At 68.1% G+C, this 221,277-nt stretch carries 203 protein-coding genes, 3 tRNA genes, 9 pseudogenes and 1 riboswitch (1 of these 216 cut by a window edge); of the genes and pseudogenes, 120 read left to right on the forward strand and 95 right to left on the reverse strand.

Annotated features, from left to right (window positions below; genetic code table 11):
* The 4 genes from AC1RRV_RS07450 to AC1RRV_RS07465 all read left to right on the forward strand — a co-directional run.
* A partial coding sequence (locus AC1RRV_RS07450) for a hypothetical protein (RefSeq protein ID WP_492858959.1) occupies positions 1–1,443 on the forward strand: 1,443 nt, incomplete at its 5' end.
* 5 nt (positions 1,444–1,448) lie between these two features.
* Complete coding sequence (locus AC1RRV_RS07455; RefSeq protein ID WP_492858960.1) at positions 1,449–3,773, forward strand: CHASE2 domain-containing protein; 2,325 nt, start codon at positions 1,449–1,451, stop codon at positions 3,771–3,773.
* A 40-nt stretch (positions 3,774–3,813) separates the two neighbouring features.
* Entirely contained in the window at positions 3,814–4,206 is a 393-nt protein-coding gene (locus AC1RRV_RS07460) for a response regulator (protein ID WP_492858961.1), read from the forward strand.
* A gap of 247 nt (positions 4,207–4,453) precedes the next feature.
* Positions 4,454–5,641, forward strand: coding sequence for a carbohydrate porin (locus AC1RRV_RS07465; protein ID WP_492858962.1), 1,188 nt, complete (start codon positions 4,454–4,456; stop codon positions 5,639–5,641).
* Between the two features lie 19 nt (positions 5,642–5,660).
* Here the strand turns inward: AC1RRV_RS07465 and tkt are convergent, their stop codons facing one another.
* On the reverse strand, positions 5,661–7,622 hold the full coding sequence (tkt, locus tag AC1RRV_RS07470) for a transketolase (RefSeq protein WP_492858963.1): 1,962 nt from the start codon (positions 7,620–7,622) through the stop codon (positions 5,661–5,663).
* A 211-nt stretch (positions 7,623–7,833) separates the two neighbouring features.
* Between tkt and AC1RRV_RS07475 the strand changes: the two genes are divergently transcribed.
* Positions 7,834–9,870 (forward strand): NAD(+) synthase, encoded by a 2,037-nt coding sequence (locus AC1RRV_RS07475; protein WP_492858964.1) that lies wholly within the window; start codon positions 7,834–7,836, stop codon positions 9,868–9,870.
* 106 nt (positions 9,871–9,976) lie between these two features.
* Entirely contained in the window at positions 9,977–11,287 is a 1,311-nt protein-coding gene (locus tag AC1RRV_RS07480) for a mannose-1-phosphate guanylyltransferase (RefSeq protein WP_492858965.1), read from the forward strand.
* A 33-nt stretch (positions 11,288–11,320) separates the two neighbouring features.
* On the opposite strand, the gene AC1RRV_RS07485 is transcribed toward AC1RRV_RS07480, so the two are convergent.
* Positions 11,321–12,490 (reverse strand): AGE family epimerase/isomerase, encoded by a 1,170-nt coding sequence (locus tag AC1RRV_RS07485; RefSeq protein WP_492858966.1) that lies wholly within the window; start codon positions 12,488–12,490, stop codon positions 11,321–11,323.
* Between the two features lie 81 nt (positions 12,491–12,571).
* Between AC1RRV_RS07485 and AC1RRV_RS07490 the strand changes: the two genes are divergently transcribed.
* From AC1RRV_RS07490 to AC1RRV_RS07515, 6 genes are all read left to right on the forward strand, one after another.
* Positions 12,572–13,117 (forward strand): D-glycero-alpha-D-manno-heptose-1,7-bisphosphate 7-phosphatase, encoded by a 546-nt coding sequence (locus AC1RRV_RS07490; RefSeq protein WP_492858967.1) that lies wholly within the window; start codon positions 12,572–12,574, stop codon positions 13,115–13,117.
* A gap of 12 nt (positions 13,118–13,129) precedes the next feature.
* Positions 13,130–14,011, forward strand: a complete 882-nt coding sequence (gene rfbD / locus AC1RRV_RS07495; protein WP_492858968.1) for a dTDP-4-dehydrorhamnose reductase — start codon at positions 13,130–13,132, stop codon at positions 14,009–14,011.
* 72 nt (positions 14,012–14,083) lie between these two features.
* Positions 14,084–14,737: a fructose-6-phosphate aldolase gene (fsa, locus tag AC1RRV_RS07500; protein WP_492858969.1), complete on the forward strand. Its 654-nt coding sequence runs from the start codon at positions 14,084–14,086 to the stop codon at positions 14,735–14,737.
* 105 nt (positions 14,738–14,842) lie between these two features.
* Entirely contained in the window at positions 14,843–15,136 is a 294-nt protein-coding gene (locus tag AC1RRV_RS07505) for a hypothetical protein (protein ID WP_492858970.1), read from the forward strand.
* A gap of 73 nt (positions 15,137–15,209) precedes the next feature.
* A complete protein-coding gene (locus tag AC1RRV_RS07510) occupies positions 15,210–16,604 on the forward strand; it encodes a pyridoxal-phosphate dependent enzyme (protein ID WP_492858971.1) in 1,395 nt (464 codons plus the stop codon).
* Positions 16,605–16,627: 23 nt separating this feature from the next.
* Complete coding sequence (locus AC1RRV_RS07515; RefSeq protein ID WP_492858972.1) at positions 16,628–17,803, forward strand: trans-sulfuration enzyme family protein; 1,176 nt, start codon at positions 16,628–16,630, stop codon at positions 17,801–17,803.
* Here the strand turns inward: AC1RRV_RS07515 and AC1RRV_RS07520 are convergent.
* Positions 17,730–18,722, reverse strand: coding sequence for a mechanosensitive ion channel family protein (locus tag AC1RRV_RS07520; RefSeq protein WP_492858973.1), 993 nt, complete (start codon positions 18,720–18,722; stop codon positions 17,730–17,732). The two genes, AC1RRV_RS07515 and AC1RRV_RS07520, sit on opposite strands and share 74 nt — an antisense overlap.
* Positions 18,723–18,861: 139 nt before the next feature.
* Between AC1RRV_RS07520 and AC1RRV_RS07525 the strand changes: the two genes are divergently transcribed.
* Both AC1RRV_RS07525 and AC1RRV_RS07530 read left to right on the forward strand, forming a co-directional pair.
* Positions 18,862–20,022: a DegT/DnrJ/EryC1/StrS family aminotransferase gene (locus AC1RRV_RS07525; RefSeq protein ID WP_492858974.1), complete on the forward strand. Its 1,161-nt coding sequence runs from the start codon at positions 18,862–18,864 to the stop codon at positions 20,020–20,022.
* A gap of 127 nt (positions 20,023–20,149) precedes the next feature.
* Positions 20,150–21,367 (forward strand): multidrug effflux MFS transporter, encoded by a 1,218-nt coding sequence (locus AC1RRV_RS07530; protein ID WP_492859236.1) that lies wholly within the window; start codon positions 20,150–20,152, stop codon positions 21,365–21,367.
* On the opposite strand, the gene AC1RRV_RS07535 is transcribed toward AC1RRV_RS07530, so the two are convergent.
* Positions 21,364–22,974: a cisplatin damage response ATP-dependent DNA ligase gene (locus AC1RRV_RS07535; protein ID WP_492858975.1), complete on the reverse strand. Its 1,611-nt coding sequence runs from the start codon at positions 22,972–22,974 to the stop codon at positions 21,364–21,366. The genes AC1RRV_RS07530 and AC1RRV_RS07535 overlap by 4 nt on opposite strands.
* 119 nt (positions 22,975–23,093) lie before the next feature.
* Here AC1RRV_RS07535 and AC1RRV_RS07540 point away from each other — a divergent pair, with 119 nt between their 5' ends.
* On the forward strand, positions 23,094–23,528 hold the full coding sequence (locus tag AC1RRV_RS07540) for a PaaI family thioesterase (protein ID WP_492858976.1): 435 nt from the start codon (positions 23,094–23,096) through the stop codon (positions 23,526–23,528).
* Between the two features lie 63 nt (positions 23,529–23,591).
* Here AC1RRV_RS07540 and gltB read toward each other — a convergent pair whose 3' ends face one another.
* Entirely contained in the window at positions 23,592–28,115 is a 4,524-nt protein-coding gene (gltB, locus tag AC1RRV_RS07545; RefSeq protein ID WP_492858977.1) for a glutamate synthase large subunit, read from the reverse strand.
* 18 nt (positions 28,116–28,133) lie between these two features.
* Positions 28,134–29,582 (reverse strand): NAD(P)-dependent oxidoreductase, encoded by a 1,449-nt coding sequence (locus AC1RRV_RS07550; RefSeq protein ID WP_492858978.1) that lies wholly within the window; start codon positions 29,580–29,582, stop codon positions 28,134–28,136.
* Between the two features lie 228 nt (positions 29,583–29,810).
* On the opposite strand from AC1RRV_RS07550, the gene AC1RRV_RS07555 reads away from it, so the two are divergent.
* Positions 29,811–30,614, forward strand: coding sequence for an undecaprenyl-diphosphate phosphatase (locus AC1RRV_RS07555; RefSeq protein ID WP_492858979.1), 804 nt, complete (start codon positions 29,811–29,813; stop codon positions 30,612–30,614).
* Between the two features lie 80 nt (positions 30,615–30,694).
* Here AC1RRV_RS07555 and AC1RRV_RS07560 read toward each other — a convergent pair whose 3' ends face one another.
* Positions 30,695–31,660, reverse strand: coding sequence for a complex I NDUFA9 subunit family protein (locus tag AC1RRV_RS07560; RefSeq protein WP_492858980.1), 966 nt, complete (start codon positions 31,658–31,660; stop codon positions 30,695–30,697).
* A gap of 156 nt (positions 31,661–31,816) precedes the next feature.
* Here AC1RRV_RS07560 and AC1RRV_RS07565 point away from each other — a divergent pair.
* From AC1RRV_RS07565 to ptsN, 9 genes and pseudogenes are all read left to right on the forward strand, one after another.
* Positions 31,817–31,903, forward strand: a tRNA-Leu gene (locus AC1RRV_RS07565).
* Between the two features lie 207 nt (positions 31,904–32,110).
* Positions 32,111–32,728 (forward strand): ribonuclease D, encoded by a 618-nt coding sequence (locus tag AC1RRV_RS07570; protein WP_492858981.1) that lies wholly within the window; start codon positions 32,111–32,113, stop codon positions 32,726–32,728.
* Positions 32,695–33,359, forward strand: a pseudogene (gene lptC, locus AC1RRV_RS07575) (LPS export ABC transporter periplasmic protein LptC). Before AC1RRV_RS07570 ends, lptC begins: the two are co-directional and overlap by 34 nt.
* A gap of 60 nt (positions 33,360–33,419) precedes the next feature.
* Positions 33,420–33,980 carry an LptA/OstA family protein gene (locus tag AC1RRV_RS07580; RefSeq protein WP_492858982.1) on the forward strand — a complete coding sequence of 187 codons (561 nt, stop codon included), beginning with the start codon at positions 33,420–33,422 and terminating at the stop codon, positions 33,978–33,980.
* 7 nt (positions 33,981–33,987) lie between these two features.
* Entirely contained in the window at positions 33,988–34,746 is a 759-nt protein-coding gene (gene lptB, locus AC1RRV_RS07585) for an LPS export ABC transporter ATP-binding protein (RefSeq protein WP_492858983.1), read from the forward strand.
* A gap of 204 nt (positions 34,747–34,950) precedes the next feature.
* On the forward strand, positions 34,951–36,444 hold the full coding sequence (gene rpoN, locus AC1RRV_RS07590; RefSeq protein ID WP_492858984.1) for an RNA polymerase factor sigma-54: 1,494 nt from the start codon (positions 34,951–34,953) through the stop codon (positions 36,442–36,444).
* Positions 36,445–36,498: 54 nt separating this feature from the next.
* On the forward strand, positions 36,499–37,113 hold the full coding sequence (locus AC1RRV_RS07595) for an exopolysaccharide biosynthesis protein (protein ID WP_492858985.1): 615 nt from the start codon (positions 36,499–36,501) through the stop codon (positions 37,111–37,113).
* Positions 37,114–37,164: 51 nt separating this feature from the next.
* Positions 37,165–37,797 carry a ribosome hibernation-promoting factor, HPF/YfiA family gene (gene hpf / locus AC1RRV_RS07600; protein WP_492858986.1) on the forward strand — a complete coding sequence of 211 codons (633 nt, stop codon included), beginning with the start codon at positions 37,165–37,167 and terminating at the stop codon, positions 37,795–37,797.
* A gap of 86 nt (positions 37,798–37,883) precedes the next feature.
* On the forward strand, positions 37,884–38,348 hold the full coding sequence (gene ptsN, locus AC1RRV_RS07605) for a PTS IIA-like nitrogen regulatory protein PtsN (protein ID WP_492858987.1): 465 nt from the start codon (positions 37,884–37,886) through the stop codon (positions 38,346–38,348).
* A 60-nt stretch (positions 38,349–38,408) separates the two neighbouring features.
* On the opposite strand, the gene AC1RRV_RS07610 is transcribed toward ptsN, so the two are convergent.
* From AC1RRV_RS07610 to AC1RRV_RS07625, 4 genes are all read right to left on the reverse strand, one after another.
* Positions 38,409–38,678, reverse strand: a complete 270-nt coding sequence (locus AC1RRV_RS07610) for a DUF1150 family protein (RefSeq protein WP_492858989.1) — start codon at positions 38,676–38,678, stop codon at positions 38,409–38,411.
* Positions 38,679–38,795: 117 nt separating this feature from the next.
* Positions 38,796–39,221, reverse strand: a complete 426-nt coding sequence (locus AC1RRV_RS07615) for an Hsp20 family protein (RefSeq protein WP_492858990.1) — start codon at positions 39,219–39,221, stop codon at positions 38,796–38,798.
* A gap of 200 nt (positions 39,222–39,421) precedes the next feature.
* Positions 39,422–39,497: transfer RNA gene (locus AC1RRV_RS07620), tRNA-Ala, on the reverse strand.
* Positions 39,498–39,712: 215 nt separating this feature from the next.
* Positions 39,713–40,180, reverse strand: coding sequence for a TIGR02300 family protein (locus AC1RRV_RS07625; RefSeq protein WP_492858991.1), 468 nt, complete (start codon positions 40,178–40,180; stop codon positions 39,713–39,715).
* Between the two features lie 119 nt (positions 40,181–40,299).
* Here AC1RRV_RS07625 and aroA point away from each other — a divergent pair, with 119 nt between their 5' ends.
* The 6 genes from aroA (at position 40,300) to mscL (ending at position 47,179) form a co-directional block, all read left to right on the forward strand.
* The gene (gene aroA / locus AC1RRV_RS07630) at positions 40,300–41,631 is read left to right on the forward strand and encodes a 3-phosphoshikimate 1-carboxyvinyltransferase (RefSeq protein ID WP_492858992.1); all 1,332 of its coding nucleotides are present in this window, start codon (positions 40,300–40,302) and stop codon (positions 41,629–41,631) included.
* A 2-nt stretch (positions 41,632–41,633) separates the two neighbouring features.
* Positions 41,634–42,275, forward strand: coding sequence for a (d)CMP kinase (gene cmk, locus AC1RRV_RS07635; protein ID WP_492858993.1), 642 nt, complete (start codon positions 41,634–41,636; stop codon positions 42,273–42,275).
* Between the two features lie 151 nt (positions 42,276–42,426).
* On the forward strand, positions 42,427–44,136 hold the full coding sequence (gene rpsA, locus AC1RRV_RS07640; RefSeq protein WP_492858994.1) for a 30S ribosomal protein S1: 1,710 nt from the start codon (positions 42,427–42,429) through the stop codon (positions 44,134–44,136).
* A 173-nt stretch (positions 44,137–44,309) separates the two neighbouring features.
* Positions 44,310–46,271, forward strand: coding sequence for a DUF3857 domain-containing transglutaminase family protein (locus tag AC1RRV_RS07645; protein WP_492858996.1), 1,962 nt, complete (start codon positions 44,310–44,312; stop codon positions 46,269–46,271).
* Between the two features lie 117 nt (positions 46,272–46,388).
* Positions 46,389–46,679 (forward strand): integration host factor subunit beta, encoded by a 291-nt coding sequence (locus AC1RRV_RS07650; protein WP_010921415.1) that lies wholly within the window; start codon positions 46,389–46,391, stop codon positions 46,677–46,679.
* Between the two features lie 83 nt (positions 46,680–46,762).
* Entirely contained in the window at positions 46,763–47,179 is a 417-nt protein-coding gene (gene mscL, locus AC1RRV_RS07655) for a large-conductance mechanosensitive channel protein MscL (RefSeq protein WP_492858997.1), read from the forward strand.
* Positions 47,180–47,235: 56 nt separating this feature from the next.
* Here mscL and AC1RRV_RS07660 read toward each other — a convergent pair whose 3' ends face one another.
* The 5 genes from AC1RRV_RS07660 to acs all read right to left on the reverse strand — a co-directional run bounded on the left by AC1RRV_RS07660 (position 47,236) and on the right by acs (position 54,818).
* Positions 47,236–50,103, reverse strand: coding sequence for a M16 family metallopeptidase (locus AC1RRV_RS07660; protein WP_492858998.1), 2,868 nt, complete (start codon positions 50,101–50,103; stop codon positions 47,236–47,238).
* A 71-nt stretch (positions 50,104–50,174) separates the two neighbouring features.
* Entirely contained in the window at positions 50,175–51,851 is a 1,677-nt protein-coding gene (locus AC1RRV_RS07665; protein ID WP_492858999.1) for a DUF4166 domain-containing protein, read from the reverse strand.
* Complete coding sequence (locus AC1RRV_RS07670; protein WP_492859000.1) at positions 51,848–52,270, reverse strand: thiol-disulfide oxidoreductase DCC family protein; 423 nt, start codon at positions 52,268–52,270, stop codon at positions 51,848–51,850. The genes AC1RRV_RS07665 and AC1RRV_RS07670 overlap by 4 nt, the downstream gene beginning before the upstream one ends.
* Entirely contained in the window at positions 52,267–52,824 is a 558-nt protein-coding gene (locus tag AC1RRV_RS07675; protein WP_492859001.1) for an SRPBCC family protein, read from the reverse strand. The genes AC1RRV_RS07670 and AC1RRV_RS07675 overlap by 4 nt, the downstream gene beginning before the upstream one ends.
* Before the next feature lie 53 nt (positions 52,825–52,877).
* On the reverse strand, positions 52,878–54,818 hold the full coding sequence (gene acs, locus AC1RRV_RS07680) for an acetate--CoA ligase (RefSeq protein WP_492859002.1): 1,941 nt from the start codon (positions 54,816–54,818) through the stop codon (positions 52,878–52,880).
* A gap of 189 nt (positions 54,819–55,007) precedes the next feature.
* Here acs and AC1RRV_RS07685 point away from each other — a divergent pair, with 189 nt between their 5' ends.
* The gene (locus AC1RRV_RS07685; RefSeq protein WP_492859003.1) at positions 55,008–55,763 is read left to right on the forward strand and encodes a creatininase family protein; all 756 of its coding nucleotides are present in this window, start codon (positions 55,008–55,010) and stop codon (positions 55,761–55,763) included.
* Positions 55,764–55,894: 131 nt separating this feature from the next.
* On the opposite strand, the gene AC1RRV_RS07690 is transcribed toward AC1RRV_RS07685, so the two are convergent.
* Positions 55,895–56,977, reverse strand: coding sequence for an XdhC family protein (locus AC1RRV_RS07690; protein ID WP_492859004.1), 1,083 nt, complete (start codon positions 56,975–56,977; stop codon positions 55,895–55,897).
* Between AC1RRV_RS07690 and AC1RRV_RS07695 the strand changes: the two genes are divergently transcribed.
* Positions 56,970–57,848 (forward strand): bifunctional regulator KidO, encoded by an 879-nt coding sequence (locus AC1RRV_RS07695; RefSeq protein WP_492859005.1) that lies wholly within the window; start codon positions 56,970–56,972, stop codon positions 57,846–57,848. The two genes, AC1RRV_RS07690 and AC1RRV_RS07695, sit on opposite strands and share 8 nt — an antisense overlap.
* 156 nt (positions 57,849–58,004) lie before the next feature.
* Complete coding sequence (locus AC1RRV_RS07700) at positions 58,005–58,709, forward strand: glycosyltransferase family protein (protein WP_492859006.1); 705 nt, start codon at positions 58,005–58,007, stop codon at positions 58,707–58,709.
* Between the two features lie 182 nt (positions 58,710–58,891).
* On the opposite strand, the gene ald is transcribed toward AC1RRV_RS07700, so the two are convergent.
* Positions 58,892–60,004 carry an alanine dehydrogenase gene (gene ald / locus AC1RRV_RS07705; RefSeq protein ID WP_492859007.1) on the reverse strand — a complete coding sequence of 371 codons (1,113 nt, stop codon included), beginning with the start codon at positions 60,002–60,004 and terminating at the stop codon, positions 58,892–58,894.
* A gap of 120 nt (positions 60,005–60,124) precedes the next feature.
* On the opposite strand from ald, the gene AC1RRV_RS07710 reads away from it, so the two are divergent.
* From AC1RRV_RS07710 to AC1RRV_RS07730, 5 genes and pseudogenes are all read left to right on the forward strand, one after another.
* A complete protein-coding gene (locus tag AC1RRV_RS07710) occupies positions 60,125–60,598 on the forward strand; it encodes an Lrp/AsnC family transcriptional regulator (protein WP_492859008.1) in 474 nt (157 codons plus the stop codon).
* Positions 60,599–60,673: 75 nt separating this feature from the next.
* Positions 60,674–61,504 carry a carbonic anhydrase gene (locus AC1RRV_RS07715; protein ID WP_492859009.1) on the forward strand — a complete coding sequence of 277 codons (831 nt, stop codon included), beginning with the start codon at positions 60,674–60,676 and terminating at the stop codon, positions 61,502–61,504.
* Positions 61,505–61,610: 106 nt separating this feature from the next.
* Complete coding sequence (locus tag AC1RRV_RS07720) at positions 61,611–66,665, forward strand: alpha-2-macroglobulin family protein (RefSeq protein WP_492859010.1); 5,055 nt, start codon at positions 61,611–61,613, stop codon at positions 66,663–66,665.
* A 26-nt stretch (positions 66,666–66,691) separates the two neighbouring features.
* On the forward strand, positions 66,692–68,863 hold the full coding sequence (gene pbpC / locus AC1RRV_RS07725; RefSeq protein ID WP_492859011.1) for a penicillin-binding protein 1C: 2,172 nt from the start codon (positions 66,692–66,694) through the stop codon (positions 68,861–68,863).
* A gap of 25 nt (positions 68,864–68,888) precedes the next feature.
* A pseudogene (locus AC1RRV_RS07730) lies at positions 68,889–68,998 on the forward strand (hypothetical protein); the annotation flags it as partial.
* An 11-nt stretch (positions 68,999–69,009) separates the two neighbouring features.
* Here the strand turns inward: AC1RRV_RS07730 and AC1RRV_RS07735 are convergent.
* The 3 genes from AC1RRV_RS07735 to AC1RRV_RS07745 are packed head-to-tail and all read right to left on the reverse strand — an operon-like array spanning position 69,010 to position 70,963.
* A complete protein-coding gene (locus AC1RRV_RS07735) occupies positions 69,010–69,639 on the reverse strand; it encodes a carbonic anhydrase (protein WP_492859012.1) in 630 nt (209 codons plus the stop codon).
* Positions 69,640–70,272 (reverse strand): maleylacetoacetate isomerase, encoded by a 633-nt coding sequence (gene maiA / locus AC1RRV_RS07740; protein WP_492859013.1) that lies wholly within the window; start codon positions 70,270–70,272, stop codon positions 69,640–69,642. It abuts the gene before it with no gap.
* A 10-nt stretch (positions 70,273–70,282) separates the two neighbouring features.
* Positions 70,283–70,963, reverse strand: coding sequence for a fumarylacetoacetate hydrolase family protein (locus AC1RRV_RS07745; protein ID WP_492859014.1), 681 nt, complete (start codon positions 70,961–70,963; stop codon positions 70,283–70,285).
* Between the two features lie 213 nt (positions 70,964–71,176).
* Between AC1RRV_RS07745 and AC1RRV_RS07750 the strand changes: the two genes are divergently transcribed.
* Genes AC1RRV_RS07750 through AC1RRV_RS07760 form a run of 3 tightly spaced genes read left to right on the forward strand, consistent with a single transcriptional unit; the run spans position 71,177 to position 76,085 of the window.
* On the forward strand, positions 71,177–72,055 hold the full coding sequence (locus AC1RRV_RS07750) for an ABC transporter ATP-binding protein (protein WP_492859015.1): 879 nt from the start codon (positions 71,177–71,179) through the stop codon (positions 72,053–72,055).
* Between the two features lie 14 nt (positions 72,056–72,069).
* Positions 72,070–75,660 (forward strand): ABC transporter permease/M1 family aminopeptidase, encoded by a 3,591-nt coding sequence (locus AC1RRV_RS07755; protein WP_492859016.1) that lies wholly within the window; start codon positions 72,070–72,072, stop codon positions 75,658–75,660.
* The gene (locus tag AC1RRV_RS07760; protein WP_492859017.1) at positions 75,657–76,085 is read left to right on the forward strand and encodes a PaaI family thioesterase; all 429 of its coding nucleotides are present in this window, start codon (positions 75,657–75,659) and stop codon (positions 76,083–76,085) included. The genes AC1RRV_RS07755 and AC1RRV_RS07760 overlap by 4 nt, the downstream gene beginning before the upstream one ends.
* Before the next feature lie 8 nt (positions 76,086–76,093).
* On the opposite strand, the gene AC1RRV_RS07765 is transcribed toward AC1RRV_RS07760, so the two are convergent.
* Complete coding sequence (locus AC1RRV_RS07765) at positions 76,094–76,729, reverse strand: DUF4142 domain-containing protein (protein ID WP_492859018.1); 636 nt, start codon at positions 76,727–76,729, stop codon at positions 76,094–76,096.
* A gap of 124 nt (positions 76,730–76,853) precedes the next feature.
* Here AC1RRV_RS07765 and AC1RRV_RS07770 point away from each other — a divergent pair, with 124 nt between their 5' ends.
* Positions 76,854–78,065: a CaiB/BaiF CoA transferase family protein gene (locus tag AC1RRV_RS07770; RefSeq protein ID WP_492859019.1), complete on the forward strand. Its 1,212-nt coding sequence runs from the start codon at positions 76,854–76,856 to the stop codon at positions 78,063–78,065.
* A 41-nt stretch (positions 78,066–78,106) separates the two neighbouring features.
* Here AC1RRV_RS07770 and AC1RRV_RS07775 read toward each other — a convergent pair whose 3' ends face one another.
* Positions 78,107–79,945, reverse strand: coding sequence for an HWE histidine kinase domain-containing protein (locus AC1RRV_RS07775; RefSeq protein ID WP_492859021.1), 1,839 nt, complete (start codon positions 79,943–79,945; stop codon positions 78,107–78,109).
* Between the two features lie 226 nt (positions 79,946–80,171).
* Between AC1RRV_RS07775 and AC1RRV_RS07780 the strand changes: the two genes are divergently transcribed.
* The 4 genes from AC1RRV_RS07780 to AC1RRV_RS07795 all read left to right on the forward strand — a co-directional run bounded on the left by AC1RRV_RS07780 (position 80,172) and on the right by AC1RRV_RS07795 (position 82,011).
* Complete coding sequence (locus AC1RRV_RS07780) at positions 80,172–80,516, forward strand: hypothetical protein (RefSeq protein ID WP_492859022.1); 345 nt, start codon at positions 80,172–80,174, stop codon at positions 80,514–80,516.
* Complete coding sequence (locus AC1RRV_RS07785; protein WP_492859023.1) at positions 80,513–80,908, forward strand: hypothetical protein; 396 nt, start codon at positions 80,513–80,515, stop codon at positions 80,906–80,908. The genes AC1RRV_RS07780 and AC1RRV_RS07785 overlap by 4 nt, the downstream gene beginning before the upstream one ends.
* 220 nt (positions 80,909–81,128) lie before the next feature.
* Positions 81,129–81,746 (forward strand): superoxide dismutase, encoded by a 618-nt coding sequence (locus AC1RRV_RS07790; RefSeq protein ID WP_492859024.1) that lies wholly within the window; start codon positions 81,129–81,131, stop codon positions 81,744–81,746.
* 91 nt (positions 81,747–81,837) lie between these two features.
* Positions 81,838–82,011, forward strand: a complete 174-nt coding sequence (locus AC1RRV_RS07795; RefSeq protein ID WP_492859025.1) for a DUF1328 domain-containing protein — start codon at positions 81,838–81,840, stop codon at positions 82,009–82,011.
* 67 nt (positions 82,012–82,078) lie between these two features.
* Here the strand turns inward: AC1RRV_RS07795 and AC1RRV_RS07800 are convergent, their stop codons facing one another.
* Positions 82,079–82,867, reverse strand: coding sequence for a metallophosphoesterase family protein (locus tag AC1RRV_RS07800; protein WP_492859026.1), 789 nt, complete (start codon positions 82,865–82,867; stop codon positions 82,079–82,081).
* Between the two features lie 3 nt (positions 82,868–82,870).
* Positions 82,871–83,728: a diacylglycerol/lipid kinase family protein gene (locus AC1RRV_RS07805; RefSeq protein WP_492859027.1), complete on the reverse strand. Its 858-nt coding sequence runs from the start codon at positions 83,726–83,728 to the stop codon at positions 82,871–82,873.
* Positions 83,729–83,864: 136 nt separating this feature from the next.
* Between AC1RRV_RS07805 and AC1RRV_RS07810 the strand changes: the two genes are divergently transcribed.
* From AC1RRV_RS07810 to AC1RRV_RS07820, 3 genes are all read left to right on the forward strand, one after another.
* Positions 83,865–84,206, forward strand: a complete 342-nt coding sequence (locus AC1RRV_RS07810) for a YMGG-like glycine zipper-containing protein (RefSeq protein ID WP_492859028.1) — start codon at positions 83,865–83,867, stop codon at positions 84,204–84,206.
* A gap of 89 nt (positions 84,207–84,295) precedes the next feature.
* Positions 84,296–84,757 carry an OmpA family protein gene (locus AC1RRV_RS07815; protein WP_492859029.1) on the forward strand — a complete coding sequence of 154 codons (462 nt, stop codon included), beginning with the start codon at positions 84,296–84,298 and terminating at the stop codon, positions 84,755–84,757.
* A 507-nt stretch (positions 84,758–85,264) separates the two neighbouring features.
* Positions 85,265–85,513 carry a hypothetical protein gene (locus tag AC1RRV_RS07820; RefSeq protein WP_492859030.1) on the forward strand — a complete coding sequence of 83 codons (249 nt, stop codon included), beginning with the start codon at positions 85,265–85,267 and terminating at the stop codon, positions 85,511–85,513.
* A 151-nt stretch (positions 85,514–85,664) separates the two neighbouring features.
* On the opposite strand, the gene phyR is transcribed toward AC1RRV_RS07820, so the two are convergent.
* Entirely contained in the window at positions 85,665–86,468 is an 804-nt protein-coding gene (phyR, locus tag AC1RRV_RS07825) for an anti-anti sigma factor/receiver protein PhyR (RefSeq protein ID WP_492859031.1), read from the reverse strand.
* A 227-nt stretch (positions 86,469–86,695) separates the two neighbouring features.
* Here phyR and nepR point away from each other — a divergent pair, with 227 nt between their 5' ends.
* From nepR to AC1RRV_RS07850, 5 genes are all read left to right on the forward strand, one after another.
* Positions 86,696–86,881 (forward strand): anti-sigma T factor NepR, encoded by a 186-nt coding sequence (gene nepR, locus AC1RRV_RS07830; RefSeq protein ID WP_492859237.1) that lies wholly within the window; start codon positions 86,696–86,698, stop codon positions 86,879–86,881.
* A gap of 2 nt (positions 86,882–86,883) precedes the next feature.
* Positions 86,884–87,489: a sigma-70 family RNA polymerase sigma factor gene (locus AC1RRV_RS07835; RefSeq protein ID WP_492859032.1), complete on the forward strand. Its 606-nt coding sequence runs from the start codon at positions 86,884–86,886 to the stop codon at positions 87,487–87,489.
* Entirely contained in the window at positions 87,486–89,180 is a 1,695-nt protein-coding gene (phyK, locus tag AC1RRV_RS07840; protein WP_492859033.1) for a sensor histidine kinase PhyK, read from the forward strand. The genes AC1RRV_RS07835 and phyK overlap by 4 nt, the downstream gene beginning before the upstream one ends.
* Before the next feature lie 81 nt (positions 89,181–89,261).
* Positions 89,262–89,396 carry an entericidin A/B family lipoprotein gene (locus AC1RRV_RS07845; RefSeq protein WP_492859034.1) on the forward strand — a complete coding sequence of 45 codons (135 nt, stop codon included), beginning with the start codon at positions 89,262–89,264 and terminating at the stop codon, positions 89,394–89,396.
* Positions 89,397–89,564: 168 nt separating this feature from the next.
* Entirely contained in the window at positions 89,565–90,671 is a 1,107-nt protein-coding gene (locus AC1RRV_RS07850) for a hypothetical protein (protein ID WP_492859035.1), read from the forward strand.
* A gap of 13 nt (positions 90,672–90,684) precedes the next feature.
* Here AC1RRV_RS07850 and AC1RRV_RS07855 read toward each other — a convergent pair whose 3' ends face one another.
* From AC1RRV_RS07855 to chpT, 3 genes are all read right to left on the reverse strand, one after another.
* Entirely contained in the window at positions 90,685–91,521 is an 837-nt protein-coding gene (locus AC1RRV_RS07855) for a CheR family methyltransferase (RefSeq protein WP_492859036.1), read from the reverse strand.
* Positions 91,518–91,895 carry a response regulator gene (locus tag AC1RRV_RS07860; protein ID WP_492859037.1) on the reverse strand — a complete coding sequence of 126 codons (378 nt, stop codon included), beginning with the start codon at positions 91,893–91,895 and terminating at the stop codon, positions 91,518–91,520. Before AC1RRV_RS07860 ends, AC1RRV_RS07855 begins: the two co-directional genes overlap by 4 nt.
* A 78-nt stretch (positions 91,896–91,973) precedes the next feature.
* Positions 91,974–92,651 carry a histidine phosphotransferase ChpT gene (chpT, locus tag AC1RRV_RS07865; protein ID WP_492859039.1) on the reverse strand — a complete coding sequence of 226 codons (678 nt, stop codon included), beginning with the start codon at positions 92,649–92,651 and terminating at the stop codon, positions 91,974–91,976.
* Between the two features lie 66 nt (positions 92,652–92,717).
* On the opposite strand from chpT, the gene AC1RRV_RS07870 reads away from it, so the two are divergent.
* From AC1RRV_RS07870 to AC1RRV_RS07880, 3 genes and pseudogenes are all read left to right on the forward strand, one after another.
* A complete protein-coding gene (locus AC1RRV_RS07870) occupies positions 92,718–92,903 on the forward strand; it encodes a DUF3553 domain-containing protein (protein ID WP_492859040.1) in 186 nt (61 codons plus the stop codon).
* Positions 92,903–93,694, forward strand: coding sequence for a 3'(2'),5'-bisphosphate nucleotidase CysQ (gene cysQ, locus AC1RRV_RS07875; RefSeq protein WP_492859041.1), 792 nt, complete (start codon positions 92,903–92,905; stop codon positions 93,692–93,694). The genes AC1RRV_RS07870 and cysQ overlap by 1 nt, the downstream gene beginning before the upstream one ends.
* Before the next feature lie 14 nt (positions 93,695–93,708).
* Positions 93,709–93,816: pseudogene (locus AC1RRV_RS07880) on the forward strand (hypothetical protein); the annotation flags it as partial.
* Between the two features lie 5 nt (positions 93,817–93,821).
* Here the strand turns inward: AC1RRV_RS07880 and AC1RRV_RS07885 are convergent.
* From AC1RRV_RS07885 to dapB, 5 genes are all read right to left on the reverse strand, one after another.
* Positions 93,822–94,700 carry an EamA family transporter gene (locus AC1RRV_RS07885; RefSeq protein WP_492859042.1) on the reverse strand — a complete coding sequence of 293 codons (879 nt, stop codon included), beginning with the start codon at positions 94,698–94,700 and terminating at the stop codon, positions 93,822–93,824.
* Between the two features lie 79 nt (positions 94,701–94,779).
* Entirely contained in the window at positions 94,780–95,133 is a 354-nt protein-coding gene (locus AC1RRV_RS07890) for a YdbL family probable chaperone protein (RefSeq protein WP_492859043.1), read from the reverse strand.
* Positions 95,134–95,146: 13 nt separating this feature from the next.
* The gene (locus AC1RRV_RS07895) at positions 95,147–95,332 is read right to left on the reverse strand and encodes a YnbE family lipoprotein (protein ID WP_492859044.1); all 186 of its coding nucleotides are present in this window, start codon (positions 95,330–95,332) and stop codon (positions 95,147–95,149) included.
* A 36-nt stretch (positions 95,333–95,368) separates the two neighbouring features.
* On the reverse strand, positions 95,369–98,623 hold the full coding sequence (locus AC1RRV_RS07900) for an intermembrane phospholipid transport protein YdbH family protein (protein WP_492859045.1): 3,255 nt from the start codon (positions 98,621–98,623) through the stop codon (positions 95,369–95,371).
* A gap of 54 nt (positions 98,624–98,677) precedes the next feature.
* The gene (dapB, locus tag AC1RRV_RS07905; protein ID WP_492859046.1) at positions 98,678–99,451 is read right to left on the reverse strand and encodes a 4-hydroxy-tetrahydrodipicolinate reductase; all 774 of its coding nucleotides are present in this window, start codon (positions 99,449–99,451) and stop codon (positions 98,678–98,680) included.
* Positions 99,452–99,702: 251 nt separating this feature from the next.
* On the opposite strand from dapB, the gene AC1RRV_RS07910 reads away from it, so the two are divergent.
* Positions 99,703–101,988, forward strand: a complete 2,286-nt coding sequence (locus AC1RRV_RS07910; RefSeq protein ID WP_492859047.1) for an NADP-dependent malic enzyme — start codon at positions 99,703–99,705, stop codon at positions 101,986–101,988.
* A gap of 141 nt (positions 101,989–102,129) precedes the next feature.
* On the opposite strand, the gene AC1RRV_RS07915 is transcribed toward AC1RRV_RS07910, so the two are convergent.
* Positions 102,130–102,750, reverse strand: a complete 621-nt coding sequence (locus tag AC1RRV_RS07915; RefSeq protein ID WP_492859048.1) for a YdeI/OmpD-associated family protein — start codon at positions 102,748–102,750, stop codon at positions 102,130–102,132.
* A 262-nt stretch (positions 102,751–103,012) separates the two neighbouring features.
* Positions 103,013–103,093: riboswitch (ZMP/ZTP riboswitch) on the forward strand.
* 29 nt (positions 103,094–103,122) lie between these two features.
* Here AC1RRV_RS07915 and purH point away from each other — a divergent pair.
* Together purH and AC1RRV_RS07925 are read left to right on the forward strand one after the other, a co-directional pair.
* Positions 103,123–104,712, forward strand: coding sequence for a bifunctional phosphoribosylaminoimidazolecarboxamide formyltransferase/IMP cyclohydrolase (purH, locus tag AC1RRV_RS07920; RefSeq protein WP_492859050.1), 1,590 nt, complete (start codon positions 103,123–103,125; stop codon positions 104,710–104,712).
* A gap of 112 nt (positions 104,713–104,824) precedes the next feature.
* Positions 104,825–105,574 carry a dienelactone hydrolase family protein gene (locus AC1RRV_RS07925; protein ID WP_492859051.1) on the forward strand — a complete coding sequence of 250 codons (750 nt, stop codon included), beginning with the start codon at positions 104,825–104,827 and terminating at the stop codon, positions 105,572–105,574.
* On the opposite strand, the gene AC1RRV_RS07930 is transcribed toward AC1RRV_RS07925, so the two are convergent.
* The 4 genes from AC1RRV_RS07930 to AC1RRV_RS07945 form a co-directional block, all read right to left on the reverse strand.
* Positions 105,571–106,773, reverse strand: a complete 1,203-nt coding sequence (locus AC1RRV_RS07930; RefSeq protein ID WP_492859052.1) for a DUF418 domain-containing protein — start codon at positions 106,771–106,773, stop codon at positions 105,571–105,573. The genes AC1RRV_RS07925 and AC1RRV_RS07930 overlap by 4 nt on opposite strands.
* Before the next feature lie 36 nt (positions 106,774–106,809).
* Positions 106,810–108,129 (reverse strand): MFS transporter, encoded by a 1,320-nt coding sequence (locus AC1RRV_RS07935; protein ID WP_492859053.1) that lies wholly within the window; start codon positions 108,127–108,129, stop codon positions 106,810–106,812.
* A 59-nt stretch (positions 108,130–108,188) separates the two neighbouring features.
* Positions 108,189–113,015 carry an NAD-glutamate dehydrogenase gene (locus AC1RRV_RS07940; protein WP_492859054.1) on the reverse strand — a complete coding sequence of 1,609 codons (4,827 nt, stop codon included), beginning with the start codon at positions 113,013–113,015 and terminating at the stop codon, positions 108,189–108,191.
* Positions 113,016–113,320: 305 nt separating this feature from the next.
* On the reverse strand, positions 113,321–114,433 hold the full coding sequence (locus AC1RRV_RS07945; RefSeq protein ID WP_492859055.1) for an AI-2E family transporter: 1,113 nt from the start codon (positions 114,431–114,433) through the stop codon (positions 113,321–113,323).
* A 101-nt stretch (positions 114,434–114,534) separates the two neighbouring features.
* Here AC1RRV_RS07945 and AC1RRV_RS07950 point away from each other — a divergent pair, with 101 nt between their 5' ends.
* Positions 114,535–116,067: a helicase HerA-like C-terminal domain-containing protein gene (locus AC1RRV_RS07950; RefSeq protein ID WP_492859056.1), complete on the forward strand. Its 1,533-nt coding sequence runs from the start codon at positions 114,535–114,537 to the stop codon at positions 116,065–116,067.
* On the opposite strand, the gene AC1RRV_RS07955 is transcribed toward AC1RRV_RS07950, so the two are convergent.
* Both AC1RRV_RS07955 and AC1RRV_RS07960 read right to left on the reverse strand, forming a co-directional pair.
* On the reverse strand, positions 116,045–118,441 hold the full coding sequence (locus AC1RRV_RS07955) for an ATP-binding protein (protein ID WP_492859057.1): 2,397 nt from the start codon (positions 118,439–118,441) through the stop codon (positions 116,045–116,047). The genes AC1RRV_RS07950 and AC1RRV_RS07955 overlap by 23 nt on opposite strands.
* Positions 118,442–118,554: 113 nt before the next feature.
* Positions 118,555–120,999 carry a bifunctional diguanylate cyclase/phosphodiesterase gene (locus AC1RRV_RS07960; protein ID WP_492859238.1) on the reverse strand — a complete coding sequence of 815 codons (2,445 nt, stop codon included), beginning with the start codon at positions 120,997–120,999 and terminating at the stop codon, positions 118,555–118,557.
* A gap of 248 nt (positions 121,000–121,247) precedes the next feature.
* Here AC1RRV_RS07960 and AC1RRV_RS07965 point away from each other — a divergent pair, with 248 nt between their 5' ends.
* Positions 121,248–121,622, forward strand: coding sequence for a BlaI/MecI/CopY family transcriptional regulator (locus tag AC1RRV_RS07965; RefSeq protein ID WP_492859058.1), 375 nt, complete (start codon positions 121,248–121,250; stop codon positions 121,620–121,622).
* Complete coding sequence (locus AC1RRV_RS07970; protein WP_492859059.1) at positions 121,619–123,286, forward strand: M56 family metallopeptidase; 1,668 nt, start codon at positions 121,619–121,621, stop codon at positions 123,284–123,286. Before AC1RRV_RS07965 ends, AC1RRV_RS07970 begins: the two co-directional genes overlap by 4 nt.
* Here the strand turns inward: AC1RRV_RS07970 and pyrF are convergent.
* Positions 123,283–123,984: an orotidine-5'-phosphate decarboxylase gene (gene pyrF / locus AC1RRV_RS07975; protein ID WP_492859239.1), complete on the reverse strand. Its 702-nt coding sequence runs from the start codon at positions 123,982–123,984 to the stop codon at positions 123,283–123,285. The two genes, AC1RRV_RS07970 and pyrF, sit on opposite strands and share 4 nt — an antisense overlap.
* An 86-nt stretch (positions 123,985–124,070) precedes the next feature.
* On the opposite strand from pyrF, the gene AC1RRV_RS07980 reads away from it, so the two are divergent.
* Both AC1RRV_RS07980 and AC1RRV_RS07985 read left to right on the forward strand, forming a co-directional pair.
* Positions 124,071–124,766 carry a MarC family protein gene (locus AC1RRV_RS07980; RefSeq protein ID WP_492859060.1) on the forward strand — a complete coding sequence of 232 codons (696 nt, stop codon included), beginning with the start codon at positions 124,071–124,073 and terminating at the stop codon, positions 124,764–124,766.
* 22 nt (positions 124,767–124,788) lie between these two features.
* Positions 124,789–126,063 (forward strand): UbiH/UbiF/VisC/COQ6 family ubiquinone biosynthesis hydroxylase, encoded by a 1,275-nt coding sequence (locus tag AC1RRV_RS07985; protein ID WP_492859061.1) that lies wholly within the window; start codon positions 124,789–124,791, stop codon positions 126,061–126,063.
* A 120-nt stretch (positions 126,064–126,183) separates the two neighbouring features.
* Here the strand turns inward: AC1RRV_RS07985 and AC1RRV_RS07990 are convergent, their stop codons facing one another.
* The 4 genes from AC1RRV_RS07990 to AC1RRV_RS08005 all read right to left on the reverse strand — a co-directional run bounded on the left by AC1RRV_RS07990 (position 126,184) and on the right by AC1RRV_RS08005 (position 128,590).
* The gene (locus AC1RRV_RS07990; protein ID WP_492859062.1) at positions 126,184–126,381 is read right to left on the reverse strand and encodes a Trm112 family protein; all 198 of its coding nucleotides are present in this window, start codon (positions 126,379–126,381) and stop codon (positions 126,184–126,186) included.
* Between the two features lie 9 nt (positions 126,382–126,390).
* Positions 126,391–127,059 carry an LON peptidase substrate-binding domain-containing protein gene (locus AC1RRV_RS07995; protein WP_492859063.1) on the reverse strand — a complete coding sequence of 223 codons (669 nt, stop codon included), beginning with the start codon at positions 127,057–127,059 and terminating at the stop codon, positions 126,391–126,393.
* 38 nt (positions 127,060–127,097) lie between these two features.
* A complete protein-coding gene (locus AC1RRV_RS08000) occupies positions 127,098–127,997 on the reverse strand; it encodes a tetratricopeptide repeat protein (protein ID WP_492859064.1) in 900 nt (299 codons plus the stop codon).
* An 86-nt stretch (positions 127,998–128,083) separates the two neighbouring features.
* On the reverse strand, positions 128,084–128,590 hold the full coding sequence (locus AC1RRV_RS08005; RefSeq protein ID WP_492859065.1) for a prolyl-tRNA synthetase associated domain-containing protein: 507 nt from the start codon (positions 128,588–128,590) through the stop codon (positions 128,084–128,086).
* Positions 128,591–128,668: 78 nt separating this feature from the next.
* Here AC1RRV_RS08005 and AC1RRV_RS08010 point away from each other — a divergent pair, with 78 nt between their 5' ends.
* Complete coding sequence (locus tag AC1RRV_RS08010; protein ID WP_492859066.1) at positions 128,669–129,415, forward strand: DUF6065 family protein; 747 nt, start codon at positions 128,669–128,671, stop codon at positions 129,413–129,415.
* A 24-nt stretch (positions 129,416–129,439) separates the two neighbouring features.
* On the opposite strand, the pseudogene AC1RRV_RS08015 reads toward AC1RRV_RS08010, so the two are convergent.
* Positions 129,440–129,544 (reverse strand): annotated as a pseudogene (locus AC1RRV_RS08015) (hypothetical protein); the annotation flags it as partial.
* Between the two features lie 99 nt (positions 129,545–129,643).
* Here AC1RRV_RS08015 and AC1RRV_RS08020 point away from each other — a divergent pair.
* Together AC1RRV_RS08020 and AC1RRV_RS08025 are read left to right on the forward strand one after the other, a co-directional pair.
* A complete protein-coding gene (locus tag AC1RRV_RS08020; protein WP_492859068.1) occupies positions 129,644–130,201 on the forward strand; it encodes a hypothetical protein in 558 nt (185 codons plus the stop codon).
* Positions 130,202–130,203: 2 nt separating this feature from the next.
* On the forward strand, positions 130,204–130,503 hold the full coding sequence (locus tag AC1RRV_RS08025) for a winged helix-turn-helix domain-containing protein (RefSeq protein ID WP_492859069.1): 300 nt from the start codon (positions 130,204–130,206) through the stop codon (positions 130,501–130,503).
* 16 nt (positions 130,504–130,519) lie between these two features.
* On the opposite strand, the gene rhaT is transcribed toward AC1RRV_RS08025, so the two are convergent.
* A complete protein-coding gene (gene rhaT, locus AC1RRV_RS08030; RefSeq protein WP_492859070.1) occupies positions 130,520–131,614 on the reverse strand; it encodes an L-rhamnose/proton symporter RhaT in 1,095 nt (364 codons plus the stop codon).
* Positions 131,615–131,794: 180 nt separating this feature from the next.
* Between rhaT and AC1RRV_RS08035 the strand changes: the two genes are divergently transcribed.
* The gene (locus tag AC1RRV_RS08035) at positions 131,795–133,117 is read left to right on the forward strand and encodes a hypothetical protein (protein ID WP_492859071.1); all 1,323 of its coding nucleotides are present in this window, start codon (positions 131,795–131,797) and stop codon (positions 133,115–133,117) included.
* Positions 133,118–133,196: 79 nt separating this feature from the next.
* Here AC1RRV_RS08035 and glmM read toward each other — a convergent pair whose 3' ends face one another.
* Positions 133,197–134,543 (reverse strand): phosphoglucosamine mutase, encoded by a 1,347-nt coding sequence (gene glmM, locus AC1RRV_RS08040; protein ID WP_492859072.1) that lies wholly within the window; start codon positions 134,541–134,543, stop codon positions 133,197–133,199.
* A 160-nt stretch (positions 134,544–134,703) separates the two neighbouring features.
* Here glmM and glmS point away from each other — a divergent pair, with 160 nt between their 5' ends.
* On the forward strand, positions 134,704–136,524 hold the full coding sequence (gene glmS, locus AC1RRV_RS08045; protein ID WP_492859073.1) for a glutamine--fructose-6-phosphate transaminase (isomerizing): 1,821 nt from the start codon (positions 134,704–134,706) through the stop codon (positions 136,522–136,524).
* A gap of 65 nt (positions 136,525–136,589) precedes the next feature.
* On the opposite strand, the gene AC1RRV_RS08050 is transcribed toward glmS, so the two are convergent.
* Positions 136,590–136,883 carry a GIY-YIG nuclease family protein gene (locus tag AC1RRV_RS08050; protein ID WP_492859074.1) on the reverse strand — a complete coding sequence of 98 codons (294 nt, stop codon included), beginning with the start codon at positions 136,881–136,883 and terminating at the stop codon, positions 136,590–136,592.
* A 230-nt stretch (positions 136,884–137,113) separates the two neighbouring features.
* Complete coding sequence (locus AC1RRV_RS08055) at positions 137,114–138,295, reverse strand: class I SAM-dependent methyltransferase (RefSeq protein WP_492859075.1); 1,182 nt, start codon at positions 138,293–138,295, stop codon at positions 137,114–137,116.
* Positions 138,296–138,353: 58 nt separating this feature from the next.
* Between AC1RRV_RS08055 and AC1RRV_RS08060 the strand changes: the two genes are divergently transcribed.
* Both AC1RRV_RS08060 and AC1RRV_RS08065 read left to right on the forward strand, forming a co-directional pair.
* Positions 138,354–138,815, forward strand: coding sequence for an SAM-dependent methyltransferase (locus tag AC1RRV_RS08060; RefSeq protein ID WP_492859076.1), 462 nt, complete (start codon positions 138,354–138,356; stop codon positions 138,813–138,815).
* Positions 138,812–139,330 carry a GNAT family N-acetyltransferase gene (locus tag AC1RRV_RS08065; RefSeq protein WP_492859077.1) on the forward strand — a complete coding sequence of 173 codons (519 nt, stop codon included), beginning with the start codon at positions 138,812–138,814 and terminating at the stop codon, positions 139,328–139,330. The genes AC1RRV_RS08060 and AC1RRV_RS08065 overlap by 4 nt, the downstream gene beginning before the upstream one ends.
* Here AC1RRV_RS08065 and AC1RRV_RS08070 read toward each other — a convergent pair.
* Both AC1RRV_RS08070 and AC1RRV_RS08075 read right to left on the reverse strand, forming a co-directional pair.
* A complete protein-coding gene (locus AC1RRV_RS08070; RefSeq protein WP_492859078.1) occupies positions 139,327–139,785 on the reverse strand; it encodes a nuclear transport factor 2 family protein in 459 nt (152 codons plus the stop codon). The two genes, AC1RRV_RS08065 and AC1RRV_RS08070, sit on opposite strands and share 4 nt — an antisense overlap.
* Before the next feature lie 13 nt (positions 139,786–139,798).
* The gene (locus AC1RRV_RS08075; RefSeq protein WP_492859079.1) at positions 139,799–140,209 is read right to left on the reverse strand and encodes a YkvA family protein; all 411 of its coding nucleotides are present in this window, start codon (positions 140,207–140,209) and stop codon (positions 139,799–139,801) included.
* A 56-nt stretch (positions 140,210–140,265) separates the two neighbouring features.
* Here AC1RRV_RS08075 and AC1RRV_RS08080 point away from each other — a divergent pair, with 56 nt between their 5' ends.
* Positions 140,266–141,048 carry an SDR family NAD(P)-dependent oxidoreductase gene (locus AC1RRV_RS08080; RefSeq protein ID WP_492859080.1) on the forward strand — a complete coding sequence of 261 codons (783 nt, stop codon included), beginning with the start codon at positions 140,266–140,268 and terminating at the stop codon, positions 141,046–141,048.
* 53 nt (positions 141,049–141,101) lie between these two features.
* Here AC1RRV_RS08080 and AC1RRV_RS08085 read toward each other — a convergent pair whose 3' ends face one another.
* The 3 genes from AC1RRV_RS08085 to AC1RRV_RS08095 form a co-directional block, all read right to left on the reverse strand.
* On the reverse strand, positions 141,102–141,692 hold the full coding sequence (locus AC1RRV_RS08085) for a CC0125/CC1285 family lipoprotein (RefSeq protein ID WP_492859082.1): 591 nt from the start codon (positions 141,690–141,692) through the stop codon (positions 141,102–141,104).
* A 98-nt stretch (positions 141,693–141,790) separates the two neighbouring features.
* The gene (locus AC1RRV_RS08090; protein ID WP_492859083.1) at positions 141,791–142,423 is read right to left on the reverse strand and encodes a LysE family translocator; all 633 of its coding nucleotides are present in this window, start codon (positions 142,421–142,423) and stop codon (positions 141,791–141,793) included.
* 42 nt (positions 142,424–142,465) lie between these two features.
* Entirely contained in the window at positions 142,466–142,873 is a 408-nt protein-coding gene (locus AC1RRV_RS08095) for an MAPEG family protein (RefSeq protein ID WP_492859084.1), read from the reverse strand.
* A 217-nt stretch (positions 142,874–143,090) separates the two neighbouring features.
* On the opposite strand from AC1RRV_RS08095, the gene AC1RRV_RS08100 reads away from it, so the two are divergent.
* Positions 143,091–143,291 carry a KTSC domain-containing protein gene (locus tag AC1RRV_RS08100; RefSeq protein WP_492859085.1) on the forward strand — a complete coding sequence of 67 codons (201 nt, stop codon included), beginning with the start codon at positions 143,091–143,093 and terminating at the stop codon, positions 143,289–143,291.
* A gap of 72 nt (positions 143,292–143,363) precedes the next feature.
* Here the strand turns inward: AC1RRV_RS08100 and AC1RRV_RS08105 are convergent, their stop codons facing one another.
* The 3 genes from AC1RRV_RS08105 to AC1RRV_RS08115 all read right to left on the reverse strand — a co-directional run bounded on the left by AC1RRV_RS08105 (position 143,364) and on the right by AC1RRV_RS08115 (position 147,036).
* Positions 143,364–144,590, reverse strand: a complete 1,227-nt coding sequence (locus tag AC1RRV_RS08105; RefSeq protein ID WP_492859086.1) for an argininosuccinate synthase — start codon at positions 144,588–144,590, stop codon at positions 143,364–143,366.
* Positions 144,591–144,673: 83 nt separating this feature from the next.
* The gene (locus tag AC1RRV_RS08110) at positions 144,674–145,036 is read right to left on the reverse strand and encodes a hypothetical protein (RefSeq protein WP_492859087.1); all 363 of its coding nucleotides are present in this window, start codon (positions 145,034–145,036) and stop codon (positions 144,674–144,676) included.
* A 2-nt stretch (positions 145,037–145,038) separates the two neighbouring features.
* Positions 145,039–147,036, reverse strand: coding sequence for a potassium transporter Kup (locus tag AC1RRV_RS08115; protein ID WP_492859088.1), 1,998 nt, complete (start codon positions 147,034–147,036; stop codon positions 145,039–145,041).
* A gap of 201 nt (positions 147,037–147,237) precedes the next feature.
* On the opposite strand from AC1RRV_RS08115, the gene AC1RRV_RS08120 reads away from it, so the two are divergent.
* The 4 genes from AC1RRV_RS08120 to rlmN all read left to right on the forward strand — a co-directional run bounded on the left by AC1RRV_RS08120 (position 147,238) and on the right by rlmN (position 150,709).
* The gene (locus AC1RRV_RS08120) at positions 147,238–147,681 is read left to right on the forward strand and encodes an Rrf2 family transcriptional regulator (protein WP_492859089.1); all 444 of its coding nucleotides are present in this window, start codon (positions 147,238–147,240) and stop codon (positions 147,679–147,681) included.
* Positions 147,682–147,823: 142 nt separating this feature from the next.
* Positions 147,824–148,435 carry a flavodoxin family protein gene (locus tag AC1RRV_RS08125; protein WP_492859090.1) on the forward strand — a complete coding sequence of 204 codons (612 nt, stop codon included), beginning with the start codon at positions 147,824–147,826 and terminating at the stop codon, positions 148,433–148,435.
* Positions 148,436–148,613: 178 nt separating this feature from the next.
* Positions 148,614–149,414: an SDR family NAD(P)-dependent oxidoreductase gene (locus AC1RRV_RS08130; RefSeq protein ID WP_492859091.1), complete on the forward strand. Its 801-nt coding sequence runs from the start codon at positions 148,614–148,616 to the stop codon at positions 149,412–149,414.
* Positions 149,415–149,497: 83 nt separating this feature from the next.
* Entirely contained in the window at positions 149,498–150,709 is a 1,212-nt protein-coding gene (gene rlmN / locus AC1RRV_RS08135; protein ID WP_492859240.1) for a dual-specificity RNA methyltransferase RlmN, read from the forward strand.
* Here the strand turns inward: rlmN and AC1RRV_RS08140 are convergent.
* Complete coding sequence (locus AC1RRV_RS08140) at positions 150,706–151,035, reverse strand: ArsR/SmtB family transcription factor (protein ID WP_492859092.1); 330 nt, start codon at positions 151,033–151,035, stop codon at positions 150,706–150,708. The genes rlmN and AC1RRV_RS08140 overlap by 4 nt on opposite strands.
* A 63-nt stretch (positions 151,036–151,098) precedes the next feature.
* On the opposite strand from AC1RRV_RS08140, the gene AC1RRV_RS08145 reads away from it, so the two are divergent.
* The 3 genes from AC1RRV_RS08145 (at position 151,099) to AC1RRV_RS08155 (ending at position 152,928) form a co-directional block, all read left to right on the forward strand.
* Positions 151,099–151,548 carry an SRPBCC domain-containing protein gene (locus AC1RRV_RS08145; protein WP_492859093.1) on the forward strand — a complete coding sequence of 150 codons (450 nt, stop codon included), beginning with the start codon at positions 151,099–151,101 and terminating at the stop codon, positions 151,546–151,548.
* 92 nt (positions 151,549–151,640) lie between these two features.
* Positions 151,641–152,069 (forward strand): DUF350 domain-containing protein, encoded by a 429-nt coding sequence (locus tag AC1RRV_RS08150; RefSeq protein WP_492859094.1) that lies wholly within the window; start codon positions 151,641–151,643, stop codon positions 152,067–152,069.
* Between the two features lie 25 nt (positions 152,070–152,094).
* Positions 152,095–152,928, forward strand: a complete 834-nt coding sequence (locus tag AC1RRV_RS08155) for a S1 family peptidase (RefSeq protein ID WP_492859095.1) — start codon at positions 152,095–152,097, stop codon at positions 152,926–152,928.
* Here AC1RRV_RS08155 and AC1RRV_RS08160 read toward each other — a convergent pair.
* The 9 genes from AC1RRV_RS08160 to rdgB form a co-directional block, all read right to left on the reverse strand.
* Entirely contained in the window at positions 152,925–154,631 is a 1,707-nt protein-coding gene (locus AC1RRV_RS08160; protein WP_492859096.1) for an AmpG family muropeptide MFS transporter, read from the reverse strand. The two genes, AC1RRV_RS08155 and AC1RRV_RS08160, sit on opposite strands and share 4 nt — an antisense overlap.
* A gap of 35 nt (positions 154,632–154,666) precedes the next feature.
* Positions 154,667–156,220 (reverse strand): response regulator, encoded by a 1,554-nt coding sequence (locus AC1RRV_RS08165; protein WP_492859097.1) that lies wholly within the window; start codon positions 156,218–156,220, stop codon positions 154,667–154,669.
* Positions 156,221–156,257: 37 nt separating this feature from the next.
* Entirely contained in the window at positions 156,258–157,790 is a 1,533-nt protein-coding gene (locus AC1RRV_RS08170) for a YifB family Mg chelatase-like AAA ATPase (RefSeq protein ID WP_492859098.1), read from the reverse strand.
* A gap of 108 nt (positions 157,791–157,898) precedes the next feature.
* Positions 157,899–158,852 carry a glutathione synthase gene (gene gshB, locus AC1RRV_RS08175; RefSeq protein ID WP_492859099.1) on the reverse strand — a complete coding sequence of 318 codons (954 nt, stop codon included), beginning with the start codon at positions 158,850–158,852 and terminating at the stop codon, positions 157,899–157,901.
* 66 nt (positions 158,853–158,918) lie between these two features.
* Entirely contained in the window at positions 158,919–159,734 is an 816-nt protein-coding gene (locus AC1RRV_RS08180; RefSeq protein WP_492859100.1) for a SirB1 family protein, read from the reverse strand.
* A 1-nt stretch (position 159,735) separates the two neighbouring features.
* A complete protein-coding gene (locus tag AC1RRV_RS08185; RefSeq protein WP_492859101.1) occupies positions 159,736–160,128 on the reverse strand; it encodes a YraN family protein in 393 nt (130 codons plus the stop codon).
* Positions 160,128–161,000 carry a 16S rRNA (cytidine(1402)-2'-O)-methyltransferase gene (gene rsmI / locus AC1RRV_RS08190; protein WP_492859102.1) on the reverse strand — a complete coding sequence of 291 codons (873 nt, stop codon included), beginning with the start codon at positions 160,998–161,000 and terminating at the stop codon, positions 160,128–160,130. Before rsmI ends, AC1RRV_RS08185 begins: the two co-directional genes overlap by 1 nt.
* A gap of 37 nt (positions 161,001–161,037) precedes the next feature.
* Positions 161,038–162,180: a radical SAM family heme chaperone HemW gene (hemW, locus tag AC1RRV_RS08195; protein WP_492859103.1), complete on the reverse strand. Its 1,143-nt coding sequence runs from the start codon at positions 162,178–162,180 to the stop codon at positions 161,038–161,040.
* Positions 162,173–162,775 carry an RdgB/HAM1 family non-canonical purine NTP pyrophosphatase gene (gene rdgB, locus AC1RRV_RS08200; RefSeq protein ID WP_492859104.1) on the reverse strand — a complete coding sequence of 201 codons (603 nt, stop codon included), beginning with the start codon at positions 162,773–162,775 and terminating at the stop codon, positions 162,173–162,175. The genes hemW and rdgB overlap by 8 nt, the downstream gene beginning before the upstream one ends.
* A 25-nt stretch (positions 162,776–162,800) precedes the next feature.
* Here rdgB and AC1RRV_RS08205 point away from each other — a divergent pair, with 25 nt between their 5' ends.
* From AC1RRV_RS08205 to AC1RRV_RS08220, 4 genes are all read left to right on the forward strand, one after another.
* Complete coding sequence (locus tag AC1RRV_RS08205) at positions 162,801–163,406, forward strand: glutathione S-transferase N-terminal domain-containing protein (RefSeq protein ID WP_492859106.1); 606 nt, start codon at positions 162,801–162,803, stop codon at positions 163,404–163,406.
* 158 nt (positions 163,407–163,564) lie between these two features.
* Complete coding sequence (locus AC1RRV_RS08210) at positions 163,565–163,681, forward strand: hypothetical protein (protein ID WP_492859241.1); 117 nt, start codon at positions 163,565–163,567, stop codon at positions 163,679–163,681.
* Positions 163,682–163,785: 104 nt separating this feature from the next.
* The gene (locus AC1RRV_RS08215) at positions 163,786–164,319 is read left to right on the forward strand and encodes a DUF2975 domain-containing protein (protein WP_492859107.1); all 534 of its coding nucleotides are present in this window, start codon (positions 163,786–163,788) and stop codon (positions 164,317–164,319) included.
* A 17-nt stretch (positions 164,320–164,336) separates the two neighbouring features.
* Entirely contained in the window at positions 164,337–164,579 is a 243-nt protein-coding gene (locus AC1RRV_RS08220; RefSeq protein ID WP_492859108.1) for a helix-turn-helix domain-containing protein, read from the forward strand.
* Positions 164,580–164,585: 6 nt separating this feature from the next.
* Here AC1RRV_RS08220 and AC1RRV_RS08225 read toward each other — a convergent pair whose 3' ends face one another.
* Genes AC1RRV_RS08225 through AC1RRV_RS08235 form a run of 3 tightly spaced genes read right to left on the reverse strand, consistent with a single transcriptional unit; the run spans position 164,586 to position 167,043 of the window.
* Positions 164,586–165,377, reverse strand: a complete 792-nt coding sequence (locus AC1RRV_RS08225; RefSeq protein ID WP_492859109.1) for a retropepsin-like aspartic protease family protein — start codon at positions 165,375–165,377, stop codon at positions 164,586–164,588.
* Positions 165,374–166,060 carry a glutathione S-transferase family protein gene (locus AC1RRV_RS08230; protein WP_492859110.1) on the reverse strand — a complete coding sequence of 229 codons (687 nt, stop codon included), beginning with the start codon at positions 166,058–166,060 and terminating at the stop codon, positions 165,374–165,376. Before AC1RRV_RS08230 ends, AC1RRV_RS08225 begins: the two co-directional genes overlap by 4 nt.
* Positions 166,061–166,065: 5 nt before the next feature.
* Positions 166,066–167,043 (reverse strand): S1C family serine protease, encoded by a 978-nt coding sequence (locus tag AC1RRV_RS08235; RefSeq protein WP_492859111.1) that lies wholly within the window; start codon positions 167,041–167,043, stop codon positions 166,066–166,068.
* A gap of 83 nt (positions 167,044–167,126) precedes the next feature.
* On the opposite strand from AC1RRV_RS08235, the pseudogene AC1RRV_RS08240 reads away from it, so the two are divergent.
* Positions 167,127–167,237, forward strand: a pseudogene (locus AC1RRV_RS08240) (hypothetical protein); the annotation flags it as partial.
* Between the two features lie 56 nt (positions 167,238–167,293).
* Here the strand turns inward: AC1RRV_RS08240 and rph are convergent.
* Positions 167,294–168,010 carry a ribonuclease PH gene (gene rph / locus AC1RRV_RS08245; RefSeq protein ID WP_492859112.1) on the reverse strand — a complete coding sequence of 239 codons (717 nt, stop codon included), beginning with the start codon at positions 168,008–168,010 and terminating at the stop codon, positions 167,294–167,296.
* Positions 168,011–168,164: 154 nt separating this feature from the next.
* Here rph and hrcA point away from each other — a divergent pair, with 154 nt between their 5' ends.
* Both hrcA and grpE read left to right on the forward strand, forming a co-directional pair.
* Positions 168,165–169,241, forward strand: coding sequence for a heat-inducible transcriptional repressor HrcA (gene hrcA, locus AC1RRV_RS08250; RefSeq protein ID WP_492859113.1), 1,077 nt, complete (start codon positions 168,165–168,167; stop codon positions 169,239–169,241).
* Between the two features lie 12 nt (positions 169,242–169,253).
* Positions 169,254–169,880 carry a nucleotide exchange factor GrpE gene (gene grpE, locus AC1RRV_RS08255; RefSeq protein WP_492859114.1) on the forward strand — a complete coding sequence of 209 codons (627 nt, stop codon included), beginning with the start codon at positions 169,254–169,256 and terminating at the stop codon, positions 169,878–169,880.
* Here grpE and AC1RRV_RS08260 read toward each other — a convergent pair.
* Positions 169,820–170,092, reverse strand: coding sequence for a DUF2061 domain-containing protein (locus AC1RRV_RS08260; RefSeq protein WP_492859115.1), 273 nt, complete (start codon positions 170,090–170,092; stop codon positions 169,820–169,822). The genes grpE and AC1RRV_RS08260 overlap by 61 nt on opposite strands.
* A gap of 174 nt (positions 170,093–170,266) precedes the next feature.
* Between AC1RRV_RS08260 and dnaN the strand changes: the two genes are divergently transcribed.
* From dnaN to AC1RRV_RS08290, 6 genes are all read left to right on the forward strand, one after another.
* Positions 170,267–171,385 (forward strand): DNA polymerase III subunit beta, encoded by a 1,119-nt coding sequence (gene dnaN, locus AC1RRV_RS08265; protein ID WP_492859116.1) that lies wholly within the window; start codon positions 170,267–170,269, stop codon positions 171,383–171,385.
* 63 nt (positions 171,386–171,448) lie between these two features.
* Positions 171,449–173,380 (forward strand): S9 family peptidase, encoded by a 1,932-nt coding sequence (locus tag AC1RRV_RS08270; protein WP_492859117.1) that lies wholly within the window; start codon positions 171,449–171,451, stop codon positions 173,378–173,380.
* A gap of 74 nt (positions 173,381–173,454) precedes the next feature.
* Entirely contained in the window at positions 173,455–173,826 is a 372-nt protein-coding gene (locus AC1RRV_RS08275; RefSeq protein ID WP_492859118.1) for a VOC family protein, read from the forward strand.
* Between the two features lie 245 nt (positions 173,827–174,071).
* Entirely contained in the window at positions 174,072–175,235 is a 1,164-nt protein-coding gene (gene recF, locus AC1RRV_RS08280) for a DNA replication/repair protein RecF (protein ID WP_492859119.1), read from the forward strand.
* Positions 175,232–177,694 (forward strand): DNA topoisomerase (ATP-hydrolyzing) subunit B, encoded by a 2,463-nt coding sequence (gene gyrB / locus AC1RRV_RS08285; protein WP_492859120.1) that lies wholly within the window; start codon positions 175,232–175,234, stop codon positions 177,692–177,694. Before recF ends, gyrB begins: the two co-directional genes overlap by 4 nt.
* Positions 177,695–177,884: 190 nt before the next feature.
* Positions 177,885–178,955 carry a methyl-accepting chemotaxis protein gene (locus tag AC1RRV_RS08290; protein ID WP_492859121.1) on the forward strand — a complete coding sequence of 357 codons (1,071 nt, stop codon included), beginning with the start codon at positions 177,885–177,887 and terminating at the stop codon, positions 178,953–178,955.
* Positions 178,956–179,045: 90 nt separating this feature from the next.
* Here the strand turns inward: AC1RRV_RS08290 and AC1RRV_RS08295 are convergent.
* The 3 genes from AC1RRV_RS08295 to AC1RRV_RS08305 form a co-directional block, all read right to left on the reverse strand.
* Positions 179,046–179,122, reverse strand: a tRNA-Arg gene (locus AC1RRV_RS08295).
* Between the two features lie 64 nt (positions 179,123–179,186).
* Positions 179,187–180,509 carry an NCS2 family permease gene (locus tag AC1RRV_RS08300; protein ID WP_492859122.1) on the reverse strand — a complete coding sequence of 441 codons (1,323 nt, stop codon included), beginning with the start codon at positions 180,507–180,509 and terminating at the stop codon, positions 179,187–179,189.
* A gap of 79 nt (positions 180,510–180,588) precedes the next feature.
* Complete coding sequence (locus tag AC1RRV_RS08305; protein ID WP_492859123.1) at positions 180,589–181,551, reverse strand: ABC transporter ATP-binding protein; 963 nt, start codon at positions 181,549–181,551, stop codon at positions 180,589–180,591.
* A 224-nt stretch (positions 181,552–181,775) separates the two neighbouring features.
* Between AC1RRV_RS08305 and AC1RRV_RS08310 the strand changes: the two genes are divergently transcribed.
* The 4 genes and pseudogenes from AC1RRV_RS08310 (at position 181,776) to AC1RRV_RS08325 (ending at position 183,204) form a co-directional block, all read left to right on the forward strand.
* Positions 181,776–182,012, forward strand: a complete 237-nt coding sequence (locus AC1RRV_RS08310; RefSeq protein WP_492859242.1) for a zinc-finger domain-containing protein — start codon at positions 181,776–181,778, stop codon at positions 182,010–182,012.
* Positions 182,013–182,444 carry an acyl-CoA thioesterase gene (locus AC1RRV_RS08315; protein ID WP_492859125.1) on the forward strand — a complete coding sequence of 144 codons (432 nt, stop codon included), beginning with the start codon at positions 182,013–182,015 and terminating at the stop codon, positions 182,442–182,444.
* A gap of 23 nt (positions 182,445–182,467) precedes the next feature.
* Positions 182,468–182,561: pseudogene (locus AC1RRV_RS08320) on the forward strand (hypothetical protein); the annotation flags it as partial.
* An 85-nt stretch (positions 182,562–182,646) separates the two neighbouring features.
* Complete coding sequence (locus tag AC1RRV_RS08325; RefSeq protein WP_492859126.1) at positions 182,647–183,204, forward strand: hypothetical protein; 558 nt, start codon at positions 182,647–182,649, stop codon at positions 183,202–183,204.
* Here the strand turns inward: AC1RRV_RS08325 and AC1RRV_RS08330 are convergent.
* Complete coding sequence (locus AC1RRV_RS08330) at positions 183,201–184,097, reverse strand: LysR family transcriptional regulator (protein WP_492859127.1); 897 nt, start codon at positions 184,095–184,097, stop codon at positions 183,201–183,203. The genes AC1RRV_RS08325 and AC1RRV_RS08330 overlap by 4 nt on opposite strands.
* A gap of 94 nt (positions 184,098–184,191) precedes the next feature.
* On the opposite strand from AC1RRV_RS08330, the gene AC1RRV_RS08335 reads away from it, so the two are divergent.
* The 6 genes and pseudogenes from AC1RRV_RS08335 to AC1RRV_RS08360 all read left to right on the forward strand — a co-directional run.
* Positions 184,192–185,187, forward strand: a complete 996-nt coding sequence (locus AC1RRV_RS08335; RefSeq protein WP_492859128.1) for an aldo/keto reductase — start codon at positions 184,192–184,194, stop codon at positions 185,185–185,187.
* A gap of 41 nt (positions 185,188–185,228) precedes the next feature.
* Entirely contained in the window at positions 185,229–185,624 is a 396-nt protein-coding gene (locus tag AC1RRV_RS08340; RefSeq protein ID WP_492859129.1) for a PaaI family thioesterase, read from the forward strand.
* Positions 185,625–185,629: 5 nt separating this feature from the next.
* Entirely contained in the window at positions 185,630–186,025 is a 396-nt protein-coding gene (locus AC1RRV_RS08345) for an SRPBCC family protein (protein WP_492859130.1), read from the forward strand.
* The gene (locus AC1RRV_RS08350) at positions 186,022–186,498 is read left to right on the forward strand and encodes a GNAT family N-acetyltransferase (RefSeq protein ID WP_492859131.1); all 477 of its coding nucleotides are present in this window, start codon (positions 186,022–186,024) and stop codon (positions 186,496–186,498) included. The genes AC1RRV_RS08345 and AC1RRV_RS08350 overlap by 4 nt, the downstream gene beginning before the upstream one ends.
* A gap of 79 nt (positions 186,499–186,577) precedes the next feature.
* Positions 186,578–188,677, forward strand: coding sequence for a catalase (locus tag AC1RRV_RS08355; RefSeq protein ID WP_492859133.1), 2,100 nt, complete (start codon positions 186,578–186,580; stop codon positions 188,675–188,677).
* A gap of 24 nt (positions 188,678–188,701) precedes the next feature.
* Positions 188,702–188,783: pseudogene (locus tag AC1RRV_RS08360) on the forward strand (hypothetical protein); the annotation flags it as partial.
* Positions 188,784–188,836: 53 nt separating this feature from the next.
* Here AC1RRV_RS08360 and AC1RRV_RS08365 read toward each other — a convergent pair.
* From AC1RRV_RS08365 to AC1RRV_RS08395, 7 genes and pseudogenes are all read right to left on the reverse strand, one after another.
* Entirely contained in the window at positions 188,837–190,459 is a 1,623-nt protein-coding gene (locus AC1RRV_RS08365) for a long-chain fatty acid--CoA ligase (protein ID WP_492859134.1), read from the reverse strand.
* Between the two features lie 65 nt (positions 190,460–190,524).
* The gene (leuB, locus tag AC1RRV_RS08370; RefSeq protein ID WP_492859135.1) at positions 190,525–191,577 is read right to left on the reverse strand and encodes a 3-isopropylmalate dehydrogenase; all 1,053 of its coding nucleotides are present in this window, start codon (positions 191,575–191,577) and stop codon (positions 190,525–190,527) included.
* Positions 191,578–191,603: 26 nt separating this feature from the next.
* Complete coding sequence (locus AC1RRV_RS08375) at positions 191,604–191,906, reverse strand: putative quinol monooxygenase (RefSeq protein WP_492859136.1); 303 nt, start codon at positions 191,904–191,906, stop codon at positions 191,604–191,606.
* Positions 191,903–192,033: pseudogene (locus AC1RRV_RS08380) on the reverse strand (hypothetical protein); the annotation flags it as partial. The gene AC1RRV_RS08375 and the pseudogene AC1RRV_RS08380, both read right to left, overlap by 4 nt.
* 11 nt (positions 192,034–192,044) lie before the next feature.
* Complete coding sequence (leuD, locus tag AC1RRV_RS08385; protein ID WP_492859137.1) at positions 192,045–192,653, reverse strand: 3-isopropylmalate dehydratase small subunit; 609 nt, start codon at positions 192,651–192,653, stop codon at positions 192,045–192,047.
* Entirely contained in the window at positions 192,653–194,089 is a 1,437-nt protein-coding gene (leuC, locus tag AC1RRV_RS08390) for a 3-isopropylmalate dehydratase large subunit (protein WP_492859138.1), read from the reverse strand. Before leuC ends, leuD begins: the two co-directional genes overlap by 1 nt.
* A gap of 300 nt (positions 194,090–194,389) precedes the next feature.
* Positions 194,390–195,358: a LysR substrate-binding domain-containing protein gene (locus AC1RRV_RS08395; protein WP_492859139.1), complete on the reverse strand. Its 969-nt coding sequence runs from the start codon at positions 195,356–195,358 to the stop codon at positions 194,390–194,392.
* A 93-nt stretch (positions 195,359–195,451) separates the two neighbouring features.
* Between AC1RRV_RS08395 and AC1RRV_RS08400 the strand changes: the two genes are divergently transcribed.
* The gene (locus AC1RRV_RS08400; RefSeq protein ID WP_492859140.1) at positions 195,452–195,583 is read left to right on the forward strand and encodes a hypothetical protein; all 132 of its coding nucleotides are present in this window, start codon (positions 195,452–195,454) and stop codon (positions 195,581–195,583) included.
* Positions 195,584–195,669: 86 nt separating this feature from the next.
* On the opposite strand, the gene rplS is transcribed toward AC1RRV_RS08400, so the two are convergent.
* The gene (gene rplS, locus AC1RRV_RS08405) at positions 195,670–196,065 is read right to left on the reverse strand and encodes a 50S ribosomal protein L19 (RefSeq protein ID WP_492859141.1); all 396 of its coding nucleotides are present in this window, start codon (positions 196,063–196,065) and stop codon (positions 195,670–195,672) included.
* A 3-nt stretch (positions 196,066–196,068) separates the two neighbouring features.
* Positions 196,069–196,806 carry a tRNA (guanosine(37)-N1)-methyltransferase TrmD gene (gene trmD / locus AC1RRV_RS08410; protein ID WP_492859142.1) on the reverse strand — a complete coding sequence of 246 codons (738 nt, stop codon included), beginning with the start codon at positions 196,804–196,806 and terminating at the stop codon, positions 196,069–196,071.
* A gap of 150 nt (positions 196,807–196,956) precedes the next feature.
* Here trmD and AC1RRV_RS08415 point away from each other — a divergent pair, with 150 nt between their 5' ends.
* A complete protein-coding gene (locus AC1RRV_RS08415; RefSeq protein ID WP_492859143.1) occupies positions 196,957–198,564 on the forward strand; it encodes a TadE/TadG family type IV pilus assembly protein in 1,608 nt (535 codons plus the stop codon).
* A gap of 76 nt (positions 198,565–198,640) precedes the next feature.
* On the opposite strand, the gene AC1RRV_RS08420 is transcribed toward AC1RRV_RS08415, so the two are convergent.
* Positions 198,641–199,576, reverse strand: coding sequence for an isopenicillin N synthase family dioxygenase (locus AC1RRV_RS08420; RefSeq protein WP_492859144.1), 936 nt, complete (start codon positions 199,574–199,576; stop codon positions 198,641–198,643).
* Positions 199,577–199,739: 163 nt separating this feature from the next.
* On the opposite strand from AC1RRV_RS08420, the gene AC1RRV_RS08425 reads away from it, so the two are divergent.
* The 3 genes from AC1RRV_RS08425 to AC1RRV_RS08435 all read left to right on the forward strand — a co-directional run bounded on the left by AC1RRV_RS08425 (position 199,740) and on the right by AC1RRV_RS08435 (position 202,636).
* Complete coding sequence (locus tag AC1RRV_RS08425) at positions 199,740–200,408, forward strand: YiaD family glycine zipper/OmpA-like lipoprotein (protein ID WP_492859145.1); 669 nt, start codon at positions 199,740–199,742, stop codon at positions 200,406–200,408.
* A gap of 106 nt (positions 200,409–200,514) precedes the next feature.
* Complete coding sequence (cerH, locus tag AC1RRV_RS08430) at positions 200,515–201,573, forward strand: ceramide hydroxylase CerH (protein WP_492859146.1); 1,059 nt, start codon at positions 200,515–200,517, stop codon at positions 201,571–201,573.
* A 58-nt stretch (positions 201,574–201,631) separates the two neighbouring features.
* A complete protein-coding gene (locus AC1RRV_RS08435; protein ID WP_492859147.1) occupies positions 201,632–202,636 on the forward strand; it encodes a sterol desaturase family protein in 1,005 nt (334 codons plus the stop codon).
* A 3-nt stretch (positions 202,637–202,639) separates the two neighbouring features.
* Here the strand turns inward: AC1RRV_RS08435 and AC1RRV_RS08440 are convergent, their stop codons facing one another.
* From AC1RRV_RS08440 to AC1RRV_RS08450, 3 genes are read right to left on the reverse strand one after another with little or no spacing between them, the layout of a single operon-like run.
* Positions 202,640–204,544 carry a monovalent cation:proton antiporter-2 (CPA2) family protein gene (locus tag AC1RRV_RS08440; RefSeq protein WP_492859148.1) on the reverse strand — a complete coding sequence of 635 codons (1,905 nt, stop codon included), beginning with the start codon at positions 204,542–204,544 and terminating at the stop codon, positions 202,640–202,642.
* Between the two features lies 1 nt (position 204,545).
* Positions 204,546–205,127 carry a glutathione-regulated potassium-efflux system oxidoreductase KefF gene (gene kefF, locus AC1RRV_RS08445; protein ID WP_492859149.1) on the reverse strand — a complete coding sequence of 194 codons (582 nt, stop codon included), beginning with the start codon at positions 205,125–205,127 and terminating at the stop codon, positions 204,546–204,548.
* Entirely contained in the window at positions 205,127–205,333 is a 207-nt protein-coding gene (locus AC1RRV_RS08450) for a hypothetical protein (protein WP_492859150.1), read from the reverse strand. The genes kefF and AC1RRV_RS08450 overlap by 1 nt, the downstream gene beginning before the upstream one ends.
* Between AC1RRV_RS08450 and AC1RRV_RS08455 the strand changes: the two genes are divergently transcribed.
* From AC1RRV_RS08455 to AC1RRV_RS08465, 3 genes and pseudogenes are all read left to right on the forward strand, one after another.
* Positions 205,236–205,946: a CoA transferase subunit A gene (locus AC1RRV_RS08455; protein ID WP_492859151.1), complete on the forward strand. Its 711-nt coding sequence runs from the start codon at positions 205,236–205,238 to the stop codon at positions 205,944–205,946. The genes AC1RRV_RS08450 and AC1RRV_RS08455 overlap by 98 nt on opposite strands.
* The gene (locus AC1RRV_RS08460) at positions 205,946–206,587 is read left to right on the forward strand and encodes a 3-oxoacid CoA-transferase subunit B (RefSeq protein WP_492859152.1); all 642 of its coding nucleotides are present in this window, start codon (positions 205,946–205,948) and stop codon (positions 206,585–206,587) included. The genes AC1RRV_RS08455 and AC1RRV_RS08460 overlap by 1 nt, the downstream gene beginning before the upstream one ends.
* Positions 206,584–206,676 (forward strand): annotated as a pseudogene (locus AC1RRV_RS08465) (hypothetical protein); the annotation flags it as partial. The gene AC1RRV_RS08460 and the pseudogene AC1RRV_RS08465, both read left to right, overlap by 4 nt.
* Before the next feature lie 39 nt (positions 206,677–206,715).
* Here the strand turns inward: AC1RRV_RS08465 and AC1RRV_RS08470 are convergent.
* Positions 206,716–207,705: a DJ-1/PfpI family protein gene (locus tag AC1RRV_RS08470; RefSeq protein WP_492859153.1), complete on the reverse strand. Its 990-nt coding sequence runs from the start codon at positions 207,703–207,705 to the stop codon at positions 206,716–206,718.
* A 94-nt stretch (positions 207,706–207,799) separates the two neighbouring features.
* A complete protein-coding gene (locus tag AC1RRV_RS08475; RefSeq protein ID WP_492859154.1) occupies positions 207,800–209,377 on the reverse strand; it encodes an ArnT family glycosyltransferase in 1,578 nt (525 codons plus the stop codon).
* Positions 209,378–209,566: 189 nt separating this feature from the next.
* On the opposite strand from AC1RRV_RS08475, the gene AC1RRV_RS08480 reads away from it, so the two are divergent.
* The 4 genes from AC1RRV_RS08480 (at position 209,567) to AC1RRV_RS08495 (ending at position 214,544) form a co-directional block, all read left to right on the forward strand.
* On the forward strand, positions 209,567–211,981 hold the full coding sequence (locus AC1RRV_RS08480) for a TonB-dependent receptor (protein ID WP_492859155.1): 2,415 nt from the start codon (positions 209,567–209,569) through the stop codon (positions 211,979–211,981).
* A 159-nt stretch (positions 211,982–212,140) separates the two neighbouring features.
* Entirely contained in the window at positions 212,141–213,142 is a 1,002-nt protein-coding gene (locus AC1RRV_RS08485) for an agmatine deiminase family protein (protein ID WP_492859156.1), read from the forward strand.
* The gene (gene aguB, locus AC1RRV_RS08490) at positions 213,142–214,020 is read left to right on the forward strand and encodes an N-carbamoylputrescine amidase (protein WP_492859157.1); all 879 of its coding nucleotides are present in this window, start codon (positions 213,142–213,144) and stop codon (positions 214,018–214,020) included. Before AC1RRV_RS08485 ends, aguB begins: the two co-directional genes overlap by 1 nt.
* Positions 214,017–214,544 carry a GNAT family N-acetyltransferase gene (locus tag AC1RRV_RS08495; protein ID WP_492859158.1) on the forward strand — a complete coding sequence of 176 codons (528 nt, stop codon included), beginning with the start codon at positions 214,017–214,019 and terminating at the stop codon, positions 214,542–214,544. The genes aguB and AC1RRV_RS08495 overlap by 4 nt, the downstream gene beginning before the upstream one ends.
* Here the strand turns inward: AC1RRV_RS08495 and AC1RRV_RS08500 are convergent.
* Positions 214,541–215,347 carry an acid phosphatase gene (locus AC1RRV_RS08500; RefSeq protein ID WP_492859159.1) on the reverse strand — a complete coding sequence of 269 codons (807 nt, stop codon included), beginning with the start codon at positions 215,345–215,347 and terminating at the stop codon, positions 214,541–214,543. The two genes, AC1RRV_RS08495 and AC1RRV_RS08500, sit on opposite strands and share 4 nt — an antisense overlap.
* Positions 215,348–215,493: 146 nt before the next feature.
* Between AC1RRV_RS08500 and AC1RRV_RS08505 the strand changes: the two genes are divergently transcribed.
* Entirely contained in the window at positions 215,494–217,530 is a 2,037-nt protein-coding gene (locus AC1RRV_RS08505) for a TonB-dependent receptor (protein ID WP_492859160.1), read from the forward strand.
* Between the two features lie 270 nt (positions 217,531–217,800).
* Positions 217,801–218,592, forward strand: coding sequence for a SapC family protein (locus AC1RRV_RS08510; RefSeq protein WP_492859161.1), 792 nt, complete (start codon positions 217,801–217,803; stop codon positions 218,590–218,592).
* 67 nt (positions 218,593–218,659) lie between these two features.
* On the opposite strand, the gene AC1RRV_RS08515 is transcribed toward AC1RRV_RS08510, so the two are convergent.
* Positions 218,660–219,052 (reverse strand): hotdog family protein, encoded by a 393-nt coding sequence (locus tag AC1RRV_RS08515; protein WP_492859162.1) that lies wholly within the window; start codon positions 219,050–219,052, stop codon positions 218,660–218,662.
* A 194-nt stretch (positions 219,053–219,246) separates the two neighbouring features.
* On the opposite strand from AC1RRV_RS08515, the gene AC1RRV_RS08520 reads away from it, so the two are divergent.
* Positions 219,247–221,277: the 5' portion of a protein-disulfide reductase DsbD family protein gene (locus tag AC1RRV_RS08520; protein WP_492859163.1), read on the forward strand. The gene runs 114 nt beyond the window's last position; 2,031 of the gene's 2,145 nt are visible here — the first part of the coding sequence; the start codon lies at positions 219,247–219,249; its stop codon lies off the right edge, out of view.

Here is a 221,277-nt window from a genome sequence, read left to right on the forward strand (position 1 = left end):
GGTTCCAGCGGCAACGGCTCGGACAATGCCGGCTCGGGCAACAGCAACGCGGGCGGCAACGACAACGGCAACGCCGGTGGCAATGGCGCCGGCGGTTCCAGCGGTAACGGGTCGGATAACGCCGGCTCGGGCAACAGCAACACCGGGGGCAACGGCGGTTCAAACGGCAACGGCTCGGACAATGCCGGCTCGGGTAACAACAACGCGGGCGGCGCCGACAACGGCAACGCCGGTGGCAATGGAAATGGCGGTTCCAGCGGCAACGGGTCGGACAACGCCGGCTCGGGCAACAGCAACGCGGGCGGCAACGGAAACGGCAATGCCGGTGGCAATGGGGCCGGCGGTTCCAGTGGGAACGGCTCCGACAACGCCGGCTCGGGCAACGGCAACGCCGGCGGCAATGGCGCCGGTGGTTCAAACGGCAACGGCTCGGACAATGCCGGCTCGGGGAACAGCAACGCCGGGGGCAACGGAAACGGTAACGCGGGCGGCAACGCTGGCGCCGGCGGTTCGACCGGCGGCGGCGATACGGGCTCGACCGGTTCCGGCAATGGCAATGGCAACGCAGGCGGCAATGCCGGCGGGACTGGCAATGCCGGTGGCGGCTCCAGCGGCAGCGGCGGTGACGCCGGCTCCACGGGTTCCGGCAATGGCAACGGCAACGCGGGCGGCAACTCCGGCGGGACTGGCAATGCGGGTGGTGGTTCCAGCGGCAGCGGTGGCGACACCGGCTCCACGGGTTCCGGCAATGGCAATGGCAACGCGGGCGGCAACGCTGGCGCGGGCGGTTCGACCGGTGGCGGCGATACGGGCTCGACCGGTTCCGGCAATGGAAACGGTAACGCAGGCGGCAACGCCGGCGGGACCGGCAATGCGGGTGGTGGTTCCAGCGGCAGCGGTGGCGACACCGGCTCCACGGGTTCCGGCAATGGCAACGGCAACGCGGGCGGCAACGCTGGCGCGGGCGGTTCGACCGGTGGCGGCGATACGGGCTCGACCGGCAACGGCAATGGCAACGGCAATGCAGGCGGTAACGCCGGTGGGACTGGCAATGCCGGCGGTGGCTCCAGCGGCAGCGGCGGTGACGCCGGCTCCACGGGTTCCGGCAATGGCAACGGCAACGGCAACGGCAACGCGGGCGGCAATGCCGGCGCGGGCGGTTCGACCGGCGGCGGCGATACGGGCTCGACCGGTTCGGGCAATGGCAACGGTAATGCAGGGGGCAACGCCGGTGGGACTGGCACTGCCGGTGGCGGCTCCAGCGGCAGCGGCGGTGACGCCGGCTCCACGGGTTCCGGCAATGGCAACGGCAACGGCAACGCGGGCGGCAATGCCGGCGCGGGCGGTTCGACCGGTGGCGGCGACGCGGGTTCGGGCGGTTCGGGCGGTTCAGGCAACGGTAACGGCGGCAACGCCGGTGGCGGCGGCAAGCCGAAGAGCTAGGCAGGATGAAAACCGCACCGACTCCCGGCCTGGCGCTCAGCGCCCACCTCCGCTCCGCGATCGGCGTTCTGCTGGTCACGGTCTGCGCGGTGCTGGCCTATGTCGTCGGCGCGCTTCATCCGCTTGACGACGCTCTGTCACAATGGCGCTTCCGCTTCCTCAAGCGGGAGCCCAGCGCGACGCTCGCGGTCGTCGAGATCGACGCCGAAAGCCTGCGCGCCGCCGGCGCCTGGCCGTGGGGCCGCGATCGGTTCGCGAGGGCCATCGACAATCTGAACGGCGCCGGGGCCAAGGTCGTCGGCCTGGACGTCGACTTCAGCGCCCGGTCCTCCGCCGGCGCCGACGACGCTCTGGCGGCGGCCGTCCGCCGTTGGCCGGGCCAGGTCATCCTGCCGACCTTCGTTCAGAAGGCTGGGCGCGGCTCTGATGGACGCCTGATCAGCACGCGCCCGATGGACGCCTTGGCCGAAGAGGCCGTGCTGGCCAGCGTGAACGTGCCGGTCGATCCGGACGGCCGCGTCCGGCGCTATCGGCTCGGCTTCGAGACTCCCGCCGGGTTCAGACCGTCCATGGCCGCCACCCTGCTGGGTCGACCTCCAGCCACGGGCGACTTCCTGGTCGACTACGGTTTCGATGCCGCGGCTATCGACCGGATCAGCTTCCAGGACGTCTATTCCGGAAAGTTCGATCCCCGTCTGGTTCGCGGGCGCAATGTCATCATCGGCTCTACCGCGATCGAACTCGGCGATCAGTTCGCCACGCCCAAGCGCGGCGTGCTCCAAGGCGTCTATATCCACGCCCTGGCCTATGAAAGCCTGCGCGCGGGTCGCGCCCTACAGGCCGCGGGCCTGCCGTTCATCGTCGTCTGCACCGCGTTGGCGGCGTTTTTCCTGCGGCCCCGGGGCGGCGGCGACTATGGCGCCGCGCTGCGACGACACCTGATCGTGGGCGCGGCGGCCATCGGCTTGCCCATCGTGCTGCAGGCCTGGACGCCCATCGCGGTGAATTCCGGGGCCCTGTTCATCGCCCAGGCGCTCAGCCTCGTCTGGCTGATCCGCACGGAGCTCAAGCGCCGCGCGGACGCCATGGTTCAGGCGCGGGAAGCGCATCTTCGCCAGCTGGCCGAGCACATGCGCGAGAGCCGCGACAGCATCCAGGCGGCCCACGACAAGCTGGCCGTGGCCAATGTCGCCTTGGACCACGCCCTGAAGGCGCGGACCGACTTCCTGGCGATGACCAGCCACGAGATCCGTACGCCGCTAAACGGGGTCATGGGCATGACCCAGGTGATCCTGGCCGATCAGACCCTGCCAAAGGGCGTCCGGGAAAAGGTGCGGCTGGTGCACGCCAGCGGCGAGACCATGCTCGCCCTTGTGGAAGATCTTCTGGACGTCGCGAAGATGGAGAGCGGAGAGATCTCGATCGCCAAGACCCAGATGGACCTGCATCGTCTGTTCGACGAAACCCTGGCCGTCTGGGACGACAAGGCGCGGGAGAAGGGTCTGCGGCTGACGGGCGACCGCACGGCGGCCCCCGTGCTGATCGAAGAGGACGCCGGCCGGCTCCGGCAGATCCTGTTCAACCTGCTGGCCAACGCCATCAAGTTCACCGAGGCAGGCGAGATCTCGCTGACGGCCCTCATCGAGCAGGCCCCCACGGGGGACGTGCTGGTCTTCACCGTCGCCGACTCCGGCATTGGTATCGCGCCGCAGAATTTCGAGCGCATCTTCGAACCCTTCACCCAGGTCGACGCCAGCACGACGCGCAAGTACGCCGGCACCGGCCTGGGCCTGCCTATCTGCCGCCGCCTGGCCACCGCCATGGGCGGCGAGTTGGCTGTTGAGAGCGAGCTCGGCGTGGGGTCGCGGTTCACGGTCAGGCTGCCGTTGCGGGCGGTCAGTGTTCGAACCGGCGCAGCGACCACGCTTGCCGAGGCCAACGTCCTGCTGGTCGAGGCCAACCCGCTGGCGCGCGGCGTCCTGAAGGCGTCGCTTTCGGACCAGGTCGCTGGCCTTGAGATCACAGGAGAGGTCTCCGAGGCCCTGCGGATCCTCGCCGGGCCCGCTTGCGATCTGCTGGTTGTCGAAGGCAAGACCCTTTCCTCGCCCGAACGGGATATCGGCGAGGTCCTCGCGGAGCTCGTCGAGGCCGCGGGGGCGGCCAGGATCATCGTCCTATGGGGTGGCGAGAGCGCCGAGAGATCGGGCCTCGAAGCCGCCGGCGCCGACCTCGTTGTCCAGAAACCGATAACTCCCGGCGATCTGGTCGAGCGGCTGAAGGCGCTGTTCACGAGCTTGGAGCCCGAGATCGATCAGTCCGCAGCCGCTTAGGGGGCGGCGATCTATCTTCGGAACGACATGAAAGGCCACGATGCGAGTGCTCTTCGTCGACGATAACGCGATGAACCGGATGGTCGTGAAGAGCATGCTGGCCGCCGCGGACGTCACCATGGTGGAAGCCGAGGACGCCGAGACGGGCCTCGCCCTGCTGGACGCCGAGCTGTTCGATGTGATCCTGATGGACTTCCGGATGCCCAAGGTCGACGGCTTGGCCGCCACGCGGGCCATACGAGCGCGGACCGACGCCAAGGCCCGGCTCCCGATCATCGTGGTCACCGCGGACGAGGCGCCTGGCATCCGCGCTCAGGCCTTGGCCGCGGGCGCTGATGACCTGTTGCATAAGCCAGTGCAAATGCAGCCGTTGTTCGATGTGATCGCGCGGGCGATTGCGCAAACCAGCGAAGACGCGGGAATGATCGCCTAGCGCGACGCGTCACCTCATTGACCATTCCGTGCGCGTCAATCGACTGACGTGACTGAATAGGTCCTCGGCTTCGCTAAGGAGCTCCCGCCCCCCCGCGCCCTTAGGGTCATGGCGCCGCACGTCGTGAGATTTCGGGCCAAAAGGCCTTCATGCGACGACTCGCCACAGCCTGGGTTTACCGGATGGCGCCTCCCCCCAGGCCAAAGCTGGCCCTGCCTGATCGAATGTCGGGTGAGCGGGGGCTAGAATGCGCCAGACCAAGACCAACCAGATCACCTACCGCCTCGCGGCGGGCTCGTTCTTCATCGCGGCGACGCTTCTGGCACTTGATGCGCGCGCGGAGGATGGCCCGGCCCTGACGTTGAGCGGCGGCTACAAGGTCGATGTCACGGGTGTGGTCAGCGGCGGTGTCGCCAAGCGTGGCCGGGTCTTGGACAATCTGCAGCTCTTCGGCGATCTCGACCTCGACAAGGCCGTCGGCTGGAAGGGCGCGACCGCCCACGTCCAGCTGCTGAACAACAGCGGGGCCATCCCCAACGACGACGCCGGCACCCTGCAGGGCGTCGACAATATCGAGGTCTCGCGCCAGCGCGCCCGCCTGTTCGAGGCCTGGGTCGAGCAGGGCTTCGGCGACAAGGGCTCGGTCAAGGCCGGCCTCTATGACCTCAACAGCGAATTCTACGCCAATGAAAGCGCCGGCCTGCTGCTGGCGCCCGCGTTCGGCATCGGCTCGGAGCTGGCGGCCACCGGGCCGAACGGTCCGTCGATCTTCCCCTCCACGGCCCTGGCCGTCCGGGCCCGCTGGACCCCCAGCGAGACGCTCTACGCCCAGGCCGCCGTCCTCAACGCCAATGCCGGCGTGCTCGGGGATCCGGGTGGGATTCATACCTCGCTCGACAACGGCGTGCTGATGATCGGCGAGGCGGGCTGGGAAGGCCGGGGCAAGGTCGCCTTCGGCACCTGGGCCTATTCGGACAAGCAGGACGACCTCCGCGCCGTGACCCCGACGGGCGCGCCGGTCCGCAAGTCCGCCAAGGGCGCCTACATCCTGCTGGAGCGCCGGATCAGCGGTGACGAGGACTCGGTTCGCAAGACCACCGCCTTCGCCCGTATCGGCGCGTCGGACGGCGACACGACCTCGTTCAAGGGCGGCTGGCAGGCCGGCGTCCTGGTCGAGCACGTCTTCGAAAGTCGTCCCGACAGCAGCTTTTCCGTGGGGATGAACCAGGCGTTCCTGTCGCGCAAGTATCGCGACAACGCCATGGACCTGGGCCAACACCTGACCAGCACCGAAAGCGCGATCGAGGTGACCTATTCCGACAAGATCGGGCCGGTCACGATCCAGCCCGACGTGCAGTATGTGAAGCACCCGGGCGCGGATCGCGCCATCGGCCACGCCCTGGTGGCGATCGTCCGGTTCGCGGTGGAGTTCTAGCTCCACCCCTCCGGGGATCTTAGGCCGACGCGACTTCGGCGACGGCTTCGGCGGTGATGCCGAATTCCTTGTAGAGGCGCTCGAATGGGGCCGAGGCGCCGAAGCTCTTCATGCCGACGAACTTGCCGTCCTCGCCGATGAAGCGCTCCCAGCCCATGCGGATGCCGGCCTCGACCGCCACGCGGACCGGGGCCGAGCCGATCGTCGCCTTGCGATAGGCGGCGTCCTGCTTTTCGAACAGTTCCCAGCAGGGGGTCGAGACGACGCGGGTCGGCTTGCCCTTGGCCTGCAGGATGTCGCGCGCGGCCACCGCGACGCCGACCTCGGTGCCCGAGGCGAAGATCGTCACCTGGGCCTCGCCGCCTTCGGCCGCCAGCAGCTCGTAGGCGCCCTTGGCCGACAGATCGCCGCCCTGGGTGCGGACGTGCGCCGTCTTCTGGCGCGACAGGGTCATGACAGACGGGGTGCGCTTCTGCTGCAGGGCGATCTTCCAGCACTCGGCGGCTTCCACCGCGTCGGCCGGGCGGAAGACCAGCAGGTTCGGAATGGCGCGCAGACTGGCGACCTGTTCCACCGGCTGGTGGGTCGGGCCGTCCTCGCCCAGGCCGATGGAGTCGTGGGTCATCACATGGATGACGCGGGCTTCCATCAGGGCCCCCAGGCGGATCGCGGCGCGGCTGTAGTCGGCGAAGGCCAGGAAGGTGCCCGAATACGGGATCACGCCGCCATGCAGCGACATGCCGTTCATGGCCGCCGCCATCCCGAACTCACGCACGCCGTAGTGGACGTAGCGGCCGGCGTAGTCGGGGGCGTCGAACGCGCCCATGCCCTTGACCAGGGTGTTGTTCGAGCCGGTCAGGTCGGCCGAGCCGCCGATCATTTCGGGGATCGCCGGGATCAGTTGATCGAGGGCCGCGCCGGAGTGGACGCGGGTGGCGTTGACCGGCTTGGTCTCCAGGGTCTTGGCGATGTGGGCGTCGACGGCTTCGAAGGCGCCCGTCGGCAGCTCGCCCTTCATGGCGCGGGTGAAGTCCGCACCCTTGGCCGAGGCGGCGATCTTGGCTTCCCAGGCCTTGCGGACCTTGGCGCCGCGGCGGCCGACGCTCTTCCAGGCCTTGGCGATGTCGTCCGGCACGGTGAACGGCGCGGCGTCCCAACCCATGGCGACGCGCGAGGCGGCGATCTCGTTGTCGAACAGGGTGTAGCCGTGGCTGTGGGGGTCGCCTTCCTTGGGACCCGCGCCCTTCGAGATCAGCGTCTTGCACGCGATCATGGTCGGGCGATCCTGCTTGGTGGCCCAGCGCAGGGCGGCGGCGATCTTGCCGTGGTCGTGGCCGTCGACGGCTTTCACGGCCCAGCCGGCGGCCTTGAAGCGGCCGACCTGGTCGCCGGTCTCGGAGATCGTGGCGACGCCGTCGATGGTGGTGTTGTTGTCGTCGAACAGCACCGTCAGCTTGTTGAGCTTCAGGCGGCCGGCGATGCTGATGGCCTCATGGCTGACGCCCTCCATCAGGCAGCCGTCGCCGGCGATCACCCAGGTGCGGTGGTCGACGAGGTCGGAACCGAAGCGGCTGGCGAGGTGCGCCTCGGCCATGGCCATGCCGACGGCGGTGGCCAGGCCCTGGCCCAGCGGGCCCGTCGTGGTCTCGACGCCGGGCGTGTGGTGCACTTCCGGGTGGCCGGGGGTCAGCGAACCCCACTGACGGAAGTTCTCGATCTCCTTCATCGTCACGGCCTTGAAGCCGGTCAGGTGAAGCAGCGAATAGAGCAGCATCGAGCCGTGGCCGGCCGACAGCACGAAGCGGTCGCGGTCGGCCCAGTCGGGCTTGCTGGCGTCGAACTTCAGGAACTTGCCCCACAGGACGGTCGACACGTCGGCCATGCCCATCGGCATGCCTTGGTGACCGGACTTGGCCTTGTGCACGGCGTCCATGGAAAGGACGCGGATCGCGTCGGCCATCTTGATGGGCGAAACGGGCATGGAGGTTCCGTCTTGTCTTTGTTTTGCGGGGCTGCGCGAGGGGCGCAGTCGCATGGGAACCCCCGGGGGTCAACCCGCGCGGGGGCTTAAAACCGGGAGCCGGACCACCGTCGTGGGCGCTATGCAACATCGTCCGCAGGCGCTATAGCTGGAGCACGGCTTATGCTCACTTTCAGCATAACCCGTCAGCCATTTGGGAAAGGCCGGTCGCTTGGGTAGTCCGTCGTTCTTCTCGCCCTACCGCCACGGCTTTGTCCGCGTGGCGACGGCGGTCCCGAAAGTGAAGCTGGCCGATCCCGCCGTGAACGCCCGGAGCGTCCTGGCCCTGGCCCGCGAGGCGCACGACGCCGGGGTCGCGGTGATCGTGTTCCCGGAGCTGGGTCTGACCGGCTACACGATCGACGACCTCCTGCAACAGGACGTGCTGCTGGACGCCGTCGAAGCGGCCATCGCGACCCTGGCCGCGGAGAGCAAGGCGCTCGCCCCCCTGATCGTCGTCGGCGCGCCGCTGCGCGACGCCGGCCGGCTCTACAACACCGCCGTGGCCATCCAGGGCGGCAAGGTGCTGGGCGTCGTGCCCAAGAGCTTCCTGCCCAACTACCGCGAGTTCTACGAGCGCCGCTGGTTCACGCCCGGTGCGGGCGTCGCGGGCAAGGCCCTGGTTCTGGCCGGCCAGAGCGTCCCGTTCGGGACCGATGTGCTGGTGCGCGGCGAGTGCGCCCAGCCGTTCACGGTCGGAATCGAGATCTGCGAGGACGTCTGGACGCCTAACCCGCCCAGCACGGCTCAGGCCCTGGCGGGCGCCGAGATCCTGCTGAACCTGTCGGCCAGCAACATCACCATCGGCAAGTCAGAGACCCGCCGCCTGCTGTGCGCCAGCCAGTCCTCGCGGATGATCGCGGCCTATGTCTATTCGGCGGCGGGGGCGGGCGAGAGCTCGACGGACCTGGCCTGGGACGGCCATGTCGACATCCACGAAATGGGCGCGCTGCTGGCGGAGAGCCCGCGCTTCTCGACCGGTCCGGCCTGGACCTATGCCGATATCGACGTCGACCGGATCCGCCAGGAGCGGATGCGGGTCGGCAGCTTCGGCGATTCCATGGCCCTGGCCCCGCCCAAGGTAGCGTTCCGCGTCGCGCCGTTCGCCTTCACGCCGCCGGCTGGAGACCTGCCGCTGGCTCGTGGGGTTGAGCGCTTCCCGTTCACGCCGTCGGACCCGGCCAAGCTGCGCGAGAACTGCTACGAGGCCTACAACATCCAGGTCCAGGGCCTGGCGCGCCGCGTCGAGGCCACGGGCTCCAAGAGCCTGGTGATCGGCATCTCGGGCGGCCTGGACTCGACCCACGCCCTGATCGTCGCCGCCAAGGCCATGGACCAGCTGGGTCGGCCCCGTTCGGACATCCGGGGCTACACCCTGCCCGGCTTCGCCACCTCGGACCGCACCAAGTCCAACGCCTGGGCGCTGATGCGGGCGATGGGGATCACGGCCGAGGAGGTCGATATCCGCCCGGCCGCCAGACAAATGCTGGCCGACATGGGCCACCCCTTCGCCAAGGGCGAGGCGGTCTATGACGTAACCTTCGAAAACGTCCAGGCGGGCCTGCGCACCGACTACCTGTTCCGCCTCGCCAATCACCACAAAGGCATGGTGGTCGGGACCGGCGACCTGTCGGAGCTGGCCTTGGGCTGGTGCACCTACGGCGTCGGCGACCACATGAGCCACTACAACCCCAACTGCGGGGTTCCCAAGACGCTGATCCAGCACCTGATCCGCTTCGTGGCCCATTCGGGCGACGTCGACGCGGCCACCACGACGCTGCTGGAAGACATCCTGGCCACCGAAATCTCGCCGGAACTGGTCCCGGGCGAAGAGGTGCAGGCCACCGAGAGCTTCGTCGGCCCCTACGCCCTGCAAGACTTCAACCTCTACTATTTCAGCCGCTACGGCATGGCGCCGTCCAAGATCGCCTTCCTGGCCTGGACCGCCTGGCATGACGCGGACAAGGGCGGCTGGCCGGTCGGCCTGCCGGAGAGCGCCCGGCGCGCCTATGACCTGGCCGAGATCAAGCGCTGGCTGGAGTTGTTCCTGAAGCGCTTCTTCGCCAACCAGTTCAAGCGCTCGGCGATCCCCAATGGGCCCAAGATCTCGTCGGGCGGGGCGCTGTCGCCACGTGGCGATTGGCGGATGCCGTCCGACGCCACGCCCGACGCCTGGCTGGCCGAGCTGGGCGCCGGGACACCGGACTAAGGTCCGGGACCGGAAAGAGCGCTTTCTCTAAAAAGCTTTCGTTTCTCGCGCGCTTCACGATATCCCCCGGGTCAAGCAGGGGTGCTTTGTCAGTCTGGGGTTACTCTTGGCCGCGATCTATCCGGTTATCCTTTGCGGCGGTTCGGGCACGCGCCTCTGGCCCGCCTCGCGCAGCGACCAGCCCAAGCAGTTCTTGAAACTGGTCGGCGACCGCTCCTCGTTTCAGGAGACGGTGCTGCGCGTCCGCGACCTGCCGGGCGTGGCCGAGATCGTCGTGGTCACCGGCGAGGCCATGGTCGGCTTCGTCGCCGAGCAGACCGCCGAGATCGGCACCTGGGTGACCATCCTGGTCGAGCCCGAGGCTCGCGACTCCGCTCCGGCCGTGGCCGCCGCCGCCGCCTATGTCGAGGGCCTGGACCCCGACGGCGTGGTCCTGATGCTGGCCGCCGATCACCACGTGGCCGATCCCGAGGTGTTCGGCGAGGCCGCCGTCACCGCCGCCAAGGCCGCCGAGCACGATCTGATCGTCACCTTCGGGGTGAAGCCGACCGTGCCGGCCACGGGCTTCGGCTATATCCGTCCCGGCGCCCCGCTGCTGGACGGTTCGGTGCGCGGGGTCGCCGCCTTCGTCGAGAAGCCCGACCGCGAGACCGCCGAGCGCTACCTGCTGGAAGGCTATCTCTGGAACAGCGGCAATTTCGCCTTCAAGGCCTCGACCCTGCTGGGCGAACTCGAGGCGTTCGAGCCCACCGTCGCCCTGGCCGCCAAGGCCTGCGCGGCCAAGCTGGAGCTGGAGGCCGGCATCGGCCGCCTGGATCGCGAAGCCTTCGCCGGCGCCGCCAAGATCAGCCTCGACTACGCGGTGATGGAGCGGACCAGCAAGGCGGCCGTGGCCCCGGCCGCCTTCGCCTGGTCGGACCTGGGGGCCTGGGACGCGATCTGGGAAGCGTCCGATCGCGATCATGCCGGCAACGCCAGTGACGGCGATGTCGACCTGCAGGGAACCTCGAACGTATTGGTCCGCACGACCGGCCCCTATGTCGGGGTGATCGGGGTCAGCGACATCGTGGTCGTCGTGGAGCCGGACGCCGTGCTCGTCTGCCACCGCAAGGACAGCCAGGCCGTGAAGGCCCTGGTTGACGGCCTCAAGGCCAAGGGTCGCTCGATCGCCTCGCGCAAGAGCGCCTCGCCAAACGGCACCGAGACTCTCGTCAGCACCGACGGCTTCGACGTCGAGCTGCGCCGCGCCCCGGCCGGAGAGACCATCGTCCTGCCGGTCTCGACCGTGCAGCTGCTGGAAGGTGTCCTGGAGATGGGTGGCGACCTCTTTGCCGCCGGCGCGGTCATCCCGCTGGGAGCCGAAGCCAGCGCTCGGGCCATTGGGGCGGCGACGCTCCTTGTTACCCGGCCGCGATAGCTTTCCCGGCGCGCATCCTCGTCGCCAAACCGCCTATACCTTGGCGGGATGCGCGCTGACCGCCCGGTCCATTTCCAGAATCCCCAGGACGATGTGATAGAAGGAACTGGCTGGCGCCGGCTCCTCCACGAAGGTCTCGTCGGGCCTGTACTTGTCGCGCCACAGGCCAGGGACGGGCGTGCGGAGATAGGCCAGCAGGCCCTCGGCCGCCGCGGCGGCCATGTCCCAGTACTTCGCTTCCCCGGTGACCTCGGCGGCCAGGACGGCGGCCTTGATCCGCTCGGTCTGCGGCCATAGGCGCGCGCCGTCGTCGTGGATCGAGAAGTCGTCGAGCAGGGCGTTGACCGCCACGCCCCGCGCGAAATCGGTCCCGTGCGTCTCGGCCGCGTCGATCATGCGCAGGGCGGCGGCGATCGCGTCTGCGCGAGCGGCCAGCCGGCCCCAGCGCAGCAGCAACCAACCCCATTCGAACTGGTGCCCCGGCTCGCAGATCCGGCCCTCGACGTCCGGCGCGGGGGTCCAGTCGAGATCGTAGAACTCGCGGACCATGCCGCTGTCGGCGTGGATGAACCTGGAGAGCGCCAGCTCGGCGATCTCGTCGGCCAGAGCGCGCCAGGCTGGGTCGGCGTCGATTTCGCTCCAGGCCAGCATGGCCTCGAACAGGTGCATGTGCGGGTTGGACTGAAGCGGCGCGGTTGGCGGGTTGCTCTGGTGGAAGCCGGCGACCGGGTGCTTGCGCTCGGCCGCCAGGCGTTCGCGGACGCCGACGGCGATCGCCTTCGCCCTCTCCGCCTGGTCTGGCGACGCCTTGGCCACGGCGGCCAGGGCGAAGATCGCGAAGGCCTGGTCATAGAGATCGGCGGTCTCGTCCAGGCTCTCACCGTTCGGGCCCACCAGGGTGCGGAACAGGCCGTCTGGCCGGCGATAGGCCGAGAGGTAGAAGGCCAGGCCATGCTCGACCGCCGCGCGCCACGGGCCGCCCCAGCCCAGATCGCCGGCGATGGCGTAGGCGAAGACCTGGCGCGGCAGCACACGGCCACGGCGCGGGCCGTCGATGGCCTGGCCCTCCAGGTCGATCTTCTCGAAGAAGCCGCCCTTGAGGTGGTCGGCGCCGACCTCCCACCACAGCGGATAGGCCGTCTCGACCGCCCAGGTCTTCAGGCGGTCGCGCAGGCGGGCGGCGTCGGCGAAGGCGTTGCTCATGGAGTGCTTTCTAGGGGCCCCGAGCGGGAAGGCCAAGACAGCGGGTGGCGATCCGGCGTGGAGCGCGGTAGTCCTCTCGCCATGAGCGCCACTCTCGCCCCCCCGCCCCTGAAGGCCGTGTTCCTGGACCGGGACGGCGTCCTGAACATTGACCACGGCTATGTCTACGATCCAGCCAGGCTGGAGTGGATCGACGGCGCGCGCGAGGCGGTGGCGGCGATGACGGCGGCGGGACTGAAGGTGCTGGTGGTCACCAACCAGTCGGGCATCGGTCGCGGCTATTTCGACGAGCCGGCGCTGGGGCGGTTCCACGCGGCCATGCAGGACCAGTTGGCCGAGCTCGGCGGCCGCATTGACGCCTTCTACCACTGCCCGTTCCACGAGGCGGCGGTCGTCGAGGCCTATCGTGTCGCCGATCATCCGGATCGCAAGCCGAACCCGGGCATGGTCCTGCGCGGCCTCGCCGACTGGAACCTGACGCCGGACGAGGCCGTGATCATCGGCGACCGCCACATCGACATGGAGGCCGGCAATCGGGCGGGCATGACGGGCTATCTGTTCAAGGGCGGCAACCTGCGCGCCTTCGTCGCCCAGGCGTTGGGCGAGCGGGTCCCAATGCTCAAGTGAGAACGGGCTGAAATGAAGCTCCTGCAGTTCGGCCAGACCGGTCAGGTAGCCACGGCCGTCCAGGCGGCCGCGCAAGGGCGGGCGGAGGTGGTCGCCCTGTCTCGGGCCGCCTGCGATCTCGCCGACCCCGCCGCCATTCGCCAGGCGATCCTGGCGACCGACTGCGACCTGGTCCTGAACACGGCCGCTTTCACCCAGGTCGACCTCGCCGAGGCGCATCCCGACGAGGCCTTCGCCGTCAACACCATCGCTCCGGGGGCGATGGCCGCCGCCTGCGCCGCGCGTGGCTTGCCGTTCGTGCATTTGTCGACCGACGCGGTGTTCGACGGCCTGACCGATCGCGCCTATGTCGAGACCGACGAGGCGAGGCCCATCAATGTCTATGGCCGTTCGAAGCTGGCCGGTGAACAGGCCGTGATGGCCCATCCCAAGACGGTGGTGCTGCGGATCTCGTGGGTCTTCTCCAGGTATGGGCGAAATTATGTGAGCTTCATGCTGCGCCTGGCCCGCGAGCGCGAGGTGCTGAAGATCGTCGCCGACCAGTTCGGCACGCCGACCGACGGCGAGGCCTTGGCCGACTTTCTGGTCGGGACGGCGCCGCGCTGGGTCTCCGCCTCGGCGGGTGATCCCGCCTTCGGCCTGTTCCATTTCGCCAATACGGGCGAGACCAGCCGCTTCGACTTCGCCAAGGCCGCCATCGATCGCGACCCTCTGACCAAGGCGCTGCTGGAGCCGACCACCCAGGCTGCTTTCGCCGAACCCGCGCCACGCCCGCCGCGCTCGCCGCTCGACACCGGCAAGCTGCGAAGCGTGTTCGGCTTTACGCCCGAGCCGTGGCGGACGGCGGTCGAGCGCACGGCCGATCGCCTCGTGGCGGCGGACTTGTCGGGCTAAACGCTGGCGCCACCGGCCCGCTCGCGATAAACCCAGCCCCAACTTCCCCATAAAATACAGCGCAAGAGACCCATGCAGATCTTCCTCGACAGCACCGACACCAAGGTCATCGCCGATCTGGCCTCGACCGGCCTGATCGACGGCGTCACCACCAACCCGACCCTGATCGCCAAGTCGGGCCGTCCGATGCTGGAAGTGATCGCCGAGATCTGTGACATCGTCCCGGGCCCGATCAGCGCCGAAGTCGCCGCCACCACGGCCGACGCCATGATCGCCGAAGGCAAGAAGCTGGCCGCCATCGCCCCGAACGTGGTGGTGAAGATCCCGCTGACTCGCGACGGCCTGATCGCCTGCGCCGCCTTCTTCGACGAAGACATCAAGACCAACGTCACCCTCTGCTTCTCGCCGACCCAGGCCCTGCTGGCCGCCAAGGCGGGCGCGACCTACATCTCGCCCTTCATCGGCCGCCTGGACGACTATGGCTTCGACGGCATGGACCTGATCCGCGACATCCGCGCGATCTACGACAACTACGGCTATGAGACCGAAATCCTGGCCGCTTCGGTGCGCAACGCCGCCCACGTCAAGGAAGCCGCGATCATCGGCGCCGACGTCGTCACCATCCCGCCGGCGGTGTTCGCCGACCTCTACAAGCACCCGCTGACCGACAAGGGTCTGGAACAGTTCCTGAAGGACTGGGCCAGCACGGGCCAATCCATCCTCTAGCGACTGTCCCGCGAGGGATCGCGTTCTCCGGGCGGCTTGCGAACGCCGTCCGGAGCGCTCTCAACTGATCACAGTTTATTTCGCAATGGCGAAGTTGGTTCGCAAATGCGAGTTCGCGCGTTAAAGGTGGTCCGTCCACAGAGGGCCACGCTTGTGACTTCCCCACTGGCTTCTTCGACCGCCGAGACCGAAGTCCGCCTGGACGGCCCCGAAGAGGCCGACCGCTTCTCGCGATTCCTGCACGGTTTCCTGTCGGCCAACGGCTTCCCGTTCGTCATCGTCCATGACACGCCAGAGCTTCTGGGCCAGCTGCGCAAGGTGGTGTTCGAGGACGTCTGTCTCAGCCGCAAGTTCGCCAGCGAGTGGCTGAACCAGCGCGGGACCGCGGGCACGGCCTAACTGGCGCCTTTCCATCTTCCACGAATGGTACCTATCTAGGGGAAATCGTTTCACCCTGCAGCGGAGCTGCGCCATGAACGACCCCAAATCCGGCCTTCCTGCAATGGCCGGTTCCGCCCTCGACCTGATCGGCCGCACCCCGATGGTCGAGGTCAAGCATCTCGACACCGGCCCCTGCCGTCTCTTCCTCAAGCTCGAAAACCAGAACCCCGGCGGCTCCATCAAGGACCGCGTCGCCCGCTCGATGATCGAGGCGGCGGAGGCCGATGGCAGCCTCAAGCCCGGCGGCACGATCATCGAGGCCACCGCGGGTAACACCGGCCTCGGCCTGGCCCAGGTGGCGACGCTCAAGGGCTACAAGCTGATCCTGATCGTCCCCGACAAGATGGCGCGGGAGAAGATCCTGCACCTCCGGGCCATGGGCGTGGACGTGCGCCTGACCCGTAGCGACGTCGGCAAGGGCCATCCCGAATATTACCAGGACATGGCCCAGACCCTGGCCCAGTCGATCCCCGGGGCGCTCTACGCCAACCAGTTCGAGAACCCGGCCAATCCGCTGGCCCACGAGCTGACGACCGGTCCTGAGCTGCTGGCCCAGATGGACGGCGACATCGACGCCATCGTTGTCGGCGTCGGCTCGGGCGGCACCCTGACGGGTGTCGGTCGCTACATGAAGGCTCACTCGCCGAAGACCAGGATGATCCTGGCCGACCCGGTCGGCTCGATCCTGCGCGACTATGTCGAAACCGGGACGTTCGGCGAGGCGGGCTCCTGGATCGTCGAAGGCATCGGCGAGGACTTCATCCCGGCCAACGCCCAGATGGATCTCGTCTCGAAGGCCTATTCGATCAGTGACCGCGAGAGCGTCGACACCGCCCGCCTGCTGCTGAAGAAGGAAGGCATACTGGCGGGCTCGTCCTCGGGCTGCCTGCTGGCCGCGGCGCTGAAATATTGCCGCGAGCAGACCGAGCCCCAGCGGGTGGTGACGCTCGTCTGCGATACGGGCTCGAAGTACCTGACCAAGATGTTCAACGACTTCTGGCTGGCGGCCCATGGCTTCGACGGCCGCGAGTTGCATGGCGACCTGCGCGACCTGATCGCCAAGCGCTACGCCGAGGGCGGCGTGATCGCCATCGGTCCAGATGACACCTTGCTCACGGCCTACAACCGCATGCGCTCGTCCGACATCAGCCAGCTGCCGGTCGTGGACAGCGGCAGGTTGGTGGGCATCCTCGACGAGAGCGACGTCCTGGCCGCGGTCGAGGCGGGCGACGAGGCTCCGCGCTTCAAAACCCTGGTCGGCGCGGCGATGACCCGGGCGGTCAACACCCTTCAGGCCCACCAGAGCGTCGACGACCTGCCGGAAGTCTTCGATCGCGACGAGGTCGCCCTTGTGGTCGACGGCGAGGAGTTCCTAGGTGTCATCACCCGGGTTGATCTGATCAATCACCTGCGGATGAGTGCGTAGACCGCCTAGGCCAAGGACCCTTCATGACCGACATCCCCGGCAAGAACCGCCTGGACTTCGCCACGCGGACCATCCACGGCGGCCAGTTCCCCGATCCGACCACGGGCGCGGTGATGGTGCCGATCTACGCCACCTCGACCTACGTCCAGTCCAGTCCGGGCGAGCACAAGGGCTTCGAGTACAGCCGCAGCCACAACCCGACCCGGTTCGCCTTCGAGCGCTGTGTCGCCGACCTGGAGAGCGGGACGGCGGGCTTCGCCTTCGCTTCGGGCCTGGCGGCGGCCTCGACGATCCTGGAGACGCTCGACAGCGGCGCGCCTGTGATCGCCAGCGACGACCTCTATGGCGGCTCGTTCCGGCTGTTCGACAAGGTGAGGAAGCGCTCGGCCGGCCTGACCTTCAGTTTCGTCGACATGGGTGACCTGGCGGCCGTCGAGGCGGCGATCACCCCAACCACGCGGATGATCTGGGTGGAGACCCCGACCAATCCCATGCTGCGTCTGGCCGATCTGGCCGGCATCGCGGCCCTGGCCAAGAAGCACGGCCTGGTCACCGTCGCCGACAACACCTTCGCCAGCCCCTACATCCAGCGGCCGCTGGAGCTGGGCTTCGACATCGTCATGCACTCGGCCACCAAATATCTGAACGGCCACTCCGACGTGGTGGCGGGCGTGGCGGTGGTCGGCGACAACGCCGAGGTCGCCGACAAGATGAAGTTCCTGCAGAACGCCGTCGGCGCGGTGCTGGGGCCGTTCGACAGCTTCCTGGCCCTGCGCGGGGTGAAGACCCTGGCCCTGCGCATGCAGCGGGCCTGCGATAGCGCCCTGGAGATCGCCCAGTGGCTGGAGAAACATCCGGCCATCGAGCGGGTGATTTATCCGGGCCTCACGAGCCATCCACAGCACGACTTGGCTAAGCGCCAGATGACCGGCGGCTTCGGCGGCATTATCTCGGCCGACGTGAAGGGCGGCCTGGCGCCGGCCCGCAGGATGCTCGAGCGCACCCGGCTCTTCACGCTGGCCGAGAGCCTGGGCGGGGTGGAAAGCCTGATCGAGCATCCGGCCATCATGACCCACGCCTCGATCCCCGCGGACCAGCGGTCCGCATTGGGCATTTCAGATGGCCTTATCCGGCTTTCGGTGGGGATTGAGTCTTGCCGGGACCTGATTTCCGACCTCGACGCGGCTTTATCAGGCTGAGCAGGTGATGGTGTTCGCCCTCGCCCGGCATGACCGGCGAGGGATCGATCGCCTTCGACGGACGCGGCGGCGGCAGGTCGGCGCGCGCCGGGTCTTCCGCCAGCAGGTGGGCGACCAGCATCAGGTCGGTCTTTACCGGGCCGAAGTCGGCCGCCGCCACCCAGGCGCGGATGGCGGCTTGGGCGAAGACTTCCGACAGGTCGGTGACCTCGATCATCGGGGCCGGGTCCTTGCGGATGCGCGGATCGTTCTCGGCCCGCTCGCGCAGGCGTTTCAGCACCGCCACCAGGTCGGTCTTCAGCGGCACCTTGAACAGCACATCCACCCGCCGGTTGCGATGGGTCGAGTAGTTCAGGATCACGTCGCCGAACACCTTGCTGTTGGGGATCATCACCTTGACGTTGTCGGGCGTTGCGATCTCGGTGAACAGCAGGTCTAGAGATTTCACCGTGCCCTGGCGGGTGGCGGTCTCGATCAGGTCGCCGACCTTGTAGGGGCGGATCAGCAGGATCATCACTCCGGCCGCCACATTCGATAACGCCCCTTGCAGGGCGAGGCCGATAGCCAGGGAGGCCGCGCCCAGAACCGCCAGGATCGAGGTCGCCTGCACGCCCAGCTGCTGCAACACCGCGACCAAACCGATGGCGGTAATCGCGTAACGGGCCAGCGACGCGCTGAAGCTCTCCAACGTCGGGTCGGGATTGTTCCGATGCACGCGCATCAAGGTCCGCCGCATGAACTTGGCGGCCCAGCCGGCGATCCAGAAGGTCACCACCAGGATGATGGCGGCGACCACCAGGTTCACCGCCAGCTTCCCTACCCAGTCGAGGAAATGCGCGAACATCGTCTCGTCGGCTTTCACGTTGGTGAGCGACGGCAGCTTGGCGTCCGCCGGGATCAGGCTAGGCTTAGTACTCATGGAGCTCTCGATAGGCGCCCCCGCCGTGTTCGGTCAACGACAGGATGTGCGGCGAGTTCCGCCCTTCGCTTGTGGCGGGAAACAGTCGGTTACATCAATTGGCTCGAAATCGTCATGAACGGACACTAGAGGCTGCGCCATGAGCATGCCCTTCATCGACCTCGGCGCGCAGCAGCGCCGGATCCGCGACAAGATCGACGCCGCCATCGCCAAGGTGCTGGACAGCGGCGCCTATGTCATGGGTCCGCAGGTGCGTGAGTTCGAGGCCAAGCTGGCGGAATTCGGCCGAGCCAAGCTCGCCTTGTCGTGCGCCAACGGCACCGACGCCATCGCCCTGCCGCTGATGGCCTGGGGCGTGGGCCGGGGTGACGCGGTGTTCTGCCCGTCCTTCACCTTCGCCGCGACGCCGGAAGTCGTGCCGTGGGTCGACGCGACCCCGGTGTTCGTCGACGTGCTACCGGACACCTTCAATCTCGACCCCGCCAAGTTGGACGCCGCCATCGCCGCGGTGAAGGCCGAGGGCCGGCTGACGCCGAAGGTGGTGATCGCCGTCGACCTGTTCGGCCAGCCCGCCGACTATCCGGCCATCAAGGCCATCTGCGACCGCGAAGGCTTGAAGCTGATCGCCGACAGCGCGCAGGGCTTCGGCTGCACGCTGAATGGCCAGCACCCGCTGCATTGGGCGGACGTGACCACCACCAGCTTCTTCCCGGCCAAGCCGCTGGGCTGCTACGGCGACGGCGGGGCGGTGCTGACTGACGATCCCGTCCTCTGGGACCTGATGGACAGCTACCGCGTCCACGGCAAGGCGGTGGGTCCGGACCTCGAGGGCAAGACCTTCGACCATGATCCCAAATACCTGAACACCCGCATCGGCATGAACTCGCGCCTCGACACCGTCCAGGCCGCGATCCTGATCGAGAAGCTGGCGATCTTCGCCGAGGAGATTCAGCTGCGCCAGGTGGTGGCCAACCGCTACGCCGAGGGCCTGAAGGGCGCGGTTCTGGCGACGCCGGGCGTGATCGACGGCGGCGTCTCGGTCTGGGCCCAGTACGTGATCGAGCACGAGAACCGCGATGGTTTGGCCGCGCACCTGAAGACGCAAGGCATCCCGACGGCGGTCTACTACCCCGTCCCGATGCACGTGCAGGCGCCCTACGCCCACTTCCCGCGCGGCGCCGGCGGCCTGCCGGTGACGGAGGCCAAGGCCGAGACCGTGCTGGCCCTGCCGATGCACCCGTATCTGGGCGAGGCGGACCAGCAAAAGATCATCGACGCGATCCGGGCATTCAACGGCTAAAGGCCTCGTGGGGTCTGGCGTCGCGCACGCCAAGCCCTATATGGCGCGCATACGCGTCTCGTTGTCTGGGGCGTTCCAGATCGCGAGCAAGTCCATGTCAGACACCAAGCCGTCGCCGCATCCCGGCATGGGCTTTGGCCAGTTCGTCGCTCTGATCGCGGCGATGATGGCCACCAACGCCCTGGCCATCGACTCGATGCTGCCGGCCCTGCCGCACATCGGCGAGGCGCTGGGCATTCATGACCCGAACGCCCGCCAGTGGGTGATCACCGCCTATCTGCTCGGTTTCGGCGTCGCCCAGCTGGTCTATGGCTCGCTGGCCGACCGCTACGGCCGCAAGCCGGTGCTGATGGTCGGGCTGACGCTCTACACGCTGTTCGCGGCCCTCTGCGCCTTCTCGACCTCGTTCGAGATGCTGTTGCTGGCTCGGTTCCTGACCGGCCTGGGCGCGGCCTCGACGCGGGTGCTGACCATCTCGATCGTTCGCGACTGCTATGCCGGTCGCCAGATGGCGCGGGTGATGTCGCTGGCCTTCATCGTTTTCCTGGCCACGCCGGTGATCGCGCCGTCGCTGGGCCAGGCGATCATGCTGTTCGCCTCGTGGCGCTGGATCTTCGGCGTGCTGTCGATCTTCGGCCTGGTCGTCATGGCCTGGGCGGCGATCAAGCTGCCCGAGACCCAGCATCCGGAAGACCGCATCCCGATCTCGGTGGCGGGGGTCAGCTCGGCCTTCAAGGCGTCGCTGACCAACCGCGTGGCCATGGGCTACACGATCGCCTCTACCCTGGTGGTCGCCGGACTGTTCGGCTTCCTCAACTCGGCCCAGCAGGTATTTGTCGACGTGCTGGGCGCGGGCGACATCTTCCCGCTGATCTTCGCCGGCATCGCCGCCAGCATGGCGGTGTCGTCGCTGCTGAACGCGCGGATCGTCGATCGGCTGGGCATGCGCAAGGTCTCGCACTGGGCCCTGATCGGCTTCATCGTCGTCGCCGGCGCCCACGCGGTGGTGGCGATGACCGGTCACGAGACCCTGCTGACCTTCGCCTTGATGCAAGCCGCCATGATGTTCTGCTTCGGCCTGGTGATGTCCAACTTCGGGGCCATCGCCATGGAGCCGCTGGGCCATGTGGCCGGGGCGGCCGCCTCGATCCAGGGCTTCATCACCACGGTGGGCGGGGCCCTGGCGGGCTTCCTGATCGGCCAGCTGTTCGACGGCACCACCGTGCCGCTGACCCTGGGCTTCACAGCCTTCGGCGCCGCGGGCCTCGTGATGGTTCTGGCGACCGAGAAGGGCAAGCTGTTCCAGACGGGCGCTAGCGCGGCGGCCCCGGCGGCTGCGCACTAGTCCAGCATCGCTTCCAGCGTCTTCAACTCGTCCGCCTCTCGCGAGGGCTTGTCCCAGCGGATGCGGTTGATGCGCGGAAAGCGCATGGCCACGCCCGACTTGTGACGGCTCGAGCGCTGCAGGCCCTCGAACGCGACCTCGAACACCAGGCCGAACTCCATGTCGGCCCGCACCGAACGCACCGGACCGAAGCGCTCGATCGTGTGGTCGCGGACGAACTTGTCGATCAGCTTCAGCTCCTCGTCGGTGAAGCCGAAATAGGCCTTGCCGACGGGGGTCAGGCCGCGCCGGCCCTCCTCATCCTCGCGCCAGACGCCGAAGGTGTAGTCGGAATAGAAGCTGGAGCGCTTGCCGTGGCCGCGCTGGGCGTACATCAGCACCGCGTCGATCAGGTGCGGGTCGCGCTTCCACTTGAACCAGGGCCCCTTGGGTCGGCCGGGTTCATAGACGCTGTCGCGGCGCTTCAGCATCAGGCCTTCCGAGAGCCGGGCGTCGCCCTCGGGCGGGTCCAGGCGCAGGGCGGCCAATTCCTCCCAGGTCGTGAAGGGCTGCAGCGGCGACAGGTCTATCCGCGTGGTCTTCAGCCGCGCGACGAAGGCCTCCAGCCGCGCCCGACGCTCGATGAAGGGCAGGCCGCGCAGGTCCTCCTCGCCATCCAGCATCAGGTCATAGGCGCGGATGCCGGCCGGGAAGCCTTGTAGCTGTTTGGCGTCGACGGTCTTGCGGTTCAGGCGCTGCTGCAGGTCGCCGAACGGGGCCAGGGCGCCGTCGCGCAGGACCAGCAGTTCACCGTCGATCGCGCCCTCGAAGTCCAGCGTCTCGACCACGTCGGGGAAGCTGGCGGAGATGTCGTCGCCGGTGCGGGTATAGAGCCGCCGCTCCCCGCGCTCGGACACGGCCTGAACCCGGATGCCGTCCCACTTCCATTCGGCGATGTAGGCCGCCGGGTCGAGCTTGGCGAAGTCGACGGCCTCATCGATCGGCTGGGCCAGCATCACCGGCCGGAACCGTCCCGGCGCGTCGGGCGAGGGGCGCTCCGAGCGCCCCTCCAGCCAGGCGAAGAGGTCGCCATAGGGCGGTTCCATCGCATGCCAAACCTCCTCGATCTCGCCGATTTCGACCCCGCCGAAATTGGCGCAGGCCTGCTTGGCCAGGCGCGATGAGACGCCGACCCGCAGGCCGCCCGTCATCAGCTTCAGCAGCGCCCAGCGGCCGTCGGGGTCCAGGGCGTCCAACCAGCCCTCGATCAACCGTTGGACCTCGGCGCGCGACGCCGAGTGCAGGGCCTCGATCACCTCGGACAGCTCCGGCGGCCGGTTTGCCCCGGGCTTGGCCGGCCAGACCAGGGCGACGGTCTCGGCCAGATCCCCGACATAGTCGTAGGACCAAGCGAACAGCTGGGCGTCCATCCGCGCCTCCACCGCCTTGCGGATGAAGGCCGGCTTGGCGGCGTTGAACGACAGCGCCCCGGTCAGGGCGGCCAGGGCATAGCCGCGATCAGGGTCCGGCGTGTTGCGCAGATGGTCGGCGATCAGGGTCAGCTTGGCGTTGCGCGAGCTGGTCAGGGACAGCCGGTCGAGCAGGTGGGCGAAGGCGCGCATGGACATGGAATGTCGAGCGGCCTCCGTTCGTTCAGCCGTCGCCATAACGAAACGTGCAGGCCTCGCGCGCAAGAGGGCGGACGATGCTAGAGTAAAACAACTGTTTGAAGTGTCGCGAGGCGATCATGGACGGCGAGATTCCCGAAGGCTTCGTTCCGCACGTCCGCAAGAGCCCGGTCACCGACCCCTGGGAGCCGCTCTACGCGCGGCAGGCCGACGACCGGCTGGTGCTGGCGACGCGGGTGCGCGAGGCGCACTGCAATTCGCGCAGCATGCCGCACGGCGGTTTCCTGGCGGCCCTGGCGGATAACGCCATGGGCATGTCGGTCGGGGTGAACCTGGCGACCGCCCGCCAGCGCGCCGGCGGCCTGGTCACGGTGTCGCTGACCCTCGACTATCTCGGCACGGCGAAGCTCGGCCAGTGGCTCGAGTTCGACACCGATTTCGTGAAATTGGGCCGGTCGATCTGCTTCGCCGAAGCCACGGTGCGCGCGGACGGCGTTGCCGTCGCCAGGGCGCGGGCGACCTTCAAGGTGCTGGACGCGAAAGTGGCGGCCTGAACGAAAGCCGCCGCGAGAGCTGTGGGCTCTCGCGGCGGTCCCGTTGTTCAAGCGTTCGGGCCACTAGGCCCGTTCGTGCACGGCCTCTTCCGCCGCCAGCGGCTGCGGAAGGCGGTTGACCATTTCCTTCGGGCAGACCTGCCAGAACTGGTCGCGCACGCGGTCCCAGTCGCGCAGCAGGGTGGCGGCGAAGACCGAGTCCGTCTCGCGGGCGTGCTCGGCGATCAGCGAGCGCAGGACGCCTTCCCAGTAGGGCGAGGCCAGGCGCTGCACGACGATGCTGTCCGGGTTGGTGTTGTCCAGGAAGCGATCGTGCTGGTCGAGCACGAAGGCCATGCCGCCGGTCATGCCCGCGCCGAAGTTGCCGCCCGTCGGGCCCAGGATCACCACCTGGCCGCCGGTCATGTACTCGCAGCCGTTGGCGCCGCAGCCCTCGACCACCGTCGTGGCGCCCGAGTTGCGGACCGCGAAGCGCTCACCCGCCTGGCCCGCCGCGAACAGCCGGCCCGAGGTGGCGCCGAACAGCACGGTGTTGCCGATCAGGGTGTTGGTCTCCGGAGCCGCGAGGCCCCGCGCCGGCTTGATCACGATCGTCGCGCCCGACAGGCCCTTGCCGACATAGTCGTTGGCCTCGCCGGTCAGTTCGATGCGCAGGCCCTGGACCGCGAAGGCGCCCAGGCTCTGGCCGGCCGAGCCCTTGAGCTGGACGGTCAGGTGGCCGGCGGGCAGGCCCTTCATGCCGAACTTGCGGACGATGTGGCTGGACGTGCGCGTGCCGATGGTGCGGGCGGTGCTGCGGACCGTGTAGGTCAGCTGCATCTTCTCGCCACGCTCCAGCAGCGGCGCGGCGTCGCGGACGATCTGGGCGTCCAGCGTGTCCGGCACTTCGTTGCGGCCGACCACGGTGTTGTAGGGCTTGTTCTGGCCGGGATCGGCGCGGACCAGCAGCGGGTTCAGGTCGAGGTCGTCGAGGTGCTCGCCGCCGCGCGAGACCTGCGCCAGCAGGTCGGTGCGGCCGACGATTTCCTGCAGGCTCTTGAAGCCCAGGCCCGCCAGGATCTCGCGAACCTCTTCGGCCACGAAGGTGAAGAGGTTGATGACCTTGTCCGGCGTGCCGGTGAACTTGGCGCGCAGGGCCTCGTCCTGCGTGCAGACCCCGACCGGGCAGGTGTTGGAGTGACACTGGCGCACCATGATGCAGCCCATCGCCACCAGCGAGGCGGTGCCGATGCCGAACTCCTCGGCGCCCATCATGGCGGCGATGACGATGTCACGGCCCGTGCGCATGCCGCCGTCGGCCCGCAGGACAACGGAGTGGCGCAGGTTGTTGAGCGTCAGCACCTGGTTGGCTTCCGACAGGCCCATCTCCCACGGACCGCCGGCGTACTTCACCGAGGTCTGGGGCGAGGCGCCCGTGCCGCCGACGCCGCCGGCGACCAGGATCACGTCGGCCTTGGCCTTGGCCACGCCGGCGGCGATGGCGCCGATGCCCGTGGCCGCGACCAACTTCACCGTGACCCGGGCGATCGGGTTGATCTGCTTCAGGTCATAGATGAGCTGGGCCAGGTCCTCGATCGAGTAGATGTCGTGGTGCGGCGGCGGGCTGATCAGCATGACGCCGGGCGTCGAGTGACGCAGGCGAGCGATCATCTCGGTGACCTTGAAGCCGGGCAGCTGGCCGCCCTCGCCGGGCTTGGCGCCCTGAGCGACCTTGATCTCCAGCTCCACGCACTGGTTCAGATATTCGGCGGTGACGCCGAAACGGCCCGAGGCGACCTGCTTGATGGCGCTGTTGGGGTTGTCGCCGTTCGGCAGCGGCTTGTAGCGCGCGCTGTCCTCGCCGCCTTCGCCCGAGACCGACTTGGCTCCGATGCGGTTCATGGCGATGTTCAGGGCGCCGTGGGCTTCGGGGCCGAGGGCGCCGAGGCTCATGCCAGGCGTGACGAAGCGTTTGCGAATCTCGTTGACGCTCTCGACGTCGTCGGTCGAGATCGGGTTGCGATCCGAGCGCCAGTCCAGCAGGTCGCGCAGCTGGATCGGCTTTTGCGTGCGCAGGCCGTTGGACCAGCGGCGATAGAGCTCGTAGTCGCCGGTGTCGCAGGCCGTCTGCAGGGTGTGCATCAGGCGGGCTTCGAAGGCGTGGGCCTCGCCCGAGCGACGGGACTTGTAGAGGCCGCCGACCGGCAGGGTGATGGCCGTCAGGCCCCAGGCCTTGCGGTGCAGCTCGACCGTCTTGCTCTCGATGCCGGCCAGGCCGATGCCCGAGATGCGCGAGGGCATGCCGGGGAAGAACTCGGCGGCCAGGGCGCGCGACAGGCCGACGGCTTCGAAGTTGTAGCCGCCGCGATACGACGAGATGACGCTGATGCCCATCTTGGAGATGATCTTCAGCAGGCCGCCTTCGATGGACGTCTTGAAGTTGATGCAGACGTCGCGCAGCGTCTTGTCGCCGACGAGGCCGCGCTCCAGGCGGTCCTGGAAGCTTTCCTGGGCCAGGTAGGCGTTGACCGCCGTGGCGCCGACGCCGACCAGCACCGCGAAATAGTGCGTGTCCAGGCACTCGGCCGAGCGGACGATGATCGAGACGTACGAGCGCAGGCCCTTGGCGACCAGGTGGGCGTGGACGCCGCCCGTGGCCAGGATCATCGGCAGGCCGACGCGACCCTGATCGCTGCCCTCGTCGGTCAGGACGATGGCGCCGCAGCCGCGCAGCACGGCGTCCTCGGCCTCGGCGCGGATGCGGTCGAGATTGGCGCGCAGGGCGTCGCCGCCCCGGGCCTCCTCGGCCGGCAAGGGCATGGTGCAGTCGATGACCGCGACGTTCTTCTCGCCCAGCAGGCCGTGGATCCGCTCGTACATGCCGGTGGTCAGCACGGGGCTTTCCAGCACGTAGACATCCGCTTGCGCGGCGTCCTGGGCCAGGATGTTGCCGAGGTTCTTGAAGCGGGTCTTCAGGCTCATGACGCCGGTCTCCCGCAGGGGGTCGATCGGCGGGTTGGTCACCTGGCTGAAGTTCTGACGGAAGTAGTGGCTGAGCGGACGATACTTCTCCGACAGCACCGCCAGCGGCGTGTCGTCGCCCATCGAGCCGACGGCTTCCTTACCGTCCTCGACCATCGGGGCGAGGATCATTTCCAGATCTTCCAGCGAATAGCCGGCGGCGGCCTGGCGACGGGTCAGTTCCTCGCGGCCGTACTTGCGCGGTTCCGGACCGGGGCCGATCTCTTTCTCGAGATCCACCATGTTGCCCAGCCACTCGGTGTAGGGGTGGCGGTCGGCCAGTTCGTCGATGATCTCGTTCTCGCCGTACAGGCGGCCCTCGGCCAGGTCGATGGCGATCATACGGCCGGGCGAGATCGCCAGCTTGCGGGTGATGCGCGCTTCCTCGACGCCGCACATGCCGGCTTCCGAGCCCATGATGACAAGGCCGTCGTCGGTATAGGCCACGCGCAGCGGGCGCAGGCCCGAGCGGTCCTTGCCGGCCACGACCCAGCGGCCGTCGGTGGCGCACAGGGCGGCCGGACCGTCCCAGGGCTCCATCACGGCGTTGCAGTACGAGTAGAGCGCCTTGTGGGCGTCCTTCATCTTCGGGTTGCTGGCTTCCGGCACCAGCAGCGTCTTGGCCATCGGCGCGTCACGACCGGCGCGCACCAGCACCTCGAAGGTGTTGTCGAGGTTGGCGCTGTCCGAGCCGCCCGGCTGGATCACCGGCTTCACGTCATCCCCGAACTCGCCGAAGGCCTGGGCGGCCATCTTGATCTCGTGGGACTTCATCCAGTTGACGTTGCCCTTGACCGTATTGATCTCGCCGTTGTGGGCGAGCATCCGGAAGGGCTGGGCCAGGCGCCACTGCGGGAAGGTGTTGGTCGAGTAGCGCTGGTGGAAGATCGCCACGGCGGCGGCGAAGCGCTCGTCCTTCAGGTCGGGATAGAACTCGTCGATGTGCTCGGCGAGGAACATGCCCTTGTAGATCAGCGACTTGGCCGACAGCGAGCAGATGTAGAAGTCGCTGATGTTCTGGGCATGGACGCGCTTTTCGATGCGCTTGCGGCACAGGAACAGGGCGCGTTCCAGCGCCTCGCCTTCCAGGCCGGCCGGACCGGCCAGCATGATCTGCTCGATTTCCGGACGGGTGGCGTTGGCCTTCTCGCCGATCACCGAGGTGTCGACCGGCACCTGGCGCCAGCCATAGATGTAGAACCCGAAACGCAGGGCCTCGGCCTCGACGATCGTGCGGCAGGCCTCCTGGGCGCCCAGGTCAGTGCGCGGCAGGAAGATCTGACCGACCGCGATCGGGCCCGAGCGCAGGGCGTGGCCCGTGCGGCGCACCTGGTCGATAAAGAAGTCCTGCGGGACCGAGACCAGCACGCCGGCGCCGTCGCCGGTCTTGCCGTCCGCGTCGATTGCGCCCCGGTGCCAGAGGGCCTTCAGGGCCTTGATCGCCAGCTCGACGACCTCGCGGCGCGGCTTGCCGTCGATGGCGCAGACCAGGCCGACGCCGCACGCGTCACGCTCGGTCGAGGGGTCATAGGCGTGGCCGTCGATCAGGGCCTGGCGGTTCTTCAGATAGAGGTCCATCTCGTTCATGGTCTTGGGTCCTCTCTCTTATTCCGCCGCGATCAGCGCGGGCGCGCTGACCTTGGCCTGCAGGTAGCGGTGGATGGCGTCGGCGGCGTCGCGGCCGTCCTTGATCGCCCAGACGACCAGCGAGGCGCCGCGGACGATGTCGCCGGCGGCGAACACGCCGTCGAGATTGGTCATCTGGTTGCGGACGTCGGCCTTGACCGTGCCCCAGCGCGTGACCTTCAGGTCCGGCGCCGACCAGTCCTGCGGCAGGTTCTCGGGCTCGAAGCCCAGGGCCTTGACCACCAGTTGGGCCGGACGGTCGAAATCGCCGCCGGGGATTTCCTCGGGGCTCTGGCGGCCCGAGGCGTCCGGGGCGCCCAGGCGCATGCGGATGGCGCGCACGCCGGCGACGGCCTCGGCCTCGCCCGACAGGGCGCGGGGGGCGGCCAGCCACTCGAAGGTGACGCCTTCTTCCTCGGCGTTCGACACTTCGCGCATCGAGCCGGGCATGTTGGCCTTGTCGCGGCGATAGAGGCAGGTGACCGACGAGGCGCCCTGGCGGATGGCCGTGCGCACGCAGTCCATGGCGGTGTCGCCGCCGCCGACCACGACCACGTCCTTGCCCTCGGCGTTCAGCTCGCCCGACTCGAAGGCCGGCACGGCGTCGCCCAGGTTCAGGCGGTTGGAGGCGATCAGATAGTCCAGCGCGGGCACGACGCCCTTGCTACCGCCGCCGGGCACGGTCAGATCCCGCGCGGCGTAGACGCCGACGGCGATCAGCACCGCGTCGTGCTTGGCGCGCAGGTCTTCCAGGCTGGCGTCCTTGCCGACCTCGAAGCCCAGCTTGAACTCGACGCCGCCGTCGGCCAGGCGCTGGGTGCGGCGCTCGACGACGTCCTTTTCCAGCTTGAAGCCGGGGATGCCGTAGATCAGCAGGCCGCCGGCGCGGTCGTGGCGGTCATAGACGGTGACGGCGTAGCCTTCCTCGCGCAGCTTCTCGGCGGCGGACAGGCCGGCGGGGCCGGCGCCGACGATGCCGATCGACTGGCCGCGGGCTTCCTTGGATACGAGCGGCTTCACCCAGCCGTTCTCCCAGGCCTTGTCGGTCAGGTAGCGTTCGACCGAACCGATGGTCACCGTGCCGTGGCCCGACTGCTCGATCACGCAGTTGCCTTCGCACAGGCGGTCCTGGGGGCAGATCCTGCCGCAGACTTCCGGCATGGAATTGGTCGCCTGAGACAGGGCATAGGCCTCTTCCAGGCGCCCCTCGGCGGTCATCCGCAGCCAGTCGGGGATGTTGTTGTGCAGCGGGCAGTGGGTCTGGCAGAACGGCACGCCGCACTGCGAACAACGCGAGGCCTGCTCGTTGGCTTTCGCGTCGATGAAGTCGGCGTAGATCTCGTGGAAGTCGCCCGAACGCTCAGTGGCCGCGCGCTTTTCAGGCGTCTTGCGGGTCACCGTCGTGAATTTCAGCATGCGCTCGGCCATGCGACTTCCCTTATCCCCGGCACGGGAGAAAAATTGCTCAGGCGGGCCTAATACGGACTCTTTGGGGCAAGAAGAATGTGGTGGTCAAAAATATAGACTTATATATCCGCGTCTCGGGCATGGTCTTTGAGATCGACTCGCAACGATAGGTATAAATAGTCCACTTTATGGATTTACGGCCTATTTACCGTGTCGGGCGCACCCCAGGACGGCATCTGGAGCCAAGACATGCCTGACTGGTTGAGCGCCATTATCCTGGGTCTGGTCGAGGGCCTGACGGAGTTCATCCCCGTCTCCTCCACCGGCCACCTGCTACTGGCCAAGACGGCCATGGGGCTGAAGGATCCGTCCTGGGACACCTTCATCGTGCTGATCCAGCTGGGGGCGATCCTGGCGGTGGTGGCGCTCTATTTCCAGAAGCTGTGGGGCGCGCTGATCGGCCTGCCGACCAAGCCGGAGGCCCGTCGCTTCGCGCTGAGCGTCATCGTCGCCTGCGCCCCGGCCTTCGTGGCCGGGCTGCTGCTCCACGACCTGATCAAGAAATTTCTGTTCGAGAGCCCGCTGATCATCTGCTGGTCGCTGCTGATCGGCGGGGTGATCCTGCTGTTCATCGACAAGAAGGCCCCGCCGGCCGTCGATCACGACGCCATGGCCCTGCCGCTGCACAAGGCGCTGATCGTGGGCCTGTTCCAATGCCTGTCTCTGGTCCCCGGCGTGTCGCGTTCGGGCTCGACCATCGTCGGCTCCATGCTGTTCGGCATCGAACGCCGGGCGGCGGCCGAGTTCAGCTTTTTCATGGCCATCCCGATCATGGTCGGGGCCTTCGCCCTGGACGTCTACAAGAACCGCGACGCCCTCGACGCCGGCCATGTGAGCATCGTGGCCATCGGCTTCGTGGTCTCGTTCCTGTCGGGCTTGGTGGTCGTGAAGTACATGCTCGACTTCGTCGGCAAGCGCGGCTTCGCGCCCTTCGCCTGGTGGCGGATCGTCGTCGGGATCGGTGGGCTGGCGGTGCTTTACCTGCACCACTGAGCCAGCGGCGAAAGGTCGAAAACAAAGAAGGGCGGGCGCCTCGCGGCGTCCGCCCTTTTTCTTGAGCTCGGCTCGGAGGCCTAGAACGCCCCCGCCGGGGTCTCGGCGTACTGGCCGCCCTTGCGGTAGCGATAGAGATAGGTCGGGACCACCGCCTCGACGGCCGTGGCGGTGACGCCGGCCTCGGCCAGGCCCGGCAGGCCGTGCTCGGCGACATTGTCGCTCTTCAGCATCTCGACCTGATCGGAGGTCAGCGGCGGGGTCCAGGGGATGATCGAGCCCTGGATATCGCCCAGCGAGCCGATCAGCGCGGCGATCGGCCAGGGCAACGGGGCCAGCGGGCGGGCGCGGCCGGTCTCGGTCAGCACCAGCTGCATGATCTCACGCATCGTGTAGACGGTCGGGCCGCCCAGTTCATAGGTCACGCCGACCGCGGCCGGGCTGGCGGCTGCCTTGGCGATCACGGCGGCGAGGTCGGCGACGAACACCGGCTGCACGCGGGTGTCACCGCCGACCAGCGGCATGATCGGCGACAAGGCCGCGATCTGGGCGAACTTGTTGAAGAACTTGTCGTCGACGCCGAACACCAGCGACGGGCGCACGATCGTCGCGCCCGGGTAGGCGGCGCGGACGGCGGCTTCGCCCTCGGCCTTGGTGCGGAAATATTTCGACTCCGAATCCGCATTGGCGCCCAGGGCGCTGACGTGGACCAGATGCTTGACGCCGGCCTTGGCCGCGGTCTCGGCCACGGTCTTGGCGCCCATGACGTGCAGCGACTGGAATTTCTGACGGCCGGTCTCCCAGAGCACGCCCACCAGGTTCACGCAGGCTTCGGCGCCGTCGAGCGCGCGCGCCACCGAGGCGGCGTTGCGGACATTGGCCTGAACGACCTCGATCTGGCCGACATCACCCAGCATGCGCATGCGATAGGCGAGGTTCGGCTGGCGCACGGCCACCCGCACCCGATGGCCCGCCTTGGCCAGAGCGCGCACGACCTGGCCGCCCACGAAACCCGTGCCGCCGAACACCGTGACCAGACCCTGCATCTTCATTCCTCGTCGCAAAGCGATGACGCGGGAATTAGACGACTGGGAGCGGCTTCGCAATGAAATCACGACTTGTCGATTTTTGCCTGTTGACGCGGCCGGAGGCTTTCCCTAAACGTCCCGGCCTCGCGGCGACCTAACCGGTTGCCACCGCGAGCCCAGGTGGCGGAATTGGTAGACGCGCTGGCTTCAGGTGCCAGTGACCGAAAGGTCGTGGAGGTTCGAGTCCTCTCCTGGGCACCACCCTTGTTCAGCTTCTTCAGAAGAAGCGGGGGTGGCGCCGAACTCCCGAGATAGATATCCCGTTCATCGTGAGTATAAGTGACGCGCGCCTATGATGGGCGCGTGGTTCGACGCGTCGCGCGTCGAAGCGTGACAGCCGAAAGTGGATTCCGGTTTCGGCGACCGTCACGCGCCAACGATAAAAGGTTCGCCGGAGACTTCTGAGACTTGGCCAATTTCATTCACGAGGGCGACCTGCCCGATGGCGTGTTCGCCGGGGCGAGCATCATCGCGATCGATTCCGAGACCATGGGCCTGCGCCTGGGTCGCGACCCGCTGTGCGTGGTCCAGCTGTCGTCGGGCGATGGCGACGCCCACGTCGTGCGCCTGAAACGTCCGGCCTATGACTGCCCGAATCTCAAGGCCCTGCTGACCGATCCGTCCATTCTGAAGCTTTTTCACTTCGGACGCTTTGATATCGCCATGTTCGAACTCCATCTGGGAGTCGTGACCGCGCCCGTCTACTGCACCAAGATCGCCTCGAAGCTGGCCCGCACCTATACCGACCGCCACGGCCTGAAGGACGTGACGCGCGAACTGCTGAGCGTGGAGCTGTCCAAGGCCCAGCAGTCGTCGGATTGGGGCGCGGCGTCGCTGAGCGCCGACCAGGTGGCCTACGCCGCCTCGGACGTGCTGCACCTGCACGCCTTGCGCGACAAGCTGAACATCATGCTGGAACGCGAGGGCCGCATGGCCCTGGCCCAGGCCGCTTTCGACTATCTCCCCCACCGCGCCTCGCTGGATCTGGCCGGTTGGGAGGATGTCGACATCTTCGCCCACAGCTGACGGACGGCTGATGCACCCCACCGCGGTCATGACCGAACGAGCCATCAGCGCCGATCTCGCGCGCTGGCGACGTCGCTCGCGCCGCGTCATGGCGGCCCGCATCCTGCTGCCCGCCGCGATCGGCGGTCTGCTGCTGATCGCCGCCTCGCAGGTCGGCTGGCGCACCTACATGGCCGCCGCTAATCCGCCGGCCGAGGCCAAGACCGAAATTCGCCTGATCACGCCGCGCTTCTACGGTCAGTCGACCGATGGGCGCAGCTTCATGATCACCGCGCGCTCGGCGATCCGCGATGACGACGATCCGCGACGGATCTTTCTCGAGGACCCGGCCCTGACCCTGGATCTCGGCTCGCCGACCCCCACGCGCATGACCGCCAAGCATGGTGTCTATCGCCAGGATACGTTCGGTCTGCAGCTGAAGAACGATGTGAGGCTCGACGACGGCGCCGGCTACCGGTTCGCTTCGGAAGAGTCTTCCGTCGACACCCGGACCGGCGATGTGACCGGCGAAAGCACGATGAATGGCGAAGGCCCCACCGGACAGGTGCAATCTCAAGCCTACTCCGTATATGACAAGGGCGATCGCATCGTCTTCCGAGGCGGGGTTCGCGCGCGGTTCGAACGGCAGTAAAGAAGAAATGGCGCAGGTTCGCGTACGAGGCGAACCGCGACGGATAAGGACATGGTTCTGATGAAGCGATGGACGGCCGCAGTGGCGACCGCGTTGATCCTGGCCAGCGGCTCGGCCTACGCCCAGCAGGGCGATTCGAGCGCGCCGGTCGACGTGTCGGCCGACAACCAGGAAACGATCAACAGCAAGTGCATCATCATCTTCACGGGCAATGTGGAGATCTTGCAGAACCGTTCGCGGATGCGCGCCCAGAAGGTCACGATCTTCAACGCCAAGAAGCCGACGCCCGACAACGCCAACGGCTGCGGCAACGCCCAGCGGATGGAAGCCGAGGGCGGCGTGTTCATGGTCAGCGACACCCAGCAGGCGCGCGGCGATCGCGCGGTCTACACCTTCGACAACAGCATCGCCGTGATCACCGGCGACGTGGTTCTGGTCAAGGGCAAGGACGTGGCGCGGGGCGACCGCCTGACGGTCAACACCAAGACCAACGACGCCAAGCTGGAATCCAACAGTCCTGGTCGGACCTCGCAGCGCCGGGTGCGCGCGGTGTTCTATCAGGAGGACACCAAGAAGACCGACGCGCCGGCCGCGGCCGAACAGCCCGCCCAGCGCCAGTAGGATCTGCATGACCCTGACCTCCAACGACATGGACGGCCTGTTCGTCGATTCCGTCGGCAAGTCGTTCGGCGACCGCCCGGTCGTCAAGAACGTCTCCCTGCGCCTCAAGCGCGGTGAGGTGGCCGGCCTGCTGGGCCCGAACGGGGCCGGTAAGACCACCTGCTTCTACATGGTCACGGGTCTGATCGCCGCCGACTATGGCGCGATCTATCTGGACGGCGAGAACATCACCTCGCAGCCGATGTTCCAGCGCGCCCGCCTGGGCGTCGGCTATCTGCCGCAGGAGGCCTCGATCTTCCGGGGCATGACGGTCGAGCAGAACGTCATGGCCGTGGTCGAGATGCGCCAGAAGGACCCGCGCAAGGCGCGCGAGCAGGTCACCAGCATCCTGGAAGAACTGCGCATCACCCACATCCGCAAGTCGCCCGCCGTAGCCCTGTCGGGCGGTGAGCGACGCCGCGTGGAAATCGCCCGCGCCCTCGCCAGCGAACCGTCCTTCATGCTGCTCGACGAGCCGTTCGCCGGCATCGATCCCCTGGCCATCGCCGACATCCGTGAGGTGATCGGCTACCTCAAGGGTCGCGGCATCGGCATCCTGATCACCGACCACAACGTCCGTGAGACGCTGGACATCATCGACCGCGCTTCGATCATCCACGCCGGCGAAGTGCTGTTCGAGGGCTCGCCGCGCGAGATCGTCGACAACCCGGAAGTTAAGCGGGTCTATCTGGGCGACAGCTTCTCCGAGCCTCGCCTCGGGGACTGATCCGCGCAGGGGGTAGGCAAAAGGCGCCTGCGACACTGTCGAGGCCGGGTGCAAGCCCTTGTCGTATAAGGCCTTGCGCACTTGGCACGATCTTTTCCGGGGCGGAACGTCGCACCGGCCCAAGATTTGCAGGCGTTGGCGAGCCGTTAACCAAACAGGCCCTTCAATGGCGGTCGAAGTTTTTCGATTTGTCAGGAGGGCGCATTGGCGCTCAGCCACCGCCTCGAGATCCGCCAGGGTCAGGGCCTTGTCATCACCCCGCAGCTGCAGCAGGCCATCAAGCTGCTGCAACTGTCGAACATCGAGCTCGACGCCTTCGTCGAAGCCGAGCTGGAGCGCAACCCGCTCCTGCAACGCGACGAGGGCGAGCACGAGCCGGCGGGTGAGGTCGAGGCCGTACGCGACGTCAGCCTGACTCAGGTCGACGCCGTGGCCGACACGACGGCCGGCCGCGAGATGGACGCCCCGTCCGACGATGTCTCGCCGGGCGAACGCGCGACCGGGGACGGCGCGGAAGCCGAACAGGCCGGCGGCCAGATCGACTGGTCGCGCGCCGGCGGCGGCGGCTCGTTCGAGGGCGACGACAGCTACGAACGCGCCCTGACCGACACCCCGACCCTTTCCGCTCACCTTCGCGCCCAACTGGTCCAAGCGGGCCTTACGCCCGCCCGCAACGCCATCGCCGAGATCCTGATCGACGCGGTCGACGAGGGCGGCTACCTGCGCCTGGACGTCGTCGAGCTGGCCGTCCGCCTGGGCTGCAAGCTGGAGATGGTCGAGGAAACCCTCACTGTCCTGCAGGGCTTCGAGCCGGTCGGCGTCTTCGCTCGCGACGTCCGCGAGTGCCTGGCGCTGCAGCTGAAGGACCTGAACCGCTACGACCCGTGCATGGCCGCCCTGCTCGACAATCTCGAGCTGCTGGCCAAGCGCGACATGACCTCGCTACGCCGTCTCTGCGGCGTCGACGACGAGGATCTGCGCGACATGGTCGCCGAGATCCGTTCGCTGAATCCGCGTCCGGGCGCGGCCTACCACACCGAAACGGCCGAGACCCTGGTGCCGGACGTGATGGTCCGCGAGGGCCTGGGCGGCATGTGGCACGTCGAATTGAACACCGACACCCTGCCCCGCGTGCTGGTCGACCAGCGCTACCACGCCCGCGTGTCCAAGGGCGCGCGCAGCGACCAGGAGAAGACCTTCGTCGCCGACTGCATGGCCACCGCCAACTGGCTGGTGAAGAGCCTGGATCAGCGCGCCAAGACTATCCTGAAGGTCTCCAGCGAGATCGTGCGCCAGCAGGACGGCTTCCTGGCCTTCGGCGTGGAGCACCTGCGCCCGCTGAACCTGAAGACCGTCGCCGACGCGATCGGCATGCACGAGAGCACGGTCAGCCGGGTCACCTCGAACAAGTACATCGCCACGCCGCGCGGGGTGTTCGAGCTGAAATTCTTCTTCACCTCGGCCATCCAGTCGTCGGAAGGCGGCGAGGCCCACTCGGCGGCCAGCGTCCGCCATAAGATCAAGGGCCTGGTCGACGCCGAGAAGACGGAGGCCGACGTGCACTCCGATGACGCCATCGTGGAAATTCTCAAGGCCGCCGGGGTCGACATCGCGCGTCGGACCGTGGCCAAGTACCGGGAGGCCCTGCGCATCCCGTCCTCGGTCGAGCGCCGGCGCCTGATGAAGGAAGCGGTCTAGCCGCCGCCTCCCAATATGCCTCTCGCGCGTTCCAGTGCGGGCCGTGACGAGGATTTGATGATCGAGAAGAGTCTGGCGGACGTGATCGAGGGGTTCGGCGAGGACGCCAGCCCGACCCTGACCGTCGGTGAGATGCTGGCCGCCTTCGACAGCCGGGCCTTCGGGGCCATGCTGCTGGTCTTCGGGCTGCTCAACACCCTACCCCTGCCGCCGGGGTCCTCGACCCTCCTGTCCCTGCCGATCCTGTTCCTGGCCCCGCAGATCGCCATGGGCGCCGATACGCCCTGGCTGCCGCGCGGCCTGATGGAAAGGCCGCTGAAGCGCGACGACCTGCGAGGGCTCTTCCGCCGCCTGGGTCCGATCGTTCGCAGCATGGAGCTGATCACCCGTCCTCGGCTGCGACCCATGTTCACGCCCCTGGGCGAGCGCGCCATCGGCGTGGTCTGCACCTTGCTGGCCCTGGTGCTGGTCCTGCCCATTCCGTTGGGCAACCTGGCGCCCGGCGCGACGGTCGCCGTCCTGGCCCTGGCGCTGCTCCAGAGGGACGGAATTCTGGCCTTGCTCGGCTACCTGATGGCGCTCGGCAGCGGGGCGCTTTTGTTCGTCAGCGCCCATGTCGTGGTGATGGCTGTCCGCAAGCTGATCGGCGTGTTTTCAGGTCTGCTCTGACCAATTCAGGCGCCGCTTGACACCCGTCCCGGACAGGCGCGTTGTTAGCTCATGCAAGTCCAAGTCTCCGGCAAGCATGTCGACGTTGGTGAGGCTCTGCGAGCGCGAGTCTCCGACGAAATCACCCTGAGCATTGGGAAATACTTCGACCGAGGCGGCGCCGCCGAGGTCGTGGTCAGCAAGGATGGCTACGCCTTCCGTGTCGATTGCTCGGTAAAACTGGCTTCGGGTCAGCAACTCATCAGCCATGGCTCCGGAGGCGACGCTCACGCGGCGTTCGACGCGGCCCTGGCCAAGATCGACACCCGGATTCGACGATACAAGAGGCGGCTCAAGAGCCACTCGGCCGCGGCTACGGCCAAGCAGGTCGAGAACGCCGCCATGTTCGTTCTCCGGGCGCCCGAGGTCGACGAGGGCGAGGAACACGACTGGGAAGCAGACACCGATCACCCGACGGGCGCGCCCGCGGCGATGGTCATCGCGGAAACCCAGGCCGCCGTTAAGACGATGACCGTTTCCATGGCTGTCATGGAACTGGACTTGACCGCCTACCCAGCAATCGTGTTTAGGAACGCCGCTCACGGCGGATTGTCCGTGGTGTACCGGCGTCCAGACGGGAATATCGGCTGGATCGACCCCGAACGCACGAAGTCGCTGAATGGGCACGGGTCCACCGCGAGCTAAACCGGCCAGTCATGGTTGGAGGCGTCGTCGGCGGATTTTCGGCGACGGCGCCAAGGCGGTCGACAACGAGCGAGCGTTATAAGTCCATGACCATTGGCGATCTTCTGGAGCCCGGAGCGGTGGCGCTACGCGTCAGTGCTCCCGGCAAGCGCCAGGCCCTTTCGATGGTCGCCGACGTCGCCGCCCGCGTTCTGGGCGTCAACGCCGACATCATTCTTGAAGGTCTGGTCGACCGCGAGGCCGCCGGCTCAACCGGCGTGGGCGAGGGCGTCGCCATTCCGCACGCGCGCCTTGACGGCCTGGACCGTGTCCGCGCGGTCGTGGTGCGCCTGGATACGCCCGTCGCGTTCGACGCGCTCGACGACAAGCCTGTTGATCTGCTGATGGCCTTGTTCGCCCCGCGCGAAGCCAACGCCCAGCACCTGCGCGCCCTTGCGCGGATGGCGCGGATGATGCGCCAGCCCGAGATGCGGGCCGCATTGCGCCAAGCGCGCTCGGCCGACGCGATCCATGTGCTGCTGACCCATGAAGCGGCCAGCACGGCGGCGTGACGGGGAGTAATCGGCTGAGGACGTCAGAGGGCCCTGCGGGGCCCTCTTTTCGTTTCCGGGCTAGTGGACCGACACCGGGGCCAGTTCATGGGCCAGGGCGGCCGCGATGGCCGTGTCCCGGTCGATCATGACGGCCAGGCGCGCGCCATCGGCGCGACACACCGCATAGAGGGTCTGGTCGGGCGCCAGATTGAAGTCCTCCACGCCCTCCGGGACGTCGGCGAGGATCTCGGCGGCCCTGATCGGCCGGACATAGACGAGGTCGGGCGCGCCAAGGGCCGCGAAAGCTTCGCTTGTGAAAAGCGGGCTGTGATGGGTGTTGGGCGTCATGATGACCACCTCCTTGAATGAGGGAACGCGCCGTTTCCCGGCCGGTTCAGAGCCGCGTCGAGAGATGCGAGTTCCGCGCGGCCTCCGCCGCGCTGTGAATGGGCCGCGCGGGCTGTGTCAGCCGACGCTGCGAATAGGAATGCGCTTGATCAGGCGCTCCGGCTCCGGGCGGGCCAGATCGATGTGTAGCAGGCCGTGCTCGAGTGTGGCGGCGGTGACGTCCATGCCCTCGGCGAGCACGAAGGTGCGTACGAAGCCCCGGGCGGCGATCCCGCGATGCAGGAAGGCTCGCTCGGCCTCCGTGCGCCCGTCGGGGTCGCGCTTGCCGGCCACGATCAGCTGGCCGCCCTCGACCGTGACCTGAAGCTGATCGGGCGAGAAACCGGCCACGGCCAGGGTAATGCGCACGCCGCCGTCGTCGGCCTGCTCGACATTGTAGGGCGGATAGCTTTCCGAGGCGGCCTTGGCGGCGCGCTCGATCAGGTCTCGGGTGTGCTCGAAGCCCAACAGAAAGGGGCTATCGAACAGGATCGTCCGGTTCATCGCGAAGTCCTCGCTCAAGCGACTTCGTTCGCGGTGACCAACCCGAGGGTCGGCGTCGGTCCCCACGACACGGAACCAGAAATGGCGACCGTGGTCGGAGGGTTCAAGGGGGCGGAGGGACCGAGCGGGCGACCATGCGGGTCGCCAAGATTTCAGGTCCAGAAATGGACAAGGCCCGGACGTTTCCGTCCGGGCCTTGATGGTGGAGCTAAGCGGAGTCGAACCGCTGACCTCTTGAATGCCATTCAAGCGCTCTACCAGCTGAGCTATAGCCCCAATTTTTTCTGAGGGAACCTCGCGGTAACTCTCGGAAATCCTTGGTCTCTTCGGCGTTTCGACTGGTGTCGCTCCCCGAAGAGGCGCGGAAACTAGTCCGGGATTTTTTTGGGATCAAGCCTCTTCTCGAACTTTTTTCGAGAAAAATGTCGCACCCCTGAAAACCCCTGTGGATAGCCGGTTTCGATGGTCCGAAACCGGCTATCCACCGGATTTTAGTCCTCGTCGCCCTCGCCGGGCAGACCCTCGATCTCGTCGTCGAGATTGTCGTCGTCGTCCTCGTCCTCCAGGAACGGAACGTCGTCGGCCTCGTCCTCGGCGAGATCCTCGTCCTCGGCGAAATCGACGCCCAGGTCGTCACCGCCCGCGGGGGCCGGCGCGCCGGGATCGACGTCTTCGTCCTCGGTCTCGATGACGTCCGGCTCGACCTTGTCGATTTCCGGCGTTTCATCGACCTCGTCCTCGAAGCCGTCCTCGTCCTTCGGAGCGGGGGCGGGCTTCTCGTCCTCGGCGTCATAGTCCGGGGTGATCGAGCGAGCACGGACGCGGCGCGATTTCAGCGCCTCTTCCGGGTCGAACGACTCGCCGCACTTGGGGCACACGGCCGGACGACGGCCGAGGTCATAGAATTTAGACTGGCAGTTGGGGCAAATTTGTTTTGCGCCCAATTCGGGATTGGCCAATTGGCGACCCTTTGATCCGGATGGGAAAAGCGGCCGGTGACTTGCCATGACGGGAGCCCGCTGTCAAAAGCAAACCCCTTCGCGCAACCACCTGTATCTTTTGAGGAGCCGGTTTCGGCATGACGGCGGCTGGATTGAAGAGCGCCCCGGGAGGCGCTCTGCGAGGGATCGTACGCGCCCCGGGTGACAAGTCCATTTCTCACCGGTCGATGATCCTGGGCGCGTTGGCGACCGGGACGACGACGGTCGAGGGGCTTTTGGAAGGCGACGACGTCCTGGCGACGGCGCGGGCCATGCAGGCCTTTGGCGCGCGGATCGAGCAGGAGGGCGTCGGCCGCTGGCGGATCGAGGGCCAGGGCGGCTTCTCGGAACCGGCGGACGTGATCGACTGCGGCAACGCCGGCACCGGTGTGCGACTGATCATGGGCGCGGCGGCGGGTTTCGCCATGTGCGCCACCTTCACGGGCGACAGCTCGCTGCGCGGCCGGCCGATGAGCCGGGTTCTGGACCCGCTGGCCCGCATGGGCGCGACCTGGCTGGGCCGCGACCGGGGGCGGCTACCGCTGACGCTGAAAGGCGGCAACCTGCGGGGCCTGAACTACACCTTGCCGATGGCCTCGGCCCAGGTGAAGTCGGCCGTGCTGCTGGCCGGCCTGCACGCCGAGGGCGGCGTCGAGGTCATCGAGCCCGAAGCCACCCGTGACCATACCGAGCGCATGTTGCGCGCCTTCGGGGCCGAGGTGATCGTCGAGGACCGCAAGGTCGGCGAAAAGACGGTCCGCCACGTTCGTCTTCCCGAGGGGCAGAAGCTGACCGGCACGCACGTCGCCGTGCCTGGCGACCCGTCGTCGGCCGCCTTCCCACTGGTGGCCGGCCTGCTGGTCCCCGGTTCGGAAGTGACGGTCGAGGGCGTGATGCTCAACGAACTGCGCACCGGGCTCTTCACGACGCTGCGGGAAATGGGCGCGGATCTGGTGATCTCGAACCAGCGCGTGGCCAGCGGCGAGGAGGTCGGCGACATCACCGCCCGCTACTCCAAGCTGAAGGGCGTGGTCGTCCCGCCCGAGCGCGCACCGTCGATGATCGACGAATATCCGATCCTGGCCGTCGCGGCCGCCTTCGCCGAGGGCGAGACGGTGATGCGCGGCGTGGGCGAGATGCGCGTCAAGGAAAGCGACCGCATCGCGCTGACGGCGGCGGGCCTCGAAGCCTGCGGCGTCGACGTCGAGGAGGAGCCGGAAGGCTTCATCGTCCGCGGGACTGGCCAGCCGCCCCGGGGCGGGGCGACCGTCGAGACCCACGGCGACCACCGGATCGCCATGAGCCACCTGATCCTGGGCATGGCCGCCCAGGCGCCCGTGGCCGTCGACGAACCAGGCATGATCGCCACCAGCTTCCCCGGCTTCGTCGAGCTGATGCGCGGGCTGGGCGCGACCCTGTCGGAAGCCTGACGATGGGCTTCGTGATCGCCGTCGACGGTCCGGCCGCCTCGGGCAAGGGCACGATCGCCGCGCGCCTCGCGGCCGCCTATGGGCTGCCGATGCTGGACACCGGCCTGCTGTACCGCGCCGTGGGCGTGCGCATCCTGGCCGCCGGTGGCGATCTCGATGACCCCGTGTCGGCCGAGGCCTCGGCCCGGGGCCTGGATCTCGCCGAGCTCGAAAAGCCGGAGGTGCGCACCCGCGCCGCCGGCGAGGCCGCCAGCCGCTGCGCGGTGCACCCCGGGGTGCGCTCGGCCCTGTTCGACCTGCAGCGCGCCTTCGCCACCCAAGCGTCCGGCGCCGTGATCGATGGCCGTGACATCGGCACGGTCATCGCCCCCGAGGCGCCGGCCAAGCTCTATGTCACCGCCAGCCCCGAGGTGCGCGCCGATCGCCGCTGGAAACAGCTGGTGGGGCAGGGCGAAAACGTCACCTACGACGAGATCCTGGCCGACATCCGCAAGCGCGACGAGCGCGACGGCGGCCGCAAGGACGCGCCGATGACCCAGGCATCCGACGCCATCTTGCTCGATACGTCGGAAATGACTATAGAGCAGGCCTTCGATGCGGCCCGCCGTATCGTCGAGGACGCGCGCGCCCGCCTGGAGACTTGATCTTCAAGGGCAAATCCACCGCCGACCTCGCCGCGATAGAGAGAACATCGCGGGATCCGCAGACCCACTCATTTCATCCGGAATCCCGAGAACCGCTTTTCTCAGCGGGGCTCGTCACAGGGGTTCCCCCAACACGAGACTAAACATCAGCATGGCTGACGATATGAGCTTCAACCCGACGCGCGACGATTTCGAAGCGCTCCTCAATGACTCGATGGGCGGCCGCGACTTCGCGGAAGGCACCGTCGTCAAGGGCCTGGTCGTCGGGATCGAAAAGGACTTCGCCATCATCGACGTCGGTCTGAAGACCGAAGGTCGCGTCCAGCTGAAGGAATTCGGCGTCGACGAAAACGGCAAGGCCATCATCAAGGTCGGCGACAACGTCGAAGTCTTCCTGGAACGCCTGGAAAACGCCCTCGGCGAAGCGGTCATCAGCCGCGAAAAGGCCAAGCGCGAAGAAGCCTGGACCCGTCTGGAAGGCGTCTACGCCCGCAACGAACCCGTCATGGGCGCCATCGTCGGCCGCGTGAAGGGTGGCTTCACCGTCGACCTGGGCGGCGCTTCGGCCTTCCTGCCGGGCTCGCAAGTCGACATCCGTCCGGTCCGCGACGTCGGCCCGCTGATGGGCAAGGAACAGCCCTTCGCCATCCTCAAGATGGACCGTCCGCGCGGCAACATCGTCGTCTCGCGTCGCGCCATCCTGGAAGAAGCCCGCGCCGAGCAGCGCACCGAACTGGTGTCGCAGCTGCAAGAGGGTGAAATCCGCGAAGGCGTCGTCAAGAACATCACCGACTACGGTGCGTTCGTTGACCTGGGCGGCATCGACGGCCTGCTGCACGTCACCGACATGAGCTGGAAGCGCGTCAACCACCCGTCGCAAGTTCTGGCCGTTGGCGACACCGTCAAGGTGCAGATCGTCAAGATCAACCCGGACACCCAGCGCATCAGCCTCGGCATGAAGCAGCTGCAGTCGGATCCGTGGGATGGCGTTGAAGCCAAGTACCCGGTCGGCGCCAAGTTCACGGGCCGCATCACCAACATCACCGACTACGGCGCCTTCGTGGAGCTGGAAGCCGGCGTCGAAGGTCTGGTGCACGTCTCGGAAATGTCCTGGACCAAGAAGAACGTCCACCCCGGCAAGATCGTCTCGACCTCGCAAGAAGTCGACGTGGTCGTGCTGGACGTCGATCCGTCCAAGCGCCGCGTCTCGCTGGGCCTGAAGCAAGCCCTGGCCAACCCGTGGGAAGCCTTCGTTGAGGCCCACCCGGTCGGCTCGACCGTCGAAGGCGAAGTCAAGAACGCGACCGAATTCGGTCTGTTCGTTGGCCTCGACAACGACATCGACGGCATGGTGCACCTGTCGGACATCGACTGGAGCGCTCCGGGCGAAGAAGCCATGGCTCGCTACAAGAAGGGCGACGTCGTCAAGGCGAAGGTTCTCGATGTCGACATCGAGAAGGAACGCATCTCGCTGGGTATCAAGCAGCTGGGCGGCGACCCGATGTCGGGCGACACCTACCGCAAGAACCAGACCGTGACCGTGACCGTGACGGAAGTCACCACGGGCGGCATCGAAGTCCGCTTCGGTGAAGACGACGCTCCGATGTCGGCCTTCATCCGCAAGTCGGACCTGTCGCGCGACCGTCAAGAACAGCGCCCCGAGCGCTTCGCTGTGGGTGACCGCATCGACGCTCAGATCACCAACATCGACAAGGCGGCTCGCCGCGTGTCGCTGTCGATCAAGTCGCTGGAAATGGCCGAAGAGAAGGAAGCCATCGAGCAGTTCGGCTCGTCGGACTCCGGCGCTTCGCTGGGCGACATCCTGGGCGCTGCGCTCCGCGAGCGCGCCACCAAGGACTAGGCTTTCACTCCTTCGGAGTTGAAGCGACGGCGGCGGGAGCAATCCCGCCGCCGTTTTCTTTGGGCGTCGTCTGGGCGCGTCGCCGGCGCATTGCATGGGATCGGTCCCATCGCCGTTTTCTTTTCCGCCGAAGCCTGCCAGAACTCCTAGGGTTGAGTTTTGGGGAGGCGTTCGTGCGAGGTTTTAGGTTGGCGCTGGTCGCCACGGTTCCGCTGTTCGTCCTGGCCGGCGCGGCCTTCGCCGATGACAAGCCAAGCTACGGTCCGCCCGCTAAATGGGTGCAGGTGGCCGACATCCCCGCCCCGCCCGTCGACGACCAGGCGCCCTCGACCCAGGTGCTGCTGGACGACAACCAGTCGCGGCACGACGCCACCGGCTCGACCTACTACAACCGCTCGGTGCTCAAGGTGCTCAAGCCCGAGGGCCTGCAGGGCGGTTCGCGCTCGGTCACCTGGGACCCCAGCCGCGATAAGGTGACGATCCATAGCCTGGCCATCGTTCGCGACGGCAAGCGTATCGACCTGCTCAAGAACGGCGAGGACGTGCTGGTCCTGCGCCGCGAGAAGAATCTGGAGCGGGCCATGCTGGATGGGCGCATGAGCGCCTCGATCCAGATCAAGGACCTGCAGGTCGGCGACACGGTCGACTGGTCCTTCACCTACGATCACCGCGATTCCCTGGTCGGCGGACGCACCAACGACTTCGAGCGCATGGCTTGGACCGGCGTCGCCGGCCGCTATCGCGTGCGGATGCTGTGGGATGAGGGCACGCCCTTGACCTGGCGGCGCACCGAGGGCTTCCCAGAGCCGAAGATCAGCAAGTCGGGCCGGGTCAACGAACTGCTCGCCGAGGCCGTCGGCGCCCGGACGCCCAAGCCGCCCGCCGGCGCGCCGGCGCGCTTCCAGCGCCTGGGCATCATCGAGGCCACGACCTATTCGGGCTGGGACGACGTTTCCAAGCGCATGGCCCCGCTCTATGTGAAGGCGGCCGAGCTGTCGGCGGACTCGCCGCTTCGGGCCGAGATCGCCGGCATCGCCGCCGCCTCGGCCGACCCCAAGGTCCGCGCCTTCAAGGCTCTGCAGCTGGTCGAGGACAAGACCCGCTACCTGTTTCTGGGCATGGGCGACGGCGGCTACAAACCGGCCTCGGTCGACGAGACCTGGTCGAGGCGCTTCGGCGACTGCAAGGGCAAGACCGTGCTGCTGCTGGCCATCCTGCGCGAGCTGGCGATCGAAGCCGAGCCGGTCCTGGTCTCGACGACAAGCGGCGATGGCCTGAACGAACGGACGCCTTCGGCGGCCCTGTTCAACCACGTGATCGTTCGCGCCCGCCTGGACGGCAAGAGCTACTGGCTGGACGGCACGCGCTCGGGCGACCTGGGCGACCTCGACAGCCTGCGACCGCCGGCCTTCCGCTGGGCCCTGCCGCTGCGGATGGCGGGCGCGACGATCGAGGAGATCGTTCAGACCCCCCGGACCCAGGCGGACAACGAAGGCCTGATCCGGCTCGACGCCTCGGCCGGTCTCGACAAGCCGGCCGCCCTGACCATGACCATCATCTTCCGCGGCGACGCCGGCCTGGCCATGTCGCGAGCCGTCAGGACGACGCCGCGCGCCGACATGGAGCGCGGCCTGAAGCAGCAGTTCTCGTCCAGCAACAGCTGGATGACGATCGAGAAGATCGATTTCGACGTTTCGCCCGATGGGGTCGGCAAGGTCGTGATGACGGGTACGGCCGAGATGGACTGGCGGATGAACGACGACGCGGGCGTGCGTGAATTCCGCTTCCCGGGCTCCGGATCGGGGAAGGCCTCGACCTTCCCGCGGCGGGAACCGGGCCCCAACGCCGACGCGCCCTACGCCACGGCCTTCCCCACCTATTCGATCGCCTCGGTCGAGGTGGTGCTGCCCAACAAGGGCGTGGGATTCACCGTGAAAGGGCCGGCCTGGTCGGGCAAATTGGCCAATCGCGAAATGGTCCAGACCGCCGAACTTCGCGACGGCGTGGCGCGATTCACCGATTCCAGCCGCAGTATCGCGCGCGAGCTGCCCTTCGATCAGGCCGAGGAGGCCAATAAGCTGGCCCGCCAGCTGGCCGGACAACCTCAGATCATCCGCGCTCCCAAAGGATCATGAGGCGGCCCGTTAACCGAACCTCGTTCGGGAATTGCACGCAACCCCTTGAAGACTCAGCCATCGTTGGGCAAAGGTCCCTCGCGTCCTTCTCCTCCCAAGGGCGTTCCGGGGATATCGATGATCAAGTCTGAACTCATCGCCAGGCTCGCGAATGAAAATCCGCACCTGACGCAGAAAGACGTCGAACGCGTCGTCGGCGTGATCCTAGAGCGTATGATCGGGGCCCTGGAAGACGGCGGCCGCGTCGAGCTGCGTGGCTTCGGCGCCCTGTCTGTCCGTTCGCGCCCCGCCCGCACCGGCCGCAATCCGCGCACCGGCGAGGCGGTGGATGTCCGCGCCAAGCACGTGCCGTTCTTCAAGAGCGGCAAGGAGCTGCGCGCCCGCCTGAACGCGGACGGCGACGAGTAACTCACAATCAAGACCCTGGGGTTGACCCTGGGGCGCGAACGCCTTCAGCCTTGCCGCCTCAGTGAGGTGACAAGGGATTTGTCATGAGCGTCGTCAAGGAATTCCGCGAGTTCATCGCCCGCGGCAACGTCATCGACCTGGCCGTCGGCGTGATCATCGGCGCGGCGTTCAACGGCATCGTCAAGAGCCTGGTCGACCAGGTGATCATGCCGCCGATCGGCCTCGCGACGGGCGGTCTGGACTTCTCGAAGCTGGAATGGGTGCTGCGGGCCGAGAACCCGGCGACCGAGGCGATCGAGAAGGTGGCGATCCAGTACGGCGCCTTCATCAACACCCTGATCCAGTTCTTCATCGTCGCGGCGGTGGTGTTCCTGCTGGTGAAGGGCGTCAACGCCATTCGCCGCGCCGACGCGGCCGAGCCGGCGCCCGAGGCCCCGACCGCCCCGACGCCGGAAGAAAAGCTGCTGACCGAGATCCGCGACCTGCTGGCCAAGCCGTAGGCCGAACTCGGAAGACAATCGGCCGGCCGCTGGATCAGCGGCCGGCCTTTTCGCGCCTACTTCGTCAGGCCCGGCGCATCCAGGTCCAGCTTGGCGGCCGGGATCACCGTGGCGTTCGGCGCGGCCTTGGTCAGGTCCTCGCCCATGGCCTTGGCGTCGCCCGCGACGATGACACTCATCTGGGCCGGATCGAGCTTGGCCTTGGCGAAAGCCTGGACCTCCTCCGGCGTCACGGCCTCGACCTTGGCGGCGTAGCGCTGGATCTCGTTCAGCGGCACGCCATAGACGGCCAGGTTGCCTAGGATGTTGGCAAGGCCTTCCGAGGTGCCGAGGTCGCGGCCGAAGTTGCCGACCAGCACCGACTTGCGGGCCGTCAGTTCGCCGGTCGTGGCCGGCTCGGCGCCCAGGCGGGTCAGCTCGGCGCGGGTCAGGTTGACGACCTCGCCGGCCGACGGGTTCTTGGTCTGCACCCGGGCCGAGAAGCCGCCGAAGCGACCCTGCGGCGTCAGGCTGGAACCGGCGCCGTACGACAGGCCGCGCTTGATGCGGATCTCCTGGTTCAGGCGCGAGGAATAGCCCACGCCCAGCACCGTATTGGCGACGATGCCCTGGTAATAGCTGGGATCGGCGCGGGTGATCGCCGGCTTGGCCAGGGTCACGGCGGCCTGGCCGGTTCCGGGCAGGTCGATGATCACGTTGCGCGGCTTGTAGCCCGTCGGCGCGGCCGGAGCGGCCGGCGGCGGGGTGGCGGGCTTCTTCCAAGACCCGAAGGCCTTCTCGGCCAGGGCGAAGCCGGCCTCGGGCGTCAGGTTGCCGGTCAGGACCAGCACGGCGTTGTCCGGACGCCAGTAGGTGGCGTGAGTCCTGGCCAGGTCGGTGCGCTTGATCTTGGGCAGGGAGCCCGGGGTGCCACCAGCGACATGGCCGTAGGCCGAGCCGGCATAGAGCACCGGCGCCGTGGCGTAGGCGGCCAGGGTGCCCGGGCGCTGGTACGAGACCGACAGACCGTCCAGGGTCTCGGTGCGGACGCGATCCAGCTCCTCGGCCGAGAAGGCCGGGTGCTCGGCGACATCGGCCATGATGGCCATGGCCGGGGCGGCGTTGTTGGCCGTGACGCTGAGGGTCAGGGACGCGGCTTCCCAGCCCGAGCCGGCTTCCAAATTGGCGCCCAGGGCCTCGGTCTCGCGGGCGACCTGGGTGGCCGAGCGGCTGGTGGTGCCCTCGGTCAGCAGTTCGGACGTCAGGCTCGACGTGCCGGCGAGGCCCGCGGGGTCGGAGCTGGCCCCGCCCTTGACGGTCAGGTCGGCGGTGATCAGCGGCAGGTCGCTGGACTTGGCGACGATGACGCGCAGGCCATTGGCGAGGGTCTTCTCGGCCGGGCTCGGCATGACGGCCGGAACCGGGGCCGCGACCGCGGGCATCTTTTCGCGCTCGGCTTCGGGGGCGAGGGTGGTGACGGGACCGTCGTACTTGACCGAGGCGACCTTCGGGATCGGCGGGGTGGCGTCCTTCTCGCCGGCGGGGCGGTCCTTTTCCGGCAGGTAGCGGATCACCGTGCGGCGGTCGTCGGCCAGGTACTTCCTGGCGACGCGCTGGATATCGGCGGCCGTGACCGCCTGCAGCGCCGCCAGGCTGGTGTTGGCGCTGGCGGCATCGCCTTCGGTCTGCAGGGCGTAGCCGATGGCGAAGCCGCGGCCGTCGATCTCCTCGCGGCGACGGACGGCGTCGGCCAGCAGGCCGGTCTTGGCCTCGGCGAGTTCGGCCGGAGTGACGAGGCCGTCGCGGAGGCGGGCCACCTGGGCGCGCAGGGCGGCCTCACCCTGGGCCACCGTCTTGCCGCCGGCCATGATGGCGCCAACGTAGAACAGGCCGGGCTGGGCGTTGTTCGGGCCGTCGGAGAATACCGACTGGGCGATCTTCTGCTCGTAGACCAGGCTGTCATAGAGGCGCGACGACTTGCCGGCCGTCAGCACCGCGTCCAGCACGGTCAGGGCCGGGGTGTCCTTGTCGGCGGCGGCCGGGGCCAGCCAGCTGATGGCCAGGGCTGGCAACGGCACGTTCGGACCGTAGGTGTTGACCGACTTCGGACCCGTGCGGGCCGGCTCGACCGTGGTGACCTTGGGGATCGACCCGCCCGGCGTGGTCAGCGGGGCGAAGTACTTGTCGATCATCGCGTCCAGTTGGGCCTGGTCGAAATTGCCGACGACGATCAGGGCCGCGTTGTCCGGGCGATAATAGGTGCGGTGGAAGGCGCGGACATCGTCCGTGGTCGCCGCGTCCAGTTCCTCGATCGAGCCGATGCCCGGGCGCTGGTAGGGGTGAGCGGCGAACGACTGCTGCGGGATCGAAAGCGCGAAAAAGCGGCCGTAGGGATCGGCCAGGACGCGCTGGCGCAGCTCTTCCTTCACGACGTCGCGTTCCGAAGCGAAGACGGCGTCGTCGATGACCAGCGACTTCAGGCGATCGCTCTCGGCCCAGATCAGGCGCTCCAGGTGATTGGCCGGCGCGACCTCGTAGTAGTTGGTGAAGTCGTCCCAGGTCGAGGCGTTGTTGAAGCCGCCGACGTCCTCGGTCAGGCGGTCCAGCGTCTCGTTGGGCATGTTGCGCGTGGCCTTGAACATCAGGTGTTCGAACAGGTGCGCGAAGCCCGAGCGGCCGTTGGGATCGTCCTTGGAGCCGACGCCATACCAGACCTGCACCGAAACGTTCGGGGTCGTGGCGTCGCGCGAGGTGAAGACCTTCATGCCATTGGCCAGCACGCGCTGCTGGTAGACGATCGGCGGGACCTTGATCGCGGACATGACGGGCGCGGCGGCGGCCGGTTTCGGCTTGGCCTTGGCCTGGGTGGCGGCCATGGCCAGGGGCGAAAGCGCCGTGGTGGAAAGGGCCGCGGCCACGAGGGCCAGCTTGGCGGTGCGGATCATGCGCGAAGGTCTCCTGAACAGTCCGGCGCGACCCTAGCACCGCCGGTTTCGGGATAAACCTTACCGAGCTGTCATGTACGCGAACCTGGCTCCGACTCTGCCAGCACCAGGCGGCCGCTATAGCCGAAGATCACCCCGATCCACGGATGAGCGACCAGGACGCGGAAGCGGTAGACGCCGTCGCGGGCGAAGGTCCGGGCCCGCACGCGCGGAGCCCAGGCGGCGGGCAGAGGCAGGGGGCCAACCCGCCAACCCTCGAACATCCAGGAGAAGCCGCCGGGATAGTCGGCCGCGTGGAAGCGGAAGGTGAATGGCCCGGCCGTCTCCTCGAAGGCGAAGGCGTCCTCGGAGGCCGAGGCGATGCGGGAGCGAAAGCGGCGGACGCCGAACCGGCGGGTCCAGGCTTCGCCCGTCGCGTCGGGCGCGATCTCGACCGAGGTCTCGTGCCGGCCACGCTCGGGCAGGCCCTGCACGAGCCGGACGAGGCGGGCCGGACCGCCGGCGCCGCGTCCGCGCGCCCAACCGGTCAGGGTGCGCGTCGCGCCGCCATGAGCCTCGCGGACGACCTCGGGCAGGGTCGCGAGGCGGGAGCCAAGCGCGCGGGGAAAGACACTTCGCGCACGCGGCGAGGCCATGTCGGTCCGGGTGCGTATCGGGAAGGCGGCCAGCGGCGCCAGCAGAGCCTCCAGCGGGAGCAAGCCCACACAGGCCGTGGCGCGCGGCGGTCCGGCCAGGCGCTTGTCGAGCAGAGCGCGCAGCATCGCGGCGGCCGGGGCGGCGGGCGTGTTCGGTCCGGCGCCGGCCTCGGCCCACAGACCCCAGCGGGCGCTGACAGGCTCGCCATGCCCGTGGTCGCCAACGGCCTCGACGACCATGCCGCCGCGATCGCCGCCGAACCGGGCGAGCTGGTCGGCCAGGACGCCTAGCAATCCGGCGAACGGCTTCAAGTCGTGGACGAGCCCGAGGCGTCGGACCCAGCCCAGCAGCGCCAGGCCGTGGTGGGCGATCGGCAGCTCCAGCCCCGCCTCGAACCGTCCGACCTGACGCGGCTGGTAGCGACGCGGCAGAAGGTCGAGGTCCGGAGTTTCGGCCAGCGCCACCCAGCGGTGGCCCAGGCCTGGGAACAGCGCGCGACGCGAACCGCTCCAGCCCGAACGCGAGGTCCAGGCGCCATCCTCGAACACTCGCACAGGCCGGCCGACCCAGGAGAAGATGGCCTCGATCACCGAGGGGCCGCGCGGGGCGTCGGCGCCGGGCGAGATGGCGGTGCTGACGGTGTCGATCCGCCTCCAGCCCTCGGTCAGCCGGTCTAGCGCCGCCGTGCTCAGGGCTGGGGTCGAGCTGGCCCCGGTAATGGCCCAGCGACCCGAGGCGGCGACCGCCTCGGCCATGGCTTCGGGAAACGCATCCACGAAGGCGCGGCCATCGGCGAGGTCGACATAGTGCGCCCCGGCCGCCAGGGCCGCCTTCGCCAGACCAAGGTCGCTGGTCTGAAACGGACCGGCCGCATCGACGACCGCGAAAGGCGACAGCGTCGCCAGGTCGCCGGGAGCGTTGCGATCGAACACGGCCGTCTCGATCCGCGCCGCCGCGTCGGTTACGACCAGGGTCGAGCGCAGGGCCTCGAGCGGTTCTCGACGCCGAGCCGCCAGCACCAGCACGACATCTGGCCAGCGCGCGATCATGCCGGCCAGGCGCGCGCCGAAGACGCCGCTGGCGCCGACCAGGACGACGCGGTGAGGACTCATTCGAGGATGAACCGTTCGCGCTGCTCGGGCGTCGGAACCATGCAGCGATCCTTCTTGCCCATCAGCCGATAGCGATTGGCAGCGATCCAGTCATAGGCGGCGTCCATCGGTTTGCGGGGCAGGCGATCGACGAAGGCCAGCCAACGCCAGGGCGCGTCCAGCCGGCGCAGCAAGGCGCCGATCGCGGCGGTCTTGGCCAGCGGGCGGCCGTGGTCGAGGAACAGGAAGCTCTCGGGCGTGTCGGGGTCCAGGCCGTGGGTCAGGGCGAGCGCCCGACCGTAGGGAGACTGAATGGGCGTGAAGCGGATCACGCCCTTGCGGTCCAGCCGCAGCGCCGCCTGCACCGAGCCGTTGCAGAAATTGCAGACGCCGTCGAACAGCCAAACGCCGTCGGGCCGTTCGCGGTCGAATTCGCTCATCCGCCCTCGCACTCGCGGCGCAGGGCCTTCAGCGACTGCGGGACGTCGCGACGCATCATGCCGCTGATCATCCCGGCGGGCACGGCGAACGGGGCGGTGGCCCACATGTCGTAGGTGACGCGAGTGCGCTGCCCCCCATCCAGCGGTTCCAGCTTCCACGACCCGTCGCAGGCCCGGATGTCGCCGCCGATGCAGGTAAAGCGGATCAACCGGTCCGGCTCCAAGGTCACCTTCGAGGTCGAGCGCAGGGTGGGCAGGAAGAAGCTCCACTTGACCGTATGCTCGCGGATCTCGCTTCCGTCGGGTTCGCGCGCGAGGACCCGGCAGCTCTTCACGCCCGGGCTCATGCGGGCGGCGCGGTCGCAGTCGAGGATGACCCGGAACACGACGGCCGGCGGCGCGGCGATGTCGACGCTGGCCCGGACCATGCCCCGGCCGTGGTCGTCGGCGCGGGCCTCGACCGCGATGCCGTCGCCCTTCAGCTCCCACTCGGCCGCCGCCTGGGCGGGGCCGGCCAGGGCGAGCAAGGCGAGAAGGAAAACGAGCCGGCGCATCCTGCTGAAGCTAATGCGCCAACCGGCCTTTCGTCAGGCGCCGAAGCCGCTTTTCACGCTCCGGCGCGATTTTTCACCAGGTCATCGACCACCGACGGATCGGCCAGGGTCGAGGTGTCGCCGAGGCTGCCCAATTCGTTCTCGGCGATCTTGCGCAGGATGCGGCGCATGATCTTGCCCGAGCGGGTCTTGGGCAGGCCTGGGGCCCATTGCAGGATGTCCGGGGCGGCGAAGGGGCCGATCTCGTGGCGGACCCACAGGATCAGATCCTTGCGCAGCTGGTCCGTCGCTTCGACCCCGGCCTTGAGGGTCACATAGGCGTAGACGCCCTGGCCCTTGATGTCGTGCGGATAGCCGACCACGGCGGCCTCGGCGACGGTCTCGTGGGCCACAAGGGCGCTCTCGATCTCGGCCGTGCCCAGGCGGTGGCCCGAGACGTTGATCACGTCGTCGACCCGGCCGGTGATCCAGTAGTAGCCGTCGGCGTCGCGACGGCAGCCGTCGCCGGTGAAGTACTTGCCGGGATAGGTCGAGAAATAGGTCTCGAAGAAGCGCTGGTGGTCGCCATAGACCGTGCGCATCTGGCCGGGCCAGCTGTCGGTGATGACGAGGTTGCCCTCGGTCGCGCCCTCCAGAACAAGACCTTCGGCGTCGACCAGCTGCGGCTTGACGCCCGGCAGCGGCTTGGAGGCCGAGCCCGGTTTCAGGTCGGTGGCCCCCGGCAACGGGGTGATCAGCATGCCGCCTGTCTCGGTCTGCCACCAGGTGTCGACGATCGGCAGTTTCTCCTTGCCGACCACGCGGTGGTACCAGAGCCAGGCTTCCGGATTGATCGGCTCGCCGACGCTGCCAAGGACGCGCAGGGACGACAGGTCGTTCTTGGTCACGTGCTCATCGCCCTCGCGCATCAGGGCGCGCAGGGCCGTCGGGGCCGTGTAGAAGATCTCGACCTTGTGCTTGTCGACGACCTCCCAGAAGCGGCTGGGGGTCGGGTAGTTCGGCACGCCTTCGAAGATCAGGCTGGTCCCGCCATTGGCCAGCGGGCCGTAGACGACGTAGCTGTGGCCGGTGACCCAGCCCACGTCCGCCGTGCACCAGAAGACTTCGCCGGGCTTGTAGTCGAACACCGCCCAGAAGGTCCAAGACGCCCAGGCCAGATAGCCGCCGGTGGTGTGCAGCACGCCCTTGGGCTTCCCGGTCGAGCCCGAGGTGTAGAGGATGAACAGCGGGTCCTCGGCGTTCATCGGCTCGGGCGCGCAGTCGGCCGAAACGCTATCGCGAACCTCGTCCCAGACCACGTCGCGGCCCGCGACGACCGGGACCTCGGCGCCGGTCCAGCGGATCAGCAGCACCTTCTCGACCTCGGGGCATTGCAGCAGCGCCTCGTCGACATTGGCCTTCAGCGGCACGCGCTTGCCGCCGCGACGGCCCTGGTCGGCGGTGATGACGATGCGGGATTCGCAGTCCTTGATGCGGCCGGCGATGCTGTCGGGCGAGAAGCCGCCGAACACCACCGAGTGCACCGCGCCGATGCGGGCGCAGGCCAGCATGGCCACGGCGGCCACGGGGACCATCGGCAGGTAGATCGTGACCCGGTCGCCCTTCTTGACCCCCAGGTCCTTGAGGACGTTGGCCATGCGGCAAACCTCCTCGTGCAGCTGGCCGTAGGTCAGGGTGCTCGAGACGCCCGGCTCGTCGCCCTCGAAGACCAGGGCGACGTCGTCCTTCTTGGCCGGCAGGTGGCGATCCAGGCAGTTGGCCGAGACATTGAGGACGCCGTCCTCGTACCAGCGGATGCGGAAGTCGTCCTTGGCGTAGGAGACGTCCTTGATCTTGGTGGGCGGCTTGATCCAGTCGAGGCGGGCGGCGATATCGCGCCAGTAGCCCTGGGGGTCGGCCTCGACGCGAGCCACGGCGGCCGCATAGGCGGCGGCGTCGATGTGCGCTTCTTTCGCCAGACCCTCGGGAACCGGGAAAACCTGTCCGTCGCTCACAGCCGCACTCCATATTTCGTTGGTCGCCGGAATAGGCGAAGCCCCGCGTCCGGCGCAAGAAGACCATTGCGGTTTCTCACCAGCCCAGAAGGCTTGCTTGTCCGATACGGTCGGAAGATGACGGCCCTATATGAGGAGCGTAAAGCCTCGTCTCCTCATGTCGCCCCCAGAAGTTCTCGGGAGTTTCCCATGCTGCTCGCCTTGTCCACCTGGTCCGAGATCGAAGCCCGTCTGAAGACGAGCCAAACCGTGGTGGTGCCGATCGGCTCCAACGAGCAGCACGGGCCCACGGGCCTGCTGGGCACCGACTGGCTGTGCCCGGAGATCATCGCCCACGAGGCCAGCAAGCGCGCCGGCGACAAGGTCCTGGTGGCGCCGACCTTCAACATCGGCATGGCCCAGCATCACCTGGCGTTTCCGGGAACGATCTTCCTGCGGCCCTCGACCTTCATCGCCGCGATCGGCGACTGGGTGCGGTCGCTGGGGGCGCACGGCTTCACGCGGATCTATTTCCTGAATGGCCACGGCGGCAATGTCGCCTCGATCGAGGCGGCCTTCTCGGAGATCTACGCCGACTACAGCTTCCGCCAGCAGCGCGCGCCGTTCGCCCTGAAGCTGAAGAACTGGTGGGATCTGGCCGGCGTCAACGGCCTGGCCAATCGCCAATTCCCGACGGGTCACGGCAGCCACGCCACCCCGTCCGAGATCGCCGTGACCCAGTGGGCCTATCCCGAGACCGTCAAGACGGCGGCCTATGAGCCCAAGATCGCGCCCACCGGCCCTATTCGCGAGGCCTTGGATTTCCGAGCCCGCTACGCCGACGGCCGTATGGGCTCGGACCCGGCCCAGGCCACGCCCGAGAAGGGCGGCGAGCTGGTCGACATGGCCGCCAACGCCCTGATCGAGGACCTGGCGGCGTTCGGGGCGGAGAGGGTTCCGGGGTAGGCAGTTCTGGGGTTCAGCTTCCTAGGCCAATTTTCCGCGTCATCCCGGAAGCCTCGCAGAGGCTATCCGGGACCCAGGGAGTGACGAAGCGCCGAGTGGACCGCCCCTGGGTCCCTGAACGGGGAGCTTCCTCAAGCCTCCACCACCCGCCGCGCCAGCGCCGGCTGTCCATGCCGGGTGGCCATGACCTCGCCGATCACCGCCACGGCCACCTCGAACGGCGCCTTGCCGCCCAGGTCCAGGCCGATCGGGGCGCGCAGCTTGGCGAGGTCGCGGTCGGTGAGGCCGGCCGCCTTCAGCCGCGTGAGACGTTCGGGCAGACGCCGCCGCGCGCCCAGCAGGCCGACATAGGGCGCGGGCGAGGGAAGGGCCGCCATCAGGGCCTCGTGGTCCAGCTCGATGTCGTGGCCGCAGACGGCGACGGCGGTCCAGGCGTCCAGACCGATCGCGGCCAGGGCCTCGCCGGCGGCCTCGCGGCGATAGGCGACATCGGCCAGGGGCGGCGGGGCGATCGGACCCTTGGGACGGACCAGATAGGTCTCGAAGCCCGACTGCGCGCCAAGGCCGGCCACCGCCAGGGCCGTCGGATCACCGCCCAGCACGATCAGACGCGGGACGGGATCGAAGGCGCGCTCGAAGGCGCCCGGCCAGAGCGCCTGTGGCTCCTCGACGCAAAGGCGCTTCACGCCGTCGCTGAGCCAGAAGGCGGGCGCTCGGGCGGCCGCCAGGTCCAGCAGAGTCCGCGCGGCGGCGTCGTCCGATTCGATTCGCTCGACCAGGATCTCGATCCGCGCGCCGCACAGCAGGCGGATGTCCGGCCAGGGGCTGCCTTCGCCATAGATCAGGCGGCGCGGCCGGCCGTCGGCGAGGCAGGCCTGGGCGTGGACCTCGACGTCGGCCTCGATGCAGCCGCCGGACAGGAAGCCGGAAATAATTCCTTCGCCGAACACCATCTGGCCCCCCACGGGGCGCGGTCCGCCGTCGCCGAGCGCGGTGATGGTGGCCAGGACGGCGGGACCCCGCGACAGGGCCATGGCCAAGGCCGGGCGGGCGTCGTCGGCCATGCCGTGCATGGGCCAGGCGGTGTCTGAACGGTCGTTGGTCATCGGGCCGACATTAACGCCTCGGCAAGTTTCCAGAAACCGGATGTTCAAACCTTGGCGGGTATCGTCGCGATCTGTTGATGAGTTTTCGCGCACGGATGGCATGTCCATTTCGGTCTCAAAACTAGGTTTGGCGGCCGCTCAGTTCGGCCTCGACGGCGGGAGCTCCTCCGCGCCGCGCGGCCGCTCGCCTGAAGCCGAGACGCGCGACATCCTGAATATCGCCGCCCGCGCCCGCCTGTCGGTGCTGGACGCCTCAGGTCTGTTCGGCCGCGCCGAGACCCTGCTGGGCGACCTCATTCCGCGTCCGGTGCCGTTCCGCGTCACCATCGCCACCGCTCGCGCCGACCGCGGCCCCGACTATGTCGAGGCCGAGGCCCGCGCCACCCTGCGCCGCATCGGCGTCGAGCGCGCCGATTCGATCATCGTCCATTCGCCCTCGGAGCTGTTCGGCCCGCACGGCGCGGCCCTGTGGGACCGCCTGCAGCGCCTGAAGGACGAGGGGCTGTGCGCCAAGATCGGTGTCGCCGCCCACGCCACCGACGATCCGGTCGGCGTCGCCAAGCGCTTCAAGCCCGACATCCTGCAAGCTCCGGCCAGCCTGCTGGACCAACGCCTGCTGGCCGACGGCTCGCTGCAACGCATCGCCGGCATGGGCGTCGAAGTGCATCTGCGCTCGATCTTCCTGAACGGCCTGCTGTTCCTGCCGCCCGATCGCGTCCCGGCCCAGCTGAAAGGCGCCTCGGGGCGCCTGTCGCGCGTGCGCCGCATGATCGCCGAGGGCCGCTCGGACCCGCTCCAGGCCGCCCTGGGCTTCGCCCTGTCGCGCCCGGAAGGCTCGGCCGTCCTGGTCGGCGTCAATTCGGCCGCCGAACTGTCGGCCGTGGTCGCCGCCGCTTCGAGCCCGCCGCCGGACCTCGATTGGGACGAGATGGCCATCGACGATCCGGTCGCGCTAGACCCGCGACGTTGGGTCGCCTAGCACCCTCCTGGAATCAAACTGGACTATGAGCTCGGCTGGATCGGCCGCTTAGCCGCCTGTTTGGCGGCCTTCATCGATTCACGTCTTGTAAGCTTCTGATTCACTTGAGTTTCAAGATTCTCGTCTAGCTTGGTCCCAACGAAGGGAGACCGCGCCATGATCCTCGCCGTTCTGCAGGCCCGCATGGGTTCGTCCCGACTGCCGGGCAAGTCGATGGCCACGCTGCAAGGCGAGCCGATGATCGTGCGTCAGCTGGAGCGTCTCCGCGGCGCGCGCTGCCTTTCCAAGATCATCGTCGCGACCAGCACCGACAGCGCCGACGACGCCCTGGCCGGTTTCCTGGTCTCGCGCGGCCACACCGTCCATCGCGGGGCCGGCGCCGACATCCTGGCCCGTATCGCCCGCTGCGCCGAAGCCATCAGCTCGGTCAGCCACGTGGTTCGTTTGAAGGGCGATGCGCCGTTCATGGACCCCGGCATCGTCGACGACGCCGTCCGCATGGCCCTGGCCAGCGGCGCCGACTACACGTCCAATCGCGTCCACCGCACGTTCCCGGTCGGCCTCGAGGTCGAGGTGATCAAGGCCGGCGTGCTCCAGGCCGCCGCCGCCGAGGAGCGCGACCCGCAGGCCCGCATCTCGCCGACCGCCGCCATCCGCAACCAGCCCGAGCGCTGGACCCAGGCCCACCTGCGCGCGCCCCGTGACTGGTCGAAGCTGGACTGGCGGGTCAAGACCGCCGCCGACCTGGCCTTCGCCCGCTCGGTCTATGACGCCGTGCATCCGGTCGATCCGGACTTCCGCATGGGCGACGTGCTGGACCTGGTCGAAAGCCGCCAGGACATCGCCCGCTTCGCGGCCTGAGCCTTACCCATTCTCCCAAAGACTAAGGGCGCCGAGCGAAAGCCGCTCGGCGCCCTCTTTCTTTTGACACTCATTGCGTCCTTCGAGGCCCGCTGTGCGGGCACCTCAGGATGAGGTCGTCAGCAAACCGTCCTCATCCTGAGGTGCGCGCAGTTATGCGGGCCTCGAAGGACGCGGTGCGTCTACTTCCACGCGCCGTAGGGGTCGATCGAGGTCTTGCCCAGGGCCTCGGCCACGGCCGGGTGGGTCAGCTCGCCCTTCAGCACGTTAAGGCCGCGCGCCAGGTGGACGTTGGTCTTCAGCGCGTCCAGGCCCTTGTCGGCCAGGGCCAGGCCGAACGGCAGGGTGGCGTTGCCCAGCGCTTCCGACGAGGTGCGCGGGGCCGCGCCCGGCATGTTGGCCACGCAGTAGTGGACAACGCCGTCGACCGTGTAGGTCGGGTCGGCGTGGGTGGTCGGCTTGCTGGTCTCGAAGCAGCCGCCCTGGTCGATCGACACGTCGACCAGCACCGAGCCCGGCTTCATCTGCTTCAGGTGTTCGCGACGGACCAGCTTGGGGGCGGCCGCGCCGGCGGTCAGCACCGCGCCGATGATCACGTCGGCCTTGAGGATCTCTTCCTCGACGGCGGCGAAGGTCGAATAGCGCGTGAGAATGCGGCCTTGATAGAGGTCGTCCAGCTCGCGCATGCGCGGGATCGAGCGTTCCAGCACCACGACCTCGGCGCCCAGGCCAGCAGCCATGCGGGCGGCGTTGGAGCCGACCACGCCACCGCCCAGCACGACGACGCGGGCCGGCGGCACGCCGGGCACGCCGCAGAGCAGCAGGCCCATGCCGCCATTGTGCTTCAGCAGGGTCTCGGCCGCCGAGAACACGGCGATCCGGCCGGCCACTTCCGACATCGGGGCCAGCAACGGCAGGCCGCCTTTGGCGTCGGTGACGGTCTCGTAGGCGATGGCCGCGCAGCCGCTCTTCAGCAGGCCTTCGGTCTGAGCGGGATCGGGCGCCAGGTGCAGGTAGGTGAAGAGGATGTGGCGCGGCTCGAGCTTCTCCCACTCGACCTTCTGCGGTTCCTTGACCTTCACGATCATGTCCGCGCCAGCGAAGACCGCGTCGGCGTCGGCGACGATGGTCGCGCCGGCCCTTTGATAGACGTCGTCGGCATAGCCGGCGCCGAGGCCGGCGCCTTTCTGGACGATGACGGTATGGCCGTGGCCGACATATTCACGGACGGCCGTGGGGGTGAGCCCGACCCGGTGTTCGCCCGGTTTGATCTCGGAAGGGACGCCAACGCGCATGATGCTTTCCTCCAAAAGCGATTTGACGCCGGTTTACGCCTCGTCGCCTGCAAGTTCCTTGGCCATTTCATGCGGAGCGAACCCTGTTCTGCAGGAATCCTGCGTGATATGGTCAAGTCGATGAAGAAACCTGCCGTCAACCTCGACAGCTTCGACCGGAAGCTTCTCCACCTGCTCCAAAGGCGCGGCCGCGCCAGCTATGTGGAAATGGGCGAGGCGGTGAATCTTTCCGAGTCGGCGTGCCTGCGCCGCGTACGGGCGCTGGAGGACGCCGGGGTTATCGGACGCTATGCGGCCGTGATCGACGAGCGGGCGGTGGGCCTGCCGCTCAGCGTGTTCGTGACCGTCACCCTGTCGTCGCAGGCCGAGGCGTCGCTGAGCGCCTTCGAAAAGGCCATCGCCAATGTCCGCGAGGTGGCCGAGTGCTACCTGATGACCGGCGGCTCGGATTACCTGCTGCGCCTGGTGGTGCGCGACGTCGACGACCTGGAGCGGGTGCACGCCCAGGAGCTGACGCGGATCCCCGGCGTGGTGCGGGTCAGCTCCAGCATCGCCATGCGTACGGTGGTCAAGCGCGTCGAACTGCCGCTGTGAAGGCCTGATTAACCTTTCTTGAGCCGTTGGCCCTCTAGGGTCGCGCCCGACATTCATACCGCGTCGGGGGACGAAATGGTTTCGAGACGGATCCTTCTGGGGGCCCTTGCGGGTCTTGCCGCGCCGGCCCTGGCCTTCGCCGAGGGCGACGGCCATGCGCCCAGCGTTCTGAGCAAGAAGGGCCGCCGCACCAGCAGCGCCCTCAAGCATCAGGCCGGCGACAAGGCCGCTCTGGACAAGGCCATGGCCAGCGTCAAGCCGCTGGAGGCCGATCCGGCCCACGCACCGGCCGAGCATGCGGCGCCGCCGCAGGAGGTCTCTCCGGACGAGGCTCTCGGTCGCCTCAAGCACGGCAACGCCATCTTCGCGCGGGGCGGGGCCAACCTGATCCTGCCGACCCTGACGCGGATCAACGAGCTGTCGAAGGGCCAGAAGCCGTTCGCGGTGGTCATCGGCTGCGCCGACAGCCGCACCGCGCCGGAACTGATCTTCGACTGCAATCTGGGCGAACTGTTCGTGATCCGCGTGGCGGGCTCGACCGTCAGCCGCGAGGGCCTGGGCTCGATCGTCTACGCCGTCGAGCATCTGGGCGCGCCGCTGATCGTCGTGATGGGCCACACCAAGTGCGGCGCCGTCGGCGCGGCCGTGGACGTCGCCAAGAAGCACGCCGACCTGCATGGCTCGCTGCACGAGATGGTGCTGCCGATCATCCCGGCGGTGCTGGAAGCCGACGAGAAGCATCCCGCCGACCTGCAGGACGCCGCGATCCGTCAGAACGTCCGCAACATCGCCAGCCGGCTCAAGGTGTCCGACGGGGTGCTGGCGGAGAAGCTGGGCGAAGGCCGCCTGAAGATCGTCTCGGCCACCTACGACCTGGCCACCGGCGTCGTCGCGTTCGACGCCTGATCCCGGCGACGACTGAGACCTAACACTGTCATCCGACCGCCGTTGACCCCTGCTCGCGCTTAGGTTCAAGTCCGCTTGGACTAGCGCAAATCAGGGGATCACACGGATGTCGACGGACGAGACGCCGCCGGAAGGCGCCCGCGCCCCCCGACCCTCCCTGGGCGACCGCTGGAATCAGGCGACCGCGCGCTGGCCTCAGGCGCTGAAAGGCCCCGTCGCTCTGGCGGTAGCCGCTTCGCTGGTCGTCGGGTTCGGCGGCGGCTTCGCGGCCGGCAAGGGCGGCTGGTTCTTCGGCGGCGGCAAGCCGGCGGGGGCGGAGTCCGTCAAGGGCGAGGCCTGGTCGCTGTTCGGCAAGCCTCGCGCCGCGGGCGCTCCGCGTCGCGGCATCCCTAAGCCGGACGGCTTCGCGGTCTGGCAGACGCGCGTCGACAGCTCTGGCCCCGATCCGCTGGCCTGCATCCGCATGAGCAAGGCGCTGGATCCGTCCAAGTCCTATGCCGACTTCGTGCTGGTCTCGCCGGATCTCAGCCGCCAGCCGTCCGTCCGCGTCAAGGGCGACGAGCTGTGCCTGGGCGGCATCGGCTTCACCGACCATCGCATCACCCTGCTCAAGGGCCTGCCCGCCAAGGGGAATGAGACCCTGGCGGCCAATGCCGACGTCGACTTCACCTTTGGCGAGAAGCCCCCGTATGTCGGCTTCGCTGGCGACGGCGTGATCCTGCCGCGCGAGGAGTCGGATGGCGTCGGCATCGAGACGATCAACGTCCAGACCCTGGCCATCGAGGTCTGGCGCGTGCCGGACCGCAACCTGGTCCGCAAGTCGATCAGCGCGCCGGACCCAACCAGCGAGGGCGACTGGGCCGGCGAGTATGGCGAAGACGCCGTGGGCGACGACGGCCGCAAGGTCTGGAAGGGCACGGTGCAGGTCACCGGCGGCGCGACCGGCCAGAAGGCCACCACCGTCTTCCCGCTGGGCGCGGTGCTGAAGGACATGAAGGCCGGCGCCTTCGTGATCAAGGCGCGTGACGCCTCGGGCGGTCGCTCGACCGGTGAAGACGACGAGGGCGGCGACAACAATCCCGCCCAGGCCCGCCGCTGGATCGTGTTCACCGACATGGCCATGCTGGCCTATGACGGCTCCGAAAGCCTGGACGTCGTGGTTCGCTCGCTGAAGAGCGCAAAGACCCTGTCGGGCGTGAACGTCTCGCTCGTCGCAGCCGACGGCCAGCCCCTGGCCGAGACCAAGAGCGACGCCGACGGCCGCGTCCGCTTCCTGCGTCCGCTGCTGAAGGGCCAGGGCGCCGAGCGCGCCAAGATGGTCATGGCCTATGGCCCGCAAGGCGACCTGGCGGTGCTCGATCTCGACCGCTCGCCGGTCGACCTCTCCAAGCAAGGCGTTGGTGGTCGCACCGAGGGCGGCGTCGACGGGCGCAGCGTGGCGGCCGACATTGACGGCTACCTCTATGCCGACCGGGGTATCTATCGGCCGGGCGAAACCGTCCACCTGACGGCCATGGTCCGCGACCGCATGGCCAAGGCCGTCACCGACCGCAAGGGCGAGATCCTGGTCAAGCGGCCCTCGGGCGTCGAGTTCCGCCGCTATCCGTTCAGCCAGGCCAATGCCGGCGCGGTTCTGGCCGACATCGCCTTGCCCCGCTCGGCCCCGCGCGGCCGCTGGACCGCCGAACTTCACATCGAGGGCATCGAGGAAGAGACCGGCAGCCTGTCGTTCTCGGTCGAGGACTTCGCGCCGCAGCGCCTGGCCGTCACCGCCACCGGCCAGGAGGCCATGCCGCTGGGCGCGGGCGAGACCCGCAAGGTCGATGTCTCGGCCCGCTTCCTCTACGGCGCGCCGGGCGCGGGCCTTCAGACCCAGGGCGAGGCCCGTCTGCGGACCGATCCCAACCCGTTCCCTGACTACAAGGGCTTCGAGTGGGGCGATCAGGGGAAGCCGTTCGACGAGAAATATCTCGACCTCGGTACGACCGTCACCGACGGCGACGGCCGCGCGACCCTGGCGGTCGCCTCTACCGACGCCGGCGACACCAACCAGCCGCTGGTGGCGGCGGTCACCGCCTCGGTCTTCGAACCCGGCGGCCGTCCGGTCCGCGAGAGCGTCGACCTGAAGGTCCGGACGAAGTCCGTCTATTACGGCGTAAAGGTCGACCAGGGCGAGGCCGGCAAGGGCGATCCGCCCGTCGGCCTCGACATCATCGCCGTCAATTCGGTCGGCAAGCGGATCGGCTCGACGGCGACCTACACCCTTGTGGCCGAGCGCTGGGACTATGACTGGTTCCAGCAAAACGGCCGCTGGCAGTGGCGGCGCAGCAGCCGCGACGCGATCGTGGCCAAGGCCCAGGTCAATATCGGCGCCGGCGCACCCGCCAAGCTGACCCGCCGCTTGGGCTGGGGCGACTATCGCCTTGAGGTCGAGGGCGCCGACGGCGCACGCACGGTCACCCGCTTCTCGGCGGGCTGGGGCTCGCCCGCCAAGGAAGGCGAGGCGCCGGACGTGGTCCGTGTCAGCGCCGGGACCAAGACCTATGCCCAAGGCGACACGGTCGAGATCACTCTAAAGCCGCCGTATGCGGGCGAGGCCCAGGTGGCCGTCGCCACCGACCGGCTGATCGACCTGAAGACGGTCACGGTCGGCGAGAACGGGACGACCGTGCGCCTGAAGACCTCGGCCGCCTGGGGTGGCGGGGCCTATATCATGGTCAGCGTCGTCCAGCCGCGCGACCCGGTCGCCTCGCCCAAGCCCCGTCGAGCCCTGGGTCTCGTCTACGTTCCGCTCGACCCCAAGGGCCGCAAGCTGACCGTGGAGCTGGGTACGCCGGTCAAGATCGACTCCAAGGCTCCGGTTGAGATCCCGGTGAAGGTCTCGGGCATGGGACTGGGCCAGCGCGCCAAGGTCACCATCGCGGCGGTGGACGAGGGCATACTGCGCCTGACCCACCAGGAGAGCCCCGACCCGGTGAAGTGGTACTTCGGCAAGCGGGCCCTGACCCTGAACTACCGTGACGACTACGGTCGCCTGCTCGACCCGAACCTGGGCGCGCCGGCCAACGTGAACTTCGGCGGCGACGAGGTCGGCGGCGAGGGCCTGACGGTCACCCCGATCAAGACGGTGGCCCTGTGGTCCGGCGTCGTCGAGACCGGCTTCGACGGCAAGGCGGTGATCAAGCTGCCGGCCGCCGACTTCAACGGCGAACTGCGCATCCAGGCCGTGGCCTGGACCGACACCGCCGTCGGCTCGGCCTCCAAGCCGCTGACCGTGCGCCAGCCCGTGGTGGCGGACCTCAACCTGCCGCGCTTCCTGGCCCCGGGCGACCAGGCCTACGCCACGCTGGAGCTGCACAATGTCGAGGGCAAGCCGGGCGCCTATACCGCCGAGGCCTTCTCGACGGGCGGGCTGAAGGTGGCTTTCAGGAAGGTGTTCCAGCTGATCCTGGGCCAGCGCATCGCCGAGAAGATCCCCTTCCTGGCGCCCGACGTCACCGGCATCGGCAGGATCGGCTTCAAGGTCGCCGGCCCCGGCTTTACGACCCAGAAGGACTATCCGATCCAGACGCGCCTGGGCTGGGGCGACATCGTGCGCACCACCACCGAGGTTCAGCGCCCCGGCGAGGCCTTCACGCCGTCCTACGCCCTGCTGTCTGGCCTGGCCGCGGGTGATGTGACCATGCAGGTCAGCTATTCGCCGATCCGGGGCTTCGACCCCTCGGCGATCGCGGTGGCGCTGCAGCGCTATCCGTACGGCTGCACCGAGCAACTGGTCTCGACGGCCTATCCGCTGCTTTACGCCCAGACCTTCTCGAACGACCCGAAGCTGAAGCGAACCCCCGCGGCTCTCGCGGGCGCGGTCGGCAAGCTGCTGGACCGCCAGACCCTGGACGGCGCCTTCGGTCTCTGGCGCGTCGGCGACGGCGAGGCCGACCCGTGGCTGGGCGCCTATGTCGTCGACTTCCTGCTGGAAGCTCGCGCCCAAGGCGTCGCCGTGCCGGACGCGGCGATCGACAAGGCCGTCTCGGCCATGCGCCAGGTCAGCCGGCCAGAAGGCTGGGCCTCGGTCGCCTATCGCATGGAATATCCGGGCTGGTGGGCGTCGAACGAGGACGCTTCCAAGAAGGCGACGGAGCGCATGCGCCGCCGCGCCTCGGCCTACGCCCTCTATGTGATGGCCAAGGCCGGCAAGGGAGACCTGGCCCGCCTGCGCTGGTGGCACGACGTCCAAATGAAGGACGAAGCCCAGCCGATCGCGAAAGCCTATGTCGCCGCGGGCCTGGCTCGCATGGGCGACAACGCCCGCGCTCGCTCGGCCATGCGCCAGGCGGTCGGTTCGCTCGGCTACAAGGACGAGCAGGACTGGTACCAGTCGCCGCTGCGCGACACCGCCGTCCTGACGGCCCTGGCCGCCGAGTCCGGCATGATGGACGTCGCCCGTCAGATGCAGGGCCGGTTGGAGAACGTCAGCAAGGATCCCGACAGCCTGAACACCCAGGAGCAGGCGGCGCTGCTGCACGCGGCCAACGCCCTGATCCAGGCCTCGGGTCCGATCTCGATCGACGCCAAGGGCGCGGGGGCCCTGCCGCCGGCCGGCGGCGCGCCGCGCTGGGCGGTGGGCAAGCTGGCCGACGCCCGCTTCGTCAACACGGGCAAGGGCGCCCTGTGGCGGACGGTCAGTGTGCGCGGCACCCCGACCTCGGCCCCGGGCGCCTCGGCCAGCGGTCTGTCGGTGTCCAAGCGGCTGCTGTCGATGGGCGGCGGGGCGATTGATCCGGCGACGATCCGCCAGGGCGACCGCATCATCGTGCTGGTCTCGGGCAGCAACCTGCAGGCCCGCTCGACCGCGCTCGTGGTCGACGACGCCCTGCCGGCCGGCTTTGAGATCGAGACGACGCTCGGCGCCGACGACGCCCAGAACGGCCCGTACAAGTTCCTCGGCGAACTGACCGCCGCCGATGTCCAGGAAAGCCGCGACGACCGCTTCATCGCGGCGCTCGATCTGGAGGGCAACAAGTCCTTCGCCCTGGCCTATGTGGCGCGGGCGGTGACGCCGGGGAGCTTCTTCCTGCCCGGCGCCGTGGCCAAGGACATGTACCGTCCGGCGGTGGTCGGCCGCTCGGAAGCTTCGCGCGCGACGATCGCGCCGGGGCAGTAGGGGACTTGAGTGCGACCTGAAATGCCGTGTCATCCCGGACGACCCGCAGGGTCGATCCGGGACCCAGGGGCCAAGCCCCGTGCGGTGGCCCCTGGGTCCCGGCTCTCCGCTTCGCTGCGGCCGGGATGACACGGTTTAGATTGTGGGGGGATGAAGTCCGACGCGTCCCCCGCCTGACCAAGGTCCTCATCGGCGCCTTGGGCGTGCAGGTCGCCCTCTTCACCCTCAGCGCCGCGTTCCCGCCGGACATGACCCGGGCCAAGCACTCCTCCCCGGTCACCCTGGACCGGCGTGGGACCTGGCTGCGCGCCCTGCCGGTCGAGGACGGCCGCTGGCGGATTCGCGCGGATCTCGCCCGAACCGATCCCACATTTCAGAAGCGCCTGATCAAGGTGGAGGACGCCCGCTTCTTCCTCCACCTGGGCGTCGACCCATTGTCCCTGGCGCGCGCCGTCGGCTCGGCGGTGGCCCATGGCCGGGTGACCTCGGGCGCCTCGACCCTGACCATGCAGACCGCGCGCCTGCTGGAGCCGCGTCCGCGCAATCTCGGCTCGAAGCTGATCGAGATGGTCCGCGCCACGCAGCTGGAAAGTCGGCTCTCCAAGCGCGAGATCCTGGCGCTGTACCTGACCCTGGCCCCCTACGGCGGCAATCTCGAAGGCGCGCGGGCGGCCAGCCTCAGCTATTTCGGTCACGAGCCATCCAGCCTGACCGACGGCGAGCAGGCGATGCTGATCGCCCTGCCGCAGTCGCCGGAGGCCCGTCGTCCGGACCGTCGGCCGGAGGCCGCCAGGGTGGCGCGACAGGCGGTGCTGGCCAAGCTGGTCCGCGCCGGCGCGATCACCGAGGCCGCCGCCTATGAGGCGGGGAACGATCCCTTGCCCCGCCGCACGCCGTTCCCGGCCCTGGCCTGGCACGCGGCCGGAGCGTTGGCCCGCAACGCGCCCGCCGGGCAGGCCAGCGTGGTCTCGACCCTCGACGCCGACCTGCAATCCCGCCTCGAGCCGATGGCCGCCGCCGTGGCCGGTGCGCAAGGGCCGGACGCCACCGCCGCCATCCTGGTCGTCGAGATCAGGAACCGCGCCGTCCGCGCCGCCGTCGGCTCGGCCGGTCGCGACCGGGCCGGAGGCTGGGTCGACATGACCCGCGCCCTGCGCTCGCCGGGCTCGGCCCTGAAGCCTTTCATCTACGCCATGGCCATGGACGACGGCCTGGTCGCCGCCGACACCCAGCTGGCCGACAACGCCACGCGTTTCGCCGACTACCAGCCCGAGAACTTCGACCGCGTGTTCCACGACAAGGTCACGGTCCGCGAGGCCCTGGCCCACTCGCTGAACGTTCCCGCCGTCGCCACCCTGGAGAAGCTGGGCCCCGAGGCCTTCGCGGGCCGGATCGAGGCGGCTGGGGCGCACCTGGCCCGACCCAAGGCCCAGCTGAAGGAGGCGGGCCTGGCCCTGGCCCTCGGCGGCGAGGGGATCACCTGGCGCGACCTCGTCATGCTGTACGCGGCGCTGGGCGATGGCGGCATCGCCAAGCCCCTGGCCTGGACCGAGGCGGACGCCAAGGCCCGCGAGCGGTCCGGCGGCGCGCGGCTCGTCCGGCCCGAGGCGGCGCGGCAGGTGCTGGACATCCTGCGAGAGGCCCCAGCCCCGCGCGGTCGCGCGCCTTCGGCCTTGACCCGGGGCGGACCGTCTATGGCCTTCAAGACCGGCACCTCGTACGGATTCCGCGATGCGGTGGCGGCCGGTGTGGTCGGCGGCTATGCGATCCTGGTCTGGACGGGACGGGCCGACGGCGGCGCGCGGGGCGGACTGACCGGACGGGATGCGGCCCTGCCGCTGTTGTTCGATGTCGCCGACGCCATCGGGACCCCAAGCTCGGCCCCCCGCCCGATCGCGCCAAAGAGCGCGCCGCTCGGGCTCCAGACCTTGCGGGCGGCCGACGCCGGCCCGCGTTTGATCTTTCCGCCGGACGGCGCGTCGGTGCGTGTCGACGCCCTGGGCTCCAAGGCGCGCGGTCTGGTGCTCGCGGCCGAGGGCGAGGGGCTGACCTGGTACGTCGAGGGCGCGCCGCTGGACCCCGATCCGGTCAGCGGTCGCGCGATCTGGAAGCCGGCCGCGCCCGGCTTCTACAAGCTGTCGGTCGTAGACGCGCGGGGACGCAGGGCGACGGCCAAGGTGCGGATCAAGGGAGAGTAGGGGGCCGAAAAGCCATCCACCTCGTCATCCCGGCCGCAGCGAAGCGGAGAGCCGGGACCCAGGGGCGACCGCACAGGGCTTGGCCCCTGGGTCCCGGATCGGCCTACGGCCGTCCGGGATGACGAGCGATTTTGACGCTTCGCGCTTCAGCAGCCCGGCTGGGCTACCAGCCGCTGGTAGTCCTCGACATTGGCGATGCCGATGTTGAGGTCGTTCACCAGGCCATTGGCCAACGAATAGACCCAGCCGTGGACGGCCAGGGACTGGCCGCGCGCCCAGGCGTCCTGGACGAAGACGTCGGCGGCGACGTTGCGCACTTGGCGGGCGACGTTCAGTTCAGTCAGGCGGTCGAGCATGGCGCGCTTTTCGGGGATCGCTTCCAGCTCGTGCTTGTGCTCGGCATGGACCTCGCGGATCGGATGCAGCCAGTGGTCGACAAGGCCCCGGCGCTGGCCGTCGATCGCCGCCGCCACGCCGCCGCAGCCGTAGTGGCCCACGACCATGATGTGCTTGACCTTCAGCACGTCGACCGCGAACTGCAGCACGGACAGGTAGTTGGCGTCCTGGGGCGGAGCCAGGTTGGCGACGTTGCGGTGGACGAACAGCTCGCCCGGATCCAGGCCGACGATTTCGTTGGCCGGCACGCGGCTGTCGCTGCAGCCGATCCAGAGATATTCGGGGCTCTGCTGGCCCTCCAGGCGCTTGAAGAAGTCCGGATCGACCTGGGTCTTACCCTTCGACCAGGCGGCGTTGTTGGCTTTCAGGTCCTCAAGCATCTAGCGCTCCGGATGGTGGTCGGGGTGGGCGGCGGCGATGGCCGGGTGCTTGGCCGCGCGCGTGGCGGCGGCCTGGATCGCCGGGAAAGGGGAGAGGTCGACGTTGAAGCGGCCGGCGTTGAACACCTGCGGCACCAGCAGGCAATCGACCAGGCCCGGCGCGTCGCCATAGGCGAAGCCGCCCGAGTGCTTGGCGACCATCGGCTCCAGGGCCCGGAAACCGTCGCTGATCCAGCGGGCGACCCAGGCGTTGCGATCGGTCTCGCCGATCTCCAGGGCGGTCAGCTGGCGCAGGATCCGCAGGTTGTTCAGCGGGTGGATGTCGCAGGCGATGATCTCGGCCATGCCGCGCACGATGGCGCGCTCATAGGCCGTGGCCGGCAGCAGGGCGGGCTCGTGCGAAACCTCGTCCAGCCATTCCAGGATGGCCAAGCTCTGGGTTAGCGGACGGCCGTCGACCTCCAGTGTGGGCACCAGGGCCTGGGCGTTGAGGGCGCGATAGCCGGCTTCCTGATGGGCATTGGCCACCAGATCCACCGGGCGCAGCTCATAGGCCAGGCCCTTCAGGTTCAGGCCGATCCGCACCCGATAGGGCGCGCTGGCGCGCTTGGCGCTGTGCAGGACGAGCTTCATCGGCGCGCTCCTAGACGAGGGTGAACTCAAGACGCCCGACGCCCTCGACCTCGCCCACGATCTTGTCGCCACGAACGATGGCCGCGACGCCTTCGGGGGTTCCGGTGAAGATCAGGTCGCCCGCGGCCAGGGTCCAGAGTTCGCTGGCCTTGGCGATGACCTCGCCCACGTTCCAGATCATGTCGCCGACCTGGCCGCGCTGGCGCTCGGTTCCGTTGACCGAGAGCGTGACGGCGGCTTCGGGCGCGGGCGCGTCCATCACCCGGATGGCGGTGATCGGGGCGCTTTCGTCGAAGGCCTTGCCGGCTTCCCACGGCTGGCCCTTGGCCTTGGCCGCGCCCTGCAGGTCGCGACGGGTCAGGTCTACGCCGACCGCATAGCCGAACACCGCTTCCAGGGCCTGGTCGGGCGAGAGATTGGCGCCGCCGCTCTTCAACGCCACGACCAGCTCGATCTCGTGATGCAGGTCGCTGGTCGCCGGCGGATAGGCGATCTGGCCCTTCAGCGGCGCGACGGCGTCGGCGGGCTTGCTGAAGAAGAACGGCGGATCGCGGGTGTCCGCGCCCATTTCGCGGGCGTGGGCGGCGTAGTTGCGGCCGACACAGAGAATGCGACGCACCGGGAAGGCCGCATCGGAGCCCTCCACCGGGACCGTCGGCAGGGCGTGCGGGGCAAAGGCGTAGGTCGTCATGGGGCCTCCTGTAGCGCCAAACGCCGTCCGCCAAAACCCTCGTCGCGCAAGGAGCGGGCTTGGCCGGCGCCTGGCCCCAAAGTGGTCGTCGTTCAGAAATCCTTCGGTTGAACGCCGCGCCTAAACGTTCTTTCACTTGCCCGGGTCCGCGCCGTCGAGTCATGTCGCAGGCGGGGAATTATTGGGCGGCTTATCGGGGGCTTTAGGACGCACATGCTGATCATCGAAAATCTGACTCACGTCTACGGCAACGGCGTCCGCGCCCTCGACGAGGTCAGCCTGACGATTCCACGCGGCATGTACGGCCTGCTGGGGCCGAACGGCGCTGGCAAGTCGACCCTGATGCGGACGATCGCGACGTTGCAGGCACCCACATCGGGCCACATCCGCTTCGGTGATATCGACGTCCTGAAGAACCCCGAACAGCTGCGCCGCACGCTCGGCTATCTGCCGCAGGACTTCGGCGTCTATCCGCGCGTTTCGGCCTACGACATGCTCGATCACATGGCGGTGCTGAAGGGCGTTTCCGGCGCCAAGGAGCGCAAGGAGACGGTCGAGAACCTGCTGAACCAGGTCAATCTGTGGAGCGTGCGCAAGAAGGCCATCGCCGGCTTCTCGGGCGGCATGCGCCAGCGCTTCGGCATCGCCCAGGCCCTGATCGGCGACCCGCGACTGATCATCGTCGACGAGCCCACGGCGGGCCTCGACCCCGAAGAGCGCAACCGCTTCCTGAACCTGCTGGCCGAGATCGGCGAGAACGTGGTGGTGATCCTCTCGACCCACATCGTCGAGGATGTCTCGGACCTCTGCCCGACCATGGCCATCATCTGCGACGGCCGCATCGTGCGCGAGGGAGCCCCGGCGGACCTCGTCAGCCAGCTGCAGGGCCGGATCTGGAAGAAGCTGATCGACAAGCCCGAACTCGAGGCCGCCAAGGCCCAGTACAAGGTCATCTCCACCCGCCTGCTGGGCGGCCGCACCGTCATCCACATCCTGTCGGACGACAATCCCGGCGACGGCTTCACGCCGGTCGAGGGCGGGCTGGAGGATGTCTATTTCTCCACCCTCTCGACCACCCGGCGCGCGGCCTGACGGGGAGCGAGCCGATGTTTGGCAAGATCGCGGGCTTCGAGCTCCGCTACCAGCTGAAGTCGCCCGTCTTCTGGGTGGTGGCGACCATCTTCTTCCTGCTGACCTTCGGGGCGGCGACGATCGACCAGATCCGCATCGGCGGCGGCGGCAACATCCACAAGAACGCCCCGTTCGCGATCGCCCAGACCCACCTGATCCTGTCGATCTTCTACATGTTCGTGACCACGGCCTTCGTGGCCAATGTGGTGGTGCGCGACGACGAGACTGGCTTCGGGCCGATCCTGCGGTCCACCCGGGTCAAGAAGTTCGACTATCTCTACGGCCGTTTCGCAGGGGCGTTCCTGGCGGCGGCGATCTCGTTCCTGGTCGTGCCGCTGGCGATCTGGATCGGCTCGCTGATGCCGTGGATCGATCCCGAGCGCCTCGGGGCCAATGACCTTCACGCCTATCTGTTCGCCTATTTCGCGCTCGCCCTGCCCTCGATCCTGCTGACCTCGTCGCTGTTCTTCGCCTTGGCCACGGTCACCCGGTCGATGATGTGGACCTATGTCGGCGTGATCGCCTTCATGGTGCTGTGGATCATCGCCGGCATCGCGCTGGACCGACCCGAATACGAGAAGATCGCCGCCTATTGGGAGCCGCTGGGGACCGCCGCCTATGGCCTGGTGACCAAGTACTGGACGGCCAGCGAGCGCAACAGCCTGGTTCCGCCGCTGGCCGGCGCCCTGTTGTTCAACCGGATCTTCGTCCTCGTTTTGTCGGCCGGTTTCCTGGCCCTGGCCTACAGCCTCTTCCGCTTCCAGTCGGCCGAGCTGTCTGGCCGCAAGACCAAGAAGAGCAAGAAGGTGATCGCCGAGGAGGCGGCCGTCCCGACGCCGCTCACCGGCGGCATGCCGCAGCCGGTGTTCGATCGCAAGACAGCCTGGGCCCAGCTGGTGGTGCGCACGCGCCTGGACATGGGCCAGGTGTTCAAGAGCCCGGCCTATTTCGTGTTGCTGTTCCTGGGTCTGGCCAACGCCATGGGCGCGCTGTGGTTCGCCACCGAGGCGGGCCGCTATGGCGGCGTCGTCTATCCGGTGACCCGCATGCTGCTGCAGCCGCTGCTGGGCTCGTTCGGCCTGATCCCGATGATCATCGCCATCTACTATTCGGGCGAGCTGGTCTGGCGTGAGCGCGAGAGGAAGACCCACGAGATCATCGACGCCACACCCGTGCCTGACTGGGCGTTCGTGGCCCCCAAGACCCTGGCGATCAGCCTCGTCCTGGTCTCGACCCTGCTGGTCAGCGTGCTCGCCGCCATCCTCAGTCAGGTGTTCCACGGCTACTTCAACTTCGAGCTCGACAAGTACCTGATCTGGTACGTGGTGCCGCAATCGGTGGACTTCATTCTGCTGGCGGTGCTGGCCGTGTTCCTGCAGTCGATCAGCCCGCACAAGTTCATCGGTTGGGGCCTGATGGTGATCTACATCGTCACCACGCTGACCTTCGTGAACCTCGGTTTCGAGCACAAGCTCTACAACTACGGCGCGGTCACCGACACGCCGTTCTCGGACATGAACGGCCTGGGCAAGTTCTGGATCGGCGCCTGGTGGCTGCGCGCCTACTGGACCGCCTTCGCCCTGATCCTGCTGGTGCTGGCCTATGGCCTGTGGCGGCGCGGGACCGAGACCCGTCTGTTGCCGCGCTTGCGCCGGTTGCCGCTGCGCCTGCGCGGCAAGGCGGGCGGGCTGATGGGCGTCTCGCTGGTCCTGTTCGTGGTCCTGGGCGGGTTCATCTTCCTGAACACCAACCATTGGAACGAATACCGCACCCGGATCGATAACGAGAAGTGGCAGGCCGACTACGAGAAGACCCTGCTGCCCTTCGAGAACACGCTCCAGCCCAAGATCGTCGCCATGACCCTGGACGTCGACCTCAAGCCGCACGCCCCCAGCATCGAGACCAAGGGTTCGTACCTGATCGAGAACCGCAGCGGCCAGGCGCTGAAGGAGATCCACGTCCGTTTCGACCGGGACCTGACCGTCAAGGGGCTGTCGATCGAGGGGGCGCGGCCCAAGAAGACCTACGAGAAGTTCAACTACCGCATCTTCGCCTTCGACACGCCGATGGCGCCGGGCGAGCAGCGCAAGATGAGCTTCATCACCCTGCGAGCCCAGCGCGGCTTCCCCAACAGCGGCCAGGAAAGCCGGGTCGTGGACAACGGGTCCTTCGTCAACAACATGGAGATCGCCCCGATCCTGGGCATGTCGCGCGACGGCCTGCTGACCGACCGCGCCAAGCGCCGCAAGTACGGTCTGCCGGCCGAGCGGCGGATGGCCAAGCTGGGCGACGTCGCCTCGCGGCAGTTCAACGGCCTGCGCAAGGACGCCGACTTCGTCAGTTCCGACATCACGGTGACGACCGAGGCCGACCAGACCCCGATCGCGCCGGGCTACAAGGTCTCGGACACGGTCAAGGGCGGCCGCCGGATCGCCCGCTTCGTCACCGAGGCGCCGATCATGCCGTTCGTCTCGATCCAGTCGGCGCGCTACCAGGTGGCCCGCGAGACCTACAAGGGCGTCGAGTTGGCGGTCTACTACGACGCCCAGCACACCTGGAACATCGAGCGGATGAAGACCTCGATGAAGCGCTCGCTGGACTATATGGGCGCCAATTTCAGCCCCTATCAGTTCCGCCAGCTGCGCTTCCAGGAGTTCCCGGACTACGCCCAGTTCGCCCAGTCGTTCGCCAATACGATCCCGTGGTCGGAGGGGATGTTCTTCATCTCCGACTACCGCGACCCGACCAAGATCGACATGGTCACGTATGTCGGCGCCCACGAGATCGGCCACCAGTGGTGGGCTCACCAGGTGATTGGGGCCGACCAGCAGGGCGGCGCCATGCTGTCGGAGACCTTCGCCCAGTACTCGGCCCTGATGGTGATGAAGCACACCTATGGCGAGGACCAGATCCGCAAGTTCCTGAAGTTCGAGCTGGACAGCTATCTGCGCGCGCGGGGCGGCGACGTCATCGACGAGCAGCCGCTCTACAAGGTCGAGAACCAGCCCTACGTCTATTACCGCAAGGGCTCGCTGGTCATGTACCGGCTGCAGAGCGAACTGGGCGAGGAGGTCGTCAATCGCGCTCTGCGCAAGCTGATCGCCGACCACGCCTTCAAGGGCGCGCCCTATCCGATGACCACCGACTTCCTCAGCGCCCTGCGCGCCGAGGCGCCGGCCGACAAGCAGACCCTGATCACCGACCTGTTCGAGAAGATCACGCTCTACGACCTGAAGACCAAAAGCGCCTCGGTGAAGAAGCGTGCCGATGGCAGGTTCGACGTCACGGTCACGGTCGACGCCCAGAAGAAGTACGCCGACGGCAAGGGCAAGGAGACCAACGCCGCGCTCAACGAGAGCATGGAGATTGGTCTCTTCACCGCCGAGCCAGGAAAGAAGGGCTTCGGGGCCAAGGACGTGGTGCTATACGAGCGCCGGCCGATCCGCTCGGGCGTGCAGACCCTCACCTTCACGGTGGCCAAGGCGCCGAAGTTCGCGGGCATCGACCCCTACAACACGGTGATCGACCGCAACGGCGACGACAACACGACCAAGGTCGGCGGGTGAGCGAGGGCGCGGCCATCCAGATGGATGCAGGAGCGCTGAACGCCTTCCTGTGTCGGGCCTTTCCGGAAACGGATCCCGAGCACATGGCCACGGTGCTGGAAGTGGGCGAGGGGCGCGTTCTCTTGAAACTGCCCTACGCCAGCCGGCAGCTGCGGCCGGGCGGGGTGATCTCGGGGCCTACCCTGATGAGCCTGGCCGACGCCGCGGCCTATACGGCTGTGCTGGCGCATATCGGCGAGGTGGCCATGGCGGTGACCACCTCGCTCAACATTCACTTCCTGAGGGGCTGCAAGCCCGGCGATGTCTATGCCGAGGGAACCCTGCTCAAGCTCGGCCGCCGCATCGCGACGGTCGACGTCCTGATGTGGACGGAAGGGCGCGAGCGGGCCGCCGCCAAGGCGACGGTCGCTTACGCCATTCCGTAGTTCAGGATTTAGTGGGCCTTCTCCTTGGCCTTGGCGACGTCCTCGCCGGTGTCGAAGCCCTTCTTCAGGCCCTCGGCCATGTTGAGGTGCTCCTGGACCTTCGGGGCCGTGGCGGCGGCGAAGGCCTTGATGGCGGCGGTGTCACCATCCTGGGCGTAGCGCTGCAGCAGGTTCAGCGCCGCCTGGTGGGCGTCGACCTGGCTGTCGGCGTACTTCTTGTCGAAGTCCTTGGCCTCGGCCTTGTTCAGGTCGTCCAGGTCGTCCTGGGCGTCCTTCGACAGGGCGGTCGGCAGGGTGATCGCGGCGCCGGAGGCGGCGATCGCGGTCTTCAGTTCCTCGCTGGTGGCCTTGTGAGCCTTTTCCATCGCGGCGGCGAACTTCTTCACCGACGGGTTGGTCGAGCGCGTGGCCGCGAGCTTGGCGGCCTCGATCTCGAACAGATCGCTGTCGGCGGCCTTGGCGGCGAAGACGTCGGCCTTGGTTTCGTCAGCCGGGGTCGGGACCGTGGCGGCGGGATTGGCGTCCGGGGTCGCGGCCTGTTCGGCCGGGGTGGCGGCGCCCTTGGTTTCGTCGGCCTTCTGGCCGCAGGCGGCAAGGCTAAGGGCGGCGACGGCGGCGCCGACAATCAGAATGTGACGGGTCATGGCTCTGTCTTTCCCTGCGCGTTTTTCTTAGAGGTTTGTGAAGGTCCGGCGCCGCGCAGCGCCGTGTGATCAACAAAACATCACGGGGCCGTGAACGGTTCCGCGAGAGATCGGGGAGAGTGCGATGAGCCAGGACCGTCCAGACGGCCCGCTGAGCGGGCTGCGGGTGATCGAGATGGGCTCGCTGATCGCCGGGCCCTTCTGCGGTCAGGTGCTGGGCGACTTCGGCGCCGAGGTGATCAAGCTCGAGGATCCCAAGGTCGGCGACCCGATGCGCCAATGGGGCCGCTCCAAGCCACAAGGGCTGTCGCCATGGTGGCCGGTGATCGGCCGCAACAAGAAATCCGTCACCATCGACCTGCGCACCGAGGAGGGTCGCGACATCGCCCGCGCCCTGATCGCCAAGGCCGATGTGGTGGTCGAGAACTTCCGCCCCGGGACCCTGGAAAAGTGGGGCATGGGCTATGAAGACCTGGCCAAGGCCAATCCGGGCCTGGTCATGGCGCGGGTGTCCGGCTTCGGCCAGACCGGTCCCTACGCCAAGCGCGCCGGCTACGCCCTGGTCGGCGAGGCCATGGGCGGCCTGCGCCACATCACCGGCGAGCCCGATCGCAATCCGGCCCGGGCGGGCATCTCGATCGGCGACAGCCTGTCGGGGCTGAACGCCGCCCTCGGGGTGATGATGGCCCTGCATGCGCGCCAGCGCACCGGCAAGGGTCAGGTGGTCGATGTCGCCATCTATGAAAGCGTGCTGACGGTGATGGAGAACCTGATCACCGAATACGACCTGACCGGCTATGTGCGCGAGCGCTCGGGGGCGGTGCTGCCCGGCATCGCGCCGTCGAACGTCTATCCGACCAAGTCAGGCGAGCTCGTGCTGATCGGCGCCAACCAGGACACCCTGTTCAAGCGCCTGTGCGACCTGATGGGCCGGCCGGACCTGGCCGAGGATCCTCGCTATCGCGACCACGCGGCCCGGGGCGCCCACCAGGGCGAACTCGACGCCCGCATCGCCGCCTGGACGGCCGACCAGGACATCGACGACCTGCTGCCTAAACTGGAAGCGGCGGGCCTGGCGACGGGCCGGATCTATCGCGCGCCGGACATGCTGGAGGATCTGCAGTTCGTGGCGCGAGAGTCGATCGTGACGACGCCGCACCCGGTGTTCGGCGAGATCAAGATGCAGAACGCCTTCCCGAAGCTGACCGAAACGCCCGGCGGTGTGCGGTGGACCGGACCGACCTTGGGCGAGCATACCCAGGCGGTGCTGACCGAGGTGGCCGGGATGAGCGCCGAGGCGCTCGAGGGGCTGCGGTCGAAAGGGATCGTGGGCTGATCAATCCTCCTCCTAGCGGGGCGGAGGGAGGGCTAGATCCCCTATAATCGCCCCGTCACCCCAGCCACGGCCCGGGCGATCTGGTGGACGTTGTAGGGCTTGCGCACGATCGGCGCGTCGAAGCCCATCGGCGCGGCCTTGTCGGCATAGCCGGTGGCGAACACGAACGGGCGGCCGATGCTGCGCAGGATTTCGGCCACCGGCGCGACCGACTGGCCGTTGAGGTCGGCGTCCAGCACCGCGACGTCGAAATCCAGCTCGACCATGGCCAGGGCTTCGCTGAGTTCGGCGGCGCAACCGACCACCTCGACCCCGGCGTCCTCAAGGCCCGCTTCCAGCTCCAGAGCCAGCAGCAGGGAATCCTCGACGATCAGCACCTTCAGGCCGGCGATCGCGCCGGGCCTGACGGTCTCGTCGGAGGCGACCACGGTCTCGACGATGCGCTCAGGCGCGGCGCTGACCGGCTCCATCGGCGGCGCGTCGGCCAAGGCCTCGGCCCCGCCCTGGATCATGGCCGTGACGCCGCTTTGCTTGTAGTTGATCCTGGCCGAGCCCCCCAGCTCGCGGCCCGCGACGTCCTCGATCAGGGTGGAGCCGAACCCCTTGTTGGTGGGAGCGGTGGCCGGCGGTCCGCCGGTTTCGAGCCATTCCAGGGCGAAGCCGCCCTCGGGCGTGCGCCGCCAGACGACCTCGACCTTGCCGTTCTCTGTGGACAGCGAGCCATAGCGCATGGCGTTGACCGCCAGTTCGTGCAGCGCCAGCGACAGGGCGGAGGCGGCGCGCGGCGTCAGGAACAGTTCCGGCCCGTCCCAGCGGGTTTGGGTCGGCGCCAGGCCGCCCAGTTCAGCGGCGGCGATCCGCGCCAGTGTCGCGCCGCGCCAGCGGGCGGCGGTGAGCAGGTCGTGGGCCGAGCTCATCGACTTCAGCCGGGCGGCGAACGTCTTCAGGAACACGTCCAGCGAGGCCGACTTGCGCGCCGACTGGGCCGCCACCGACTGGACGACGGCCAGCAGGTTTTTGATGCGGTGGTCCAGCTCTGTGACCAGGTTCTCGCGCTGCTCCTCCTCGGCGCGGCGCTCGGTGATGTCCTGGACGACGCCGATCAAGCGGGTCGGCTGGCCGTCGGGTCCCAACAGCACGACGCCCGAGCCGTGGTTCCAGGTCTCGCGGCCTTCGGGGCTCGGAGGCCGGCGATACTCGACATCGTAGCGGCCGGTTTCCTTCAGCTGCTTGGTGATCGACTCCTGCACCCATTCCTTGTCGTCCGGATGCAGGTAGTCGTAGAGGACCAGGCCGTTCCCGGCGGGGATCTCGCCGGCGTCGACATTGGAGATCTTGGCCAAGCGTGGGCTGATCTTGATGATGTCCTTGGCGATGTCCCACTCGAACTCGCCCAGGCTCGCGGCGGCGATGGCGAGGTCCAGGCGCTCGCTTTCCAGCGACCGTCCGCCCTCGGGCTTGGCCGTCAGCGCCTCGGCGGCGAGATCGGCCAGGTCCTCCAGCGCCTGACGATCTTCGTCCGAGGCCGGACCACCAGCGCCGGGGCCTTCGACCACCAAGGCGCCCAGCACGTGGCCTTGCGCATCGCGGATTGGGACAGCCAGGCCAACGGGCCCGTTCGCGGCCACGACCTGGGCCGCTAGGTCGCCCTCACGCGGGCCTTGGGGACTGGGATAGCCGACATAGGCCTTGCGCCAGATCCGGGTCTCGTCGACCAGGGCCACGGCGGCTTTCGGCGCGTCGAACAGCCGGGCCGCCAGGCGCGCCAGGCGCAGAAAGCGGGGCTCGTTGACGGCGCCGTCCAGCACGGCGAGGGCGCGCAAGGCGCCGAGACGGGCGGCTTCCTGGCGGTCGTCATTGACGATGGGGGCGTCCTCCATGATTCGACCTTAGCCCCGCTTCACGTTTGGCGCGAGCGCCTTTGGACGGGGGCAGATCATCGCCTGAAGACCCCTCCCGGAAACCCCGCCTCGAAACCCCTACGGGGGATTCGTCAGTGGTGAAGCTTCAACCCTTGCGCTAAACTGGAACCGCAACGCCAAGCTCGGCGTTGACGGGGCGCAGATTAGCGCCCGGTCGGTCGCGTCGCGAACAGGAGAGAAGACCATGCCCGCCAGTTCCCCCGCCGCCAAGGAAGCCGACAAGGCCAAGAGCGCTACCCTGGAAGCCGTCGAGCACGCCGAACGCAGCTTCGCGCAAGCGGCTGACGTGGCGCGCGCCCAGCTGACCGAGGCGGCCAAGCGCGTCGAGAAGTCGGTGACCGAGGGCTTCGAGACCCTGCGCGCCCAGAGCCGCGCCTATTCCGACACCGCTGGCCAGCAGCTGGAAGACGCCCAGCGCTATGTCTCCGAGCGCGTGCGTGAACGTCCGATCACCGCCACCCTCGCCGGTCTCGGCGTCGGCGTGCTGATCGGGCTCCTGCTCGCCGGCGGCCGTAGCAACAACCGGTGATTTTCGAAAAGACCCTCATGACGCTCGCGGCGGCGGCGGCGATCGCCGCCGCGGCTGCCGTCAGCGTCGTCTCCGCCGCCTTCGCGATCTATGCCGTGCTGGTCCCGTTGGTCACGCCGGCTGGCGCGGCCGCCATCGTCGCCGCCGTCGCCGCCTTGATCGTGGCGATCGCCGGTATGATCGCCGCGCGCAAGGTCGAGGGCCATCGCTCGCACCAGGCGCCGCCGCAGGGCAGCGTCGACATCACTAGCCGGCTCGTGGAGATCGTCCGCGACCGGCCGATCATGTCGATCGGCATCGGCCTAGCCGCCGGGATCTTCGCCCTGAAGAACCCGACCTTAACCGCGGCCGTGGCCAAGGCCTTCCTCGATCCGAAGCCACCACAACGCTGATCGCGCGTTATTGAAGTCGCCGGACGCCGTCGAGCCTGCTCGGCGGCGTTTTGCATTTCCAGATTTCCTGGAAACCCCAAGTTTCAAAGGGAATTTCTCAACTAAAGTTGAGCGCCTGGACCCCTGGAAAGCGCTTACGCTTTCGGTCCGCGCGCTCTAGATCCCTTCCCGTGCGCGTTCCCCTCCTCCCCTCCACGGGAACGCCTTCCATGGAGTGAACATGTACAAGCTGCCGGACCTGCCCTACGCGTACGACGCGCTGGAGCCGACGATCTCCGCCAATACCCTGCGCTTCCACCACGACAAGCACCACGCCGCCTATGTCACGGCCCTGAACGGCCTGCTGAACGGCGACAACAAGGGTTCGCTGGAAGCGGTGATCAAGGGCGCCGGTCCGGGCAAGGTGTTCAACAACGCCGCCCAGGCCTGGAACCACGCCTTCTTCTGGGATGGCCTCTCGCCCACCAAGACCGCGCCAAGCGCCGATCTGGCCGCCGCGATCGAGTCGACCTTCGGCGGCCTGGACGCCCTGAAGGAAAAGTTCGTCGCCGAAGGCATCGGCCACTTCGGCTCGGGCTGGGTGTGGCTGGTCTCGGACGCCTCGGGCGCCCTGAAGATCATTTCGACCCACGACGCCGAGAGCCCGGTCACCCAGGACCTGACGGCCCTGCTGGTCGCCGACGTCTGGGAGCACGCCTACTATCTGGACTACCAGAACCTTCGGAAGGGCTTCCTGGAAGCCGTCTTCGACAACGTGATCAACTGGACCCTGGCCGACAGCCAGTACGCCGCGGCCAAGTCGGGCGGCCAAGGCTGGGCCTATCCGGCGCCGGAATAGGCAAGACACGTTTCCGGAACGCCCGGCGATCGGGGTGCGTTGTCCCTGACGGGGCGCCACCCGGCTTGGGCCGGGCCAACCGGAGACGCCAATGCTGAATTGGGCCGTGATCTTCCTGGTGATCGCCCTGATCGCCGCCGTCTTGGGGTTCACCACCCTGGCCGGGGCGGCGATCGGGATCGCCAAGATCGTCTTCTACGTCTTCGCCGTCCTGTTCCTGATTTCGCTGGTTCGCTACCTTTTCCGGAGCGGCAACGCCTCTTAGGACGGGACGAAGGAAGCGAGCCAACGGCGCGGCTTCGGTCGCGCCGTTTTCGTTTCAGCGCCAGGATTCAGCCCCGCCGGTCGAAAGCCCAGGTGCGCCAGACGTCGAACCGCCCGCGCTCATAGGCCATGGCCGCCACCCGCACGCAGCCCGGCTCGACCTCGATCACGTTGAAGCCCGGCGCCGCGCCCCGCTCGCGCAGGGACAGGGTTCCGGAGCCCACCGCCTGGGTCTTGCCGTCGCCGAACGGAATGGCGGTGACGAAGGGCAGATGGATATGGCCCGACAGGATGACGTCGGCCCCGGCCCGGACGAAGCGATTGGCCGCGTCGACCCCGCCATGGACCTTGGCCGTCATCGGCCCGCCCAGGATTTCCATCAGCGGGTGGTGGCAAACCACGACCTTGAGATCGCCAGCCGGCGCGGCGCGCAGCTCGGTGACAACGCGCCGGATCTGCCGCCGCGACACCGCGCCCTTCGACCAATTCCAGCGGACCTGGGCGGCGCGGGCGCTGTTGAAGGAGCTGACCGTGATCCCCGGCGCCCGCCAGGCCGCGCCGTCCTCCTCGCCGAAGCGGTTCGTGAACCGGCGCCAGGGCCGGGTGAAGCGCTCGAGCAGCTCGCTCGGCCCCACGAAGGGCGTGTCGTGATTGCCCGGGACGACGATCATCGGATCGGGCAAGCGCTTGAACCAGGCGGCGGCGGCGTCGAACTCGGCGACCTTGCCGTCCAGGGTCAGGTCGCCAGCGGCGACCACCAGGTCGGGCCGGGCCGCGTTGATCCAGGCCGTGACGGCCTCGATGGCTTCCTTGTTCTCGCCGCCGAAATGGATGTCGGAGACCTGGACCAGCTTCATGGTTCAGTCCTGATCGGGCGGGACCAGGGCGCGGAAGGCCTTGGGTCGGAAACGGATCGTCACCTCCGGGTCGAGCCGCGCGGGTTCGCCGTCGAAGATCGCCGGGATGCGCCCCCGGGCGCGCACCTTGCCGACGCGGCAGCGGCCGACATCAACGGACGGGTCCTCACGCCACTGTCCCCGCGCGGCGTTGAAGCCCAGGCGAAAGACATCGAGAGCGCTGGACGGGTCGAGGGCGGCGGCCTCTAGGGCCCGTTCCTCGGCGTCGAGCGCGGTGGAGACGAGCGGGCACATCAGGGTCAAGGCCTCGGTCTTACCCTCTGGGCGGCCGTCCAGGCTGAAGCGGAGGCGGCCCGAGAAGGCGCGCCGCATGGCCCGCCGGGCGCGGGCGACCGCGATGTCGAAGCGGCCGTCGCGGGCCGCCTCGCGGGCGGTGGCCCACAGCGCCGGGCTGCCCAGGATGGCGGCGACGAAGAACAGCCGGCCGCCGACCTCGCCGCCGGAAATCGTTCTGGCCTCGCCCCCCTCCAGGCAGGCCTTCATGGCCGTCTGCCAGTCGCGATCGCCATAGAGGGCGCGGGGCAGCATGTTCATGGTGCCGCCGGGCAGCGGCGCGATCAGCGGGCCGTCTGGCCCGGCCATCTCCGCGGCCGCCCGCGCCGTGCCGTCGCCGGCCAACACCAGCACCGCGTCCGGAGCGCCGTCAATCACGGCGCGCAGGCAGTCGACCAGCTCGCCGGGCTCCGGCGCATGGACGACGCCGGACACGCCGTGCTCGGCCAGCAGTCGCTCGGCGATCGCCGGGGCGTCCGGACCGACGGATCCGGAGGCGATGTTGGCGACGATATCGATACGCTTCACGCGTCCCCGCCTCTCGTGAAAATCAGTCGAGGCAACGGCTCCCCCGGGCCTATGGTTCCGCTTGGAAACGGAACCGCTGACCTTGGCGACCGTTTGCTGGAGCACGGGGACAGGAAGCTCGGAACGGAGAGCCAAGATGAAGACGACCATGATCGCCCTGATGGGCGTGGGTGTGCTCGCCGCGGCGTGCACCTCGACCGGCAATGTTGAACGCAACGCCGCCGGCGGCGCGGCCTTGGGCGCCATCGCGGGCGCGGTGATCGGCAACAACGTCGGCAGCGGCAGCGCTGGGACCGGCGCGGCGATCGGCGCGGCCATCGGCGGCACCGCCGGCGCCATCAAGGGCTGCCGCGAGGATGGCGGTTGCGGCTCGACCTCGGTCAATCGGCGCCAGTACTATGACGAGCGCGCGGGTCGGTACTACTATTACGACTCCCGCAGCGGTCGCTACTATTGGGAAGACGGCGCTCCCCGCTGATTGGCGGAAAGGCGACGGCGCCCCAGCAAAGGCGATCGGCCTGGCCGGTCGCCTTTTCTTGTGTTCGCGGTTCGAGACGGAGGGTTCGTATGAAGACGACGACGAAGATCATCTTCCTGGGGGGAGCGATCCTGGCCCTGGCGGGGTGCGCGGAGACGCAGGGGCCCTGGCGCACGGTGCGCAAGCCGGTCGCGGCGGCGCCGCTCGCCTGCGCCGACTTCCAGTCCTCGGTCTATTTCGAGCAGGACAGCGCCGCCCTGACCAAGGAAGCGCGGATGATCCTGTCCAGCGCCCAAGGGCAGGCGAAGGGCTGTGTGGTGAAGTCCGTTCGTGTGGTCGGCCTCGCCGACGCCGTGGGGGCCTCTGAAGCCAATCTGGTGCTGTCCAAGCGGCGCGCCGAGACCGTCAGCTCGGCCTTGGCCAAGGTCGGCTTCGGCAAGGTGGAGATCGACATGGCCGCGGTCGGCGACGCCGGCGCTGTTTCGGCCTCGGGCGCGGCCGCGCCGCTGCGCCGTCGGGCCGATGTGCTGTTCGACCTGGAAGCGCGCTGAGCCCACAGAAGAAAGGCGGGCCGGAAAGCCCGGTCCGCCAGAGTTCGCATCAACAAAGGGGGGTGCGAAGGCGGCAGGCTGGCTATCGCCAGCCTCAAGTCGGGGGGGCGTCGCCGCCTTCGCAAAGATGAAAACGACAAGTCGCGCGATGGGTTCCCGCCCCGCGCGATTTTTTTTGCACGCGATTTACAGCCGCCGGACGCACGCCCAGGGAACAGCCGCGCTCGCCCCGCGTTGAGAATCCAGGCGGTCAGGGAGCCGCCGGGGCAGGGGAGCAGCGTCGTGATCCGGACTTATCAAGCCCAGCATGGCGGTATGGTTTTCGTTTCGGCGCCCACGCGGCGTCAAAAGAGGATGCGCACGAGGATCACGGCCCTGGCCGTGATCGCGGCGATCGCCGCCTCCGCCGGGATGGTGCAGGCATTCAACGATCGCACCGTCCAAGAGCGGGCGTACGCGTCAAACACCTGGGCCCCATAGGGGCTCAAGCGACAGGAGGTAGGACACATGCCCGCCGACATTCATCATCACGCCGCGCCACGGCTGAACGCGACGCGGGCCCGTCAGGGTCGCTGGGGCCGGCACGTGTTCTGGGTGCTCATCATCTCGACGGTGCTGGCGGCCATGGCGCTGTTCGGCGCCTGGACGTTCCGCGCCAATGACCTGGCTTCGGTCGAGGTCAACAATGGCGCCAAGACGCCCGCCGAGGCTCAGCGCTACGACACCCAACAAACTCCGGCGCGTCAGACACCCTAGCGTCGTCGTGGAGTCCACGTATCGAGGGCGGCCTTCCGGGTGGAGGCCGCCCTTTTTCGTGGGGGATTGGGCGGATCTGGGACGCCCAAACGAAAACGACCTCCCCGAAGGGAGGCCGTCTCGTGGGATGGGATAGTCTCGGGAGTAAACGCTAGGCCGCCTTGGTGCGGTTCCGTCGGGGATGGAAGAACAGCGCCTGGCCGATCGCCGCCTTCACCGTTTCCGGCTGGAAGGGCTTGGTGATCAGGAAGGTCGGTTCCGGGCGCTCGCCAGTCAGCAGGCGCTCGGGGAAGGCGGTGATGAAGATCACCGGCACGTCCATCCGACCCAGGATGTCCTTGACCGCGTCGATGCCTGACGAGCCGTCGGCCAGCTGGATGTCGGCCAGGACGAGACCGGGCGTGCGACGGCTGACGGCCTCGAGGGCCTCGCCACGGGTGGCGGCGATGTCGGTGACGTCATGGCCCAGTTCGCGGACCAGGGCCTCGATGTCGGCGGCGATGACCGGCTCGTCCTCGATGATCAGGACGTCGGTGGCCAGTTCGGCGTCGATCTCGGCCTGGGCGTCGGAGATCAGGCGTTCCACCTCGCCGAAGTCGCAATCCAGGATCTGGGCCGCCTCGGTAGGGGTGAAGCCCTCGAGGGCGGTCAGCAGGAAGGCTTGGCGCGAGCGGGGCGCGATGCGCATCAGGCGCTGGGCGGCGTCGTCGCCGGCGGTGACGCCGTCGTCGCGGCGCGCTTCCAGCTGGGCGCCGGAGCTGAGCCAGATGGCATGGAATACGCGATACAGCGCCACGCGCGGTGACAGGTCCCCGTCCAGCGAGCGTTCGCCCGCCGCCAGGGCTTCCAGGGCCACGCGGACATAATGGTCGCCGGTCGACTGGTCGCCGGTAAGAGCGCGAGCGTAGCGACGAATGTAGGGTAGATGCGGCGCCAGCCGAGCTAGAAGACTCATGACCCCTCCCGATGCGGTGTCTTCGAAAAACTACTAACGCAAGGCGAAGCTACGCCGTTCCGTCGAAGTTCGATAACGTGCCCTCAACTGAGCGGTTCCGTGAAAGACGGAATTTTGACATCTTACGCCCAAGCTTATGGAACCGGGTACGGAAAACCACGTTGTCGTCTGGCGAAAAGACATTCGGCCAAAGGGGGCGGACGCCGATGCACTTCGGTGTCGAGGACATGATCGAACACGTACCCATGGAAGATAAACGCAAAAGCGCCGCGGCGCTCGACGAAGCACGCCTGCGTCAGCAGGCGATTGGCGTGAAGCTGCGGCAGATGTTCGACGAGGTCGTGAACGAGCCGGTGCCGGACGAGTTCCTCGACATCCTTCGAAAAGCCGAGCCTCCGAAGGGAGGTCGCTGAGCATGAGCCAAGAGCAAGTTGGCCGCTCTCCGCCGGATCCCGCTCGCGACAATATCTTCAAACGCGAACTGGTCACGCTGATCCCGCATCTGCGCGCTTTCGCCCGAACCCTGACCGGCGATCCGACGGCCGCCGACGACCTGGCCCAGGACGCCATGATGAAGGCCTGGGACGCGCGCGCCAGCTTTCAGCTGGGCACCAACATGAAGGCCTGGACCTTCATGATCCTGCGCAACCAGTTCTATTCCGAGAAGCGTCGCAGCTGGCGCCAGAGCCAGCTTGACCAGGAAGCCGCCGAGCGGACCCTGGTCGCGGTCGACGATCCAGAGGCGCCCGTCGCCCTCGACGAACTGCGCCTGGGCTTGGCCATGTTGCCGGCCGAGCAGCGCGAAGCCCTGATCCTGGTCGGGGCCGGCGGCTTCGCCTACGAGGAGGCGGCGGATATCTGCGGCTGCGCCGTCGGCACGGTGAAGAGCCGGGTCAGCCGCGCTCGCCGGGCGTTGCAAGCCATCCTTGAAGCAGGGGCCTATGACCGGGACGGCGGATCGGCGGGTGACGCCATGCACGCGATCCTGGCCGACGCGGAGCGGCTGAGCTCGCTACGGTGAACGCTATAGCCGGCCGCGCCGCGCAGGCCGTCAACTCAATCCGCGTCCGCCTGGCCATCGCCCTGTGCGTGGCCCTTCTGCCTGTGCTGATCCTCGGCGGGATGCAGTCCGTCTTCGCCTTCCGGGCGGAGGCCGATTCGCGCCGCCAGAGCCTTGAGCTCGCGGCCGGGCGCAGCGCCGACATCGCCCGGGCCCGCATCGAGGCGGCCGGCGTGCTGCTGCAGACCCTGGGTCCCGGCTCGGTCGGGCTGGAGTGCGCCCAGCGCCTGGCCGACGTCCGCGCGCGTCTACCCGGCTACGCCAACCTGATCCGCTTCGACGGGCGTGGCCGTGTGGCCTGCGCCGCCGCCACGACCCCCTACGACAACCAGCGCGGCGGCCGGCAATGGTTCCAGACCCTGCGCGACGGCGCCGAGATGGTCGTGGCCGCCGATCCAGGCGCGGTCTACGCCAACGAGCCCGCGGTGCTCGCCGCTGTCCGCGCGGGCACGCCGGACGACTTCCAGGGCGCGATGGCCGCCGTCCTCACCCTGGCGGATCTCAAGGTGAGCACGACCAGCCGCTTCATGCCCGACGGCGCGGAGGTCGCCCTGGCCGATTCGCACGGCCGGGTCTTCGCCGCGACCGATCCCAAGGCGTTCGGGCCTCCGCCGAGCGGCTGGCGGGCCCGCGCGACCAAGAGCGGTTCGGCCCTGTGGAACGGGCGGGACCTCGAAAGCCGCGCCCGCAACTATTCCGCCGCGCCCCTGGTCGACGACAATGTTTTCGTCATTCTCTCGGCCCCCGCCCCGGGGCTGGTGTCCTGGGCCTCGATCAATCCGATCTCGCGCCTGCTGATGCCGTTGCTGGCCTTCATGCTGGGCCTGGCGGCGGTGTGGTACGCGGCCGAGCGCGGGGTGATTCGCTGGATCGTCTATCTGCAACGGGTCGCGGCGATCTATGCCCGTGGGCGCTTCACCGTTCGCCCCCTGCAAGCCGAACGCGCGCCGCCCGAGATCCGCGAGCTGGCCGCCACCCTCGACGCCATGGCCGGGGCCATCGTCACCCGCGACGCCTCGCTGATGGACAGCCTGGCCGAGAAGGACGCGCTGATGCGCGAGATCCATCACCGGGTGAAGAACAACCTGCAGATCATCACCTCGCTGCTGAACATGCAGCAGCGGGCCCTGGCCGATCCGGCGGCCAAGGCGGCGATGAACGACACGCGTCAGCGCATCACCGCCCTGGCCCAGATCTACCGGGCCCTCTACCAGGGGCCGGACCTGAAGCGCGTCGACCTGCGGCCGTTCCTCGAGGAGCTCACCGCTCAGTTGCTGGCCAATGACATGAGCCATCTGGGCCTGGTGCGCACCGAGGTCCACGCCGATCCGCTGGTCATAGACCCGGACCGTCTGGCGCCCATCGCCCTGTTCGCCGTCGAGGCCATCACCAACGCTCAGAAGCACGCCTTCGGGCCGGGTGGCGGGACACTCAGCGTCGGTTTCCATGTGCGGGGCGAAGAGGCCGAGCTGTCGATCAGCGACGACGGGCCCGGCGCGGCCGACAGCGTGGGCGGCGGGGTCGGCCGCACCTTGATGACAGCCTTCGCTCGCCAGCTGCGCGGCAAGGTCTCGTTCGAGAGCCAGGAACCACGCGGCCTGACGGTGCGCCTGATCTTCCCGACCCCGCAGGTCACCGCCGCCGGAACCTAGCTGCGAAGCTCACGTTTCCTCGGGGCAACCATTCACACGCCCCCTCCTCTCCATCCCTCGGGGCGAATTGCGGAGATGACAATGCGTAAACTCATGATTCTCGCGGCCCTGGCCGCCAGTCTGTCGGTCGCGGCCTGCAACACCGTCGAAGGCGCCGGCAAGGACGTCTCGTCGGCCGGCAAGGCGGTGACCGAAACCGCCAAGGACGTGAAGTAACCACGTCCGACCTAGGTATTTGAAAAGCCCGCCAGTTCCGCTGGCGGGCTTTTCTCATTGCGGGGTCCGACAACTTGTTTCGCCGCTGCAACCTAGGGGCGTCCGGACGATATCGGGCTGAAAAACAGATGCGCCAAGTTGAACCCTTCCTTGAGGGGTCAGGGGCGCGTGCCGTCATCCGAGAACACCACCGTCTTCGTCCACAGCGGCTGGCGCTGCTCCAGCACCTATGTCTGGAGCCGGTTTCGCGCCCTGCCGGCCGTGCGCGCCTATTACGAGCCCTGGCATGAGCAGCTCGCGCGCCTGACCGCCGAGACGATCGGCGTCGAGACCCCCGAAAATAGCGGCCTTCGCCACCCGGGCGGGGCCACGCCCTATCTCCAGGAGTTCGAGGTCGTGCTGGACCCGGCGGGCGGGTTGCGGAACTTCGACGCCGGTTTCGCCCTCGACCGGTTCTGGATCGAGCCGGAAGCCAGCGATCTGGCCCAGCAGGCCTATCTGGAAGGCCTGGTCGATGCGGCGCGGACGCGCGGCGAGCGGCCGATCTTCGCCTGTTGCCGCACCCTGGGCCGGGTAGGCTGGCTGAAGCGCCGGTTCGGCGGCTTCCACGTGATGCTGGTCCGCGACCCGGTACAGCAGTGGCTGTCGTTCTATTCGTTGCGCCGCCGCCCTCGGCCGACCTATTTCGAGCTCTGCCACTATGTGCTGCTGTCGGAGATGGCCGGGTGCGCCGACATCTCGCGCGCGATCCTCGGCCACGCGTTCGGCGGCGAAGGGACCTTGCCCGAACGCCTCGCCATCGTCCGCCGTCACCTGAAGCGCGCGCCGGCCAGCGTCTCGTTCCAGGCCTTCCTGGCGGTCTGGCTGCGCTCGTACCTGAAGGCCCTGCCCGAAGCCGACCTGGTGGTCGATGTCGATCGGATGGCTCGCGACCAGGCCTATGCCCGTGAGATCGAGGCGGCGATCGAGCGCGGCTGCGGCCTTCGACCTGACTTCAGCGACTGTCGGACGCCGGCCCTGCACGGCGTCGCCCCACCGGTGGAATGGCGCAAGGCCGCCCGCGAGGTCGTCGACTTGATGGACCTGCATCAGGCGATCGTCGGGCCGGACGCGCCGCCGATCCTGTTCCGCAAGCTCGCGCCGGCCTTCGCGGCGGTGACGCCGGCGCCGGTGGGGACGATGACCAAGCTGGGTGAGGCCTTGGGCGGCCTGGTGGGTGGCGCGGCGGTGACCCGTGCCCCCACCAGAGCCCGCGCCCGCCAGAGCGCGCTCTAGTTTCCGGCAGGCTCTATGCCGCGGCGGCGGCGGCGCGGACGGACGGGTCGCGCAGGTAGATCCCGTTCGCGCCGGGCGCGGGGACCAGGACATCCTCGAAGTCGGACACGTCGTCCTCGGGATCCAGCACCAGCACGCCATCGGCCGGCAGCAGGCTGACCAAGGCCTGGACGACCCGGCCTCGCAGCGAAGCGTCCATATTGCCCAGCACGTTACGCAGCAGGATCATGTCGAAGCGACCCATGCCCGACAGGTCGGCCAGCAGGTTGATCCGCTTCCAGCGCACCATCTGCCGAATGCGGGGCGAGATGGCCCAGGTGTCGTCCTGGTTGTCGAAGTGCTTGATCAGCATCCGGATCGGCAGGCCGCGCTGGACCTCGAACTGGGTGTAGAGGCCGGCCTGGGCTTTCTCCAGGCAGCGCTCGGAGAGGTCGGATCCGAAGAATTCGAACCGCGTGCCGGTCGCCAGGGCGCTGGACTCGGCGGCGGCGATGGCCAGGGAGTAGACTTCCTGGCCGGTGGCGCAGGCCGCGCTCCAGATCCGGATCGGCGCCTCGCGGCGACGCTGCGACAGGGCCGGCAGGACCTCGTCGCGCAGGGCGGCGAACGTCTCGCGTCCGCGGAAGAAGGTGGTTTCGCTGCGGCACAGGGCCTCGACCACGGCCCAGATCAGGCGCTCCTCGCGCTTGGCGCGGAGGGCCGCGATCATGGCCTCGATCGAGTCGTAGCCCTCGCGCCTGGCCAGCGGCGAGAGACGGCTTTCAACCAAATAGGGCTTTTCGGTCTCGACCCGCACGCCGGCGCGAGCGCGGCCCAGGGCCGCCAGCAGGTCCATGTCCTCGGGGGTCACAGCAATCCCGCCTCGGCGAACTTCGCCTGGATGATGTCGCCGTCGAACGGCTTCATGATGTATTCGTCCGCGCCCGCTTCCAGGGCCGTGCGGATATGGTCGGCGCTGTTCTCGACCGTGCAGAAGACGACCTTGGGCGCGTCGCCGCCGGGCTCGGCCCGCAGTTGGCGGAGGAATTCGATGCCGTTCATCACCGGCATGTTCCAGTCGAGGAGCACGGCGTCAGGCATGGCCGCGCGACACCACGCCAGAGCCTCCATGCCATCGGCGGCCTCGGCGATCTCGAAACCGATGTCCTCTAGGACTCGGCGGGCGACCTTGCGGATCACCCGGCTGTCGTCGACCACCAGACAGGTCTTCACGGCATGCTCCAATCCAGACCGCCACCATGGGGCCTTCTGGTTAAGGAGCGGTTTGCCGAAACACGGTTCCGACGACGGAAAACGCGGTTTTTAGGCAGGAACCCACGCGGCGATGCTGATGCGTTCCTCGCCCACCTCGACGGCGACCTGGCCGCCGGCCGCGCGCACCAGGGCGTGCAGATAGGCGGCCTGCACCCACGGGCCGCCCAGGCCCTCGGCCAGGGGTTCGCCCTTCAGGCCGGAAAGCACCTCGGGGCGCAGACGCGCGCGGGGACCGATCGCCTCGGCGATGATCGAGAAACGCCCCTCGGCTTGGGTCCCCCTGACCGTGGCCACGCCGCCGGCCGGCAAGGCGCTGGCGGCGATCTGGGCGATGTTGAGGATGGCGCGCGAGGACGGCTTGTTCATCGCCTGGGACTCGATCTGCCAGTCCAGGGTCGGGCGCACGTGGGCGAAGACGCCCTGGGCCAGCTTTTCCAGCTCGCGGGAGTCGAAGTTCTCGGCCGAGGCCGAGGCGCCGAAGGCCACGCGGGTGAATTGCAGCAGATCCGCCAGCTTGCGGGCCGACGAGGCGATCAGGCTCATGGCGTCGTCGCGCATGTCCTGCGCGGACGGATCGTCCAGCAGATCCAGGCCCGAGACGATGGCGCTGGCCGGACTGATGAAGTCATGACACAGGCGCGCGGCCAGCATGGCGGCGAAGTCAGGTCCGTTGACGTCCGTTTCGGGGGACGCGGCAGGGGCGGTCTCTGGGACGGAGTCGGTCATGGCGGCGAACTTTGGCGTGATTTGAGGCTTTGGCAAACTGCGGCAGCCGTTTACAGGGGGCCCGTCATGGATCCGTTTCTAGAGCCGGGCGTCCTCGTGCGCCATCCCGACCAGCCCGATTGGGGCCTGGGACAGGTTCAATCCGTTATCGGACACCGTGTGACCGTGAATTTCGAAGAGGCCGGCAAGCAGACCATCGACGCGACGCGCGTGCGGCTGGTGTACGTCGGCGACGACCCCCGGGGACAATGATGAGCACCGAAAATCTCGCCGCCAAGGACCTCGCGGATTGGGGCTCGACCCTCGCCAAGATCACCGAAGAAGCCGCCGTGGTCATCCTGCCGTTCTGGAAGACCGAGCTGGCCGTGGCCCAGAAGGCCGACGAAAGCCCGGTGACCGAAGCCGACCGCGCCGGCGAGCGCCTGATCCTTCAGCGCCTGGCCGAGATCTTTCCCGACGTACCGGTTATCTCCGAGGAGCACGCCAGCGAGTTCGGCACGCCCGAAGCTATCGGGCCGCGCTTCTTCCTGGTCGACCCGGTCGACGGCACCAAGGCCTTCGTGCGGGGCGATCCCAACTTCACCGTCAATATCGGCCTGATCGAGAACGGTGTCCCGGTCGCCGGCGCGGTCTGCGCCCCGGCCACGGGCGAGGTGTGGTTCACCACGGCGGACGGCGCGCTGAAGCGTACGACCTCTACCGGCGTCGATGCTCCCGTGAGCGTCCGCGCCTGGCCGACCGGTAAGGCGCTGGGCCTGGTCAGTCACACCATGCGCGAGGAGAAGGCGGCCGAGCTGGCCGCCGAATACGGTTTCGACCTACGCGCGCCGATGGATAGCTCGATCAAGATGTGCCGCATCGCCGAGGGCTCGGCCGACATCTATCCGCGCCATGGCCCCACGTCGGAGTGGGACACGGCCGCCGCCCACGCCGTGCTGGTCGCGGCCGGCGGGACCTTCACCCAGCCCGACGGTTCGCCCTTCACCTATGGCAAGGCCGACCAGAGCTTCCGCAACGGCTGGTTCGTGGCGCGCGGCGGCTAGGCTGCAAATCCTCCCCCCAGCGGGGGAGGTGGCCGAAGGCCGGAGGGGGAAGTGCTGCAAAGCCTGCTTTTCCCCCTCCGTCGTCTCGTCGAGCCGACACCTCCCCCGCTAGGGGGAGGATTTTGATCTAAGGCACATCCTCGACCGCCGCCTCGGCCGGGGTCGTCAGGATCGTCCCGACGGACGCCGCCACGATGGCGGCGATGGCCAGCCATTGGGTCAGCACGAGCCGCTCGTGCAGGATGACCAGCCCGGCCAGCGCCCCGACCGCCGGCTCGGCGCTCAACATGACGCCGAAGCTGCGCTTGGGGATGCCGCGCAGGGCGATCATCTCCAGCGAGTAGGGAATGGCGCTGGACAGCACCGCCACCACTAGGCCCAGAACGATCAGCTTCGGCTGAAACAGCGCCACGCCCGCCGAGGCGATGCCGATCGGCGCGACGATCAGCGCCGCCGTGCTCATCCCCAGGGCCACGGAGCGGCCGGCATGCAGGTGGCCGACCCGCTTGCCCAGGATGATGTAGAGCGCCCACATCACCGCCGCGACGCAGGCGAAGCCGACGCCGACCGGGTCGAGACGCGTGGCGATGGGATCGATGGGCAGCAGCAGGCCAAGGCCCAGCACGGCCAGGCCGATCCAGACGAAGTGAATCAGCTTGCGCGAACTGGCCACGGCCACGGCCAGCGGTCCGACGAACTCGATGGCGATGGCCAGGCCCAGCGGGATGGTGCGGATGGCCATGTAGAAGCAGAGGTTCATCACCCCCATCACCGCCCCGTACATCGCCACCTTGCCGAGGTCGGCGCGCGATAGCGGGTGGTTCCAGGGCCGCCAGACAGCCAGCAGGATCAGGGCCGAGAAGCCGACCCGATAGGCGCTGACCCCCTGGGCCCCGACCAGCGGGAACAGCGTCTTGGCGAACGAGGTGCCGACGCACAGCGTGACGATGGCCCCGAACAGGGCCGCATACGGCAGGAGATGCGGACGGGAAACGGAGCTGGACATGGCTCCGTACTTAGGGGGCGTGGGCGGAGGCCGCCACCCTGGATCCTCCCCCGCTAGGGGGAGGATTTTCGAGACGTCGTTACTTCTTCACCCAGCCGCCATCCAGCGGCTTCCAGTACTGGCCGGGGGCCAGGCGGGCGTAGAGCTGCTTGGCGGTGGCTTGGCCGGCGGCCTCGGGCGTCGCGCCGGTCTTGGCGGCGATGTCCTTGTAGGCGGCGGCGCGGCCGGTGTTGATCTCGGCCACGGCCGAGCGCAGCCCGGCGTCGCCGCCGGCCACGATGCCCAGATAGCCGTCGGCCTGTTCGCCGACTGTGCCGGACACCTTGGCGGCGTCCACGGCGGCCTTGGCGGCGGCCGATTGGGCCATGGCGGGGGCGGAAGCGGCGGCGAGGGCCAGGCCCATCGCGAGAACCGTCATCGTCTTGCGGATCATGTCGGTTCCTTTCCTAGAAGAGGTTGGGGTTCTGCTGGATCAGCGTCTGGACTTCCTTGTCCAGTCGCACGCGCACGTCGGCGTCCAGCTTGGCGTAGATATTGATCGGGTCGACCTTCACGCGGACGGTGGGCGTGCAGGCGGCGGCGCCGAGCGCTCCCGTCGCGACTAGGGCCATCAAGAGGGCGCGCTTGTTCATGCGTCTGGTCTCCAATTCGTCATCAGGTTTGGCCGGTCACGGTTGAACGGGACCTGAACGGGGCGGGGTCGCTGCGGCGGCTTCCTCTGCGAACGAGCGGCGCCATGCGGCCAGAAGCTCGTCGAAGTTCAGCGACGTGTCGAGGGTAAGGTCGACCGGCGTCTTGGCCGGCAGGGCGATACGCTTGTCGAAGGCGCGGCCGCGCAGCAGGTCCAGGATCCCGACGCGGGCCTTTTCGGCGACCTTCGGGTCGTGCTGGCCCTTGATGTGGAAGAGGACGCCTAGGCGGCCTTTGTCGGTGCTGTTCACGCCAGCTTCCAGCTGTTCGAAGGCCAGGTTTTCCATGGCCTGGTAGGCGAAGTCCTGGATGGCGTTGACCTGAGCCGGGGCGGCTGGCGGCGCGCCGGGGGCGTCGGCCGGGCTGGCGGCGACATTGGACAGCACCGCCCGCGAAAGCTCGATGCGACCCGGCCGGATGGCGTGGATACGGCCCTCCTGGAAGCGCAGGCCCTCGGGGCCGAAGGTGAAGGGCAGGCGGCCGTCGACGACCGCCTCGATCTTGACCCGCTCGGCCAGGGACGAGGCGGCGACCACTTCGCCCAGGTCCAGGTGTTCGATGACGATGACGCCGCTCATGGTCTTGTCCATGGCCAGGGGCACGTCGATCGGCTCGATCGAGATCCGGCCCTTGGCGGCCTCGAAGGTGGTCTTCGAGACATGCAGCGCCTCGGCGCCCAGCTGGAACACCGACTCGATCGCGGTCAGCGGCACCAGGGAGTCGATCTTGACGATCTTCATCGTCTGCCCCGGGGCGGTGGTCAGGGGCGCGAGGCTGTTGAACTCGACCGCGCCGTCCAGGGTGGCGACGAAGCCGATCGGGCTGGTGAAGTCGATCCTGTCCGCGACCAGGCGGCCCCGGCTGGTCGCGCCCTTGGCGTCCCACGCGAACACCCCGGTGAAGCTGGCCGGGCCCTTGGCGTCCCGGGCGAAGGCGGCCATCGGCGACAGCTCGGCCGGTTGCAAGCCGCCGGGGGCGAAGGCCAGTTTCGAGGCGTCGATATCGGCCTGGCCCTTGCCGGTCGCCACCACGTGGCGCAGGCGGATCTCGCCCAGCGGCTCGCCGACCGGCGTCGCGGCCCGGAAGGTTCCGCTCCAAAGGCCGCCCGACAGGGTCAGGCCGCCCTTGGCGAGAATGGTATTGAAGCGGCGCTCAGGCGCGGCGTCGGTCACGGCCCCGCCGTCGACCCGCACGGTTGAGCGCTCGAAGCCCTGGACGCCGCCGAAGGTCGCCTCGCCCTTGATGTTCTGCAGCCGCGCTTCGGCGACCGCGAGCGAACCCTCGCCGGCCTCGAAGCGCAGGGCCGCGTTCCAGCCGCCGGCGCTGGCGGTCACCAGCGGCGCGCCGGCCGGGCACACCGAGGCCTTCAGGTCGGTCACCGGGCTCTCGCCCAGGGCATAGGTCTTGGCCGTCACAGGGTCGCACTTGGCGGTGGTCAGGGTGAAGCGGCCGCCGGCGATCCGCGCCTGTCCGTCGATCGCGCCCGAGACGCCTTCGATCGGCGGCAGGTCGAAGCCCTCGACCGCCAGGGACAGCGGCGAGGTCACGACCCCGCCGGCCATCCGCCAGTCGGCCGCCGTGGCTTTCACGACGGGCAGGCCGCCGCCGGACAGGGCGACCCGCAGCGCGCCACGCGCGCCGTCCGGGCCGGCGTCCAGCAGCAGGCCTTTCGGCGCGGCGGCGGTCAGCACCACCCCATTGGGCGCGGCGAGGCGAGCCTCCCTGGCGAGGGTCACCCGCGCGCGGCCGCCCTTCAGGTCAAGGCCCACCGCCGGCAGCGACAGGTCGAAGGTCCGCAGCGCCTGCGACAGCGGCTTGACGTAGGCGGGGTTGGGAATGAGGGCCGCCAGGCGATCGGCGTCGGGGCCGGAAACGCCGCTGCGCCCCCCGGCCGAGCCGTTCAGCGCCAGGGCCAGGCCGTTCGGGCCTTGGTCGATCCGACCCTTGGCGTTCAGCCGCGCCGACGACAGGGCCAGCGCCCCGCCGGCCAGCCGCGCGGCGCTCGCGTCGATGCTCAGCGGCCCGCTGGCCGTGACGCCTTGGCCGTCAAGGGCGAGCCCCAGATTGTCCGAGCCGACGCGGGCCGCCAGGTCGCGCAGGGCGGTTCCCGAGGCGACGGCCTCGCGGGCCCGCAGTTCGGCCTTGGCGGCACCGCGCGCGGTGATCCGGCCTTGCGAGCGACCGGCCGAGACTTGGACCAGATCCAGCGCCAGGCTGGCGTCGCGCGCGTCCAGCGACGGGGCGGTCAGGCGGGCGCCGCGCAGGGTGGCGCGCGACCGGCCCAGGAAGGCGAAGGTCTCAAGCCCGCCGTCGATCCGGCCGGCGACGGCGAGGTCGCCGACCATGTCCTCGGCCTGGCCGTCGCCCAGCCGGCCGCTGTGGGTCCGCACGGACAGCCGGGCCTCCAGCGGACCGCTGGCGGTCTGCTTGACGAGATCGGGATAGGGCAGGTCGGCGGTCAGCTTGGCGCTGGCGTCGGTCAGGTCGGCGGCCTCGGCGTCCAGGCTGGCGATGGCCAGGGCGATGTCGATGGTCAGGCGGTCGCCGCGCTTGCGGGCCGAGACGGTCGCGCCTCTGCCGTCGATCGCCAGGTTCGAGACCGCGTAGCGCAGCGGGGCTAGGCGGCCGTCGAAGCGCAGCAGCTGGCCGTCGTCGAGACTGGCGTCGCCGGTGATCCGGGCGCGGCCGCCGGGCGTGGAGAGGTCCAGCCGCGCGTCCTCGACCAGGATGGCGGGGCCGGGGACATTGGGTTTGCGCGGTGACTTCAGCGCCTCGTCGATCAGCGGCTGCAGGGCGCCGAAATGCAGGCGGCCCTGTTTGTCGACGCTGGCCATGACGCGCGGCCGCACCAGGCGCACGGCCTTGGTCTGGATGCCGAAGGCCTCGCCGTTCCAGGGCGCGGTCAGGTCATAGGCGACCTCCAGCCGGTCGGCGGAGAAGACGGGGCTGTTGCGCGGGCCCAGGCGGACCTTGCCGGTGAAGCCGGTGGAGTCGAGATCGTCGAGTTCGACGGCCGCCTCGATGCCGTGGTCGCGCAGCCAGCTCTCGGCCAGTTCGCGGCTGATCTCGCGGCGGCCCGACCAGACGACCAGGCCCGTGGCGATGAAGGCGAGCATCGACAGCGACAGGGCCTCCAGGCCCAGATCGACCAGCCGTTCGCGACGACCCCAGGCGCGCTTGGCCGGGGACTTGGTCGCTTGCGAGGTGGCGGTGTCGGTCGAGGGTTCGGCCATCAGGTCCTGAAGTCTAGTTCCCTAACTAAAGCCCCCCGGCCAAGCTTTAGGTTCCTACTTCGAAAAGCCCAACACGTCCTGCATGTCGTAGAGGCCGGGCGGCTTGCCCCTAACCCAGACGGCGGCGGCGATGGCGCCGCGCGCGAACAGGCCCCGGTCTATGGCGGAGTGCGACAGGGTCAGGCTCTCGGACTCGCCGGCGAAGATCACGCTGTGCTCGCCGATGATGCCGCCGCCGCGCACCACGGAGAAGCCGATCGCGCCGTCCTTGCGCGGACCGGTGACGCCGTCGCGGCCCCGGTCGGCGACTTGTCCGAGACCGACTCCGCGCCCGTCGGCGGCGGCCTCGCCCAACATCAGGGCCGTGCCCGAGGGGGCGTCGATCTTGCGCTTGTGGTGGGCCTCGTAGACCTCGATGTCCCAGTCCTCGGCCGGCAGGGCGGCGGCGGCTTGGCGCACCAGGCCCATCAGCATGTTGACGCCCAGCGAATAGTTGCCCGAGCGGACGATGGCGATCTTGGTCGCGGCCGCGTCGATGCGGGCCAGCTGCTCGATGGAAAAGCCCGTGGAGCCGATGACCAGGGCCGGCCCGCCCTTGGCGGCGGCTTCCTCGGCGAGGGCCACGGAGGCTTCCGGCAGGGTGAAGTCGATCACCGCCTCGGCCAGGCTCAGCGCGGTTTCGCGCGCGACCAGTTCGCCGCCTTCCGAGCCGGGGCGATCGAAGCGGGCGGCGACGGCGGCGTCGCTCCGGCCCTCCAGCGTCTTGGCCACGGCCTGACCCATGCGGCCGTTGGCGCCGGCGATCGCGATCTTCACGGGCTGGGACAAGGAATTCTCCGACACGAAGCGTACTCAGGCCAATCGCCCATTCCGCCCCTCAAGGTCAACCTCGACCCCATTTTCCGAAGGTCGGCGCGGTTTACGCAAGGCCAATCCCAACAAGCATTTGCTGGGATTTTCGCATCCTACCCCGGTTGTGAGGCCCGGCGCCCGCCGCTACGGTGACCTCATATAAGGGCGTGTTCGCATCGTTCGGCGCGTCCCCTCTCTCGACTTGCGCAGCAGGATGGAAACGCCGGATGAGCGACGCGGAACGTAAGACCTTCACCGATGCGGAGGCCTTGGCCTTTCACCGCTATCCGCAGCCGGGCAAGCTGGCGGTGACCCCGACCAAGCCGATGGCCACCCAGCGCGACCTGTCGCTGGCCTATTCGCCCGGCGTCGCCGTCCCCGTCCACGCCATCGCCGCCGATCCGGACATGGCCTACGAGTACACCTCGAAGGGCAACATGGTCGCCGTGATCTCGAACGGCACCGCCATTCTTGGTTTGGGTGATCTCGGCGCGCTGGCCTCGAAGCCGGTGATGGAAGGCAAGGCCGTCCTCTTCAAGCGTTTCGGCGACGTCGACAGCATCGACATCCTGGTCAGCTCCAAGGACCCCGACGAGATCATCACGGTGGTCAAGAATATCGGGATCACCTTCGGTGGGATCAATCTCGAGGACATCAAGAGCCCCGAGTGCTTCCGCATCGAGACCGAGCTGCAGGACCTGCTCGACATCCCGGTGTTCCACGACGACCAGCACGGCACGGCCATCATCTGCGCCGCCGGCCTGATCAACGCCTGCCACATCACCGGCAAGAGGCTGGAGGACGTGAAGGTCGTGCTGAACGGCCCCGGCGCGGCCGGCATCGCCTCGATGGAGCTGATCAAGGCCATGGGGGTCCACCCCCAGAACGTCATCGCCGTCGACTCCAAGGGCGTCCTCTACGAGGGCCGCACCGAGGGCATGAACCAGTGGAAGAGCGCCCACGCGGTCAAGACCGACAAGCGCACCCTGGCCGAGGCCGTGGTCGGCGCCGACGTGCTGCTTGGTCTTTCCGCGAAGGGCGCCTTCACCCCCGAGATGATCGCCTCGATGGCCCCCAACCCGGTCATCTTCGCCATGGCCAATCCCGACCCAGAGATCACGCCTGAAGAGGTGCACAAGGTCCGCAAGGACGCGATCATGGGCACGGGGCGGTCGGACTATCCCAACCAGGTCAACAACGTCCTGGGCTTCCCCTACATCTTCCGCGGCGCGCTCGACGTGCGGGCCCGCCGCGTCAATCACGAGATGAAGATCGCCTGCGCCCAGGCCCTGGCCATGCTGGCGCGCGAGGACGTGCCCGACGAAGTGGCCGCCGCCTATCACGGTCGCCAGCTGAAGTTCGGCCCCAACTACATCATCCCGTCGGCGTTCGACCCGCGCCTGATCTGGTACGTGCCGCCGTTCGTCGCCCAGGCGGCCATGGACACCGGCGTGGCCCGCAAGCCGATCGCCGACATGGACGCCTATCGCGCCAGCCTGGCCCAGCGCCTGGATCCGACCGCTGGCTTCCTGCAGAAGATCTCGAACTCGGTCCTGGCCAATCCCAAGCGGATCGTGTTCGCCGAGGGCGAGGATCCCAGCGTCATCCGCGCCGCCTATGCCTACCAGACCGGCGGCTACGGCCGGGCCATCCTGTGCGGCCGCGAGAACCTGGTGCACGAGAACATGCGCCTGGTGGGCCTGGATCCCGAGACCGTCGACCTGGAGATCGTCAACGCCCGCCTGTCGGACCGCAATCCCGACTATGTCGACGCGCTCTACGCCCGCCTGCAGCGCCAGGGCTATCTGAAGCGCGACGTCCAGCGCCTGATCAACCAGGACCGCAACAGCTTCGCCGCCTCGATGGTCACCCTGGGCGAGGCCGACGGCATGGTCACCGGCGTCACCCGCAGCTTCGACCAGGCCCTGGAAGAGGTGCTGCGCGTCGTCGATCCGGCCCCCGGCGGCCGGATCATGGGCATGTCGGTGGTGCTGGCCAAGGGGCGGACGATCTTCGTGGCCGACACTAACGTCACCGAGCTGCCCGAGGCGGACGAGATCGTCGAGATCGCCTGCGAGGCCGCCCGCGCCGTCAAGCGCCTGGGCTTCAAGCCGCGCGTCGCCTTCATGAGCTATTCGACCTTCGGCAACCCGATGGGCCTGCGCTCGGAAAAGGTGCGCGAGGCCGTGGCCATGCTCGACGAGATGACCGTCGACTTCGAGTACGAGGGCGAGATGCCGCCGGAACTGGCCCTGGATCCGGAAAAGCGCGCCAACTACCCGTTCATGCGCCTGACCGACAGCGCCAACATCCTGATCATGCCGGCCATCCACTCGGCCTCGATCGCCACCAAGCTGGTCCAGTCCCTGGGTGGCGCCACGGTGATCGGTCCGGTGTTGCTGGGTCTGTCGAAGTCGGTGCAGATCGCGCCGCTGTCGGCCTCGGTGTCCAAGATCCTGAACATGGCCATGATGGCGGCCTACGACCAGCCGGTCGACGAGGCGGCGGAGTAAGCTTCACCACAACCACCGCGACAGGGCGTCGCACGGCCTTACCGTGGGTGTCGCGCGCGCCTATCTTGGTCCTGTCGGCGAGAGTAGGCCGACGCGTAAGCCCTCCGGCCGGCGCCGTCCCCTTGCGGCGCCGGCCGGCCCTTATGCCTTCTTTTCCGCCTTGGCCTGTTTGCCTTGCGGATAGATCGTCTCACCGCGCTCCAGCATGGCGACGAAGTCGGCGATCTTCTTCTTCCGGCCCGCCTCCGTTTTCAGATTGTGCACCCGGAACGCCAGGGCGAAACGGTTCTGGGCCGACAGGGTCGCCAGCATCGCCTTGGCCTTCGGGCTGGCCTCGATCGCGGCCAGCAGGTCGCCCTCGATCTTCATGTCCCGGCTGCCGCCATAGGCGCGATCCCAGCGGCCGTCGGCCTTGGCGGCCTCGACCTCGCGCAGGCCGTGCGGGGTCATCCGGCCCTCGTCGATCAGCCGCGCGACGTTGTCGACATTGATCTGGCTCCAGATGCTCTTCTTGCCGCGCGGCGTGTAGCGCTGCAGGAAGCTCACCTCGTCGAAGCCCTTGCGCACCCCGTCGATCCAGCCCCAGCACAGCACGACGTCGATCGCCTCCTTGGCGTTGATCGAGGCCAGGCCCGAGCCGACCTTGTGGATCTTGATCCAGACCTCGGGGGCCTTGTCGTGATTTTCGCCCAGCCAGGCGTAGAAGGCGTCGGCGTCGACGAATTCCTGGACGTGGGCGGGGTTGACCGTGATCGGGGCCATCGGAGTCCTTGGCGGGGAGGGTGAGCACGGAGCTTGAGCGCGCTCTGTCCCCGTTGTTCTCCGAACAAAGCCGCGCCGGATCAACGCCTTCCGAAAAAGATCAGCGCCAATCATCCGCGCTGAGAACCACTCCCGTACTCTTCCCTGCCCCCGTCGCGGGAGGAGGGCGCTTGGATCCGGCCTTCCGGCCACCTCCTCCTTGGGGGGAGGATAGTCGGCGCCCGCAGCACATTGACTCCCCGGCGCGCCCCCGTATTTTCCGGCCCGTTCGCGTGACTGGCGTTGAAGGTGGGAAACCACCGGGGAGCACGAACCTCATAAGCCGCGCGCCTGGGCTCCGTTTTCCGTTTCACGAAACCATAGGAGTCCGCCGTGCCCGCCGCCCCAGACTATCCGTCCGCTCCCGATCTCGTCGCCCCCAAGCGCGCCCTGCTGTCGGTCTCCGACAAGACCGGCCTCGTCGAGGCCGCCCAGGTGCTGCACGCCGCCGGCGTCGAGCTGGTCTCGACCGGCGGCACCAAAGCCGCGATCGCCGCGGCCGGGATCCCGGTCAAGGACGTCTCGGACCTGACGGGCTTCCCGGAGATGATGGACGGCCGGGTCAAGACCCTGCACCCGGTGGTGCACGGCGGCCTGCTGGGCGTTCGCGATGCGCCCGAGCATGCGCAGGCCATGGCCGACCACGGCATCGGCGGCATCGATATCCTCTATGTGAACCTCTATCCGTTCGAGGCGACCGTCGCGAAGGGCGGCAGCTACGCCGAGTGCGTCGAGAACATCGACATCGGCGGCCCGGCCATGATCCGCTCGGCGGCCAAGAACCACGGCTATGTCGCCGTCTGCACCGATCCGTCGGACCTCTCCGAAGTGCTCGAGGCCCTGAAGGCCGGCGGAACGACGCTCGCCTTGCGCCAGACCCTGGCGGCCCGCGCCTATGCCCGCACGGCGGCCTATGACGCGGCGATCTCGGCCTGGTTCGCGTCGGCCCTCGGCCAGGACTTCCCGGCCCGCAAGGCCATCGCCGGCGAGCTGCGCCAGACCATGCGCTACGGCGAGAACCCGCACCAGAAGGCGGCCTTCTACGCCTTCCCGAACCCGCGCGTCGGGGTGGCCACGGCGACCCAGCTGCAGGGCAAGGAGCTCAGCTACAACAACATCAACGACACCGACGCGGCCTTCGAGCTGATCGCCGAGTTCGACCCGGCGGCCGGTCCGGCCGTGGCGATCATCAAGCACGCCAACCCTTGCGGCGTGGCGGTCGGCGGCTCGCAATGCGAGGCCTATGAGCGGGCCCTGGCCTGCGACCCCACCTCGGCGTTCGGCGGCATCGTGGCCGTGAACTCGCGCCTGACCCGCGAGGCGGCCGAGGCCATGGTCGAGATCTTCACCGAGGTAGTCATCGCCCCGGAAGCCGACGACGACGCCATCGCCGTGTTCGCGGCCAAGAAGAACCTGCGCCTGCTGGTGACGGGCGGCCTGCCCGACCCGCTGTCGACTGGCGACACCTTCAAGAGCGTGGCGGGCGGCTTCCTCGTCCAGTCGCGCGACGACGCCCGGATCAAGGCTTCGGACCTGAAGATCGTCACGAAGCGCCAGCCGACCGAGGAGGAGATCCGCGACATGCTGTTCGCCTTCACCGTCGGCAAGCACGTCAAGTCCAACGCCATCGTCTACGCCCGCGCCGGCCAGACCCTGGGCGTCGGGGCCGGCCAGATGAACCGCAAGGACTCGGCCCGGATCGCGGCGCTGCGGGCCGCTGATTTCGGCCTGGACCTGAAGGGCTGCGCTTGCGCCTCGGAAGCCTTCTTCCCGTTCGCCGACGGCCTGATCCAGGCGGCGGAAGCGGGGGCGACGGCGATCATCCAGCCGGGCGGCTCGATGCGCGATCCGGAGGTCATCGAGGCGGCCGACAAGCTTGGCCTTACAATGGCCTTCACCGGGGTGCGAGTGTTCCGCCACTAGCTATGTCCCTCAACGCTCATCCCCGCGAAAGCGGGGACCTAAGCAGAGGGTCCGGAAAGGCCGCTTGGGTCCCCGCTTGCGCGGGGATGAGCGAAGAAAGGGAATGGGCTCGATGTTGAGCGCGAATTGGGGAACCGAGGTCGCCCGACACTCCCGCGTGTTCAAGCCGGCGGGGCTGGGGCCCTTCCCGGTGGCGCTGATCCTGCACGGCTGCGGCGGCAAGACCCCGTTCCTCGAGGAATACGCCCGGACGGCCGTCGCGGCCGGCTGGGCGGCCGTGGTGGTCGATTCGCTGAAGCCCCGGGGCATGTCGACCCTGGACGCCAAGCTGTTCGTCTGCACCGGCGTGGCGCTGCAGGGGCTGAAGCGCTCGGCCGACATCTTCGCCGTGATGACCTGGCTGGAAGGCCAGGGCTGGGCCGACGCCAGCCGGGTCTTCCTGGCCGGCTGGAGCCATGGCGGCTGGTCGATCATGGACGCCTACGCCGTGGGGGTGAACGCGGCCCGGGCCACCGGGGTGACCGACGCCGACCCGGTCAAGCTGCGCCAGCGGGTCAAGGGCGCGCTGCTGGTCTATCCCTATGCCGGTTACCCTTCGCTGACCTCGGCCAGGGGCTGGGGGCAGTGGGGGCCGCGCGTCTGGTCGGTGCTGGGCGGCAAGGACCAGGTGGTCGGCCACAAGCTGCCGGGCAAGGCGCTGGATCGGCTGACGCGCGACGGCCTGCCGGTGGACCGGGTCTTCTACGCCGACGCCACCCACGCCTTCGACGACGACAAGGCCAACGATCCCCGGGCCCGCTACCGACCCGACCTGTTCCAGGAGGTGCGCGGCTATTTCGGCAAGGCGCTGACCAGCTGCTAGGCGGGTAGCGGCTCCGGCGTGGGGCGGCGCAGCGGGGTCGGGCCGCGATAGAGGCGACGCCAGACCCACTCCAGCGGGCCCATCTCGAACCGGTCCATCCACCAGCGCGACCACAGGATCTGGACGATCCAGACGGCGACGGTGATGAGGGCCAGGCCCGGGCGATCGACCTCGCCATGCAGGTTCAGCCCGCGTCCGCCGTAGAAGAGGACGACCATGATCAGCGACTGGGTCAGGTAATTGGTGAAGGCCATCTGCCCGACCGGCGCCAGGACCCTCGGGATCACCGACCAGGCCTTGGACCGGGCCGCGAACACCATCAGGGCCACATAGGCCAGGGTCGTCAGCGGGGCCAGCATCCACTGCAGGGCGACCGAGATCAGCCGCAGCGGCCTCGGCAGGCCGAGCAAGGCCTGGGCGAGGAACAGGCCGCCGACCACCACCGAGGCGGCCAGGCCGACGAGGAGCAGGCGGCGATAGAGGCGGTCGGAGGCCTCGCCGGTCAGCACCCCGGCCTTGAAGCAGCCCAGGCCGATCATCATCAGGCTGGTGGTCATGATGAAGATGATCGGCTCGGCCGTCAGGAAGGCCAGGCGGTCCTTGGCGTTCTGGACAAAGGACTGGACGAAGCTCCCGCTGTACTGGGCCTCGGCCAGCTTGCCGATCGCCGCCTCCTTGGCGGATTCCAGGGCCGCTTGGGCGGGATTGTGAGGCATGAGAATGGCGATCGTCACCCCGACCAGCATCAGCCCGGTGAAGGCCGTCCAGATCGTCGCGCCCGTGCGGATCAGCTTTCGCGGCTCCCAGGAGCGACACAGCATCACCGCGAAGCCGGCCAGGGCGTAGCTCAGCAGAACGTCGCCGAACCAGATCGCGAAGCCGTGCAGCAGGCCGAAGGCGACCATCCAGGCCAGGCGCTTGCGCAGGATCGCGCCGCGCTCCAGGTCGGACCGCTCGCCGCCCACCAGGAAGATCGAGACGCCGAACAGCATGGCGAACAGGGTCACGAACTTGCGCTGGAACAGCCACTGGGTGACGACCCAGACGCCCAGGGTCGCAGGACCCGTCCCATGCGGCCAGTTCGCGGCCGACTCCGAGACCGGCGGCGGCACGGCGAAGTCCGGCGCGTTGCACAGCAGGATCCCCAGGACCCCGAGGCCCCGCAGCGAATCCAGCAGAACGATGCGATCCTTGGTCATGAACTCCCCCTCGGACGGAGCCTGCCCTGTTCCGCGTCAGCCGACAACGGGAGCGCGTCGCGGCGCCGTGGCCAGAACGACCGCGCCCAGGGCCATGAACAGGGCCGAGACCACCACGGCGATCCGCTGGTCGCCGACCAGGCGGGTGCCGACGGCGATGACCAGCGGGGCCATGAAGGCCGTCGCCTTGCCCGACAGCGCATAGAGCCCGAACCACCGCCCCGTCTCGCCCGCCGGGGCCAGCTCGGCCATCCAGGCGCGCAAGCTCGACTGCGCCGGGCCGAAGGTGAGGCCGACGAACAGGCTGAAGAACAGGAACATTCGCTCGGGCGTACTGGAAAACAGCGCGCCGCCGGGCTGGGCGGGGGCGACCGGGATCAGGAAGAAGATCGTATCCTTGCCGACCAGCCCCACGCCCGTCGCGCCGAACAGGATGACGCCCGTGGCGATCAGCACGGTCAGCTTCGAGCCGATCTTCTGGTCGACCCGCCCGCCGATGAAGGTGCCGATCCCGGCGGCCACCGACAGCAGGATGGCGTAGAGGCCCAGCTGCGTCGTCGTCCAGCCGAACAGCCCCGCCGCCAGGACGCCACCGAAGGCGATGAAGCTGGAAATGCCGTCGCCCAGCAGCATACGGCCGATCAGGAAGCGCAGCATGTGCGGCTTGGATGGCAGGCCGCGGATCGTCTCCCACAGCTCGGCCAGGGGCTTGGTCCCGCCCGCCGCCGGCGGTTGCGGGGCGATCAGCATCAGCGGCCAGGCGAAGGCCAGGAACCACAGGGCCACCATCGGCCCGACGATGCGGTCGGGCTCATGCAACGCCTTCGACAGGCCCAGCATCGGGACCTTCGGCAGCGAGAAACAGAAGAGGACGATGAAGAGGGAGATCAGGGCGCCGACATAGGCCAGGGCCCAGGCGGTGCCGGAGAGCCGGCCGACCTGTCCCGGCTTGGCCACCACCGGCAGCAGGGCGTTCATCACCGTCACACCCAGCTCGGCCGAGACCCCGGCCACGACCAGGCAACCCAGGATCAGCGGGATGCGCGAGAGCTCGCCCGGAACCGCCCACCAGAGGGCGGCGCTGGCGATCACGAACGGGAAGGCCAGGCCGATCAGCCAGGCGCGCGGATTGCGCCGGGCGTCGACATTGGCCCCGACCATGGGCGACAGGATGGCGATCGCCAGGCCGGAGAGCGCCCCGGCATAGCCGAGCAGGCTCTGGCCCCGGGCCGCGTCGCCGACAAAGCCGGCGGCGAAATAGGGCGTGAAGATGAAGGTCGCGATCAGCGCCCAATAAGGCTGCTGCGCCCACTCGTAGGCCGCCCACGCCACGCGCCGACGATCACCTTGGTCCATCCCTACGCTCTCCCTACCGCCTCCCCTCCGTACGGGAGAGGAGGCGAAGGAGCCAGCCCTTAAGCCGCGCTCGAAAGCTCGCGCAGGGCGGCGTTGGCGATGGTCAGCTTGGCGAAGGTCCAGCCGCCGCCGGCCTGTTCGATGTCCTCGATCGTCCGCTTGACCGCCCGGGGACGATCGCCACGCAGGGCGGCCCAGGACGAGATGGCGGACTTGGCCGCGCCCTCGTCCTCGCCCGCCTGGGCATTGGCGGAAAACTTGAGGACTGCCTGGGTGATCGTGGTCTGCTCGGTGAGCATGTCCTCGATCAGGCGGCGGACCGCCAGGCGCTCGAAGGCGTCGCCGCCGACGAACGAGCCCGCCGCGCCGCGCAGGCGGTCAAAGCCGAAGGCCGCGCCGACCTGATGGTACAGGCGAGCGACGTTCTCGACATCCCAGCTGGAGGCGTTGGCCAGGTCGACGAGGTCGGCCGCGGTGGTCAGCGGCTGCAGGGACGCGACCGCCTGGGCCAGGGCTTCCGGCGCGCCGTCGGCGACATAGGCCTTCACCCGCTTGGCGACGGCTTTCTGCTCGAACGACGACAGAATGGCCGGGGTCAGGGCCCGCAGCGCAGCCACCGACGGACCGTAGGCCTCGACCAGCGCTTTGACGCTGGACTTGTCGCGCACCGCGCGGCGCGCCAGCCAGAAGCTGAGGCTGCGCAGGGCGTAGGCCAGGGCCTTGTAGAGGGCGGTCTGGCCGTCGGCCGAGGCCCTGTTGTCGAGACCGTTCACTTGGTCCCACAGGCCGTCGATGCCGAGGATCTCGCGAGCGGCGGTGAAGCCCACCACCACCGCATTGACGTCAGCGCCGGCGGCGGCCTTCAGGCGGCTGACAAAAGTCGGGCCGCACATATTGACCATCTGGTTGCCGACCACCGTGGCGATGATCTCGCGCTTCAGCCGGTGCTTCTGCATGGCGTCGGCGTACTTATCGAGCGCCTTGGGGAAGTAGCCGCGCAGGGTGGCCTCGAACCACGGATCGTCCGGCGCCTGGCTGGCGACGATCTCGTCGAAGAGGTCCAACTTGCCGTAGGCCAGAAGCACGGCCAGCTCGGGCCGGGTCAGACCCTTGTTGGCGGCCTTGCGCTCCAGGAGAGTCGTATTGGTCGGCAGGCCTTCGACGCGACGGTCCAAGCGGCCGCGCTGCTCCAGATCGACCATGTAGCGGATCTGGGTGTCGACCTCGCTGGCCGCGTCGCTTTCCAGCAGGGTCAGGGCCAGGGTCTGGTCGAAATTGTGCTCCAGGACGTGGTGGCCCACGTCTTCCGTCATCGAGGCCAGCAGCGTGTTGCGGCTGGGGCGATCCAGTTCGCCCGACCGCTCCAGGATCCCGGTCAGGATCTTGATGTTGACCTCGTGGTCGGAGCTGTCGACGCCGGCCGAGTTGTCGATGGCGTCGGTGTTGATGTGGCCGCCGCTTTGCGCGAATTCGATCCGGCCCGCCTGGGTGAGGCCGAGGTTGGCGCCCTCGCCCACGACCTTGACCCGCAGGTCCGAACCGTTGATGCGGATGGCGTCATTGGCCTTGTCGCCCGCGTCGGCGTTGCTCTCGCCCTTGGCTTTCACATAGGTGCCGATGCCGCCGAGATAGAGCAGTTCGGCCTTGGACTTCAGGATCGCGGTCATCAGCTCGGCCGGCGATACGGCCTCGGCCTTGATCTCCAGCAGGGCCCGGATCTCCGGCGACAGCGGGATGCTCTTCAGGCTGCGGGCGAAGACGCCGCCGCCGGTCGAGATCTTCGACTTGTCGTAGTCCTCCCACGACGAGCGCGGCAGCTTGAACACGCGATCGCGCTCTTCCCACGACGCGGCCGGATCCGGGTTCGGGTCGAGGAAGATGTGGCGGTGATCGAAGGCGGCGAGCAGCTTGGTCTGCTTGGAGAGCAGCATGCCGTTGCCGAACACGTCGCCCGACATGTCGCCCACGCCGACGGCGGTGAAGGTCTCGGTCTGGATATCCTTGCCCAGTTCCCGGAAGTGGCGCTTGACCGCTTCCCACGCGCCCCGGGCCGTGATGCCCATGACCTTGTGGTCGTAGCCGACCGAGCCGCCCGAAGCGAAGGCGTCGCCCAGCCAGAAACCGTAGTCCTCGGCCACCCCGTTGGCGATGTCGGAGAAGGTCGCCGTGCCCTTGTCGGCGGCGACGACCAGATACGGATCCTCGGCGTCATGGGCGACCACCGACGGCGGCGGCACGACCTTGTTGTCGGGATCGATATTGTCGGTCAGGTCCAGCAGGCCCGACAGGAAGGTCTTGTAGGCTCGGATCGCCTCGGCCTGGATGGCGTCGCGATCGCCGCCGCGCGGCAGCTGCTTGGGATAGAAGCCACCCTTCGAGCCGACGGGCACGATGACCGCGTTCTTGACCTGTTGAGCCTTCACCAGGCCGAGCACCTCGGTGCGGAAGTCGTCGCGACGATCCGACCAGCGCAGGCCGCCCCGGGCGACCGGACCGAAGCGCAGGTGCACGCCCTCGACGTGCGGGGCCGAGACGTAGATTTCGCGATAGGGCTTGGGGGCCGGCAGGTCTTCCAGCTCGCGTGAGGCGATCTTGAAGCTGATATAGGCCTTGGGGCCGCCCTCGGCCGCCGGCTGATAGAAGTTGGTGCGCTGGATGGCCCCCACCAGGGCGGCCAGGCGGCGCAGGACGCGATCGGCGTCCAGGCTTTCGACAGCCTGCAGGGCCTCGACGATCTTGGCCCCGACGGCCTTGGCCTGGTCCTGACGGGTCTTGAGGTCGGCGACGACGGCCGGGTCGAACTTGGTCTGGAAGAGATCCAGGATCAGGCGGGCCACGCCGGGGTGATCCGACAGAGCCTGCTCCTGGACGCCCTGGCTGGGGTCCAGGCCGGACTGCTGGCGATAGCGGGCCAGGGCGCGGATCAGGGCGGCCTCGCGCCAGCCGATGCCCAGTTCCAGCACCAGGCGGTTGAAGCCGTCACTCTCGGCGCGGCCCGTCCAGATGGCGACGAAAGCGGCCTCGAAGGCCTGTTTCACGTCGCCGAAGACCAGGTGCTCGCCGGCTTCGTCGCGCAAAACGAACTCGTGGACCCAGACCGGCTGGCCGTCCGGCGCGACCTTGAAGCCATCCTCGATCAGGGCCTTCAGGCCCATGTGCTCCAGGATCGGCAGCACGTCGGCCAGCGGGGCGGCGGCGCCGGGGCGATAGAGCTTGAAGCGGAAGGTCACCGCGCTGTCGCCCTCGCGGCGGAAGGCGCGGACGCGGACGGCCTCGCCCTCGGCCAGGTCGTCGATGACCTGGATGTCGGCCAGCGCCTCGGCGGCGCCGTACTGGTCGCGATAGCCGGGCGGGAAGGCGCCGGCGTAGCGGGCCAGGAGCTGGGCGACACGGCCGGTCGAGCCTTCGCGGACGACGGCCTCGAAGCGGTCGTCCCAGGTGCGGGCGGTCTCGGCGATGGCGGCCTCGACCGCGGCCATGTCCGGCTCGGCGTGGTCGCCCGGCGTGACGCCCAGGATGTAGTGCACGCGGGCCAGCGGCGCGTCGGAGAAGCTCGGATAATAGGCCGACACCCGGCCACGGAACGCCTCGGCCAGGATCTGCCCGGCGCGGGCGCGGACGCCAGAGTCGTAGCGGTCGCGCGGCACGAACATCAGCACGGAGATGAAGCGGTCGAATGGGTCCCGACGGGCGAACAGCTTCACGCGCGGCCGGTCGTAGAGGTGCAGCACGCCCATGGCCGTGGCCAGCAGCTGGGCCTCGTCGGTCTGAAACAGCTCGTCGCGAGGCCAGGTCTCGAGGATGTTGCGCAGGCGCTTGCCGTTGTGGCTTTCCGGATCCTTGCCGGCGCGCTCGATGACGTGCGCGACCTTGCTGCGGATCAGCGGCACTTCGTGGGCGGGGGTCTCATAGGCCTCGGCCGTGAACAGGCCCACGAAACGGACCTCGCCCGAGGCCTTGCCGTCGGCGCCATAACGGCGGACGCCGACATAATCCATGTAGCCGCGACGGTGGACGCGCGAACGCAGGTTTGACTTGGCCACCACGATCGGATCGCCGATGTCGATATGGCTGCGGATCTGGGCCGACAGGATGGCTGGCTCGCTGCCCCGGCGCAGCACGGTGCGGGTCTGGTCGCGCAGGACGCCCAGGCTGCCTTCCGGCTGGTACAGCGGCTCCTCGGCCGCGTAGCCGCCGTCACCGGTGCGGGGATACTCGTAAACCCGAGCGCCCAAGAACACGAAGTGGTCGCCTTCCAGCCAGTCGAGGAAGTCCAGGTCCTCGCTCTTTTCCTCGACGGAGACCGGCGTAACGGCGCCTTGCAATTCGGAGATCGTGCGCCGCATCAGGGCGCGCATGGCCTCGAAATCCTGGACGGCCAGCTGCACGTCCGAGAGCGCTTCGCGGATGCCCTGGACCAGGGCCGCCTCGCGGTCCTCGCCCACCGGGGCCAGCCAGATCTGGATCATCGAGCGGCGGACGCCGCCGCAGTCGGAGACGGGGTGGAACATGGCCCGCACCGAGAAGCCGGCCTCGGTCACCTCGCCCATGATGCTGTCGACCAGGAACGGCCGGTCGGGCTGGACGATCTCGAGAAGGTCGGAGGGTGTTTGGCCGCCTTGAGCGCGGCGCAGGCGGATGACCGGCTCGGACAGGTCCTTGTTGCTCTCGCCGAAGCGCCAGAAGTCGGCCAGGGCGCGGGCCACATCGGCGATATCCAGGCCGGGCAGTTCCTCGGCCGACCAGTCGTCCTGAGCCTGGGCGGCGAAGCCGCGCGCGGCGGGGGTCAGAGCCTCGACCGCGACACCCAGGGCCTGGGCGAAGGCGCTTACCAGCGGGCCGATCGGAGCCTCAGCGGACTTGAGGTCATTTTTTTCACCGATCATGGGATTTCCTCGCGAATTTTTGGCCGCAACCTAGCCCTTTTGGACCTTACTTCAACCGCTACATGGCAAATTGGAAAGAATTCGTGCCGATCTTGCGCGGATCTGGGGCAAAAACGGAAGCGCCGCCGGCTGGGGGGAAGCCGACGGCGCGGGCCCGCTCAGGATAAGGCGGGCGTTTTCCGCTTCGATGGCGGCGGCCTTGCCGGCCGCCATCGGCGGGGTGTCCGGGTGGGGGATGCCGGACAGGGAATAGATAGGGGCCGAAAACCCGAGTTTAAGGGGCGCCCGCATTTCTTTCGCGCTCTCTACTTCTTGCGGGTCGGTGAAGGGTCAGCCGGGCCGTGTCCGCCCTTGCCCGACAACAGCCGCTCGCCCTGCGGGTCGCCGTCCTCGGACAGCAGGATCGCGATCCAGCGCGACCCCTCGAACTGGGCCAGGACCAGCATGCCGGCGACGGTCAGCGGCGTGGACAGGAACATGCCCGGCACCCCCCACAGCGCGCCCCACAGGGCCAGGGACAGCAGCACCACCGTCGGGTCCATGTTCAGGCTGTCGCCCTGCATGCGCGGGAGCACGACATTGCCGACCACGAAGTAGATGCCTTGCAGCGCCGCGAACAGGATGATCGCCGGCCAGAAACTGTCGGGGAACTGCACCAGGGCGAACAGCGGCGGCAGGAAGCAGCCGATGGCGCCGCCCAGGATCGGGATGTAGCTGGCCAGGAAGATCAGGAAGGCCCAGAAGAAGGCGTTATCCAGCCGCACCAGCATCATCACCACCCAGGCGGCGACGGCGATCATCAGGCCGGTGACGGTCTGGATCCACAGGTACTGCTCCACCCCGTCGCGGATGCGTTCGAACAGCTTCATGTTCCGCTCGCGCTCGGGATGCTGCGGGAACAGTGAGACGATCTTGCGGGCGAAGCCTTTCCGCGAGGCGATGATGAAGCCCAGATAGATGAGCACCAGCACGGCGCTGGAGGCGAAACTGCCGAACGACTGGGCCGCCTGGCCGATGAAGCGCTGGGGATTGAGCTGGTTGATCAGCCCGCCCACGGTCGGCGCGATCTGGATGCCGATCGCGTGGGCGACCTTGGCGATGATGTCATTGAGGCGCGGCGCGTAGTCCTTCACCTGGTCGAAGAACCCGCGGCCGTTGTCGATCACCACCCAGAACGACACGCCAAACAGCGCGATCGAGATCAGCACCGCCGCCGGCAAGGCCATCCGCTTGGGGAAGCCGGGCACGCGCGCGGTCAGCACCCGCGCGAAGCTGTCGACCATCACCGCCAGGAACACGGCCAGGGCCAGGGGCGTCAGGATGTCCTGCAGCCAGTAGAGCGCCGCCCCGCCGGCAATGACGGTCAGGAACACCACGGCGTTGCGCGTGGTGACGGGGGGCGGGGCAGGGGCCGGCATTTGTAAAATTTCTCCAGAAGCGCGATCGACTTTGACCGCCCCGATTGGCGCGGCGCAAGGCCCCGTCTAGGGTCGAACGACATCCAAGGAGTATTGCGCCCATGTCGCTGTCGATTGGCGAGAACGAGATCCTGGTCGGACTCGGCGAAGGTCCCGTGACGCAGCGGCTCGATCGGTCGAACCGCCACGGCGTGGTGGCCGGCGCGACCGGGACCGGCAAGACCGTGACCCTGCAGGTCCTGGCCCAGGCCTTCTCCGACGCCGGCGTGCCCGTCTTCGCCGCTGACGTGAAGGGCGACCTCTCGGGCGTCGCCATCGCGGGAACGCCCAATGACAAGATGCTGGCCCGCGCCGCTTTGATGGACCTCACCCTGACGCCGGCCGCACCGCCGGTGATGTTCTGGGACCTGTTCGGCCAGAAGGGCCACCCGATCCGCACCACGATCTCCGAGATGGGGCCGCTGCTCCTCTCGCGCCTGCTGGAGCTGAACGACACCCAGGAAGGTGTGCTCAACATCGCCTTCCACGTCGCCGACCAGGACGGCCTGCTGCTGCTGGACCTGAAGGACCTGCAGGCGGCCCTGAAATATGTCGCCGACCATGCCGACGAGATCGGCGCCCAGTACGGCAACGTCGCCGCCGCCACGGTCGGCGCCATCCAGCGCAAGCTGCTGACCCTGCAGACCCAAGGGGCCGAGAATTTCTTCGGCGAGCCGGCGCTGGACCTTTCCGACCTGATGCGCACCGACGCGGCGGGGCGCGGCTATGTCAGCCTGCTGGCCGCCGACCGGCTGATCCAGTCGCCCAAGCTCTATTCGACCTTCCTGCTCTGGCTGCTGTCCGAGCTGTTCGAGGTGCTGCCCGAGGTGGGCGATCCCGAGAAGCCCAAGCTGGTCTTCTTCTTCGACGAGGCCCACCTGCTGTTCAACGACGCGCCCAAGCCTCTGCTTGAGAAGATCGAGCAGGTCGTGCGCCTGATCCGGTCCAAGGGCGTGGGCGTCTATTTCGTCACCCAGAATCCGGCCGACATCCCCGACGCGGTGCTGGGCCAGCTGGGCGCACGGGTGCAGCACGCCCTGCGCGCCTACACTCCCGCCGACCAGAAGGGCTTGAGGGCCGCCGCCCAGTCGTTCCGGGTCAATCCCAGCTTCGACACGGCCGAGACGATCCAGGCTCTGGGCGTCGGCGAGGCCCTGGTCTCGACCCTCGACGAGCGCGGCGCGCCCAAGGTGGTGCAGAAGACCCTGATCCGGCCGCCGGTCTCGCGGCTGGGGCCCTTGACGCCCGAGGAGCGTTCGGCGATCCGCGCCAAGAGCCCGATCGCTGGCGTCTATGACCAGCTCCAGGACCGCGACTCCGCCTACGAGATCCTGCAGGGCCGCGCCCAGCAGGCTCAGCGCCAGGCCGACACCGCCCGCGAACAGGCTGAAGAAGACAAGCGCGAGGCCGCCGAAGCCAAGATCCGCGAGCGCGAGGAAGCCCGCGAGACCAGCGTCAGCCGCCCCCGCGCCTCGGGTCGCCAGACCATGACCGAGGCTTTCGCCGTGACCCTGGTCCGCACCGTGGCGTCCACGGCCGGACGCGAACTGATCCGCGGCCTGCTGGGCGGTCTTACCGGCCGGCGGCGGCGCTGACGCCACGTTTGCGCGGAGCCGCCCGCTTCTTTTTCGGGGCGGGAGGTTCTCGCGCGGTCAGCAGGGTCGAGGCGATCTCGGCCAATTGGTCCACCTGGAAAGGCTTGCGCAGCACTGGCCAGGGCAGGTCGGCCGGCGCGACGTCCATGCGGTCGCCCGCATAGCCGGTGGTCAGCAGCACGGCCATGTCCGGGCGGTTGGCGGAAACCGATCGCGCCAGGTCGACGCCGCTGACGCCGCCGGGCATGACGACGTCGGACATCAGGAGGTCGAAGGATATGTCTTCCTCCAACGCTTCGAGGGCGGACGCGCCATTGTCGGCGGTGGTCACGTCGCAGCCGAGATCGCGCAGCAGTCCGCCAGCGATCTCCCGCACGGCCGCGTCGTCTTCCACCAGCAGAACCCGCACGCCCTTCAGGCGGTCGCGAGACGAGGCCCCGGCGCCGGCCATGGCGGGGGTGGCGGCCTCGTCGGTGGCGGGCAGATAGAGGGCGACCGTGGTCCCGCGTCCCTCGACGCTCTCGATGCTGACCCCACCGCCGCACTGGCGCAGGAAACCGTAGACCTGGGCCAGACCAAGGCCGGTGCCCTTGCCGACCTCCTTGGTGGTGAAGAACGGTTCGAACACCCGCGCCAGAACCTCCGGCCGCATGCCGGTTCCGGTATCGCTGACAGCCACGCGGACATAGTCACCGGGCGCGGTGTCGGACACCTCGCCCTCGGTCAGGGTGACCGGCTCGACAGATATGCTGATCTCGCCGCTGGTCGAGGTGGCGTCGGCGGCGTTGACGACCAGGTTCAGCAGGGCCGCCTCGAATTGGGCGGCGTCCACCCGCGAGCGCAGTCCGGCCGCCTCGCGCTGGATCGTCAGGCTCATCGCCTCGCCGACCGCGCGCCTCAGAAGGGGCTCGGAATGGTCCAGCAGGGCCGCGACGTCGACGACCTCCAGCTTCAGCTCTTGGTTCCGTGAAAAGGCCAGCAACTGGCGGGTCAGGCGCTCGCCGCGCTGACCGGCCGCCAGGGCCGCCTCGGCCAGGCGCGCGACGCGGGCGGTGTCCTCGGGCCGGCGCAGGATCATGTCCAGACCGCCGACGATCACGGTCAGCAGGTTGTTGAAATCGTGGGCCACGCCGCCTGTCAGCCGTCCCACCGTTTCCAGACGCTGGGCCTGGGCCAGGGCCGCTTGGGCGCGCGCGGTTTCGGCCATGCTGGCCTGCAAGGCGGCGGTGCGCTCGGCGACCCGGTCCTCCAGGTCCTTGCGCGCCTCGACCGTCTCGGTGAAGTCGAAGCAACTGCCGATATAGCCGCGATACTCGCCCGCCTCGTCGAAGCGCGGGGCGCCTACGCTGTTGACCCATCGCCAGGCTCCGTCGGCCCGCTGCATGCGGAAGGCGACGCTGAACGGCTCGCGCTTGGCGGTCGCCGCATCGGCGGCCTCCAGGCCAGCCTGCCGGTCATGCGGGTGCACGCCGCTGAACCAGCCCTCGCCGAGCTCCTGCTCCAGCGAGCGGCCGCGGAAGTTCAGCCAGGCTTGGTTGAACCAGTCGGCCTGGCCGCGCGCCGTCGTCGCCCAGATCAGCACCGGCGCCGAATTGGCCATGCCACGGAACAGCTCCTCGCTGCTGCGCAGGGCCGCCGCCGCGCGGCGCTCCTGGGTCACGTCCCGGAAGGTGATCGCCAGGTCACCGCCGAGCCGCACGCCACTGGAGCGGACCACCCGCTCCTCGCCGTCCACGACCCGCCGTACGTCGATGTCGTCCGCCTTGTCGGACTGCAGCAGGCGGGTCATGCGGTCGACCATCGCCCGGCCCGTATCATCGGGGAAAACGTCCAGCACACAGCGTCCCAGCAGGGTCGACACGCCCGCGGGGCGCATGGTGTCGGCCATGGGATTGACGTAGGTCCAGCGGAAGTCGACCACCTGGCCGCGCTCGCGCACCGGCTCCATGATCACGAAGGCGTCCAGCGATACCTCCTGGGCGGAGCGGAACCGTTCCTCCGCCGCCAACCCCGAGCGCACGGCAAGGCGCAGCGCCTCGACCAATACGACGATCGCGCCGCCGCAGAGCAGGAACATGCCCAGCTGCACGCTCTCGCGCGTGTGAAGGAGCCAGGTCCCGTCGGGCGACATCCAGAGGCGCCAGGCGATGACGGCGCTGAGAACCACGGCCAGCAACCCTGGACCCAGGCCGCCGACCATGGCGGCGACCAGCACGGCCACGAAGAAGGTCGGGAAATTGGTCGGAATACCCGTGAGGGCGACGGCGGCGAAACGCGCCGCCATGGCCAGAAGCACGGCCAGTATGGCCAGCCCATAGCGCAGCTCGCGCCGATCGGCCGCCGTTACGAACTTGATGGCCGTCCGTCCGAGCACGCTCGCTATGTTCCCGCCCTGATGACACGCGGCAGGCCCCACGGCGCCGCTCGGCTAACGCCTAACGTGTCATGGTTCGCGACGTTCCGGAAACCGCGAATTGGCCGTGGAGATCAGGCCGAACGCTTGTTCTTGCGCGCCGGCTGGGCCGGAGCTTCGGTCGGCGCCACGGCGTCGGTCCAGGCCGCCAGGGCGTCGACCGGAGCCGGACGACCGATGGCGTAGCCCTGCAACTCGGTGCAGTCCTCGCCGCGCAGGAAGATGATCTGCTCCTCGGTCTCGACGCCCTCGGCCACGACCGGGATCTCGAGGCTGCGGCCCAGGCCCAGCACGGCGCGCACGATGACGGTGGCGCGGTCGTGACGGTGGATGTTCTCCACGAAGCTCTTGTCGATCTTGATCTTGTCGAACGGGAACGATTGGAGGGTCGACAGCGACGAGAAGCCGGTGCCGAAATCATCCATGGCGATCCGCACGCCTAGGGCTTTCAGACGGCGCAGGTTGTCCAGCGCGCGCTGATAGTCCTTGAACAGAGCGCTCTCGGTGATCTCCAGCTCCAGCCGCGAAGGCGAGAGGCCGGTGGTGATCAGAACCTCGTGCACCAGGCTCGGCAGGGCGGGGTTGTGCAGCTGCAGCGGCGAGAGGTTCACCGCGATGCGCAGGGGCTTCTCCCACGCGGCGGCGTCGGCGCAGGCGCGGCGCAGGACCCAGTCGCCCAGGGCGCCGATCAGGCCGTTCTCTTCGGCGACCGGAATGAACTCCAGCGGCGGGATCATGCCGCGGGTCGGATGCTGCCAGCGGACCAGGGCCTCGAAGCCGCAGACCTCGCCATCGGAGGCGCGGGCCAGGGGCTGATAGTGAACGACCAGCTCTTCGTCGGTGATGCCCTGGCGCAGGTCGCGGGCCAGGTTGCGGCGTTCGCGGATGGTGTCGTCCATCTCGCGCTTGAAGAAACGATAGACGCCGCGGCCGCTTTCCTTGGCGCGGTACAGGGCCATGTCGGCGTTGGCCATCAGGGCCTCGGCCGTGCGGCCGTCGTCGGGATAGAGGCTGACGCCGAGGCTTGAGCCCAGGGCCAGTTCCTGGCCGTCGAACGACACCGGGACCGACAGCATCTCGATCAGGCGGCCCGACAGCTCGGCGGCCGCCGTCGGCTGGTCGCCGCCGGCCACCTGGACCACGATGAACTCGTCGCCGCCCAGACGCGCGGCGAAGGACGGGGCTTGGACCGCCGACTGCAGACGACGGGCGGTCTCGACCAGGATCGAGTCGCCGGCGACGTGACCGTGCTGGTCGTTGGCTTCCTTGAAGTGGTCGAGGTCGATGCAGATGACCGACAGGCTCTCGCCCGAGGCCTCGACACGTTCGATGGCGGCGGCCAGGCGAGCTTGCAGCGAATTGCGGTTCGGCAGGCCGGTCAGGCCGTCGTGCTCGGCGAGGTAGCGGATCTTCTCCTCGGCCGCGCGGCGTTCACGCAGGTCGCGGACGGCCAGGACGGTGAGGCCCGAGGTCTCGATGCGCGCGCCGTCGTCCATCAGGCGCGAGAACACTTCGACCGGGATTTCGCGACCACCGGAGATCGGCTGGATCTTGCCTTCGCGGCGGATACCCTCGCGGGTCGGGCCGGCTTCGTCGAAAGTCAGGACCGAGCCCACCAGAGGACGGCCGACCAGGTCGGAAAGATCGGCGCCGACCAGCTCGCAGAAGGCGGCGTTGGCGTCGTTGATGTGGCCCGACTGGACGACGACCAGACCTTCATAGGCGGCGTTGGCCAGGCGGCGGATGCGTTCGAGAGCCGAGCGCGAGGTTTGGGATTCGATGGCGACGGCGCCCAGGCCACCCAGGATGATCATGCCGGTGATCGAGACCACCGCCAGGGTCAGCATGGCGCCGGACAGCAGCTGCTCGGGCACCACGATGCTGGCGTCGGGGACAATGGTGATCGCCGACATGCCGGTGAAGTGCAGCGCGACGATGCCCAGGCACAGCAGTCCGCCGCCCATCATCTGGCGCTTGGTGGTCCGAGCCGCGCCGGCCGTCACGAGGGCGGCCGTGGCGCCGGCGACGCCGAGGATCGCCGAGAGACCGACGGTGGCGTGCTCCCAGACCACGTGACCCTGGGTCACGAAGGCCGACATGCCGGTGTAGTGCATGGCCGCGACGCCGAGGCCCAGCAGGACCCCGCCCGCGAAATCGTTGGTGGTCGTACGCTGGGCAGAAGCGACGGCGAAACCGCTGGCCATGAACAGCGCCGCGATCATCAGCGAAAGAAGGGTGCCGGTCGGGCTGTAGCCGGTCTTCAGACCGGGCGTGTAGGCGACCATGGCGATGAAGTGGGTGGCCCAGACGCTGGAGCCGGCGACCAGGCCGGTCAGCAGCAGCCAGGCGGCGCGCACCAGGCCGCGAGCGCCGCGCATCCGCGAATAAAGCCGGAAGGTGGTGACGCAGCCGGCGATGCAAACCGCGGCGGCGACAAGCACCAATCGCAGATCATGCTCCGTCGTCAGACAGGTCAGGAATTTAAGCACGCACGCCCCCCAAGGGTCACATCCCCTCAGAGCTACAGCGAGAGTTGCAAATAAAGCGTTTCACATAACGCGTTCGCGACAAATTGGCCGATGTGACCGGTTATCGCGGGAATTTCTTTCCTGAAGAGCGACCTGTTCGCCGGCTTGGCGGCCGCGCGGCCTCACCTTCGCCCCCGGATCGGCTTCCTCCATTACGCCGAATTCACGCCACATCGCTTCGGTTTCACGCTACAGGTGTAGCGCTACACACGTAGTGTGCCCTGACAGCGGAGGCCGCCTTGATCGACGCCTTGCCCCGACGCGAACGCGAGGTCTTCGAGACCTTGTGCAGGCTGGAGGCCAGCACCGCCGCCGGCGTTCGTAGCGCGCTGTCCGATCCGCTGAGCGATTCGGCCGTGCGGACCATGCTGTCGCGGCTCGAGGCCAAGGGGCTGGTCGAGCGCGCGGCGGGGGCCGAGGGCTTTCTCTATCGCCCGATCCAAGGGAGCGAGGCCGTCGCGGCCAGCGCGCTTCGGCGGCTTATCGACACCTTCTTCGCGGGCTCGGCGGCCAGCGCGGCCTCGGCCCTGCTGGGCATGGGCCAGCGCCTCACGGCCGAGGAGGCCGCCGCCCTCGAGCGGATGATCGACGACGCCGTGGAGCCCAAGTCATGACCTGGGTCCTGCTGATATCCCTGCTGGCCAAATCCAGCCTGGTGGCCGGCGCGGGTCTGGCCTGCGCACGCTTCCTGACCTGGCGCGCGACAGAGCGCGTCGACATTCTGCGGGCCACGGTCTGCCTGCTGCTGGCCTTGCCGGCCATCACCGCCCTGCTGCCCGCGATCGACCTGGCCCTGCTTCCGCCGGCGCCGTCAGCGTCGATGGTCGCCCCGCCGGGCGAGGCCGACCTGGCTCTTGCCGTCGATGCGGCCGGCGCGAACGCCTGGTCCTGGCCGCCGTCCGGCGCGACCCTCGGCGCCCTGTGGCTACTGGGCGTGGCGCTGGTGGCCGGCCGGCTGGCGCTGGGCCTGCGCACCCTGGAGCGCTGGACCCGCGAGGGCGACCTCGTTACCCATCCCGCCTGGCTCTCGCCGATCGAGGACTTGCCGCCCGTCGACCGACCCCGGCTGGTGTCCAGCGACCGGGTCACTGGCCCGCTCAGCTGGGGTGTCGAACCCGGCTCGATCCTGATCGACCCGGAGACCCTGGCCGACGCTCGCGCCGCCCCGGCGATCATGGCTCACGAACTGGCGCACCTGCGCCGCCACGACTGGCTGTTCCTGGTCCTGTCGCGGCTGGCCCTGGCGTTGTTCTGGTTCAATCCGCTGGTCTGGCGGCTGCATGCCGTCCTGACCGAACGATCGGAGGAGGCCGCCGACGCCGTCGCGCTGCGCTCCGTCGACCGCGCCCTCTACGCCCGCACCTTGGTGCGCCTGGCCTCTCACCCCGCCCCTCATCACGTCCCGGGCCTGGCCACCGCCATGGCCGCCGACGCCCGCACACTCAAGACAAGGATCGCCTGCATCATGACCGATACGTCCGATCGCCGCCGCCCGCTGACGCTGGCCTTGACCGTCGTCGCCCTGGCCACCGTGGCCACGCCCCTGGCCGCTCTGGGCCTGAGCCGCCAGGCCGCTCCGGCGACGCCGGCCGCGCCGGCCGCGCCTTCGGTCAAGCCCGCCCAGCACGCGCAACCGGCGCGGCCCGCCCAGCTCAGCGCCCGCAAACACACGGTAACCGTGACCAGGGTCGGCGAAGGCGGCCATGTTCAGACGACCTATCGGGACGCCACGCCCGAGGAGATCGCGGCCGCCGACGAGGCGCGCGCCCACGCCCGCGAGGCCCGGGGCATGGCCGCCGACGCGCGACGTGAAGCCGACGCGGCGCGGCGCGAAGCTCACAAGGTGATCGAGGCGCATCGCGGCGAGATCGAAGCCGCCCACCGGATGGCCGCCGAGGCGCGTGCTCACGGCGACTGGAGCCGGATCGCCGCCGAGCATGCCCGGGTGGCCGGCGAGCACGCCCGCGAAGCCGGTGAACGGGCCCGTGAGATGGGCGAGCGCGCGCGCGTCGAGGCCGCGCGGCACATGGTCGTGGCCCGCGCCCAGATGGCCGAGGGCGCCGTGCAGATGCGCAAGGGCGCCAAGGACATGCGCGAGGAGGCCGTCCGCCTGCGTGACCCGACCTATCGCGCCCGCCAGATCGAAGAGAACCGCGCTCGGGGTCATGTCGTGACCGACGAGCAGCTGCGCGACCTGTCCGCTTTCCTGCCTGGCAAGGCGGATGAGCTGGAGCGCAGCGCCGATCGCCTGGCCGAAGAGGCCCGGAAGCCTTCCTAAAGCCCCGCGATCTCCGCGACCACCTTCAGCGCGGCCTCCCTGGGATCGTTCGCCGCGGTGATCGGGCGGCCGCAGACCAGGTGGCTGGCGCCGGCGCGGATGGCGTCGGCGGGGGTGGCGGCGCGGGCCTGGTCGTTCTTGGACGACCAGTCGGGGCGCACGCCCGGGGTGACGATCAGGAAGTCCGGCCTCCCGGCTCCCTCGGCGATCTCGCGGGCCAGGGCGGCTTCGTGCGGCGAGGAGACGATGCCGTCGACCCCGGCCTCGACCGCCTGGCGCACCCGGCGCTCGACCAGGTCGCGGGCGTTGAAGCTGTAGCCCATCTCGACGAGGTCGGCGTCGGTCAGGCTGGTCAGCACGGTCACCGCCAGGATCTTCAAGCTGCTTTCGCCGCGGGCCTTGACCGCCGCCTTCATCACCTGCGGCTCGGCGTGGACGGTCAGCAGGTCGCAGCCGCTCTGGGCCAGGACGCGGGCCGAGCGCTCCACGGTCGCGCCGATGTCGTGCAGTTTCCAGTCGAGGAAGATCGACTTGCCCGAGGCCTTGAGCTCGTGGGCCAGGGTCATGCCGTCGCTGGCCAGCAGCTCCAGGCCGATCTTGTAGAACGACACGGCGTCGTCCAGGCGCTCGACCATGGCGCGGGCCTCGTCGACGGTGGGCAGGTCCAGCGGAACGATCAGGCGCGGATCGGCGGTCATGGTCTTACCCCGGGGGTTGGCGCGCACGGTCGTTGCCCCTAGGAGGTAGGGCGAAGTTCCGGGCGCATTGAAGGTAAGGACGTCGAATGACCGAGGCGAAGCTGGCCGTCAACTTCTTCGTCGCGCTGTTCGCCCTGATCGACCCGATCGGCAACGTGCCGCTGTTCGCCGCCGCCACCCTGGGCGCGGCCGCGGCGGGGCGGCGGATGGTGGCCGTCTATATCGGCCTGTTCGTCGCGGCGTTCCTGATCTTCTTCTATTTCACGGGCGTGGGCCTGCTGGCCTTCTTCGGCATCTCGATGCCGGCCTTCCGCATCGCCGGCGGCGTCATCCTGTTCATTCTCGGGCTGGACATGCTGCGCGACGACTTCACCACCATGTTCGCCGATGCGGCCGAGGGCATCGAGGGACAGTCGGCGCGGGTTTACGCGCAAAAGCGCTTCGAGCGGCTGATCGTGCCCTTCGCCATGCCGCTGCTGATCGGTCCAGGCGCGATCTCGACGGTGATCATCTACGCCGCCGAGGCCAAGCCATTCGGCTGGGCGGGTCTCGGTTTGGGCGTGGCGGTGATCTCGGCGGTGTCGGCGGTGCTGGTGGCGGTGTTCTGGGCCGCGCCGCTGATCAGCAAGGCTCTGGGCCGGATCGGGATGAGCATCGTGGTGCGGGTCCTGGGACTGATCCTCTGCGCCCTCGCCGTGCAGTTCGTGCTGATCGGCGTGGGCGACGCCACGCGCGGTCTCGTTCGCCAGGACGCCAAGGCGCCCTACGCCGCCGATAAGTAGCCGCGCGGTCTGGACAGCCCTGATGGCGCGAGCCCATATCCCCGCCATGCGCGCACACGATGCCGATGTCATCATCGCCGGCGCCGGCATGGCCGGCTCGACCCTGGCTCTGGCCTTGGCGTCAGGTGGCCTCAGGCCGCTCCTGGTTGATCCCCAGCCGTTCGAGGCCCAGCTGGCCCCGACCTTCGACGGCCGGTCCTCGGCGATCGCCTATTCCTCGTTCCGCCAGTGGCGAACGATCGGCGCGGGCGAGGCCCTGGCGCCGCATGCCCAGCGCATCGAGCAGATCCTGGTCACCGACGGCCGCACGCCCGGGGCGGCGGCCCGCAAGGCCTCGCCGGCCTTCCTGCGCTTCGATTCCAGCGAGATCTCGGGCCGGATCGAGGGCGAGCCTCTCGGCTATCTGATCGAGAACCGCCGGATCCGTCAGGCCCTGGCTCAGGCGGTCACGGACCAACAGATTCCGGTCATCGCCCCGATGGCGGCCAAGAACCTCGAGGTCGCTCCGGACGGGGCGCGCCTGACCCTGGCCGATGGCCGGGTGCTGTCGGCCCCGCTGGCGGTCAGCGCCGAGGGGCGGGGCTCGGTCCTGCGCCGCGCGGCGGGCATCGGCGAGATCGGCTGGAGCTACGGCCAGTCCGGCGTGGTCGCCACGGTGCGGATGGAAAAGCCGCACGAGGGCGTGGCCCACGAATATTTCCTGCCCAGCGGGCCGTTCGCCATCCTGCCCCTGACTGACAACCGCGCCAGCCTGGTCTGGACCGAGAGCACCGCGCGCGGCGAGGCCCTGCGCAATGCTTCGCCCGAGGCTTTCCACGCCCATCTGATGCGCCGGTTCGGCGACTTTCTGGGCGCGGTGACTATCGAGGGACCGACCTTCGTCTATCCGCTGTCGCTATCCTTGGCCGAGCGCATGGTCGCCCCGCGCCTGGCCTTGATCGGCGACGCCGCCCACGGCGTGCATCCGATCGCCGGGCAGGGGCTGAACCTGGGCCTCAAGGACGCCGCGGCCCTGGCCGAGGTGCTGGTCGAGGCGATCCGCTGCGGCGAGGACATCGGCTCGGAAGTCGTGCTGGAGCGCTTCGCCCGCTGGCGGCGGTTCGACACCGTGACCAACGCCCTGGCCTTCGACGCCTTCGTGCGGATCTTCTCGAACGACAATCCGCTGCTGCGCGTGGCGCGGTCGGCGGGCCTGGTGGTGGTCAACCGCATCGCCCCGGCGCGCCGGTTCTTCATGCACGAGGCCGGCGGTGGGGTCGGCGACCTGCCGAAGTTGTTGCGGGGTGTGGCGCTGTAAAATCCTCTCCCTTTGGGAGAGGTGTCGGCGCTGCCGACGGAGAGGGGAGGGGCCGGTTCGGCAGCACTTCCCCCTCCGGTCGCTTTGCGACCACCTCCCCCGCTAGGGGGAGGGTTTTTTCTACTCCGCCAGCTCCCGCGCCTCTTCCGGCAGCATGATCGGCACGCCGTCGCGGATCGGATAGGCCAGCTTGGCCGCGCGGCTGATCAGTTCGCCCTTGGCGCGGTCGTATTCCAGCGGACCTCGGGTCACGGGGCACACCAGCACTTCCAGCAGGCGCGGATCGACATCGACGGGGGGCGGGGCGGCTTCGGTCATGGCCCCTCTCTACTGGATGGAAGTCGGTTCGTCATCGTCCCCAGCGGCGTCGATCTCCAGCAGGGCCGTCAGGGTCGCCTTGCGTTCGAAGATGGTCTCGGCTTCCAGCAGGGCCTGCTTTTCCATCGGCTCGAACGGCAGGGCCATGGCCAGGCTGTTGATCAGGGCGTCGGACGGGGCGCTTTCGGCGTCGCCCCAGTCGATGGCCAGGCCCCGGTGGTCAAGATAGCGGCGCAGGGCCGACAGCAGCCGGTCGATGTCGGACGCCGTGCGCGTGCCGGCGGGGTCTTCGCGCAGGTCAGGTTCGAACGGAGCGAAGTCGACGCGCATCTGGCGATAGGGTGTGCGGACCGGCAGTTCCTCGCCGGCCCGGAAGCGGCAGACCCCGGTCAGGGTGATCAGATAGCGGCCATCGCTGGTCTCGGCGAAGCTGGTCACGCGGCCCGCGCAGCCGACGGGCGCGAGGGCCGGGCGCTCGGTGTCCGCGCCCTGATGCGGGCGGGTCTGGAGCATGCCGATGATCCGCTCGCCCGACATGGCGTCGTCCAGCATGTTCAGGTAGCGGGGCTCGAATATGTTCAGCGGCAGCTGGCCGCCCGGCAGCAGCAAGGCCCCGTCCAGCGGGAACACCGGGATCACCAGCGGCAGGTCGCCGAGTTTGCGATAGTTCCCCTGCATCGACGCTCCCTGTGTCTGGGCCTAGCTGTGTCTGGGCCTTAGCTGAAGAGGATCGACGACAAACGCCGCCGGCCCTGCTTGGCCACTTCGGACGTCGGCCCGGCGGCTTCGAACACCGTCAGAAGTTGCTTGCGCGCCGCGTCGTCGTTCCACGCACGGTCGCGGGCGATGATGGTCAGAAGATGGTCGGCGGCGTCCTGCAGGCGGCCGGCGCCGGCCAAGGCCTTGGCCAGCTCAAGGCGGGCCTCGTGGTCGTCGGCGTCGGCGGCCAGGCGTTTTTCGAAGGCGGCGGTCTCGGACGGGGCGCTCTCGGCCAGGGCCAGGGCGGCGCGGGCGGCGTCGAGGTCGGGATCCTTGGCGTCGGCGGGCGCCATGGCGACCACCTCGGCCGCGCCCTCCAGGTCGCCGCCCAGCAGATAGGCGCGGGCCATGCCGCCTAGGGCCTTCACATTGGCCGGGTCGGTCTGCAGCGCCTGAGCGAAGGCCTGGGCCGCGCCGCCGACGTCGCCGATCTCCAGCGATTCCTTGCCGAGCGCGATCAGCTCGTCGATGGCGCTGGGGCCGCCCGGGCCGGCCAGCTTCTCGACGAAGGCCTTCACCTGGCTCTCGGGCAGGGCGCCCTGGAACGCGTCCACCGGACGCCCGTCGACAAAGGCATAAACCGTCGGGATCGACTGCACGCGCAGCTGGCCGGCGAAGCCCGGATTGGCGTCGACGTCGATCTTGACGAGCTTCACCGCGCCCTTGGCGGCCGTGACGACCTTTTCGATGGTGGGGGTCAATTGGCGGCACGGACCGCACCAGGTGGCCCAGAAGTCGACGATGACGGGCTGGATCTTCGAGGCCTCGATCACGTCGGCCATGAAACTGGCGTCCGTGCCGTCCTTGATGTGCTCGCTTTTCGCGGAAGTCGCGGGCTTTTCGCCGATCAGGGACATCGGGTCTCTCGTACTCAAGGCTGGGGGAACGCGTCAGTCGCCAAGATGGTCCCTGGCGGGCCTCGGCGCAATAATCCGTTCGCGTGTCAGGCGACGACGGCCATCGCTTCGAAGTCGACGATCATCGGCTCGATGTCCAGGGCGGCCAGGAATTTGCGGAAGTCGGCCTGGGACACCGCCGTGGTTGCGTCGTTGCCCAGCGGGTGGAAGTTGACCGGGTCGCTGTCCGCCAGGGCCTTGTCGAGCACGAAGCGCAGGCGCTTCTCGCCGTCGTTGATCAGGCCGAAGGCGGTGACCGAGCCCGGCGTCACGCCCAGGGTCTCGACCATCATAGCCTCGGGGCCGAACGACAGCCGGCCCGAGCCGATCACGGTGTGCAGCTTCTTGAGGTCGATCCTGGTCTCGCCCAGGGCCGAGATCAGCCACAGCTGGCCCTTGGCGTCCTTGAGGAACAGGTTCTTGGTGTGGCCGCCGGGCAGGGCCTTCTTGATCTCCAGCCCTTCCTCGACGCGGAACACCGGCGGGTGGTCGAGGGTGGTGTGGGCGAGGCCGTGGGCGTCGAAAAAGGCGAAGAGGTCGGCTCGGGTCTTCATGAGGCTCTACTAGACGGCCGGAGGGCGCGAGCGCTAGACCTGACCGCTAAGGGTAGGAAAACCAAGCAAAGGACCGGCATGGAACTGGAGTGCTATCCCACCGAGAACCGTCCGCCGGAGATCGTGCCGGGGCGGCCGCAGCGGGCCTGGATGGATCGGTTCGCCGAGCGCCACCCCTATCGCTGCCTGCCGCTGACCATGGCCAACACCACCGGCTGGGACATCATCTGCCCGGTCGGCTTTTCGATGACCTGGGACGGCGGGGCGCACCAGGAGTGCATCAAGTTCCAGCCCGACCATCCGTATCCGGGCTTCACCGATTTCGTGAAGTCGCACTTCACGCGGGGCGTGGTGACCTTCCATACGGGCTATCTGTTCCGCACGCCGCCGGGCTGGTCGCTGATGGCCATGGGCCCGCCAAATCATATCAAGGACGGTGTTCAGCCGCTGGCTGGCGTGATCGAGACCGACTGGTTGCCGTTCCCCTTCACGATGAACTGGATGTTCACCCGCCCCGGCACGGTGCGGTTCGAGAAGGGCGAGACCTTCTGCTTCATCATGCCGATCCAGGACAAGCCGATGGAGGCGTTCCAGCCGGTGATCCGCTCGATGAACTCCAATCCCGACCTGCGCCGCCAGTACGACGTCTGGGCCGAGAAGCGGTCGGAATTCAACGCCCTGATCTTCAAGCGCGACCCCGAGGCTACCAAGGAGGCCTGGCAGCGCTTCTACTTCAAGGGCGAGTACCCCGAGGAGATCGAGGCCGAGGCCCCCAGCCACCACGTCAACAAGCGGCGGATGAAGTCGCCGAAGGTCGGGGTGTAGGGGCGGCTCCGCCGCCTTCTCCTCGTCATCCCGGACGACCCGCAGGGTCGATCCGGGACCCAGGGGCCGGCGCAGTGCGGTTGTCCCTGGGTCCCGGCTCTCCGCTTCGCTGCGGCCGGGATGACGAGAAAATTTAGGACAAAACGCGCGCCCAGAGAACTCTGCTTGACAGAGCGCCGTGCACCCCGTAACTCTGCATCACAGAGTTCTCTGGCTATGGAGGCCGTGATGACGAGCGTATCCAAGCACGAGGCGCAGGCCGCCTTGTCGCAAATCGATGCCGTGACGAAACGGGGCATGACCCTGAAGGGCTATCGGCATGCCGGACCGATCCTGATGCTGTGGGGCGTGATCTGGGCCGTGGGCTACATGGGCATGGCCAAGCTGGCGCCGAGCTACTGGGGTTGGCTGTGGCTGGCCCTGGACATGATCGGCGTCACCGGCACCCTGATGCTGACGCCAAAGGTCGACGGCGGCGGCAGGGTAGTGGAGCGCTGGCGCATGAGCCTGGGCATGGCCGCCTGTGTCGCCTTCATCCTGGGAGTCGTGGCGGTGTTCCCCAAGCACGATCCGTTGCCCTATCTGGCGCTGCCGGGGCTGTTCGTCGGCTTCATCTACACGGTGCTGGGGGCGATCATGGCGCCGCGCTACATCTGGATCGGTGTCGGCATGTCCGTCGCCACCCTGGTCGGCTTCTTCCTCTGGCCGGGTCATCTGGCCGAGTGGATGGCCGTGGTCGGGGGCTGCGGCCTAATCATCAGCGGCCTGTGGCTGGGGAGCGCTTGATTATGGCGCAGCTCGACGACCTCATCCACCAGCCGCTGCGGCTGAAGATCATGGCCGCCCTGGCCGCCGAGAAGGGCCAGCCGCTGGATTTCCCGCGCCTGAAGACGATCACCGAGGCGACCGACGGCAACCTCGGCAGCCACCTGACCACCCTGGAAAAGGCCGGCTATGTCGCGATCGATAAGGATTTCGTCGGCAAGCGCCCCCGCACCCAGGCGCGGCTGACCCCGGAAGGCCGCAAAGCCTTCCGGAGCCATGTCGAGTACCTGCGGGCGGTGGTGGAGGCGGCCGAGGAGGCCTGACCGCCCTCCTAGTCGCCTACCCGCCCAGGCGGTTGCCGTAGCCGATCACCACGGTGGCCCCGACCAGCAGGGCGACGCCGGCCCAGACCATGTTGCGCACGGCGGGACGGGCGTCCTTCCATTCCTTGAAGGCGAAGCCCCACAGGGTGCCGAAGATGATGATGCTGGCCATGTGCAGGGTCCAGCTGGAGAAGCCGAACTTGCCCATCTGGCTCTCGCCCATGGTGTAGAAGAAGAACTGGAAGTACCAGGCGGTCCCGGCCAGGGCGCACAGCAGATAGTTGACCAGCAGCGGGGGCTTGGCCTCGCCAGCTTCCCCGCTGCTTTCCGCCACGCGGCCGATCCACTGGCCGGCGGACTTGTTCTTGCCGATCAGGATGGCGCACCAGACGCCGTTGGTGATCAGTCCGCCGAACATGATCAGGCACAGGGTCGGCAGGCCGGTCCACAGCGGACCCGCGCCGGCCGCGGCGGCCAGGGCCTTGATCGGCTCGCCCGCCGCGAGGCCAAAGGCGAAGCAGGCCGACATGACGCCCGAGAAGATCGCCACGGCGATCCCCTTCTTGAAGTCAAACTCGGCGACGGCGGCGGCCTTCTGGTCAGGAGAGAGATCCGCGTCCTTCTTGGCTCCGGCCCAGGCGACCACGACGATGCCGGCCAGGGTCATGAGCAGGCCGCCCAGGATGATCTTGCCCGACAGCGAGCCCAGAAGGGTCTCGCCAAAGGTCCCGCGCACGATCGGCGGGATCAGGGTGCCGAACACGGTGCACAGGCCCAGCACCACGGCCATGCCTAGCGACAAGCCCAGATAGCGCATGGTCAGGCCGTAGGTCAGACCGCCGAAGCCCCAGAGCACGCCGAACAGGATGCATAGCCCGGCCACGTTCGGCGGCACCTTGGCCATCATGCCCATCAGGTCGGGGGTTTGCAGGGCCGCGAAGAACCACGGGGCCAGCAGCCAGGAGAAGATCCCCCCGGTCAGCCAGTAGATCTCCCACGACCAGCGCCGCACGCCGCGATAGGGGACGTAGAAGCTGGCGGAGGCCAGGCCTCCCAGCCAGTGGAAGAGCACGCCCAGCAACGGGTTGGCGATCATCGTTTCCTCGCTCATGTTCGTCTCAAAATATGAGACGATTTTCTACATGATGGACGCCTTTGGCCGGTGAGGCTAGCCCTCCAAAGACGCATCGGGCCAACGGCCCCGGTTGGTCTCATAGACCATATGGGCGCGTTGACGCTGTCGAGCGGCGCGCCCCTAATGCGTTGAACCCGGAACCGCTCGGAGGAAGATGTGGGGGAGTACGCACCAGACGAACTGCGCGTGGAGCCGTTGGCCACCGGTGTCGTGAATGGCGCATCCGACGTCCTCTACAACAAGGGGATTTCGTCCGCGGATCCGTTCGAGTGGGAGTACCACTGGTACGAGGTGACCCCGAGCGTGCTGAAGGGGTACCCGAAGGGCATCTGGGTGATGCCGGACCTCGCCCGGATCGACCTGGGTCTGGGCAACCTCTCGATTATCCCGGAAGCCCAGATCGGCACGATCATCCTCTACAAGCAGGTGAAGAAGCCCGACGGCAGCATCGGCTATGTCAACGTCGCCGTGTCGGGCGAGATTCCGGACGTCGCGCTCAAGGACTATCCGGGCCTCAACCCGCTCTATGTGGGCGCGGGTGGCACGATGCAGGGCGTCGCCTACCTCGATCTTTCCAAATCCAGCGTGTTCGAACCCGGCTTCAAGTACTTCATCAATGTCAGCGTCTTGGGGAGCAATCACCCGTGGCCGCTCAATGGGCGGTTCCTGGTGCTCACCACCGAGAACTGGACCACGCAGGATGACCCCCGCAAGCTCGCCTACGGCTCCAACTACGTCCAGGACTACCCGCTCATCTACAACAACACGGATATCGGCGATCAGCTGAAGATCGTGAACGCGGCGGGCGACAGCATCCTGTTCTATCACGGCGCCGCCGCCGTACAGGACATGATGGCCGCGATCGGGGTCGGACAGCTCACCAAGTCCGAAGCGATCGAGAAGATCGTGAAGGCGGCCGACGCGACGACGTCGGTGGCGAGCCTCGGCTACCAGTTCTTCACGGGCAAGATTCCGAGCAAGGCGGGCTTCGACTATCTGGTGAACCCGCTGGGGCCCAATCCCAACAACATCAACTCGGCCTACTACCAGAGCTTCGGTCTCGAGAACCGCTACATCAACTTCGCGGTGAACTTAGGGAAGATCGGCGAGGGCAAGGACGCCTTCGCCCAGGCCTACGGCGCGCTGGATCTCTTCGGCGCCACCAAGAAGGCCTATGCGACGATCTTCGGCAGCACGCCCACCGACGCCAAGGTGCATGCGCTGCTGGACCCGACGTTCGTGCTGAACGGCGTCACCATGAGCCGCGCGCAGTACTTCGCCTACTACGGCGGCGACGGGGCGAACGGCCAGGGGACCAAGGCGGCCATGGTGGGCTGGCTGCTGGCGGAAGCCGAAAAGGCCGATGTCGGCATGTACGCCAAGTCCAACCACGACTTCCTCGTCGACTTGGCGGACGGCGCGAATTTCGCGATCGACCTCGTCGCGGTCTATGGGAAGGCGGGCTACATCCTGACCTGAGGCGGCGTCTAGAGCGTGACAGCCGAAGTGCGAGCGGTTTCGGCGCTCGCCACGCTCCAAATGTTTGAAATGGAGCCTGTCAGGCCGTCTTCACCGCCGAGACGATCGACTTCACCACCTTCTTGACCAGGGCCGGGTCGTCACCTTCGGCCATGATGCGGATCAGGGGCTCGGTGCCCGAGGCGCGGACGACGATGCGGCCCGAGCCGTTCAGCTGGCTCTCGCCGTCGGCGATCGCCTCCTTGACCGACTTGGCCTCCAGAGGCTTGCCGCCAGCGAAGCGGACGTTCTCCAGCAACTGCGGCACCGGTTCGAACTGGCGGCCCAGGGCGCTCATCGGCTGGTCGGTCTGGATCATCACCGCCAGCACCTGCAGGGCGGCGATCAGGCCATCGCCGGTGGTCGAGAAGTCCGACAGGATCAGGTGGCCCGACTGTTCGCCCCCGACATTGAAACCGCCCTCGCGCATGCGCTGCATGACGTAGCGGTCGCCCACGGCGGTGCGTTCGAGAGTGAGGCCCAGCGTGCCCAACTGGCGCTCGAGGCCCAGGTTCGACATCACGGTAGCCACGACGCCGCCGGCCTTCAAGGTTCCAGCCCGGGCGCAGGCGCCGGCGATGATGGCCATGATCTGGTCGCCGTCGACGACCGCGCCCTTCTCGTCGCAGATCACCAGGCGGTCGGCGTCGCCGTCCAGGGCGATGCCGATGTCGGCGCGGTATTCCCGGACCATCTTGGCCATGGCGTCGGGATGGGTCGAGCCGCACTCCTCGTTGATGTTCGTGCCGTTGGGCGCGACGCCGATGGGGAAAACCTCGGCGCCAAGTTCGTAGAGGGCCGTGGGCGCGACCTTGTAGGCGGCGCCATGGGCGCAATCGATGACGATGCGCAGGCCCGACAGGCTGAGGTGGCGGGGGAAGGTCGCCTTGACGATCTCGACATAGCGGGCCTGGGCGTCGTCGATCCGCATGACGCGGCCCAGCTCGCGCGGAGCGGCGAGGCCTTCCTGCAGGCCCTCGTCCATCAGGGCCTCGATCTTCAGCTCCTGCTCGTCGGAGAGCTTGTAGCCGTCGGGGCCGAACAGCTTGATGCCGTTGTCGGCGAAATTGTTGTGCGAGGCCGAGATCATCACGCCCAGGTCGGCGCGCATCGAGCGGGTCATCATCGCCACGGCCGGGGTCGGCAGCGGACCGAACAGCCGCACGTCCATGCCGACGCTGGTGAAGCCAGCGACCAGGGCAGGCTCGATCATGTAGCCCGACAGGCGCGTGTCCTTGCCGATCACCACCAGGTGGCGGCGGTCGTCCTGCGAGCGGAACAGCTTGCCGGCCGCGAGACCGACCCGCAGCGCGACCTCGGCCGTCATCGGATGCTTGTTGGCCTGGCCCCGGATGCCGTCGGTGCCGAAATAGGCGCGCTTGCTCATGTTTTCTTCTGGTCTCGCGTTCGTCGGGTCCGGACCGCGAAACGATCCGAAATGCAGATTTATGCGAACCGGTCTTTAGCCAGTGCTAAAGGCGCCTCACGCAAAGTCCCGCGTCGGTAGGCATAATCCTGCCCGCGCGTTCTACAAGGGATCATGGCTCATGTGCGGCATTATCGGCATCGTCGGAAAACAACCCGTCGCCGACCGTCTGATCGAGAGCCTCAAGCGCCTCGAATATCGCGGCTATGACTCCGCCGGCGTCGCCGGCGTCGTGGGGGGAAAAGTCGAGCGCCGCCGGGCCCAAGGCAAGATCAAGGCCCTGGAGGCCGTGCTCGCCGACGATCCGTTGATTGCCGCGACGGGCATTGGCCATACCCGCTGGGCCACCCACGGCGCGCCCAACGTCCAGAACGCCCACCCGCACACCGCCGGCCGCGTCACGCTGGTCCACAACGGCATCATCGAGAACTTCGCCGAGCTGAAGGCCGAACTGGCCGCCGCCGGCCGGGTGTTCTCCAGCGACACCGATACCGAGGTCATCGCCCACCTGATCGACGCCGAGCTGGCCACGGGTCTGCCGCCCCTCGACGCCTTCAAGGCCACGCTGGACCGCCTGACCGGCGCCTACGCTCTGGCCGTGCTGATCGAGGGCGAGGACAATCTGGTCCTGGGCGCCCGTCGCGGCAGTCCGCTCGTCGTCGGCGAGGGGCAGGGCGAGATGTTCCTGGGCTCGGACGCCCTGGCCGTCGGGCCCTTCACCAACCGGGTGATCTATCTGGACGAGGGCGACTATGTGGCCCTGGACCACGACAGCTATCGGATCTTCGACGCCTCGGGCGCGGCCGTGACGCGGCCGGTGCGGGTGGTCCCGACCTCGGCGGTGATGCTGGAGAAGGGCAACTACCGGCACTTCATGGAAAAGGAGATCCATGACCAGCCGGAGGGCTGCCAGCGTACGATCGCGGCCTATGTCGACACCCTGGCCTCGCGGGCCTCGGTGCCCGGCGACGTGGACTTCGCCGCGCTGGACCGCATCCAGATCGTCGCCTGCGGCACGTCCTACATCGCCGGCATGATCGGCAAATACCTGATCGAGCAGCTGGCCGACCTGCCGGTCGATGTCGAGATCGCCTCGGAATTCCGCTATCGCCAGCCGGCCCTGCGGCCGGGCTCGCTGGTCATCGCCATGTCGCAGTCGGGCGAGACCGCCGACACCCTGGCCGCCCTGCGCTACTGCAAGGCCAAGGGCATGAAGAGCGCGGTGGTCGTCAACGCCACCGAATCGACCATGGCCCGCGAGGTCGACGTGGTCTGGCCGATCCATTGCGGTCCCGAGATCGGCGTGGCCTCGACCAAGGCCTTCACCGCCCAGGTGAGCGTGATGATCGCCCTGGCCGTCGCCGCCGCCAAGGCGCGAGGGACCATCGACGCCGCCGAGGAGCAGCGCCTGGTCAAGGTGCTGCTGGAGGCTCCGCGCCTGATCGCCGAGGCCATCGGCCTGGAGGACGCCATCAAGGAGATCGCCGCCGACGTCGCCAAGGCGCGGGACGTGCTCTATCTGGGACGCGGCCCGATGTCGGCCCTGGCTCTCGAAGGCGCGCTGAAGCTCAAGGAAATCAGCTACATTCACGCCGAGGGCTACGCCGCCGGCGAGCTGAAGCATGGCCCGATCGCCCTGGTCGACGACCAGACCCCGATCGTCATCCTCGCGCCCTATGACAGCTATTTCGAGAAATCGGCCTCGAACATGAGCGAGGTCATGGCGCGCGGCGGCCAAGTGATCTTCATCACCGACACCGAGGGCGTGAAGCACGCGCCGGCGGGGGCCAAGGTGGTGGTGACGGCCCCGGCGAGCGACCCGCTGGTCTCGACCCTGGTGATGTCGGCCCCCATCCAGCTTCTGGCCTACCACGTGGCCGTGGTGAAGGGCGCTGACGTCGACCAGCCCCGGAACCTGGCGAAGTCGGTGACGGTGGAGTGATTCACCTGCCCACGGCCCAATAAAACCTCGCTCATCCCCGCGAAAGCGGATGAGCGAGGATGGGGTCAGCAGTTCAGGGTTTCCGCTAGATCGGCCCAGGTCGGGTTCAGCGCCTCGATCAGCTGGATCTTCCAGGCGCGGTTCCATTTTTTGACCTGCCGCTCGCGCATGAAGGCGCCCTCCCGCGTATCGCCCATCTCGTACCAGACGAGCCGGTCGACACCGTATTTGGCGGTGAAGCCTTTGAAGACCTTCTCCTTGTGCTGCCAGATGCGGCGCGCAAGGTCGTCGGTGTGGCCGCAATAGAGCGTGCCGTAGGGCTTGCTGGCCAGGAGATAGACGCAGAACATCTGGTCCATGAGCATTCTCGAATTGAGAACCAATCAGGAACATGGCGTTCGCCCTTTTCAATCGCTCATCCCCGCGAAAGCGGGGACCCAAGCTGAATCGCCGGACTGGGCTCACGCAGATCAGCGAACGGAAAGTCTGCTTGGGTCCCCGCTTTCGCGGGGATGAGCGAGATCTTTACGGCGAGAATTGGTCCATTCTGGAGCGCCTCACGGGAAGCCCAGAGTACACCGCGCCGCCATCAACCAGCGCTCCCCAGCAAATAGTTCCGCGTCAGCGGCGCCCCGTCGCGCTTCTTGGCCAGCTGGATCTGGAAGACCATGTGGCCGCCGTGTCGGAAGCCCAGCTCCGCCCCGGCCAGGTAGAACTCCCACATCCGCCGGAAGCGGGCGTCGAACATCAGCGGGATTTCCGGATCGGCCATGAACCGCTCGCGCCAGATGCGGCAGGTCTCGGCATAGTGCAGGCGCAGGATCTCGATGTCGGTGATCCACAGGCCCGCCTGCTCGATGGCGGTGACCACTTCCGACAGGCCCGGGATGTAGCCGCCCGGGAAGATGTACTTCTGGGTGAAGGCGTTGGTCGCGCCGGGCCCGTGCATCTTGCCGATCGCGTGGACCAGGGCGACGCCGTCGTCGGTCAGTAGGCGGTTGATGGTCTCGAAATAGGTCCGGAAATTCGGCGCGCCGACGTGCTCGAGCATGCCGACCGAGACGATGCGGTCGAACGGCTCGTTCAAGTCGCGATAGTCGGTCAGGCGGAAATCGATCCGGTCGGAGAGGCCGGCCTGTTCGACACGCGCCTTGGCCAGGGCCAGCTGCTCGGTCGACAGGGTCAGGCCGGTCATCCGGGCTCCGAAGTCCTTGGCCAGGGTCATAGACAACCCGCCCCAGCCCGAACCGATGTCCAGGGTCTTCATACCCGGCTGGATCAGCAGCTTGCGGCCGATCAAGGCCTTCTTGGCGGCCTGGGCCTCTTCCAGCGTCATGTCCGGACGCTCGAAATAGGCGCAGCTGTACTGCATGTCGGTGTCGAGGAACCGCCGGTACAGGTCGTTCGACAGGTCGTAATGGTGGGCGACGTTGCGGCGCGAGGCGACCCGGCCGTTGACCTGCTGGATCCGCCGCTTCAGCGCCTTGCGGAAGCGGGTGAAGGTCGAGCCCCGCTTGGGCTTGCGCCCGCCGCTCTCGCCGACGATCTCCAGGAGCTGGGCGATCGTGCCCTGCTCGAAGACGATGTCCTCTTCCATATAGCCTTCGCCGAGCCCCAGGCTCGGATTGGCCAGCCGGCGCAGGCCCCGGCTGTTGACCCGGATCGTCACGGGCGGCCCCGTGCCGTCTCCGGCCTTGACAACCCGACCCCCGGGCAGACGCGCCGTAAGGTCTCCGGTCTTGATCATCTTGCTGAGCAGAGCTTCGATCATGTGATCAACTTAAGGCGAAGTTCGCCCGCGACAACCTGTCGCATACGGAGAGAATGCGATGTCGATCGTGATGACGCCCGTCGGCCGGGTCGAAGGCGGCCGCGCGGACCCCGAGGACGACGACTGGGGCGACAGCCGCGCCCGGATCGTGCTGGACGCGGAGCGGTTCGACGACGAGGCGCTGATGGGGCTGGAAACCTTCAGCCACGCCGAGGTGATCTATGTCTTCGACAAGGTCAGCGATGACCAGATCGTCACCGGCGCCCGCCATCCGCGCGGCAACAAGGCTTGGCCGCGCATCGGAATCTTCGCCCAGCGGGGCAAGAACCGGCCAAATCGGATCGGGGTGACGGTCTGCGAGATCGTCTCGGTCGCCGGCCGCGTGCTGGAGGTGAGGGGCCTGGACGCCATCGACGGCACGCCGGTGCTCGACATCAAGCCGGTGATGAGCGGCTTCGCGCCGCGTGGCGAACACCGCGAGCCCGACTGGGCGCGTGAAATCATGGAGAAATACTGGTGACTGGCCAGCTCGCGATCAGTCGGGCCCGCGCCGACGAAGCTTACATCATCGCCAACCTGATGCAGTTCTACATCCACGACTTCTCGGAGCTGTGGTTCGACCGCGAGCTCGAGGGCGAGTTGGGTCAGGACGGGCGTTTTTCGGACTATCCGCTGCTGGAGACCTACTGGACCGATCCGTCGCGCGAGCCCTGGCTGTTCCGGATCGACGGCCGGCCGGTCGGCTTCGCCCTGGTCAATGACGTCGCCCATTCCGAGGCCCCGATCGATCGGGCCGTGGCGGAGTTCTTCATCGTCCGCAAGCACCGCCGGCGCGGCGTCGGCCTGGCGGCGGCCCACGCCCTGTTCGGCACGGCCTGGGGCGTCTGGGAGACGGCGGTGGTTCGGCGGAATGTCGGGGCGCTGGGCTTCTGGCGCGCCGCCGCGAAGAGCTATCCAGGCGTGCGGGATGTCGTCGAGGAGGACCACGACGACAGCATGTGGAACGGCGCGATCCTGCGGTTCCTGGTGGGCTAGAGCTTCCGCAGCTCCGGACAGGCTGTCGGTTCCGCCGTCCAGCTGATGCTGGCGATTTTCCAGGCGCCGTCGGCCTTGGCCAGGGTGAAGACGTCGATCCCGCAGTGCAGGGTCTTGCCGTCCTTGGAGACCTCGTAGGGCGCGGTCACCGTGGCCAGCGGGCCGCGGCGGATGACGACGGGCGACCACATCCACTCCTTGACGCCGGCGTCCATGTGCTTGCCGAAACTGTCCTCGAAGGCGACGCGGCTGACCTTGGTCCCACCGTCCGGCAGAACGCGCACGCCCATGAACTGGGCGTTGGGCAGCACGGTGGCGCGCATCGCTTCGGGGCTGGCCTTCTCCATGCCGTCGAAGAAGGCCTGGGCGACGGCCAGCACGGCCTTGTCCTCGGGATCCGCGGGCGGGGGCGAGGCGACGACGGCGGTGGCGAGCAGCAGGGCGGTCAGCGGCATCGGAGGGTCCTGGTCAGGCGTCGTTGGACAGGCGCTGCAGGAAGGCCTTGGCGGCCTCCTTGTGGCGGGGTTTCACGGTCCGGCCGAGGATCGCCACCAGAGCGGCGAACACCGCCGCGTCGTCGGTGAAGCCGATGGCCGGCAGGATGTCGGGGATCGCGTCCACCGGCAGGACGAAATAGGCCAGGGCGGCCAGCATCATGCCCTTGGCGGCGGTCGGCGTTTCAGGGTCGCGGGCGCACCACCAGACCGACAGGGCGTCGGCGGCGAACGGCACCTTGGCGGCCACCTGCCGGATCTTGGGCAGGAAGCCGCGCTTCACACGCTCCTCGTTGACGCGCACCGTGGCGGGGACCAGCGCCTTGGCCGGATCCAGCACCTCTTTGACGTTTACGTCGGGGGACGGTTTGGCGTCGCGGCTCATCGGTTTAAACCCTTCACTCAAAGCCGATCCTAAACGCAAAGCTTGGGGAAACGTCCATGAAACTCGACAACACCGTCGCCGCCGTCGTTACCGGGGGCGCATCGGGCCTCGGCGAGGCCACCGCCCGCGCCTTGGCCGCTCAGGGCGTCAAGGTCGCCATCTTCGACATGAACGAGGCTCGCGGCGAAGAGGTCGCCAAGGAGATCGGCGGTGTGTTCTGCAAGGTCAACGTGACCAGCGACGCCGATGTCGACGCCGGCTTCGAGAAGGCCCGCGCCGCCCACGGCCAGGAACGCGTGCTGGTCAATTGCGCCGGCACCGGCAACGCGGCCAAGACCGCCGGCCGCGACAAGGCCACGGGCGAGACCAAGCACTTCCCGCTCGACGCCTTCGACCGCATCATCCAGATCAACCTGGTCGGCACGTTCCGCTGCATCGCCAAGTCGGCCAAGGGCATGCTGGACCTGGAGCCGCTGCAGGACGGCGAGCGCGGCGCGATCGTCAATACCGCCAGCGTCGCGGCCGAGGACGGCCAGATGGGCCAGGCGGCCTATTCGGCCTCGAAGGGCGGGGTGGTCGGCATGACCCTGCCGATCGCCCGCGACCTGATGAGCGAAGGCATCCGCGTCAACACCATCCTGCCGGGCATCTTCAACACCCCGCTGATGAACAATGCGCCGGAAGCGGTGAAGGCGGGCCTGGCGGCCTCGGTGCCGTTCCCCAAGCGCCTGGGCAATCCCGAGGAATATGCCCAGCTGGCCCTGACCATGATCACTTGCGGCTACTTCAACGGCGAGGACGTGCGCCTCGACGGCGGCATCCGCATGGCGCCGCGCTGATCGGGGACAGCCTGAAAAGGAAAGGGGGCCCGGTGGGCCCCCTTTTTGTTTGTCTACTTCGCCGCTTCCGGCCGCACGATCGTGCTGGCCAGGTTGGCCATGATCTCGCGGGCGTCGTAGGCGCGGGGGTCGCCTTCCGGCTTCTTGCCCCGGTGCATCACGATCTCGGCGCCGGCCTCGAACTTCTCGACGGTGCGGATCTGGGCGCGGTCGGCGAAGAAGGGGTCACCCCAGAAGGGGTCCCAGCTGCGCCAGCCATAGGCCGGACCGTAGTAGCGCCATGACGGGCGCCAGAAGCCGTACGGGCCCCAGCCGAACCCCGGGCGGGCGAACGGATCGGGCTCGACATAGCTGCGCGACGTGCGGTCGGTGCGGTGGTCGGCGGTCTCGAACCAGTCGTAGCCCTGCTGCACGGTCACTTCGGCCGACCGATAGAGCAGATAGCGCTCGACGGTCTCGCGCGAGGTCAGGCTGTTGCCGGCGAAGCTGATCCGATAGCGATCGCCTTCCAGCTTCTGTTCGGAGAACCCGCCGGTGACGGCGCCGGACGTGACCTTCGGCTGGTACGGCGTCGGGGTGGCGCAGGCGGCAAGGCCGGCGGCCACGACGAGCGCGGCGGCGAGGACGGCCTTCTTGATGGACATGATCTGCTCCCTTACGCGGAGTCCTGAGTGTTCAGATTCAACTCTGTCTGGGCTTTGTGGTTTCGCCAAGGCGCAGTTTGCTACGCGATTGAAATCAGTCAGCCTCTCGACACGATAAGTATGGCCGCCGTGATCAGCAGGATGCCGACCAGGATCGCGAATCCTCGGCGAAAACCTGGCTCGTTCATGCGGGTGGACAGCGCCGCCCCGCCCAGGCCGTAGCTGGACATGCTGATCAGGTCCATGCCGATGGTGGCGCAGGCGAACATGATCAGCTGCGGAACCAGGGGGCGCTTGACGTCCAGGAACGGCGGCAGGACGGCCGAGAAGAACAGCAGGATCTTCGGATTGGCGATCTGGACCATGAAGCCGTCGAAGAAGGCCGAGCGCCCCTTGCGGACCGTGGCCGAGGCGTGGCTCTCGACGTTCTTGATCCCCGCCCACAGCGATTTCAGGCCCAGCCAGACCAGATAGGCCGCGCCGGCCAGGGCCAGCAGGTGGAAGGCCTTGGGGAAGGCGATGACCAAGGCCCCGAGGCCGAGGGCCGAGCCGCTGAACCAGACCAAGGTGGCGACGTTCATGCCGACCACGCTGACCAGGGCGGCGGCCTTGCCGCGCTCCATGCCGGTGGCGATGGCGAACAGGTTGGCCGGGCCCGGCGTGATGGCCATGACGAACATGGCGACCAGGAAGGCGCCGTAGCGGGCGGGATCGACGGGCAGGTGGTCCATGACGCGGATATAGGACTCTACGCCATGGACCTCAAAGCCCAGCTACGCGCCGACCACCATGTAGACATAGATCGCCCGGCCCAGGGCGCCGAACAGCAGCACGCCGGTGGCCAGGGCCTGGATGATGAAGCCGATCTCGCGCTTCTTCGGGTCCGCGGCGTAGCCCAGGGCGTAGATGATCCGGCCGATGATCCAGACCACGCCGAGGGCGGCGGCCACTAGGTCGTTCCAGTAGATGGCGAACAGCCACATCGAGGGCAGGTAGATGACCAGCCACTCGACGGTGTTGGCCTGGACGCGCAGGTGACGCTCCAGTTCGGGATGGCCGGTCATGGCCGGGGCGTCGATGCCGGTCTTCCGGCGCGAGCCGCCGATCCGGACGATCATCCAGACATAGACCAGCAGCGAGACCAGGGTGACGATCGCCACGAGCGCGTGGGACTGATGCATTGGGTTTGGTTCCTCCCGACGGCCTCTCCGGGCCGCCCGAAGCGGAGCCTAGCCGGGTTCACACGTCCGGGTCATCCCGCGATTTGCATCACTGGCTGTTGCGGGTTAAACAGTTGTTAGTACCCGTTAACAGTCTGCGCGAGCTGAGCTTTTGGAACCAGCCGCGCGTTTCGTTCTTTCCTGTTGCTGACGATCCTCATCCGCGGAGGCTTGAGCCATGCGAGTGGAATCCACGGCGATCACCGAGATCGACTACACCCCCGAACACGGCAAGCTCTTCGTCACGTTTCACGACGGGGATGAGTATGTCTATGTCGGCGTCCCCGAACGGATCAGCCAGGCCTTCTACCGCTCGCGGTCGAAGGGGCGGTTCTTCCAGCGGATGATCCGGGATCGGTATCCGTACAACAGGGTTTGATCGCCGCGCCTGAAACGAAAACGCCCCGGCCAATGGCCGGGGCGCTCTCGTCTTCAGAAATCGAAAAGGCGACTAGCCGCGCTTGTCGCGCTTGGCCAGGACCCGCAGGCGCAGGGCGTTCAGCTTGATGAAGCCGCCGGCGTCACGGTGGTCGTAGGCGACCTTGCCTTCCTCGAACGTGACCAGGTCCTGGTCGTACAGCGAGTAGGGGCTGGTGCGGCCGATGATCGAGACGTTGCCCTTGTAGAGCTTCACGCGCACCTGGCCCGACACCTTGGTCTGGCTGTAGTCGATGGCCGCCTGCAGCATCTCGCGCTCCGGGGAGAACCAGAAGCCGTTGTAGACCAGCGATGCGTACTTCGGCATCAGCTCGTCCTTCAGGTGCATGGCGCCGCGGTCCAGCGTGATGCTCTCGATGCCGCGGTGGGCGGCCAGCAGGATGGTGCCGCCCGGAGTCTCGTAGACGCCGCGCGACTTCATGCCGACGAAGCGGTTCTCGACCAGGTCGAGGCGACCCACGCCGTTGTCGCGACCCAGCTCATTCAGCTTGGTCAGGATCGTGGCTGGGCTCATGGCGACGCCGTCGATGGCGACCGGGTCGCCCTTTTCGAAGTCGATGGTGAAGACGTGCGCCTTATCGGGGGCGTCTTCCGGCGCGATGGTGCGCATGTGGACGAACTCGGGGGCCTCGACCGCCGGGTCCTCCAGGACCTTACCTTCCGAGCTGGAGTGCAGCAGGTTGGCGTCGACACTGAACGGCGCTTCGCCGCGCTTGTCTTTGGTGATCTGGATCTGGTGCTTCTCGGCGAAGTCCAGCAGGGCCTCGCGGGACTTGAAGTCCCACTCGCGCCACGGGGCGATCACGGTGATGTCGGGCTCGAGGCCGTAATAGCCGAGCTCGAAGCGAACCTGGTCGTTGCCCTTGCCGGTCGCGCCGTGGCTGACGGCGTCGGCGCCCATCTTGCGGGCGATCTCGATCTGCTTCTTGGCGATCAGCGGGCGGGCGATCGAGGTGCCCAGCAGGTACTGGCCCTCATAGACCGTGTTGGCGCGGAACATCGGGAACACGTAGTCGCGCACGAACTCCTCGCGCACGTCCTCGATGAAGATGTTCTCGGGCTTCACACCGGCGGCCAGGGCCTTGGCGCGCGCCGGCTCGATCTCTTCGCCTTGGCCGAGATCCGCCGTGAAGGTGATGACCTCGGCGCCGTACTCGGTCTGCAGCCACTTCAGGATGATCGAGGTGTCGAGGCCGCCCGAATAGGCGAGCACGACCTTTTTCACGGACTTGTCGGCCATGGGCGGGGTCCTTTCGGAAGAAACACAAAGTCGCGCGCCTTCAACGGGATCAGGGCGCGCGGGTCAAGCGTAAATGAGCCGGTCTAGAGCTGGCCTTCGTCCTGCAACGTCTTGATGACGAACCGCAGGTGAAACAGCTGGGAGAGGGCCAGGCTGGCGCCGAGCGTGGCGCGAACGAGGAAGATGATGGTCGCCACCACCGGATCCTCGGTGAAGGTCGCCTGGCTGAGCGTGAACGACAGCAGCACGACGATCGAAACCAGCGGAATGGTGAGGAGGCCGAGGGGTTTGGACAGGCGCACGCTGGGCTTGCCGTCACGACTCCATAGCATCGGAATGGTGACGTCCTTGCCGATCCGCTTCCAGGCGCCCTGGGCGGTGGAGGCGATGATGGCGAGGGCGGCGATCGACAGGCCGTCGCCGAGGATGCGGAGGGCGGTTTCCATCCCTACACCGTAACCTGGGCGCCCAGCTCGACCACGCGGCCGGGCGGGATCTTGAAGAAGTCGGTCGGATTGGCGGCGTTCTTCATCAGGTAGATGAACAGACGGTCCTGCCACAGCGGCATGCCGCTATTGGCCGACGGCACGATCGAGCGTCTTCCGAGGAAGAAGCTGGTGGCCATGATGTCGAACTTCAGCCCCTGCTTGCGGCACACGGCCAAGGCCTTGGGAATGTTCGGACTTTCCATGAAGCCGTAGGTGACGATGACCTTCTTGAAGTCGTCGTTGACCTTCTCGATCTTGACCCGGTCGTCCTCGTTGACGCGCGGCGTCTCGGCCGTGCGCACGGTCAGGATGACATTGCGCTCATGCAGCACCTTGTTGTGCTTGAGATTGTGCATGAGGGCGACCGGCGTCATTTCCGGGTCCGAGGTCAGGAAGATCGCCGTGCCGGGCGCGCGGTGCGGGGCGCGAGCGCGCAGGATCTCCATCAGGTCGACCAGGGGCACGCTGTCGCGGCGGGTCTTGGCCGTCAGGATGTTGGCGCCGCGGGTCCAGGTCCACATGATCAGCACCAGCACCGCGCCGAACACCAGCGGCAGCCAGGCGCCGTCCGGGATCTTCAGCATGTTCGAGGCGATGAACACCGAATCCAGGGCGACCAGCGGGATCAGCAGCAAGCCCGTCTGCCACAGCGGCCACTTCCAGATCCGGCGGATGACCACATAGGCCAGCAGGGTGTCGACGAACATCGCGCCGGTGACGGCGATGCCGTAGGCGCTGGCCAGCTTGTGCGAGCTCTGGAACATGAACAGCAGCACCAGCACGCCGATCAGCAGGAACTGGTTCACGGCCGGCACGAAGATCTGGCCGGCCTGGGTCTCGGAGGTCCGCTTGATCTCGATGCGGGGCAGGAGGCCCAGCTGCACCGCCTGCTGGGTCATCGAGAAGGCGCCGGTGATCACCGCCTGGCTGGCGATGACGGTGGCGATGGTGGCCATGATCAGCACCGGCCAGTAGGCGAAGCCCGGGACCATCTCCCAGAACGGATTGCGGCCGGCGGCCGGGTTGTCCAGCACCAGCGAGCCTTGGCCCAGATAGTTCAGGGCCAGGCACGGGAAGACCAGGCACAGCCACGAGGCCTGGATCGGGCGTTTCCCGAAGTGGCCCATGTCGGCGTAGAGCGCCTCCGCCCCAGTCACGACCAGGAACACGCTGCCCAGGATGACGAAGCCGATGAAGCCGTTCTCGAACAGGAAGCGGACGCCGTACCAGGGATTGAACGCGCGGAAGATCGAGGGCTCGTCGGCCAGGTGGAACAGGCCCAGAGCCCCGAGGATCAGGAACCAGACGGCCGTGATCGGTCCGAACAGCGAGGCCATCCGGTGGGTGCCCTTGGCCTGGACGGCGAAGAGCAGGATCAGGATGCCGGCCGAGATCGGTACGATGTAGGGCGACAGGGTGTGGCCAAGGCCGGGCGCGTCCTTCAGGCCCTCGACCGCCGACAGCACCGAAATGGCCGGGGTGATGATGCCGTCGCCGTAGAACAGCGCCGCGCCGACCACGCCGAGGAAGAACACGGCCACGGACCGTTTGCGGCCTATGCCGCCTAGCGCCTTCTGGGCCAGGGCCATCAGGGCCAGGGTCCCGCCCTCGCCCTTGTTGTCGGCCCGCATGAAGAAGATGACGTACTTGATCGTCACGAACAGGGTCATGGTCCACAGGACCAGCGACACCACGCCCAGCACCGCGTGTTCGGTCGAGGCCGACGAGCGGGCGTGACTCAGGGCCTCCCGCAACGCGTAGAGCGGGCTGGTGCCGATGTCGCCGAACACCACGCCGATCGAGCCCAGCGCCAGGGCGAAGAAGCCCTGTCCCTTGGGCCCGTGGCCGTGGCCATTACCGCCGCCGTGCCCATTTGGAGGGGCGCCGTCCTGTTGAGGGATGTCGGTAGTCGCAGGCGCGCAATCGGCGTTTGAAGCGCTTTGGGCCTCGGAAGCCATTCAATCCCTCCGGGGGCCCCTCGCAAAACGCTGTCGGGCGACCCATATCGGTCAAGCGCGGCGCGATACACCCAATCCGCGACGTGTTCAATCGTCCCCCGACGTCCGCGTGAGTTCTGGGCGAGGGATACACGCTCGTTGCGAGCATGAAACAGTTTTCAGTTGAACGCACGGACGTTGTCCTTACGTTCCCGGGTTGAGATGTCGGACAGTCAGAAATTTCCCGTAGCGGCGCACGCCTTGGCCTATCTGGCGCACAAGCAGGCCTTTTCGGCCGACCGCGCCGTGGCCAGCGCTGAACTCGCCGCTTCTGTCCCGACCAATCCGGTCGTGGTCCGCCGAGTGACCGCCATGCTGGGCAAGGCGGGGCTGATCGGCGCGCGCGCCGGCGCCAACGGCGGCGCGTGGCTATTGAAGCCGGCCGACACCATCACGCTCGACATCGTGCTGAAGGCCGTCAACGGCTGCGCCCACCTCGGCGTCGCGCCCAAGGGCGTGAAGGGCTGTCCGGTGGGGGAGAAGATCCCCGACGCCGTTCGCGCGGCCATCGACGCCGCCGGCAATGCGGCGCACGAGCGCCTGGCCCAGATCACCGTCGCCGATCTCCTGAACGGCGCGCACGAGCCGGTCGCGGCCAACGGCTAATCCGGCGCTGGCGGGTGTTGAGCCGGGCTAAAAGCCGCCCGCAGAAAAATTGCACTCGATCTTGTTGCTGATCCCTGGTGGCCGCGTTTTCACGCATTACGTAATCGCTACCGTTTCAGTTTCGAAACAGGAGGGATTCAAAATGACCACCGTCGCCATCGCCTACCACTCCGGCTACGGCCACACCGAAGTCCTGGCGCACAAGGTCGCCGAGGGCGTCCGTGACGCCGGCCAGACCGCCGTGCTGCTGAAGATCGAGAACGCCGCCCAGGACTTCGCCCCGCTGATCGAGCAGATCAGCCAGGCTGACGCCGTGGTGTTTGGCGCGCCTACCTACATGGGCGACGTCTCGGGCGTGTTCAAAGTGTTCGCCGACGCCACCGCTGGCGCATTCTTCACCGGCGCCTGGAAGGACAAGCTGGCCGCCGGCTTCACCAATTCGCACAGCTTCGCCGGCGACAAGGGTCACGCCCTGGAAAGCCTGACGATCCTGGCCGCACAGCACGGCATGAACTGGATCAATCTCGGCCTCGCGCCGCCGAATGTGACCGCCGCCGAGCGCGGGCCCGACACGCTAAACCGCGTGGGCTCGTTCATCGGCGTCGCCGCGCAGTCGGACAACGCCTCGACCGAGATCAGCCCGCCGGCCGGCGACCGCGAGACCGCTCGCCTGCTGGGCGAGCGCGTGGCCAAGGCCGCCGTCCGCTGGGCCGTCGGCGCCACCGCCGTCGACCAGCTCGACAAGGCCGCCTAGCCAAGAGGTCCCCAGGGTCGCGGCGGTCTCCCTCCCAGCCGCGACCCGGAAGGGGCGCGCCCCCAGCCATTCCGGCGCGCCCCTTCCGCCCCTTTGGAGTTTCCGAGGGCTGCTTGAACCAAATCGCGGGCCGTGCTCGTCTCCGGCGAAGTTTCGTCTTCTATCGGATCACCCCAGCATGGCCCGCCGTCTCGCCCTGATCACCGGCGCCTCCGCCGGCATCGGGGCCGCCTCCGCCCGCATCTACGCTAGCCATGGCTATGACGTGGCCTTGACCGCGCGCCGGGCCGACCGCCTCGAAGGGCTGGCCGCCGAAATCAAGCTGCGCTCGGGCGTAGAGGCCTACGCCATCCCCGCCGACCTGGCCGATCCCGCCGGGGTCGACACCGTCCTGGCCGCCATCGCCGAGCAGGGGCGCGTCGTCGACGCCCTGGTCAACAACGCCGGCTACGGCCTGCCGGGGACGTATGCCGAAACCAGCTGGGCCGACCAGGCGACCTTTCTGCAGGTGATGCTGACCTCGGTCTGCGCCATGACCCACAAGGTGCTGCCGGGCATGGTCGAGCGGCGGTTCGGCCGCATCGTCAATGTCGCCTCGCTGGCGGGCCTGGTCCCCGGCGCGGCCGGCCACACGCTGTATGCCGCCACCAAGGGTTTCCTGGTGAAGTTCTCCCAGAGCCTGCACCTGGAGAACCTGTCGACCGGCGTCCATGTCAGCGCCCTCTGCCCGGGCTTCACCTATTCGGAGTTCCACGACGCCAACGGCACCCGCGCCCAGGTCAGCCAGGGGGTGCCCGACTGGATGTGGCTGGGGGCCGACGAGGTCGCCGCCGCCGGCTACGAGGCCGCCGAGGCCAACCGCTCGATCTGCGTGCCGGGCGCGCCCAACAAGACCATCGCCGCCATCGCCAAGGTCTTGCCGGACGACTGGGCCCTGGCCCTGATGGCCAACCAGGGCGGGCGGTTCCGCAAGGTCTAGGGGCTGCGACCGGGCGTCCTTTTGGAAAACCGCCCCGGACCTGCTATATGTCCGCCTCGACCCCCGAAGATCCGGACACCCCCTTGAGCGTCACCCTCGACCTGTCGCGCGTCTCCACCGACGCAGCGCCCGCCATCCCCGTCGCCAAACCCATGGTCAACCTGTCGGGCCTTACGCGCCCGCAGCTGGTCGCGGCCCTGGTCGAGAGCGGCGTGGTCGAGCATGGCAAGGCCAAGATGCGGGCCACCCAGATTTTCCGCTGGATGCACCATCGCGGCGTCACTGATTTCGCGCTGATGAGCGACGTCGCCAAGGAAACCCGCGCGCGCCTCTCCGAGACCTTCGCCCTCAATCGCCCGGAGATCGTCGAGCGCCAGGTCAGCAAGGACGGCACCCGCAAGTGGTTGATCCGCATGGCCCCGGGCATCGAGGTCGAGAGCGTCTACATTCCCGGCGTCGGCCGCGCCGGCGCTCTGTGCGTGTCTAGTCAGGTCGGCTGCACGCTGAACTGCAGCTTCTGCCACACCGGCACCCAGCCGCTGGTCCGCAACCTGACCGCGGCCGAGATCGTCGCCCAGGTGCAGGTGGCCAAGGACGACCTGGCCGAATGGCCGTCGGACAAGGAAGACCGCGTGCTCTCGAACATCGTGTTCATGGGCATGGGCGAGCCGCTCTACAATCTGGGTCAGGTGGCCGACGCCATCGAGATCATCAGCGACAACGAGGGCATCGGCATCTCGCGTCGCCGGATCACGGTCTCGACCTCGGGCGTGGTGCCGATGCTGGAAAAGCTGGGCAATACGACCCAGGCCATGCTGGCGATCAGCCTGCACGCCACCAACGACGCCTTGCGCGACGAGCTGGTGCCGCTGAACAAGAAATATCCGATCGCCGAGCTGATGGCCGGCATCCGCGCCTATCCGGGCCTGTCGAACGCTCGCCGCGTGACGTTCGAGTACGTGATGCTGAAGGGTGTCAACGACAGCCCCGACGAGGCTCGCGCGCTGGTCAAGCTGATCAAGGGCATCCCAGCCAAGATCAACCTTATCCCGTTCAATCCCTGGCCTGGCAGCGACTACCTGTGTTCGGACTGGTCGACGATCGAGGCCTTCGCCGCGATCCTCAACAAGGCCGGCTACTCCTCACCGATCCGCACTCCGCGCGGTCGCGACATCCTCGCCGCCTGCGGCCAGCTGAAGAGCGAGAGCGAAAAGGTTCGCGCCTCGGCCCTGCGCAAGCTGTCGATGGCGGCGATGGCCGGCATGCTGGGCGACGACGAGGACGAGGCGGCCTAGGCCTCTTCCTCCACCACCTTCTTCAGCCGGCTCAGCATCCCCGCCGCATAGGCCGCGTAGGGGCCGATCCAGCGTTCGTGGATCGCATGCACCGGCAGGGCGTCGAGATGGTTCCACCGCTCGCGCCCGCGTCGCTCGGCGACCACCAGGCCGGCCTCCTCCAGCACGCTTAGGTGCTGCATCACCGTGCAGCGGTCCATCTCCGAGAATAGCGCGCACAGCATGCCGGTCGTGCGTGGCTCGGCCTTCAGCAAATCCAGGATCTGGCGCCGGACCCTGTGGCCCAGCGCCTTGAAGATCAGGTCCGCCTCGTCCTCGTTTGACATGTTATAAGATTATAACATATGGTTGCGGCCAGCAAGGCCAAACCCTGATCAAGGAGATGTCCCATGTCTCACGAATTCACCGTCAGCGGCCGGATCGCCAAGCCCGTGGCCGAGGTCTTCGAGGCCGTGGCCGATCCGAAGAAGCTGTCCGGCTATTTCACCACCGGCGGCGCCCAGGGGCGTCTGGAGACCGGCGCGACCGTCACCTGGGACTTCCACGATTTCCCGGGCGCCTTCCCGGTCGAGGTGGTCGAGGTCGTGGCGAACGAGAAGATCGTCCTGCGCTGGGGCTCGGCTGAACCGAACGCCACCAACAAGACCACCGTCACCATGACCTTCGGCGACACCGGCGACGGCCGCACCCTGGTGAAGATCCACGAGGCGGGCTGGAGCGACACCCCGGCGGGCGAGAAGGCCGCCTTCGGCAATTGCGAGGGCTGGACCGGCATGCTGTGCGCCATGAAGGTCTTCGTCGAGCACGGCCTCAACCTGCGCCAGGGCTTCTACAAGTAAGACGCTTTCTCCCGACACGGGCGCCCCCTACGCAAAGCTCGTCGACCCGTGTTAGTCAGGGCGCTGCCGTTTAACGGGGGTAGTCAGCGTTCATGCCGTCCCAGCTTCAGTCGCCCGAGGTCCAGGCCTTCGCCACCGGTTTTCCGGTCACCCTGCTGCATGCCAGCGTCACCCTGGTCATGCTGGTGCTGGGCACGGCGCTCTACGCGCTGCTGACGCCGCACAAGGAAATCACCTTGATCCGCGAGGGCAACTCCGCCGCAGCCCTGTCGCTGGGCGGCGTGATGGTGGGCCTGGCCATTCCCCTGGCCATCTCGCTGACCGCCTCGACCTCGGTGATCGAGATCCTGATCTGGGGCGCGGCGACCATCGCCGTGCAGTTGCTGGTCTTCCGTGTCACCGACATGGTGCTGAAGGGCCTGCCCGAACGGATCCAGGAAGGCGAGGTCGCCGCCGCCGCCCTGCTGGTCGGCGCCAAGCTGGCCACCGCCCTGGTCCTGGCCGCCGCGGTGGCGGGCTGAGCCGACAGGGACCGGGGGCTCTCCCGTGCATTTTCCCAAGCTTCCAGACTGGCTGGTCTACGCCGCGGCCGTCAGCGCCCTGGTGATCGTCGCCGTGGGCCGGCAGGAGCGCTCGGACGCGCCGCCGCCGCCGCCGCCGGTGCCGGGCGAGGAAGGACTGCCGCTGGGGCCGTCCTCGCCGTTCGATCCCTCGATCGTGGTCCAGGTTCCCGACCGGCCCGAACCCGGCTCGGGCACGGCCTTCTCGGTCGGTGACGACGGCACCTGGCTGACCGCCCGCCACGTGGTCGATGGTTGCAAGCAAGCCGCGATCGTCGTCGCCGACGGACGCGGCGTGGCGGCCAAGATCCATATCGACCCGAATGCAGACGCGGCGGTCCTGACCACCGAGGGCGGCGCGCCGGCCGTGCCGTTGGGTCTGGACCTGACCCTCCGCCGGGGCGCGCGGGCCTATCACCCGGGTTTTCCCCAGGGCCATCCGGGCGAGGCCGCTTCGCGTCTGCTCGGTCGCGAGAACCTGGTCGTCCATGGTCGCGGCGCCCGCACCGAGCCGGTCCTGGTCTGGGCCGAGGTCGGTCGCACCGACACCTTGAAGGGGACGCTGTCGGGGCTTTCCGGCGCGCCCGCGCTGGACAGCGCCGGCCGGGTGATCGGCGTCACCGTGGCCGAGGCTCCGCGCCGGGGCCGCATCTACACGACCGCGCCCGAGACCCTGAAGACCGTATTGGGTAACCGCCGCCGGCCCGCGCCCTCGGAATTCACGGGCAGCGAGCCGATCACCACCGAGAACTACGGCCGCGTCGCCGACGGGCTGCGGCGGGACCTGCGGGTGGCGCAGGTGGTTTGCCTGGCGGTCTAGGCGGCGTCTTCGGCCGGTGTTGCTGGAGCGGGTTCGCTCGCAAGGGTCTTGCGCGCCACGGCGAAGGTCAGTGCGATCGCGAAGATGCCGATGATCGTGGAATATAGGAAGAAGACCATATAGCCACTGCCTAGTGCGGCGGGGGAGACTCCGGTCTTCGCAGCGCCGGACACGAGCGCATCGGGCGTCATGTGGGCGAACAGAGGCTTAAGCGCCGCGAAGGGGCCGCCAGCTTCAGCCGCGCGAGCCGAGCCTTCGACGATCCGCCCCGACAGTGTGGCGATGACCTTGCCAGGCAACGCGTAGAGAGACGAGAAGAGCGCGTACTGGGTCGCTGTGAACCCTTGTCCGGTCAGGCTGGACATGTAGGCAATCAGCGCCACGCCGGAGAAGCCTTGGGCGACGTTGTCGAAGCTGATGGCGATGATCAGCGCCCGTACGTCATGCCCCTGCATGGCGAGCCACGCGAAAATCAGGTTGCTCAGTGGCCCGGCGAAAGCTCCAATGACTAGGGACCGGATTAGACCCAAACGGGCCACCGCGATGCCGCCGAACAGCACACCGACCATCGACATGATCGTGCCGAAGACTTTGCGGATCTCGGCGATCTCGGGCTTGGTGAACCCGAGGTCGAGATAGAACGGGTTCATGATGTTCAGCACGAAGTCCGACAGGCGGTAGAAGCAGATCAAGGCCAGGATCAAAGCTGCGGTGCCCCGATGGCGGCGAAAGAAATCGACGAGGGGCGAGCCAAAGGACTGAGACAGATAGGCGCCGGGGCGGGTGGGCGTTTTGGGGATCGGCCAGCAGGCAATGACGATCACGGCCAAGCCGGTAATGACTGCGCCAAGCTGCAGCAGCGTGCCGACCGGCGGCGTCTTCCACAGTCCCGCTAGGCCGAACGCCTCGGGAGACCCGAGCGGCGCCGTCAGGAATGTTAGCGGCGTGGCGTTGCCGGAAAGGCCCGCGCCGGCGATCAGTGCGCCGACAACGAAGATCGCGCCCCGGCAGAGCCATTCGATGATATCGCGCACCGGGTGGGCTGGCACGCCGTCCGTATGGATCGGGCGGATTATGTGGTTCTGCTCTCTGGGTGCGCCGAACACGCCAAGGACGCCGACCAGCATCAGGGCCGCCATGACGGCATAGGAGAAGTTCCAGCCTTTGGCTTCGGCCAGAAGCAGTGGCACGGCCCCGGCCACGACGATGGCGATGCGATAACCCCACTGATAGGCGGCGGCCATGGCCCCCTGGCGGGCGTCTTCGGCAGCCTCGATGCGCCAGGCGTCGATGACAATGTCCTGGGTCGCGCCGGAGAAGCCGACGAACACCGCCATGGCGGCGATGGCCGCCAATCCTCCCGTCGTGGATTGGCCCGAGATAAGCCACAGCCCCAGCATGATCGCCGCCTGAGCGACCAGCATCCAGGACCGTCGATGACCAAGCCAGGCGGTCAATAGGGGGATCTTCACGCGATCCACGAGCGGGGCCCATAGGAACTTGGCCGCATAGGCCATGGTCGCTAGGCTGAAAAAGCCGATGATCTCTAGTGAGACACCGTCCTCGCGGAGCCAAGCCGAAAGGGTATCGAAGACCAGTAGGTTTGGAAGGCCTGCAGAGAAGCCCAGGGCGAGCATCACCAAGATGCGGCGATCGGCGAAGGCGCCGAGCATCGTCAGTTTCTTCTCGGAAGGCGTGGTCATGCGGCGATCCCCCTGGCAGGGGGAACCGCCCCCGTCTAGCTGGCGACCTTGGCTCGCGTCGCGGTTTTCGTCCAGCCGCGCGAAACGCCGCCCGAGAGACCCGTTGTGGTCCAGCGGGTCAGGGCGTCGCGCAGGGCTTCCTGGGTCAGGGGCTTCACGAGGAAATCGTCCATGCCGGCGGCCAGGCAGGCGCGCTTGTCCTCGTCGAAGGCGTCTGCCGTCAGGGCGGCCATGGGGGCGGCGACGCCCTTGGCGCGCAGGGCCTTGGCGGCGTCGATCCCGGACATGCCGGGCATGCGCAGATCCATCAGGATCAGATCGTAGGATCCGGCCACGGCGGCCGCCACGGCCTGCTCGCCGTCGGCGACGCGGTCGACCTTGCAGCCTTCGCGCTCCAGCAGGGTGCGGGCCAGCAGGGCGTTGATCGGATTGTCCTCGGCCAGCAGCACGCGCACGCCCCGGGCGACGGCCCCGGCGATGCGGTCGTCGTGGGCGGGCGCTTCGGTCGGCTCGGTTTCGCCTTCGCCTTGGGCCGTGTCCGCCTGCAGTACCTGGGCGACGATCGAGGCCGCGCGCAGTGGTTTGATCAGGTAGCCCGAGAAACCGGCGGCCTTCAGGCGGTCGATGCGGTCGCGTTGTTCGGGCGTCAGCAGCACCACGGCCTTGCGGCCGGCGGGGGGCTTCAGGGCCCCGCGCGGACCCGACAGGGCGGCGTCGATCAGCAGCACGGCGTCCGCCGGCGCGCCCGACAGCGCCGAGGCGACATCGACGGCGGCGAAGGCGCGGCCGCCGGCGGCCTCGATCTGGCGCACCGTGGCGGCGCGGACAATGGCGTTGGGCGAGGCTATGGCGACGTGGCGGCCGTCCAGCGGGGCCGCCCGGAGGGCTGGAGCGGCGATCTCAAATGGCGCCTCGAACCAGAACTCGGCGCCTTGGCCCAGCTCGCCGCCGACCCCGACCTCGCCGTTCATGGCGTTGGCCAGGCGGGCGACGATGGCCAGGCCCAGGCCCGCGCCGCCCAGCTGGGTGGCGTGGGTGATGTCGGTCTGGACAAAGGCCTCGAAAATGCGAGCGCGGGCGTCGGGGGCGACGCCGGGACCGGTGTCGGTCACCGAGAAGCGGATACGGCCGTCGGCGGTGGCGGTCGCCGACAGCAGCACGCCGCCGGCCTCAGTGAACTTCACGGCGTTGCCGGCGAAGTTCAGCAGGATCTGGCGCAGGCGGCCCTCGTCGGCGCGGATCGTCGGCAGGGGTGAAGGCAGGGCCCAGGCGATCTCGACGCCCTTTTCGTGGGCGCGCGGGCTCATCAGCTCGGCGACCTGGCGCAGCAGGGCCTCGATGTCGACGGGCGCGAGGGCCAGCTCGATCGAGGCCGCGCCCAGGCGGGCGAAATGCAGGACGTCATTGACCAGCGACAGCAGGTGGTCGCCGCTTTCGCGCAGGGCGGTGACATAGGCGCGCTGCTCGCCGGTCAGCTTGGTGTTCTCAAGCAGGCGCGCCATGCCCAGCACGCCGTTCAGCGGGGTGCGGAACTCGTGGCTCAGGGTGGCCAGCTGCTCGGGCGTGACGCCGGGTCTTTGGTCGCTCATGAGGCGAGAGCCTAGAGGGGCACGACTTAACGGGCGGTCAAGCTGAAGCGATTTCCTCGCCCGGCGTTGTCGTGCGCCGATGGGCCAGGGCTTCGGCCACGTGGACGCGGCGGACGCCATCGACGCCCTCCAGGTCGGCGATGGTACGGGAAAGGCGCAGCACCCTTGTCCAACCCCGGGCGCTGATCCGGCCGGCCTCGGCGGCGCGGGCCAGCAGGGCGCGGCCCGGCTCGTCCAGCGCGGCGATCGCCTCCAGGAAGGAGCCCTCGGCCCGGCCGTTCAGGCCGTCGGCGACGCCGTGCTCCTCGGCGCGGTCCAGTTGCAGCGCCCGGGCCCGGGCGACCCGGGCGGCGACCTCGGCCGAACCCTCGACGGGCGGTGGCAGGGACAGGTCGGCGGCGGTGACGGCGGGCATGTCGACCGCCAGGTCGATGCGGTCCATCAGCGGACCGGAAACGCGGCCTTGATAGTCCTTCTGGCAGCGCGGAGCCTTGCCGCACGCGCCCCGTCCGGCTCCTCCATGGCCACAGCGACACGGATTCATGGCCGCCACCAGCTGCACCTTGGCCGGATAGCGGACGTGGGCATTGGCGCGGGCGACCATCACTTCAGCGGTCTCCAGCGGACCGCGCAGGCTGTCCAGGGCCTGAACGCCAAATTCCGGCAGTTCATCCAGGAACAGCACGCCGTTGTGCGCGAGTGAGACCTCGCCGGGCTTGGCGCGGTGGCCGCCGCCGGTCAGGGCGGCCATGCTGGCGCTGTGGTGGGGACTGCGGAACGGGCGCGTGCGGGTCAGCGCCCCGCGCGCGATCAGCCCGGCCACCGAATGGACCATCGAGGTCTCCAGCAACTCCGAGGAGGTCAGCGGCGGCAACAGACCGGGCAGGCGCTGGGCCAGCATCGACTTGCCCGAACCCGGCGGACCGACGAAGAGCAGGTTGTGGCCGCCGGCCGCGGCGATCTCCAGGGCGCGCTTGGCGTGCTCCTGGCCTTTGACATCACGCAAGTCCTTGGGCCTTTCGCCCTCGACGATCGGGCCGGGCGTCGGGGCCGTGAGGATCTGGCTGCCCCGGAAGTGATTGATCAGCGAGACCAGCGAGCGCGGGGCCAGGATCCGGGTGTCGCCGGCCCAGGCCGCCTCGGGTCCGGACGCCTCGGGGCAGATCAGTCCCAGGTCCATGGCGCCGGCCGCCATCGCCGCGGGCAGGGCGCCGGCCGCTGGGACGATGCGCCCGTCCAGGGAGAGCTCGCCCATCGCCGCCCAGCCGTCGAGGGCGTCCAGCGGGATCACCCCCAGGGCGGCCATCACCGCCAGGGCGATCGGCAGGTCGAAGTGGGTGCCTTCCTTGGGCAAGTCCGCCGGGGCCAGATTGGCGACGATGCGCTTGCCGGGCAGGGAGAGGCCCAATCCGGCGAAGGCGCCGCGCACCCGTTCACGGCTCTCGGCGACCGCCTTGTCGGCCAGCCCAACCACCACGAAGGACGCAAGTCCGGTGGTCAGTTGGACCTCGACGTCGACCCTTCGGGCCTCGACCCCCTCGAACGCCACCGTGACGACCTTGGCGGCCATCGATCACCTCATGGATGCATGTATTTATCCACAAGGTGCAGCATAGCTTGCGAAATGGAGCAAGAACGAAAAATGAACGTTTCGGGAAATCTTCGTTCTTACGCAGAGTTACCCACCGTTTCGGCGAAGTTCCTCAATACGGTCCCAGAGTACGGCCGCGGCATTGATACCGGTAAAACGCTTAAGCTGTTGCGCGCCGGTCGGCGACGTAACGTTGATTTCGGTCAGGTACTCGCCGATGACGTCGATGCCGACAAAGATCAGTCCACGGCGCTTCAGTTCAGGCCCGATGATCTTGCAGAGTTCCAGGTCTCGAGCGGTCAGTTCCACCGCTTCGGCGCGGCCGCCGACCCGAAGATTTGAGCGCACCTGACCGGTCGCCGGCACGCGGTTGATGGCCCCGACGGGCTCGCCGTCGACCAGCAGGACGCGCTTGTCGCCCTTGCTGACGGCGGGCACGAACTTCTGGGCGATGACCTGCTCGCGGCCGATCATGGCGTGCAGTTCCAGCAGGGCGTCGAGGTTCGGATCGTCGGCCAGCAGCCGCGCCACGCCCGAGCCGCCGCCGCCGTAGAGGGGCTTCAGCACGATGTCGCCGTGCCGGGCGCGGAAGTCGTAGATCGCCTCGTGGTCGCTGGTGATCAGGGTCGGCGGCTGCACGCCCGGGAAGTCGGTGACGAACAGCTTTTCCGGCGCGTTGCGCACCTCGGTCGGGTTGTTCACGACCAGGGTGTGCGGGTGGATCTTGTCCAGGAAGTGGGTGGCCGTGATGTAGGCCATGTCGAACGGCGGATCCTGGCGCATCAGGACGACGTCGATGTCGTCCTTCATGTCGATCAGCGCGCTCTCACCCAGCTTGGCGTGGGCGCCCTTCTCGGCGAACACCTCCAGCGACTGGGCGCGCGCGAACACCCGGCCATCTTCCTGGGAGAGCTTGTCGGGCGTGTAGAACCACAGTTTGTGGCCGCGCTGTTGCGCCTCCATCATCATCAGGAAGGTCGTGTCGGTGTCGATGTTGATCCCCAGGACGGGATCCATCTGGACGGCGACTCGCAGCGACATGGGGGCTCCAGGACATAAACGGCCGGTAGGCGGCGCCTGTGTAGTTAAGCCGTTTTCGCGCGAACGCTAGTTCAACCGCAGCCGCATCCGCTCGCGCGCGGCCCGGGCCGCGATCGCCGCGCCGCCGTCCAGGGTCTGGGCGCGGGACAGGGCCTGCAGGGCGCCGGCCAGGGCGCCCTGGCCTTCGCGGGCGGCTGCGACGTCTAGCCAGGGGCGGTGGTCGGCGGGATTGAGCAGGGCGCGGCGCAGGGCCGAGCGCTCGGCGCGGACCCAGTCCTTGGCCTGCTGGGCGCGGGCGAAGATGTTGTTCTGCAGGCGGATCAGCACGGCCCGGTCGGGGATCGGCGCCATCAGAAGCTCCAGCCGCGCGGCGACGTCCGGCATCAGGCCGGTGCGCAGGGCCCGGCGCGACAACTCCGACGGCAGCACCACCCGGCCCTCGCTGAACGGGTCGAGCGCCAGGGGGCCTTCCTCGGTCTCGATGCGCAGCAGGAAGTGGCCGGGGAAGTCGACGCCATAGAGGTCCAGCCCGGCCTCGCGGGCGGCGTGCAGGTAGAAGACGCCAAGAGCCACCGGCAGGCCCTTACGGCGCTCGGCGATGGCGATGACGTCGGCATTGTCGGGGTGGTCGTAGGTCAGGACGTCGCCGGTCAGGCGCAGGTCGCCGGCCAGGGTCTCGGCCACGGCCTCTTCGGGCGACTCGCTTTCGGCCCGGCGGCGCAGGCGCTCGGCGGCGTCCTTGGCGAGGTTGATGGCCGGGGTGGTGTCGCGGCTGGGATCGTCGTGGACAGCGCAGGCCAGGGCGGCCTCGAACAGCGGGAAGCCCTCGTCGGGACCTTCGCCGGCCCTGGTCAGGATCGCCTCGGCGTCTTCCCGGGTCACATCACGCTCCTGTCCAGGCGTCGGGCAGGTGGCGGGGCGGGCGGCCGGGCGCGAGGGCGATCAGGTCGAGGCGCACGAGCAGGTCGCGCAGGCCGGCGCGATGCGCGGAGAGGTGGGCGGCGGCGCGGCGCAGGCGGTCGCGCTGGGTCGGCGTCACGGCGTCCAGGGCGTCCTCGATCGTCGTTCGTTGCTTGACCTCCACAACGGCCAAGGTGCGTCCGCGTTGCGCCAGCAGGTCGATTTCGCCGAGTGGCGTCGCCAGTCTGAAGCCGAGAATCCGATAGCCCTTAGCCATCAGCCACAAGGCCGCGATCACCTCGGCCCGCCGGCCGAGCTTGCGCGCCGCCGCGCCCCGGGCCTGACGAACAGGGGTTGGACGGGCGCCGGCGGCCATCAGGCCTGTTCCTTCATCGCCAGGGCCTGGCGGTAGAGGTCCTTGCGCGACAGGCCGAGCGCCTTGGCCACTTCCGAAGCGGCCTCGCCGAGCGGCAGACGGGCCATGGCCTCGCGCAGGGCGGCCTCGGCGTCGTCGACGGTGGCGACCTTCTCGCTGCCCGGTCCGACCAGGATGACGATCTCGCCCTTCGGCGCCTCGAAGCGCGGGTCGACGGCGAGCTCGGCCAAGGGGCCGCGGATGCAGGTCTCGTAGAGCTTGGTCAGTTCACGGCAGACGGCCGCCTGGCGCGTTCCGCCGAACACGACGGCCATGTCGGCCAGGCAGTCGTCGACCCGCGAGCCGCCCTCGTAGAAGATCAGGGTGGCGCGGGTGTTGGCGAACTCTTCCAGGAAGGTCCGGCGGGCCGCGCTCTTGGGCGGCGGGAAGCCGGCGAACAGGAAGCGGTCAGTCGGCAGGCCCGCCAGGGTCAAGGCCGCCAGGACCGCCGAGGCGCCGGGGATCGGGATGACCGGATGGCCGGCGGCGATCGCCTCGCGGGCCAGGCGGTAGCCGGGGTCGGAGACCATCGGCGTGCCGGCGTCCGAGACCAGGGCGACACGCTCTCCGGCCTCAAGCCGTTCCAGGATGCGGGGAATGGCGCGCTCGGCCACGTGCTCGTCGTGGCGCTCCAGCTTGGTTTTGATCCCGTAGGCCGCCAGAAGCTTCCCCGTGACGCGGGTGTCCTCGGCCAGCAGCACGTCGCAGGCGGCCAACACGTCGAGGGCCCGCAGGGTGATGTCGCGCAGGTTCCCGATCGGCGTCGCCACCAGATAAAGGCCCGGCGCCAGCGGCGCGTCGGACAGGGCTGGCGGGGGAAGCTGGCGGCTCACGCGTTAGGTGTCCTTAGGCGATCGGAATGCAGGCATATCAGGTCGCGAGCGCGCCTGTCAGCCGGTCCAGCACGAGGCGGCCCGCGCGGGTGGCGCGCAGACGGGCGCGATCGTCGGCCAGCAGCCCGGTTTCGACGAGATCGCGGACCTTCGGGAGGTCGGGCGACAGGCCCAGCGGGGTCATCTCTTCGAAGCTCACGCCGTCGTCGATACGCAGGCCCAGGACCAGGCGCTCCTCGGCGGCCTCCTCGGGAGTGAGGATCTCGCGCTCGAAGCCGAGGCCGGAGCCCGCGACGGCGGAGACATAGTCCTTGATGCCGCGATGGGCGACCGTGGCCGCGCGGCCTTCGGGCTGGGCCAGGCGGCCGTGCGCGCCGGGGCCGACGCCGACATAGTCGACGCCCCGCCAGTAGACGAGGTTGTGCCGCGAGCGGGCGGCCGCGCCCTTGGCGTGGTTGGAAACCTCGTAGGCCTCGAAGCCGGCGGCCTCCAGGATCTCCTGCGTCGTCTCGAACAGGGTGGCGGCCAGGTTCTCGTCGGGGACCTTCAGGGTTCCGCGCCCGACCGCGCGGTCGAAGGCGGTGCCGCTCTCGATGGTCAGCTGATAGGGCGAGAGGTGCTCGGGCCCTAGGGCGATGGCCTCGGAGAGCTCGGCGCGCCAGGCCGCGTCGGTCTGTCCAGGCCGGGCGTAGATCAGGTCGATGGACAGGCGCGGGAAGGCCTTGGTCGCCGCCGCTATGGCTCGTTTCGCCGCGCCGGCGTCGTGGTTGCGACCCAGGGCCTTCAGAGACGCGTCGTCCAGGGCCTGGACGCCAAGCGACAGCCGCTGGACCCCGGCGTCGGCCAGGGCCGCGAAACGGTCGGCCTCGGCGTCGGTGGGATTGGCCTCGAGGCTGATCTCCAGGTCGCCGGCGGGCGACCAGAGGCGCTTGGCGGTCTCGATCACCCGCCCCACCTGGGCGGGGTCCATCAGCGAGGGGGTGCCGCCGCCGAAGAAGATCGACAGCAGTTGGCGCTCGCCGGTCAGGGCGCGCTGGGCTTCCAGATCAGCGACGATGGCGTCGGCCAGGGCCTGCTGTTCGGCGGTCTTGCCCCGGTCGCGGACGACGTTGAAGTCGCAATAGGGGCAGATGCGCGCGCAGTAAGGCCAGTGGACATAGACGCCGAGGTTTTTAGTCAAACAGCGCCGCCTTGAGCTTGGCGAAGGCGCGGGCCCGGTGGCTCATGGCGTCCTTGGCGGCCGGTTCCATCTCGCCGAAGGTCAGGTCGTAACCCTCGGGCATGAAGATCGGGTCGTAGCCGAAGCCGCGCGTTCCCCGGCCCGGGAACACCAAGGTTCCATCGACGCGGCCCTCGACCACCACGGCCGGACCGTTGGGCCAGGCCACGGCCAGGGCCGAGGTGAACCAGGCCGAGCGATCGTCGGAGGCCGTCTCGTCGAGCCGCTCCTCGACTTTTTTCATGGCCATGGCGAAGTCCTTGGTTGGGCCGGCCCAGCGGGCCGAGAAGATCCCCGGCGCGCCGTCCAGGGCCTTGACCGACACGCCGGAGTCGTCGGCCAGGGCCGGTAGACCGGAGAGGTCCGCGGCGTGGCGGGCCTTGAGCAAGGCGTTGCCCACGAAGGTGCTCTCGGTCTCGTCGGGTTCTGGAAGACCCAGCTGGCCGGCGGTGACGATCTCGAAGCGGCCGTCCAGGAGGGCGGAGATTTCGGGCGCCTTGCCGGGATTGTGGGTGGCGACCACGAGCTTCGATCCCATTTCAAGCTTCAGCGCCATCTCATCACTCCGGGGAAATCATCCGATGCGGCTCCTTTACACGCCCCTGTCGCCGTTTGCGCGCAAGGTTCGCGTCCTGGCGATGGAAAAAGGCCTCGCCGACCGCTTCGCGTTGGAGATCGTCGCGCCTTTCCAGGACGAGAGCCTGCGCGCCGACAATCCTCTGAACAAGGTGCCCGTCCTGGTGCTGGAGAGCGGCGAGCGGATCTTCGATTCCGGCGTCATCGTCGATTTCGTCGACGGCCTGTCCGAGCCGCACCTGATCCCCAACGCTCAGCCGGACCGCCATCGCGCCCTGACCCTGGAGGCCGCCGCCGACGGCATGGGCGACGCCTCGGTGCTGGTCGTCCGTGAGCGCATGCGGCCACAGGCCGAGCACCGCCAGGACCTGTTCGATCGCCAGCTGAAGGCGGTCAACGCCGCCCTCGACCTGTTCGAGGCCGCCGTGGCGGAGGGAGATCTTTCCACAAGCCGTTTCGAGATCGGCGAGATCGCCGTGGCGGTGCAGCTGGCCTACCAGGACGCGCGCGAGGTCAGCGACTGGCGGCCCAGCCGGCCAGCGCTTTCGGCCTGGTACGAGGCGGCGTCGAAGCGGAGCTCGATGGTGGCGACGCACGCCACTGTGACCTGAGAGCAACGGTCGTTTGTCCACAAGCATCATTACCAGAGTTTAATATCGTTTCTCGATAAACAAGATTGGCGGAACTCAAATCGTCCCCTATCTGTTGATCCTAGGCGAAGGGTCGAATGACTCGGCTCCCGACCCTGTCTCTCAAACTGGAAAACACGATGTCCGCCGCCCGCCTGTTCCGCCTCGCCGACAAGGTCCTCATGACCGTGATCACCGCCGCGCTTATCGTGGCCGTGCCGGTGTCGGCCGTGGCGTTCGTGGTGCAGACGCTTTAAAGCGGCTTAGGCGACGCAAGGGTTTCCGGGGTTTAGAGGCCCACCGTTTTGACGCCTCCCGCGACGCGGGGCATGTTGCTTAGCGTCGCTGTTGGGGAGCAGCCATGCGCGCCTTGGGGCCTGGCTCCGTATCGAGTTTCCTGAAGATCATTCTCGACGTGATCTACGTCGGGCTATGGATCTTCGTGAGCCTTCTGTCGCTGTTCACGCTGGTCGCCCTGCTGTTCAGCTTCAATCCGGAATTGCTCGCCTCGATGTTGCCGATCAGCGACGCTGTCGAAGCGATCAGCCGCAACGGGCCGCTGTTCGCCGGGGCCCTGGCCGCCTGGGCGCTGCTGCTGGGCGGCTGGATGGTCATCGTCGAGCGCCTGCGCAAGATCTTCGGCACCCTGACGGCCGGCGACCCCTTCCATCCCGACAACGTGGTGCGCTTGCGGCTGATCGGCCTCGTTCTGGCGGGGCTGGAGATTGGCCGCTACGTCTTTTCGGGCATGGCCCGCTGGCTGGCCCCCAAAGCCAAGATCATCGACGACAGTTTCACCCTGACCGCCTGGTTCTCAGTGCTGGTGGTCTTCGTCCTCGCCGAGGTGTTCCGCGAGGGCGCGCGCCTTCGTCGCGAAGCCGAACTCACGATCTGAACCGGAGCGACGACCGCATGCCCGTCCGCGTGAATCTCGACCGCGTGCTGCTGGAGCGCCGCATGTCCCTGACCGAGCTCTCCGACCGCGTGGGCGTGACGATCGCCAACCTCTCGATCCTCAAGACCGGCAAGGCCCGCGCCGTCCGGTTCTCGACCCTCGACGCCCTGTGCCGCGAACTGCAGTGCCAGCCGGGGGACCTGCTGAGCTTTGAGTACGGCCCGGCCGACGGCAACGACGAGGACTACGACGAGGCCTGAGCGGCCTCAGTAGGCTCGGCCCTTTTCATCCTCGCGCCATTTCAGGATCAGCTGGCGGCCGCGAAACTCGAAGGCGTCCAAGCGCTGCAGGAAGCTCATCCCCAGCAGCGACGTGCTCATCGGGGCCTTGTTCACCATCACGCGGAAGCCTTCCAGCTTGATGTTCCCGACCTCCAGGGTCGAGGCGTCGTAGGCGGCGCTGTAACCCTTGCCGTTGGCGGTTTCGGATTCGTACCCATAGGTCAGGCTGTCGACCGGAAGGCCCAGGCGCCGCGCGTCGGCCGGGCTGAGCACGGTCTCGGTCGCGCCGGTGTCGACGACGAACCGCACGCGCTGGCCGTTGACCAGGCCGTCGACGACATAGGCGCCGTCCCCGCCCTGCGGCACGACCAGGGTGCGCTCGCCCACCGCGACGGGCGTACCGACGTTGAAGGCCAGCCGCATCCGCTGCGGGACGCCGGCCAGCTCGGCGCGATAGGCGTAGCCGAGGGCCAGGCCCGCGACGATCCCCGTCCACAGGGCCACGTATTTGAGATGCTGGCCGATCGTGCCTCGTAGACCACGCAGCAGCACCGTCGAGATCAGCACGGTCACGCCCAGCTGGTAGAAGAGGTCGGTCCTGTCGTCGCCGGTCTGGATCGCCTCCGGGAAGGCGCGCGCCAGGGCGAAGGCGACGATCCCGATCGCGGCCACCAGGCCCAGCCACAGCCAGAGGCGGCGGCGACTGACCGGCGGCCGCGAGGACGGCGTCGGCGCGGAGGGCTCAGGCTGTTCCCAGGGGCCGCGTGGCGTGGTCATGGCTTCGGCGCCTCATGGGAGATCAGATAGTCGTCCAGTTGAACGGGAGGTTGGCTTCTGGCTTCGGCCATCCAGGTCTCGATGCTAGGTCGCGCCAGCAGGGCGTCGCGCCAGGCGGCGACCGCCGGCCAGGCCTTGAGGTCGACATCGTGGGCCGACAGCCGGACCGCCGTCGGAACAAGCACCAGATCAGCCAGGCTTAGCGTCCCGAACAGCCAAGGGCCGCCGCTTCGTTGCAGTTCGGCGTCCAGCGCGGTCCACAGCCGCCGGGTCTCGGCCTGCTCCGCCTCGGTCAGGGCGCGCTTGTCGGGATAGAAGGCGCTTTCGAACGAGATCCGGCCGCAGATGCCCGACAGTCCCGAGTGCTGCCAGGCCATCAGCGCCCGCGCTCGGCCGCGCGCGGCGAGGTCAGCGGGCAGCAGGCGTCCGCCCGCCAGATCGTTGGCGTATTCCATGATCGCCAGGGAATCGTAGATCACCTCGCCCTCGGCGACGATCAGCACCGGCACGCAGGCCGGCGGCGCGATCTGGCCGACCCGGGCGAGATTGGCCGAACGCTGGGGCTTGCGGATGTCGACGACCTCTTCCTCGAAGTCGATCCCGGCCTCGCGCAGGGCCAGCCAAGCGCGCATGGCCCAGCTGGAGGCGTTCTTCGTGCCCGAAAGCAGTTTGGGTTGGGCCATGTCGACTAGTTCAAACGCCGCTTCTTCAGCAATCCGCTCCTGTCCATCGAGCGAACCTCGACGGTGAACGAGTCGCCCTCGCGCAGGATCTGCAGCGGTACGCTGACGCCGGCCGGGCCCAGGCTCCACATCTTTTCGTAGAATTCCGAAAGCTCGGAGACCGGTTCGCCGTCGACGGCCAGGATCAGGTCGCCGGCCCGCAGCTCGGCGCGGGCGGCGGGGCCCTTGGGCGAGATGCCGACCACGACGATGTGGTTCTCCAGCTCCTGGGCGAAGACGCCCAGCCACGGGCGCGGCGGATGCGGGCTCTTGCCGCGCGCCAGGTCGTGGAGGATCGGCGGCAGCAACTCGGCGGGCACGAACATGTTGATGGGCTTGGCCTGGCCGTCCTGGTCGCGGCCTTCCAGGGTCAGGGAGCCCAGACCGACCAGATCGCCCTTGGGGCCGATCAGGGCCGCGCCGCTCCAGTGCGGATGGGCGGGTCCGGTGATGATGGCGTCGTCCAGCAGGTATTCCCAGTAGCCCGCGAACGGCATGCGGGCCAGAACCTTGCCGGCGATGGCGTGGGCGCGGCCGCCAGCGCCGGCGGCGATGATCGGTGCGCCCGCTCCGAGGTCCTCGGCCGAACCGATGGTCATGACGGGCAAATCCAGCGGCTCCAGCGCCTGGACGAGGCCCAGGCCCGAGCGCACGTCCAGGCCCAGCACGTGGGCGGGGACCTGGCGGCCGTCGTTACGGGTCAGCACGACGGTTTCGGCCTCGGTGATCAGATAAGCCATGGTCAGGACCAGGCCGCCGGGGCCGACCACCACGCCGTTGCCGACGCGCTCGGTCCCCAGGATCCCCGCCGTATAGGCGTCGGGCGGCACGCTGGCCTCGAGGGCGACCATCGAGGCCAGCGCCTGGTCCAGGTCGAAGCGATACGCCTCGGCCGACGGGCGCAGGCGGGCTTCGACTTCATAGCCTTCGAACGGGGTGGTCACGCGAGACTCCTAACCTTCAGGATGGAATCTGGGGGTAGCGGTCTCAACGGGCAAGGGCGGGGATGCGTACCTGCGCAGAGTCGATCCCGCGAAGGCCGGCTACTCAAACACATTTCTATCGTCATCCCGGCCGCAGCGAAGCGGAGAGCCGGGACCCAGGAGCGACCACTCTGCGCCGGCCCCTGGGTCCCGGATAGCCTCTTCGAGGCTTCCGGGATGACGAGGTTTTTGTTGCCTGAGGAGACTGGCCTTAGCCCGCGATCGCCGCGCGCTGCATCACGAACAGCTCGTTAATGCCCTTTTCGGCCAGGCCGAACAGAGTCTCGAACTCGGCGCGGGTGAAGCCGCGCTTCTCGCCGGTCGCCTGGATCTCGACGATGTCGCCCACGCCGGTCAGCACGAAGTTGCTGTCGGCCTCGGCGCTCGAGTCTTCCTCGTAGTCGAGGTCGAGCACCGGGGTATCTTTGAAGACGCCGCACGAGACGGCGGCCACCTGGCCGACGATCGGGTCCACCTTCAGCACGCCCTCTTGCAGCAGGTAGTTGACCGCCAGGCGCAGGGCGACCCAGGCGCCGGTGATGGCGGCGGTGCGGGTGCCGCCATCGGCCTGGATAACGTCACAGTCGAGGCTGATCTGGCGCTCGCCCAGGGCCTTCAGGTCGACGACGGCCCGGAGGCTGCGGCCGATCAGGCGCTGGATTTCCTGGGTGCGGCCGCTCTGCTTGCCGGCGGCGGCCTCGCGACGTCCACGGGTGTGGGTGGCGCGGGGCAGCATGCCATACTCGGCCGTGACCCAGCCGGCGCCCTTGTTGCGCATCCAGCCGGGGACGTTTTCCTCGACCGTGGCGGTGACCAGGACCTTGGTGTGGCCGAACGAGACCAGGCACGAGCCTTCGGCGTAGCGGTTGACGCCGGTTTCCAGCGTGACGGCGCGCAGCTGGTCGGGGGCGCGTTCGGACGGACGCATGGGAAACTCCTGGTGTCAGGGGACATTTGAATGTGTGTGAGGGGCCGCTTATCCTATTGAGAGCCGAACTTGAAAGAGGCCCACCGCTTTTGTCCGCTGACCGGGTCCCAAACGACACGCATCGCGATGATACTGCCCTCGGGGCCATGACGACATGACACACCTGTTTCCGGGGCCGATCGTCCGCATGCCGGGTCTTGGCGAGATGGACTCCCGCGCCCGCGATATCTTCCGCCGCGTGGTGGAGTCGTATCTCGAGACCGGCGAGCCGGTGGGCTCGCGCACCATTTCCAAGGGCGGGCTGGCCCTGTCGCCGGCCTCCATCCGCAACACCATGCAGGACCTGGCGCAGCTGGGCCTGCTGGACGCGCCCCATACCAGCGCCGGCCGGATGCCGACGCATGCGGGCCTGCGCATGTTCGTCGACGGCTTCCTGGAGGTCGGCGACATCGGCGAGGCCGAGAAGCACGCCATCGAAGCGCGGCTGGCCGTGAAGGGGCGCTCGTTCGAGGAGGCCCTGGCCGAGGCCTCGTCCATCCTGTCGGGCCTGGCCGGCGGGGCGGGCATTGTCGTCACGCCCGTCCGCGAAGGCGGGGTCAAGCACGTGGAGTTCGTTCCGCTGGGCGGCGGCCAGGTGCTGGCGGTCATGGTGTTCGAGGACGGCCAGGTCGAGAACCGACTGATGCGCCAGGCGCCGGGCGTGACGCCCTCGGCCCTGCAGGAGGCCAGCAACTTCCTCAACGCCCGCCTGCGCGGCCGCACCTTGAGCGAGGCGCGGACCGAAATGGGCGGTGAGCTGGACACGGCCCGCCGCCAGCTGAACGAAACCGCCGCCCGTCTGGTCGAGGACGGCCTGGCCGCCTGGAGCGGCGGGGAGGGCGACGCCCGCTCGCTGATCGTGCGGGGCCAAGCCAACCTGCTGGCCGATGCCCGGGCTCGCGAGGACATCGATCGCGTCCGCCAGCTGTTCGACGACCTCGAACAGAAGGGCCAGCTGATCGGCCTCCTGGACGACGTGCGCGACGCCGAGGGCGTTCGCATCTATATCGGAGCCGAAACACGGCTCTTTTCGCTTTCGGGTTCCTCGGTGATCGCGGCGCCCTATATGACGGGCCGACAGAAGGTGCTGGGCGCGATCGGCGTGATCGGGCCCGCGCGTTTGAACTACGCCCGAGTCATTCCGTTGGTGGACTATACCGCCCGGGTGCTCGGACGGATGATGGATGGATAAGGACTTTACGAGATGACCGACGAGCAAACGCCGGCTGAAGACGTCGCCTTCGAAGCCGACGACGCGTCGCAGGAGATCGAGGCGCTGAAGCTGGAAGTGGCCGCTCTTAAAGAGCAGGCCCTGCGCTACGCCGCCGAGGCCGAGAACACCAAGCGCCGCGCCGAGCGGGAAATGAACGACGCGCGCGCCTACGCGATCCAGAAGTTCGCCCGCGACCTGCTGGGCGCCGCCGACAATCTGTCGCGCGCCACGGCCCACAGCCCCAAGGAGTCGCCCGACGCGGCGGTGAAGAACTTCATCATCGGCGTCGAGATGACCGAGAAGGAGCTGCAAGGCGCCTTCGAACGCAACGGCCTGAAGAAAATCGACCCGGCCAAGGGCGACAAGTTCGATCCGCACCTGCATCAGGCGGTGACCGAGCAACCCTCGACCGAAGTGGCCGCCGGCGGCGTGCTCACCGTGCTGCAGGCCGGCTATGAGCTGATGGGCCGGCTGGTCCGTCCGGCCATGGTGGCCGTAGCCGCCAAGGGTTCGACCGGCCCGGCCTCGCCGGACGCGCCGAGCGCTTCGGCCAACCCCTACGCCGGCGCTAGCGCCGAGGTCGACAATTCGGGCGGCACGTTCGACGCCAAGGCCTGATCTGGGGCCTGATCCAACTGCCGGTCGCGCGCTCGCTTGTCGGCGCGCGACCACAGCCGTTCGTGGATGTTGAACATCACCGTCTGGACCATCGGTTCGACGACGCCGACGGCCAGGGCGACCCGCCAATCGCGGGTCAGGGCGTAGGCGACGGCCACCGCGACGGTCAGGTGCATCGAGGCGTAGGTCAGGGTCTTGAGGGCGAGGCGCATCGGCGCACTCCTATTTGAGAATCGTTCTCAATAAATGGTCGCCTTTTCGAGCTTCGCAAGGGGCTCGGCCCCCTTCCCCACGCGCGCGATTTCGCTAATGTCGGCGGTCCATTCTCTACGGGGCCGCGCGGGGCGATTCTCCTGGGGCGGCGGTCTCGACACCTGGACCGCACTATGAAGCTTACCATCGAACGGGCGGCGCTCCTGAAAGCGCTGGGGCACGTGCAAAGCGTTGTCGAACGCCGCAACACCATCCCGATCCTGTCGAACATCCTGCTCTCGGCGGAGGGCAGCACGCTGTCGTTCTCGGCGACCGACCTGGATATGGAGATCATCGACGAGGGCCTGGCCCAGATCGACGTCCCCGGCCAGATCACCGCGCCGGCCCACACCCTCTATGAAATCGTCCGCAAGCTGCCGGACGGCGCCGACGTCTCGCTGAGCTTCAGCGGGGACGATCCGCGCCTGGTCATCCAGGCCGGCCGCTCGCGCTTCAACCTGCCGGTCCTGCCGGCCGGCGACTTCCCGGTGATGAGCAGCGACGGCCTCTCCAGCCGCATCGCGGTCGACACCAACGAGCTGATTCGGCTCATCGACAAGACCCGCTTCGCGATCTCGACCGAAGAGACCCGCTACTATCTGAACGGCCTCTATCTCCACACGGTGAACGAGGGCGGCGAGGTCAAGCTGCGCGCCGTGGCCACCGACGGTCACCGCCTGGCCTTGGCCGAGATGCCCGCCCCCGAGGGCGCGGCCGGCCTGCCGGGCGTGATCGTGCCGCGCAAGACCATCGCCGAGGCCCGCCGCCTGATGGAATCGGCCGGCGAGCACGTCGACGTCCAGCTGTCGCCGCAGAAGGTCCGCTTCGAGTTCGGCGCGGCCGCCCTAACCTCCAAGGTCATCGACGGCGCCTTTCCGGACTACCTGCGCGTCATCCCGCGCGACAACGCCAAGATCCTGACCCTGGACAACGACCTGTTCGCCAAGGCCGTCGACCGCGTGGCCACCATCTCGGCCGAGAAGAGCCGTTCGGTGAAGCTGGCCGTCGAGCCGGGCCGGGTCACCCTGACCGTCCGCAACATGGAAGCCGGTCAGGCCGTCGAAGAGGTCGAGGTCGACTACGACGGCGAGCCCTTCGAAATCGGCTTCAACGCCCGCTATCTGCTGGACGTCTGCGGTCAGATCGCCGGCCCTCAGGCCGAGTTCCGCTTCGCCGACCCGGCCAGCCCGACCCTGGTGGTCGATCCGGTCGATCCGGGCGTGAAGTACGTGCTGATGCCGCTGCGGGTCTGATCCGCATCTTGGTCATTGAGAGACGGGCGCCCTGGGCGCCCGTTTTGCTTTCGGGGGTTTGTCATGAAGAAGCTGTTCGCCGCCTCGGCCGCTGTCCTCGCCCTTGCCGCCGCCGTTCCTGCGCTCTCTCAATCGGTCGAGCGTCGAGAGATGGGCAACCAGATCCTGGAGAACGTGCCGGTCGCGCCGCCCGCGATCCGCGAGGGCCTGGCCCGCTACCAGAACGCCCGCTCGGCCTTCTTCGACGATTGGGCGGCCGGTGGTGGGATGGTGATCACCACCCGCTTCGGCAACACCAACCAGTTGCACGTGGTCGCCGCGCCGGGCGCGGACCGCAGCCAGATCACCTTCTACGATGAGCCCGTCGCTGGCGCTAAAACCCTGGCGAACGGCAAGATCCTGTTCTCCAAGGACACGGGCGGCGACGAGTGGTTCCAGCTGTTCCTGCGTGACCCGGACGGCAAAACCGTCCAGCTGACCGAGACCGGCACGCGCAACCAGTCGCCGACCTGGTCGAAGGACGGCGCGGTGCTGGTCTGGTCGCGGGCCGTGAAGGGCTCGGCCGACTACGACGTCCTGATGCGTGACGCCTCGGGCGCGACCAAGACGATCTACAAGGGCGAGGGCCAGGTCTCGCCGATCGCGGTGTCGCCCGACGGCAAGACCGTGCTGCTGGGTCGCTATTTCTCGGTCAACGAGACCAAGTGCTGGCTCCTGGATGTCGCGACCGGCAAGCTGACCGAGCTCAATCCGTCCAAAACCAAGGTCGCCTATAGTGGCGGGACCTTCACCCCGGACGGTAAGAGCCTGCTGATGCTGTCCGACGAAGGCTCAGACTTCACGCGCCTGGTGCAGTTCGATCTGGCCACCGGCGGCAAGATCAATGTTTCGGGCGAGCGGCCGTGGGACATCGAGGACTTCGCCCTGTCCGACGACGGCCGGATCATGGCCTTTGTCGTCAATGAGGACGGCTATTCGAAGCTGGTCGTGCAGGACTTCCGCACCCGCCGCGCCTTGCCGCAGCCGGAGCTGCCGATGGGAGTCGTCTCGGGCATCGCCTTCTCGCCGGACGGTTCGAAGCTGGGCTTCAGCCTGGCGACGCCGACAGCGGCGAGCGATGCGTGGAGCTGGGGCGTCACCGACGGCAAGCTGGAGCGCTGGACGGCTTCGGAACTGGGCGGCTTGGACGCCAAGGCGCTGGCGACGCCGGATCTCGTCCGTTTCCCGTCGTTCGACAAGCGCTCGATCCCGGCCTTTGTCTACAAGCCCAAGCTGGCGGCCGGCCAAAAGGCGCCGGTGATCATCGACATCCACGGCGGGCCCGAAGGCCAGTCGCGCCCCACCTTCAGCGCCTTCCACCAGCACACGGTAGCCGAACTGGGCGCGGCGGTGATCGTCACCAATGTTCGGGGCTCGACCGGCTACGGCAAGACCTATCTGAACCTCGACAACGCCGAGAAGCGCGAGGACTCGGTCAAGGACATCGGCGCGCTGCTGGACTGGATCAAGACCCAGCCCGACCTCGATCCCAACCGTGTCGTGGTCTACGGCCAGTCATACGGCGGCTACATGTCGCTGGCGGTGATGACCCGCTATTCCGACCGCATGGCCGCCGGCATCGAGCGCTATGGCATCAGCAACTTCGTTTCGTTCCTGCAGAACACCGAGGCCTATCGCCGGGACCTGCGCCGCGCCGAATATGGCGATGAGCGCGATCCGAAGATGCTGAAGGCCTTCGAGACGATCTCGCCGATGAACAATGTCGGCAACATCAAGAAGCCGATGCTGGTCATGCAGGGCTGGAACGATCCGCGCGTGCCCAAGTCCGAGTCCGACCAGGTCGTCGCCAAGCTGCGCGAGCAGGGCGTCGAGACCTGGTACGTCCAGTTCAAGGACGAGGGGCACGGCTTCCTGAAGAAGGCCAACAACGACCGCCGCCGCGAGGTCGAGACCCAGTTCCTGCAGAAGGTGCTGGGGCTGGGCGGGGCCAAGTAGGCGCCCTTCCGGAAACTTGTCCGCTCGCGCGCCGCGTGCCAACGTCCGTTCTCAAAGAAAACGGGAGGTGGCCCATGGCCAAGGTGAACTATGTGACGGTCGGCTCGAACGACCTTGAAAAGGCGCGGGTGTTCTACGACGCGCTGCTGGGTTCGATCGGCATGAAGCCTCTGTTCGAGCACCCGTCGGGCGGTCGGCTGTATCGCGGCGACGGCTGCATGTTCGGGGTGCTGGGCCCCTATGACGGCAATCCGGCCTGCGTCGGCAATGGCATGATGGGCGGCTTCGCCTTCGACACCGTCGAGGAGGTCGACACCTTCCATGCAAAGGCCCTGGAGTTGGGGGCGACGGACGAGGGCGCGCCGGGCGCACGGATGCCGCGAGCCTATTTCGCCTATTTCCGCGACCTCGATGGCAACAAGCTCTGTGGTTACAAGCTGGGTTAGAGACTTCGCCCGAGCTAGACTGTCTTAATTCGCCGTAACATTCGGGGCTTAAGAGAGCTTTGCCATGGTCTTGCCTCATAGACTGAGGCAGCATGGATCTCGGCGGGGCCTATATGTCGCGCAAGTCTCCGGAGGGCCATTCCGAGGCGGAACCCGCTCCAAGCGTCCTCATGGAGCGGGTGTCTCGGGAATCGGTGTTTCGGTTCCTGTAGCCCGAGCGTCCGACACCCCTTAAGAACGCCTGCATGGCGTCGGCCGCACTACTTTCCCTGACCCTGACGGACTTCCGCTCGTACGAGCGCGCCCGCCTCGAGACCGAGGGGCGCAGCGTCTATCTGTTCGGGGCCAATGGGGCCGGAAAGACCAACCTCCTGGAAGCCATCAGCCTGCTGACCCCGGGCAAGGGTCTGCGCGGCGCCAGCATGGCCGAGGTCGGCCGCCGCCTGCCGGGCGAGGCCGGCGGTCGCGCCTGGGCCGTGGCCGCTGAGGTCGAGGCCGGCGAGGACGCGCCGATCCGCATCGGCACGGGCGTCGAGCAGGGCGGGGCCGCCCGCCGCACTGTCCGCCTCGAGGGCGAGACCGTGCCGCCGGGGCGCCTGGCCGATCATGTCCGTCCGATCTGGCTGACCCCCGCCCAGGACCGCCTGTTCCTGGAGGCCGCCTCTGAGCGCCGACGGTTCTTCGACCGCCTGGTCTTCGCCGGCGAGCCGTCCCATGCCGTCAACGCGAACGCCTATGACAAGGCCCAGCGCGAGCGGATGCGCCTGCTGACTGACGCGGCCGACGGCGGCGCCCCGGCCGACGCGACCTGGCTGAACGCCTTGGAAGCCCGGTTGGCCGAGTCGGGCGCCCTGATGGCCCAGGCCCGGGCCCGCACCCTGTCGGCCCTGCAGGCCGAGATCGACGGCCGCGGCGATCGTCCCTTCCCACAGGCGCGCCTGACCTTGTCCGGCGAGTGGGAGAAGCTGGCCCTGGACGGTGTTCCGTTCGCCGATATCGAGCTGAAACTGGCCTCCGCCCTGGCCGCCGCGCGGCCGCGCGACGGGGCCGCGGGGCGCGCGCTGACCGGCCCTCACCGGGGCGATCTGGCCATCTTCCACGTCGAGAAGGACCGTCCGGCGGCGGAGTGCTCGACCGGAGAGCAGAAAGCCCTGATTTTGAACCTCGTTTTGGCCCAGGCGGCGCGACTTTCGCGTGCGGAATCCGCGCCGAATCCTATAATATTGCTCGACGAAGTCGCCGCGCATCTCGACCTGACCAGGCGAGCCGCTCTGGCCGACGAACTCACGGCGCTCAAGCTCCAGGCCTTCCTCACCGGCACGGACGAGTCGCTGTTCGACCATCTCAAGGGTCGGGCATTAGGTGTTCGCGTGTGCGACGCCGGCCTGACTACTCTGGAAGACGAATGACCGAGAACACCGAAGACCAAGTTCCCGAATCGGCCCCGGACATGACCACCGAGGAAGCCGCCGCCCAGTACGGCGCGGACTCGATCAAGGTGCTGAAGGGCCTGGACGCCGTCCGCAAGCGTCCCGGCATGTACATCGGCGACACCGACGACGGTTCGGGCCTGCACCACATGGTCTACGAGGTGGTCGACAACGCCATCGACGAGGCCCTGGCCGGCCACGCCACCAAGGTCCAGGTGATCCTGAACGCCGACGGCTCGGTGACGGTCACCGACGACGGTCGCGGCATCCCGACCGACATCCACGAGGGCGAAGGCGTGTCGGCGGCCGAGGTCATCATGACCCAGTTGCACGCCGGCGGTAAGTTCGACCAGAACAGCTACAAGGTCTCGGGCGGCCTGCACGGCGTCGGCGTCTCGGTCGTCAACGCTCTGTCGGACTGGCTTGAGCTGAAGATCCACCGGGGCGGCAAGGCCCACCAGATGCGCTTCGAGCGCGGCGACGCGGTGACTTCGCTGAAGGTGACCGGGGATTCGCCGATCCGCGAGGACGGCCCCAAGGCCGGCGAGACGCTGAGCGGGACGGAAGTGACCTTCTTCCCGTCGCGGTCGACCTTCGCGTTCATCGAATTTGATCGGAAGACCCTGGAGCACCGCCTGCGCGAGCTGGCCTTCCTGAACTCGGGCGTGACGATCTGGTTCAGAGACCTGCGCGACGCCGAGCCGTGGGAAGAAAAGCTGCACTACGATGGCGGCATCGAGGCCTTCGTCCGCCACCTGGACAAGGTCAAGACGCCGCTGCTGAAGACCCCGATCGTCGTGCGCGGCGTCAAGGACAAGGTCGAGGTCGACCTCGCCATGTGGTGGAACGACAGCTACCACGAGCAGATGCTGTGCTTCACCAACAACATCCCGCAGCGGGATGGCGGCACGCACCTTTCCGCCTTTCGGGGCGCGCTGACGCGCATCATCACCGGCTATGCCGAGAGCTCGGGCATCACCAAGAAGGAAAAGGTCAGCGTCGGGGGCGAAGACGCCCGCGAAGGCCTGACCTGCGTGCTGTCGGTCAAGGTGCCGGACCCCAAGTTCAGCTCGCAGACCAAGGACAAGCTGGTCTCGTCCGAAGTGCGCCCGGCCGTCGAAGGCCTGGTGCAGGAGGGCCTGGCGACCTGGTTCGAGGAACACCCGAACGAAGCCCGGCAGATCGTCAGCAAGATCGCCGAGGCCGCCGCGGCCCGCGAAGCCGCCCGCAAGGCCCGCGAACTGACCCGCCGCAAGAGCGCGCTCGACATCACCAGCCTGCCCGGCAAGCTGGCCGACTGCTCCGAGCGCGACCCGGCCAAGTCCGAAATCTTCATCGTCGAGGGTGACTCGGCCGGCGGCTCGGCCAAGCAGGCCCGCAACCGCGACAACCAGGCCGTCCTGCCCCTGCGCGGCAAGATCCTGAACGTCGAGCGGGCGCGCTTCGACAAGATGCTGTCGTCCGACCAGATCGGCACGCTGATCACGGCCCTGGGGGCCGGCATCGGCCGCGACGACTTCAACGCCGACAAGGTGCGCTACCACAAGATCGTGCTGATGACCGACGCCGACGTCGACGGCGCCCACATTCGCACCCTGCTGCTGACCTTCTTCTACCGGCAGATGCCGGAGCTGATCGAGCGCGGCTACATCTACATCGCCCAGCCGCCGCTCTACAAAGCGGCTAAGGGCAAGTCCTCGCGCTATCTGAAGGACGACAGCGAGATGGACGCGTTCCTGATCGACGAAGGCGTCGAGGGGGCCGAGCTCGACCTGCCGTCGGGTGAGCGCCGCACCGGACAGGACCTGCTGGCCCTGGTCCAGCTGTGCCGTCAGGCCAAGGGCAATATCGATCGTCTGGCCGCCCGCGCGCCGTCGTTCGCTGTCGAGCAGTCGGCTCTGGCCGGCCTGCTGGGCGAAAAGCCCGACATCGCCGCGGCCTCGGCCCGCCTCGACCTCTATGCCGAGGAAGGCGACGGTCCGTGGACCGGTGAGCGCGGCGACACCGCCTATGTGTTCAAGCGCGTCCGCCGCGGCGTCACCGAAAGCGTGGTGCTGGACGATGGTCTGCTGCATGCCGCCGACGCTCGTCGTCTGGCCGAGCGGGCGGGGGCCCTGGCCGAGATCTTCTCCGGCCGCGCCGTGTTCCGCCGCAAGGACAAGTCGACCACCGTCCGGGGGCCGATGGACCTCGTGGCCGCCGTGATGGACGCCGGCCGCAAGGGCCTGACCATCCAGCGCTACAAGGGCCTGGGCGAGATGAACCCCGACCAGCTGTGGGAAACCACGCTGGACGTGGAGGCGCGCACTCTGCTGCAGGTGCGGGTGAATCACGCGGACGACGCCGACGAAATGTTTAGCCGCCTGATGGGCGATCTGGTCGAGCCGCGTCGCGAGTTCATCCAGGAAAACGCCCTCGACGCCGAGGTCGACGTCTAGAACGGCGTTCTCTTCGCTGAATTCTTGAGCGCCGGGCGCCCGTTTCGCGGGCGTTCCGGCGTTTTTTCGTCATGGAAGCCGCTCGCGCCTTGGGTGTGACCTTCGGTATCGTCGCGTCGGCATGACGAGGGCGTCATCTTGCGTGGACTGAGTCGATTCGCTCGAAAGTTTGCGTGGGGGCGCTTGTTCGATGGACCATGACGCAAGTCTTCGCCCGGAACGGATCCTTGACCTGTCGGAGCGGCTGTCCAGCGTCGCCGGGGCCAAGATCGGCGAGATCGCGCGCGTCAACCGCGCCGCCAAGATGCTGTCGATCAACGCCCTGATCGTCGCCGCCCGCGCCGGCGAGGCCGGCCGTGGCTTCGCCATCGTCGCCGAGGAGTTCAAGAAGATCTCCACCGAGATCGACGCCGTGGCCGCCGCCCTCGACAGCCAGGTGCGCGCCGACCTCGACGAACTCTCGGCCATCGGCGGGGCGATCCTGGGCCACATGCGCGGCCAGCGCCTGGCGGACCTGGCCCTGAACGCCATCGAGATCGTCGACCGCAACCTCTATGAGCGCACCTGCGATGTGCGCTGGTGGGCGACCGACTCGGCGGTCGTCGCCTGCCTGGCCGAAGGCGACGACAAGGCCGTCCGCCGCTACGCCAGCGAACGCCTGGGCGTGATCCTCGACGCCTACACCGTTTATCTCGACCTCTGGATCTGCGACGCCAACGGGCGCGTGGTCGCCAACGGCCGGCCCGGCCGCTATCCCAGCGTGGTCGGCCGCTCGGTGGCCGACTCCCGTTGGTTCCAGGAAGGCCTGGGCACCGCCAGCGGTGACGACTTCGTGGCCTGCGACATCGAGCGCTCCCACGCCCTGGGCGACGCGCCGGTCGCCACCTATGCCACCGCCATCCGCGCCGGCGGCCAGGCCAAGGGCCAGGCCCTGGGCGTGCTGGGCGTGCATTTCGACTGGCGCCCCCAGGCCCAGGCCGTGGTCGATGGCGTGCGCCTGACCTCCGAGGAGCGCGAGCGTTCGCGGGTCATGCTGCTGGACCAGCGGGGCCGCGTCCTGGCCTCGTCCGACAACCAGGGCGTCCTGACCGAGACCTTTCCGCTGGACACCTCCGGCGGCCCGATGGGCAGCTATGCCGAGGGCGACATCACGGTCGGCTACGCCCTGACCCCTGGCTACGAGACCTATCGGGGTCTGGGCTGGTACGGCTGCCTGGTGCAACGGCGCGAGGTCGAGGCCAAGGCCGTGGCGGCGGCCTAGAGGCGACCGTCCGGCCCGAAACGAAAGAGGCCCGACGGAGCGATCCGCCGGGCCTTCTTCGTCTTCAGAGCGGACTTTCAGGAAGTCCGCTGGCGCACCCGACACGATTCGAACGTGTGACCTTTGCCTTCGGAGGGCAACGCTCTATCCAGCTGAGCTACGGGTGCATGCCTGCCCTAGTGGGGGCGGGAAGCGGGTCTTAGCCGAAAGGCGGCTTTCGCGCAAACCCGTTCACGCCGCTCCCATGTAGATGAAACGCGCCACGAACAGGGCGGCCAGGACGAACAGCAGCCAGTCGCTCGGCTTGGCCTGTCCGCGCACCAGTTTCAGGCCCGCATAGGCGGTGATGCCGAAGGCCAGGCCGTTGGCGATCGAGAAGGTCAGGGGGATGGCGATGACCGTCAGGAAGGCCGGGATGGCCACGCCGGGGTCGTCCCAGTCGATGTCGGCCAGGGCGCCGACCATCAGCGAGCCGACGATGATCAGGGCCGGAGCGGTGGCGGCGGCCGGGATGGCCTGGACCAAGGGCGCGAAGAACAGGGTCAGCAGGAACAGCACGCCGACCACCACGGCGGTCAGGCCGGTGCGGCCGCCGGCGGCGACGCCCGCGGCGCTCTCGATATAGCTGACCACGGTCGAGGTGCCGGCCAGGGAGCCGCCGATGGTGGCGATCGAGTCGGCGGTCAGGATACGGTTCAGGCGCGGGATCGTGCCGTCGGGCTGGACCAGGCCGGCCTTCTTGGTCACCGCGACCAGAGTGCCGACATTGTCGAACAGGTCGACGAACAGGAAGACGAAGATCACCTCCGCCAGCGCCATGCCCATCCCGCCGTTCAGATGCAGGGCGGCCGGGATGTCCAGCTTGAAGGCGGTGGCGGTGAGGGCGGCCAGGCCGTAGTCGCCGGGGGCGATCTTGGCCAGGCCCAGCGCCCAGCCGGCGACGGCGGCGACCAGTATGCCGATCAGGATCGCGCCCTTCACCCGCCAGACCATCAGCCCGCCCATGACCAGCAGGCCCAGAAGCGCCAGGATCGCCGTCGGCTTGGTGAGGTCTCCCAGCGCCACCGTGGTCGCCGGATTGGCGACGATGATGCCGGCCTCCTTCAGGCCGATGAAGGCGATGAACAGGCCGATGCCCGCCGCGATGGCCGAGAATAGCGGGCGCGGAATGGCCCCGACGATCAGCTGGCGGATGCCGGCCACGGTCAGCACCAGGAAGGCCACGCCGGACAGGAAGACGCAGCCGAGGGCGGTCTCCCACGGCAGGCCCATGCCCTTGACGACGGTGAAGGTGAAATAGGCGTTCAGGCCCATGCCGGGGGCCAGGGCGATCGGGTAGTTGGCGATCAGCCCCATCAGTATGCTGCCCAGGCCCGCCGCCAGGCAGGTGGCGGCCGCGACGGCGGCGATCGGCATGCCGGCCTGGCCCAGGATCGCCGGATTGACGATCACGATATAGGCCATGGTCAGGAAGGTGGTGAAGCCGGCCAGCACCTCGGTGCGCAGGCTCGTACCCTGGGCCCGCAGCCCGAACTGACGCTCAAGGAAACTCATCGCACGCCCCCAACCCCGCTCCGAAGCGGGAGTGTTGGCGGCGAGCCCCCCGGAAGGCAAGCGCCTAGAGCGGTTCGCGTCAGTCCTTGGTCGGATCGGCGGCGTTCGGGTCGCCGTAGGTCAGGGCCAGGAAGACGTCCTCGAGATCTGGGTCCTCGGTGGCGATGTCCTTGATGTGCATGCCGCTGGCCCGCACCGCCGCCAGCACCTGCTCGACGCTGGATTGGCCGGTGCGATAGCTGACCTGGAAGGCGCCGTTCGCCCGCAGTTTGGTGTCGAAGCCGGTCAAGGCCGGGGCGGTGGTCACCGGCTCCTCGGGCGTCACCACCACGTTGCGGCTGTCCATCCGGCGCAGCAGGGTCGAGGTGGGTTCGCAGGCGACGACCTCGCCGCGATTGACGATGGCGATCTCGTCGCACAGCTCCTGGGCCTCTTCCAGGTAGTGGGTGGTCAGCACGATGGTGACGCCCAGCTGGTTCAGGCCCGTCACGTATTGCCAGAGCTGGCGGCGCAGCTCGACGTCGACCCCGGCGGTCGGCTCGTCGAGGATCAGCACCGGCGGCTGATGGACCATGGCCTTGGCCACCATCAGGCGGCGCTTCATGCCGCCCGACAGCTGGCGGACATAGGCGTTGGCCTTGTCGCCCAGACCCAGGGCGTTGAGCAGCTCGTCGGTACGGCGCTCGTTCTTGGGCACGCCGTAGAAGCCGGCCTGGACCTCCAGCGACTCGCGCGGGGTGAAGAAGACGTCGGCGGCCAGTTCCTGAGGCACGACGCCGATCGCGGCGCGGGCGTCGCGCGGCCGCTGGTCGATGTCGCGGCCCCAGATCTTCACGGTGCCGGAGCTCTTCCGCACCAGGCCGGCGAGGATGTTGATGAAGGTCGACTTGCCCGCGCCGTTGGGGCCCAGCAGGCCGAAGATCGAGCCGCGCGGGATCTTCAGGTCGATGCCGTTCAGGGCCCGCTTTTCCGGCGAGGTCTTGGTGCCGGCATAGGTCTTGTAGAGGCCTTCGGCTTCGATGGCGTAGGCGGGCAGGTCCATGGAACGTCCAGATCGGGTATCGGCGTGGCCGGGAAGCGCCAAACGAGGCGCGCGTCGATTGACGGCGCCTTCCGGCGTCGCATAGGTATGCCTCGTTCGCGGCCACGCCAAGGCCACGTCTGATTTCGAAGGTTCCGCCCATGGCGCGCAAGGCCAAGTCCACCTCCGCTCTCGACGCCCTGCCCGGATCGGCGACCGCCGAGCCCGCGACGGTTCCGACCGCCATGGATACCCTGGCCCAGGCCGGGCCCGCGCCGGAGACCATCATGGTCCGTTCGCACCGCATCGCCTGCGACGGCGTCGGTGGAGCCCTGGGCCATCCGCGCGTCTGGCTGGAGATGGGCGCGGCCGGTTTCGTCGACTGCTCCTATTGCGACCGCCGCTTCGTGGCGATCACGGCCGAGGGCGACGAGAGCGAATTGCTCGCTCCGGGCGTCTATGAAGGCGCCGGCGGCCACTAGGTGTCCGACGTACCGCAGAGCCAGCGCGCCGAGACCCTCGCCAAGGCCTGGGAAAAGGCCGAGTGGCCGCACGAGGCGCCGGTGCTGCGCGCCATCGCCATGCCCTCCGACACCAATCCCGAAGGCGACATCTTCGGCGGCTGGCTGCTGTCGCAGATGGACCTGGCGGCGGCGTCGATCGCCTTCCACCGCGCGGCCGGGCGCTGCGCCACCATCGCCATCGACGGCATGACCTTCATCAGCCCGGTATTCGTCGGCGACGAGGTCAGCCTGTTCGCCAAGGTCGTCCACACTGGCCGCACCTCGCTGAAGGTCGCCGTCGAGGCCTGGCGCCGCCGTCGCGACGGCGAGCAGGCCCACAAGGTCACCGAAGGCGTCTTCACCTTCGTGGCCATCGGCGAGGATCGGAAGCCCAGGCCGCTGCCGGTTTAGGCCGTGCGTCCTTCGAGGCTCGCCTGCGGCTCACACCTCAGGATGAGGTATTCCGTGCAATGAGGCCCTCATCCTGAGGTGCGTGCTCCTGAGCGCGCCTCGAAGGACGCACGGCGCTTTTCAGCAAGACCTCACAATTCGCTCATGCCGCTCAGGCAGCGCCAAAGCCATGGATGAGCCTCGTTCAACACGGGGCCACGCCATGACCGACCACATCACCACCACCGCCGCCAAGCCGCGACACAGAAACCTCAGCCTGCTGGTCTGGAGCGGCGCGGCCCTCATGCTGGCCACGCCGCTGGTGGCCATGCGGTTCACCAAGGAGGTCACCTGGACCGCCTTCGACTTCGCCGTGTTCGGCGCGATGCTGGCCATCGCCTGCGGCACGTTCGAGCTGGCCCTGCGCGCGTCCGGCAACCTCGCCTTCCGCGCCGCCGTCGGGGTGGCCGTGGCGACGGGCTTCTTCATTGTTTGGGCCTGTGGGGCGGTCGGGATCATCGGCGATGAGGGCAACCTCGCCAACCTGATGTTCGGCTGCGTGCTGCTGGTCGCCGTGGCCGGCGGCTTCGTCGCCAAGTTCCGAGGCGGGAGTATGGCCCGGGCCCTGGTCGCCACCGCCTTCGTGCAGGCCGTGGTCGGGATCATCGCCCAGATGATGGGCTCCGCGGAAGGCTTCATCGCCAGCGGCGTCTTCACCGGCGCCTGGCTGCTGTCGGCCTGGTTGTTCGCCAAGGCCGCGCGGGACGAGGCGGCCGCCTAAGGCCGTCGCTCGGCCTTCACGAAGTCGACGAAGGCCCGCAGCGGGGCGGGCATGTGGCGGCGGCTGGGGTAGTACAGGTACGGCCCGCTGAACGGCGGCAGCCAGTCCTGCAGCACCGCCTCCAGCCGCCCGGCCGCGATCGCCTCGGCCACGAAGTCCTCGAAGGTGGCCAGCAGGCCCACCCCCGCCTCGCAGGCGGCCAGTTCCAGGTCGAGACTGGTGCTGGTCAGCCGGGCGGGCGGGTTGAGGCGTATGACCTCGCCGTCCTTCTCGAACTCCCAGGAATAGGTCGCGCCGCTGGGAAAGCGATGGCGGATGCTGGCATGGTCCAGCACGTCGCGCGGATGGGCGGGACGGCCGTGGGCGGCGAAATAGGCCGGCGAGCCGACCAGCATGAACCGCTGCGGCCCAGACAGGGGCACGGCGATCATGTCCTTCTCCAACCGCTCGTCGTAGCGCACGCCGGCGTCGAAGCCGGCGGCCAGCACGTCGATGAAACTGTCCTCTGCGATGATCTCGACGGCGATGCCGGGGTTCTGGGCCAGAAACTTCGGGATCAGCCGCGGGAACACGACCTTGGCTGCCACCAGGGGCACGTTCAGGCGCAGGGTGCCGGTCGGGCTGTCGCGGAAGGCGGTGACCTCGTCCAAGGCCAGGGCGACGTCGGCCAGGGCCGGAGACAGGCGCTCCAGGAGTTTCTGTCCGGCCTCGGTCGGCGTGACGCTGCGAGTGGTGCGGTTCAACAGGCGCACGCCCAGCCGCGTCTCCAGCCGCCGCACCGCCTCGCTCAGCGACGAGGCCGAGACGCCGCGCAGCGCCGCCGCCGCGCGAAAGCCGCGGGCCCGCGCCACGGCGGTGAAGGCGTCGAGATCGGCGAAGTCAGCCTGCTGCATTGTGCGAAATTCAGAACGACCCGTGCGAACTTGATTGGATTATCGCACGAAGTGATCGAGCGCATAAGCTCTCCCACACCAAGGAGAGACCACCATGCAGACCCGCCAACTCGGCAAAGCCGGCCCCGTCGTTTCCGCCTTCGGCCTCGGCTGCATGGGCATGTCGGACATGTACGGCCCGTCCGACCGGGCCGAGAGCCTGGCCACCTTCGACGCCGCCGTGGAAGCCGGGATCACCCTGATCGACACCGGCGACTTCTACGGCATGGGCCACAATGAGATGCTGATCGGCGAGGCGCTGAAGAGCCACAAGCGCGACAAGCTGGTACTCAGCGTCAAGACCGGCGCCCTACGCGATCCGAACGGGGCCTTCCTGGGCTTCGACGGCCGCCCGGCCGCCATCAAGAACTTCCTGGCCTATAGCCTCAAGCGCCTGGGCGTCGACCATATCGACATCTACCGCCCCTCGCGCCTGGATCCGACCGTGCCGATCGAGGAGACCATCGGGGCGATCGCCGACATGGTCCAGGCCGGCTGGGTCCGTCACATCGGCCTGTCGGAAGTGGGGTCGGAGACCATCCGCCGCGCCGCCAAGGTCGCGCCGATCGTCGACCTGCAGATCGAATACTCGCTGATCTCGCGCGGCGTGGAGAAGGACATCCTGCCGACCCTGCGCGAACTGGGCATCGGCATGACGGCCTATGGCGTGCTGTCGCGCGGCTTGATCAGCGGCCACTGGAGCAAGGACAGCGGCAAGGTGGGACGCGATTTCCGCAGCTTCAGCCCGCGCTTCGTCGGCGACAATCTCGACGCCAACCTGGCGCTGGTCGAGGCCCTGCGCGGCGTCGCCGAAGCCAAGGGCGTGACCACGGCCCAGGCCGCCATCGCCTGGGTCGCCTCGCGGGGCGGCGACATCGTGCCGCTGGTCGGCGCCCGTCGCCGGGGCCGCTTGGCCGAGGCGCTAGGCGCGCTGGACGTCGAGCTGACCGCCGACGATCTGGCTGCCATCGAGGCCGCCGTGCCAACCGACGCCGTGGCGGGCACGCGCTACGCCGAGGCGATGATGGCGCACCTCGACAGCGAACGCTGACCCTCTTGCATGAGGTCACGGGACGGGCGTGAAATGCGCGCATGACCACGCCCGCCTTCGACCTCGACCTGCTGCCTTTCGCCACCCTGATGGGGGTGTCCGTGACCCATGCCGCCCCCGACCGCGTCGAGGGGCGGCTCGTCGTTCGGCCCGATCTCTGCACCGCCGGCTCCATCCTGCACGGCGGCGCGGTCATGGCCCTGGCCGACACCCTGGGCGCCATCGGCGCCTTCCTGTCGACGCCGGAGGGCAAGCGCACCACGACGCTGGAGAGCAAGACCAACTTCATCAGCTCGGCCAAGGTGGGAAGCACGGTCGTGGCGACCGCGACCCCGCTTCACGTCGGCAAACGTTCCAGCGTCTGGACCACGCGGATCGAGACGGATGAGGGCAAGCTCGTGGCGGTGGTCACCCAGACCCAGATGACAGTGGAGTAGCACCCATGTTCGAGTCCCGGCACATCAGCATCCGGATCCACAGGTCCGCGAGCGAGGTCTATGCCTTCACCCGCGAGCCCGAGAGCTTCACCAAGTGGGCGGCGGGCCTGGCCTCTGGCCTGACGCGCGATGGTGATCAGTGGATCGCCCACGGCCCCGACGGCGATGTGAAGGTGCGGTTCTCGCCGGAAAACGCCTATGGCGTCCTCGACCATTGGGTGACCCTGCCGGACGGGACCGAGCTCTACATGCCGCTGCGGGTGGTGGCCAATGGCGAAGGCGCCGAGGTGGGGCTGACGCTCTATAGGCCGCCGACCATGTACGACGACGCGGCCTTCGCCCGCGACGCGGCGGCCGTGGGGCGCGACCTCGCCAAGCTGAAGGCGCTGCTGGAAGCATGATCACCCTGCGTCCCACGCGGCCGGGCGATCTCGGCTGGATCATCCAGCGTCACGGCGAGCTCTATGCCGCCGAAGAGGGCTGGGACCACCGGTTCGAGGGCGTGGTGGCCGGGGTGGTATCCGACTACGTCAAGACCTACGACGCCGCGCGCGAGGCTTGCTGGATCGCCGAGCACGAGGGGCGGCCGGTCGGTTCGATCATGCTTGCCCGCGAAACCGACACGGTCGGCCGCCTGCGCCTGCTGCTGGTTGAGCCCACGGCGAGAGGCCTGGGCGTCGGCGACACCTTGATCCGGACGTGCCTGAACTTCGCGCGGGACGCCGGCTATGCCGAGGTGATCCTCTGGACCCAGGCCAACCTGCTGCCCGCCCGCCGGCTCTATGATCGCGCCGGCTTCGTGCTGGAGGAAAGCTGGCCCTATGACGGCTTCGGCGAGGGCCTGGTCTCGGAGAGTTGGCGCCTGAGGTTCTGACCGGAGCTTGGCTGGAGGAACCGCCACGGAGGCGGCGGGTTTGGCCCTCGACCTATTCAGGCGGGACGAGGGAAAGATCATGGCAGACGGCTTCACGACCGAGCGCGGCAACGGCGACGAGACCCATCAACGCGTTCCGGAAAAGGGGCCACACACCGCCGAGGCGCACCTGACCACCAATCAGGGCATCCGGGTCTCCGACAACCAGAACCAGCTGAAGTCGGGCGAGCGCGGCCCGGTGCTGCTGGAAGACTTCGTCCTCCGCGAGAAGATCTTCCACTTTGACCACGAACGGATCCCCGAGCGGATCGTCCACGCCCGCGGCTCGGCGGCCCACGGCTTCTTCGAGGTCTATGAGAGCCTGGCCGACATCACCAAGGCCGACCTGTTCCAGCGGCCCGGCGAGAAGACCCCGGTCTTCACCCGCTTCTCTACCGTGGCCGGCGGCGCGGGCAGCGTCGACACGCCCCGCGACGTGCGCGGCTTCGCGGTGAAGTTCTATACCCAGGAAGGCAATTGGGACCTCGTGGGCAACAACATCCCGGTGTTCTTCATCCAGGACGCCATGAAGTTTCCGGACCTGGTCCACTCGGTGAAGATGGAGGCCGATCGCGGCTATCCGCAGGCCGCCAGCGCCCACGACACCTTCTGGGACTTTATCAGCCTGATGCCCGAGAGCACCCACATGATCATGTGGGCGATGAGCGATCGGACCATCCCGCGCTCCCTGCGTACGATGGAGGGCTTCGGCGTCCATACGTTCCGCCTGGTCAACGCGGCCGGCAAATCGACCTTCGTCAAGTTCCACTGGAAGCCCAAGCAAGGTGTGGCGTCGACGATCTGGGACGAGGCGGTGAAGATCGCCGGGGCTGATCCGGACTTCCAGCGTCGCGACCTGTTCGAGGCCATCCAGCGCGGCGACTTCCCCGAATGGGAGCTGGGCATCCAGGCCTTCGACCAGGCCTTCGCCGACAGCCTGCCGTTCGACGTGCTTGACCCGACCAAGATCATTCCGGAAGAGGTGCTGCCGGTGCGCATCGTTGGTCGGATGGTGCTGGACCGCTGGCCGGACAACTTCTTCGCCGAGACCGAGCAGGTCGCCTACTGCCCCGGCAACATCGTCCCCGGTGTGGACTTCACCAACGACCCGCTGCTGCAAGGTCGCCTGTTCTCGTATCTCGACACCCAGAAGAGTCGGCTGGGGACGAGCAACTTCCACCAGATCCCCATCAACGCACCCAAGTGCCCGGTGATGAACTTTCAGCGCGACGGCATGATGCAGATGCTGCAGCCCAAGGGCCGCGCCAATTACGAGCCCAATAGCCTGGCCGAGACGGCGGGCGAGGAGGGCGGGCCACGCGAATGTCCAGTGACCGGCTTCAAGACCTTCCCGACGGCGGATGGCGAAAGCGAGCAGGGCGACAAGCTCCGCATCCGGCCCGAGAGCTTCGCCGACCACTACAGCCAGGCGCGACTGTTCTTCCGCTCGCTGGATCCCGCCGAGCAGGCTCACCTGGCCTCGGCCCTGGTGTTCGAGCTGTCCAAGGTCGGGATCGAGGCGGTGCGGACGCGGATGATGTCGAACCTGGTCAATGTCGACCCGGACCTCGCCAAGCGGGTCGGCGCCGGCCTCAACATGGCCGTGCCCAAAGCTTCCAAGGCAGCGGTCTCGGTACAGGATCTCGAACCCTCGCCGGCCCTGCGGATCGTCAACGGACCGCGCGCGCCTCAGGACATCAAGGGCCATGTGATCGGTGTGCTGGTCGCCGACGGTTCGGACGCCAAGGCGGTCGACAAGCTGAAAGCCGCGATCAAGAAGGCCGGGGCGGTGGCCAAGGTCATCGCGCCGAAGATCGGCGGGGCCAAGGGCGCGGACGGAACTCTGATCCCGGCCGACGGCCAGCTCGCCGGGACGCCGTCGGTGACGGTCGACGCCATCGCGGTGGTCCTGTCCGAAGACGGCTGCGCGGCCCTGCTGAAGGAAGCGGCGGCCGTCCAGTTCGTCATGGACGCCTTCGGCCACCTCAAGGCCATCGGCGCCACGGATGCAGCCAAGCCGCTGCTAGACAAGGCGGGTGTCGAGCCGGACGAGGGTGTGACGGGCCTGGGCGACGATTTCATCGCGGCGGCCGCCAAGCGGTTCTGGGATCGTGAGCCGAAGGTGCGGATGCTGGCTTAGGGCGGTCTAGGTTCACACGACACTTCAAAGTGTCATCCCGGCCGTAGCGAAAGCGAAGAGCCGGGACCCAGGGGCAACCGCACCGCGCCGGCCCCTGGGTCCCGGATAGCCTCTGCGAGGCTTCCGGGATGACACGGATTTTTAGTGCGGGAACCTTGTCTAGTCGCTTCCCAAGTGTCCCTTCCACGCCTCGCGCAGCACCTTCTTGTCGATCTTCCCCGTCGCCGTCAGCGGCACGGGGGCGAAGACTACGTCGTCGGGCGTCCACCATTTGACGATCCTCGGCGCCAGGTAGTCGAGCACCGCCGCCTTGGTCACGTCCGAGCCCTCGTGGGCCTCGACGACTAGCAGGGGCCGCTCCTCCCACTTGGGATGCGGCACGCCGATCACGGCGGCGATCTTCACGCCCGGACAGCCGACGGCGACGTTCTCCAGGTCGATGGAGCTGATCCATTCGCCGCCCGACTTGATGACGTCCTTCTGACGGTCGGTGATGCGCATGAAGCCGTTGGCGTCGAGGGTGGCGATGTCGCCGGTGTCGAACCAGCCATCCTCGCGCGCCGCGTCCTCATCCTTGCGGAAATAGCGCCGCACCACCCAGGGGCCGCGCACCAGCAAGGCCCCGGAGGTCTCGCCGTCCCAGGGGGCGTCGGCGCCATCCTCGGTCTCGACCTTCAGCTCGATGCCGAACTGCAGCCGGCCCTGGCGGGTCCAGATCGCCTCGTCCATGGCCTCTTCGCCGAGCGCGGCCAGGGCGGGGGTCGGGGTGGCGACGACGCCGATCGGGCAGGTCTCGGTCATGCCCCAGATCTGCAGGGTCTGGACGCCATAGAGCCGCTTGAACGCCTCGGCCATGGCGCGCGGCACGGCGCTGCCGCCGATCACCACCCGCTTCAGCTTGGTGGGGCTTTCGCCGTTCTGTTCCAGCCAGGCCAGGTACATGGTCCAGATGGTCGGCACGCCGCCGGTGAAGGTGACGCCCTCGCCCTCGATGAGCTGGTGCAGGCTGGCGCCGTCCATCTTGTCGGCGGGCAACACCAGCTTGGCCCCGCAGATGGGCGCGCTGAACGGCAGGCCCCAGGCGGTGGCGTGGTAGAGGCTGGAGCAGGGCATGACGACGTCGAAGGCGGTGAAGCCGAACGCGCTGTTCAGCCCGCCGGCCATGGCGTGCAGCACCACGGCGCGGTGCGAATAGAGCACGCCCTTGGGATCGCCCGTCGTGCCCGAGGTGTAGCAGAGGAAGGCGCCGGCGTTCTCGTCGAAGCGAGGCCAGTCGATCGCTTCCGCCTCGCCGGCGATCAGGGTCTCGTAGCTTGTCGCGCCGACAGATCCGGGGACCGTCCGCTCGGCGTCCGACAGCATGACGAAGGTCCGTACCGTGGTCAGCCGCGGGGCGATGCGCTCGACCAGGGCGGCGAAACTTCGATCAAACAAGAGCACCGAGCTTTCAGCGTGATTGATCGTGTAGACGATCTGCTCGTCGAACAGTCGTGGGTTGGCCGTGTGCAGCACCGCGCCGATGCCGGGGACGGCGTAAAATAGCTCCAGGTGCCGATGGGTGTTCCAGGCCAGGGAGGTGACCCGGTCGCCGGCTTTCACGCCGAGGCGCGTGAGGGCGTTGGCCGCCTGGGCGGCGCGGCGGGCCAGGCCCGAGTAGTCATAGCGCCAGAGGGGCTCGTCGATCAGGCGAGAGATGATCTCGCGCGCGCCATGGGCCTGGGCGGCATAGGTCAGGATGCCGCTGATCATCAGCGGCGTCGTCTGCATCAAGCCCGGGGTCATAAGCGCCTCCCAACCTTTTATCGTTGGGAGGAGCCTAGGACCTGTAACGGTTCTTCGGGAAGGGGCTAGAGCGCCGCCAGCACCGCGTCGCCCATCTGGGTGGTGGTCAGCGACCCGCCGAGGTCCTTGGTGCGAGCCCCGGTGTCGAGCGCCTTCTTGACCGCCGCCAGCAGAGCGTCGGCGGCCTCGGTCTGGCCCAGCGACCAACGCAGGGCCATTTCGAACGACAGGATGGCGGCCAGCGGATTGGCCAGGCCCTTGCCGGCGATGTCGGGGGCCGAGCCATGGATCGGCTCGTACAGGCCCGGCTTGCCCGGCGCGCCCAGGGCGGCCGAGGGCAGCATGCCCAGCGAGCCCGTCAGCATGGCCGCGGCGTCCGACAGGATGTCGCCGAACAGGTTGTCGGTGACGATGACGTCGAACTGCTTGGGCGCGCGAACCAGCTGCATGGCGCAGTTATCGGCCAGAATGTGCTCCAGCTGGACGTCCGGATATTCACGAGCGTGCAGGTCGGTGATCACCTGCTTCCACAGCAGGCCCGACTCCATGACGTTCGACTTCTCGGCCGAGTGGACCTTGTTGGTGCGGCCGCGGGCCAGTTCGAAGGCCACGCGCCCGGCGCGCTCGATCTCGCTGGTCGTATAGACCTGAGTGTCGAAGCCGCGCTTCTGGCCGTCGGGCAGATCCTCGATGCCGCGCGGCTGGCCGAAATAGACGCCGCCGACCAGCTCACGCACGAACATGATGTCCAGGCCCGAGACCAGCTCCCGCTTCAGGCTGGAGGCGTCGGCCAGGGCTTCGAAGCAGTAGGCGGGACGCAGGTTGGCGAACACGTCCATGGCCTTGCGCAGGTTCAGCAGGCCCGCTTCCGGACGCAGGTGGCGCGGGGCGTTGGCCCACTGCGGCCCGCCGACGGCGCCCATCAGCACCGCGTCGCTGGCGATGGCCTGGTTGCGGACCTCGTCCAGCAGCGGCGTGCCGTGGGCGTCGTAGCTGGAACCGCCGTAGGGGGCTTCCGACACCTGGAGGTCCGGAGTGAGGGCGGCCGCGACGCGGCGCACCTGCGCGCAGACTTCCGGACCGATGCCGTCGCCGGGCAGGAGCAGGAGGGTGGACATGAAAGGCTCTCTCTAGATCTTGCGGCTTAGATTTTGCGGTAGTCGGAAACGTCGAAGGACGACAGGTCGCGGCTATGGACGCCCAGTTCGGCGCAGGCGGCGCGCCAGGCCGCCATGTGCGGGGTGTTGCGGTGGAACTCCAGCGCCGCCTCGCTCTCGAAGTGCTCGTAGACCCGGATCAGGCCGGGATCCAGCGTGTCCTCGGTCAGGGCGTAGTCCAGGCAGCCCGGCTCGGCGCGGGTGTTCTCGACCTGGGCGCGCAGATGCGGGCGCAGGTCCGCCAGGCGTTCGGGCGCGATGCGGATCGTGCCGGCGAGGATCAGGGTCATGCTGGCTCAACGCCCCAAAAATCCGTGTCATCCCGGACGCGCTTGCGCGATCCGGGACCCAGGGCGACCGCAGTGCATTGGCCCCTGGGTCCCGGCTCTCCGCTACGCTGCGGCCGGGATGACACGCCTATTGCTGTTTTACGCCTCCAGCCAGGGCTGGCTGATCGCGCGCTTGCTCTCGTAGACGTCGATGTCGCCGCCGTGCATCAGGGTCTCGCCGATGGCGTCGAGGCCCTTGAGCATCTTCTCCTTGCGGACCGGGTCGATGTCGAAGCGGATGACCTTGCCCGACGGCGAGACCACGGACTGGGTCTCGAGATCGACGCTGACCATGTGGTTGCCGCCCTTGGCCTCGTCCATCAGGAGCGAGAGGTCCTCGGCGCTGACCACCACCGGCAGCAGGCCGTTGTTGAAGCAGTTGTTGTTGAAGATGTCGGCGAAGCTGGTCGAGATCACGCACATGATCCCGAAGTCCATCAGGGCCCACGGGGCGTGCTCGCGCGAGCTGCCGCAGCCGAAATTGTCGCCGGCGATCAGCACGCTGGCGTTCTTGAACTCCGGCCGATTGAGCACGAAGTCCTTGATCTCGTTCCCGTCGCCGTCGAAGCGGAAATCGTAGAACAGGCCCTTGGCCAGGCCCTCGCGCTCCACGGTCTTGAGGAACTGCTTGGGGATGATTTGGTCGGTGTCGATATTGGCCAGCTCCAGCGGAGCCGCGCGGCCGTCGAGGCGGGTGAAGGCGCGCATCAGGCGGTCTCCTCCAGGAAGGTGCGGACGTCCACGAGGTGACCCGCGATCGCCGCCGCCGCCGCCATGGCGGGGGAGACGAGGTGGGTGCGGCCGGCGCGGCCCTGGCGGCCTTCGAAGTTACGGTTGCTGGTCGAGGCGCAGCGCTCCTGCGGGGCCAGCTTGTCGGGGTTCATGGCCAGGCACATCGAGCAGCCGGGCTCGCGCCAGTCGAAGCCGGCGGCCTTGAAGATGGCGTCCAGGCCCTCTTCCTCGGCCTGTTCCTTCACTAGCCCCGAGCCGGGGACGACCATGGCCTTGACGTGCGAGGCCACCAAGCGGCCGTGCAAGAAGGCTTCCTGCACCACGGCGGCGGCGGCGCGCATGTCCTCGATGCGGCTGTTGGTGCACGAGCCGATGAAGACGCGATCGATGCGGGCTTCCGAGATCGGCTGGCCGGCGGTCAGGCCCATGTAGTCAAGAGCGCGATGAGCAGCAGCGCGCTTGTCGGGCGTGGCGAAGCTTTCCGGATCGGGGACGTTGCCGGTGACCGGGATGACGTCCTCGGGCGAGGTGCCCCAGGTGACCATGGGGACCAGGGCGGAGCCGTCGATGACCACCGTGCGGTCGAAGACGGCGTCCTCGTCGGTGAAGAAGGTCTTCCAGTGCGAGGCGGCCATGTCCCAGGCCGCCCCCTTGGGGGCCGCGGGCTTGCCCTGGATATAGGCGAAGGTCTTGTCGTCCGGCGCGATCAGGCCGGCCTTGGCGCCGCCCTCGATGGTCAGGTTGCAGAGGGTCATGCGGCCCTCCATCGACAGGGCGCGAACGGCCTCGCCGGCGAACTCGATGACATAGCCGGTGCCGCCGGCGGTGCCGATCTCGCCGATCACGGCGAGCGCTATGTCCTTGCCGGTGACGCCGGGGCCCAGCTGGCCGTCGACGCGGACCAGCATGTTCTTGGCCTTCTTCTGGCGCAGGGTCTGGGTGGCGAGGACATGCTCGACCTCGGACGTGCCGATGCCGTGGGCCAGGGCCCCGAAGGCGCCATGGGTCGAGGTGTGGCTGTCGCCGCAGACGATGGTCATGCCCGGCTGGGTGCGGCCCTGCTCGGGACCGACCACATGGACGATGCCGTTGCGGATGTCGCCCATCGGGAAGAACTCGATGCCGTTGTCGGCCACATTGCGAGCCAAGGTCTTCAGCTGAAGTCTGGCTTCTTCGTCCGCCACGGCGTCGACGCCGAGCGCCTGGCCCTCGGTCGGGATGTTGTGGTCGGCCACGGCGAGGGTGCGATCGGGCCGGCGCACCTTGCGGCCGGCCGCGCGAAGGCCCGCGAAGGCCTGCGGCGTGGTCACCTCGTGGATGAGGTGCAGGTCGATATAGAGGATGGCCTCGCCGTCGGCTTCGCTGACGACGTGGGCGTCCCAGATCTTGTCGTAAAGGGTTTTACCGGACATGGCGGGGATATAGGGCGGATCGTGCGTCGAAATCCAGTGGGGGCCCGCTCCCGCGACAATTTCTTGCGCCCTGTGGCCGGTCGGCCCACCGGGAAGGCAGGCCTTGAAACGACATAGGGCGCGCCTGTGTTTCGGCGCGCCCTAGCATCATTTTCAGCCTTCGAGGGCCGATGGCTCCGCTCGAAGAGGGCCGTCCACTAGAAAGGAGACGGTCTGGAAGCCCGGCTATCGCCGGGGGTGAAGGGATCATGTCACGGAACGAAGGTTTGTCAATCTAGGTGCGTTCGCACCTAAGCTTGACTATGGAAGGGCTGGTCGTGACAGGGGAGAGGCGCCCGGCGTTTCCAACGGCGCGACCGCGGCGTAGCGGGCGATCAGTGGATCGGCGGCGGCCTGGGCCAGCACCCAGTCGCGGAAGGCGGCGATCTTGCGCACCCGCGCCCGCTCACTGGGGTAGGCCAGCCAATAGCCGCCGGTGTAGCGGGCCACGACGTCGAACGGCATGACCAGGCGGCCCTCGGCCAGCTCGCGCGCGAAGAAGATCGGCGAGCCCAGGGCCGCGCCATGGCTGGCCAAGGCGCTGGCCACCTCCAGCGCCTGGGCGTCGGAGGCCAGGCGCGGCTCCAGGCGCTCGGTCCCGACCGCCACGCCGGCGGCCTGGAACCATTCCTCCCACTCGCGAGCGATGCCGATGCGCGGGATGTTCAGCAAGTCCTCGGGCCTGGAAAGGCCGCCCACCCGCGCCAGGAATTCGGGCGAGCAAAGCGGCGTCTGCACGGCCGGGATCAAGAAGTGGGCGGTCATGCCGGGCCAGCGGCCCTGGCCCCCGCGCATGGCCATGTCGACGCCCTCGCGTCCCAGGTCGATCACCCGGCTGGACGCCTCCAGGCGCACGGCGATGCGGGGATGGGCGAACTGGAAGCCGCCCAGGCGCGGGGCCAGCCACTGGCCGCCCAGGCTCTGGACCGTGGTGATCGACAGCACGCCGTCCTCGGTCTCGACCAGGTCCGAGACCGCCGCGCGCAGCAGGGACATCGCCTCCGTGGCCGCCCGCGACAGGCGCTCGCCCGCGGGGGTCAAGGTCACCTCGCGGGGCAGGCGATTGAACAGCGGCTGGTCCAGGCGCTGCTCCAGCGCCTTCACCTGCCAGCTGACGGCGGCCTGGCTCACGCCCAACGCGTCCGCCGCGCGGGTGAAGCTCTTCAGGCGAGCGGCCGCCTCGAAGACGCGGATGGCGCTGAGCGGCAGGCGGGCGAGGATGTCGGTCATAAGCAGTGCTTATGGATAGCCAAGGAGGCCGCGTTTGTCACCCGGTCGTCGAACGGCGATTTTCCTCATCACGGTAAGCCAAGGAAGGCGACGATGATGGATCAAGCGCTCAAGACCCATAAGGAAACCACGTTCGGATGGACGCTGGCCCTGCAGCAGCTGTGGGCCGTCCTGCGGGCGCCGTCGCCGCCTCGCAAGTATCCGCGCCTCATCGCGCCGCGATAAGGTCGAACACCGCTTCCCGAACGGACAAAGAAAAAGGCCCCGGCGTTTCCGCCGGGGCCTCGTTCATTTTCGAAGGCTGAAGAGCCTTAGGCTTCCGACGAGGTCGAAGCCTTCGGGCTGCCCGCGCGCTCGGCGATACGGGCCGACTTACCGCGACGGTCGCGCAGGTAGTACAGCTTGGCGCGACGGACGACGCCGCGACGCTTGACTTCGATGCTTTCGATGCTCGGCGAGAGCAGCGGGAACAGACGTTCCACGCCTTCGCCGAACGAGATCTTGCGGACCGTGAAGCTTTCGTGGATGCCGGCGCCGGCGCGGGCGATGCAGACGCCTTCGTAGGCCTGAACGCGCTCGCGCTCGCCTTCCTTGATCTTCACGTTGACGCGCAGGGTGTCACCGGGACGGAATTCCGGGATCGCGCGGACGGCCAGCAGACGCGAGGATTCTTCCTGCTCAAGCTGCTTGATGATGTTGATAGCCATGTCTCAGTCTCCTTTGGGCTTACCCGTTTTCGGGCCGCCTTTTGCCTGTTGATTGGCGAGATGCGCATCCCAGAGATCGGGCCGCCGCTCGCGGGTCGTTTCTTCACGCATACGCTTGCGCCATTGGTCGATCCGCTTGTGATCGCCCGATAGCAGCACCTCGGGGATGTCGAGCCCTTCGAACGTCCGCGGTCGCGTGTACTGCGGATGCTCGAGGAGTCCGTCCTCGAAGCTTTCTTCCAGCGTGCTCTCGATATTCCCCAGAACACCCGGGGCAAGTCGAACGCACGCCTCGATCACGACCATCGCCGCCGCCTCGCCACCGGCGAGAACCGCGTCTCCGACCGAGACCTCCTCGAACCCACGGGCGTCGAGCACCCGCTGATCCACCCCCTCGAAGCGGCCGCACAACACCACGATACCGGGCGCCTTGGACCACTCTCTTACGCGCGCCTGGGTCAGGGGCCTGCCCCGGGCGCTCATGTACAAAATCGGCCGACCATCAAGGTCCACGCTATCGAGCGCAGAGGCGATGACGTCCGCTTTGAGCACGGCTCCCGCGCCGCCACCCGCAGGGGTGTCGTCGAGGAAGCCGCGCTTATCCTTGGAAAAGGCCCGAATGTCTAGTGTTTCCAAACGCCACAGGTCTTGTTCCTTCCAGGCGGTCCCGATCATCGAGACACCGAGGGGGCCTGGGAAGGCTTCGGGGAACATGGTCAGGACGGTGGCGGTGAACGGCATCCGGGCTCTTTAGCGTCAGGCGAGGCCGGAGTCGAAGGCGGTGTTAGAGGACAAGCGCGCGGCGTTCACCAATGGCGTTTTCGGCTTGTTCACCCTCGTGCGCGAAGGTCATGCCGAAGAACCGTGTTCGAAATGCCCCGGAAAACGCCGATGTCGACCCAAAGCCGCATGTTCCGACGCCTGAGGGAAGGCGTCGCCGTCTTCGCCGGTCGTCTGCGGCGCGACGAGGGCGGAGCTATCGCCGTGCAGTTCGCCCTGCTGGCCATCCCGCTGTCTATCCTGGTCTTCGCCCTGGTCGACGTGGGCCGGATCAGCCTGCAGCGCCGGCAGATGCAGGACGCGCTGGACGCGGCCACCCTGATGGCGGCGCGCTCGACCGCGACGACGGACGCCGAACTGGAAGCGATCGGCGATCCGGCCTTCGTGGCCGAGATCACCGGTCTGAACCTCGGCCTCTCGGCCACCAACGCCACATTCAAGAACGCGACCGACAACCACATCATCGGCACCGCGACGGCGACCCTGAAGCCGATCATCGCCAATCTGTGGAAGAGCGGCGACTTCACCGTGGTCGCCACGTCCGACGTGGTGCGCTCGTCCAAGAACCTGGAAGTGGCGGTCGTGCTCGACATCACCGGCTCGATGTCCGGCTCGCGCATCACCGACCTGAAGACCGGCGCCTCGGACCTGGTCGACATCATCGTCAAGGATACCCAGACGCCGTTCTATTCGAAGGTGGCGCTCGTTCCCTATTCGGTCGGCGTCAATGTCGGCTCCTATGCGGACGACATCCGTGGCCCGGTAATTTCGCGCACCATCACGGGGATCACCAAGGCCAGCTCGGCCGTCGTGACCTCGAACGGCCACGGCTACATCGTCGGCGACAAGGTGGCGATCAGCGGCGTCAGCGGCATGACCACGCTGAACGGCCACACCTATACGATCAGCGCGGTGACCACGAACAAGTTCACGATCAACGCCGATACGTCGAGCGCCTCGTCCTACAGCTCGGGCGGGATCGCCACCTGCGACACCAGCACCAATGCCGGCTGCTCGAACTTCACCTTCACCAGCGCCGGCAACACCACCGAGACCCGTCCGATCAGCACCTGCGTGAGCGAGCGGGTGGGCACCGACGCCTATACCGACACCGCGCCCAGCACCTCGCCGGTCGGCCGCAACTACACGACCCAGAGCTCCAACCCGTGCCCGACGGCCGAGATCGTGCCGCTGTCCAGCGACAAGGCCGCCCTGAAGGCCAAGATCACCGGGCTGAGCATCGGCGGCTCGACCGCCGGCCAGATCGGGTTCGGCTGGGGCTGGTACATGGTCTCGCCGAACTTCGGCTATCTATGGCCCAACGCCTCGCAGCGCCCGGCCGCCTACAAGACCAAAGACTTGATGAAGGTCGTGGTGCTGATGACCGACGGCGCCTTCAACACCCCTTACTGCAAGGGCGTGATCGCCAAGGACGCCTCCTCGGGCAGCGGCAGCGGCGATGATCACATCAACTGCAACGCCACCAACGGCGACCCCTTCGAGCAGACCAAGAAGCTCTGCGACGAAATGAAGAAGTCCGCCTACGACATGACCCTCTACACGGTCGGCTTCGACGTGGACGACGACGACGCCCAGGACATGCTGACCTACTGCGCGACCGACTCGACCAAGGCCTTCTTCCCGTCCACGGGTTCGGAATTGAAGACAGCCTTCAAGGCGATCGCTCAGGAGATCTCGTCGCTGCGGATCGCCAAGTAGGTCATCGACCTGAGGCCAAACAAAAAAGCCCCGTCGAGCGATCGACGGGGCTTTGCTTTGTCGGCGATCGCGGGCCCTAGGCCAGTTTGATCTCGCGCAGGCGCTGCTGGAGGAACTCGTCGGCCGTGATCGACTCCGGATAGCGGTCGGGGTTCTCGGGCGTGACGCAGTTGGGCAGGGTCTTGATCTCGTAGTCCGACGCGAAGTGCAGGAAGAACGGCGTCGAGTAGCGCGGGATGTGGCGACGCTCGGGCGGCGGGTTCTGCACGCGGTGGATGGTCGAGGGCAGGACGTGGTTGGTCAGGCGCTCCAGCATGTCGCCGATATTGATGACGATGCAGCCCGGCGGCGGATTGATCGGCAGCCAGTCGCCGTTGCGGTCCAGCAGCTCCAGTCCGCCTTCCTCGGCGCCCATCAGCAGGGTGATGGTGTTGATGTCGCCGTGGGCGCCGGCGCGCACGCCCGTCGCGTCGGCCGGGATCGGCGGATAGTGCAGCAGGCGCAGCACGCTGTTGCCATTCTCGACAGTCGGCTTGAAGAAGTCGCGGTCCAGCTTCAGGTAGGTGGCGATCGCCTCCAGGACCTTGCCGCCCATGTTGTCCAGGGCGCCGTAGAACCAGCTGACATCGTGCTTGAAGGCCGGGATCTCGGCTGGCCAGACGTTGTCGGCCATGGTGGCGCGGAAGCGGTGGCCGGGCGGCAGGTCGCGGCCCATGTGCCAGAATTCCTTCAGGTCATGGTGCGTGGCGCCCTTGGCCGTCTCGACCCCGAACGGGATGTAGCCGCGCGCGCCGCCCTTGACCCCGGCATATTGCTTCTTGGTCTCGGTCGGCAGGGCGAAGAACGCCTTGGTGTCGGCGATGGCCGCGTCGATGCGGTCCTGGGGAATGTCGTACTCCGACAACACGGCGAAGCCGTAGCGCTCGAACGACGCGCCCAGCTCCTGGGCGAAGCGCGGAAAGTCCTTGCTGTAGAGGGAGAACGAAATCGGTTCGATGGCGGACGTGGACACTGCTCAGAGCCTTGGAATGAGTAAGTTCCTTATTACTACACCGGACTCTGGCGGAAACGAAGGCCGTTCAGCTTGGTGTCAGGCGCGTTGTTGGAACTTGACCATAAGACGGGCGTTAGCCCCGTTGACGTTGATCTACAACAAACACACGAGGGTTGCGAGAATGCGCAAGTTAGCTTTGGTCGCCGTGATGATGGGGGCCGGCGCCCTGGTCGCCTGCAGCACTACCGATCCCTATACCGGCATGCCGGTGCGCAACAACACCGGCACGGGCGCCCTCGCCGGCGCCGGGGCGGGCGCGCTGCTCGGCTACCTGACCAACACCAACAAGGGCGAACAGGGCCGCAAGAACGCCCTGATCGGCGCCGGCATCGGCGCGTTGGCCGGCGGCGCCGTCGGCAACTATATGGACCGTCAGCAGGCCGACTTCCGCCGCAGCCTGGAGGGCTCGGGCGTCATGATCCGCCGCAACGGCGACCAGATCGTCCTGGTCATGCCCAGCGACGTGACCTTCGCCGTCGACAAGTCGGACGTGCAGCCGCAGTTCACCAAGGTGCTGGACGATGTGGCCCGCACCCTGAACGCCTATCCGCAGACCACGATCGACGTGGTCGGCCACGCCGACAGCAGTGGCCCCGACGACTACAACCAGACGCTTTCCGAGCGCCGGGCTAGCGCCGTGGCCGGCTATCTGAACAATCCGGGTCGGGTTCTGCAGGATCGCCTCTTCGTCGCCGGCATGGGCGAGCGTCAGCCAGTCGCCGACAATACGACCCCGGCCGGCCGGGCTCAGAACCGTCGTGTCGAGATCATCCTGCGGCCGCTGACCTAGGCGACCCGTAAGGGCGCGCAATCGTCGCGTCCGTGATGCAAACAGTTGCTTTTCCCTCGCGCCGTCGCCAATTCGTCATCCTCAAGTGGCGCGGCGTGAGGACGAAGTGGCGAAGACGGCGAGCGAAATCAGTCTGACGCGGCAGGCCCAGGCCCTGGCCGAAGACCTGATGACGCCCAACGCGGCCATCTACTGGATCGATCTGGTGATTTCGGCCGCCCTGATGTGGGCCGGTTTCTTCGTCGCCGCGACGACCGCGAACCTCGCCGTGGGCTTGGTCGCCGGCTTGGTCAGCGTGCTGGCCCTCTATCGCGGCCTGAGCTTCATCCATGAACTGACCCATCTGCGGGCCGACGAGACGCCGGGCTTTCGCTTGGGCTGGAACGCGCTGATCGGCGTGCCGCTGATGACCCCGTCGCTGATGTACGAGGGCGTCCACAACATCCATCACATCAAGGATCGCTTCGGCACCGCCCTGGATCCGGAATATCTGCCGCTGTCGCGCTTCACGCCGTTGAAGCTGGCGGCATTCCTGTTCATCGCCCTGCTGGCGCCGTTGGGCGTGATCCTGCGCTCGGCGATTCTGATCCCGCTGTCGTTCGTGGTTCCGCCGCTGGGCCGTCACATGAAGGCCCGGCTATCGGCCCTGATGATCAATCCCGACTTCGTGCGCGACGACCTGAACCGCTGGCGGCCCGAATGGGTGGCCCAGGACGTGGCCTGCTGGCTGTGGTCGTGGGCGGTGATCGCGACGATGGCCCTTGGCTGGCTGCCGGTGCGCTACGTGCTGACCGGGCTGGCGATCTTCTCGGTCGCGACCTTCGTCAATCAGGCCCGCACCCTGGTGGCCCACCACTGGGACAACGATGGCGACAAGATGACTCTCGAGGAGCAGTTCCTCGACTCCGTCAACGTGCCGCCGCCGAACCTGGCGTCGGAGCTGTGGGCCCCCGTCGGCCTGCGCTATCACGCTCTGCACCACCTGCTGCCGCGCCTGCCGTACCACAACCTAGGCAAGGCTCACGCGCGCTTGGCCCAGGCCCTGGGCGCGGATTCGGTCTATCATCGCGCCTCGGAGAAGGGCCTGTTCGAGGCCCTAGCAGACCTCTTCCGTCGCGTGGGCCGGAAGAACCAGGCCGCCGCCGAGAAGCAGCCCGCCCATTAAGCGGCGGTTGAGGCGTTTTCGCTAAGAAGGTCTTCTGTTTCACGGGGACCTCGCGGGCGTGACCACGGCCAATTCAGGGATCGACTTCGCCGTCGCCGGCCATCGGCTGGCCGCGCCGCTGCTCGACACCCTGCTGCCGTTGGGCTCGAGCTTCTCCCTGGCGTCGCTGGCCTGCGCCCTGGTCGTTGGCGCCGCACACATCGTGCTGAGCCGTCGCTCGCGAGGTCGCAGGACCTCGCCGCGTCTGCTGCTACGGGCGCTGTTTCCCCGCAAGGTCTGGCTGACGGCCTCCAGCCGCGCCGACCTGGTGTTCTTCGTCTTCAACGTCTGGTGCGCCGGCGTCCTGCTGGGCGGGGCGCTGCTGTCCGGGCAAGCGATCTCGAAGGGACTGTCCGCCTGGCTCGGCGGCGCGCTTGGCGATGGTCCTCTGAGCGCCACGCCGTGGCCGCTGGTCGCGGTGGTCGGGACCCTGCTCGGCTTCGTCGCCTACGAACTGGGCTATTGGGTCGACCACTGGCTGAGCCACAAGGTCAAGTTCCTGTGGGCCTTCCACAAGGTCCACCACACGGCCGAGGTGCTGACGCCGCTGACCGTCTATCGCGTCCATCCGATCGAGAGCCTGAAGCTGGCCAACATCATGGCCCTGTCGACCGGCGCGACCGGCGGCGTGCTGGCCTGGGCGTTCGGTCCGGCCTGGTCCGCGCCGCTGGCGTTCGGCCAGAACGCCATCTTTCTGGTGTTCGTGATGACGGTCGTGCACCTGCAGCACTCGCACGCCTGGATGACCTTCGCGCCGTTCGGCAACTGGCTGCTGAGCCCGGCCCACCACCAGATCCACCACTCCGCCGACCCAGCCCACTTCGGCAAGAACCTGGGCAGCTGCCTGGCCGTCTGGGACCGGCTGTTCGGCACGCTGCATGTGCCGGAGGCGCGGCCCGCGATGCTGACGTTCGGCGCTGTCGCCGCCGATCCGCACAGCCTGACCGGCGGCTTCGCGACCCCGTTCGTGGAGGCCTTCAAGGGCGAAGCGATCCCGCAGGCCGTTCCGCTCGCAGCGGAGTAGGGCCTAGTCGGCCCCCTCTTGCTGCGCCCGCTCGCGCAGTTCCTCGTCCAGACTGGCCGTGTCCCAGGCCCCGCCGGCGTCGCCGGGGCGCATGCGGTGCAGGTCGGCGTCCAGCAGGCGGTCCATGGTCTTGGCCGCGTCGCGCGAGGCCAGGATATAGGCTTCCTCCTGGCCCCACATCGGGCGCAGCTCCTCGAACACCCGCCGGTCGTGACGGCGGAAGAAGGCCGTGGCCCGGTGCGCGCGATGGGCGCGGAAACCCAGCTTCTGCAGCGCCGTGCCGCCCAGGGCCAGGGCAGACTCGAAGGTCTCCCGCTCGACCGCGTCGGCGCCGTTGGCCAGGAGGTCGTAGGCGTGGCGGCGGTCCCAGGCCCGGGCCAGGATCACCAGGTTCGGGAACGCCTTGCGGGCGGTCTCGACCAGCTCGACCGTCTTCTCGCGGTCGTCCAGAGCGACGATCAGCATCCGGGCCCGGTCGGCGCCGGCCTGGCGCAGCAGGTCCAGGCGCGTGGCGTCGCCATAGTGCACCCGGCGGCCGAAGCGGCGCAGCAGCTCGATCTGCTCGATATCGCTGTCCAGCACCGTCGACTTGAAACCGTTGGCGCTGAGCAGGCGGCCGGTGATCTGACCGAAACGGCCGAAGCCGGCGATGATGATGTCGGGCTCGCCCTCGTCGAAGTCGCCGGTGTCGGGGACGACGTCGGGGATGGCCGCGTCCATCAGGGCCGCGACGCGCTCGTAGAGGATCATGGCCACCGGCGTCAGCGCCATGGAGACGGCGACCGCGGCGGTCAGCAGGGCGGCCAACTGCGCGCCGATCACCCCCGCCCCGACCGTGAAGCTGAGCAGCACGAAGGCGAACTCGCCGCCCTGGGCCAGGGCCGTGGCCACCGCCATCGCCCCGCGCTTGGGCGCGCCGAAAAGACGGGCGATGCCGTACATGACCAGGAACTTCAGCACCATCAGCCCGACGACCAGGCCCGCCAAGGTCAGCGGGTCGCGCGCCACCAGCGGCAGGTCGACGCCCGCCCCGACGGTGATGAAGAAGAGGCCCAGCAACAGGCCTCGGAACGGCTCGATGTCGGTCTCCAACTCGCGGCGGAACTCGCTTTCGGCCAGCACCACTCCGGCCAGGAAGGCGCCCAAGGCCGGCGAGAGGCCGACGATCTGCATCAGGCTGGCGACGCCGACCACGATCAACAGGGCCGAGGCGGTGAAGATCTCGCGCAGGCGGGCCTTGGCGATGAAGCGGAACAGCGGGCGGATCAGATAGCGGCCGCCGCCGACCACCCCGGTCACCGCGGCGAACACCGACAGCGCCTGGGCCCAGACCGGCAGGTGGGCGACGAGGCTGGGCGCGCCGTGACCGCCGCCGCTCTCGGCGTGAGGGACCGCGCCGGTCGCCAACAGGGGCAGCAGGGCGAACATCGGGATGACCGCCAGATCCTGCAGGAGCAGCACGCCGAACGCCGCTCGGCCGACCGGGCCTTGTCTCAGGCCCTTTTCGTCGAGGGTCTGCAACACGATGGCGGTCGAGGACATGGCCAGCACCAGGCCCACGGCCAGCGCCTTCTGCCAGGGCAGGCCCAGCGCCAGCGAGGCGGCGGCGATGGCGATCGCGGTGCCGACCACCTGGGCGCCGCCCAGGCCGAAGATCGTCTTGCGCATGTCCCACAGCATCGAGGGCTGCACTTCAAGACCGATCAGGAACAGCAGGATGACGACGCCGAACTCGGCGAAGCGCATGACGTCGGCCTGGTCGCCGACCAGCGACAGGGCGAACGGGCCGATGACGACGCCGGCGATCAGGTAGCCCAGCACCGAACCGAGCCCGAGGCGCTTGGCGATCGGCACCGAGATGACCGATGCGCCAAGATAGACCAGGGCCTGGGTAAGGAAGTTCTCCAAACTACGCCTCCATCCGGGCCGGCAGCAGCGAGGCCACCCGCGCCTTGTAGCGCTCGGCCTCGGCCTTCAGCGCCGCATCGTCCTTGACCGAAGCCCCGTGCACCACGAACGGCGTCTCCCATTCCATGCCGCACAGATAGGCGGTCTGTTCCAGCGGCCGCAGGAACTCGTCCATGTTGAACCGGTTGTAGCCGTGGGCGTGATAGGCCTTGGCGCTGGCGCCGGTGGTGCAGCCCACGAACAGTTTCTTGCCCTTCAGGGCGTCGCCCCCCGGGCCATAGGCGAAGCCGTGCAGCCAGACCAGGTCCAGCCACTCCTTCATCAGGGCGGGGGTCGAGTACCAGAACAGCGGGAACTGCAGGGCGATCACGTCATGCGCCAGCAGGGCTGCTTGCTCGGTCTCGATGTCGACCACGAAGTCCGGATAGGTCTCGTACAGGTCCTTGAAGGTGACGCCGGAAAGACCTTTGGCCGCCTTGGCGAGCGCCCGATTGGCGCGAGAGCGTTCAAGCGCCGGATGGGCCAGCACCAGGAGCACGCCAGAGGTGGCGGGCGTCACGGAGCCGGTGCTAGCGTCGGTCATCAAGCGGCCCTTCGGGAAAATAATTCATCAAGGGTTGAATTTATTCGCGGCTCGGGCGACACGGTTCGCCAAGCGCTGGACGTATAAGTCCGGGGATAGGGAGACACCATGGTCGACAAGGTGAAGAAGGACGCCGTCGAGGCCCTCTCCGGGCTGCTGTTCGACGGCATGACCATCATGGCCGGCGGGTTCGGCCTCTGCGGCATTCCGGAGAACCTGATCGCGGCGATCCGCGAGACGGGCACCAAGGACCTCACGGTCATCTCCAACAATTGCGGCGTCGACGGCTTTGGCCTGGGGATCCTGCTGGAGAACCGCCAGATCAAGAAGATGGTCTCGTCCTATGTGGGCGAGAACAAGCTGTTCGAACAGCTCTACCTCAGCGGCGAACTGGAATTGGAGTTCAATCCGCAGGGCACCCTGGCCGAGCGCATCCGTGCGGGCGGGGCGGGCATCCCGGCCTTCTTCACGCGCACCGGCTACGGCACGCTGGTGGCCGAGGGCAAGGAAGTCCGCGAGTTCGACGGCGAGATGTACGTGATGGAGCGCGGCCTGACCGCCGACCTCGCCATCGTCAAGGCCTGGAAGGCCGACGCCGAGGGCAACCTGATCTACCGAAAGACCGCCCGGAACTTCAATCCGATGATGGCCACGGCCGGCCGGAAGACCGTCGTCGAGGTCGAGGAACTGGTCGCGATCGGCGCCCTGGACAAGGACGCCATCCACACCCCCGGCATCTATGTCGATCACATCGTCGCCGGCGCGAAGTTCGAGAAGCGCATCGAGCGCGTCACCACCCGTGCAAAGGAAAACGCGTAATGGCCTGGACGCGTGACGAGATGGCGGCCCGCGCCGCCAAGGAACTGCGGGACGGCTTCTACGTGAACCTGGGCATCGGCATTCCGACCCTGGTGGCCAACTACATCCCCGAGGGCATGTCCGTGACGCTGCAGAGCGAGAACGGCATGCTGGGCATGGGTCCCTTCCCCTATGAGGGCGAGGAGGACGCCGACCTGATCAACGCCGGCAAGCAGACGATCACCGAGCTGGACTCCAGCTCGTACTTCTCGTCGGCCGACAGCTTCGCGATGATCCGGGGCGGCCACATCGCCCTGTCGATCCTGGGCGGCATGCAGGTGGCCGAAAACGGCGACCTGGCCAACTGGATGGTGCCGGGGAAGATGGTCAAGGGCATGGGCGGAGCCATGGACCTGGTGGCCGGCGTCAAGCGCGTGGTGGTCGTGATGGACCACTGCGAAAAGTCGGGCGCGCCGAAGCTGCTGAAGCAATGCTCCCTGCCGCTGACCGGCGCGGGCGTGGTCGACCTGCTGATCACTGAACTCGGCGTCTTCGACATCAATCGCGGCAAGACGCCGGTGAAGCTGATCGAGCTGGCGCCGGGCGTCACGGTCGAGGAAGTCCAGGCCAAAACCGAGGCGGCGTTCGAGGTTTCTCTCTGAACGCAAAAATCTCGTGTCATCCCGGCCGTAGCGAAGCGGAGAGCCGGGACCCAGGGGCCAACGTAGTGCGGCTGCCCCTGGGTCCCGGATAGCCTCTGCGAGGCTTCCGGGATGACGCGTTCTTTGGACTAGCGAGTCAGCCAGTACGGGTGCTCCAGCGTGAGCGCCACATATCGCGCCGTCGACTTCCCATAAGCGCCGGCGATCTCCCCCAGCACCACCGTCGGATCCGCCGCCCGCGCCTCCACGGCTCGCCCCGCACGCGGAAGCGTCTTCTGCGCGAGCACCGCCAACCCATGTCGTGAGACCGCGTCGCGGCTGGCGAACGCCTCCGAGCGATTGGTCCGCGACCAGGCGTCCAGAGTGGTGGCGAAGGCCAGCTCGTCGAAGCCGTCGGCGATCCGCACCGCGACCTTCTCGCCGCGCCAGGCGTTCGCCCAGCCCGCCAGGCCGGTCAGGGCCGCGTCGCTCCCGACCCGGAACGCCGCGCCATCGTGGGCCTGGATCGGAGGCGGGACACCCAGCCGCGCGGCGGTCGCCCGCATCACCTGCTCGCCGGCCAGGTCGCGCAGGAGGGCCAGGCTCGCCGGGATCGAGGCCGTGACCCCGGCGGTGGTGGTCACCGCGCCATCGACGACCCAACGCTGGTCGCGCCGCCAGCGCACCGTCGGATAGGCCTTGGCCAGGCGGTTCAGCTCGTACCAGTGGGTCGTCGCCGATCGGCCGTCCAGCAGGCCGGCCTTGGCCAGGGTCTCCGCTCCGGCGCAGATCGAGACGATCCGCGCGCCCGCCTTGGCCTGATCGCGCAGCCAAGCGTCGCGGGCCGGGTCATAGGCCGGCATCATGAAGGGGACGATGATAACATCGGGCCGCTGACCTAGCTGGGCATAGGTTGTCTGCGGACGGACCCACGCCAGGCCGGGCATCAGGCGCACGGGCGCCAGACTGGGGGCGATGATCTTCACGTCCACCGCACCGGACTCGGCCAGCACCGCGTAGGGCGCGATCAGGTCGGTGGTCTCGGTTCCTCTCGGTTCGGCCAGGATCACGACCAGCGGCCGGGCCAGGGCCGGGGAGCCGACGACCAGGGTCAGCAGGACCATAAACAAGCGCAGCATCGAAACCTCCCCGGGGACGCGGGAAGCATCGACGAGGGGCGTCTCGGCGAAAGGACGGTGATCCCTCGAAAGCCGCCAGCGCGGCTCCGGGCGCTTACTGGGACTTGCGCTTAGGCTCTGGCGGCAGGCCGGTGATCGGGTCGCGGGGCAGGGGCGCGAAGCCCTCGGCGACGAACAGGTCGATCCGGCGCGAGCGCTTCCGGTCGAGGCGCACCCGGGCGATTTGCAGGCCGGACGTCGCCTTGAAGTCCTGCTCGATCTCGGGACGATAGCCGCCTTCCAGGCTGACGATCAGGGCGCGGCGGCCGTGGTCGGCGTCCATGGGCGACTCAGCCTCGGCCTGGTTCTGGGCGTAGGCCTCGTGCACCCACATGCGCAGCGGCGGGGCGCCCGGCTGGCCGAAATAGTCGCGGCCGTAATAGGCGGCGGCGTTGTAGACGAAGCGGTCGTCCATCGCGACGGCGGTCAGGGCGCCGCGCAGGGCCTGTTCCTCGCGGCTCCGCTCGATGATCGCCTGGACGGTCTGGTCCCAGCCGCGCACGCGCTTGAAGCCGTTCGACAGGCCTACCGCGTCGACGACCTTGGGGCTGACCATGCAGGCCACGAAGAACAGGGCGAAGAGGGCCTGGATCGCCAGGCCGCCGATCAGCCAGCGACGGGCCTCCCAGCGCAGCAGCCAGCCCGCCACCAGCACCGAGCCGGCGACGAAGGCCGCGCCGGCCCAGTTGGCGTTGGCCCGCGACACAAAGGCCTCGCCGGCGACGACGATCAGGGGCGGAGCGCTGAAGCAGAGCAGCAGCAGGTCCGGCGAGGCGAGGCGGCGCTTGGCCCCCAGCCAGATCGCCCCGCCCAGCAGGACGGCGAAGGGCAGGGGACCGAAGACCGCGAACTGCGAACCGACGAACTCGATCAGCTCACGGAAGTTGAATAGCGTGTGGGCGCCCCAGTTGGCGTTGGAGGCGGTGTGCTTGACCGTCGAGAAGTGGTGGCTGGCGTTCCAGGCGAAGTTCGGGGCCAGGGTCAGGACGAAGGCCGTGACGAACAGCACCGCTGCCGCCGGGCACCAGCGCCGACGCGCCTCCCGCGAGATGACGAAGTGCAGGGCGATGCTGCCCAGGGCGTAGACGGCGGCGTATTTCGACAGGAAGGCCAGGCCGAGGGCAACGCCCATGCCGGCGGCGACGAAATAGCGGCGGGGCGCGACAGCCTCGGCGAGATCGACATAGGCCCAGATCGTCAGGGCCAGGAACAATAGCAGCGGCGCGTCGGTGGCGATCAGACCCGAGGACAGCACCACGCCCGGCATCAGGCTGTAGATCGCCGCCGCGGCCAGGCCGGCCCAGCCGCCATAGAGCCGCCGGGCGATGCGGTGGATCACCAGGGCGGTGATCCCGTGCAGCAGGGGCGCCGACAGCCGCACCCAGGCCTCGGCGTCGCCGCCGATCGTCGTGGTCAGCCAGATCAGCCAGGCGATCATCGGCGGCTTGGAGAAATAGCCGAAGGCCAGCTCGCGCGACCAAAGCCAGTACTGGGCTTCGTCCGGGTAAAGCTCCAGCGGGGTCGTGAACAGGGCGATCAGCCGCACGACCGTCAGTCCCGCGACCATCAGCAGGGTCAACCGCCAGGCGCGAGCCTCGACCGGAATTTGTGGGGACTCATGAGCGGCTTGCATGACGCCTGATTAACCAAGTAAGAAAAATCTGACCAATTCTTCCGCGTATCTGGGCCTTTATGACAGTTTGGGAGGGGGCGTGGCGTTTCCGTCACCAAACCTTCTAAAACTTTCGCTAAACGGCCCCAACGGCGCAGAGCCATGTCGGTCATACGGTGGGCGTGTCGAATAATGAGGGGATCCTTCAAGATGAACATGAAAAATTTCGCCCTGGCGACGACCGCACTGGTCGGTTGCCTTGTGGCCGCCGGTGCGGCTTCGGCCCAATCGACCGGTACGGACGCCGTCGAACAGGTCGTCGTGACCGCTTCGACGCTGAAGAATCAGAACGGCGCGATCACCTCGCAAGTCGTTCCGAAGTCGCGCTCGACCATCACGCAGGAATTCATTTCCGCGGGCGTGCCCGGCCAGACGATCCTGGACTCGCTGAACCTGCTGCCGGGCGTCAACTTCACCAACAATGACGCCTACGGCTCGGCCGGCGGCGACATCACCATCCGCGGCTTCGACTCGCAACGCGTCGCCCTGCTGCAGGACGGTATTCCGCTGAACGACAGCGGCAACTACGCGATCTACCCGAACCAGCAGATGGACTCGGAACTGATCTCCAAGGTTGACGTCAACCTCGGCACGACCGACGTCGACAGCCCGACGGCCGCGGCCGCCGGCGGCACCATCAACTATGTGACCCGCCGTCCTGATGAAGAATTCGGCGCCGTGGTCGAGGCCCAAGCCGGCGAAGGCAACTTCCGCCGCATCTTCGCCGTGGTCGACACCGGTAAGGTCGGTCCGTGGGGCACCAGCGCCTGGTTCAGCTACGCCAACGCGATCAACGACGTGTTCAACGGCCCGGGCAAGATCCACAAGACCCAGTACAATGCCCGGATCTATCAACCGATCGGCGACAACGGCAACTTCATCAGCCTGATCGCCAACTACAACGAGAACCGCAACAACTTCATCAACCGCATGACCCTCGCCGCCTTCCAGGCCGGCACGGGCATCGGCTATAGCCGCGCCACCTGCAACCGTCCGACCCCGGTCGGCGGCACGGCCCAGATCGATGTGAACGCGGGCACCTGCTACAAGTACAACATCAACCCGTCGAACACGGGCAACCTGCGCGGTCAGTCGCTCTTCCACATCGGTGAAGAGTTCATCCTGACCGTCGACCCGTCGTTCCAGTACACCCTGGCCAACGGCGGCGGTCGCGGCCTGTTCAACGAAAGCGGCAACGGCACGGGCAGCGGCCTGATCCGCGGCAGCGCCCTGACGGGCGGCCAGGACCTGAACGGCGACGGGGACATCCTCGACACCGTCCTGCTGTACTCGCCGAACACGACGAACACCCGCCGCTACGGCGTCACCTCGTCGCTGATCTGGAAGTTCGCTGACAGCCAGAGCTTCCGCGCCGCTTACACCTACGACAAGGCCCGTCACCGCCAGACCGGCGAATATACGACGTTCAGCCAGGACACGACGCCGAACAGCGTCTTCGGCGGCAAGGACGGCTACGGCACGTCGATCAAGCTCGCGGACGGCAGCATCCTGCGCAAGCGCGACCGCGTCTCGATCGCCACCCTGAACCAGTTCTCGGTCGAGTACCGCGGCAAGTTCATGGACGACAACCTGCTGGTCAACATCGGCGCCCGCGCCCCGTTCTTTAAGCGCGAACTGAATAACTTCTGCTATCAGGCCGACACCTTCACGGCCTACTGCACCAACCAGGCTCCGACCGCCGTGGCGGGTACGGACGACGGCGCCGGCCAGACTCTGGTCACCCTGCCGGGCCAAGGCACGACCCAGTACGGTCGTCCGCGTCAGTTCACCCGCAAGTACGACAAGATCCTGCCGAACATCGGCGCCAGCTACAGCTTCGGTGAGCACCAGTCGGTCTACGCCAGCTACGCTGAAACCCTGTCGGCGCCGCGTACGGACGACCTGTACGACAAGAAGCTGACCAAGCCGAACCCGGAAACCTCGCACGTTCTGGACTTCGGCTATCGCTTCCAGTCGCCGACGGTCCTGTTCGCCGCGTCGGTGTGGCGCAACAACTTCACCGACCGCATCGAGCGCGCCTTCAACGAGCAGGACAACATCGCCTTCTCGGTCAACGTCGGCGACGTGAAACAGAAGGGCTTCGACGCCCAGTTCGGCTTCAAGCCGGAAGACTACCTGAGCTTCTACGCCTCGTTCTCGTACCAGGACTCGGAACTGCAGCAGAACATCGCCGGCACCACGCTGGGTTCGCTGCTTCTGACCAAGGGCAAGCAACTGTACGAAGCGCCGAAGTTCCAAGGCGGCATCCGCGTCGACTACGACATCACCGAGGCCTTCTCGGTCGGCGTCCAAGCCAAGTGGGTCGGCGAACGCTGGACCAACCTGACCAACACGGAAAAGGCCCCCAAGTACACGCTGCTGGACGCTAACGCCCGTTATCGTCTGGACGGCTTCGGCCTGAAGCGCTCGTACATCCAGGTCAACGTCAAGAACCTGACCAACGAACGCTACCTGGGCGACCTGGCGGTGAACCCGTCGGGCACGGGCCTCGGCCAGCCGGGCTATCCGCGCACGGCAAGCGTCACCCTGCACGCCGCTTTCTAAGCTCGGCGAGCAAAGATCCAGGGAAGGGGGCGGTCCGGTTTCGGACCGCCCTTTTTCTTTGTCGCTTTCGTTTGCTAACTAGGCGCCGCTTGACCCCGGCGTCGTGAGGGGCCATCTGCGCCCCCTTTGTTTTCTCCGAAGCTTTCATTGGGTTTTCGAATGACCGTCACCGTTCCCGCCGAGTGGGCTCCGCACCGCGCCATGTGGGTGGGCTTCCCCAGCCACGCCGAGCTTTGGCAGGAAGACCTGGAGCAGGCCCAGCAGGAAGTCGCCGATCTGGCCCGCGCCCTGGCCGGTCCGGGCGGCGAGCGTGTGCGCCTGATGGTGGTCGGCGACGAGGCCGAGGCCGCCGCCCGCGCCCTGCTCTCCGACACCAGCGTCGAGATCGTCCGGGGCACGTTCGGCGACATCTGGCTGCGCGACACCGGCCCGATCTTCGTCGACGACAACGGCGCGGCGTCCGCCGCCGGCTTCCAGTTCAACGGCTGGGGCGGCAAGTATGAGATGGAAGGCGACGACATCGTCGCCGAGCAGATCGCCGCCGCCTCGGGCGCGCCGCTGGTCCGCAACGACTTCATCCTCGAGGGTGGCTCCCTGGACCATGACGGCAGCGGCACCATCCTGACGACGCGCCAGTGCCTGCTTAACGAGAACCGCAACCCCGGTTGGGATGAAGCCTCGGCGACCTCCGCCTTGGCCGCCGCCCTGGGCGCCAAGAAGCTGCTGTGGCTGGGCGACGGCCTGCTGAACGACCACACCGACGGTCACGTGGATAACCTGGCCCGCTTCGTCGCGCCGGGCGTCGTGGCCTGTCCCATGGCCTTCGGGACGGACGACCCGAACGCGGAGATGTACGCCGAGACCGCCAAGCTTCTTGCCGGCATGACCGACAGCCGCGGCTCGCCCCTGCAGGTCGTGCGCATTCCGTCGCCTGGCAGGATCCTCGACGAGGACGGCGAGCCGATCCCCGCCTCGCACATGAACTTCCTGATCGCCAACGAGGCGATCATCGTGCCGATCTACGCCGAGGAGTCGGGCGCCTTCGCCGTCGAGGTGATCAAGGGCCTGTTCCCCGAGCGCCAGGTCATCGGCCTGCCCTCCACCGCTATCCTGACGGGCGGTGGCTCGTTCCACTGCATCAGCCAGCAGGAGCCCGCATAATGGCCCGCACGCTCAGTGTCGCCGCGATCCAGACCTCGTACGGCATGGATCTGCAGGCCAACATCAAGAAGACCGAAGCCTTCATCCGCGAGGCCGCAGCCAAGGGCGCGCAGGTGATCCTGCCGTCCGAGCTGTTCCAGGGTCCGTATTTCTGCGTCACCCAAGAAGAGCGCTGGTTCGCCGAAGCCCATCCGTGGCGCGAGCATCCGGTCATCAAGGCCATCGCGCCGCTGGCCGGCGAACTGGGCGTGGTGATCCCGATTTCGATCTTCGAGCGCGAAGGCCCGCACTATTTCAACAGCCTGGTCATGGCAGACGCCGACGGCTCGATGCTGGGTCTCTATCGCAAGAGCCACATCCCCGACGGCCCGGGTTATCAGGAAAAGTACTACTTCCGGCCCGGCGACACCGGCTTCAAGGTCTGGGACACCCGCTTTGGCCGACTGGGCGTCGGCATCTGCTGGGACCAGTGGTATCCGGAGGCCGCCCGCGCCATGGCCCTGATGGGCGCCGAGGCGCTGTTCTATCCGACCGCGATCGGCAGCGAGCCGCATGACCCGAACCTCAACACGACCCTGCCCTGGCAGCGGGCGATGCAGGGTCACGCGGTCAGCAATGTGATCCCGGTGATCGGCGCCAACCGCATCGGCTTCGAGCCGTGGGAGAACTATCCCAACGGCGGCCAGCTGTTCTACGGCTCCAGCTTCATCGCCGACCATCGCGGCGACCTAGTCAGCGAACTGGGCCGCGCCGACGAGGGCCTGGTGTCCGCGTCGTTCGACCTGGACTTCCTGCGCACCCACCGCGCCGCCTGGGGCTTTTTCCGCGATCGCCGGCCGGAGCTCTACACCGCCCTGGCCAACGGCCGCCCCGCATGATCGAAACCGGCCGCCTGGTGCTGCGCCCGGTGGTCGACGCCGACCGGGACGCGATCGCCGTGCTGAACGCCGACCCACGGGTCGGCGAATGGCTGGGCGGCGTCCGCACTCGCGCCGAGAGCGACGCCTTCGTCGATCGCGTCCAGGCCCATGACGCCGAGCACGGCTTTGGCTTCTGGGTGGTCGAGCGCAAGGCGGACGGCCGGGTGATCGGCATGACCGGCGTCTGGAATGTCCCGCCGGAAATGAACATGGAGCCGGCGGTCGAGATCGGCTGGCGCTTCCTGCCCGGCGCCTGGAACCAGGGCTACGCCACCGAAGCGGCCAAGGCGGCGCTGGCCTATGGCTTCGAAGCGCTGAAGCTCACCGAGATCATCGCGTTCACGGCGCGGACGAACCTGGCCTCCCAGGCGGTCATGCGCCGCATCGGCATGGTCCACGCGCCGGACCGCGACTTCGACCATCCCGGGCTGGCCGAGAGCGACCCCTTGCGGCCGCACGTCATCTTCGTGGCGCGACCCTAAGCCCCGCAGCCCGCCGGCGGTCCGTTGGCCTTCGACGCCGCCACCTCGGCCCGCGCCTTGGCGAGGTCGGCCATGAAGGCCGAATCGTCATGCAGCCGCGTGACCAGGGCCGAGCCCAGATAGCGGCCCGCCTCTATATCGCTCTGGAAGTGAACGCCGCAGACGATGCGGCTGTCGCCGAACGCCTTGCCGCGCGCCAGGACGGGGCTGGCCTTCTCCGGGACCAACTCCGCGATCACCGAGGCCCAGGCCCAGCCGATCAGGCCGTGGCCCGAAGGGTAGGAGCCGTCGGTGTCGATCCAGGCCTCGCGCGGTACGCAGATCGGGGCCTTGTTGCCGACCGGCGGCCGCGGGCGCTGAAAGGCCGCCTTGGCCGGCTGGTAGATCTTGGCCGCGTCGTCGGTGATGCGCAGCAACATGTTGGCCAGGGTCGGGGTCGCTTCCGCGCTCAGGGTCACGCCGGCCGCGCACGAGAAATTCTTCAGGCCGGTCTTGCCCGTCAGGTCGGCGTCGGCGATCGCCAGGCCCCAGGCCGACGTATTCACCAGCTTGCGGGTCTCGTTGAACTCCGTGCGCTCGGCCTTGCCGCGCGGCGAGTCCGGGGCAGGGGGTGGGCCTAGGATCACGGCGCCGTCGATGCCGCTGCTTCCCCCCAGATAGCCGGGCGGCGGCTTGGCCCAGCCGGCCGAGGGCGGCGTGGTGGCGACCGGGGTCTTCTTTGAGAGATTAGGCAGGCCGTCGGCCGAGCAGCCGGCGACCAACAGGCCGCCAAGGGCGGCCGCTATCAGCGCGAAACGGGTCATGGGATGGGTCCCTGAAGTCATTCGCCCACAGAGAACCGGGAAACGCATGCGTCAAGGAAAAGCGGATTGACGAGGGGATATGTTATTTCATAACACTTCATCGCGGCCGCTCCCCCGGCCAAGTTTCTGTGACTTCAGGACCGCCCATGCTCCGTCGCGTCGCCCTCTCCGCCGCGAGCCTCCTCGTGCTCGCCGCCGCCGCTTCCGCCCACGCCGAGGACCCGGCCAAGCCCGCGGCCGCGCCCCAGGATTCCGAGGTCTCCAAGGTCGTCATCACCGCCGCGCCCTATGCCGTGTCGCTGGATACGGTGACCAGCAGCGTCAATATCGTGACCCGCGACCAGCTGGACGTGGCCCCACCCGCCGGCCTGGGCGACATGCTGAACGGCCAGCCGGGCCTGCGCTCGACGTTCTATGGCCCGGGCGCGAGCCGTCCCGTGATCCGCGGCCTGTCGGGCCCGCGCGTGCTGCTGCTCGAGAACGGCGTCGGCCAGGTCGACGCCTCGTCGCTGTCGCCCGATCACGCCGTGGCCTCTGACCCGGGCGAGGCTTCGCGCGTCGAGGTGCTGCGCGGTCCGTCGACCCTGGCCTACGGCGGCTCGGGCATCGGCGGCGTCGTCAACATCATCGACGATCGCGTCCCTGACAAAGCGCCGACCAACGGCTTCGAAGGTCGCCTGGCCGGTTCGGCCTCGTCGGTCGACGACGGCAAGGCGCTCAGCGGCTCGGCCCAACTCGGCAAGGGGCCGCTGGTGTTCGCGATCGACGCCGATCACCGTCAGAGCGACGACTACGACGTGCCGACCGCCCCGGTGTCCTCGCGTCTGGCCCGCCGTGACGGCCTGACGCCGGACCCGGACAAGACGGTGCGCAACACCGACGTCGAGATGGACGCCTACGGCGCCGGCGTCTCGTACGTGCACGACAGCGGCTTCTTCGGGGTCTCGGTCAAGAAGACCGACACGACCTACGGCGTGCCCTACCGCCAGGTGCTGGCCCCTATCGATCCCGACGCCGAAGGTCCGGTCTCGATCCACCTGCAACAGACCCGGTACGACCTGCGCGGCGAGCAGGCGATCGACCTGGGCCCCTTCGACAAGGCCCGGCTGTCGGCCGGTCACGCCAAGTACGAGCACGCCGAGGTTTCGGTCGACAGCGGCGAGGTCGGCACCCGCTTCCTGTCGAACGGCACGGAAGCCCGCCTGGAGCTGGTCCAGAAGGAACACGACGGCTGGCAGGGCGCGGTGGGCTTCCAGGCCCTGGAGCGCCACTTCTCGGCCGTCGGCGACGAGGCCTTCGTGCCTTCGAGCGATATCAAGGAGTACGGCGTCTTCACCCTGCAGCGTCTGGACAAGGGCGACTGGGGGATCGACGCGGGCCTGCGCTTCGACAGCCGGTCGCTGAAGACCGATACGGCCAAGCGCGACTTCGACAACGTGTCGGCCTCGCTGGGCGTGTTCTACAAGCCGGCGGACAGGCAGTTCGTGGCGCTGAGCCTGTCGCGCAACGGCCGCGCCCCGACCGAGTTCGAACTGTTCGCCAACGGCCCGCACCCGGGCACGGGCGGCTTCGAGGTGGGCGACGCCGACCTGACCTCCGAGCGGGTGACATCGCTGGAAGCGACCTACCGCTACACTGGCGAGCGTCTGCGCGCCGAAGGCCACCTGTGGGGCGCGCACTATGACGGCTTCATCGAGGAGGCCCCGACCGGCGTTATCGAAGACGACCTGCCGGTGTTCCAGTACTTCCAGACGGGCGCCAAGTTCCACGGCGCCGAGGCCGAGGCCTCGTATGTCGCCTGGCGCGGCGAGGCCGGTTCGCTGAAGCTTGAAGGCGTCTATGACTGGGTGCGCGGCGAGACCGATGTCGGCGTCCCCGCCCGCGTGCCGCCGTGGGCGCTGACCGGCCGTGTCATCTGGAGCGCCCCGCGCCTAGAGGTGCACGGCGAAGTCCGCCGCGTGGCTAGCCAGAGCCGGGTGGCGGCTTTCGAGCTGCCCACCGACGGCTACACCCAGGTCAACGCCATGGTCACCTACAAGCCGTTGAAGGACTCGGCGCTGCGCCTGTTCGTCGACGGCCGCAACCTGACCAACGAGACGATCCGCGAGCACGCCTCGTTCCTGAAGGACTTCGCACCCTCGCCGGGCCGCTCGGTCCGCACCGGCTTCGCCTGGCGATTCTAAAGCCCGGCGAAAAGGCGGACTCCCATCAGCCCCCGGGAGATCCGCCGCGCGCCGGGGCCTGGAATCCTCCCTCCAGGTCCCGGACCGCGCTCACCCTCGAGGGCGAATACAGGGGTGTCCAGCTCCCCTCGGAGATGAATCCAGAGCCCGGGTCTTGCTATGACAGCGGCTTAGATTGCTCGGGCCCCTAGGATCGGCTAGAACGCCGGGCCTTTGCGGTCGTCTTGAAGCGTTCGAGCGTCCGTTTCTTATTCTGTCGTAGAGCTCTTCATGGAAACGTCCCAGTCCGCCGGCGCCATCTCCGGCAACGTCCTGTTCTACAATTCGCCTGAACCGCTGAACCGCGAGCAGCACGCCAAACTGGCCCTGGTGCACAAGGAAAAGCCGTACGGCTTCGCCGCCGCCGGCACCGCCGTGCCGCTGACGGTTTCGGAATTCGCTCCGGCCGCCCTGACCTTCCCGGTGATCTTCGCTGGCGACGAGAAGGTGCCGCTGGCCGTGATGGGCCTGAACCAACAGGAAAACCTGTTCATCGCCGCCGACGGTTCGATCGAGCCGAACGTCTACATCCCGGCCTATATCCGCCGCTATCCGTTCGTGCTGGCCAATGACGACACGCAAGATCGTCTGATCGTCTGCATCGACCGTGGTTCGGACCTGCTGACCGAGAAGGGCGAGACCCCGCTGTTCGACGCCAAGGGCGAGCCGACCGAATACACCCAGAACTGCATCAAGTTCTGCGACGACTTCGAAGTCGAGCGTCGCCGCACGGACTCGTTCGTCCAGATCCTGAAGGACAACGACCTATTCGAGCTGAAGAAGGCCATCTTCCAGCCGCAAGACGAAACCGGCGCCGCCGCCGGCGAGCCGGTCACCGTCGCCGAGTACTTCGGCGTCTCGGAAGAGAAGCTGAACAAGCTGCCGGCCAAGAAGCTGAAGGAGCTGCAGGAAAACGGCGCCCTGGCCCAGATCTACGCGCACCTGGTGTCGCTGCTGGGTTGGGATCGCCTGATCAACAAGACCATGCTGCGTCAGGCGACCGCCGCCGCGAACCTGAACTAGGGTTCGGCGTCAGCTGAGAATGGGAAGGCGGCGGGGCTTCGGCTCCGCCGCCTTTTTCTTTTGGTGGCTACCGCGCGAAGATGCTGCGGGTCAGGCACGAGAAGACCAGGCGGCCGGCCTCGTCGAGCAGGTCGTGCTGGGCGATGACCATGCCCTTGCCCTCGCCGACCGGGTCCTTGCCCATGACGGTCATGCGGCCGCGCAGCAACTCGCCAACCGGCGGGTTGCGCATCCAGCGCAGGGCGTCCACGCCCAGGCGCTTGGTCTGCGGCCAGCCGGCGCTCGACTCGCCATCCAGCCGGGTCCAGATCGCGAAGACCATGCCGTCGGGTGCGCCGTTCTCGACCGGCCAGCCCGGCGCGAAGGCGGCGATGAACGCCTCCAGAGCCTTCAGGTCCACGGCCCGCGAACCCAGGTTCACGACCTGGCCGATCTCGATGTCGTCGAAGGCGGCGGGCATGGGTGGCTCCGGTTGATTCCGCCAGAGCCTGGGGTGGCCATGCTCTGAACTCAAAGATGGGCCTGTTTATCCATCGGACGGAATCATCCGAGACGGACAGGCTCTCTCGACTGTCGACCGCGTCTTGAGCATTGTCGAGCGGCCTATGGCGAGCCATGTGTTCGTCGCCAGTCGTTTTCCTTCCGGGCCCGCACATGTTCCTCAAGAGAGCCGTCCTCGCCCTGCAGGTCTTGCTGATGGCTGCGCTGCTGGCTGTTCCGGCCCTCGCTGAGCCGGTGGTCAATTCCGGGCACATCGAGTCCGAGCTGGTCGCCCAGGAGGCCGGCATCGCGCCGGGCGGCACGATCTATGTCGCTCTACGCCAGAAAATCGTTCCCGGCTGGCACACCTATTGGCGCAATCCCGGCGACGCGGGGGAGGCGACGCGCATCGCCTGGACCCTGCCGGCCGGCTGGAGCGCCGGCGACATGGTCTGGCCGACGCCGCTCAAGGCCAAGCTGGGGCCGCTGCTCGACTACGCCTATGAGGGCGAGGTGCTGATCCCGGTGCCGATCACGGCCTCGGCCGACGCCCAGGTCGGGACCACGATCAGCCTCAGCGCCCAGGTCTCGTACCTGGTCTGCGAGCAGATCTGCATCCCGGAGGAGGCCAAGCTTTCCCTGCTGCTGCCGGTCGTGGCCGGCGCGCCCTCGGCCGATCCGAAGTGGGGCCCCATCGTTGGCAAGGTCCTGGCCGAGGCCCCCAAGCCCGCCGGCCTCAAGGCGGTGTTCAAGCTGGACGGCCAGATCCTGAAGCTGGCGGTCACCGGCGGCCCATTGAAGGGCGCGGACATGGCGGGCGCCTATTTCTATCCCTATTCGCCCAAGGTCATCGAGCACGCCGCCGACCAGGTCATCGAGCGCGGTCCCGAGGGCCTGACCCTGACGCTGAAGCCCGGCTATGACTTCGTCGGCGGCGGGACCGCCCCGATCGAACTGGCCGGCGTGCTGAGCACCAAGGCTGGAGCCTGGGAGGTCACGGCCACGGCCGGCGAGCCGCCCGCGACCGCGTCCGGCCTGGGCGCGCCGCCTGCGGAAGCCGCGCCGACCTCGAGCGGCGGCCTGCTAGGCGCGCTGCTGTTCGCCTTCGTCGGCGGGCTGATCCTGAACCTGATGCCGTGCGTCTTCCCGGTGCTGTCGATGAAGGCCGCCAGCCTGGCGGGCCATGCCCATGACGCCGGCAGGACCCGCCTGCAGGGTCTGGTGTTCCTCCTGGGCGTGGTGGCGACCTTCCTGGCCCTGGCTGGCCTGCTGTTGGCCGTGCGAGCCGGTGGAGCGGCCGTGGGCTGGGGCTTCCAGCTACAGTCGCCGCTGGTCATCGCGGGCCTGGCCTTGCTGATGCTGCTGGTGGCCCTGAACATGTCGGGTGTCTTCGAGATCGGGACCTCGGTCCAAGGGGTCGGCGCCGGCGCCTCGGCCCAAGGCGGCGCGACGGGCGCCTTCTTCACCGGAGCCCTGGCCGTGGTGGTGGCCGCCCCCTGCACCGCGCCGTTCATGGCGGGCGCTTTGGGCTACGCCCTGACCCAGCCGGCGATCGTGGCGCTGGCGGTGTTCCTGGCCCTGGCCCTGGGCTTCGCCGCGCCGTTCGTGGCCGTGGCCTTCATCCCGGGTCTCCTGAAGCTGCTGCCGCGTCCCGGCGCCTGGATGGACGTGCTGAAGAAGGGCCTGGCCTTCCCGATGTACGGCGCGGCCCTGTGGCTGGTTTGGGTGTTCGCCCAGCAGTCCGGGCCGCTCTCCCTGGCCCATTTGCTGGCCGCCGGCGTCCTGGCCGCCTTCGGAGCCTGGCTCTACGGCTTGGCGCAGAACCGCCGCGCGGCGGGCAAGTCCTGGCCGGTCTCGATGATCGTCGCCCTGCTGTCCCTGGGCCTTGCCTTCACCGTCGCGACCTTCGGGGCCCTGGCTGCCCAGGCCCCCACCGCCTCGGCTTCGGCTGAAGTTCCGACCGGCCCCGGCCTCGCCGCCGAGGTATGGTCGCCGGAGAAGGTCAAGGCGTTGCAGGCCGAAGGTCGTCCGATCCTGGTCGACTTCACCGCCGCCTGGTGCGTGACCTGCCAGGTCAACGAGAAGCTCGCCCTGTCCGGTGCCAAGGTCGCCGAGGCCTTCAAGGCTCAGAACGCCGTCTATCTGAAGGCCGACTGGACCAATCGCGACCCGGTCATCGCCAAGGCCTTGGCGGAGTTCAACCGC

The sequence above is a fragment of the Caulobacter sp. GW821-FHT11E10 genome (genome assembly GCF_058808375.1).

What these genes read in the sequence shown, in the direction of transcription:
- AC1RRV_RS07455 (WP_492858960.1), top strand. Translation starts at nt 1,449, where the DNA reads ATGAAAACCGCACCGACTCCCGGCCTGGCGCTCAGCGCCCACCTCCGC.
- AC1RRV_RS07460 (WP_492858961.1), top strand. Translation starts at nt 3,814, where the DNA reads ATGCGAGTGCTCTTCGTCGACGATAACGCGATGAACCGGATGGTCGTG.
- AC1RRV_RS07465 (WP_492858962.1), top strand. Translation starts at nt 4,454, where the DNA reads ATGCGCCAGACCAAGACCAACCAGATCACCTACCGCCTCGCGGCGGGC.
- tkt (WP_492858963.1), bottom strand. Translation starts at nt 7,622, where the DNA reads ATGCCCGTTTCGCCCATCAAGATGGCCGACGCGATCCGCGTCCTTTCC.
- AC1RRV_RS07485 (WP_492858966.1), bottom strand. Translation starts at nt 12,490, where the DNA reads ATGAGCAACGCCTTCGCCGACGCCGCCCGCCTGCGCGACCGCCTGAAG.
- AC1RRV_RS07490 (WP_492858967.1), top strand. Translation starts at nt 12,572, where the DNA reads ATGAGCGCCACTCTCGCCCCCCCGCCCCTGAAGGCCGTGTTCCTGGAC.
- rfbD (WP_492858968.1), top strand. Translation starts at nt 13,130, where the DNA reads ATGAAGCTCCTGCAGTTCGGCCAGACCGGTCAGGTAGCCACGGCCGTC.
- fsa (WP_492858969.1), top strand. Translation starts at nt 14,084, where the DNA reads ATGCAGATCTTCCTCGACAGCACCGACACCAAGGTCATCGCCGATCTG.
- AC1RRV_RS07505 (WP_492858970.1), top strand. Translation starts at nt 14,843, where the DNA reads ATGCGAGTTCGCGCGTTAAAGGTGGTCCGTCCACAGAGGGCCACGCTT.
- AC1RRV_RS07510 (WP_492858971.1), top strand. Translation starts at nt 15,210, where the DNA reads ATGAACGACCCCAAATCCGGCCTTCCTGCAATGGCCGGTTCCGCCCTC.
- AC1RRV_RS07515 (WP_492858972.1), top strand. Translation starts at nt 16,628, where the DNA reads ATGACCGACATCCCCGGCAAGAACCGCCTGGACTTCGCCACGCGGACC.
- AC1RRV_RS07520 (WP_492858973.1), bottom strand. Translation starts at nt 18,722, where the DNA reads ATGAGTACTAAGCCTAGCCTGATCCCGGCGGACGCCAAGCTGCCGTCG.
- AC1RRV_RS07525 (WP_492858974.1), top strand. Translation starts at nt 18,862, where the DNA reads ATGAGCATGCCCTTCATCGACCTCGGCGCGCAGCAGCGCCGGATCCGC.
- AC1RRV_RS07530 (WP_492859236.1), top strand. Translation starts at nt 20,150, where the DNA reads ATGGGCTTTGGCCAGTTCGTCGCTCTGATCGCGGCGATGATGGCCACC.
- AC1RRV_RS07535 (WP_492858975.1), bottom strand. Translation starts at nt 22,974, where the DNA reads ATGTCCATGCGCGCCTTCGCCCACCTGCTCGACCGGCTGTCCCTGACC.
- AC1RRV_RS07540 (WP_492858976.1), top strand. Translation starts at nt 23,094, where the DNA reads ATGGACGGCGAGATTCCCGAAGGCTTCGTTCCGCACGTCCGCAAGAGC.
- gltB (WP_492858977.1), bottom strand. Translation starts at nt 28,115, where the DNA reads ATGAACGAGATGGACCTCTATCTGAAGAACCGCCAGGCCCTGATCGAC.
- AC1RRV_RS07550 (WP_492858978.1), bottom strand. Translation starts at nt 29,582, where the DNA reads ATGGCCGAGCGCATGCTGAAATTCACGACGGTGACCCGCAAGACGCCT.
- AC1RRV_RS07555 (WP_492858979.1), top strand. Translation starts at nt 29,811, where the DNA reads ATGCCTGACTGGTTGAGCGCCATTATCCTGGGTCTGGTCGAGGGCCTG.
- AC1RRV_RS07560 (WP_492858980.1), bottom strand. Translation starts at nt 31,660, where the DNA reads ATGCAGGGTCTGGTCACGGTGTTCGGCGGCACGGGTTTCGTGGGCGGC.
- AC1RRV_RS07580 (WP_492858982.1), top strand. Translation starts at nt 33,420, where the DNA reads ATGAAGCGATGGACGGCCGCAGTGGCGACCGCGTTGATCCTGGCCAGC.
- lptB (WP_492858983.1), top strand. Translation starts at nt 33,988, where the DNA reads ATGACCCTGACCTCCAACGACATGGACGGCCTGTTCGTCGATTCCGTC.
- hpf (WP_492858986.1), top strand. Translation starts at nt 37,165, where the DNA reads ATGCAAGTCCAAGTCTCCGGCAAGCATGTCGACGTTGGTGAGGCTCTG.
- ptsN (WP_492858987.1), top strand. Translation starts at nt 37,884, where the DNA reads ATGACCATTGGCGATCTTCTGGAGCCCGGAGCGGTGGCGCTACGCGTC.
- AC1RRV_RS07610 (WP_492858989.1), bottom strand. Translation starts at nt 38,678, where the DNA reads ATGACGCCCAACACCCATCACAGCCCGCTTTTCACAAGCGAAGCTTTC.
- AC1RRV_RS07615 (WP_492858990.1), bottom strand. Translation starts at nt 39,221, where the DNA reads ATGAACCGGACGATCCTGTTCGATAGCCCCTTTCTGTTGGGCTTCGAG.
- aroA (WP_492858992.1), top strand. Translation starts at nt 40,300, where the DNA reads ATGACGGCGGCTGGATTGAAGAGCGCCCCGGGAGGCGCTCTGCGAGGG.
- cmk (WP_492858993.1), top strand. Translation starts at nt 41,634, where the DNA reads ATGGGCTTCGTGATCGCCGTCGACGGTCCGGCCGCCTCGGGCAAGGGC.
- rpsA (WP_492858994.1), top strand. Translation starts at nt 42,427, where the DNA reads ATGGCTGACGATATGAGCTTCAACCCGACGCGCGACGATTTCGAAGCG.
- AC1RRV_RS07650 (WP_010921415.1), top strand. Translation starts at nt 46,389, where the DNA reads ATGATCAAGTCTGAACTCATCGCCAGGCTCGCGAATGAAAATCCGCAC.
- mscL (WP_492858997.1), top strand. Translation starts at nt 46,763, where the DNA reads ATGAGCGTCGTCAAGGAATTCCGCGAGTTCATCGCCCGCGGCAACGTC.
- AC1RRV_RS07660 (WP_492858998.1), bottom strand. Translation starts at nt 50,103, where the DNA reads ATGATCCGCACCGCCAAGCTGGCCCTCGTGGCCGCGGCCCTTTCCACC.
- AC1RRV_RS07665 (WP_492858999.1), bottom strand. Translation starts at nt 51,851, where the DNA reads ATGAGTCCTCACCGCGTCGTCCTGGTCGGCGCCAGCGGCGTCTTCGGC.
- AC1RRV_RS07670 (WP_492859000.1), bottom strand. Translation starts at nt 52,270, where the DNA reads ATGAGCGAATTCGACCGCGAACGGCCCGACGGCGTTTGGCTGTTCGAC.
- AC1RRV_RS07675 (WP_492859001.1), bottom strand. Translation starts at nt 52,824, where the DNA reads ATGCGCCGGCTCGTTTTCCTTCTCGCCTTGCTCGCCCTGGCCGGCCCC.
- AC1RRV_RS07685 (WP_492859003.1), top strand. Translation starts at nt 55,008, where the DNA reads ATGCTGCTCGCCTTGTCCACCTGGTCCGAGATCGAAGCCCGTCTGAAG.
- AC1RRV_RS07695 (WP_492859005.1), top strand. Translation starts at nt 56,970, where the DNA reads ATGTCCATTTCGGTCTCAAAACTAGGTTTGGCGGCCGCTCAGTTCGGC.
- AC1RRV_RS07690 (WP_492859004.1), bottom strand. Translation starts at nt 56,977, where the DNA reads ATGGACATGCCATCCGTGCGCGAAAACTCATCAACAGATCGCGACGAT.
- AC1RRV_RS07700 (WP_492859006.1), top strand. Translation starts at nt 58,005, where the DNA reads ATGATCCTCGCCGTTCTGCAGGCCCGCATGGGTTCGTCCCGACTGCCG.
- ald (WP_492859007.1), bottom strand. Translation starts at nt 60,004, where the DNA reads ATGCGCGTTGGCGTCCCTTCCGAGATCAAACCGGGCGAACACCGGGTC.
- AC1RRV_RS07710 (WP_492859008.1), top strand. Translation starts at nt 60,125, where the DNA reads ATGAAGAAACCTGCCGTCAACCTCGACAGCTTCGACCGGAAGCTTCTC.
- AC1RRV_RS07715 (WP_492859009.1), top strand. Translation starts at nt 60,674, where the DNA reads ATGGTTTCGAGACGGATCCTTCTGGGGGCCCTTGCGGGTCTTGCCGCG.
- AC1RRV_RS07720 (WP_492859010.1), top strand. Translation starts at nt 61,611, where the DNA reads ATGTCGACGGACGAGACGCCGCCGGAAGGCGCCCGCGCCCCCCGACCC.
- AC1RRV_RS07735 (WP_492859012.1), bottom strand. Translation starts at nt 69,639, where the DNA reads ATGCTTGAGGACCTGAAAGCCAACAACGCCGCCTGGTCGAAGGGTAAG.
- maiA (WP_492859013.1), bottom strand. Translation starts at nt 70,272, where the DNA reads ATGAAGCTCGTCCTGCACAGCGCCAAGCGCGCCAGCGCGCCCTATCGG.
- AC1RRV_RS07745 (WP_492859014.1), bottom strand. Translation starts at nt 70,963, where the DNA reads ATGACGACCTACGCCTTTGCCCCGCACGCCCTGCCGACGGTCCCGGTG.
- AC1RRV_RS07750 (WP_492859015.1), top strand. Translation starts at nt 71,177, where the DNA reads ATGCTGATCATCGAAAATCTGACTCACGTCTACGGCAACGGCGTCCGC.
- AC1RRV_RS07755 (WP_492859016.1), top strand. Translation starts at nt 72,070, where the DNA reads ATGTTTGGCAAGATCGCGGGCTTCGAGCTCCGCTACCAGCTGAAGTCG.
- AC1RRV_RS07765 (WP_492859018.1), bottom strand. Translation starts at nt 76,729, where the DNA reads ATGACCCGTCACATTCTGATTGTCGGCGCCGCCGTCGCCGCCCTTAGC.
- AC1RRV_RS07770 (WP_492859019.1), top strand. Translation starts at nt 76,854, where the DNA reads ATGAGCCAGGACCGTCCAGACGGCCCGCTGAGCGGGCTGCGGGTGATC.
- AC1RRV_RS07775 (WP_492859021.1), bottom strand. Translation starts at nt 79,945, where the DNA reads ATGGAGGACGCCCCCATCGTCAATGACGACCGCCAGGAAGCCGCCCGT.
- AC1RRV_RS07780 (WP_492859022.1), top strand. Translation starts at nt 80,172, where the DNA reads ATGCCCGCCAGTTCCCCCGCCGCCAAGGAAGCCGACAAGGCCAAGAGC.
- AC1RRV_RS07790 (WP_492859024.1), top strand. Translation starts at nt 81,129, where the DNA reads ATGTACAAGCTGCCGGACCTGCCCTACGCGTACGACGCGCTGGAGCCG.
- AC1RRV_RS07795 (WP_492859025.1), top strand. Translation starts at nt 81,838, where the DNA reads ATGCTGAATTGGGCCGTGATCTTCCTGGTGATCGCCCTGATCGCCGCC.
- AC1RRV_RS07800 (WP_492859026.1), bottom strand. Translation starts at nt 82,867, where the DNA reads ATGAAGCTGGTCCAGGTCTCCGACATCCATTTCGGCGGCGAGAACAAG.
- AC1RRV_RS07810 (WP_492859028.1), top strand. Translation starts at nt 83,865, where the DNA reads ATGAAGACGACCATGATCGCCCTGATGGGCGTGGGTGTGCTCGCCGCG.
- AC1RRV_RS07815 (WP_492859029.1), top strand. Translation starts at nt 84,296, where the DNA reads ATGAAGACGACGACGAAGATCATCTTCCTGGGGGGAGCGATCCTGGCC.
- AC1RRV_RS07820 (WP_492859030.1), top strand. Translation starts at nt 85,265, where the DNA reads ATGCCCGCCGACATTCATCATCACGCCGCGCCACGGCTGAACGCGACG.
- phyR (WP_492859031.1), bottom strand. Translation starts at nt 86,468, where the DNA reads ATGAGTCTTCTAGCTCGGCTGGCGCCGCATCTACCCTACATTCGTCGC.
- nepR (WP_492859237.1), top strand. Translation starts at nt 86,696, where the DNA reads ATGATCGAACACGTACCCATGGAAGATAAACGCAAAAGCGCCGCGGCG.
- AC1RRV_RS07835 (WP_492859032.1), top strand. Translation starts at nt 86,884, where the DNA reads ATGAGCCAAGAGCAAGTTGGCCGCTCTCCGCCGGATCCCGCTCGCGAC.
- AC1RRV_RS07845 (WP_492859034.1), top strand. Translation starts at nt 89,262, where the DNA reads ATGCGTAAACTCATGATTCTCGCGGCCCTGGCCGCCAGTCTGTCGGTC.
- chpT (WP_492859039.1), bottom strand. Translation starts at nt 92,651, where the DNA reads ATGACCGACTCCGTCCCAGAGACCGCCCCTGCCGCGTCCCCCGAAACG.
- AC1RRV_RS07870 (WP_492859040.1), top strand. Translation starts at nt 92,718, where the DNA reads ATGGATCCGTTTCTAGAGCCGGGCGTCCTCGTGCGCCATCCCGACCAG.
- cysQ (WP_492859041.1), top strand. Translation starts at nt 92,903, where the DNA reads ATGAGCACCGAAAATCTCGCCGCCAAGGACCTCGCGGATTGGGGCTCG.
- AC1RRV_RS07885 (WP_492859042.1), bottom strand. Translation starts at nt 94,700, where the DNA reads ATGTCCAGCTCCGTTTCCCGTCCGCATCTCCTGCCGTATGCGGCCCTG.
- AC1RRV_RS07890 (WP_492859043.1), bottom strand. Translation starts at nt 95,133, where the DNA reads ATGATCCGCAAGACGATGACGGTTCTCGCGATGGGCCTGGCCCTCGCC.
- AC1RRV_RS07895 (WP_492859044.1), bottom strand. Translation starts at nt 95,332, where the DNA reads ATGAACAAGCGCGCCCTCTTGATGGCCCTAGTCGCGACGGGAGCGCTC.
- AC1RRV_RS07900 (WP_492859045.1), bottom strand. Translation starts at nt 98,623, where the DNA reads ATGGCCGAACCCTCGACCGACACCGCCACCTCGCAAGCGACCAAGTCC.
- AC1RRV_RS07910 (WP_492859047.1), top strand. Translation starts at nt 99,703, where the DNA reads ATGAGCGACGCGGAACGTAAGACCTTCACCGATGCGGAGGCCTTGGCC.
- AC1RRV_RS07915 (WP_492859048.1), bottom strand. Translation starts at nt 102,750, where the DNA reads ATGGCCCCGATCACGGTCAACCCCGCCCACGTCCAGGAATTCGTCGAC.
- AC1RRV_RS07925 (WP_492859051.1), top strand. Translation starts at nt 104,825, where the DNA reads ATGTTGAGCGCGAATTGGGGAACCGAGGTCGCCCGACACTCCCGCGTG.
- AC1RRV_RS07930 (WP_492859052.1), bottom strand. Translation starts at nt 106,773, where the DNA reads ATGACCAAGGATCGCATCGTTCTGCTGGATTCGCTGCGGGGCCTCGGG.
- AC1RRV_RS07935 (WP_492859053.1), bottom strand. Translation starts at nt 108,129, where the DNA reads ATGGACCAAGGTGATCGTCGGCGCGTGGCGTGGGCGGCCTACGAGTGG.
- AC1RRV_RS07940 (WP_492859054.1), bottom strand. Translation starts at nt 113,015, where the DNA reads ATGATCGGTGAAAAAAATGACCTCAAGTCCGCTGAGGCTCCGATCGGC.
- AC1RRV_RS07945 (WP_492859055.1), bottom strand. Translation starts at nt 114,433, where the DNA reads ATGCCGGCCCCTGCCCCGCCCCCCGTCACCACGCGCAACGCCGTGGTG.
- AC1RRV_RS07950 (WP_492859056.1), top strand. Translation starts at nt 114,535, where the DNA reads ATGTCGCTGTCGATTGGCGAGAACGAGATCCTGGTCGGACTCGGCGAA.
- AC1RRV_RS07970 (WP_492859059.1), top strand. Translation starts at nt 121,619, where the DNA reads ATGACCTGGGTCCTGCTGATATCCCTGCTGGCCAAATCCAGCCTGGTG.
- pyrF (WP_492859239.1), bottom strand. Translation starts at nt 123,984, where the DNA reads ATGACCGCCGATCCGCGCCTGATCGTTCCGCTGGACCTGCCCACCGTC.
- AC1RRV_RS07980 (WP_492859060.1), top strand. Translation starts at nt 124,071, where the DNA reads ATGACCGAGGCGAAGCTGGCCGTCAACTTCTTCGTCGCGCTGTTCGCC.
- AC1RRV_RS07985 (WP_492859061.1), top strand. Translation starts at nt 124,789, where the DNA reads ATGGCGCGAGCCCATATCCCCGCCATGCGCGCACACGATGCCGATGTC.
- AC1RRV_RS07990 (WP_492859062.1), bottom strand. Translation starts at nt 126,381, where the DNA reads ATGACCGAAGCCGCCCCGCCCCCCGTCGATGTCGATCCGCGCCTGCTG.
- AC1RRV_RS07995 (WP_492859063.1), bottom strand. Translation starts at nt 127,059, where the DNA reads ATGCAGGGGAACTATCGCAAACTCGGCGACCTGCCGCTGGTGATCCCG.
- AC1RRV_RS08000 (WP_492859064.1), bottom strand. Translation starts at nt 127,997, where the DNA reads ATGTCCCTGATCGGCGAAAAGCCCGCGACTTCCGCGAAAAGCGAGCAC.
- AC1RRV_RS08005 (WP_492859065.1), bottom strand. Translation starts at nt 128,590, where the DNA reads ATGAAGACCCGAGCCGACCTCTTCGCCTTTTTCGACGCCCACGGCCTC.
- AC1RRV_RS08010 (WP_492859066.1), top strand. Translation starts at nt 128,669, where the DNA reads ATGGAACTGGAGTGCTATCCCACCGAGAACCGTCCGCCGGAGATCGTG.
- AC1RRV_RS08020 (WP_492859068.1), top strand. Translation starts at nt 129,644, where the DNA reads ATGACGAGCGTATCCAAGCACGAGGCGCAGGCCGCCTTGTCGCAAATC.
- AC1RRV_RS08025 (WP_492859069.1), top strand. Translation starts at nt 130,204, where the DNA reads ATGGCGCAGCTCGACGACCTCATCCACCAGCCGCTGCGGCTGAAGATC.
- rhaT (WP_492859070.1), bottom strand. Translation starts at nt 131,614, where the DNA reads ATGAGCGAGGAAACGATGATCGCCAACCCGTTGCTGGGCGTGCTCTTC.
- glmM (WP_492859072.1), bottom strand. Translation starts at nt 134,543, where the DNA reads ATGAGCAAGCGCGCCTATTTCGGCACCGACGGCATCCGGGGCCAGGCC.
- glmS (WP_492859073.1), top strand. Translation starts at nt 134,704, where the DNA reads ATGTGCGGCATTATCGGCATCGTCGGAAAACAACCCGTCGCCGACCGT.
- AC1RRV_RS08050 (WP_492859074.1), bottom strand. Translation starts at nt 136,883, where the DNA reads ATGGACCAGATGTTCTGCGTCTATCTCCTGGCCAGCAAGCCCTACGGC.
- AC1RRV_RS08055 (WP_492859075.1), bottom strand. Translation starts at nt 138,295, where the DNA reads ATGATCGAAGCTCTGCTCAGCAAGATGATCAAGACCGGAGACCTTACG.
- AC1RRV_RS08060 (WP_492859076.1), top strand. Translation starts at nt 138,354, where the DNA reads ATGTCGATCGTGATGACGCCCGTCGGCCGGGTCGAAGGCGGCCGCGCG.
- AC1RRV_RS08070 (WP_492859078.1), bottom strand. Translation starts at nt 139,785, where the DNA reads ATGCCGCTGACCGCCCTGCTGCTCGCCACCGCCGTCGTCGCCTCGCCC.
- AC1RRV_RS08075 (WP_492859079.1), bottom strand. Translation starts at nt 140,209, where the DNA reads ATGAGCCGCGACGCCAAACCGTCCCCCGACGTAAACGTCAAAGAGGTG.
- AC1RRV_RS08080 (WP_492859080.1), top strand. Translation starts at nt 140,266, where the DNA reads ATGAAACTCGACAACACCGTCGCCGCCGTCGTTACCGGGGGCGCATCG.
- AC1RRV_RS08085 (WP_492859082.1), bottom strand. Translation starts at nt 141,692, where the DNA reads ATGTCCATCAAGAAGGCCGTCCTCGCCGCCGCGCTCGTCGTGGCCGCC.
- AC1RRV_RS08090 (WP_492859083.1), bottom strand. Translation starts at nt 142,423, where the DNA reads ATGGACCACCTGCCCGTCGATCCCGCCCGCTACGGCGCCTTCCTGGTC.
- AC1RRV_RS08095 (WP_492859084.1), bottom strand. Translation starts at nt 142,873, where the DNA reads ATGCATCAGTCCCACGCGCTCGTGGCGATCGTCACCCTGGTCTCGCTG.
- AC1RRV_RS08100 (WP_492859085.1), top strand. Translation starts at nt 143,091, where the DNA reads ATGCGAGTGGAATCCACGGCGATCACCGAGATCGACTACACCCCCGAA.
- AC1RRV_RS08105 (WP_492859086.1), bottom strand. Translation starts at nt 144,590, where the DNA reads ATGGCCGACAAGTCCGTGAAAAAGGTCGTGCTCGCCTATTCGGGCGGC.
- AC1RRV_RS08110 (WP_492859087.1), bottom strand. Translation starts at nt 145,036, where the DNA reads ATGGAAACCGCCCTCCGCATCCTCGGCGACGGCCTGTCGATCGCCGCC.
- AC1RRV_RS08115 (WP_492859088.1), bottom strand. Translation starts at nt 147,036, where the DNA reads ATGGCTTCCGAGGCCCAAAGCGCTTCAAACGCCGATTGCGCGCCTGCG.
- AC1RRV_RS08120 (WP_492859089.1), top strand. Translation starts at nt 147,238, where the DNA reads ATGTCGGACAGTCAGAAATTTCCCGTAGCGGCGCACGCCTTGGCCTAT.
- AC1RRV_RS08125 (WP_492859090.1), top strand. Translation starts at nt 147,824, where the DNA reads ATGACCACCGTCGCCATCGCCTACCACTCCGGCTACGGCCACACCGAA.
- AC1RRV_RS08130 (WP_492859091.1), top strand. Translation starts at nt 148,614, where the DNA reads ATGGCCCGCCGTCTCGCCCTGATCACCGGCGCCTCCGCCGGCATCGGG.
- AC1RRV_RS08140 (WP_492859092.1), bottom strand. Translation starts at nt 151,035, where the DNA reads ATGTCAAACGAGGACGAGGCGGACCTGATCTTCAAGGCGCTGGGCCAC.
- AC1RRV_RS08145 (WP_492859093.1), top strand. Translation starts at nt 151,099, where the DNA reads ATGTCTCACGAATTCACCGTCAGCGGCCGGATCGCCAAGCCCGTGGCC.
- AC1RRV_RS08150 (WP_492859094.1), top strand. Translation starts at nt 151,641, where the DNA reads ATGCCGTCCCAGCTTCAGTCGCCCGAGGTCCAGGCCTTCGCCACCGGT.
- AC1RRV_RS08160 (WP_492859096.1), bottom strand. Translation starts at nt 154,631, where the DNA reads ATGACCACGCCTTCCGAGAAGAAACTGACGATGCTCGGCGCCTTCGCC.
- AC1RRV_RS08165 (WP_492859097.1), bottom strand. Translation starts at nt 156,220, where the DNA reads ATGAGCGACCAAAGACCCGGCGTCACGCCCGAGCAGCTGGCCACCCTG.
- AC1RRV_RS08170 (WP_492859098.1), bottom strand. Translation starts at nt 157,790, where the DNA reads ATGGCCGCCAAGGTCGTCACGGTGGCGTTCGAGGGGGTCGAGGCCCGA.
- gshB (WP_492859099.1), bottom strand. Translation starts at nt 158,852, where the DNA reads ATGTCGCTGCGAGTCGCCGTCCAGATGGATCCCGTCCTGGGGATCAAC.
- AC1RRV_RS08185 (WP_492859101.1), bottom strand. Translation starts at nt 160,128, where the DNA reads ATGGCCGCCGGCGCCCGTCCAACCCCTGTTCGTCAGGCCCGGGGCGCG.
- rdgB (WP_492859104.1), bottom strand. Translation starts at nt 162,775, where the DNA reads ATGGCGCTGAAGCTTGAAATGGGATCGAAGCTCGTGGTCGCCACCCAC.
- AC1RRV_RS08205 (WP_492859106.1), top strand. Translation starts at nt 162,801, where the DNA reads ATGCGGCTCCTTTACACGCCCCTGTCGCCGTTTGCGCGCAAGGTTCGC.
- AC1RRV_RS08210 (WP_492859241.1), top strand. Translation starts at nt 163,565, where the DNA reads ATGTCCGCCGCCCGCCTGTTCCGCCTCGCCGACAAGGTCCTCATGACC.
- AC1RRV_RS08215 (WP_492859107.1), top strand. Translation starts at nt 163,786, where the DNA reads ATGCGCGCCTTGGGGCCTGGCTCCGTATCGAGTTTCCTGAAGATCATT.
- AC1RRV_RS08220 (WP_492859108.1), top strand. Translation starts at nt 164,337, where the DNA reads ATGCCCGTCCGCGTGAATCTCGACCGCGTGCTGCTGGAGCGCCGCATG.
- AC1RRV_RS08225 (WP_492859109.1), bottom strand. Translation starts at nt 165,377, where the DNA reads ATGACCACGCCACGCGGCCCCTGGGAACAGCCTGAGCCCTCCGCGCCG.
- AC1RRV_RS08230 (WP_492859110.1), bottom strand. Translation starts at nt 166,060, where the DNA reads ATGGCCCAACCCAAACTGCTTTCGGGCACGAAGAACGCCTCCAGCTGG.
- rph (WP_492859112.1), bottom strand. Translation starts at nt 168,010, where the DNA reads ATGCGTCCGTCCGAACGCGCCCCCGACCAGCTGCGCGCCGTCACGCTG.
- hrcA (WP_492859113.1), top strand. Translation starts at nt 168,165, where the DNA reads ATGACACACCTGTTTCCGGGGCCGATCGTCCGCATGCCGGGTCTTGGC.
- grpE (WP_492859114.1), top strand. Translation starts at nt 169,254, where the DNA reads ATGACCGACGAGCAAACGCCGGCTGAAGACGTCGCCTTCGAAGCCGAC.
- AC1RRV_RS08260 (WP_492859115.1), bottom strand. Translation starts at nt 170,092, where the DNA reads ATGCGCCTCGCCCTCAAGACCCTGACCTACGCCTCGATGCACCTGACC.
- dnaN (WP_492859116.1), top strand. Translation starts at nt 170,267, where the DNA reads ATGAAGCTTACCATCGAACGGGCGGCGCTCCTGAAAGCGCTGGGGCAC.
- AC1RRV_RS08270 (WP_492859117.1), top strand. Translation starts at nt 171,449, where the DNA reads ATGAAGAAGCTGTTCGCCGCCTCGGCCGCTGTCCTCGCCCTTGCCGCC.
- AC1RRV_RS08275 (WP_492859118.1), top strand. Translation starts at nt 173,455, where the DNA reads ATGGCCAAGGTGAACTATGTGACGGTCGGCTCGAACGACCTTGAAAAG.
- recF (WP_492859119.1), top strand. Translation starts at nt 174,072, where the DNA reads ATGGCGTCGGCCGCACTACTTTCCCTGACCCTGACGGACTTCCGCTCG.
- gyrB (WP_492859120.1), top strand. Translation starts at nt 175,232, where the DNA reads ATGACCGAGAACACCGAAGACCAAGTTCCCGAATCGGCCCCGGACATG.
- AC1RRV_RS08290 (WP_492859121.1), top strand. Translation starts at nt 177,885, where the DNA reads ATGGACCATGACGCAAGTCTTCGCCCGGAACGGATCCTTGACCTGTCG.
- AC1RRV_RS08300 (WP_492859122.1), bottom strand. Translation starts at nt 180,509, where the DNA reads ATGAGTTTCCTTGAGCGTCAGTTCGGGCTGCGGGCCCAGGGTACGAGC.
- AC1RRV_RS08305 (WP_492859123.1), bottom strand. Translation starts at nt 181,551, where the DNA reads ATGGACCTGCCCGCCTACGCCATCGAAGCCGAAGGCCTCTACAAGACC.
- AC1RRV_RS08310 (WP_492859242.1), top strand. Translation starts at nt 181,776, where the DNA reads ATGGATACCCTGGCCCAGGCCGGGCCCGCGCCGGAGACCATCATGGTC.
- AC1RRV_RS08325 (WP_492859126.1), top strand. Translation starts at nt 182,647, where the DNA reads ATGACCGACCACATCACCACCACCGCCGCCAAGCCGCGACACAGAAAC.
- AC1RRV_RS08330 (WP_492859127.1), bottom strand. Translation starts at nt 184,097, where the DNA reads ATGCAGCAGGCTGACTTCGCCGATCTCGACGCCTTCACCGCCGTGGCG.
- AC1RRV_RS08335 (WP_492859128.1), top strand. Translation starts at nt 184,192, where the DNA reads ATGCAGACCCGCCAACTCGGCAAAGCCGGCCCCGTCGTTTCCGCCTTC.
- AC1RRV_RS08340 (WP_492859129.1), top strand. Translation starts at nt 185,229, where the DNA reads ATGACCACGCCCGCCTTCGACCTCGACCTGCTGCCTTTCGCCACCCTG.
- AC1RRV_RS08345 (WP_492859130.1), top strand. Translation starts at nt 185,630, where the DNA reads ATGTTCGAGTCCCGGCACATCAGCATCCGGATCCACAGGTCCGCGAGC.
- AC1RRV_RS08350 (WP_492859131.1), top strand. Translation starts at nt 186,022, where the DNA reads ATGATCACCCTGCGTCCCACGCGGCCGGGCGATCTCGGCTGGATCATC.
- AC1RRV_RS08355 (WP_492859133.1), top strand. Translation starts at nt 186,578, where the DNA reads ATGGCAGACGGCTTCACGACCGAGCGCGGCAACGGCGACGAGACCCAT.
- AC1RRV_RS08365 (WP_492859134.1), bottom strand. Translation starts at nt 190,459, where the DNA reads ATGACCCCGGGCTTGATGCAGACGACGCCGCTGATGATCAGCGGCATC.
- leuB (WP_492859135.1), bottom strand. Translation starts at nt 191,577, where the DNA reads ATGTCCACCCTCCTGCTCCTGCCCGGCGACGGCATCGGTCCGGAAGTC.
- AC1RRV_RS08375 (WP_492859136.1), bottom strand. Translation starts at nt 191,906, where the DNA reads ATGACCCTGATCCTCGCCGGCACGATCCGCATCGCGCCCGAACGCCTG.
- leuD (WP_492859137.1), bottom strand. Translation starts at nt 192,653, where the DNA reads ATGCGCGCCTTCACCCGCCTCGACGGCCGCGCGGCTCCGCTGGAGCTG.
- leuC (WP_492859138.1), bottom strand. Translation starts at nt 194,089, where the DNA reads ATGTCCGGTAAAACCCTTTACGACAAGATCTGGGACGCCCACGTCGTC.
- AC1RRV_RS08395 (WP_492859139.1), bottom strand. Translation starts at nt 195,358, where the DNA reads ATGACCGACATCCTCGCCCGCCTGCCGCTCAGCGCCATCCGCGTCTTC.
- AC1RRV_RS08400 (WP_492859140.1), top strand. Translation starts at nt 195,452, where the DNA reads ATGATGGATCAAGCGCTCAAGACCCATAAGGAAACCACGTTCGGATGG.
- rplS (WP_492859141.1), bottom strand. Translation starts at nt 196,065, where the DNA reads ATGGCTATCAACATCATCAAGCAGCTTGAGCAGGAAGAATCCTCGCGT.
- trmD (WP_492859142.1), bottom strand. Translation starts at nt 196,806, where the DNA reads ATGCCGTTCACCGCCACCGTCCTGACCATGTTCCCCGAAGCCTTCCCA.
- AC1RRV_RS08415 (WP_492859143.1), top strand. Translation starts at nt 196,957, where the DNA reads ATGTCGACCCAAAGCCGCATGTTCCGACGCCTGAGGGAAGGCGTCGCC.
- AC1RRV_RS08425 (WP_492859145.1), top strand. Translation starts at nt 199,740, where the DNA reads ATGCGCAAGTTAGCTTTGGTCGCCGTGATGATGGGGGCCGGCGCCCTG.
- kefF (WP_492859149.1), bottom strand. Translation starts at nt 205,127, where the DNA reads ATGACCGACGCTAGCACCGGCTCCGTGACGCCCGCCACCTCTGGCGTG.
- AC1RRV_RS08455 (WP_492859151.1), top strand. Translation starts at nt 205,236, where the DNA reads ATGGTCGACAAGGTGAAGAAGGACGCCGTCGAGGCCCTCTCCGGGCTG.
- AC1RRV_RS08450 (WP_492859150.1), bottom strand. Translation starts at nt 205,333, where the DNA reads ATGCCGCAGAGGCCGAACCCGCCGGCCATGATGGTCATGCCGTCGAAC.
- AC1RRV_RS08460 (WP_492859152.1), top strand. Translation starts at nt 205,946, where the DNA reads ATGGCCTGGACGCGTGACGAGATGGCGGCCCGCGCCGCCAAGGAACTG.
- AC1RRV_RS08470 (WP_492859153.1), bottom strand. Translation starts at nt 207,705, where the DNA reads ATGCTGCGCTTGTTTATGGTCCTGCTGACCCTGGTCGTCGGCTCCCCG.
- AC1RRV_RS08475 (WP_492859154.1), bottom strand. Translation starts at nt 209,377, where the DNA reads ATGCAAGCCGCTCATGAGTCCCCACAAATTCCGGTCGAGGCTCGCGCC.
- AC1RRV_RS08480 (WP_492859155.1), top strand. Translation starts at nt 209,567, where the DNA reads ATGAACATGAAAAATTTCGCCCTGGCGACGACCGCACTGGTCGGTTGC.
- AC1RRV_RS08485 (WP_492859156.1), top strand. Translation starts at nt 212,141, where the DNA reads ATGACCGTCACCGTTCCCGCCGAGTGGGCTCCGCACCGCGCCATGTGG.
- aguB (WP_492859157.1), top strand. Translation starts at nt 213,142, where the DNA reads ATGGCCCGCACGCTCAGTGTCGCCGCGATCCAGACCTCGTACGGCATG.
- AC1RRV_RS08495 (WP_492859158.1), top strand. Translation starts at nt 214,017, where the DNA reads ATGATCGAAACCGGCCGCCTGGTGCTGCGCCCGGTGGTCGACGCCGAC.
- AC1RRV_RS08500 (WP_492859159.1), bottom strand. Translation starts at nt 215,347, where the DNA reads ATGACCCGTTTCGCGCTGATAGCGGCCGCCCTTGGCGGCCTGTTGGTC.
- AC1RRV_RS08505 (WP_492859160.1), top strand. Translation starts at nt 215,494, where the DNA reads ATGCTCCGTCGCGTCGCCCTCTCCGCCGCGAGCCTCCTCGTGCTCGCC.
- AC1RRV_RS08510 (WP_492859161.1), top strand. Translation starts at nt 217,801, where the DNA reads ATGGAAACGTCCCAGTCCGCCGGCGCCATCTCCGGCAACGTCCTGTTC.
- AC1RRV_RS08515 (WP_492859162.1), bottom strand. Translation starts at nt 219,052, where the DNA reads ATGCCCGCCGCCTTCGACGACATCGAGATCGGCCAGGTCGTGAACCTG.